This is a genomic window from Pseudorhizobium halotolerans, assembly GCF_902153235.2.
Taxonomy (GTDB): domain Bacteria; phylum Pseudomonadota; class Alphaproteobacteria; order Rhizobiales; family Rhizobiaceae; genus Neorhizobium; species Neorhizobium flavum.
Window position 1 is genome coordinate 1 of the sequence record NZ_CABFWE030000007.1, and the last position, 198555, is coordinate 198555.

General features: G+C 62.2%; 195 protein-coding genes, 4 tRNA genes, 2 pseudogenes and 1 riboswitch. Of the genes and pseudogenes, 104 read left to right on the forward strand and 97 right to left on the reverse strand.

What is annotated here, in order from left to right; translation table 11 throughout:
- Positions 1-90: 90 nt before the first annotated feature.
- Together FN060_RS12880 and FN060_RS12885 are read right to left on the reverse strand one after the other, a co-directional pair.
- Positions 91-164 (reverse strand) — tRNA-Gly (locus tag FN060_RS12880).
- A 60-nt stretch (positions 165-224) separates the two neighbouring features.
- On the reverse strand, positions 225-1319 hold the full coding sequence (locus tag FN060_RS12885) for a 2'-deoxycytidine 5'-triphosphate deaminase (protein ID WP_142588495.1): 1095 nt from the start codon (positions 1317-1319) through the stop codon (positions 225-227).
- A gap of 74 nt (positions 1320-1393) precedes the next feature.
- Positions 1394-1472, forward strand: a riboswitch (SAM riboswitch).
- A gap of 44 nt (positions 1473-1516) precedes the next feature.
- Here FN060_RS12885 and FN060_RS12890 point away from each other — a divergent pair.
- Both FN060_RS12890 and apaG read left to right on the forward strand, forming a co-directional pair.
- Positions 1517-2701, forward strand: a complete 1185-nt coding sequence (locus tag FN060_RS12890; protein ID WP_142588496.1) for an O-succinylhomoserine sulfhydrylase — start codon at positions 1517-1519, stop codon at positions 2699-2701.
- Positions 2702-2872: 171 nt separating this feature from the next.
- Positions 2873-3265 (forward strand): Co2+/Mg2+ efflux protein ApaG, encoded by a 393-nt coding sequence (gene apaG, locus FN060_RS12895; protein WP_077547498.1) that lies wholly within the window; start codon positions 2873-2875, stop codon positions 3263-3265.
- A 15-nt stretch (positions 3266-3280) separates the two neighbouring features.
- On the opposite strand, the gene FN060_RS12900 is transcribed toward apaG, so the two are convergent.
- From FN060_RS12900 to FN060_RS12910, 3 genes are all read right to left on the reverse strand, one after another.
- Positions 3281-4270, reverse strand: coding sequence for an Hsp33 family molecular chaperone (locus FN060_RS12900; protein WP_142588497.1), 990 nt, complete (start codon positions 4268-4270; stop codon positions 3281-3283).
- 164 nt (positions 4271-4434) lie between these two features.
- Positions 4435-5352, reverse strand: a complete 918-nt coding sequence (gene argF, locus FN060_RS12905; RefSeq protein ID WP_142588498.1) for an ornithine carbamoyltransferase — start codon at positions 5350-5352, stop codon at positions 4435-4437.
- A 33-nt stretch (positions 5353-5385) separates the two neighbouring features.
- Positions 5386-6582 (reverse strand): aspartate aminotransferase family protein, encoded by a 1197-nt coding sequence (locus FN060_RS12910; protein WP_142588499.1) that lies wholly within the window; start codon positions 6580-6582, stop codon positions 5386-5388.
- 377 nt (positions 6583-6959) lie between these two features.
- Between FN060_RS12910 and FN060_RS12915 the strand changes: the two genes are divergently transcribed.
- Positions 6960-7484, forward strand: coding sequence for a GcrA family cell cycle regulator (locus FN060_RS12915; RefSeq protein ID WP_142588500.1), 525 nt, complete (start codon positions 6960-6962; stop codon positions 7482-7484).
- A gap of 95 nt (positions 7485-7579) precedes the next feature.
- On the opposite strand, the gene phoR is transcribed toward FN060_RS12915, so the two are convergent.
- Positions 7580-8824 (reverse strand): phosphate regulon sensor histidine kinase PhoR, encoded by a 1245-nt coding sequence (phoR, locus tag FN060_RS12920; RefSeq protein WP_142588501.1) that lies wholly within the window; start codon positions 8822-8824, stop codon positions 7580-7582.
- 143 nt (positions 8825-8967) lie between these two features.
- Between phoR and ppk2 the strand changes: the two genes are divergently transcribed.
- Entirely contained in the window at positions 8968-9849 is an 882-nt protein-coding gene (ppk2, locus tag FN060_RS12925) for a polyphosphate kinase 2 (protein WP_142588502.1), read from the forward strand.
- Positions 9850-9852: 3 nt separating this feature from the next.
- On the opposite strand, the gene FN060_RS12930 is transcribed toward ppk2, so the two are convergent.
- A complete protein-coding gene (locus tag FN060_RS12930; RefSeq protein ID WP_142588503.1) occupies positions 9853-11118 on the reverse strand; it encodes a regulator in 1266 nt (421 codons plus the stop codon).
- A gap of 199 nt (positions 11119-11317) precedes the next feature.
- On the opposite strand from FN060_RS12930, the gene FN060_RS12935 reads away from it, so the two are divergent.
- The 6 genes from FN060_RS12935 (at position 11318) to FN060_RS12960 (ending at position 14744) form a co-directional block, all read left to right on the forward strand.
- Complete coding sequence (locus FN060_RS12935) at positions 11318-12277, forward strand: NAD(P)H-dependent flavin oxidoreductase (protein ID WP_142588504.1); 960 nt, start codon at positions 11318-11320, stop codon at positions 12275-12277.
- Between the two features lie 112 nt (positions 12278-12389).
- Positions 12390-12465: transfer RNA gene (locus tag FN060_RS12940), tRNA-Thr, on the forward strand.
- 49 nt (positions 12466-12514) lie between these two features.
- On the forward strand, positions 12515-12709 hold the full coding sequence (locus FN060_RS12945; RefSeq protein WP_142588505.1) for a hypothetical protein: 195 nt from the start codon (positions 12515-12517) through the stop codon (positions 12707-12709).
- A gap of 124 nt (positions 12710-12833) precedes the next feature.
- Entirely contained in the window at positions 12834-13013 is a 180-nt protein-coding gene (locus FN060_RS12950) for a hypothetical protein (RefSeq protein ID WP_052636720.1), read from the forward strand.
- 106 nt (positions 13014-13119) lie between these two features.
- Entirely contained in the window at positions 13120-13821 is a 702-nt protein-coding gene (locus tag FN060_RS12955) for a ribonuclease activity regulator RraA (RefSeq protein ID WP_142588506.1), read from the forward strand.
- Positions 13818-14744: a dihydrodipicolinate synthase family protein gene (locus FN060_RS12960; RefSeq protein WP_425312168.1), complete on the forward strand. Its 927-nt coding sequence runs from the start codon at positions 13818-13820 to the stop codon at positions 14742-14744. Before FN060_RS12955 ends, FN060_RS12960 begins: the two co-directional genes overlap by 4 nt.
- Before the next feature lie 39 nt (positions 14745-14783).
- Here the strand turns inward: FN060_RS12960 and xth are convergent, their stop codons facing one another.
- Positions 14784-15560: an exodeoxyribonuclease III gene (gene xth / locus FN060_RS12965; RefSeq protein WP_142588646.1), complete on the reverse strand. Its 777-nt coding sequence runs from the start codon at positions 15558-15560 to the stop codon at positions 14784-14786.
- A 255-nt stretch (positions 15561-15815) separates the two neighbouring features.
- Between xth and FN060_RS12970 the strand changes: the two genes are divergently transcribed.
- The 3 genes from FN060_RS12970 to nadE are packed head-to-tail and all read left to right on the forward strand — an operon-like array spanning position 15816 to position 18602.
- Positions 15816-16049, forward strand: a complete 234-nt coding sequence (locus FN060_RS12970) for an acyl carrier protein (RefSeq protein ID WP_235864224.1) — start codon at positions 15816-15818, stop codon at positions 16047-16049.
- A 7-nt stretch (positions 16050-16056) separates the two neighbouring features.
- Positions 16057-17610 carry a class I adenylate-forming enzyme family protein gene (locus FN060_RS12975; RefSeq protein WP_142588508.1) on the forward strand — a complete coding sequence of 518 codons (1554 nt, stop codon included), beginning with the start codon at positions 16057-16059 and terminating at the stop codon, positions 17608-17610.
- Positions 17607-18602 (forward strand): NAD(+) synthase, encoded by a 996-nt coding sequence (nadE, locus tag FN060_RS12980; RefSeq protein ID WP_244665807.1) that lies wholly within the window; start codon positions 17607-17609, stop codon positions 18600-18602. The genes FN060_RS12975 and nadE overlap by 4 nt, the downstream gene beginning before the upstream one ends.
- Positions 18603-18617: 15 nt before the next feature.
- On the opposite strand, the gene FN060_RS12985 is transcribed toward nadE, so the two are convergent.
- On the reverse strand, positions 18618-19733 hold the full coding sequence (locus FN060_RS12985; protein ID WP_142588509.1) for a hypothetical protein: 1116 nt from the start codon (positions 19731-19733) through the stop codon (positions 18618-18620).
- 115 nt (positions 19734-19848) lie between these two features.
- Positions 19849-20241 (reverse strand): PRC-barrel domain-containing protein, encoded by a 393-nt coding sequence (locus FN060_RS12990; RefSeq protein WP_142588510.1) that lies wholly within the window; start codon positions 20239-20241, stop codon positions 19849-19851.
- 226 nt (positions 20242-20467) lie between these two features.
- Between FN060_RS12990 and FN060_RS12995 the strand changes: the two genes are divergently transcribed.
- A complete protein-coding gene (locus FN060_RS12995; protein WP_142588511.1) occupies positions 20468-22165 on the forward strand; it encodes a long-chain fatty acid--CoA ligase in 1698 nt (565 codons plus the stop codon).
- Between the two features lie 102 nt (positions 22166-22267).
- Positions 22268-23893 (forward strand): glucose-6-phosphate isomerase, encoded by a 1626-nt coding sequence (gene pgi / locus FN060_RS13000; protein WP_142588512.1) that lies wholly within the window; start codon positions 22268-22270, stop codon positions 23891-23893.
- 88 nt (positions 23894-23981) lie between these two features.
- Here the strand turns inward: pgi and FN060_RS13005 are convergent, their stop codons facing one another.
- The 3 genes from FN060_RS13005 to pyrC all read right to left on the reverse strand — a co-directional run bounded on the left by FN060_RS13005 (position 23982) and on the right by pyrC (position 26801).
- A complete protein-coding gene (locus tag FN060_RS13005) occupies positions 23982-24923 on the reverse strand; it encodes a carbohydrate kinase family protein (RefSeq protein WP_142588513.1) in 942 nt (313 codons plus the stop codon).
- Between the two features lie 54 nt (positions 24924-24977).
- Positions 24978-25673 carry an orotate phosphoribosyltransferase gene (locus FN060_RS13010; protein WP_142588514.1) on the reverse strand — a complete coding sequence of 232 codons (696 nt, stop codon included), beginning with the start codon at positions 25671-25673 and terminating at the stop codon, positions 24978-24980.
- Positions 25674-25760: 87 nt separating this feature from the next.
- Positions 25761-26801, reverse strand: coding sequence for a dihydroorotase (pyrC, locus tag FN060_RS13015; protein ID WP_142588515.1), 1041 nt, complete (start codon positions 26799-26801; stop codon positions 25761-25763).
- A 219-nt stretch (positions 26802-27020) separates the two neighbouring features.
- On the opposite strand from pyrC, the gene FN060_RS13020 reads away from it, so the two are divergent.
- Positions 27021-27947 (forward strand): tetratricopeptide repeat protein, encoded by a 927-nt coding sequence (locus FN060_RS13020; RefSeq protein WP_142588516.1) that lies wholly within the window; start codon positions 27021-27023, stop codon positions 27945-27947.
- Positions 27948-27998: 51 nt separating this feature from the next.
- On the opposite strand, the gene FN060_RS13025 is transcribed toward FN060_RS13020, so the two are convergent.
- From FN060_RS13025 to FN060_RS13040, 4 genes are all read right to left on the reverse strand, one after another.
- Positions 27999-28712, reverse strand: coding sequence for an SDR family oxidoreductase (locus FN060_RS13025; protein WP_142588517.1), 714 nt, complete (start codon positions 28710-28712; stop codon positions 27999-28001).
- A 178-nt stretch (positions 28713-28890) separates the two neighbouring features.
- A tRNA-Arg gene (locus FN060_RS13030) sits at positions 28891-28967 on the reverse strand.
- Positions 28968-29098: 131 nt separating this feature from the next.
- Entirely contained in the window at positions 29099-30595 is a 1497-nt protein-coding gene (locus tag FN060_RS13035) for a sensor histidine kinase (RefSeq protein WP_142588518.1), read from the reverse strand.
- Between the two features lie 152 nt (positions 30596-30747).
- Positions 30748-32826 (reverse strand): HAMP domain-containing methyl-accepting chemotaxis protein, encoded by a 2079-nt coding sequence (locus FN060_RS13040; protein ID WP_142588519.1) that lies wholly within the window; start codon positions 32824-32826, stop codon positions 30748-30750.
- A gap of 458 nt (positions 32827-33284) precedes the next feature.
- Here FN060_RS13040 and rpmH point away from each other — a divergent pair, with 458 nt between their 5' ends.
- From rpmH to argB, 5 genes are all read left to right on the forward strand, one after another.
- A complete protein-coding gene (rpmH, locus tag FN060_RS13045) occupies positions 33285-33422 on the forward strand; it encodes a 50S ribosomal protein L34 (protein WP_052636689.1) in 138 nt (45 codons plus the stop codon).
- Positions 33423-33449: 27 nt separating this feature from the next.
- Positions 33450-33842 (forward strand): ribonuclease P protein component, encoded by a 393-nt coding sequence (gene rnpA / locus FN060_RS13050; protein WP_077547473.1) that lies wholly within the window; start codon positions 33450-33452, stop codon positions 33840-33842.
- A complete protein-coding gene (yidC, locus tag FN060_RS13055) occupies positions 33839-35632 on the forward strand; it encodes a membrane protein insertase YidC (protein WP_183949984.1) in 1794 nt (597 codons plus the stop codon). Before rnpA ends, yidC begins: the two co-directional genes overlap by 4 nt.
- A 121-nt stretch (positions 35633-35753) precedes the next feature.
- Positions 35754-36416, forward strand: a complete 663-nt coding sequence (gene yihA / locus FN060_RS13060; RefSeq protein ID WP_142588521.1) for a ribosome biogenesis GTP-binding protein YihA/YsxC — start codon at positions 35754-35756, stop codon at positions 36414-36416.
- Between the two features lie 63 nt (positions 36417-36479).
- Positions 36480-37367: an acetylglutamate kinase gene (argB, locus tag FN060_RS13065; protein WP_077547470.1), complete on the forward strand. Its 888-nt coding sequence runs from the start codon at positions 36480-36482 to the stop codon at positions 37365-37367.
- On the opposite strand, the gene FN060_RS13070 is transcribed toward argB, so the two are convergent.
- Entirely contained in the window at positions 37368-38282 is a 915-nt protein-coding gene (locus tag FN060_RS13070) for a DMT family transporter (RefSeq protein ID WP_142588522.1), read from the reverse strand.
- A gap of 102 nt (positions 38283-38384) precedes the next feature.
- Between FN060_RS13070 and FN060_RS13075 the strand changes: the two genes are divergently transcribed.
- On the forward strand, positions 38385-39095 hold the full coding sequence (locus FN060_RS13075) for a pyrimidine 5'-nucleotidase (protein ID WP_142588523.1): 711 nt from the start codon (positions 38385-38387) through the stop codon (positions 39093-39095).
- Positions 39096-39198: 103 nt separating this feature from the next.
- The gene (locus FN060_RS13080) at positions 39199-39822 is read left to right on the forward strand and encodes an EF-hand domain-containing protein (RefSeq protein ID WP_142588524.1); all 624 of its coding nucleotides are present in this window, start codon (positions 39199-39201) and stop codon (positions 39820-39822) included.
- Positions 39823-39886: 64 nt separating this feature from the next.
- On the opposite strand, the gene FN060_RS13085 is transcribed toward FN060_RS13080, so the two are convergent.
- Entirely contained in the window at positions 39887-40747 is an 861-nt protein-coding gene (locus tag FN060_RS13085; protein ID WP_052636675.1) for an LOG family protein, read from the reverse strand.
- Between the two features lie 136 nt (positions 40748-40883).
- Between FN060_RS13085 and dapD the strand changes: the two genes are divergently transcribed.
- The 3 genes from dapD to FN060_RS13100 are packed head-to-tail and all read left to right on the forward strand — an operon-like array spanning position 40884 to position 43524.
- Positions 40884-41738 carry a 2,3,4,5-tetrahydropyridine-2,6-dicarboxylate N-succinyltransferase gene (gene dapD, locus FN060_RS13090; RefSeq protein WP_142588525.1) on the forward strand — a complete coding sequence of 285 codons (855 nt, stop codon included), beginning with the start codon at positions 40884-40886 and terminating at the stop codon, positions 41736-41738.
- A 9-nt stretch (positions 41739-41747) separates the two neighbouring features.
- Positions 41748-42944: a succinyl-diaminopimelate desuccinylase gene (gene dapE / locus FN060_RS13095; protein WP_142588526.1), complete on the forward strand. Its 1197-nt coding sequence runs from the start codon at positions 41748-41750 to the stop codon at positions 42942-42944.
- The gene (locus FN060_RS13100) at positions 42928-43524 is read left to right on the forward strand and encodes a hypothetical protein (RefSeq protein ID WP_142588527.1); all 597 of its coding nucleotides are present in this window, start codon (positions 42928-42930) and stop codon (positions 43522-43524) included. The genes dapE and FN060_RS13100 overlap by 17 nt, the downstream gene beginning before the upstream one ends.
- A gap of 3 nt (positions 43525-43527) precedes the next feature.
- Here FN060_RS13100 and truA read toward each other — a convergent pair whose 3' ends face one another.
- The 3 genes from truA to def form a co-directional block, all read right to left on the reverse strand.
- Entirely contained in the window at positions 43528-44286 is a 759-nt protein-coding gene (gene truA / locus FN060_RS13105; protein ID WP_077547463.1) for a tRNA pseudouridine(38-40) synthase TruA, read from the reverse strand.
- On the reverse strand, positions 44286-45221 hold the full coding sequence (fmt, locus tag FN060_RS13110; RefSeq protein WP_142588528.1) for a methionyl-tRNA formyltransferase: 936 nt from the start codon (positions 45219-45221) through the stop codon (positions 44286-44288). The genes truA and fmt overlap by 1 nt, the downstream gene beginning before the upstream one ends.
- 63 nt (positions 45222-45284) lie before the next feature.
- Entirely contained in the window at positions 45285-45797 is a 513-nt protein-coding gene (gene def / locus FN060_RS13115; RefSeq protein ID WP_142588529.1) for a peptide deformylase, read from the reverse strand.
- Between the two features lie 124 nt (positions 45798-45921).
- Between def and FN060_RS13120 the strand changes: the two genes are divergently transcribed.
- Positions 45922-47121 (forward strand): DNA recombination protein RmuC, encoded by a 1200-nt coding sequence (locus FN060_RS13120; protein ID WP_142588530.1) that lies wholly within the window; start codon positions 45922-45924, stop codon positions 47119-47121.
- A 51-nt stretch (positions 47122-47172) separates the two neighbouring features.
- Entirely contained in the window at positions 47173-48072 is a 900-nt protein-coding gene (locus tag FN060_RS13125; RefSeq protein ID WP_142588531.1) for a ribokinase, read from the forward strand.
- On the opposite strand, the gene FN060_RS13130 is transcribed toward FN060_RS13125, so the two are convergent.
- Positions 48069-49013 carry a nucleoside hydrolase gene (locus FN060_RS13130; protein ID WP_142588532.1) on the reverse strand — a complete coding sequence of 315 codons (945 nt, stop codon included), beginning with the start codon at positions 49011-49013 and terminating at the stop codon, positions 48069-48071. The two genes, FN060_RS13125 and FN060_RS13130, sit on opposite strands and share 4 nt — an antisense overlap.
- A 165-nt stretch (positions 49014-49178) precedes the next feature.
- Here FN060_RS13130 and FN060_RS13135 point away from each other — a divergent pair, with 165 nt between their 5' ends.
- Positions 49179-49607: an Hsp20 family protein gene (locus FN060_RS13135; RefSeq protein WP_142588533.1), complete on the forward strand. Its 429-nt coding sequence runs from the start codon at positions 49179-49181 to the stop codon at positions 49605-49607.
- A 45-nt stretch (positions 49608-49652) separates the two neighbouring features.
- Positions 49653-49910, forward strand: coding sequence for a BQ00720 family protein (locus tag FN060_RS13140; RefSeq protein WP_052636655.1), 258 nt, complete (start codon positions 49653-49655; stop codon positions 49908-49910).
- 10 nt (positions 49911-49920) lie between these two features.
- Here the strand turns inward: FN060_RS13140 and trmB are convergent, their stop codons facing one another.
- From trmB to trpS, 15 genes are all read right to left on the reverse strand, one after another.
- The gene (gene trmB / locus FN060_RS13145) at positions 49921-50622 is read right to left on the reverse strand and encodes a tRNA (guanosine(46)-N7)-methyltransferase TrmB (protein ID WP_142588534.1); all 702 of its coding nucleotides are present in this window, start codon (positions 50620-50622) and stop codon (positions 49921-49923) included.
- Positions 50623-50704: 82 nt separating this feature from the next.
- Positions 50705-51949 carry a methionine adenosyltransferase gene (gene metK / locus FN060_RS13150; RefSeq protein ID WP_142588535.1) on the reverse strand — a complete coding sequence of 415 codons (1245 nt, stop codon included), beginning with the start codon at positions 51947-51949 and terminating at the stop codon, positions 50705-50707.
- Between the two features lie 160 nt (positions 51950-52109).
- Complete coding sequence (locus tag FN060_RS13155; protein WP_052636651.1) at positions 52110-52526, reverse strand: helix-turn-helix domain-containing protein; 417 nt, start codon at positions 52524-52526, stop codon at positions 52110-52112.
- A gap of 133 nt (positions 52527-52659) precedes the next feature.
- Positions 52660-54255 (reverse strand): apolipoprotein N-acyltransferase, encoded by a 1596-nt coding sequence (lnt, locus tag FN060_RS13160; protein ID WP_142588536.1) that lies wholly within the window; start codon positions 54253-54255, stop codon positions 52660-52662.
- A 73-nt stretch (positions 54256-54328) separates the two neighbouring features.
- A complete protein-coding gene (locus tag FN060_RS13165; RefSeq protein WP_142588537.1) occupies positions 54329-55513 on the reverse strand; it encodes a transporter associated domain-containing protein in 1185 nt (394 codons plus the stop codon).
- Complete coding sequence (gene ybeY, locus FN060_RS13170) at positions 55510-56031, reverse strand: rRNA maturation RNase YbeY (protein WP_142588648.1); 522 nt, start codon at positions 56029-56031, stop codon at positions 55510-55512. Before ybeY ends, FN060_RS13165 begins: the two co-directional genes overlap by 4 nt.
- 22 nt (positions 56032-56053) lie before the next feature.
- Complete coding sequence (locus tag FN060_RS13175) at positions 56054-57109, reverse strand: PhoH family protein (protein ID WP_077547451.1); 1056 nt, start codon at positions 57107-57109, stop codon at positions 56054-56056.
- A gap of 25 nt (positions 57110-57134) precedes the next feature.
- The gene (miaB, locus tag FN060_RS13180) at positions 57135-58547 is read right to left on the reverse strand and encodes a tRNA (N6-isopentenyl adenosine(37)-C2)-methylthiotransferase MiaB (RefSeq protein WP_142588538.1); all 1413 of its coding nucleotides are present in this window, start codon (positions 58545-58547) and stop codon (positions 57135-57137) included.
- A 41-nt stretch (positions 58548-58588) separates the two neighbouring features.
- Complete coding sequence (olsA, locus tag FN060_RS13185) at positions 58589-59383, reverse strand: lyso-ornithine lipid O-acyltransferase (RefSeq protein ID WP_142588649.1); 795 nt, start codon at positions 59381-59383, stop codon at positions 58589-58591.
- Positions 59383-59811 (reverse strand): Fur family transcriptional regulator, encoded by a 429-nt coding sequence (locus FN060_RS13190; protein ID WP_142588539.1) that lies wholly within the window; start codon positions 59809-59811, stop codon positions 59383-59385. Before FN060_RS13190 ends, olsA begins: the two co-directional genes overlap by 1 nt.
- Positions 59812-59845: 34 nt before the next feature.
- The gene (locus FN060_RS13195) at positions 59846-60340 is read right to left on the reverse strand and encodes a GNAT family N-acetyltransferase (protein ID WP_052636636.1); all 495 of its coding nucleotides are present in this window, start codon (positions 60338-60340) and stop codon (positions 59846-59848) included.
- Positions 60341-60345: 5 nt separating this feature from the next.
- Positions 60346-61005, reverse strand: a complete 660-nt coding sequence (gene tsaB, locus FN060_RS13200) for a tRNA (adenosine(37)-N6)-threonylcarbamoyltransferase complex dimerization subunit type 1 TsaB (RefSeq protein WP_142588540.1) — start codon at positions 61003-61005, stop codon at positions 60346-60348.
- A 15-nt stretch (positions 61006-61020) separates the two neighbouring features.
- A complete protein-coding gene (locus tag FN060_RS13205) occupies positions 61021-61587 on the reverse strand; it encodes a NifU family protein (protein WP_052636631.1) in 567 nt (188 codons plus the stop codon).
- A gap of 109 nt (positions 61588-61696) precedes the next feature.
- On the reverse strand, positions 61697-62188 hold the full coding sequence (locus FN060_RS13210) for a universal stress protein (RefSeq protein ID WP_052636628.1): 492 nt from the start codon (positions 62186-62188) through the stop codon (positions 61697-61699).
- A gap of 103 nt (positions 62189-62291) precedes the next feature.
- Entirely contained in the window at positions 62292-63356 is a 1065-nt protein-coding gene (gene trpS / locus FN060_RS13215; protein ID WP_077547447.1) for a tryptophan--tRNA ligase, read from the reverse strand.
- Positions 63357-63815: 459 nt separating this feature from the next.
- Here trpS and FN060_RS13220 point away from each other — a divergent pair, with 459 nt between their 5' ends.
- On the forward strand, positions 63816-64250 hold the full coding sequence (locus FN060_RS13220; RefSeq protein ID WP_077547446.1) for a YcbK family protein: 435 nt from the start codon (positions 63816-63818) through the stop codon (positions 64248-64250).
- Positions 64251-64253: 3 nt separating this feature from the next.
- Here FN060_RS13220 and murJ read toward each other — a convergent pair whose 3' ends face one another.
- From murJ to mutS, 3 genes are all read right to left on the reverse strand, one after another.
- Positions 64254-65825: a murein biosynthesis integral membrane protein MurJ gene (gene murJ / locus FN060_RS13225; RefSeq protein ID WP_142588541.1), complete on the reverse strand. Its 1572-nt coding sequence runs from the start codon at positions 65823-65825 to the stop codon at positions 64254-64256.
- Positions 65822-68662 (reverse strand): [protein-PII] uridylyltransferase, encoded by a 2841-nt coding sequence (locus FN060_RS13230; protein ID WP_142588542.1) that lies wholly within the window; start codon positions 68660-68662, stop codon positions 65822-65824. Before FN060_RS13230 ends, murJ begins: the two co-directional genes overlap by 4 nt.
- 115 nt (positions 68663-68777) lie before the next feature.
- A complete protein-coding gene (gene mutS / locus FN060_RS13235) occupies positions 68778-71429 on the reverse strand; it encodes a DNA mismatch repair protein MutS (RefSeq protein WP_142588650.1) in 2652 nt (883 codons plus the stop codon).
- 198 nt (positions 71430-71627) lie between these two features.
- Between mutS and FN060_RS13240 the strand changes: the two genes are divergently transcribed.
- Positions 71628-73913 (forward strand): NADP-dependent malic enzyme, encoded by a 2286-nt coding sequence (locus tag FN060_RS13240; RefSeq protein WP_142588543.1) that lies wholly within the window; start codon positions 71628-71630, stop codon positions 73911-73913.
- Positions 73914-73916: 3 nt separating this feature from the next.
- Here FN060_RS13240 and olsB read toward each other — a convergent pair whose 3' ends face one another.
- The 5 genes from olsB to FN060_RS13265 all read right to left on the reverse strand — a co-directional run bounded on the left by olsB (position 73917) and on the right by FN060_RS13265 (position 79047).
- Entirely contained in the window at positions 73917-74786 is an 870-nt protein-coding gene (gene olsB, locus FN060_RS13245; protein WP_142588544.1) for a l-ornithine N(alpha)-acyltransferase, read from the reverse strand.
- A 100-nt stretch (positions 74787-74886) separates the two neighbouring features.
- Positions 74887-76539 carry an ATP-binding response regulator gene (locus FN060_RS13250; RefSeq protein WP_142588545.1) on the reverse strand — a complete coding sequence of 551 codons (1653 nt, stop codon included), beginning with the start codon at positions 76537-76539 and terminating at the stop codon, positions 74887-74889.
- 56 nt (positions 76540-76595) lie between these two features.
- On the reverse strand, positions 76596-77105 hold the full coding sequence (gene lspA, locus FN060_RS13255; protein ID WP_183949986.1) for a signal peptidase II: 510 nt from the start codon (positions 77103-77105) through the stop codon (positions 76596-76598).
- Positions 77102-77962 carry a TrmH family RNA methyltransferase gene (locus FN060_RS13260; RefSeq protein ID WP_142588546.1) on the reverse strand — a complete coding sequence of 287 codons (861 nt, stop codon included), beginning with the start codon at positions 77960-77962 and terminating at the stop codon, positions 77102-77104. Before FN060_RS13260 ends, lspA begins: the two co-directional genes overlap by 4 nt.
- A complete protein-coding gene (locus FN060_RS13265) occupies positions 77959-79047 on the reverse strand; it encodes a class I SAM-dependent methyltransferase (RefSeq protein ID WP_244665809.1) in 1089 nt (362 codons plus the stop codon). The genes FN060_RS13260 and FN060_RS13265 overlap by 4 nt, the downstream gene beginning before the upstream one ends.
- A gap of 299 nt (positions 79048-79346) precedes the next feature.
- Between FN060_RS13265 and hpf the strand changes: the two genes are divergently transcribed.
- Positions 79347-79919, forward strand: coding sequence for a ribosome hibernation-promoting factor, HPF/YfiA family (gene hpf, locus FN060_RS13270; protein WP_052636606.1), 573 nt, complete (start codon positions 79347-79349; stop codon positions 79917-79919).
- 65 nt (positions 79920-79984) lie between these two features.
- Entirely contained in the window at positions 79985-80446 is a 462-nt protein-coding gene (gene ptsN, locus FN060_RS13275; RefSeq protein ID WP_052636604.1) for a PTS IIA-like nitrogen regulatory protein PtsN, read from the forward strand.
- Between the two features lie 75 nt (positions 80447-80521).
- Here the strand turns inward: ptsN and grpE are convergent, their stop codons facing one another.
- Together grpE and hrcA are read right to left on the reverse strand one after the other, a co-directional pair.
- Complete coding sequence (grpE, locus tag FN060_RS13280; RefSeq protein ID WP_142588547.1) at positions 80522-81181, reverse strand: nucleotide exchange factor GrpE; 660 nt, start codon at positions 81179-81181, stop codon at positions 80522-80524.
- A gap of 87 nt (positions 81182-81268) precedes the next feature.
- On the reverse strand, positions 81269-82351 hold the full coding sequence (gene hrcA / locus FN060_RS13285) for a heat-inducible transcriptional repressor HrcA (RefSeq protein WP_142588653.1): 1083 nt from the start codon (positions 82349-82351) through the stop codon (positions 81269-81271).
- Between the two features lie 174 nt (positions 82352-82525).
- Between hrcA and rph the strand changes: the two genes are divergently transcribed.
- The 4 genes from rph to hemW are packed head-to-tail and all read left to right on the forward strand — an operon-like array spanning position 82526 to position 85509.
- Complete coding sequence (rph, locus tag FN060_RS13290) at positions 82526-83245, forward strand: ribonuclease PH (protein WP_052636600.1); 720 nt, start codon at positions 82526-82528, stop codon at positions 83243-83245.
- Positions 83246-83257: 12 nt separating this feature from the next.
- On the forward strand, positions 83258-83668 hold the full coding sequence (locus tag FN060_RS13295; RefSeq protein WP_142588548.1) for a VOC family protein: 411 nt from the start codon (positions 83258-83260) through the stop codon (positions 83666-83668).
- 13 nt (positions 83669-83681) lie between these two features.
- Positions 83682-84326 (forward strand): RdgB/HAM1 family non-canonical purine NTP pyrophosphatase, encoded by a 645-nt coding sequence (gene rdgB, locus FN060_RS13300; RefSeq protein ID WP_142588549.1) that lies wholly within the window; start codon positions 83682-83684, stop codon positions 84324-84326.
- Between the two features lie 4 nt (positions 84327-84330).
- A complete protein-coding gene (hemW, locus tag FN060_RS13305) occupies positions 84331-85509 on the forward strand; it encodes a radical SAM family heme chaperone HemW (RefSeq protein ID WP_244665810.1) in 1179 nt (392 codons plus the stop codon).
- Between the two features lie 68 nt (positions 85510-85577).
- Here hemW and dnaA read toward each other — a convergent pair whose 3' ends face one another.
- From dnaA to mutM, 4 genes are all read right to left on the reverse strand, one after another.
- Entirely contained in the window at positions 85578-87041 is a 1464-nt protein-coding gene (gene dnaA, locus FN060_RS13310; RefSeq protein WP_425312169.1) for a chromosomal replication initiator protein DnaA, read from the reverse strand.
- Positions 87042-87954: 913 nt separating this feature from the next.
- Positions 87955-88221, reverse strand: coding sequence for a 30S ribosomal protein S20 (gene rpsT, locus FN060_RS13315; RefSeq protein ID WP_052641590.1), 267 nt, complete (start codon positions 88219-88221; stop codon positions 87955-87957).
- Between the two features lie 164 nt (positions 88222-88385).
- The gene (locus FN060_RS13320; RefSeq protein ID WP_142588552.1) at positions 88386-89162 is read right to left on the reverse strand and encodes an enoyl-CoA hydratase; all 777 of its coding nucleotides are present in this window, start codon (positions 89160-89162) and stop codon (positions 88386-88388) included.
- Positions 89163-89174: 12 nt separating this feature from the next.
- On the reverse strand, positions 89175-90065 hold the full coding sequence (gene mutM / locus FN060_RS13325) for a bifunctional DNA-formamidopyrimidine glycosylase/DNA-(apurinic or apyrimidinic site) lyase (protein ID WP_142588553.1): 891 nt from the start codon (positions 90063-90065) through the stop codon (positions 89175-89177).
- A 143-nt stretch (positions 90066-90208) separates the two neighbouring features.
- On the opposite strand from mutM, the gene ubiE reads away from it, so the two are divergent.
- From ubiE to coaBC, 5 genes are all read left to right on the forward strand, one after another.
- A complete protein-coding gene (gene ubiE, locus FN060_RS13330) occupies positions 90209-90985 on the forward strand; it encodes a bifunctional demethylmenaquinone methyltransferase/2-methoxy-6-polyprenyl-1,4-benzoquinol methylase UbiE (RefSeq protein ID WP_077547427.1) in 777 nt (258 codons plus the stop codon).
- 43 nt (positions 90986-91028) lie between these two features.
- Complete coding sequence (gene ubiB / locus FN060_RS13335) at positions 91029-92591, forward strand: 2-polyprenylphenol 6-hydroxylase (protein WP_142588554.1); 1563 nt, start codon at positions 91029-91031, stop codon at positions 92589-92591.
- Between the two features lie 145 nt (positions 92592-92736).
- Positions 92737-94044: a hypothetical protein gene (locus tag FN060_RS13340; RefSeq protein ID WP_142588555.1), complete on the forward strand. Its 1308-nt coding sequence runs from the start codon at positions 92737-92739 to the stop codon at positions 94042-94044.
- On the forward strand, positions 94041-94838 hold the full coding sequence (locus tag FN060_RS13345; protein WP_142588556.1) for a COG3904 family protein: 798 nt from the start codon (positions 94041-94043) through the stop codon (positions 94836-94838). Before FN060_RS13340 ends, FN060_RS13345 begins: the two co-directional genes overlap by 4 nt.
- Positions 94839-94928: 90 nt before the next feature.
- On the forward strand, positions 94929-96140 hold the full coding sequence (coaBC, locus tag FN060_RS13350; RefSeq protein ID WP_142588654.1) for a bifunctional phosphopantothenoylcysteine decarboxylase/phosphopantothenate--cysteine ligase CoaBC: 1212 nt from the start codon (positions 94929-94931) through the stop codon (positions 96138-96140).
- On the opposite strand, the gene FN060_RS13355 is transcribed toward coaBC, so the two are convergent.
- Positions 96137-96931, reverse strand: a complete 795-nt coding sequence (locus FN060_RS13355; protein WP_052641566.1) for a class II glutamine amidotransferase — start codon at positions 96929-96931, stop codon at positions 96137-96139. The genes coaBC and FN060_RS13355 overlap by 4 nt on opposite strands.
- Positions 96932-97117: 186 nt before the next feature.
- Between FN060_RS13355 and otsB the strand changes: the two genes are divergently transcribed.
- Both otsB and otsA read left to right on the forward strand, forming a co-directional pair.
- A complete protein-coding gene (otsB, locus tag FN060_RS13360; RefSeq protein WP_142588557.1) occupies positions 97118-97981 on the forward strand; it encodes a trehalose-phosphatase in 864 nt (287 codons plus the stop codon).
- Entirely contained in the window at positions 97978-99351 is a 1374-nt protein-coding gene (otsA, locus tag FN060_RS13365) for an alpha,alpha-trehalose-phosphate synthase (UDP-forming) (protein ID WP_142588558.1), read from the forward strand. Before otsB ends, otsA begins: the two co-directional genes overlap by 4 nt.
- A gap of 63 nt (positions 99352-99414) precedes the next feature.
- Here the strand turns inward: otsA and FN060_RS13370 are convergent, their stop codons facing one another.
- On the reverse strand, positions 99415-100998 hold the full coding sequence (locus FN060_RS13370) for a peptide chain release factor 3 (protein WP_142588559.1): 1584 nt from the start codon (positions 100996-100998) through the stop codon (positions 99415-99417).
- An 84-nt stretch (positions 100999-101082) separates the two neighbouring features.
- On the opposite strand from FN060_RS13370, the gene dut reads away from it, so the two are divergent.
- The gene (dut, locus tag FN060_RS13375) at positions 101083-101547 is read left to right on the forward strand and encodes a dUTP diphosphatase (RefSeq protein WP_142588560.1); all 465 of its coding nucleotides are present in this window, start codon (positions 101083-101085) and stop codon (positions 101545-101547) included.
- Positions 101548-101677: 130 nt separating this feature from the next.
- Positions 101678-102646 carry a cysteine synthase A gene (cysK, locus tag FN060_RS13380; RefSeq protein ID WP_142588561.1) on the forward strand — a complete coding sequence of 323 codons (969 nt, stop codon included), beginning with the start codon at positions 101678-101680 and terminating at the stop codon, positions 102644-102646.
- A 76-nt stretch (positions 102647-102722) separates the two neighbouring features.
- On the opposite strand, the gene FN060_RS13385 is transcribed toward cysK, so the two are convergent.
- The 8 genes from FN060_RS13385 to rsmI all read right to left on the reverse strand — a co-directional run bounded on the left by FN060_RS13385 (position 102723) and on the right by rsmI (position 111086).
- Positions 102723-104255 (reverse strand): YifB family Mg chelatase-like AAA ATPase, encoded by a 1533-nt coding sequence (locus tag FN060_RS13385; RefSeq protein WP_142588562.1) that lies wholly within the window; start codon positions 104253-104255, stop codon positions 102723-102725.
- 181 nt (positions 104256-104436) lie between these two features.
- Positions 104437-105387 (reverse strand): glutathione synthase, encoded by a 951-nt coding sequence (gene gshB, locus FN060_RS13390; RefSeq protein ID WP_142588563.1) that lies wholly within the window; start codon positions 105385-105387, stop codon positions 104437-104439.
- Positions 105388-105465: 78 nt separating this feature from the next.
- Positions 105466-106566 carry a sn-glycerol-3-phosphate ABC transporter ATP-binding protein UgpC gene (ugpC, locus tag FN060_RS13395; protein WP_142588564.1) on the reverse strand — a complete coding sequence of 367 codons (1101 nt, stop codon included), beginning with the start codon at positions 106564-106566 and terminating at the stop codon, positions 105466-105468.
- Between the two features lie 2 nt (positions 106567-106568).
- The gene (gene ugpE / locus FN060_RS13400) at positions 106569-107417 is read right to left on the reverse strand and encodes a sn-glycerol-3-phosphate ABC transporter permease UgpE (RefSeq protein ID WP_142588565.1); all 849 of its coding nucleotides are present in this window, start codon (positions 107415-107417) and stop codon (positions 106569-106571) included.
- A 10-nt stretch (positions 107418-107427) separates the two neighbouring features.
- A complete protein-coding gene (ugpA, locus tag FN060_RS13405) occupies positions 107428-108312 on the reverse strand; it encodes a sn-glycerol-3-phosphate ABC transporter permease UgpA (protein WP_142588566.1) in 885 nt (294 codons plus the stop codon).
- Between the two features lie 86 nt (positions 108313-108398).
- Positions 108399-109718 (reverse strand): sn-glycerol-3-phosphate ABC transporter substrate-binding protein UgpB, encoded by a 1320-nt coding sequence (gene ugpB, locus FN060_RS13410; protein ID WP_142588567.1) that lies wholly within the window; start codon positions 109716-109718, stop codon positions 108399-108401.
- 125 nt (positions 109719-109843) lie between these two features.
- Complete coding sequence (locus FN060_RS13415; protein WP_142588568.1) at positions 109844-110206, reverse strand: YraN family protein; 363 nt, start codon at positions 110204-110206, stop codon at positions 109844-109846.
- Positions 110190-111086 carry a 16S rRNA (cytidine(1402)-2'-O)-methyltransferase gene (rsmI, locus tag FN060_RS13420; RefSeq protein ID WP_142588655.1) on the reverse strand — a complete coding sequence of 299 codons (897 nt, stop codon included), beginning with the start codon at positions 111084-111086 and terminating at the stop codon, positions 110190-110192. The genes FN060_RS13415 and rsmI overlap by 17 nt, the downstream gene beginning before the upstream one ends.
- 276 nt (positions 111087-111362) lie before the next feature.
- Between rsmI and dnaN the strand changes: the two genes are divergently transcribed.
- The 11 genes from dnaN to FN060_RS13475 all read left to right on the forward strand — a co-directional run bounded on the left by dnaN (position 111363) and on the right by FN060_RS13475 (position 119838).
- The gene (gene dnaN / locus FN060_RS13425) at positions 111363-112481 is read left to right on the forward strand and encodes a DNA polymerase III subunit beta (RefSeq protein WP_052641545.1); all 1119 of its coding nucleotides are present in this window, start codon (positions 111363-111365) and stop codon (positions 112479-112481) included.
- 123 nt (positions 112482-112604) lie between these two features.
- On the forward strand, positions 112605-113198 hold the full coding sequence (gene pmtA, locus FN060_RS13430; protein WP_142588569.1) for a phospholipid N-methyltransferase PmtA: 594 nt from the start codon (positions 112605-112607) through the stop codon (positions 113196-113198).
- A gap of 6 nt (positions 113199-113204) precedes the next feature.
- Entirely contained in the window at positions 113205-113804 is a 600-nt protein-coding gene (locus FN060_RS13435; RefSeq protein ID WP_142588570.1) for a histidine phosphatase family protein, read from the forward strand.
- On the forward strand, positions 113791-114483 hold the full coding sequence (pyrF, locus tag FN060_RS13440; protein WP_142588571.1) for an orotidine-5'-phosphate decarboxylase: 693 nt from the start codon (positions 113791-113793) through the stop codon (positions 114481-114483). Before FN060_RS13435 ends, pyrF begins: the two co-directional genes overlap by 14 nt.
- Positions 114484-114509: 26 nt before the next feature.
- Positions 114510-114797, forward strand: coding sequence for a DUF1330 domain-containing protein (locus tag FN060_RS13445; protein ID WP_077547409.1), 288 nt, complete (start codon positions 114510-114512; stop codon positions 114795-114797).
- A 97-nt stretch (positions 114798-114894) separates the two neighbouring features.
- Positions 114895-115875: a complex I NDUFA9 subunit family protein gene (locus FN060_RS13450; RefSeq protein WP_142588572.1), complete on the forward strand. Its 981-nt coding sequence runs from the start codon at positions 114895-114897 to the stop codon at positions 115873-115875.
- A 185-nt stretch (positions 115876-116060) separates the two neighbouring features.
- Entirely contained in the window at positions 116061-116225 is a 165-nt protein-coding gene (locus FN060_RS13455) for a hypothetical protein (protein ID WP_183949988.1), read from the forward strand.
- 145 nt (positions 116226-116370) lie between these two features.
- Positions 116371-117504 (forward strand): TRAP transporter substrate-binding protein, encoded by a 1134-nt coding sequence (locus tag FN060_RS13460; RefSeq protein ID WP_077547407.1) that lies wholly within the window; start codon positions 116371-116373, stop codon positions 117502-117504.
- An 83-nt stretch (positions 117505-117587) separates the two neighbouring features.
- The gene (locus FN060_RS13465) at positions 117588-118172 is read left to right on the forward strand and encodes a TRAP transporter small permease subunit (RefSeq protein WP_142588573.1); all 585 of its coding nucleotides are present in this window, start codon (positions 117588-117590) and stop codon (positions 118170-118172) included.
- Complete coding sequence (locus tag FN060_RS13470; protein WP_142588574.1) at positions 118169-119587, forward strand: TRAP transporter large permease; 1419 nt, start codon at positions 118169-118171, stop codon at positions 119585-119587. The genes FN060_RS13465 and FN060_RS13470 overlap by 4 nt, the downstream gene beginning before the upstream one ends.
- An 83-nt stretch (positions 119588-119670) precedes the next feature.
- Entirely contained in the window at positions 119671-119838 is a 168-nt protein-coding gene (locus FN060_RS13475) for a hypothetical protein (protein ID WP_172972382.1), read from the forward strand.
- Between the two features lie 4 nt (positions 119839-119842).
- Here the strand turns inward: FN060_RS13475 and FN060_RS13480 are convergent, their stop codons facing one another.
- Positions 119843-120649, reverse strand: coding sequence for an undecaprenyl-diphosphate phosphatase (locus FN060_RS13480; protein WP_142588575.1), 807 nt, complete (start codon positions 120647-120649; stop codon positions 119843-119845).
- 157 nt (positions 120650-120806) lie between these two features.
- On the opposite strand from FN060_RS13480, the gene FN060_RS13485 reads away from it, so the two are divergent.
- The 14 genes from FN060_RS13485 (at position 120807) to FN060_RS13550 (ending at position 134437) form a co-directional block, all read left to right on the forward strand.
- Positions 120807-121499, forward strand: a complete 693-nt coding sequence (locus FN060_RS13485) for a glutathione S-transferase family protein (RefSeq protein WP_052641525.1) — start codon at positions 120807-120809, stop codon at positions 121497-121499.
- Positions 121480-122655 (forward strand): tRNA epoxyqueuosine(34) reductase QueG, encoded by a 1176-nt coding sequence (gene queG / locus FN060_RS13490; protein WP_142588576.1) that lies wholly within the window; start codon positions 121480-121482, stop codon positions 122653-122655. Before FN060_RS13485 ends, queG begins: the two co-directional genes overlap by 20 nt.
- Positions 122655-123548 carry an SDR family oxidoreductase gene (locus FN060_RS13495; RefSeq protein WP_077547401.1) on the forward strand — a complete coding sequence of 298 codons (894 nt, stop codon included), beginning with the start codon at positions 122655-122657 and terminating at the stop codon, positions 123546-123548. The genes queG and FN060_RS13495 overlap by 1 nt, the downstream gene beginning before the upstream one ends.
- Before the next feature lie 355 nt (positions 123549-123903).
- Positions 123904-124308 (forward strand): septal ring lytic transglycosylase RlpA family protein, encoded by a 405-nt coding sequence (locus tag FN060_RS13500; RefSeq protein ID WP_142588577.1) that lies wholly within the window; start codon positions 123904-123906, stop codon positions 124306-124308.
- A 76-nt stretch (positions 124309-124384) separates the two neighbouring features.
- A complete protein-coding gene (locus tag FN060_RS13505) occupies positions 124385-125683 on the forward strand; it encodes an RsmB/NOP family class I SAM-dependent RNA methyltransferase (protein WP_142588578.1) in 1299 nt (432 codons plus the stop codon).
- 120 nt (positions 125684-125803) lie between these two features.
- Entirely contained in the window at positions 125804-127081 is a 1278-nt protein-coding gene (locus tag FN060_RS13510) for an imelysin family protein (RefSeq protein ID WP_142588579.1), read from the forward strand.
- Positions 127082-127123: 42 nt separating this feature from the next.
- Positions 127124-128662, forward strand: a complete 1539-nt coding sequence (locus FN060_RS13515; RefSeq protein WP_142588580.1) for a di-heme oxidoreductase family protein — start codon at positions 127124-127126, stop codon at positions 128660-128662.
- A complete protein-coding gene (locus tag FN060_RS13520) occupies positions 128662-129768 on the forward strand; it encodes an imelysin family protein (RefSeq protein ID WP_142588581.1) in 1107 nt (368 codons plus the stop codon). The genes FN060_RS13515 and FN060_RS13520 overlap by 1 nt, the downstream gene beginning before the upstream one ends.
- Positions 129769-129770: 2 nt before the next feature.
- Positions 129771-130856: a DUF1513 domain-containing protein gene (locus tag FN060_RS13525; RefSeq protein ID WP_142588582.1), complete on the forward strand. Its 1086-nt coding sequence runs from the start codon at positions 129771-129773 to the stop codon at positions 130854-130856.
- Between the two features lie 41 nt (positions 130857-130897).
- The gene (locus FN060_RS13530) at positions 130898-131350 is read left to right on the forward strand and encodes a TspO/MBR family protein (protein WP_142588583.1); all 453 of its coding nucleotides are present in this window, start codon (positions 130898-130900) and stop codon (positions 131348-131350) included.
- Positions 131351-131419: 69 nt separating this feature from the next.
- Complete coding sequence (locus FN060_RS13535; protein ID WP_142588584.1) at positions 131420-131863, forward strand: PaaI family thioesterase; 444 nt, start codon at positions 131420-131422, stop codon at positions 131861-131863.
- Positions 131860-132498 (forward strand): 5'-methylthioadenosine/S-adenosylhomocysteine nucleosidase, encoded by a 639-nt coding sequence (locus tag FN060_RS13540; RefSeq protein WP_142588585.1) that lies wholly within the window; start codon positions 131860-131862, stop codon positions 132496-132498. Before FN060_RS13535 ends, FN060_RS13540 begins: the two co-directional genes overlap by 4 nt.
- 40 nt (positions 132499-132538) lie before the next feature.
- On the forward strand, positions 132539-134116 hold the full coding sequence (guaA, locus tag FN060_RS13545) for a glutamine-hydrolyzing GMP synthase (protein WP_142588586.1): 1578 nt from the start codon (positions 132539-132541) through the stop codon (positions 134114-134116).
- Between the two features lie 15 nt (positions 134117-134131).
- Entirely contained in the window at positions 134132-134437 is a 306-nt protein-coding gene (locus FN060_RS13550) for a hypothetical protein (protein ID WP_142588587.1), read from the forward strand.
- 4 nt (positions 134438-134441) lie between these two features.
- Here the strand turns inward: FN060_RS13550 and FN060_RS13555 are convergent, their stop codons facing one another.
- The 3 genes from FN060_RS13555 to FN060_RS13565 form a co-directional block, all read right to left on the reverse strand.
- Positions 134442-135008: a methylated-DNA--[protein]-cysteine S-methyltransferase gene (locus FN060_RS13555; protein WP_142588588.1), complete on the reverse strand. Its 567-nt coding sequence runs from the start codon at positions 135006-135008 to the stop codon at positions 134442-134444.
- A 68-nt stretch (positions 135009-135076) separates the two neighbouring features.
- Positions 135077-136519, reverse strand: a complete 1443-nt coding sequence (locus FN060_RS13560) for a methyl-accepting chemotaxis protein (RefSeq protein ID WP_142588589.1) — start codon at positions 136517-136519, stop codon at positions 135077-135079.
- A gap of 92 nt (positions 136520-136611) precedes the next feature.
- The gene (locus tag FN060_RS13565) at positions 136612-136776 is read right to left on the reverse strand and encodes a hypothetical protein (protein WP_183949992.1); all 165 of its coding nucleotides are present in this window, start codon (positions 136774-136776) and stop codon (positions 136612-136614) included.
- A 165-nt stretch (positions 136777-136941) separates the two neighbouring features.
- On the opposite strand from FN060_RS13565, the gene FN060_RS13570 reads away from it, so the two are divergent.
- Positions 136942-137286 (forward strand): ArsC family reductase, encoded by a 345-nt coding sequence (locus FN060_RS13570; RefSeq protein ID WP_142588590.1) that lies wholly within the window; start codon positions 136942-136944, stop codon positions 137284-137286.
- 99 nt (positions 137287-137385) lie between these two features.
- Positions 137386-138639, forward strand: coding sequence for an aminopeptidase (locus FN060_RS13575; protein ID WP_077547388.1), 1254 nt, complete (start codon positions 137386-137388; stop codon positions 138637-138639).
- Between the two features lie 42 nt (positions 138640-138681).
- Here FN060_RS13575 and FN060_RS13580 read toward each other — a convergent pair whose 3' ends face one another.
- Positions 138682-139014 (reverse strand): hypothetical protein, encoded by a 333-nt coding sequence (locus FN060_RS13580; RefSeq protein ID WP_142588591.1) that lies wholly within the window; start codon positions 139012-139014, stop codon positions 138682-138684.
- A gap of 98 nt (positions 139015-139112) precedes the next feature.
- On the reverse strand, positions 139113-140720 hold the full coding sequence (gene xseA / locus FN060_RS13585; RefSeq protein WP_142588592.1) for an exodeoxyribonuclease VII large subunit: 1608 nt from the start codon (positions 140718-140720) through the stop codon (positions 139113-139115).
- Positions 140721-140963: 243 nt separating this feature from the next.
- Here xseA and FN060_RS13590 point away from each other — a divergent pair, with 243 nt between their 5' ends.
- Positions 140964-141227: a spike base protein, RCAP_Rcc01079 family gene (locus FN060_RS13590; protein ID WP_077547385.1), complete on the forward strand. Its 264-nt coding sequence runs from the start codon at positions 140964-140966 to the stop codon at positions 141225-141227.
- Positions 141227-142099 carry a hypothetical protein gene (locus FN060_RS13595; RefSeq protein WP_142588593.1) on the forward strand — a complete coding sequence of 291 codons (873 nt, stop codon included), beginning with the start codon at positions 141227-141229 and terminating at the stop codon, positions 142097-142099. The genes FN060_RS13590 and FN060_RS13595 overlap by 1 nt, the downstream gene beginning before the upstream one ends.
- A 35-nt stretch (positions 142100-142134) precedes the next feature.
- Here FN060_RS13595 and FN060_RS13600 read toward each other — a convergent pair whose 3' ends face one another.
- Both FN060_RS13600 and FN060_RS13605 read right to left on the reverse strand, forming a co-directional pair.
- Positions 142135-142479 (reverse strand): VanZ family protein, encoded by a 345-nt coding sequence (locus FN060_RS13600; RefSeq protein ID WP_142588594.1) that lies wholly within the window; start codon positions 142477-142479, stop codon positions 142135-142137.
- A 132-nt stretch (positions 142480-142611) separates the two neighbouring features.
- Positions 142612-144471 (reverse strand): hypothetical protein, encoded by a 1860-nt coding sequence (locus FN060_RS13605; RefSeq protein ID WP_142588595.1) that lies wholly within the window; start codon positions 144469-144471, stop codon positions 142612-142614.
- 115 nt (positions 144472-144586) lie between these two features.
- Between FN060_RS13605 and FN060_RS13610 the strand changes: the two genes are divergently transcribed.
- A complete protein-coding gene (locus FN060_RS13610) occupies positions 144587-145582 on the forward strand; it encodes a glycosyltransferase (RefSeq protein WP_142588596.1) in 996 nt (331 codons plus the stop codon).
- Entirely contained in the window at positions 145579-145950 is a 372-nt protein-coding gene (locus FN060_RS13615) for a GtrA family protein (RefSeq protein ID WP_142588597.1), read from the forward strand. The genes FN060_RS13610 and FN060_RS13615 overlap by 4 nt, the downstream gene beginning before the upstream one ends.
- A gap of 3 nt (positions 145951-145953) precedes the next feature.
- Here FN060_RS13615 and FN060_RS13620 read toward each other — a convergent pair whose 3' ends face one another.
- Positions 145954-146940 (reverse strand): Gfo/Idh/MocA family protein, encoded by a 987-nt coding sequence (locus FN060_RS13620; RefSeq protein WP_142588598.1) that lies wholly within the window; start codon positions 146938-146940, stop codon positions 145954-145956.
- 166 nt (positions 146941-147106) lie between these two features.
- Here FN060_RS13620 and FN060_RS13625 point away from each other — a divergent pair, with 166 nt between their 5' ends.
- Entirely contained in the window at positions 147107-147331 is a 225-nt protein-coding gene (locus tag FN060_RS13625; protein WP_142588599.1) for a hypothetical protein, read from the forward strand.
- A gap of 21 nt (positions 147332-147352) precedes the next feature.
- Here FN060_RS13625 and FN060_RS13630 read toward each other — a convergent pair whose 3' ends face one another.
- The 6 genes from FN060_RS13630 to infC form a co-directional block, all read right to left on the reverse strand.
- A complete protein-coding gene (locus FN060_RS13630) occupies positions 147353-147961 on the reverse strand; it encodes a hypothetical protein (protein ID WP_142588600.1) in 609 nt (202 codons plus the stop codon).
- Positions 147962-148032: 71 nt separating this feature from the next.
- Positions 148033-150456, reverse strand: coding sequence for a phenylalanine--tRNA ligase subunit beta (gene pheT, locus FN060_RS13635; RefSeq protein WP_142588601.1), 2424 nt, complete (start codon positions 150454-150456; stop codon positions 148033-148035).
- A 15-nt stretch (positions 150457-150471) separates the two neighbouring features.
- Positions 150472-151554: a phenylalanine--tRNA ligase subunit alpha gene (pheS, locus tag FN060_RS13640; RefSeq protein ID WP_052641462.1), complete on the reverse strand. Its 1083-nt coding sequence runs from the start codon at positions 151552-151554 to the stop codon at positions 150472-150474.
- 131 nt (positions 151555-151685) lie between these two features.
- Entirely contained in the window at positions 151686-152090 is a 405-nt protein-coding gene (gene rplT / locus FN060_RS13645) for a 50S ribosomal protein L20 (RefSeq protein WP_052641460.1), read from the reverse strand.
- A gap of 40 nt (positions 152091-152130) precedes the next feature.
- Positions 152131-152334, reverse strand: coding sequence for a 50S ribosomal protein L35 (gene rpmI, locus FN060_RS13650; RefSeq protein WP_052641458.1), 204 nt, complete (start codon positions 152332-152334; stop codon positions 152131-152133).
- 199 nt (positions 152335-152533) lie between these two features.
- Complete coding sequence (gene infC / locus FN060_RS13655) at positions 152534-153070, reverse strand: translation initiation factor IF-3 (RefSeq protein WP_077547933.1); 537 nt, start codon at positions 153068-153070, stop codon at positions 152534-152536.
- A 176-nt stretch (positions 153071-153246) separates the two neighbouring features.
- On the opposite strand from infC, the gene FN060_RS13660 reads away from it, so the two are divergent.
- Both FN060_RS13660 and FN060_RS13665 read left to right on the forward strand, forming a co-directional pair.
- Positions 153247-154056, forward strand: a complete 810-nt coding sequence (locus tag FN060_RS13660) for an alpha/beta hydrolase (protein WP_142588602.1) — start codon at positions 153247-153249, stop codon at positions 154054-154056.
- Between the two features lie 131 nt (positions 154057-154187).
- The gene (locus tag FN060_RS13665; RefSeq protein WP_142588603.1) at positions 154188-154802 is read left to right on the forward strand and encodes a transglutaminase-like cysteine peptidase; all 615 of its coding nucleotides are present in this window, start codon (positions 154188-154190) and stop codon (positions 154800-154802) included.
- A 59-nt stretch (positions 154803-154861) separates the two neighbouring features.
- On the opposite strand, the gene mbfA is transcribed toward FN060_RS13665, so the two are convergent.
- Positions 154862-155854: an iron exporter MbfA gene (gene mbfA, locus FN060_RS13670; protein WP_142588604.1), complete on the reverse strand. Its 993-nt coding sequence runs from the start codon at positions 155852-155854 to the stop codon at positions 154862-154864.
- A gap of 219 nt (positions 155855-156073) precedes the next feature.
- Between mbfA and FN060_RS13675 the strand changes: the two genes are divergently transcribed.
- The 3 genes from FN060_RS13675 (at position 156074) to FN060_RS13685 (ending at position 158750) form a co-directional block, all read left to right on the forward strand.
- Entirely contained in the window at positions 156074-157180 is a 1107-nt protein-coding gene (locus FN060_RS13675; RefSeq protein WP_142588605.1) for a TRAP transporter substrate-binding protein, read from the forward strand.
- A 149-nt stretch (positions 157181-157329) separates the two neighbouring features.
- A complete protein-coding gene (locus FN060_RS13680) occupies positions 157330-158433 on the forward strand; it encodes a TRAP transporter substrate-binding protein (RefSeq protein ID WP_052641447.1) in 1104 nt (367 codons plus the stop codon).
- Between the two features lie 146 nt (positions 158434-158579).
- Positions 158580-158750, forward strand: a complete 171-nt coding sequence (locus FN060_RS13685) for a hypothetical protein (RefSeq protein ID WP_156157150.1) — start codon at positions 158580-158582, stop codon at positions 158748-158750.
- An 85-nt stretch (positions 158751-158835) separates the two neighbouring features.
- Here the strand turns inward: FN060_RS13685 and FN060_RS13690 are convergent, their stop codons facing one another.
- The 6 genes from FN060_RS13690 to FN060_RS23395 form a co-directional block, all read right to left on the reverse strand.
- A complete protein-coding gene (locus tag FN060_RS13690) occupies positions 158836-159006 on the reverse strand; it encodes a hypothetical protein (protein ID WP_172972380.1) in 171 nt (56 codons plus the stop codon).
- Between the two features lie 75 nt (positions 159007-159081).
- A complete protein-coding gene (locus FN060_RS13695; RefSeq protein ID WP_142588606.1) occupies positions 159082-159627 on the reverse strand; it encodes a GNAT family N-acetyltransferase in 546 nt (181 codons plus the stop codon).
- 20 nt (positions 159628-159647) lie between these two features.
- Entirely contained in the window at positions 159648-160217 is a 570-nt protein-coding gene (locus tag FN060_RS13700; RefSeq protein ID WP_142588607.1) for a helix-turn-helix domain-containing protein, read from the reverse strand.
- A 42-nt stretch (positions 160218-160259) separates the two neighbouring features.
- Positions 160260-161810 (reverse strand): VOC family protein, encoded by a 1551-nt coding sequence (locus tag FN060_RS13705; protein WP_142588608.1) that lies wholly within the window; start codon positions 161808-161810, stop codon positions 160260-160262.
- Positions 161811-161928: 118 nt separating this feature from the next.
- Positions 161929-164526 carry an ATP-binding protein gene (locus FN060_RS13710; RefSeq protein WP_142588609.1) on the reverse strand — a complete coding sequence of 866 codons (2598 nt, stop codon included), beginning with the start codon at positions 164524-164526 and terminating at the stop codon, positions 161929-161931.
- A complete protein-coding gene (locus FN060_RS23395) occupies positions 164519-164647 on the reverse strand; it encodes a hypothetical protein (RefSeq protein WP_280514331.1) in 129 nt (42 codons plus the stop codon). The genes FN060_RS13710 and FN060_RS23395 overlap by 8 nt, the downstream gene beginning before the upstream one ends.
- A 222-nt stretch (positions 164648-164869) precedes the next feature.
- On the opposite strand from FN060_RS23395, the gene chrA reads away from it, so the two are divergent.
- Positions 164870-166123: a chromate efflux transporter gene (gene chrA / locus FN060_RS13715; protein ID WP_142588610.1), complete on the forward strand. Its 1254-nt coding sequence runs from the start codon at positions 164870-164872 to the stop codon at positions 166121-166123.
- Here chrA and FN060_RS13720 read toward each other — a convergent pair.
- Both FN060_RS13720 and FN060_RS13725 read right to left on the reverse strand, forming a co-directional pair.
- Positions 166086-167633, reverse strand: a complete 1548-nt coding sequence (locus FN060_RS13720; RefSeq protein ID WP_142588611.1) for a CHASE domain-containing protein — start codon at positions 167631-167633, stop codon at positions 166086-166088. The genes chrA and FN060_RS13720 overlap by 38 nt on opposite strands.
- Positions 167634-167813: 180 nt before the next feature.
- On the reverse strand, positions 167814-168215 hold the full coding sequence (locus FN060_RS13725) for a ketosteroid isomerase-related protein (RefSeq protein WP_142588612.1): 402 nt from the start codon (positions 168213-168215) through the stop codon (positions 167814-167816).
- 82 nt (positions 168216-168297) lie between these two features.
- Between FN060_RS13725 and FN060_RS13730 the strand changes: the two genes are divergently transcribed.
- From FN060_RS13730 to lepA, 3 genes are all read left to right on the forward strand, one after another.
- On the forward strand, positions 168298-168891 hold the full coding sequence (locus FN060_RS13730; protein WP_142588613.1) for a GNAT family N-acetyltransferase: 594 nt from the start codon (positions 168298-168300) through the stop codon (positions 168889-168891).
- Entirely contained in the window at positions 168888-169757 is an 870-nt protein-coding gene (locus FN060_RS13735; RefSeq protein WP_142588614.1) for a carbon-nitrogen hydrolase family protein, read from the forward strand. The genes FN060_RS13730 and FN060_RS13735 overlap by 4 nt, the downstream gene beginning before the upstream one ends.
- A 75-nt stretch (positions 169758-169832) precedes the next feature.
- The gene (gene lepA, locus FN060_RS13740; protein ID WP_077547359.1) at positions 169833-171653 is read left to right on the forward strand and encodes a translation elongation factor 4; all 1821 of its coding nucleotides are present in this window, start codon (positions 169833-169835) and stop codon (positions 171651-171653) included.
- Positions 171654-172673: 1020 nt separating this feature from the next.
- On the opposite strand, the gene FN060_RS13745 is transcribed toward lepA, so the two are convergent.
- Positions 172674-173009, reverse strand: a complete 336-nt coding sequence (locus FN060_RS13745; protein WP_142588615.1) for a hypothetical protein — start codon at positions 173007-173009, stop codon at positions 172674-172676.
- 106 nt (positions 173010-173115) lie between these two features.
- On the reverse strand, positions 173116-174132 hold the full coding sequence (locus tag FN060_RS13750; RefSeq protein WP_077547254.1) for a glycoside hydrolase family 25 protein: 1017 nt from the start codon (positions 174130-174132) through the stop codon (positions 173116-173118).
- Between the two features lie 270 nt (positions 174133-174402).
- Here FN060_RS13750 and FN060_RS13755 point away from each other — a divergent pair, with 270 nt between their 5' ends.
- The 9 genes from FN060_RS13755 to FN060_RS13795 all read left to right on the forward strand — a co-directional run bounded on the left by FN060_RS13755 (position 174403) and on the right by FN060_RS13795 (position 184883).
- A complete protein-coding gene (locus FN060_RS13755; RefSeq protein WP_142588616.1) occupies positions 174403-175092 on the forward strand; it encodes a nutrient deprivation-induced protein in 690 nt (229 codons plus the stop codon).
- The gene (locus tag FN060_RS13760; protein ID WP_142588617.1) at positions 175085-175501 is read left to right on the forward strand and encodes a phage holin family protein; all 417 of its coding nucleotides are present in this window, start codon (positions 175085-175087) and stop codon (positions 175499-175501) included. The genes FN060_RS13755 and FN060_RS13760 overlap by 8 nt, the downstream gene beginning before the upstream one ends.
- A complete protein-coding gene (locus FN060_RS13765; protein ID WP_142588618.1) occupies positions 175501-176511 on the forward strand; it encodes a DUF3618 domain-containing protein in 1011 nt (336 codons plus the stop codon). Before FN060_RS13760 ends, FN060_RS13765 begins: the two co-directional genes overlap by 1 nt.
- Before the next feature lie 202 nt (positions 176512-176713).
- Entirely contained in the window at positions 176714-177013 is a 300-nt protein-coding gene (locus FN060_RS13770; RefSeq protein ID WP_142588619.1) for an Rdx family protein, read from the forward strand.
- 101 nt (positions 177014-177114) lie between these two features.
- Positions 177115-177201 (forward strand) — tRNA-Leu (locus FN060_RS13775).
- A 97-nt stretch (positions 177202-177298) separates the two neighbouring features.
- Entirely contained in the window at positions 177299-178993 is a 1695-nt protein-coding gene (locus FN060_RS13780; protein ID WP_142588620.1) for a site-specific integrase, read from the forward strand.
- A gap of 2470 nt (positions 178994-181463) precedes the next feature.
- Entirely contained in the window at positions 181464-182006 is a 543-nt protein-coding gene (locus tag FN060_RS13785) for a hypothetical protein (RefSeq protein WP_142588621.1), read from the forward strand.
- A gap of 94 nt (positions 182007-182100) precedes the next feature.
- The gene (locus tag FN060_RS13790; RefSeq protein ID WP_183949996.1) at positions 182101-183810 is read left to right on the forward strand and encodes a site-specific integrase; all 1710 of its coding nucleotides are present in this window, start codon (positions 182101-182103) and stop codon (positions 183808-183810) included.
- 413 nt (positions 183811-184223) lie between these two features.
- Positions 184224-184883 carry a site-specific integrase gene (locus tag FN060_RS13795; protein ID WP_183949998.1) on the forward strand — a complete coding sequence of 220 codons (660 nt, stop codon included), beginning with the start codon at positions 184224-184226 and terminating at the stop codon, positions 184881-184883.
- A 706-nt stretch (positions 184884-185589) separates the two neighbouring features.
- On the opposite strand, the pseudogene FN060_RS13800 reads toward FN060_RS13795, so the two are convergent.
- Both FN060_RS13800 and FN060_RS13805 read right to left on the reverse strand, forming a co-directional pair.
- Positions 185590-186303: pseudogene (locus FN060_RS13800) on the reverse strand (IS6-like element ISRsp9 family transposase).
- 498 nt (positions 186304-186801) lie between these two features.
- Positions 186802-187887 (reverse strand): annotated as a pseudogene (locus FN060_RS13805) (IS3 family transposase).
- A 40-nt stretch (positions 187888-187927) separates the two neighbouring features.
- Here FN060_RS13805 and FN060_RS13810 point away from each other — a divergent pair.
- Together FN060_RS13810 and FN060_RS13815 are read left to right on the forward strand one after the other, a co-directional pair.
- Positions 187928-188413, forward strand: coding sequence for a hypothetical protein (locus FN060_RS13810; RefSeq protein WP_142588624.1), 486 nt, complete (start codon positions 187928-187930; stop codon positions 188411-188413).
- Positions 188414-188726: 313 nt separating this feature from the next.
- Positions 188727-189119: a hypothetical protein gene (locus FN060_RS13815; RefSeq protein ID WP_142588625.1), complete on the forward strand. Its 393-nt coding sequence runs from the start codon at positions 188727-188729 to the stop codon at positions 189117-189119.
- Between the two features lie 307 nt (positions 189120-189426).
- On the opposite strand, the gene FN060_RS13820 is transcribed toward FN060_RS13815, so the two are convergent.
- Both FN060_RS13820 and FN060_RS13825 read right to left on the reverse strand, forming a co-directional pair.
- Positions 189427-189792 carry a thermonuclease family protein gene (locus tag FN060_RS13820; protein WP_142588626.1) on the reverse strand — a complete coding sequence of 122 codons (366 nt, stop codon included), beginning with the start codon at positions 189790-189792 and terminating at the stop codon, positions 189427-189429.
- Positions 189793-190139: 347 nt separating this feature from the next.
- A complete protein-coding gene (locus FN060_RS13825) occupies positions 190140-190865 on the reverse strand; it encodes an SOS response-associated peptidase (RefSeq protein ID WP_142588628.1) in 726 nt (241 codons plus the stop codon).
- Between the two features lie 447 nt (positions 190866-191312).
- On the opposite strand from FN060_RS13825, the gene ligD reads away from it, so the two are divergent.
- Entirely contained in the window at positions 191313-192359 is a 1047-nt protein-coding gene (ligD, locus tag FN060_RS13830) for a non-homologous end-joining DNA ligase (protein WP_142588629.1), read from the forward strand.
- 303 nt (positions 192360-192662) lie between these two features.
- On the opposite strand, the gene FN060_RS13835 is transcribed toward ligD, so the two are convergent.
- Positions 192663-193040 (reverse strand): PH domain-containing protein, encoded by a 378-nt coding sequence (locus FN060_RS13835; protein WP_142588630.1) that lies wholly within the window; start codon positions 193038-193040, stop codon positions 192663-192665.
- A gap of 66 nt (positions 193041-193106) precedes the next feature.
- On the opposite strand from FN060_RS13835, the gene FN060_RS13840 reads away from it, so the two are divergent.
- Complete coding sequence (locus FN060_RS13840; protein WP_142588631.1) at positions 193107-193397, forward strand: hypothetical protein; 291 nt, start codon at positions 193107-193109, stop codon at positions 193395-193397.
- Between the two features lie 408 nt (positions 193398-193805).
- Here the strand turns inward: FN060_RS13840 and FN060_RS13845 are convergent, their stop codons facing one another.
- Positions 193806-194105: a hypothetical protein gene (locus FN060_RS13845; RefSeq protein ID WP_142588632.1), complete on the reverse strand. Its 300-nt coding sequence runs from the start codon at positions 194103-194105 to the stop codon at positions 193806-193808.
- Positions 194089-194355, reverse strand: a complete 267-nt coding sequence (locus FN060_RS13850) for a hypothetical protein (protein ID WP_052641314.1) — start codon at positions 194353-194355, stop codon at positions 194089-194091. The genes FN060_RS13845 and FN060_RS13850 overlap by 17 nt, the downstream gene beginning before the upstream one ends.
- Before the next feature lie 328 nt (positions 194356-194683).
- Between FN060_RS13850 and FN060_RS13855 the strand changes: the two genes are divergently transcribed.
- Together FN060_RS13855 and FN060_RS13860 are read left to right on the forward strand one after the other, a co-directional pair.
- The gene (locus FN060_RS13855; protein WP_142588633.1) at positions 194684-195121 is read left to right on the forward strand and encodes a Ros/MucR family transcriptional regulator; all 438 of its coding nucleotides are present in this window, start codon (positions 194684-194686) and stop codon (positions 195119-195121) included.
- A gap of 265 nt (positions 195122-195386) precedes the next feature.
- The gene (locus FN060_RS13860; protein WP_142588634.1) at positions 195387-196445 is read left to right on the forward strand and encodes a FecR domain-containing protein; all 1059 of its coding nucleotides are present in this window, start codon (positions 195387-195389) and stop codon (positions 196443-196445) included.
- A gap of 495 nt (positions 196446-196940) precedes the next feature.
- Here FN060_RS13860 and FN060_RS13865 read toward each other — a convergent pair whose 3' ends face one another.
- Positions 196941-197195 (reverse strand): hypothetical protein, encoded by a 255-nt coding sequence (locus tag FN060_RS13865; RefSeq protein ID WP_142588635.1) that lies wholly within the window; start codon positions 197193-197195, stop codon positions 196941-196943.
- Between the two features lie 223 nt (positions 197196-197418).
- Here FN060_RS13865 and FN060_RS13870 point away from each other — a divergent pair, with 223 nt between their 5' ends.
- Positions 197419-197811, forward strand: a complete 393-nt coding sequence (locus FN060_RS13870; protein WP_077546235.1) for a DUF1236 domain-containing protein — start codon at positions 197419-197421, stop codon at positions 197809-197811.
- A 103-nt stretch (positions 197812-197914) separates the two neighbouring features.
- Here FN060_RS13870 and FN060_RS13875 read toward each other — a convergent pair whose 3' ends face one another.
- The gene (locus FN060_RS13875) at positions 197915-198118 is read right to left on the reverse strand and encodes a CsbD family protein (protein ID WP_052641318.1); all 204 of its coding nucleotides are present in this window, start codon (positions 198116-198118) and stop codon (positions 197915-197917) included.
- Between the last annotated feature and the right edge of the window lie 437 nt (positions 198119-198555).

A 198555-nucleotide genomic window follows, 5' to 3' on the forward strand; every position in this document is an offset into this window, starting at 1 on the left:
AACCATCGACAACCCGTTCGGCACGAGGTTGTCACCCATGTCTTAGGAACAATCTGTTACCGATGTCTCCAGGCTGAACAGAAGCTCCGCTGGAGCGGGTGAAGGGAATCGAACCCTCGTCGTCAGCTTGGGAAGCTGCTGCTCTACCATTGAGCTACACCCGCGACGGGGGCAGAGTTCGCCCAGTTCGCGGCGTCTGTCAAGCATCGATCGCGGCGGATGCGTCAGCCGATCCGGAAGTGCTTCGACAGCTTTAGGCCCTGCGCCTGGTAATTCGAACCAAGGCCGAGGCCGTAGAGCGCTTCGGGCCGTTCCAGCATGTGCTCGTAGACGAGGCGGCCGACGATCTGGCCGTCTTCCAGAATGAACGGCACCTCGTGGCTGCGCACTTCCAGAACGGCGCGGCTGCCGCGGCCGCCCGCCTCGGCATGCCCGAAGCCGGGGTCGAAGAAGCCCGCATAATGGACGCGGAATTCGCCCACCAGCGGATCGAAAGGCGTCATCTCTGCGGCGTAAAGCGGCGGCACGTGGACCGCTTCCCGAGACACGAGGATGTAGAATTCGTCGGGATCGAGAATGAGTTCGTGGCGGCCGCGGCTGTAGAGAGGCTCCCAGAAGTCGAAGATGTCGTGCTGGGCCTTCTTGTCGACGTCGACCACGGCAGTGTGGTGCTTGCCGCGGTAGCCGATCAGGCCTTCCTTGTCGCCGGTGAGGTCGATCGACAGCGCGATGCCGCCTCCGCTGATATTGGGCTCGCGGGCTGCCACCAGCGTTTCGGCGCCATGCAATTGCAGAAGCTCCGGCTCGTTCAGCAGCGCATTGCCGATGCGGAAGCGGATCTGCGACAGGCGCGAGCCGCGACGGACGACGATCGGGAAAGTGCGCGGGCTGATTTCCAGATAGAGCGGGCCGGAATAGCCGGCAGGGATCTTGTCGAACTCCTGGGCGTAGTCGGTGATGACGCGGGTGAAGATGTCGAGGCGACCGGTGGAACTTTTCGGATTGGCCGAGGCCGACATTTCTGCCGGCAGATCCAGTCGTTCCATCAGCGGCACGATGTAGACGCAGCCGGTTTCCAGGACCGCCCCTTCCGAAAGGTCGACCACGTGCAGCTTCAGCCGGTCGAGCTTGTCGGCGACCCGGCTGTTCGGGCCCGGCATGAAACTCGCGCGAACGCGGAAGGCCTTGGCGCCGAGGCGCAGATCGAGGCTGGCGGGCTGGACCTGGTCGCTGTCCAGCGGCTTTTCGGATGTGAGGCGCCCGCTGTCAAACAGCGCTGCGATGGCCCGATCGGCCAGGATCCCGGTGGTTCTTTTCATCGTCGTTCTTTCCCGTCCTGCCGGACAAAACCAAATGCCTGCCATTGACGCAAGCGAGGACCGGCGCTATGGCAGCTTTATCCCGTGGTGATTTGGCCGGTCGGCTTGCAGCCACGTTAAACAAGTGGCTAAAAAGACCGGGGCGAAACCGGTCTGCTGACGCGACCGGTTTTTTTGTGTCTGAAAGGTGCAAGCGCATGACCACGAAATGGCGCCCCGCAACCCAACTCGTCCATGGCGGAACGATCCGCTCCCTGTATGGCGAGACCTCCGAGGCCATCTACCTAACGCAGGGCTTCGTCTACGAGACGGCGGAGGCGGCCGAGGCACGCTTCAAGGGCGAGAGCGAAGGCTATATCTATGCCCGCTACGGCAGCCCGACCAACGACATGTTCGAGAAGCGCATGTGCCTGCTGGAAGGTGCGGAGGATGCGCGCGCCATGGCCTCGGGCATGGCCGCAGTCGCAGCAGCGATCCTTTGTCAGGTCAAGGCGGGCGACCATATCGTTGCGGCGCGCGCCTTATTCGGCTCCTGCCGCTGGGTGGTGGAGACGCTGGCGCCGAAATACGGCGTGGAGTGTACGCTCGTGGACGGGCGGGATCTTACCAACTGGGAAAGGGCGGTCCGGAAGAACACCAAGGTCTTCTTCCTCGAAAGTCCCACCAATCCGACGCTCGAGGTGATCGACATCGCCGGCGTTGCGAAGCTCGCAAACCAGGTGGGCGCCAAGGTGGTGGTGGACAATGTGTTTGCCACACCACTCTTCCAGAAGCCGCTGGAGCTCGGCGCCCATGTCGTCGTCTATTCCGCGACGAAGCACATCGACGGGCAGGGCCGCTGCCTCGGCGGCGTCGTCCTTTCCGACAGCGAATGGATCAAGGAAAGCTTGCAGGATTACTTCCGTCATACGGGTCCTGCCATGTCCCCCTTTAATGCCTGGACCCTGCTGAAGGGGATCGAAACCCTTCCGCTTCGGGTGCGCCAGCAGACGGAAAATGCCGGGCGGATCGCCGACCTCCTGGCGAACCATCCGAAGGTGGCAAGGGTCATCTATCCGGGTCGCGCGGACCATCCGCAGGCCGACATCATCGCCAAGCAGATGACCGGCGGCTCGACGCTCGTCTGCCTCGAACTCAAGGGCGGCAAGGCCGCGGCCTTCGGACTGCAGAATGCCCTGGAGGTGGTGAAGATCTCCAACAATCTGGGCGACGCCAAAAGCCTCATCACCCATCCGGGGACGACGACGCACAAGAACCTGACGGACGAGGCGCGCGCCGAACTCGGCATCTCGCCGGGAACGCTCAGGCTATCGGCGGGTATCGAGGACACTGACGACCTGCTCGAAGATTTCGCACAGGCTCTGGAGAAGGTTCCGGGTTGACCAAGGCTGCCGCCGGGCGCGTTGCAGGTTCCGCCTGCCGGCGCGCCGGTTATCCTTAACCGGCGAAAGTTCGCGCAAGAGGCCACCGAGCTCCCCTCCAACCCGCCGGGTTTCTTGACGTTCCCGCGGAGCTGCAGCATATCGGATGGGATGTGGTAGAAGGTGTCGCGCATGTACCGCGCCAGGACATGTGATATAGAGGTCGTCGTCGAGCCCTATTATCTGGAGGAGCAATCCAGTCCGGAGGATAGCCGTTATGTCTGGGCTTACCACATCGTCATCGAGAACCATTCGGACCAGGCGGTGCGGCTGACGCATCGCTACTGGCACATCACTGACCAGAACGGCCTTGTCGACGAGGTCGAAGGTCCCGGAGTGGTGGGCGAGCAGCCACGGCTCCTGCCAGGTGATTCCTACGAGTATTCCTCCGGCTGCCCGCTCGACACGCCCTCCGGCATCATGTTCGGCCACTACCGGATGGAAGACGACGAGGGGAAGGCATTCAACGTCGAAATCCCGGCGTTCTCGCTGGATTCACCGGGACTTCTGAGAGTGCTGAACTGAGACGAAGGCTGGCTGTCAGGCCGCGGTGAACTCTTCCGGCGAGAAGCGGTATGTGGTCGAGCAGAACTCACAGGTGACGGCAATCTCGCCGTCCTGCTCGCTCGCCTCGATCTCCTCGGCGCTGAAGCTGTCCAGAATGCCCTTAAGCCTCTCGCGCGAACAGCTGCAGCGATCGAGGACCGACTGGGGCTTGTAGACCCTCACGCCCCGCTCGTGAAACAGACGGAACAGCAGACGTTCGATCGGCACCTGCGGATCGGTCAGTTCGTCCGTATCGATCGTCTCGACCATAACGCGAGCCTCGGACCACGCATCGTCCTCGCTGTAGTCATGCTCGCGCTCGTCGCCATCGCCGCCATGGAGATCAGGCTGGCGCATGCGCTCGGGCGCCTGTGGCAGGAACTGCGCCACCAGTCCACCCGCCCGCCAGTTGTGGCGCGGCTTGCCGGCCTCATCCCGATCCAGCAGCTCGGCCACACCCAGCCTCACCTTGGTGGGTATCTGCTCCGACTGGCGGAAATAGACGCCGGCGATCTCCTCGAGCGACGAGCCGTCGAGCGGGACGATGCCCTGGTAGGGCTGCATGCCATGGCCATGGTCTATGGTGAAGGCAAGGACGCCGGCGCCCAGCAGTTCCGGCGGCGAAGTCTTGCCCTCTGCAACTGCCGCGGCAAGTGCGTCCTCGTCATACCTCGCATAGGCGCGAAGGCTGTCGGGCGTCGTGAAATCGGCAACCAGGAGATCGACGGGTCCGTCTCCCTTCGTCTGGACGGTGAACTTGCCGTCGAACTTGAGGGATGTCCCGAGAAGCGCCGTCAGCACGATCGCCTCCGCCAGAAGGCGGGCCACAGGCGCGGGATAGTCGTGGCGCCCGAGGATCGCGTTCAGAAGCGGGCCAAGCTGGACCGCACGACCACGAACGTCCAAGCCTTCCACCTGGAAGGGGACAACCCGGTCATCGCCGGCGAAGTTGAAATCACTCAGTTCAACAGTGGCTTCCGCCATGGTCTGCTCCCTGGCGCCTAACGGGCCAATTTGTGCACGCGCGCCTGGCGACGGAACCGCCGGGGCGTGAAAGTTGTCGGCAATATAATGGAATGCCCTTCCGTCAACGGGAAAAGCTCGATAGCCGACAGGTGGTATCGGGGCCGCCCGAAGTCAAGAACGGCTCAAAGAGCGCCGAGACACCAGGCGAGAATGGACTTCTGGGCGTGCAACCGGTTCTCCGCCTCATCGAACACGACCGATTGCGGTCCGTCGATGACCTCGTCGGTCACTTCCTCGCCACGGTGAGCCGGAAGGCAATGCATGAAGAGCGCTTCCGGCTTGGCCTGCTTCATCAGCGCGCCGTTGACCTGGTAAGGCTGGAAGATGTTGTGACCGCGTGCCTTGTGCTCCTGGTTCATGGAAACCCAGGTATCCGTCACGACGCAGTCCGCGCCGGAGACGGCGCGCTCTGCGTCATGGCAGAGCATGATGTCGCCGCCGTTGTTGCGCGCCCAGTTCAGGAACTTGTCCGACGGCTCCGATCCCATCGGCACGGCCATGTTCATGCGGTAACCGAAGCGGGCGGCGCCCTCGACGAAGGAATGGAGTACATTGTTGCCATCACCCGTCCAGGCGATCGTCTTGCCTTTCACCGGTCCGCGATGCTCTTCGAAGGTCATGATGTCCGCCATGATCTGGCAGGGATGCGTGTCATCCGTCAGGGCATTGATGACCGGAACGGTCGCATGCTCGGCAAGCTCCAGGAGGCGCGAATGGTCGGTCGTACGGATCATGATCGCGTCGACATAGCGGGAGAGGACCTTTGCGGTGTCGCCAATCGTTTCCGCGCGGCCGAGCTGCATCTCGGTACCCGAGAGAAAGAGCGTCTCCCCGCCGAGCTGGCGCATGCCGACGTCAAAAGACACGCGGGTACGGGTAGACGGCTTCTCGAAGATCATCGCCAGCATCTTGCCGGCGAGCGGCTTGTCGGCCGTGCCGGCCTTGGTCGCCAGCTTCCGTGTGAGCGCGTCATCGAGGATCACCCGCAGGTCATCGGCGGCGACGGCTGAAAGATCGAGAAAATGCTTGGGTGATGCCATGTCTTCAATGAGGGCTCCGGCGCCCCGCACTCCTTACGCTGATTTCTTCAAGCCCGACTGGTGCAGGCGCTCCGCGGCACGCTCGATACGTGCAAGACCATCGCGAGCCTCCTCGGCGGTGACGATCAGAGGCGGCAGGAGCCGCAGCACGTTGTCGCCTGCAGGCACGGCGAGAATGTGCTCCTCACGCATGGCCATCAGCAGCTCGCTGTTCGGCACCTTTGCCTTGATGCCGAGCATCAGGCCCTCGCCGCGAATCTCGTCGATGACATCAGGGAACCGATCCTTCAAGCTCTCCAGGCCCTGCCGGAAGACAAGCGCGACATCACGCACGTGGTCGAGGAAGCCCTCGGCCAGCACAACGTCGAGAACGGCATTGCCGACTGCCATGGCCAGCGGGTTGCCGCCATAGGTGGTGCCGTGCGTGCCGGCCTTCATACCGCTTGCCGCCTCTTCCGTCGCAAGACAGGCGCCGAGCGGGAAACCACCGCCGATGCCCTTCGCCACTGCCATGATGTCGGGCGCGATGCCGGACCACTCATGAGCGAACAACTTGCCGGTCCGACCGACGCCGGACTGTACCTCGTCAAGGATGAGAAGCAGACCGTGCTCATCACAGAGGTCCCGCAGGGAACGCATGAACTCCCGGGAGACGAGGCGCAGGCCGCCCTCGCCCTGCACCGGCTCTATCAGGATGGCAGCGGTGGCGTCGGTGATCGCAGCCTTCAGCGCGTCCAGATCGCCGAAGGGGACCTGATCGAAGCCGCTGACCTTGGGACCAAAACCTTCGAGGTACTTCGCCTGTCCGCCGGCAGCGATCGTCGCCAGCGTTCGACCGTGGAAGGCACCTTCGAAGGTGATGATATGGAACCGCTCCGGATGCCCCTTGCTGAACTGGTAGCGCCGCGCCGTCTTGATCGCGCATTCAAGTGCCTCGGCGCCGGAGTTGGTAAAGAAGACCCTGTCTGCGAAGGTGGCTTCCGTCAGCCGGCGCGCCAGTTGCTCCTGACCAGGGATGTCATAGAGGTTCGACAGGTGCCACAGCTTGTCAGCCTGGGCCTTCAACGCCTCCACCAGATGCGGGTGGGCGTGGCCGAGCGAATTGACTGCTATACCTGCGGCAAAATCGAGATAGCGCTCACCACTCTCCGTCACCAGCCAGACACCCTCGCCGCGCGCAAAGCGCAGTGGAGCACGGTTATAGGTTTCGAACAGCGCGGCCTCGGCCATGGGGAGCGGCTCCTCTAGGAGATGCAAGGGGCGTGGCCCCGATCAATCAAAAATGCCGCCCTGTCGGGCGGCGCCGGCACTATCGGCATTTCGCCCCGCGATGTCAACAAAAGCCCCCTTTCCTGCAACCTTCGCGGCTGTGACAAAAATGACTCGCTTGAAAAGCAAGTTGGGGAAAACCCCGAAATCGATTCGTGCTGATTCCGCTGACTCTTGCCACGGAGTCACCGGCCCAGTAGTTTACCAATCAACAACTAGACTGCATGCGGCGGAACTAGTCACCTAACAAGCTATATCTAGTAGCTGGCGCGAATTGTCGTTCGCGCCAAGGGCGGGGGATTCTGCATGCCGGACACGTTCAAATGCGGAGAACGGGCATGAACTGGACAGACGAGCGCGTCGAAAAGCTGAAGAGACTGTGGGCGGAGGGCCTGAGCGCCAGCCAGATCGCGGCCCAATTGGGCGGGGTCAGCCGGAATGCCGTCATCGGCAAGGTTCACCGGCTGAACCTTCCCGGACGCGCCAAGGCAGGCGGATCGACCGGTGCTAACCGCTCAGCCAAACGCCCGGCGCCAGCCCGTCCGGCCAACTATCCCGCACGCGTTGCAACCCGGCCCGTAGCCCGTACGATCGGCGCGACGGCGCTGAAGGATGACGTTGAGGTTGCCCTGCCCGAGATGTCTTATGTTCCTTCCAACAACGTGGTGGTGCCGATCTCGCGCAAGCTTGCACTGACGGATCTGACCGAACGCACCTGCAAGTGGCCGATGGGAGACCCGCTGAAGGACGACTTCCACTTCTGCGGCGTCGACGCCTCGGAAGCCTCTCCCTATTGCGGCTATCATGCCCGCCTTGCCTATCAGCCAGTGGCGGACCGGCGGAAGGCTGCAGCACGGGCCTGATCCAAAATGCCGATGGTGGAAGCGGGCCTTGAGGGCCCGCTTTTTCGTTGCGCGTGCCAGATCAAGATCTCCCCGCCCAATGGACGAATTCGGGCTCAGAAGCGGACGGTGAACTGGCTGCCCTTGCCCATCTCGGACGTGACCACCAGCCTTGCCCGATGACGGGTAAGGATGTGTTTCACGATGGCAAGCCCAAGACCGGTTCCCTTCTTGGAGCGGCTATCGGCAACGCTGACGCGGTAGAAGCGCTCCGTCAGACGAGGGACGTGCTCCGAGGGAATACCGGGGCCGTGATCGACAACGGTGACCTCGACGGGCCCGGCTTCCGGAGACTTCAGAAAGACATCGACGGTCTTGCCGTCCTGGCCGTACTTGCAGGCATTCTCCACCAGGTTCTCGAACACCTGCACCAGTTCGTCGCGGTCACCCGTCACTTCGACCGCACGTTCCGGCAGATGAAGGTTGATCTCCACGCCGAGTTCTTCTGCCAGAGGCGAGAGTGCATCGCGGACATGGGAAAGCAGGGGCACGAGGTTCACCTTGCCCTCCGGCGCCACATTCGACCTCAACTCGAGCCGGGAAAGGGAAAGAAGGTCATCGATCAGCCGGCTCATACGCGTCGACTGGTCCAGCATGATCGACAGGAACCGCTCCTGGGCCTTCGGATCGGACTTAGCCGCCCCCTGCAGGGTTTCGATGAAACCACGCAGCGACGCAAGCGGTGTGCGCAGTTCGTGACTCGCATTGGCCACGAAATCGCTACGCATTCGGTCGAGCCGATGCAGTTCGGACACATCGCGAAACGAGAGCAGGTACAGCCGGTCCCGCTGGTCCCGCCCGGGCAGGTCAACCGGCGCGATCCGGACGACGTAGACCTGTTGCGAGGGCAGACGCTCGACATGCTCGATCTGGTTCGGCCTGCCGGTGGCCAGTGTCTCCCGGATGATGTCCAGCACCGCGGGGGAACGCAGCCGTCCAGCGACATGAGCGCCAAGCGGCAGCGAGCCCAAGAGGCGGTCGGCCGCGGCATTTCGGGATAACACGTTGGCCTCCCCGTCGAGCAGGAGGGTGGGTATGTCGAGCGCATTGAGCGAGGCAGAGATTACCTCTGCGACATCGTGCGGCGCCTGCTCCTCTGCGGTCGCCGGTCGCTCTGGCGCTGGCTCGGGTTTATGATCGGCGACGAGGACGAGGCCGGCGAGCACGAACCAGGCAAGGCCTGCCTGCCAGACCGGAACGCCGGCGAAGACGCTCAATGCTCCGGCGAGCGACAGGGCAAGCAGCAGCAGCCAGGAGCCGCCGAACCGCTTGTTCAACCATGTCCCCCACTGCGAACCCATGCGCGACTCACCTCCCCATCCAGATTTTCTGGCTCTTAGACCGATCTGATGACAGATATACATCGACGCCCGGCGGATGAACGATAAATTACGAGGAAGCGTCCCGTCGTTTTGCCGGCGTTGTCCAACGAGAGGAGAAGAGATTGAGCAGCTCAAAACAGGACCGTTCGGTGGACATCGAGATCGGCGGGCGTCGGCGCGTCTTCGATATTGACGATCCGAAGCTGCCGGACTGGATCGACAAGAACGCGCTCGGTTCAGAGGGCTATCCCTATGACGACAAGATGGACAAGCGCGACTACGCGGATACGCTGGAGCGACTGCAGATCGAACTGGTCAAGCTGCAGTTCTGGCTGAACGCCAGCGGCAAGCGGGTGATCTCCGTATTCGAGGGCCGTGACGCCGCCGGCAAGGGCGGCACGATCTTCTCCATACGCGCCTATCTCAATCCGCGCTCGGCGCGGATCGTGGCATTGCCGAAGCCGACCGAAACGGAGGCGGGCCAATGGTATTTCCAGCGCTATGTCACTCACTTCCCGACCGCTGGCGAGATCGTGCTCTTCGACCGCTCCTGGTATAACCGCGGCGTGGTGGAGCCGGTCATGGGCTTCTGCACCGCCGAACAATGCAAGAAGTTCCTCGACGAAGTGCCTCGCTTCGAGGAACTCATCGTCGATGAGGGAATCCACTTCTTCAAGTTCTGGCTGAACATCGGCCAGGAGATGCAGTTGAAGCGCTTTCACGACCGGCGCCACGATCCGCTGAAGATTTGGAAGCTCTCGCCAATGGACATTGCGGCACTGACGAAGTGGGACGATTTCACCGATGCGCGCGACCGCATGCTGAAGAAGACGCACACGAAGCATGCACCGTGGACGGTGGTGAAGGCGAACGACAAGCGGCGGGCTCGGATTAACGTGATCCGACAGATTCTGCTATCGATCGACTACGAGGGTCGCGACGAGAAGGCGGTCGGCGAGATCGATCACAACATCCTCGGCGAAGGTGCCGACTTCCTGCGCTAAAGGCTACTGTCCCGGAAGCACCCGAACCGAATGCAGAAGGATCGCCGCCTCGGCGCCGTCGAGACCGGTATTGACCACCAGCCTACCGGGGGCATTCGGAGCGATCGAGCGTTCGAAGGTCACGCGCAGCAGCACGTCCGCCCGCTCCTGCCGCGCCGTGAAGCGATGGCGGGGACAGGCGCCGAGGCTTCCGAAGTCGCAACGGACCGAGAACTGCACCGGCGCTTCCGCTGCCGACTGCACGGTCAGGGCGATCGTGGAAGACTTGCCCGCCAGCTCCTGCAGGATTTCCGCAGGGACGGGAATGGAAACATCGCCCTCGGCGGTGGACGCGCCGGACATCACGCGCGCCGCAGTCGTTCCCTGGATGGCTACCGGCTCCAGCCGAGCGGCAGCACCACCTTCAAGCGTGTTCGCATTGCCGCCGGAGAAAACCTCCGTCCACGCTTCGGAGAAACCGTTTTGTGGTCCTCGGCTTCCGAGGTCGGACGATGGGCCGCCCGCGGTCCGTTCGGCAGCGTCAAGCGCCTGCTGCAGCGACTGCTGGACGAGACCGGACGAATAGGCCCACCAGGCGGCAAGACCGACCAGGATAAAGAAGACGAGCCATGCAAGGAGCACGGACAGGAAACCGCGGCGCCGGCGCGGCTTTGCCGTGCGTTCGGGTCGAGTTTCGAGCAGGGTCTCATCGCGTGGCCGTTTCGCGTCGCGCGCTTCGCCTACCGGAAGCGGGGCCGCCTGCGGCTCCTGCCGGGCCTCGAAAGGAATATCCCGAGCGGCGCGCAGGGAATCGAGGCCGGAAGCACTGGCCACACCTGGCGCGCTGGAGATGTCCCGACTGGCATCGCGCGTCGCCCCTCCCAGAAGGGGCGCGTCATCCTGCGGGCGAGACGCGGGGGAACGCGGCGCCTCCCGCGAAACACCCGAAGAGACCGGTGGGGCAATCGGGGAGGCAGCTGGAGACACTGCAGGTGAGGTAGCGGCAGGCGCCTCCGCCGGTGCTACCCGAGGCGCAGCGGGTGGTGTCGCGGCAGCGGGGGTCGACGCGGCAGCTGCGACGGCCTTCCGCTCCTCGAACTCGATCTCCCGTATCTTCTGTTCGAGCCGCTGGTGCTGCGCCAGAACCACCTGCTCATCGGAAATGCCCTGCTTCTTCAGCCCGGCATCCAAGGCCTGTCGCGCGGACTGATAGATGCGGGCCCGGACATCGGGATTGCTGCGCTCGGACTTTTCCAACGCGTTCCTGATCGCTGTTTCCAAACCGCTCAATGCCAATCCTGCCCTGTCATCGCCTCGCGCCCGGCGCATGCCTTTACGTTTCGGTAATCTTTCCGCTCACGAACTGCAAGCACCGGCATTCTGTCGAATCTGCGGCCGGCTCTCTCACCTGCGCTCCCATGACCCTTTTCGAATGCGTCCGCCTCTGCTAGGAAAGCTTACGTTTGCGTAAACGTAAGTTGAGGAGGATATGATGCTGCCGCCCATCCTGAAGGACAAACTGCGCCTGCCGGTTGTCGCCTCTCCGCTCTTCATCATCTCCCATCCGGCGCTGACGCTGGCCCAATGCAAGGCCGGGGTGGTGGGTGCCTTCCCGGCGCTCAATGCGCGGCCGGAGAGCCAGCTCGACGAATGGCTGGCGATGATCACGGAAGAGCTTGCCGCGCATGACGCCGCCAATCCCGACAAACCGGCCGCCCCCTTCGCCGTCAACCAGATCGTGCACACCTCCAACAAGCGGCTGGAGCACGACCTGATGATGTGCGTGAAGTACAAGGTGCCGATCGTCATCTCTTCGCTGGGCGCCGTCCCCGAGGTCAATGCCGCCGTTCATTCCTATGGAGGCATCGTGCTGCACGACGTGATCAACAACCGGCACGCCAATTCGGCGATCCGCAAGGGTGCAGACGGGCTGATCGCGGTGGCTGCCGGCGCGGGCGGCCATGCCGGCACACTCTCACCCTTCGCACTGGTGCAGGAGATCCGTGAATGGTTCGATGGCCCGCTGCTGCTTGCCGGGGCCATCGGCACGGGCGGCGGGATCCTGGCCGCTCAGGCCATGGGTGCCGACATGGCCTATATCGGCACGCCCTTCATCGCGACCGAGGAGGCGCGCGCGTCAGATGCCTACAAGCAGATGATCGCCCAGTCCCAGGCTGCCGACATCGTCTACTCGAACTATTTCACCGGGATCCACGGCAACTACCTGAAGGGCTCGATCCTTGCTTCAGGCATGGATCCGGAGAATCTGCCCGTCGCCGATCCCTCCAAGATGGATTTTGACAAGGCGACCACCGGCGCGAAGGCCTGGAAGGACATCTGGGGCGCGGGCCAGGGGGTCGGGTCCGTCAAGGCTGTCGTTCCGGTGGCGGAATTGGTCGACAGGCTGGAACGGGAATATCGCGCCGCACGGGAGGGGTTGTGCGGTTGAGACCGACAGCGCCCATCCGGTAAAATTCCATTGCGGAAAATTCCCGGCTTGAAATCGGCGTTCTTTGCCTGTATCAGCCGCATCACATCGCAGCCGGCCCGCCGGCTGTCATGCCGCTTTAGCTCAGTCGGTAGAGCACATCATTCGTAATGATGGGGTCACGTGTTCGAGTCACGTAAGCGGCACCATTTACCACACACTCTTGCCTAAAGCCTTTTCGGGCCGTAGCGTGTCATCATGCGTGGCCGTATTCCCTCCGATGTTCTTCTTCGTCCCGAAGACCTTGCCTTGCTCGAACGGGTATTTGCACAGGTCGTGCCTGAGCACGACACCCATCCCGACGAGCTGGCGATGCTGCTGGTGCGGCTGTTCCAGGACGGTGTGAGGTCCGAGGAGGAGCTTCTCGCGGCGGCGGAGCGGTGGTTTCGGTAGCGACGGGGTTTCCACGGATTAGGTTTAATCGGTGCCAGACCACGGTCGCTGAACGATACGCTTTCGTCCTTATGCGAACAAACCCTGCTTTCGCCCGTTCTCATTGAGAACCAGGAGGCAGACGATGAACCATACTGACAAGCAAGAGACCAAGCAGGAAGCCCAGCAGAAGACCGACGAGCAGGCAAAGGTCTCGGGGAATTCGCCGATCTCGCCGGTGGAAGAGTTCGACGTCGGCGAGGCCGATGACGACCGACGGATCTTCCAGAACGGCGATACCGACCGGACGTCGGGCAAGGACTAAAGGGCGAACCGAAAGCAAGTTTGCCTTGCTTGACGCATCTTGTCGGACAACAGAATATCCGCGGCCGTGACGGACCGTTCCGCCACCCAAGTGCCGAGGAAATTACATGCTTGATCCGAAGATCGTCGAGACGCTGAAGGGTGTCTCCACCGCTACGCTGACCACCGTGCTGCTGAAGAAGGGCCTGCGCAATGTCTGGATGCGCGGCACCAAGCCCCTGAAGGCTGGGCAGGGACGCGTCGTCGGCCCCGCCTTCACGCTCCGTTTCGTGCCGGCGCGGGAAGACCTCGCAACGCCGGAAAGCTGGGCGTCACCGATCTCCACCCGCGCCGCAATCGAGGCGATGCCGGAAGGCTGCGTGGCCGTCGCCGACGCAATGGGTGTGCTCGATGCAGGCATCTTCGGCGACATCCTCTGCTCGCGCATGGTCAAGAAGGGCGTTGCCGGGTTGGTGACGGATGGCGTGGTAAGGGATGCGGAAGGCGTGCTGGGCACCGGCCTGGATGTCTGGTGCAACGGCGTCGCTGCGCCACCGTCCGTTGCAGGCCTTACTTTTGTCGGCTGGCAGGAGCCGATCGCCTGCGGCGGCGTTGCGGTCTACCCAGACGACATCGTCGTGGTGGATGAAGACGGGGCGGTGCTGATCCCGGCAAAACTGCTCGATGCGGTACTGGCCGAGGCGCCGGAGCAGGAGCGGATGGAAGCCTGGATCATGACGGAAGTCGACCGCGGCGTGCCGCTTCCCGGCCTCTATCCGATGAATGCCGAGACCAAGGCGCGCTACCAGGCATGGAAGGACGCCCAGTGAGCTTTTCCACCCAATCGAAGGGCGTCTACGCCATCGCCACCACGCCGTTCCTGCCGGACGGCTCGCTCGATACGCCGTCGGTCGACCGGCTGACGGATTTCTACCAGGACAGCGGTTGCACCGGGATCACCATCCTCGGCATCATGGGGGAAGCCCCGAAACTCGAGCCGTCGGAGAGCCGGGCGATCATCCGGCAGGTGGTCGGCCGCTCGCGAGTGCCCGTGATTGTCGGCGTCTCGGCTCCCGGATTTGCTGCAATGCGATCGCTTGCCCGCGATGCCATGGACATGGGGGCGGTCGGCGTGATGATCGCGCCGACGCCCGCACTCCGGACAGACGAGCAGATCATCAGCTACTTCGGGCAGGCCGTGGAGGCGGTCGGCGACGACGTGCCCTGGGTGTTGCAGGACTACCCGCTGACGCTGAACGTGGTTATGTCGGCGAGCGTGGTGGCGAAGGTCATTTCGAACCATTCCTCCTGCCTGATGCTGAAGCACGAGGACTGGCCGGGGCTGGAAAAGATCTCCAGGCTGCGCGCCATGCAGAAGGCGGGCGAACTAAGGCCGTTCTCGATCCTCTGCGGCAATGGCGGCATGTTCCTCGATTTCGAACCGGAACGTGGCGCCGATGGCGCAATGACAGGATACGGCTTTCCGGACATGCTGAACGAGCTGATCGGCTTGTTCGCCGCCGGAAAGCGGGACGAGGCGCACGATCTTTTTGATGCCCATCTGCCGCTGATCCGCTACGAGCAGCAGCTCGGCATCGGGCTTGCCGTGCGAAAGCACGTGCTGAAACGGCGTGGCGTCATCACGTCGGATGCGCAGCGCAAGCCGGGGCTTGCCCTTTCGGAGACGGCGCGGGCCGAGGTCGACTATCTGTTGCAGCGGCTCGGCCGCCGCGACAAGCGGGCTGCCCTCTGACCCGTTGCCGGCGCGGGCATGCTCGTCCGTGCCGGCTCCTCAATCGTCGAGAAGTGTAACCCATGTCGGCGCGTGGTCGCTGGCATGGTCCCAGCCGCGCACGTGGCGGTCGACGCCGGCCTCGTCCAGACGGGCCGCAACGGACGGGCTGAGCAGCAGGTGGTCGAGGCGGAGGCCGGCATTGCGACCCCAGGCGTTCCGGAAATAGTCCCAGAACGTGTAGATCCGTCCATCGGGATGAAGATGACGCAGGGCGTCCGTCCAGCCCTGCGACACGAGGTTGCGGAAGACCTCGCGCACCTCGGGCCGGAACAGCGCATCGTCCTGCCAGCGCTCCGGCGCATAGACGTCGATGTCCGTCGGCATGATATTGTAGTCGCCTGCGAGCACCACCGGAGCGCCCGTCTCCAAGAGGTCTTGCGTGTGAGCAAGGAAGCGCTCGTACCAGCTGAGCTTGTAGTCGAACTTGGGGCCTGGTGCCGGATTTCCGTTCGGCGCATACAGGCAGCCAATCAGCACGCCGTTGACGGCCGCCTCGATATAGCGACTGTGACTGTCCTCCGGATCACCGCCCAGGCCGCGGCGCGTCTCGATCGGCTCGACATCGCGTGCCAGGATGGCCACCCCGTTCCAGCGCTGCTGACCGTGCCAGACCGCGCCATAGCCTGCCTTGTCCAGTGCACGGCGGGGAAACTTCTCCTGCGGCGCTTTCAACTCCTGGAGGCAGACCACGTCGGGACGCGCCTCGTCGAGCCAGCGGAGAAGGATGTCGATCCGGCCGTTGACGCCGTTGACGTTGAAGGTCGCGATCTTCATGCCCGCACGGATTTCATGACCGCGAAGGATGAAGCGTTGTCCGTCGGCCCATTCAGCCGCGTCGCGCAACCATTGTCGAACATTACAACCTCTGCATGTTTTGTGAAGTCTTTACGATGCCATTTAGCGAAAGATTCAGGTGACGGTGTCATGGTGAATTCTCGTTGAGACATGCCGCAATTCCTTACGCGACGGCATGGCAGATAGAGATATACCTCGGAGCGACCAGTCATGAGCCAGAGATTCCGACCCGCGGTGCGCGAGTTCATTGCCGAAAACTTCCTTTTTCGCGCGGATGCGGAGATCGCCGACGACCAGTCTCTGCTGGAAAGCGGCGTGATGGATTCAACTGGTGTGCTCGAGTTGATCGCCTTCCTGGAGACCAGCTACGGCATCAGCATCGCGGATGAAGAAATTATCCCGCAAAACCTCGACAGCGTCGATGCCATGACCAACTACCTGGCGCGCAAGCTGCCGGTTGCCGCCTGAAACCCCGATGCGGCTCGAGGCAAGGCTCCGCGACAGCGCCCGCCGCTATCCCGACAAGGTCGCTCTTGTCGCGGGTGGGTGCCGCCTGAGCTATGCCGATCTCGATACTCGATCCGAGCACCTCGCCGCCGCGCTCCTCAAGGCCGGGGTCCAGCCGGGTGATCGGGTGGCGCTGCTGCTGGAGAACGGGGTTGAGGCTCCGCTGAGCTTCTTTGCAGCCTGGAAGGCTGGTGCTGTAGCCTGTCCGCTTTATCCGTCGATGAAATCGGAGAAGCTCGCGGCCATATTTTCTAGCATCCGGCCCGCAGCAGTCGTAACCCAGGCACGGCAGATCCTGTCCGTCCAGGCGGCGATCGGAGCAAGCGGCTGCCAGCCCATCGTCATCAACACGGAAGCCGCGAATGATGCCGTCGGGGATGCGCTCTCGTTCGCAACTATGACATTCGGCGGGCAAACGGATCGGCCCCCGCCGCGCGCGGACGAGTCGGAGCTCGCCCTCCTCATTCATACCTCCGGCTCCACCGGACGCCCGAAGGGCGTGATGCTGACGCATGCGAATGTCGATGCCGCCTGCCAGTCGATCGCAGGCTATCTCGGCAATACCGAGAACGACATCGTCCTGAGCGTTCTGCCGCTCTCCTTCGGCTATGGGATCACGCAGATGGTGACGATGGCCTCGGTTGGTGGAAGGCTGGTGCTGGAGAAGAGCTTTGCCTTTCCTCGCACGATCCTCGACCGGCTTGCCGCGGAGAAGGCGACAGGGTTGCCCTTGGTGCCGGCCATGGCCGCGCTGATTGCCGGCATGAAGGACCTTCCTGACAGCCAATTCGCCTCCCTTCGCTACGTCACGAGCGCCGCAGCGGCGCTGCCGCCCGCCTTGTCCGGGCGGCTCAGGGAAATGATGCCGGGCACACTGATCTTCATCATGTATGGCCAGACCGAGTGTCTGCGGGTGAGCTATCTGGAGCCGACTGAAATCGCACGCCGCCCGACATCCGTCGGCAAGGCCATTCCAGGCACGCGCGTCTATGTCGTGGGGGACGACGGCCAACCCTGCACCCCCGGGGAAGTGGGCGAGCTGGTGGTCGAGGGGCCGCATGTCATGGCCGGCTACTGGGGCGACGGGGCGGATCCCAGGCAACGCCCGAGGGAAATCGAGGGCGGACGATGCCTGCGAACGGGAGACCTTTTCAGGACCGATGCCGACGGCTTTCTGTATTTCGTCAGCCGCAAGGACGACATCATCAAGACCCGCGGCGAGAAGGTGAGCCCGCAGGAGGTCGAGCGGGTGCTCTACGCGCTGCCCGGTATCCGGGAGGCGGCGGTGACGGGAATGGAGGATCCGGTCTTCGGCCAGGTCGTCCGCGCCCATGTGGCTCTGGAACCCGGCTCTACCCTGTCCGAGCGTGACGTCATGCGTCACTGCGCCAGCCAGCTTGAGGATTACATGGTGCCGAAGATGGTTGAATTCCGGGAAATGCTGCCGCGAACGACGACCGGCAAGATCAGGATGAGCGCCGAGGGCGACCTCGTCGAGGGGAAACTGGAGACTGCAATATGAACCAGACGATGAAGATCGCCCGCCAGGATGCGGCCTTTTCCGCCGTCAGCCTCCGTCTCGATGCCGAGGCCGAGATCGCGCGCATCTGCGCCTGGATCCGGGAGACCGTCCTGAAGGACCTGCGCAAGCGCGGCGTCGTGCTCGGCCTGTCCGGCGGCATTGACTCCAGCGTCACGGCAGCCCTTTGCGCCCGGGCCCTCGGCCCTTCCAGGGTGACTGGCATCTTCATGCCCGAGCACGATTCCGACCCGGAAAGCCTGCGGCTGGGACGGGCACTCGCCGCCGCGACCGGTGTCGAGACGGTACTGGAAGACATCGGACCGGCCCTCGCCGCGGCGGGCTGCTACACCCGGCGCGACGGCTTCATCCGACAGATCGTACCGGAATTCGGCGAAGGCTGGGGCTGCAAGGTGGTGCTGGAGAATGCCCTCTCGAACCGCGGCTACAATATTTCCTGGCTTGTCGTCGCTTCGCCGACCGGGGAGCAGAGCCGGCACCGGATGCCGCTCGACGTCTATCTCGGCATGATCGCGGCGGCCAATATGAAGCAGCGCACTCGCAAGCAGATCGAGTACTACCATGGCGACCGCCTGAACTATGCGGTCGCGGGGACGCCGAACCGGCTGGAGTACGACCAGGGCTTCTTCGTGAAGAACGGCGACGGCGCGGCAGACTTCAAGCCGATCGCGCACCTCTACAAGACCCAGGTCTATCAGCTTGCAGAGGCTTTGGGCGTGCCGGAAGAGATCCGTCGCCGACCGCCGACAACCGATACCTGGTCGCTGCCCCAGGGCCAGGACGAGTATTACTTCTCGCTTCCCTACGACCGGATGGACATCTGCCTCTTCGGGCTCGACCATGGTGTTTCACCGGATGCCGTAGCCGATGCGGCTGGCCTGACGCCGGAGCAGGTGGATGCGGTGTGGCGCAATATCGCGTCCAAGCGGAAAGTGGCCGAGTATCTGCACGCCGCACCGGCGACCATGCTTTGATGGGGCGGCATCCGTTCAGTCGAATCGGTCGCCGATCAACCGGGTCCAGTTCTCTCCGGCAAGGCCGCTGATCAGCGCCTGCCCCGACTTGATCGGCTGCAGGAGGCTCTCATCCTTCGAATGGGCCACGAAGAAGGCCCGCCCATAGAAGACTGCCTTGCGGGTGATCAGTTCGTGGGTCAACCACGGGTGCCCACCACCCCGCAGCCCGGCGCAACCGCTTCCGTCCGCGTGGACGAAAAGGTCATCGACAAGATCACCGGCGATCGCCGGCGCACAGAGCGCCTGCAGCAGCCAGCCGATACGACCGGCTCCGCCGAAATAGGCATAGCAGGCGGCAATGTCGCCATTCCTCGATTCCGCTATGCGCCAGACGGGTGCCCCCAATGCCCGTTTCTGGCGCGCATGCCCGATAAACCAGTCGAGCATGGCACGATTCCAGAGCGGGCGAAGAGGAAAGCTCTTGCTCAATAAAAGCACCGCTTCGGCGAACTCGTTCTCGCTCGCGTCCCGGAAGCTGATGCGGCGCGCGGTTGCACCTTTCGACAAACGCAGCGAGGAGACACCGGTCTTCTCGACTACCGCATCCGCGGCTCTGCCCAGAGGCCGAAGTATACGCGCACTCGGGAGACGGCGTTCAGCAGCGTTGACTGCGGCGGAAACCGGCCGAAAGACCCGCAGCCAGTTGAGGCTATACGCGGTATCGAGCGGCAATGCGAGCTTCTGCCACATACCAAGCGCGGTGGCGTTTGCCGTCTCGGTCAAGGAAATATCCTGGGGGCCGGCGAGGAATGCGCGCAGGAGCCGCGCGCCGGCCAGCGGATTCCGCTCGGGCTCCTGCACCATCATGGAGCCCGCGAACGCGGCGCGAACCGGCCTGCCTTCGAGCTGCAGGCGCGATGGAAAGACGCCGATGAAGCCCTTCAGCTCGCCCTTTTCCCCCACAAAGACCTTCGAGCGCAGATCCTCTTCATGCCAAGGGTGATCGAGGAAGACCTCCCGAATGTACTCTACGAGCGCTCCGGGAACCGCCTGACCGTTGCGAAACGTGTTCTGGAACAGGCGGGCAACCGCGGAGATATCGTCGCGCTCAAGATCGCGCACGCTCCCCTGCCCTGCTGACTGTGACATGTTTCCGCTTGCTCCGGCTTTGCGACGGCTGATTGCATGATTGGCACGCAGCTATTAAGCAAACGGAAAAGGCCCCGCGTGCGGGGCCTTTCGTTGTCCTTCGACGCTGGGAACGTTACACCCAGTACGGCGGGACACCGTAATAGTCGTAGATCGTACGGCCCTTGTCCTGGTACCAGCTGTCGTCCTCCAGATCATTGTAGCGAGGCGCGCCCGTGACCTGGTCCTTTGTCAGGTCGATGCGGTAGCCGTCGAGTTCCTCATCGTAGTTCAGCTTTTCCCACGGCAACGGGTAGTAGTCATCGCCGATGCCGAGGAAGCCACCGAAGCTGAGGACTGCATAGGCCACGCGGCCGCCACGCTTCTCCAGAAGAATGCGCTCGATCGAGCCAATATGCTGCCCGTCGGCGCCATAGACGCGGGTACCTTCCACCTTGTCGCTCGCGATCAGCGACGGGGTGTCCTTCACATAGGGGTCCTGCCCCGCGCGCGGTTCCTGATGCAACATCACGTGCCTCCTTTATGGTTCGGTGAGTGCTTCCTTCGAAACTCATGGTCCACGCGTTCGTTCCCTCACGGGCCACCGTGCGAACCGTTGACGTTTACGTGCAGGTTATATAGCAATCAGCTTATAGCCCGGTGGGACAGAGCATGGCATAGTGGGACTCTTGCCGCAGAGTGGAGGACTTTGCGCCATGAGACGCCGCCAAGATAAAAGGGAAGAGGAGGCCCAAATGAACGAAGCGCCTGCGCAGGTAAGTGACAACTCCGAGAAATTCTGGCTTGCCTCCTATCCCTCTTCGGTTCCTCCAGAAATTCCGGCCCTTTCCTATCGTTCGCTCGGCGAACTCTTCGAGAGCTGCTGCGTAGAATATCTGCCGCGCGTGGCCTTCTCGAGCATGGGCCGGGAGATGACCTATCGCGAGCTGGAAGTGGAAACGCGCAAAGTGGGGGCCTGGCTTCAGGCACAGGGGCTGGAGAAGGGCGACCGCGTCGCCGTCATGATGCCGAACGTGCTCCAGAACCCGGTCGTCACCTACGCGATCCTCCGGGCCGGCTTCGTCGTGGTCAACGTCAATCCGCTTTATACGCCCCGCGAGCTCGAGCATCAGCTGAAGGATGCGGGCGCGAAGGCGATCTTCGTTCTGGAGAACTTCGCGCACACCGTCCAGCAGGTGGCAGCCGAAGTTGGCTTGCGGCACATTGTCGTGACCGCGATGGGCGACATGCTGGGCATGAAAGGCCATGTCGTCAACCTGGTGGTCCGGAAGGTCAAGAAGCTGGTTCCGGCTTGGTCGATCCCCTCGGCTATTCCGTTCAAGAAGGTCCTTACGGAAGGCTCGCATCTTCCATTGAAGCCGGTCGATATCGACAGCAACGATGTCGCCTTCCTGCAATATACCGGCGGCACGACGGGCGTTTCAAAGGGGGCGGCTCTCACGCATGCCAACCTGATCGCCAACAAGATGCAGATCAGCATGTGGCTGGAGGCGGCGTTCGAGAACAGGCCAAGGCCCGAGGTCCTGACCTTCGTCTGCGCACTGCCGCTCTACCATATCTTCGCACTGACGGTGAATTCGCTGATGGGCGTCGCCATGGGCGGGCACAATATCCTCATCGCCAATCCGCGCGACATTCCCGCCTTCGTCAAGGAACTGCAGAAGCACAAGGTGCATGTCTTCCCGGGCCTCAACACGCTCTTCAACGCGATGATGAATAATGCAGACTTCGGAAAGATCGACTTCTCCTCGCTGATCCTGGCCCTTGGCGGCGGTATGGCCGTGCAGCGGCCGGTGGCCGAACGCTGGCAGGCGCTGACCGGCACTGCGATCACCGAGGGCTATGGCCTGTCGGAAACCTCCCCGGTTGCCACCGCCAACCGCTTCGATACGCAGGAATTCACGGGCATGATCGGGCTGCCGCTGCCGTCGACCGAGATTTCCATTCGCGACGAAGACGGCAAGCCACTCCCGCTCGGCGAAGTCGGCGAAATCTGCATCCGCGGGCCGCAGGTGATGGCCGGCTATTGGCAGCGGCCCGACGAGACAGCCAAGGTCATGACAGAAGACGGTTTCTTCCGCTCCGGCGACATGGGCTACATGGATGAGCGCGGCTACACGAAGATCGTCGACCGCAAGAAGGACATGATCCTCGTTTCCGGCTTCAACGTCTATCCGAACGAGGTGGAGGAAGTCGCAGCCATGCATCCGGGCGTGCTGGAATGCGCGGCGGTCGGTGTGCCGGACCCGCATTCCGGCGAAGCTGTGAAGCTCTTCGTCGTCAAGAAGGATCCGGCGCTGACGGAGCATGACGTGCGGGAGCACTGCGCAGCCAACCTGACCGGCTACAAGCGACCACGGCTGATCGAATTCCGCAACGAGCTGCCGAAGTCCAATGTCGGCAAGATCCTTCGTCGCGAACTGCGCGGCTGAGGGCGATTATCCACAAGCGCAGCCGCTTCAGGCTGCGCTTGATTTGACATGGAAGTCTTATAGGTTCCCGTGCATCCCTCCCCCGGATCACGAGGACATTCCATGCGGGCCATCATCGACGAGCTGAAGACCACCGCCGCCGCCACGGCTGCAACCGACCTGCGGGCGGCATTTTCTGCCGATCGGCAACGCTTCCGGCGGTACAGTGTCTCGTTGGATGACCTGCTGATGGACTTCTCCAAGACGGCCGTCAACGATCGGGTCATCACTCTCCTGGAGAAGCTGGCGGAAGAGGCAGGGGTTGCGCAGAAGCGCGATGCGATGTTTTCCGGCGAGGCCATCAACTTCACGGAGGGCCGCGCCGTCCTGCACACGGCGCTTCGCAATCGATCCAACAAGCCTGTCCTGGTGAACGGCAAGGATGTGATGCCGGACGTCAATGGCGTGCTCGCCGCCATGGCTGGCTTCGCGGACGGAATTCGCTCCGGGAGCCTCAAGGGTGCAACTGGGTGCAGGATCACCGATGTGGTCAATATCGGCATCGGCGGCTCGGACCTCGGCCCGGCCATGGCTACGCTGGCGCTTTCGCCCTATCACGACGGCCCCCGCGCACATTTCGTCTCCAATGTCGACGGTGCCCACATCGCCGACACGCTGAAGGGCCTTGATGCCGAGACGACGCTCTTCATCATCGCCTCCAAGACGTTCACGACCATTGAAACAATGACGAATGCCGCCTCCGCGCGGGCGTTCATCGCCGAGAAGCTCGGCGATGATGCGGTGAAGCATCACTTTGCGGCCGTTTCCACCGCCCTCGACAAGGTGGCTGCCTTCGGGATCGCGAGCGAACGCGTCTTCGGCTTCTGGGACTGGGTCGGCGGGCGCTATTCGATCTGGTCGGCGATCGGCCTGCCGCTGATGATCGCAGTCGGCCCGGAAAACTTCGGCCGCTTCCTGGACGGTGCGCACGCGATGGACCGGCATTTCCGCGAGGCGCCGGTCCGTGAGAACCTGCCGATGCTGCTGGGGCTGATCGGATTCTACCACCGCAATGTGCTGGGCTATCCCTCGCGGGCGATCCTGCCCTATGACCAGCGTCTTGCGCGTTTCCCCGCATACCTGCAGCAGCTCGACATGGAATCGAACGGCAAGGGTGTGACGGTGGACGGGACGCCGGTGGAGGGGGATTCCGGACCCGTGGTCTGGGGCGAGCCCGGCACCAACGGCCAGCATGCCTTCTACCAGCTCATCCATCAGGGCACGAGCATCGTTCCGGCTGAGTTCATAATCGCGACAAACGGGTTCGAGCCGCATCTGCGCCACCAGCACGAGCTGCTGATTGCCAACTGCCTGGCGCAGTCGGAAGCGCTGATGAAGGGCCGGACGCTGGAGGAGGCGAAGGCACAGCTGACGTCGAAGGGGATGGACGAAGGCCAGGCGGACGCGATCGCGCCTCATCGCGTCTTCCCCGGCAATCGTCCCTCGATCACCTTCGTCTATGACCAGCTCACGCCCTTTGCACTCGGCCGCCTCATCGCCCTCTACGAGCATCGCGTCTTCGTCGAGGGCGTGCTGTTCCGGATCAACTCATTCGACCAGTGGGGCGTCGAACTGGGCAAGGAACTAGCGACCGGCCTGCTGCCGATCGTCGAAGGCAAGGAAACCGCCGACGACCACGACAGCTCGACGGCGGGGCTCGTGGCGCGGCTGCTGAAGGCCAGAAGCTGACGCGTCCGGCCTGGACGGGGTTCTCCCTACTGGGCCGCGTATGCGCCGTTTACGAGATGGCAGCTGCCGGTGACGCTCACCAGGACGGTTAGGCGTGAGGGGCCGGCAAACCAACCTCATGCGCATATGGCGGATTAGCACCTGCCCGCGAAACCGTTACCGCTGCCGCCTTCGAACCCAGCGAAAGGGCGTTGCGGATCTCTGCCTCGGTAAGCTTCGCCACATGAGCCTTCGTCAGGAGCCCTTGCAGCTTCAGCGAAGCGAGTACGCCTGCGTCGAAGGTATCTCCGGCACCGACGGTGTCCACCACCGTTACCTTCTCGCTCGGCACCGTAACCCGATGATCTGCTGTGTAGCCTGTCGCGCCTTCTGCTCCGCGCGTGACAACGACTAGCTTGGCGCCATGATGAAGCCAGTGGCGTGCAAGTGCGTCCGTATCGCCGTCCAGGCCGAACCAGGCGAGATCCTCGTCGGAGAACTTCAGGATGTCGGACATGGCGGCCATCCGCCGAATGCGCAGCATGTGCGAAGCCTTGTCCCTGATGAAGCCGGGGCGGATGTTGGGATCGAGCGAGATCACGCGCCGCTGATGCTCGCGTTTCAAGAGCGCCTCATAGGTCGAGCCGCATGGTTCCGGGATCAGGCTGATCGCGCCGAAGTGGAGCGCCTCGCACTCGTCGCCCAGGTCCGGCAGATGATCTTCCGTGATCATCCGTCCGGCCGTGTTCTCGTCATAGAAGGCATAGGACGCCTGTCCCTGCACGAGCTTCACGAAGGCAATGGTGGTGGGCTGCGAGAGGGTGGCGCAGTAGCTGAAATCGACATTGCTGGCGCGCAGCGTTTCGCGCAGGATGTCACCCATCATGTCGTCCGAGAGACCGGTGAAGAAACCAGTCGGCTGGCCGAGCCGACCAAGCGCGACCGCCGTATTGAAGACGGCCCCGCCGGCATAGGGCGCAAAGCCCTTTTCGCCAAGCGTCGTTTCACGCGGTAGCATGTCGATCAAAGCCTCGCCGCAACACAGGATCATGTCGGTCCTCCCAGAACTGCCGCGTCTTTCGATACGTGAGCTTTTGCCTATTGGCTAGAGCGAAAGCTCACTTACGCCGCCATTGCGTCCCGACCATGCAAGCGGCGCATCGAGAAAGGCTTCGACTTCCGAAAGTGTCTTGTCGTTGAAGAGCCGCTCGGTCCGCGCCACCGCGAGCACGTTGCGCCAGGTGGCGATGTGGTGGAGCTGGACCTGACCATTGGAGAAGCGCGCTTCGGCCTCCGGAAAGATGCCATAGAAGAAGAGGGCAATGCCGTGGTCGACGGTGCCGCCGGCGGCACGGATGGCGTCGATGAACTTGAACATGGAACCACCGGCCGTGGTCAGGTCCTCTATCACCAGCACCCGAGCGCCTTCGGGCATGTGACCCTCGATCTGGGCATTGCGGCCGTGGCCCTTGGGCGCCTTGCGGACATAGATCATCGGCAGGCCGAGGCGCTCTGCAAGAAAGGCTGCAAAGGGAATGCCCGCGGTCTCGCCACCCGCGACGCAATCGAATTTCTCGAAGCCGGCGTCGCGCATGACCGTGGCGGCTGCGAAATCCATGATGGTGGAACGGATGCGGGGATAGGAGATGAGTTTACGGCAATCGATGTAGACGGGGCTCATCATGCCGGAGGAGAGCTTATAGGGCTTGTCGGCGCTGAAGTGGACGGCACCGATCTCCCACAGCATCTTCGCCATCAGTTCCGCCATGATGCTGCGGTCCGTAAAGTTGGTCTGGATCATGCTGCCGCTCCTTCCTGTCGCTCGGTTCCAAGCGCCATAGCAGCATGCCGCCCGACGCGCCAGATGGCCCGCCGGCGGATCAAAGGCTCAGGGAACCACCTGCCAGTGCAGCGGGAACATCGGATCGAACACGGTGATCGCTCCCGCCTCCGTCTCGCGTCTGGCCGGGTAGATCACCGGCTGCTCCTGACGGACCATCGTGATCGTCTCGGCGTTCGGCGCGAGCCCGTACCAGGCCGGACCATTGAGGCAGGCAAAGGCCTCGAGCCGGTCAAGGGCATCCTCCTGCTCGAAGACATGCGCAAGGCAGCTCATCGTGTTCGGCGCCGTATAGATGCCGGCGCAGCCGCAGGCGCATTCCTTCAAGGGGTCGACATGCGGCGCGGAGTCAGTGCCTAGGAAAAAGCGTGCGTCGCCGGACGTCGCCGCAGCCCGCAGTGCCAGCCGATGATGCTCGCGCTTTGCAACCGGCAGGCAGTAGTAATGCGGGCGGATGCCGCCGACGAGGATGGCGTTGCGGTTGATGATCAGATGATGGGTGGTGATCGTGCCGGCAAGATTGCCGGAGGAGCCGCGGATGTAGTCGATGCCGTCCTTGGTGGTGACATGCTCCATCGTCACCTTCAGCTCCGGCAGGCGCTTGCGCAGCGGGTCGAGGACGGTCTCGATGAAGACGGCCTCGCGGTCGAAGATGTCGATCTCGGGCGTCGTCACCTCACCATGGACGCAGAGCGGCAAGCCAATCTCAGCCATCCGCTCCAGAACTGGCATCGCCTTCTCGATATCGCGTACGCCGCTGCTGGAGTTGGTGGTGGCGCCGGCAGGATAGAGCTTCACGGCGGTGATGAGGCCGCTCTCCTTGCCGACTGCAACATCGTCGGGATCGGTCCCCTCCGTCAGATAAAGCGTCATCAGCGGCTCGAAGCGATCACCTTCCGGCAGGGCCGCGACTATCCGCTCGCGGTAGGCTGCCGCGTCTGCCGTTGTTACAACCGGCGGCACGAGGTTCGGCATGACGATGGCGCGGGCGAAATGGCGGGTGGTGTCGCCAATGACCCCTTCCAGAACGGCGCCATCGCGCAGGTGGAGATGCCAGTCATCAGGGCGTCGGATGGTGAGCGTCTTCATAGGGGAGCCTCGCAGTCATCAGTGAGGCGGCATAGCACCAACGGGTGCTCGGAAACAACGCCCAAGGGCAACGGCAGACCCCCAACTGTGCCCAGGGGCTCGCGAAATGGTGATCGGAAATACCTGAGGCAGCGCCGCCGGATCCTAGCATTAAAGGAACCGCTCACGGACTTGGGCGTTCGTTAAGCAAAATGAAGAAGAAATGAATCGGAGCGCACAATGAAATCCCCGGTCTCGAAAGTCAACAAGGGATTTGCACTTGCAACAGGAACCGCAGTCGCGCTGCTGGCGCTGTCAGTGTCTCCCGGTGCGCAGGAGAATGTCGTTGCTGCCGCCTCGCTCAACCTTCAGAACGAGTGCGACCGGCTTGCCGGCAGCCCCAGTGATAATCAACGCAATAAGGCCTTCGGCGCCGTCGAGACCTCCGAAATCGCGGCCAGCGCAATCGATTCGTGCCGGCTCGCATTCGAGGCCACGGGCAATCCGCGTTTTGCCTATCAACTCGGACGGGCGCTGAACAAGGCCAACGAAATCGATCAGGCGATGTCGGCCTATCAAACTGCCGCGCAGGCAGACTACCCGGCAGCCAAGGTGAACTTCGGTATCCTTCTCGGCCGTCTTGGTGACCACCCCGCGGAATTTGAGATGTATCGCGAAGCGGCCCAGGGTGGGAGCGTGTTGGCGGCTTACAACTTGGGCGTATCCTATCGCGACGGGATCGGCACCGAGGTCGACGTCTCCAAGGCGCTCGCCTGGTTCGAAACTGCGGCAGCCGGCGGCGACGACACGGCAGCTTTCAACATCGCCGTCATCCACGATGAAGGAAACCTGGTTCCCGAGGACGACCAGACGGCTATTGCCTGGTACGATCTCGCCGTTGCACGCGGTAACGTGGATGCCATGGTGAACCTCGGCATTATGCTCGAGACCGGCGAGGGTATCGAACCGGATGCCGCCCAGGCCGCCGAACTGTATGCCCAGGCGGCGGAGCGCGGTGACATGTTCGCCGCCAACAAGGTTGTCGAACTGCATGCTTCGGGCCTTCTGGCGCCACCGGAGGTCAGCGAGTTCGATGAAGGGGTAACCACCCTCATCCTCAAGGAGGGCGACATGGAGACTCCCTCCATCCTCACGAAGAGCATCTGATAGACGCCGAACTGGATGCGAGCCGCGTCCTGAGTCAGCTCAGGCAAGATCTCAGACGTGACGCGTGAGGCCGCCATCCACCCTAATGTTCTGCCCGGTGATATAGCCTGCGCCATCGGATAGCAGGAAGGCAGCCGTATTGGCTATCTCCTCCACAAGCCCGATGCGCTTCATTGGCACCTTGTCGGCAGTCTCCGGCTTGTGGTCGAGGCTGTCGATGTAGCCTGGGAGAATGCAGTTCATCCTGATGCCGCTCGCAGCGTAACGGTCGGAATAGAGCTTGGTGAAGGCGCCCGCTGCCGCCCGATAGGTGCAGGAGACTGGAAAAACCAGCGAGGGTTCATAGGCGGCGAAGGTCGTGATGTTGACGAAGGCGCCCTGACCCTGTCTGAGCATGACAGGAGTGACCAGTCGCGCCATCCGCACAAGGCTGAGCACCATCATGTCGGAACCCAGTGTCCACTGCTGGTCCGTGATGTCCAGGAGATCGCCCTTCGGTGGATGACCGGTATGATTGACCACCGCGTCGATGCGACCATATTTCGTCATCGCGAGGTCGAAGACTGCCTGGATGTCCGCAGCCTCTTCTGCAACGCCGCGGACCGCGACGCCCCCGAGTTCGGCGGCCAGGGTCTCGCAGCTTTCCGAAGGCGACATGAGTGCCAGACGGTAGCCCCGCTCATGCAGCTCCCGCGCGATCGCCGCCCCCATCCCACGTCCACCGCCGGTGATCAACGCAACCGGCTTTTCCGAATCGTCCTGCATCGTAACTCCCTGGCGCTGCACATCCGCCGGATGTGCTCTCGCTGAAGCTATAGCACCACCAACTCGCGCTTGCCTATGGCGGCTTCAGGACCGGAATTTACAGGACGGAATGACACGGCCTGCGGCTCGACAGGCTGGCCGCAAGACACTCACAAGGCCGAGACATCAAAAGGAAGAATGGCGCACCCGAAGAGATTCGAACTCCTGACCCCCAGATTCGTAGTCTGGTGCTCTATCCAGCTGAGCTACGGGTGCGTGCTGCGAAACGACCGTGTCGCTTGCGTGGGCGATCCTCTAAAACGTCCTCCGATGGATTGCAAGCGCTTTTCCGACGTGAACCCGTTTTTTGCTAATCAACGAGCCGAGGCCTCGATTGTCACGGAGTTTCAAGCTCCGGCGCGGACGCGGTAGTCTTCGAGTGCCACCGGGCGATCGGGAATCTCGATCCTGAACTGCGTGCCCGGTCCGGGCTTCTCCACCAGGGCGATGGTGCCGCCATGGGCAAGCACCAGTTCGCGCGCAATGGCGAGCCCCAGCCCGGTACCGCCAGAGCGAGCCGAGCCCCGGAAAGCGGCGAAGAGGTTTTCCTTCGCCTTGCGCGGCATTCCCGGCCCCGTATCGTCTATGGTAATGCTGACGACGCTGCCGACGCGCTGCGCCGTGAGGGTTATGCGCCGGATGGTTGCCGGATCGTCAGGATGGAAGATCACCAGGGCCTGTACCGCGTTCCGGCAGATGTTGTGGATCACGCGGAAGAGCTGATCGCTGTCGGCATCGATCTCGAGGTCGACCGGGATCTGATCCTGAAATTCTATGCCTGTCTCGGCATCAAGCGCGAGCATGTCCCGAACGTCCTGGCACAGTTCCGCCAGACGCAGCACGCGCCGCTTCGGCGCGGATTCACTCGCCTGGCCGTAGGACAGCACTTCGCTGGTGTAGCCGACGGCGCGGTCTATGGTGCGCAGCAGCTTTGGCGCGAAGCTGCGCACCATCGGGTCGTCGACGTCCACGAGGCGGTCTGACATGAGCTGCGCAGAGGCAAGAATATTGCGCATGTCGTGGTTGATCTTGGAGACCGCCAGCCCGAGGTCGGCGAGATTCTTCTGCTGCTTGAGGGTTCGCTGCAGCTCGACCTGCATTTCCAGGAGATGACGCCCGGCCACGGCAAGCTCGCCCCTGGCGGCATCGGGGCGGAACAACCGGCCCGGATCCTCGGGACGCTCCGAGAAGATCTGCATGCTGCGCGCGAGGTGACGGATCGGCCGGATCATCATGCGGTTGATGGCGAGGAAGATCAGCACGGCGGTTATCAGCGAGATCACAAGCGACAGAACGAACATCATCTGCGCATAGTCGAGCATGTCCTTGCGCAGGGCGTCGTCGGTCATCACCACTTCGATGATCATGTCCGTCTCGCCGATCGGTCCCAGAACGCGCATCACCCGCCCACCGCCGAAGAACAGGGTTTGCATCGCGTCGCGGATCGATACGAGAAGCGACACATCCGACAGGTCGTACTGGTCGTCGATCTGGGGTGGGGCATCGACTGCGGCCAGCAAGCTCGAGGTGCCATCCTTACGCAGCGCGACGACCTTTGCGCCCGTCGCCAGCAGCGTGTCGTCCTGAACGCTTCTGGGCAATTCGGAGGGCCGCAGACCGTCGATGACCACACCGGCCGCCGCCGCCGTATCGAGCCGGTCCCGCAGCCAGTTCATGCGCATTCCCGCCACTGAGGGCGCAAAGATGAGGATTTCGGCGAGCATGACGAAGGCGACGGTCAGCCAGAGCAGCCGCCCGGAAAGGCCCTGGAAAAGGGGCGGCATCCGCGCTGGGGCTTCACGCTCCGGCGATGCGTCAGTCTCTGTCTCGGCGTCTCCGCTCATGCGGATCTCCAGTCGTTGCCACCAAACCCCTCTGGCGGCCGCATCCAACCACCGCGCGCCCCAAGTCCTTTTAGCAGGTTTTGCACCCCGTACAAACAGAAGCAGGCCGAGGGAATCCTCGACCTGCGCAGGTTTTAGCGATGCGTTGACGTTCAGAATTCTTCCCAGTCGGCATCGGGTGCGGCGGCTGCCGCCGTCGCGGCTCCGCCAATGCCAAGAGCCTTGGCGATCGCCCCCGTCATTGCCCGTGCAGGCGAAGCACGCGGCCGATCGATCTCGGATGCGGCACGTGCCGGCTTTGCCGTGGTCCTGGAGGCCGACGGTTTCGAGGCCGTAGCCGACACCGTTGCCGAATGGCTCTGGGCGGCGCCTGCCTCTCCGAGGTGGAACTGCGAGACCATCGAGAACAATCCGCCGGCTTCAGAGGACAGCTTCTGCGTTGCTGCCGAAGTCTCCTCGACCATGGCGGCGTTCTGCTGCGTCACCTGATCCATCTGGTTGATGGCCGTATTTACCTCCTGCAGACCCGTCGCCTGCTCCTTCGCGGCAACGGCGATCGAATGGATATGGTCGTTGATCCGCAGGACGCGCGCCTCGATCTCGGACAATGCCTCGCCCGTCTTCTGGACCAGACGAACGCCACCGGCAACCTCCTCGCCCGACTTCGTGATGAGGCCCTTGATGTCCTTGGCGGCCGCGGCAGAACGTTGTGCGAGCTCGCGTACCTCCTGGGCGACGACGGCAAAGCCCTTGCCGGCCTCTCCGGCGCGCGCAGCTTCCACACCGGCGTTGAGCGCCAGCAGGTTCGTCTGGAAGGCGATCTCATCGATCACGTTGGTGATCTGGGCGATTTCGTGGGACGCCTGCTCGATGCGGCCCATGGCCTCCACCGCGCTGCGGACGACGGCACCGGACTGGACGGCGCTTTCCTTCGCCTCGCCCACCATGACCGTAGCCTCCTGGGCGCGCTCGGTCGAGGTGCGGACTACGGCCGTGATCTCGTCGAGTGCTGCCGAGGTTTCCTCGAGGGCGGCAGCCTGCTGTTCGGTGCGCTTCGAGAGGTCGTTCGTTGCGCTGCTCAACTCGTTGGAACTGCTGTTGATCGTGCCGGAGCTGACCCGCACGTTCTGCATGGCTTCACGCAGGCTGGCGACAGCCGCGTTGACGTTCACCTGGAGTTCCGCGAAGGCACCGCGGAAACTGCCCGACATGGTCTGGGTAAGATCGCCCTGGGCGAGAGACTTGACCACACGTCCGGTCTCGGAGACGCCGGCCTCGACCGTGTCCATCAGGCTGTCGACGTTGCGAGCAAAGTTGTCGAGGCTCTCCTCGCCGAAGCGCTTGTCGATCCGCTTGCTGAAGTCGCCCTCGGCTGCGGCACCGACGACCGCTTCCATCCGCGAGCGAAGTTCGTCGCTGCGCGCCCGACTTCCGCTTTCCTGTTCGTTCATGTGGGCGACCTGGATGCCGTTCTGCTTGAATATCTCCACGGCATCGGCCATCTCGCCGATCTCGTCGACGCGGCCGCGGCCGGGGATATCTGTCTCGAACTGGCCATCGGCGACGCTCTTCATCGCGGCAGTGAGGTCCAGGATCGGACCGCTCAGCTGGCGGCGACCGATGTAGAGGCCGAATCCCGCACCGGCGACGACACCAAAGAGAGTGATTCCGGACAGAGTGAGAACGATCATTCGCCCGAATTGCGTGACCTGCGCATCCACGGCCTCAAGCTCGGCGAGATCGGCTTGTACGACGGCATCGATCTCTGCCTGGAAAGCCTTGCGGTTAGCACGATTCGCCTCGTTGTTGCCCTGCTCATTGCCCGCTTCCGGACCGATTTCGGTGCCGAGCCGGACCGTCTCCGAACGGAACGCCTTGAACTCAGCAGCTCTCGTAAGAAGGTTCTCGAAAGAAGCCCGCTGATGATCCGGAACCTCGGTCTTCCAGTCGGCCAGCAGTTCGTCCATCTTCTGCAGGCTCGTCAGAAGGCCATCACCGAACTTGGCGGCTTGTTCCTTCGTATCGGATGCATAGATACCGCGGGCATCCATGACGACCGCCGTCACCAGCCTGTTCAGGCTCTCACCCATATGGGCCCGATGTGCCGCCGCCTCGTAGCTCTGCATGAGAGAACGGGATTCCGTCTGCGCAAAAATAGATATGCCGCCAATTATCAGCGTTACAGCGCTCATGAGGCCCACGAGCAGGTTGATCTTACCTCGGATTCTCATCGCATTCCCTTTTCCAGCCACAGCTACCAATCAGGCCCGTACCGAGTACCCTGACGATTGAGGGCCAGAAATGACAGGCAGCTATTAAGAAATGCTTGAGGCTATGGACTGGTCAGGCCGATTTTCCCGGCCCTCAATTCCTCCAAGTGACTGTTCAGACGGAGATTTTTCCCTAGAAGCCCTACATTTCGCGGCGGACTGCGAATTTTCATCCCTCACTTTAGGGAAAGCGAGATTGCGAGCAGTGCCCGGTGGAACAATTGGTCGACCACCTTTCCATCTCACCGCCTGGTCTCTTTGATCGCCCGACGATTGACTCCTGTCGCCCAGTTCTCTTATAAGCGGCGCACGTTCAGCCTCCCCGGCTCGCGCGAGCGTGAGCTATTGGCGGACGTTTTTACGAAACGCTGTTGCCGCAAGGCAATCAAGAAGGGCCGCACACCGCGGTATTTAAATAAATGTCGAAGCGTACCTATCAACCGTCCAAGCTTGTCCGCAAGCGCCGCCATGGCTTTCGTGCCCGCATGGCGACCAATGGTGGCCGCAAGGTTCTTGCAGCTCGTCGCGCACGCGGTCGCAAGCGCCTCTCGGCCTAAGGGCCGGACGTGCCCGACAAACGGGCAATGACGACCGAGAAGAAAATGAAATCGACTGTCGGGCGGCTGAAAAGCCGGCCGCAGTTTCTTGCCGTGCGCAAGGGCGAGAGCCGCCGGGGCCGCACCTTCCTTCTCGAGGTCCTTGACCGGCAGGAGCCCGATACGCCACCCCGGGCCGGCTTCACAGTGACCAAGAAGCACGGTAACGCCGTCGAGCGTAACCGCATGCGCCGGCGCCTCAAGGAGGCCGTGCGGCAGAGCGCCGGGTTTGCAATGAAAGCCGGACACGACTATGTCATTGTCGCGCGACGGGAGGTCCTGACGGTACCGTTCGCAGAACTGGCTGCACAACTCGCCGAACGCATAGAAGACCGGTCGAGACCGAGGCGGTCCGAGGAGACCCGTTCCAGGAAAGCATGATGGAAAAAAACCGCAATTACTTCATCGCGATCGCCCTTTCGGTAGTGATCGTCCTTGCCTGGCAATTCCTCTACATGAACCCGAGGATGGAAGCGCAACAGCGCGCCCTGGAGGCGCAGCGGGCCCTGCAGGGTGAAAGCGCGCAGCCGGTGACGCCGGAAAGCCCCGGGGCGACTGCCACCGGCCCCCTTCCCGGCGCAAACCAGGCGGAGGCGACGCAGAACCGCGAGCAGGCGGTGGCGGCAACTCCTCGCGTCGCCATCGACACGCCCGCGCTTTCCGGCTCGATCAACCTCGTCGGCGCCCGCTTCGACGACCTGAGGCTGCGCGAGTACCACGAGACCGTCGACGACGAGAGCCCGATCATCACTCTCTTCTCACCGGCCAACACCAGTGGCGGCTACTTCACCGAACTCGGCTACGTCCAGAGCGAGACGTCAGGTCCGGTCCCCGGCCCCGGCACGCAATGGACGCTTGCCAGCGGCGAGACGCTCTCGGTCGACAGCCCGGTTGTGCTGAGCTTCACCAACGACAGGGGTGTGGCCTTCAACCGGACCATCTCGATCGATGAGCACTACCTGATCACCGTCACCGACCAGATCCAGAATCCGACCGGCGAGGCGGTGGCAGTTGCCCCGTACGGACGCGTCACCCGCTACAACAAGCCGGCGACCCCTTCCGTCTACGTCATCCATGAAGGCTTCATCGGCGTGCTCGGCGAGAACGGCCTCATCGAGGAAAGCTACGGCGACGTCGAAGAGGAGGCGATCACCAACGCGAAGGCGACCGGCGGCTGGCTCGGCATCACCGACAAGTACTGGGCGGCCACGCTCGTTCCGCCACAGTCGCTGCCCTTCGAGTCGCGCTTCACCCATTTCACCGACGGACAGCCACGCTTCCAGGCGGATTTCCGCAGCGATACGGTGACGGTGGAGCCTGGCCAGTCAGCAGAAGTGAAGAACCTGGTCTTCGCCGGCGCCAAGGAAGTGCCTCTGGTCGACCAATATGAGGAGCAGTATTCGATCCCGCGCTTCGAGCTCTTGATCGACTGGGGCTGGTTCTACTTCATCACCAAGCCGATGTTCCACCTGATGGACTTCTTCTTCCGCTATTTCGGAAACTTCGGCGTGGCGATCCTGATGACGACGATCGTCGTCAAGGCGATCTTCTTCCCGCTGGCCAGCAAGCAGTATGCCTCCATGGCCAACATGAAGCGCGTGCAGCCGAAGATGGAAGAGCTGAAAGCCAAGCATGGCGACGACCGCATGGCCATGCAGCAGGCGATGATGCAGCTCTACAAGGAGGAGAAGATCAACCCGATCGCGGGTTGCTGGCCAATCCTCCTGCAGATCCCGGTCTTCTTCGCGCTCTACAAGGTGATCTACGTCACGATCGAGATGCGGCATGCGCCGTTCTTCGGCTGGATCCAGGACCTCTCGGCTCCCGATCCGACGTCGCTGTTCAACCTGTTCGGCCTGTTGCCCTACGATGTCCCATCCTTCCTGATGATCGGCGTATGGCCGCTTATCATGGGTATCACCATGTGGCTGCAGATGCGCATGAACCCGACCCCGCCGGATCCGACCCAGGCGATGATCTTCAACTGGATGCCGCTGATCTTCACCTTCATGCTGGCGACGTTCCCGGCAGGCCTCGTGATCTACTGGGCGTGGAATAACACGCTGTCCATCATGCAGCAGGCGCTGATCATGAAGCGGCACGGAGCGAAGATCGAGCTCTTCGATAACATCAAGGGCCTTTTCCGACGAAAGCCGGCGACCAATAAGTAACCTTGAAAAGCCCCGGCCACACCGGGGCTTTTCTCTTTGCAGGCGTCCGTGGTGCGGTCGCAACTTGACAAGCAGGGCCAAAAAACCGAAGCCCGCCTTTCACATCGACAGGACGAGACTGATGCCCGCGACCACGACACCGGACGAGAAGCCGCTCTTCGGCCGCCCCTGGATCTTCATCCGCGGCGTACCTTCGCTGAAATTCCTGCCGCCGGAAGGCCCGCTGGAAGTAGCATTCGCTGGACGCTCCAATGTCGGGAAGTCGTCGCTTATCAACGCCCTCGTCGGCCACAGGGGCCTTGCGCGAACGTCGAACACGCCCGGCCGCACGCAGGAGCTCAATTATTTCGTACCTGAAGGCTACTCCGGCGAAGGCGGCGACCTGCCGCCAATGGCGCTCGTCGACATGCCGGGTTATGGCTATGCCCAGGCGCCTAAGGACCAGGTGGATGCCTGGACGAAGCTCGTCTTCGACTACCTGCGCGGACGCGCGACACTGAAGCGGGTCTATGTGCTGATCGACAGCCGCCACGGCATCAAGAAGAACGATGAGGAGGTCCTGGATCTGCTCGACAAGGCTGCCGTGTCCTATCAGATCGTCCTCACCAAGACCGACAAGATCAAGGAGGCCGGCGTCCCGCGGCTGATCTCCGAGACTGCGGAGAAGATCCGCAAGCGGCCGGCCGCCTATCCCGAGATCATCGCCACCTCCTCGGAGAAGGGAAAAGGGCTGGACGAGCTGCGCCATACCATTGCAAGGACAGTTGGCTACTCAACCGTCTGACGACGTGTTCCATCTGCTCCAAACCTGCGCTAGAACGCGCCGAACCAAATCACAGGGATTCCCATGAGCGCGACCGACAGCGAACTCCAGGCGAAACTTCTGGCCCAGGCGCTGCCCTACATGCAGCGCTACGAGAACAAGACAATCGTGGTGAAGTATGGCGGCCATGCCATGGGCGACACCGAACTCGGCAAAGCGTTCGCGGCCGACATCGCACTTCTAAAGCAATCCGGCGTCAACCCGATCGTTGTCCATGGCGGTGGGCCGCAGATCGGTGCGATGCTCAACAAGATGGGCATTGAATCCAAGTTCGAAGGTGGACTGCGGGTCACCGATGCGAAGACCGTCGAGATCGTCGAGATGGTCCTGGCCGGCTCGATCAACAAGGAGATCGTCGCGCTCATCAACCAGACGGGCGAATGGGCCATCGGACTTTGCGGCAAGGACGGCAACATGGTCTTCGCCGAGAAGGCTAAGAAGACTATCGTCGATCCGGACTCCAACATCGAACGGGTGCTGGATCTCGGCTTCGTCGGCGAAGTGGTGGAGGTGGACCGGACCTTGCTCGACCTGTTGGCAAAGTCGGAGATGATTCCCGTCATCGCGCCCGTTGCTCCAGGCCGAGACGGCGCGACCTACAACATCAACGCCGACACCTTTGCTGGTGCCATCGCCGGCGCGCTGCGCGCGACGCGCCTGCTGTTCCTCACGGACGTCCCAGGCGTCCTCGACAAGGACAAGCAGCTCATCAAGGAACTCTCGGTCGCCCAGGCACAGGCGCTGATCAAGGACGGCACAATCTCCGGCGGGATGATCCCAAAGGTCGAGACCTGCATCGATGCGATCAAGGCGGGCGTGCAGGGTGTTGTCATCCTCAACGGCAAGACGGCGCATTCCGTCCTGCTCGAGATCTTCACCGAGCATGGCGCCGGAACGCTGATCGTTCCCTGATCAGATAAGGACCAGCGCCAGGATCCCCAGCACGATCAGCACGCAGCCGGTGAACTCCAGCCGGTTGATGTGCTCCTTGAAGATGAACACGGACGACGCGAAGGTGAAGAGCATTTCCACCTGCGCCAGCGCCTTGATGACGGCTGCCGGCTGGAGCGTCATGGCTGTGAACCAGCCGAAGGAGGCGGTTGCGCCCACGAAACCGACCAGCAAGGCCGGTCGCCAGGCCCCGACGACCCTGCTGAGTTCCTGTCGCTCCCGCAGGACGATCCAGACGAGCATGGCGATCGCCTGCATGATGATCACCACCATCAGGGTATAGCCGGCCTGAACGACAGGATCGGGTACGGGCAGACTCGGCGCCAGCGACAGGGATGCATAGCGGTAGGAGACACCGGAGATGCCGAAGAGGAAGCCCGACATCAGGCCGATGATGGCCGTGCGGCTGCCGATGGAGGTGATGAGCGACTTCGCGGTCAGCTCGGTCCTTGCCACCGAAATCAGCATGACGCCGACAACCGAGATCGCAATCGCGATCACCGTACCCACGGTCACCGTCTCGCCGACCAATACGAGAGCGACAAGAGCAGCCTGCGCCGGTTCCGTGCGCGAATAGGCCGTGCCGACAGCGAAGTTCCGGAAGGCGAAGATATAGACGAGAAGGAAGGTAGCACCGATCTGCGCCAGGCCGCCGGTGATCGACCAGAGCCAGAAGGGCAGGTTCGGGGAAGGCATCGGCCGGCCGAGGCCATAGTGCAGGATTGCCATGTAGGCGAGCGCAAACGGGACGCCGTAGCCGAAGCGCACGAAGGTCGCACCCGTTGTGTTCAGGCGGCCGCGCAGATGCTTCTGAAGGGTCGAGCGCATGTTCTGCAGAAAGGCTGCGCCAATGGTGATCGGTATCCAGAGTTCCATGCCATTGGCCGCTACCACTCCCGCAGCGCTTCGCCAAGATCACTTTCCGGCGGCACTGGAGTTTGCCGTTTTCTTTCCCTGCCGGACGGTGCATAAGGCGGCATGACCAAGCCGAAGACTACGCCTGTCGCCGCCGATTTCGCCCATGTCCGGGACTGGGTATTCGACCTCGACAACACGCTCTACCCCCACCACGTCAACCTGTTTGCCCAGATCGACCAGAACATGAGCGCCTTCGTGGCTGAGCTCTTGCAGCTTGAGCCGGATGAAGCCCGTGCGTTGCAGAAGCGTTACTACCACGAGCATGGAACAACCCTGCAGGGTCTGATGCTGAACCACAACATCGATCCCAACGACTTCCTGGAGAGGGCGCATGCGATCGACTATTCGGCGCTGCTGCCGCATCCGGAACTCGGAAAGGCAATCAAGGCACTGCCCGGCCGCAAGTTCATCTTCACGAACGGAAGTGTTCCTCATGCCGAGGCGGCTGCGCGGGCGCTCGGAATTCTCGACCACTTCGACGACATCTTCGACATCGTCGCCGCGGACTACGTGCCGAAGCCGGCCGGCGAGACCTATGACAAGTTCGCCAATCTCCATCGCGTGGATACACGCCATGCCGCCATGTTCGAGGACCTGCCGCGCAACCTCAAGGCTCCGAAGGCGCTCGGCATGCGCACCGTGCTTTTGACGCCACGCAACCTGGACGACGTCCTGATCGAGCGCTGGGAGGTGTTTTCGGAGGAGGACGACCACATCGACTACCTCACGGATGACCTCCAGGCCTTCCTAGCCGCTCTCACCGCGGGCTGACGACCTTACCGAAAGTTCATCCAGATTACCGATGTTTAAGTGGTTCTTCCAGCGGGCTGGCCATAGCTTGAGGCTATAGAGCAACCGAGGAAGGAGCCTCTCCATGAAGACCCGCAAGATCGTACTGGCATCGCTCGCCGCAGTCCTGGTCGCCGGCACCGCCCTGCCGAGCTTCGCAGGCCCTGGGCGGGATGGCCCCGGCCGGCAAGCCGGCAGAGGCGGCATGATGCAGGAGATGATGTTCGTCCGCCTGCTGAAGACGGCAGATGCCAACAAGGATGCGAAGATCACCAAGGAGGAGGTTGCGGCAAGGCAGGATGCCCTGTTCAGCGAGATTGACGCCGACAACGACGGCAACCTGATCCCTGGTGAACTACGCACTTATCGCGACGCCAAGATGGAAGACGTCCGCAAGGAAAGGGCCGAACGGCGTGAAGAGCGCCGCAAGGAGATGGCCGAGAGCCGTCAGGATAACGATGACATGCACCAAGGCCTGCGCGGAGAGCGCGGCGAGCGTCGCCATGACGGCGGACGGTGGGGGATGCACCACGGCCGAATGGGAGGCCAGATGGGTGGCTTCCACCTGGTTCGCCAGGCCGACACCGACGAAAACGGCCAGTTCAGCAAGGCCGAGGTCACTGCCGCCGTGGACAAGCTGTTTACCCGCATGGACCGCAATGGCGACGGCGTGATCACCATCGACGACATGCCGGACCGCCCCTTCTAATCGCCCCGATTAGAACGGCACGTCGTTGAACCCGCCCCACCGCCAGGGGCGGGTTTCTTTTCCTCTAGTGTTCGTAGAAGTCGCCGATGATCTTCCAGGCCTCGTCCGCTGTCTCGACGAAGCTGATGAGGTCGATATCCTCCGGGGCAATGGTCCCGAAATCGGCCAGCGCCTGCCAGTTGACGATCCGGTGCCAGAACTCCTTGCCGAAAAGGATGAAGGGGATGCGCTCCATGCGGCCGGTCTGGATGAGCGTCAGCCCCTCGAACATCTCGTCCAGCGTGCCGAAACCGCCGGGAAAGATGGCGATTGCCTTGGCGCGCATCATCAGGTGCATCTTGCGGATCGCAAAGTAATGGAAGTTGAGGCTGAGATCGGGCGTGACGTAACGGTTCGGCGCCTGCTCGTGTGGTAGCACTACGTTGAAGCCGACCGTAGGCGCTCCGGCCTCGGATGCTCCGCGATTTCCGGCCTCCATCACGCCCGGGCCGCCGCCGGTCACCACGACGTATTCCTGATGGTCATATTTCTCACCGTGCAAGGCGCAGAGATGGGCGAATTTGCGCGCCTCCTCGTAATAGGCGGAGGCCGCCTCAAGGTTCTGGCGCTGGGTCTCGTTGCGGGCTGCCCAGGCGGCCTGCCCCGGCGCCGGAATACGTGCTCCGCCGAACAGCACGACCGTGGATCTTATACGCCGCTCGGCGAGGATCATTTCAGCCTTCAGGAGCTCCAGCTGAAGGCGAACGGGACGCAGTTCCTCGCGCAACATGAAGTCGTCGTCGGCATAGGCGAGGCGATAGGAGGGCGACATGGACTGCGGCGTCTGGGGCACGCCGGCGGCGCTCCGCCGGTCGGTCGAACTGTCCTTCAACGGATCCCAGACGCCATCCTTGCGCCGCGGGCCATCCTTCTTCATCTTCGCCATGTCCTGCCTTTCAAGTCCGACGCGAGGCGCCAATTCACGTTGACGGTGCGGTGGCGGTCGCTTAGATCAATTACCATCATTTGGCCAGCCGCCGACCATCCCGACCATCCTACGCAAGCGACGTTAAGGACTTCCCATGAGCAGCACGGATCTCGCCTCCCTGGAAACCTCGATCGAGACCGCCTTCGAACAACGAGACGGCGTATCTGTTTCCACAAAGGGAGAAATCCGCGACGCCGTCGATACGGCACTCGACCTGCTCGATTCAGGCAAGGCCCGCGTCGCCGAGCGCCAGGCCGACGGCACGTGGAAGGTCAACCAGTGGCTGAAGAAAGCGGTGCTCCTGTCGTTCCGCCTCAACGACATGGAAGTGGTCAAGGGTGGACCGGGCCAGTCTACGTGGTGGGACAAGGTACCTTCGAAGTTCGAGGGCTGGGGCGAGAGCGAGTTCCGAGCGGCCGCGTTTCGGGCCGTGCCGAATGCCGTGGTCCGCCGCTCCGCCTTCATCGCACCAAACGTCGTGCTGATGCCCTCCTTCGTGAACCTTGGCGCCTATGTCGGCGAAGGGACGATGGTCGACACCTGGGCAACGGTCGGCTCCTGCGCCCAGATCGGCAAGAACGTACACCTTTCCGGTGGCGTCGGCATTGGCGGCGTACTGGAGCCGATGCAGGCCGGACCTACCATCATCGAGGACAACTGCTTCATCGGTGCCCGCTCGGAAGTCGTCGAAGGCTGCATCATCCGCGAAGGATCGGTCCTTGGCATGGGCGTCTTCATCGGCAAGTCCACCAAGATCGTCGACCGCGCCACTGGTGAGATCACCTATGGCGAAGTGCCTCCCTATTCGGTGGTGGTCGCCGGCACGATACCGGGCAAGCCCTTCCCTAACGGCGAACCGGGTCCGAGCCTTTATTGCGCCGTCATCGTCAAGCGCGTCGATGAGAAGACCCGCTCCAAGACCGGTATCAACGAACTTCTGCGGGACTGATCAGAGCCCATGTCCGCCACCAATCCCGTCAACAATCTCCAGGCGCTCATTCGCTGCCCTTCGGTCACTCCGGCGGAAGGCGGTGCGCTTTCGGTGCTCGAGGCGATGCTTGCGCCCCTCGGTTTCAAGGTGGAGCGGGTTGTGGCGCGGGCGGAGGGGACGCCGGACGTCGAGAACCTGTATGCCCGGATCGGTTCCGGCGGACCGCACCTCATGTTTGCTGGTCACACGGATGTGGTTCCCCCCGGCAACGAGGCAGACTGGTCCCATCCGCCGTTCGCGGCAGAGATCTCCGACGGAATGCTGTTCGGCCGCGGCGCGGTGGACATGAAGGGTGGTATCGCCTGCTTTGTGGCGGCGGTGGCGCGTCACATCGAGAAGCATGGTGCGCCGGAAGGGTCCATCTCCTTCCTGATCACCGGCGACGAGGAAGGACCGGCGATCAACGGCACCGACAAGCTGCTGCAATGGGCGGCAGAGAAGGGCGAGAAATGGGACGCCTGCCTCGTCGGCGAGCCGACCAATCCCGATGTGCTGGGGGACATGATCAAGATCGGCCGGCGAGGGTCTCTGTCGGGTCGCATCACGGTGCAGGGCGTCCAGGGTCATTCCGCCTATCCGCATCTTGCGGACAATCCGATCCGCGGCCTGCTGCAACTCACGCACGCGCTGATGGACGAGCCGTTCGACCACGGGACCACGAACTTTCCGCCGTCCAACCTCGAGGTCACGACGATCGACACCGGCAACCCGGCCGTGAACGTCATCCCGGCCAAGGCCACGGCTGCGTTCAACATCCGCTTCAACGATACCTGGACCGCGGACAGCCTTCAGTCCGAGATCATCCGCAGGCTGGAAGCGGCAGCGGCCGAAGGCAGCCTTCGGCCGGGGCGTGACCCGGTGCGCTACGAGATCGTCTGGAACGAGCGGCCGAGCCATGTCTTCCTGACGCGAAACGACGCGCTGATCGAATCCCTGTCGCTGGCGGTGGAAAAGATCACCGGTCGGCGCCCTGCCCTCTCCACCACGGGAGGAACCTCCGACGCCCGCTTCATCAAGGACTATTGCCCGGTCGTCGAGTTCGGCCTCGTCGGGCAGACCATGCACATGGTCGATGAGCGCGTGTCGGTCGAGGACCTCGAGACGCTCACGAATATCTACGGCAGTTTCATCGCCAACTGGTTTGCGCATGCCCGGAGCGCTTGAGGTCAGGTTCTACCTCGGCGGCCTCTGGCAGGTCATCCGCGGGGATGCCGCCGGCCTGCGCCGCCTCGACATTTCCGACCGCGGCCTCATGCGTTCCTTCTGGGCGATCATCTGGTGCCTGCCGGCGATGGCCATCTCATGGTTCTGGTGGCGCGCGCTCTTCCTGCGCGGTATGCCCAGCGACACGGAAGTAGGCGGCATGTTCTTCCTGCGCCTGGCCATGCTCGAACTCGCCAACTGGATCGTGCCGCTGGTGCTGGTCGGCCTGATGGCCTGGGGACTTGGGCTCGGTCGGAAGTATTACGCAATGGCCGTGGCGGTAAACTGGCTGTCCGTGCCCTTTGCCTACGCCTATGCGGTGCTCAGCCTTCTCCTGTTGTTCGCGCCGGGACTGACAGGCTTGCTGTCGCTGATCTGGCTCGCACTGATGATCGGCCTGGTCTTTTCCATATCGCGCATCTTCAGGACCATCTGCGGGCCCAGCCCGCTGATGGTGGCAACGCTGACCATGGTGCTGATCGTGCCGACCATGCTGCTGTCGGATACGCTGGAGCGCTTTCTCGGCATTTATCCGGGCTGAAGCTCACGCTTCGTCGCCGGGATAGTCGACCTTCATGAAGTAGAGACCTTCGGGGGGCGCCACCGGCCCGCATTCCTTCCGATCCCTTGCCTCCAGCGCTGCTCGTACATCGGCAGGCGACATCTTCCCCTCGCCCGCGAGCTTCAGCGTGCCGGCAAAGGAGCGGATCTGGTTGTGCAGGAAGCTCTGCGCGGACGCGCGGATCTCGATCAAGTCCCCCTGCCTCGTCACGTCCAGCCGATCGAGGGTGCGAACCGGACTGGTCGCCTGGCAGTGGGCAGAGCGGAAGGTGGTGAAGTCATGGTGGCCGACCAGCATCTGGGCGGCGGCATGCATGGCATCGTGATCGAGAGGCTTGGGCACCCACCAGGCACGGTTGGCTTCAAGTGCCAATGGAGCCGGGCGGTTGATGATGCGGTAGAGATAGTGCCGCCTGACCGCCGAGAAGCGGGCGTCGAAGCTCTCGTCCACCGCCGCGACCTCGATGACGGCAACCTTCTCACCTGCCATGCCGAGATGCGCATTCAAGGCGTTGCGAAGCGTGTAGGGCTTCCAGTCGCGCGTCAGGTCAGCGTGGATCACCTGGCCTATGGCGTGCACGCCCGAATCCGTCCGTCCGGCACCGCGGATGGAGACGGTCTCCCCGGTCAGCGACAGGATGCCGTTCTGGAGTGCAGCCTGGACCGAGTGGCCGTTCTCCTGCATCTGCCAGCCGACATAGGTCGTACCGTCATATTCCACGGTCATGCGGAAACGCGGCATCAGCCAAGCCTCGTGCCGGCGGGAAGCGGTGTTCCGCGCAGGAAGTCTGCGGCCGCCAGCGGCCTTCCGCCGGCCTTCTGCAGCCGCGTCAGTCGGAGTGCGCCGCTGCCGCAGGCAATGGCGAGCCTCTCGTCAAGAACCGCGCCAGCAGCACCCTGCCCCTCGGCAAGTTCCGAGGAGAGCACCTTGATGCGCTCGGGACGGTCAGTGAACTCGACCTCGAACCATGCCCCCGGAAAGGGGGAAAGGCCCCGAATGTGATTGTGCACCTCGCGAGCCGGTCGAGAGAAGTCGATGCGCGTCTCGTTCTTGTCGATCTTGGAGGCATAGAGGACGCCCTCTTCCGGCTGCGACGTCAGCGGCAGGTCGCCCTCTTCCAGTCGCTGCATCGCCTCCACCATGGCGCGGGCGCCAACCAGCATCAACTGATCGTGGAGTTCGCCAGCCGTGGTGTTCTCGCCGATCTCCACCTCGCGGGTGAGCGCAACGGGGCCGGTGTCCAGCCCCTTCTCCATCTTCATGACCATCATGCCGGTCTTCCTGTCGCCGGCCATGATCGCGCGCTGGATCGGTGCGGCGCCGCGCCAGCGCGGCAGCAGAGAGGCGTGGCCGTTGTAGCATCCAAGCCTCGTGCCGTTGAGGATTGCCTCCGGCAGCAGCAGGCCGTAGGCGACGACCACCGCCACATCAGCCGTGAAGCTGCGGAACTGCTCGCGGTCAGCCTCATCCTTGAAGTTCAAAGGTGTAAAGACCGGGATACCCAGAAGCTCTGCCGCCTGGTGGACGGGGGACTTCTGCAGGTCCAGTCCACGGCGTCCACCTGGACGCGGCGGCTGGCTGTAGACCGCCACGATGTCGTGGCCGGCGTCCTTCAGCGCGCGGAGCGTCGGAACCGAAAACTCTGGCGTTCCCATGAAGATGATGCGTAGCGCCATGCTGCGTGCGCTCCTTGCCGGCGGCTGCTGCCGCCATGTTCGTTGACCCCGCGTGGCCCGCTTTTACGCGCGGGCGCGGGCAGCCTTGGTGAACTTCTTGATCACCATCTCCCTCTTGAGGCGCGAGATGTGATCGATGAAGAGGACGCCGTTCAGGTGATCGATCTCGTGCTGAAGGCAGGTCGCCAGGAGGCCATCAGCCTGGAGCGTCTGCTGCTTTCCCTCGCGATCGATATAGTCCACCGTCACCGCAGCCGGTCGCTCCACTTCCGCATAATAGTCAGGAATGGAAAGACACCCCTCCTCGTAGACCGAACGCTCGTCGGACGACGCGACGATCTGCGGGTTGATGAATACGAGCGGCGAGTTGTCCTCATCCTCCTTGGAGACGTCGATCACCAGCAGGCGGCGGGGCACACCGATCTGGATCGCCGCAAGCCCTATGCCCGGCGCGTCATACATCGTCTCCAGCATGTCGTCGGCGAGACGCGTGATTTCGGAATCGACCTGCTCCACCGGCTGGGAAACCTGGCGCAGGATCGGGTCGGGAAGGATGATGAGGGGCTTGATGGTCATGGCCTCCCATAGCGCATCTTTTTGCCGGATGGAACAGGATTGCCGCTGACCAGCGGCAACAGCAGAAGGAAGAATGTTCACGATTTGATCTTTCCGCGCAAATCATTTCTGCTAGTGTGTCGGCATGAACAGCCTCACCCCAATCCTCCAGGATCTTGCAGCCGATTCCTCCAACGCCGTCTGGCTCCTCGCAGTTTTCTTCGCAGCACTCTGCCTAACAGCCGTCGGACTTGCTCTCAGTTCGCGCCGCAGGAGTGCAGAGCAGGCACGACAGGCCGCCCAGTCGGAGGCCCGCCTCGCAGAGCTGATGCGGTCACAGGCGGAGATGCAGGGACGGCTTGTGACCATGGCAGAGACGCTCTCCCAGAAGCAGGCGGAACTCAATCATGCGGTGAACCAGCGACTGGACGGCATGACCCACCGGCTCGGGAGCACGATCACCGAACAGACGAAATCGACGCATGAAAACCTTCGCCTGCTGCAGGAACGGCTCGCGGTCATCGACGCGGCACAGAGCAATATCCAGACCCTGGCGAAGGATGTGGTCGGATTGCAGGCGATCCTGTCGAACAAGCAGACGCGCGGTGCCTTCGGGCAAGGGCGGATGGAAGCAATCATCGCGGACGGATTGCCGATGGGCGCCTACGAATTCCAGGCCACGCTTTCCAACGGCAAGCGGCCTGACTGTCTCGTGCGAATGCCAAATGGCGCATCGCCGCTGGTGATCGACGCGAAGTTCCCGCTGGAGGCGTGGAATGCGTTTCGCGATACAGCGGCGCCCGAGGCGCGCAAGGCAGCTGCAGTACAGTTCCGTCGTGATCTCGAGGTTCATGTCCGGGATATTGCCGAGAAATACCTCATCACCGGCGAGACACAGGACATGGCCTTCCTGTTTGTACCGTCGGAGTCCATCTTCGCGGAGATCCACGAGCATTTCGACGGCGTGGTGCAGAAGGCCCAGCGGCTGAAGGTGGTGATCGTCTCACCCTCGCTGCTGATGCTTTCTATCCAGGTCATCCAGGCGGTGCTCAAGGATCAGAGGATGCGCGAGCAGGCGCACCTGATACAGGCCGAAGTGGCACTCCTGATGGAGGACCTGTCACGGCTCGACGACAGGACCCGCAAGCTGCAGGGGCATTTCCTGGCGGCGCAGCGGGATGTCGACCAGATCCTCACCTCGTCGGACAAACTCGTCCGGCGCGGAGCGAAGATTGGTGCGCTCGAACTCGAGCAGGCGGTCGAGGCGACAGGCGAACCCGACGAGCCTCGCGCGGTGGAAAGCCGGACCGGGCTCCTGAAGCTGCGGGTGGTTGACGAGGAGTAAGCGGCTCGGGCAGTGTCGCCAGCAAATTCTGACGATGCAGAAAGAGCAGCCATGATCACCGTCTTCGGATCCATCAACATGGACCTGATCGCCAACACCGAACGCCTGCCGGAACCGGGTGAGACGGTGGCCGGAACCAGCTTCGCCACAGCCGCCGGTGGCAAGGGCGCAAATCAGGCGCTGGCTGCACGGCGGGCCGGGAGCTTCGTGCGCATGGTAGGGGCCGTCGGCAAGGACGGGTTTTCCAAGCCGGCGCTTTCACTTCTCGATCAGGCGGGTGTCGACCTGGCCGCCGTCGATCATGTTGACGGTCCAACAGGTACGGCTCTCATTCTGGTGGGTGGCACTGGTGAGAACATGATTGCCGTCGTTGCGGCGGCGAACGGAACTGTTAACGAGCGACAGGCCCGCGCGGCGGTCAAGGCGATGTCGGCGGAAGACGTGTTGATGCTCCAGCTGGAAGTTCCGGCGGCTGCCGTCGAGGCGGCACTGCAGGCGGCGAAGGCGAAAGGCATCCGGTCGATCCTCAACACCGCGCCGCTCACGGCGGATGCTGCAAGACTGGCGAAACTCGCCGACGTGGTCATCACCAACGAGACCGAGTTCGAGCTCCTCGCGGGCCAGGCGGATCTGCGGCCCAACGAGCGGGAAGACCTGCTGCGGAAGATGCATGCCGAGACGGGGCAGACAGTGATCGTGACGCTCGGGGCCGAAGGCGTGGTCGCTGCGCAGGACGGCCAGCTGTTTCATGCACACGGCCTCGACATCCAGCCGGTAGACACGGTAGGCGCCGGCGATACATTTTGCGGCTATCTCGCCGCCGGCATTGATAGCGGTCTCACCTTCGCAGAAGCCTTGCGGCGCGCCGCCATTGCCGGCTCGCTCGCCTGCCTAAAGCCGGGAGCGCAGCCGTCCATACCGACTGCGGCGGACGTGGCCAGCCGCCTCTAGAGCCGACCGACACGCTCCGTCAGCAGATCGAAGAAGCCGTCGGCATCGACGTGTCGCATGACCATGGCGTTCGGTTTGCGCCCGGAAACCCGCCACCAGTCGACGACGGTCATGCCGACCGTCAACTCGGACTGCGTCTCGATCTCGACATTGCAGTGGCGACCGGAGAAGAGCTCCGGCTTCAGCAGGTAGGCGATGACGGTCGGGTCGTGCAGCGGACCGCCATCGGAACCGTACTTCTCCTCGTCGAAACGCTCGAAGAAGGCGAGCCAGTCTACCAGCACCTGTGCCGGACGCGTGCCGAGCGCGGCGATCTTCGCCACGCGGTCCTTGCGGGTCAGGAGTTGATGCGTGACGTCGAGCGGCATCATCACGATCGGAATGCCCGATCCGAAGACTGCCGCGGCCGCTTCCGGATCGACATAGATGTTGAATTCGGCAGCGGGCGTGATGTTGCCGCCTTCGAAGAAGCCGCCGCCCATCATCACCAGTTCCCTCACGCGGCCGGCAATGGCCGGCTCCATCTGCAGTGCGAGCGCAACATTGGTCAGCGGACCGAGCGTGCACAGAGTGACGCTACCGGCTGGCTCGCGCATCACCGTTTCGACGATGAAGTCGACCGCATGCTGCGAGCGCACCGCCATGTTGGGTTCCGGCAGTTCCGCACCATCCAGGCCGGTGCGGCCATGAACGTGCTCGGCTGTGACCTGCTTGCGCAGGATCGGGTGCATTGCGCCTTCGAAGACCGGCATGTCGGATTGCCCGCAGAGTTCGCAGACGATCCTCACATTCCGGCTGGTCAGTGAGAGCGGCACGTTTCCCGCTACCGCGCAGAGGCCTAGTACATCCAGTTCATCGGGGCTGGCGAACGCTAGCATGAGCGCGGCGGCATCATCCTGTCCCGGATCGGTGTCGATGATGATCTTCCTACGCTGTGCCATGCTGGAGCCCCGTTTCTGTCCGGCGTGTAGCTACACCGCCAGAACGCCTGAGGCAATGGATCCGCCTTCTGTCCATGCTTGCGTTTAAGGCGCGGCGTTCCCATATTTCGGCCGTGGCCGGCGCCATTGAGGGCCGGAGTTGCGGTCGCTTCAAAAGGACTGAGAATGAGCCGAATCACACCGTTCGCCAGCCCACTTCTCCTGGGCTTCGATGCGATGGAGAAGACGCTGGAGCGCCTGGTCAAGGCGAATGATGGATATCCGCCCTACAATATCGAGCGGATATTTCCGGACTCATCTGGCGCTCCCGATCGACTCCGCATCACGATTGCGGTCGCGGGTTTCTCCCGGGACGAACTCGACATCACGGTCGAGGAAAACCAGCTGGTCATACGCGGACGTCAGGCAGAGCCGCCCGAGCGGGATTACCTTTACCGAGGCATTGCCGCACGCCAGTTCCAGCGGATGTTCGTTCTTGCGGACGGGATGCAAGTCGATGGAGCTGCTTTGAAAAACGGCCTGCTTTCCGTGGACCTGGTCCGACCCGAACCTGCCCGGATGGTGCGAAAAATTAACATTTCCGTCCCAGAGTAGAGCAACGACATCATCGTCGTGACGCCCTCAATGCTGGAGGCTGGAATGCTCCTGAAAGAAGCGAATACGCAGCTGACCGAATCGGAACTTGCCCATCTGGGTGCCGGAGAAGTCGGCTACATTCGCAAGATCAGATACGAAGACGTGTCGCGTTGTTTCCCCGAAGCGCCGTCCATGGACCCCAATCTTGATCTCTGGGCACTTTTCGGTGCCGACGGCACGCCCATCCTGCTGACCGACAACCGCTCGAGCACATTCTTCAAGGCGGCTGAGGACGACCTTAAGACGGTCAGCCTCCACTAGAACCTCTGGATTAGACGCTTCGAAACGTAAGATAGGCGGACGAACGCCCCTCTCTGCGCGCCTTGGCCTCGTATCGCGTGCCGGGCCAGCCGGCGAAGGGCGTCAGCCAGTCCGAGGCGTCCTGGGCAAGCCATTCGAACCCCCCGTGGTTTCGGCAGTGGATCAACGTCCAGTTGACATAGGTATCGATGTCGGAGGCAAAGAGAAACAGTCCGCCCGGCTTCAGGACGCGGTGGAACCGCTCAAGGTTCACCTGCGACACGAAGCGGCGCTTCCAGTGCTTCCGCTTCGGCCAGGGGTCCGGATAAAGAAGGTCGATACGATCGACTGACGCCGGCGGAAGCCAATCCAGAACCTGCGTCGCATCATCGTCGTAGAGGCGGATATTGCGCAGGTCGAGATCCGTGACCCGCCCCACAAGTTTCGCCATGGAGTTGACGAAGGGTTCCACGCCGATGAAGCCGGTGACGGGGCTCTCCTGGGCCCGATGCACCAGATGCTCTCCTCCCCCGAAGCCGATTTCCAGCCGGACCTCGTCGACAGGAACCGAAAACAGATCCGCGAGCCTCGCCGGCGTAGGCGCCCCCAGATCCAGCTTCAGCGCCGGCAGTACCGTTGCCAGACTTTCCGCTTGGCGATCGCGTAGCGGCTTTCCCTTGCGCCGGCCAAAGAAGGCTTCGGTGGCACGGCCAGGGTGGTGTCGATCGGTCATCGTGGGTCTTTCAACAATAGAAAAGCGGACGGCTTGAGAGCCATCCGCTTTACAGTCTTCACAACGGATCCGTAAAGGCCGGTCAGGCAGCCTTCAGCGCTTCCTTCAGCGGCTTCACGAGATCAACCTTCTCCCACGCAAAGGAACCATCACGTCCGGGCTTACGGCCGAAATGGCCGTAGGCCGCGGTCTTCGCGTAGATCGGCTTGTTCAGGTCGAGATGGCGGCGGATGCCGGATGGCGACAGATCGATGACCTTGCGGATAGCCGCCTCCACCTGTTCCTCGGTAACACCCTTTCCGGTTCCCCCGAGGTCCACGTAGATCGACAGGGGCTGGGCGATACCGATCGCATAGGCAATCTGGATTGTGCAACGATCAGCCAGGCCGGCTGCAACGACATTCTTTGCAAGGTAACGAGCGGCGTAGGCAGCCGACCGGTCCACCTTGGTGGTGTCCTTGCCGGAGAACGCGCCGCCGCCATGGGGGGCAGCACCGCCATAGGTGTCCACGATGATCTTGCGGCCGGTCAGGCCGGCGTCTCCATCCGGACCGCCGATGACGAATTTGCCGGTCGGGTTGATGTACCACTTGCAGTCATCCGAGATCTTGAGGTCACCCAGAGCCTCGCGAATGTAAGGCTCGACCACGGCGCGCACCTTCTTGGAATCCCAACTTTCGTCCAGATGCTGTGTGGAGAGCACGATGGAGTCGACGCAAGCCGGCTTGCCGTTCTCGTAGCGTACGGTCACCTGGCTCTTGGCGTCAGGGCCGAGCTTGGCGGCATCGCCTTCGCCCTTCTTGCGTGCCGCAGCGAGTAGCTGGAGAATGCGGTGCGAGTAGTAGATCGGCGCCGGCATGAGATCGGGGGTCTCGCGGCAGGCATAGCCGAACATGATACCCTGGTCGCCCGCGCCTTCATGACCCTGCTTGTCGGCAGCGCTGTCAACGCCCTGTGCAATGTCTGCCGATTGCGAATGCAGGAGGACGTCGACCTTCACCGTGCGCCAGTTGAAGCCATCCTGCTCGTAACCGATGTCGCGAATTGCCTTTCGCGCCGCGGAGCGGAACTTCGACGGATTGATGACGTCGCGGCCTTCCTTGTCCTTCTTCATCAGGCTCGGCGGGAGCCGCACTTCACCGGCAATGACCACCCGATTGGTGGTCGCGAGAGTTTCGCATGCCACCCGCACCGTCCATGGGTCTATCCCCGTCTTTGCCGCTTCCCGGTAGATGAGATCGACGATCTCGTCCGAGATCCGGTCGCATACCTTGTCAGGGTGACCTTCCGAAACCGATTCACTGGTAAAGAGATAGCTCTCACGCATGCGGGATTCCCCTCAAGAAAAGAAACAGCCAACCTCTTAGTGGCTCACCCCGCCAAAAACAAGGACATAAATATATCTTTATATCTGAAATCGCGCCTTGCCGTGCCTGTCGGCATAAAAAAAAGCGGCCCAGCGGCCGCTCTTCAAGACATTCAGAATATTACTCGTCAGCGTCGGCGGCGAGCGCCTTTACCAGATCGACAATCCGCCGCCTGACCTTCGGATCTGAAATCTTCACGAAAGCCCGGTTGAGCTGAAGACCTTCAGATGAGGAGAGGAAATCGACCACGAAGTTCGAGCTCGACGCCTCCTCCATCCCCGCAGGGGAAGCACGGTTTTCCCCGGGGGCGTCCTCAAAGAAGAAGGACACAGGCACATTCAGAATGCTGGAGATGTTCTGCAGGCGGCTTGCACCGACCCGGTTCGTGCCCTTTTCATACTTCTGGATCTGCTGGAAGGTAATGCCGAGGCTCTCCCCCAGTTTCTCCTGGCTCATACCGAGCATAGTGCGGCGAAGACGAATCCGACTTCCAACATGGATGTCGATAGGATTCGGCTTCTTCTTGTTTTCAATCATCACTCTGTCCTGACGTAGGTCTGCAAAACCGCTCCGAGACTGCCGCCGAACTTGCGGTGGCAGGAACGCATATCACTTCTAAACCTTCGCGAACAGAAGTGCACCACCACTATGCGATTTTGGGGGTTTTTGGTCAATTCCGTCGGAAATTAAAACCATTGCGCGAAGTGACTGCAATCAAAAACATGATCATTTCAAGCAACCAGAAATGGGTCTGACGCTCGGCGTCGCTCCACGACGGCATCGAGACTTCCTTGAGCCCGACATCCAGGAAGGCTTTCTGGTTGAAGCTCAGACTCTCGACGACCGTTCCCGCAGGTGTGATCACTGCGGAAATCCCGCTATTGGCGCTGCGAATAAGAGGAAGGCCGGTCTCCACGGCGCGCAGGCGGGCCTGCTGAAAGTGCTGATAGGGGCCGGGGGTGTCGCCGAACCAGGCATCGTTGGTGATGTTGAGTATCGCAGTGGACGATCCCGCATCGGCGCCGATCTCGTGCGGGAAGATCGCTTCGTAGCAGATCAGCGGATAGAGGGTACGGCCATCCGGCAGAGACAGGAGCGAGCGTGTGGCGGCGGCCGAAAAGCCCCCCGGCAGGGCGACCAGGTTCTCGACCCCCCAATCGCGCAGCCAGTTCTCGAAAGGAACGTATTCCCCGAACGGGGTGAGGTGCACCTTGTCGGCGGCACCGCGGATCTCACCCCGGTCGTCGATAACATAGACGGAGTTGTAGTAGCGCGGAGGTGATCCGGCGCTGGAGTATTCTACGCGTACGGCCCCCGCCACCAGAACCTGACCCTCCTCAAGCACCTCCGCGATCCGGGCGAGCGCATCCTGGTTCTCGGTGAGGATGAAGGGTACCGAAGTCTCCGGCCAGACGATGATGTCGGGCCGTCTTTCGCCCTTTGCCGGTGCAGCAGATGAAAGCGCCAGATGCTCCTCGAAGATCGCCGCCCGGTCGGAGTTCTGAAGCTTCCGGGACTGGTCCAGCACCGGCTGGACAAGCCGCACGATCGTCTGCGTGCCCTCGCCGGCATCATCTGTCGTGGTGGAAAGACGATAGCCTCCATAACCGAAATGTGCGCACAGGAGGACGATGCCACAGGCCATTCCCGCAGCCAGTCCGCGGCGCGTGCCGAAGAGTGCCGGAAGCGAGAAGACGAAAACTGCCAACGTCGACACGCCGAAGAGCCCGATGGCTGCAGAGGATTGCATCATGATGGGCGTCTGCATGGCGCCGTAGCCTATGGCATTCCAGGGGAACCCGGTCGCCACGAAGCTTCTCAGCCATTCCGCAAGGCCGAACCCGAAGGCCAGTGCAGCCACCCGAGCCAGCCCGTCCGACCAGAGCAGTCCGGCAAGCGCGGTCGCCAGGCCGAAGAAGAGGGCCAGGAAGGCAGGCAGGCCGAGCACCGCAAGCGGCAGGGCCCAAGCAAACTGGTCCGCTTCGACCAGAAGGGCGTTGCCAAGCCACCAAAGACCAGCGAGGAAGTAGCCGAATCCGAAGGACCATCCGAGAAGGAACACGGATCGCAGGCGCACTACCCAGCCGCTTCCCGGATGCGACGCCTGCCCGTCCATCAGCCAGACGAGCAGCGTGAAGGAGATAAAGAGAGCTCCGAATATCCCGAAAGGCGGCAATGCAAGGGCGCCAACCGCACCGGCGGCGAAGGCGAGCGCATGACGGCGCGCGCCCCATAGAAGCATTATCCTGCCCGCCAGCCGCTCCATCCGCAATCCTTCCCCTGCCCCGAATCAGGATCGCAGTGTTTCAAAATTCCCGCCGCCTGTCCCGCCAAGGGCATTAGGAAGCATTCCGAACATCGGATGCTGTATGGTCGGCGACAGTCACCGCATCGGCAACAGGGGCGGTCGTGGCAGCATCGGATGGAGTGTCCCCCTCACCCTTGCTGTGCCGCCGGCGGGAGAGCATACGCTTGCGGACGATACGCACCCGCTTGATCCGCCGAGGATCGGCGTCGAGTATGTGAAACTCGAAGCCCGGGAGAGCCTGGACCACCTCGCCGCGAACCGGAATCCTGCCGAGCGCCGAGAAGATCAATCCACCCAGCGTGTCCACATCCTCGACACGGTCGCGGATGTCGAAGTCGGGGCCGATCGCCTCGGCGATCTCTTCCAGTTCCACGCGAGCATCGGCGACGAAAATGTCATCGGCCGAACGCGAGAACATGACCTCGTCGTCGTCGTGTTCATCTTCGACGTCACCGATCACCATTTCCACGATGTCCTCGTGGGAGACGAGACCGTCGGTGCCGCCATACTCGTCGATGACCAGCGCCATCTGCGTTCGCGCAGCCTGCATGCTCTGGAGCAGGTCGGAAGCAAGCATGGACGGAGGCACGAATAGAATATTGCGGATCAGCCCCGCCTCCGCGACGGTCTTGCTGAGATCCACCCGACCGAGGTCGAAGGATGGCTTCGGTGTTCGGGCCTGCTTTTCGGTCTTCTCGCTGGCGAGCGGCATGGGCTGGGCCGGAGCCGCGCGCGGGACCGAGCGTCGCTTGTTGCGAGCCTGCTTCGCCAGGTAGGAGAGAAGATCGCGGATGTGGACGAAGCCGCGCGGATCATCCAGTGCATCGCAGTAGACAGGCATTCGCGACCGGCCAGTCGCCTCGAAGTGGATCATGAGATCGCCGAGCGTGATCGTCATATCGACCGCCTCGATATCGGCCCGCGGCACCATGATGTCTTCGACACGAACCTCACGGAACCGCAGGATATTGTGCAGCATGGCCCGTTCTTCGGGCGAGAAGGCACTGCTGATGCCGGCGTCGGTCATCAGCGCATCCGCAAGATCCTCCCGCAGGCGCTCGCCCTGTGCGGGTCGCACGAGGCGCATCATCCGCGCCCAAAAGGAACTCTGGCTTCGGGTAAGGTTGTCGCGTCGGAGCGGACTACTGTCTTCTTCCGAGGAAGTGTCCGAACCGGATTTGCCCTCATGGGCAGCAATGGTCGATATGTCGTTCATCGTTCCAGGTCATTGATCGGGTCTTGTCCCGCATAGGGATCAGATAGGCCAAGCTTGGCCAAAATGCGAGTCTCCGTCGCTTCCATCCGTTCGGCTTCGTCGTTTTCAATGTGGTCATAGCCGAACAGGTGCAGAAAACCATGCACCAGCAGATGCGTCAAATGCGCGTCGAAGCTCTTGTCGAGCTCCGCAGCTTCCCTCTCGACTGTCTCACGGGCCACTACGATGTCGCCCAGCATCGGGCCCGGCATCTTGCCCGGCGCGATTGGGTAAGCAGGGAAGGAGAGGACGTTGGTTGGCTTGTCCTTTCCTCGCCACTCGGCATTGATAGCGCGGATCTCTTCATCGCCCGTGAAGACGAACGAGACTTCAACAGGGTGAGCGGGAAAGGGCTGCCCTTCCGCATCGGCCAGATAATCTGCCGCAACCGATAAGACGGCCACGGCCTGCTTCGCCAGTTCCTCTTCCGAGGACCACCCGGTCTCCTCGACGCTAACCTGTATATCCAATTGCGGCATCAGACTACGTACGATCGGCACCTTACCGGTCGACTTCCTCGCTTTCCTCGTGAACAGCGTATTGGGCGTCATAGGCCTGGACGATCCGCCCGACGAGCGGGTGGCGCACCACGTCGACATCCTTGAAGCGGGTCACGGATATCCCCTCAACCCCCTTCAGCACATGCAAGGCTTCCACAAGACCGGACTTGACCCCGCGCGGAAGGTCCACCTGGCTTGGATCACCGGTAATGATCATCCGCGCATTCTCGCCGAGACGGGTCAGGAACATCTTCATCTGCATCGATGTCGTGTTCTGCGCTTCGTCGAGGATAACAGCCGCATTGGAGAGCGTGCGTCCGCGCATGAAGGCGAGCGGGGCGATTTCGATGACGCCGGCGGTGATTGCACGCTCCACCTTGTCGCCCGGTATCATGTCGTAAAGCGCGTCGTAGAGCGGCCGCAGGTAGGGATCGACCTTCTCCTTCATGTCGCCGGGCAGGAAGCCCAGCCGTTCGCCCGCTTCAACAGCCGGGCGGGAAAGGATGATTCGATCCACGGCGCCGCGCTCGAGCAACTGGGCCGCGTGCGCTACGGCGAGATAGGTTTTGCCCGTGCCGGCAGGACCGACGCCGAAGACGAGTTCCGCCCGCTCGAGCGCCCGAATGTAGGTATCCTGAGTGGGGGTACGTGCAACGATCGTCTTCTTGCGCGTAGAAATCTGCGCCATGGACAGCTTTGCCTTGCGCTCCATGGTCGGCAACTGCAGCTGGTCGTCCGCCGCAACCGCCATGCGGATCGCGCCTTCGACATCCGAAGCCTCGACGCTGCCGCCCTTCTGGAGCCGCTCGTAGAGATAGTCGAGGGCACGACGTGCCTGGTTGGTCGCCGTGACATCGCCGGAGATCGATACGGAATTGCCCCTGGCGCGGGCATCGACATGCAGCCGCTCCTCGAGCAATTTCAGATTCTGGTCAAATTGTCCGAAAAGTTCGCTCGCTAACCTGTTGTTCTCGAATGTCAGCACGAAGTGGTTGGCATCGGGCGCAGCGGATCGGGTTTGACGCGCGGGTGAAGAAACCAGTTCGTGTCCGTTCAAGTAGGCAAGCTCCTCGCCAGTGGGTTCAGGCTATGATTACATCCCGTACGGGCTCCGCAAACAAGCTGTTCGGCCCCGTTCCGATGATTCGTACCGGAATAATGTCACCTATCTGCGATGTTTTTGCATCAACATTCACAGACTGCAGCCAAGGCGATCTTCCGATCACCTGACCCTCGTTCCGGCCAGGCTTTTCCAGCAACAGGTCGATGACCTTTCCAACGCAGGATTTGGCGAACTCCGCCTGCTGTTTCAAGAGGAGGGCCTGCAATCTTTCAAGCCGTTCCGACTTCACGTGCTCGGGAACCTGATCGGGAAGGTCGGCACCGGGCGTCCCGGGACGGGTGGAATACTTGAACGAAAAGGCCTGGGCATAGCCGACCGCCTGAACGATCCGCAGCGTATCCTCGAAGTCGACATCGGTCTCTCCGGGGAAGCCGACGATGAAATCGCCGGACATGGCAATATCCGGCCGCGTCGTACGGATTCGGTCGATCAGGCGCAAATATTCCGACGCCGTGTGACGCCGGTTCATCGCCTTGAGGATGCGATCGGAGCCGGACTGAACGGGAAGATGCAGATAGGGCATCAGCGCGCGCAGATCCCTGTGAGCATCGATCAGGCGATCATCCATGTCGCGCGGATGGCTGGTGGTGTAGCGCAGGCGGGCGAGGCCCGGCACCTCGGCCAGGCGATAGAGCAGGTCACCCAATCCCCATTCTCGGCCATCCGGACCCTCGCCGTGCCATGCATTGACGTTCTGGCCGAGGAGCGTGATCTCGCGCACCCCGGCATCTGCCAGACGGCGTGCCTCGTCGACGATCTGGTGCAAGGGTCGCGAGACCTCCGCACCACGCGTATAGGGCACCACGCAGAAGGTGCAGAACTTGTCACAGCCTTCCTGAACCGTGAGAAATGCCGTAACGCCGCGGGCGCGGATGCGCGCCTTCTCGGTCGCCGGCAGATGCTCGAACTTGTCCTCGACCGCGTAGTCGGTATCGACGACCCGCGTGCCCTCTCTTGCACGCCGCAGCGCCTCAGGAAGCCGATGGTAGGTTTGCGGCCCGACAACCACGTCGACTGCGGGAGCACGCCTGAGGATTTCTTCCCCTTCCGCCTGCGCGACACAGCCGGTGACGCCGATCATCAATTCCTGCCCGTCCGCCTTGCGGGCCTGTTTCATGTCCCGCAGCCGTCCCAGCGCGGAGTAGACCTTCTCCGCAGCCTTCTCCCGGATATGGCAGGTGTTCAGCAGGATCAGGTCCGCTTCTTCCATGGCATCGGTCGGAACATAGCCGTCACCGGCAAGCGCGTCGCCCATGCGCACGGAATCGTAGACGTTCATCTGGCAGCCATAGGTCTTGATGAATACCTTGCGGGTATTGGCGGCGCCTGCCTTGTCTGCGGCCGGAGGAGTTGTTGCGGTGTCGTTGCTCATGGGCGGGCTCTTTACCGCAAGACGGCCCGCAATAGAAGGGTTTATCCGGCTTCGCGACCGCGAAGTCGAGTAAGCAGCATGCGCCGGATCTGCGCGGCGACCGCTGCACTCAACAGCTTGCGGTTGTCGCCGGCTCGAAACTCGATTGTCTGCCCGAAGGAGATGTCGACATCAATCGCCTGCGCCTTGAGCACGCCGATCAGGTGTGGCACCAGCTCAATGTCGCCCGGCCAGGCTGCAATCGGCCTGTGATACCGTCCCATTGCCATGCCGTGCACCCGCGTATAGGCGATGGCGACCGGTTGGACATGGACGACATTGCCCGGCACCTGCGGCACGGCCGCCGCGGCAGCGCCGAAAAGCGACGACTTTATCTCCAGCACCCGATTGCCGTCTGACGTCGTGCCTTCCGGGAAGAGCACGACGACTTCACCCGCCTTCATACGCTCGGCGATCTCGTTCACCTGGCGGCCGGCCTGGCGCTTCTGCTCCCGCGCCACGAAGATCGTCTTCTGCAGCTTGGCGAGAAGCCCGAAAACCGGCCAGTCGGCGACTTCAGACTTGGCGATGAAGGCGACGTCCGCGATCGCGCCGAGAACCAGGATGTCCTTCCATGAGACATGGTTGGCGGCGAGCATCAGGGGCCGGCGCGGCTCCGGCTTGCCGTGAACGTGGATGCGGATGCCGAGCAGGCGGCAGGCGGCACGGTGCCAGTATCGCGGGACGTAGCGGCGGAGCCTCAGGTCGAATGCCAGCCCGACGACCTGGAGAGGCAGCAGCACCAGCGTGACTGCCGCAAGCGAGACGACGACGAAGCCGATCCGCAACCAGGTGATCAAGCGTCGCCCTTGTCGAGCGGCACACCGTAGAGCTCCAGCCGATGCCCGACGAGGCGGAAGCCATGCTCGCGGGCAATGCGCTCCTGCAGCGCCTCGATTTCAGGCGAATGAAATTCGATGACGGAGCCGGTTTCGAGGTCGATCATGTGATCGTGATGCTCCTCGGGCACGGTCTCGTACCGCGCGCGACCATCCCGGAAATCATGCTTCTCGATGATGCCCTCGTCCTCGAACAGCTTCACAGTCCGATAGACCGTTGAGAGCGATATACGAGGATCTACGGTCAAGGAGCGGCGATAGAGTTCCTCAACATCGGGATGGTCATCGGATTCCTGGAGGATGCGCGCAATGACCCGGCGCTGCTCCGTCATGCGCATGCCCTTGTCGGCGCACAGTTCTTCCAGTGTCTTGGAAAGATCTGTCATGACGTTGCCGCCTCTCGTTATCTAACTGATGGAACTAGCGAAGATCGCGCTTCATGACAAGCGCCGACGACCGCTCCCCACCGGCGCTTTCGTAGTAAGCGGGACGTTCGGCGACGGTCACGAAGTCGAGCTTCCGATACAGCCGGACCGCCGGCTCGTTGGCAGCCTCGACCTCCAGGAAGATTTCTTCCGCGCCTCGCTGCTCGGCCTCGCGCAGGGCCGCCTGCATGAGGCGCCAACCCAGGCCCGCCCCTGCAAATCGCTCGGCGACCGCTATCGTCAATATCTCCGCTTCGCCGGCAGTCTCTCGCGCCAAAACGAAGCCCGCCGCCGGACGGGAGAAGAACGCATTGGTCTGGCGGGCGATGAAGCCGAAGACGTTCGGCTGCAGCAACAGGCCGAGAAATTCGCCGTCGTTCCACTGACGTGGAAACCGCTGACCGTGGAGCTCAGATATCTCACGGCAGTCCTGGTTCTCGAGCGGAACAATCTCGAAAAAGGGCTTCCACTGGAGATATTCTTCCAGCATCGCAATCAGGCCCTGGCAAGCGCGTAGCCGGTCTGCGGCTTGGCATCCGGCCCACGCAGGTAAAGCGGCTTCGGACGCGCCGCGTCCAGGGGCTTTGCCGCCCCCAGTCGCGCGATGATCGAGATATCGAAGCGATCGGCACCAGCGGATGCTTCCCCACCCATGGCAAGATCACGTCCCGATCCCGTCAGATCGGCAGAAAGCGAAGCTGCCAGATCTCTCGCGGCCTGCGGCGGAAGCGCCTGCGGCTCCCCCAGCGAGTTCCCATCGGCAGCGAAAGCCTGGACATAAAGTTCGCCGCGCTTGGCATCCATCGCAGCGACCACCGGGCCGGAATGTCCTCCATCGAGGAAGGCGTGGGCAAGCACCTCAAGGGTCGTTACCCCGACTGCCTGCACACCTAGGGAAAGCGCGAGCCCGCGCGCCGCAGCGACGCCGACCCGAATTCCCGTGAAGGAGCCGGGTCCAACGACAACCGCGATTCGTCCAACATCTGAAAGGGGCCGACCGGCCTGGGCTAGCGCCTCGTCGATCGCGGCCATCAGCCGTTCCGCATGCCCCTTGCCGATGTTGTCGACGACGGAACCCAGGATCTTAGAGGAGGATGTGTCATAGACCGCCGCGGAACAATCGGCCCCGGCGGTATCAATGGCCAAGAGGAGCATCGACAGCCGACAGCCTTAAAGGGCTTCGACCGACTGCACTTCCGGGACGAAGTGGCGAAGCAGGTTGTGCACACCGTGCTTCAGGGTTGCGGTGGACGACGGGCAGCCGGAGCAGGCTCCCTTCATGTTCAGGTAAACAGTACCGTCCTTGAAGCCCTTGAAGGTGATGTCGCCACCATCCTGGGCAACAGCAGGCCGGACGCGAGTTTCGAGCAGCTCCTTGATCGTAGCGACGATCGTCTCGTCGCCTTCGTCATAGAACTCGCCCTCTTCGTCGAAGGCTTCGGCTGTGCTTGTGCCACCGCCCATGACCGGCTGACCGGACATGAAGTGCTCCATGATCGAGCCGAGGATGGCGGGCTTCAAGTGCTGCCACTCACCACTCTCCTTCGTCACGGTGATGAAGTCGTAGCCGAAATAGACGCCGGTCACTCCAGGAACTGCGAAAAGGCGCGAGGCGAGGGGCGATGCTTCCGCCTCGCCAGCATTGCGGAAGTCCGCAGTGCCCTTTTCCATGACCACCTTGCCGGGCAGGAACTTCAGGGTTGCCGGGTTCGGCGTTGCCTCGGTCTGAATGAACATCTTGCTTCTCCGAAGTGCGCACGGCACTTAGTTTAGAATTCTTCCAAAGAAGATAATCCCGATCACCTTTCGGTTCAAGTGCGCTTTTCGATCCCTGCCGTCAAGCGCCTCAGCACAGTGCGTCGATCTCCTCGTCGGACAGACTGTCGGGCAGAACGGTGACGGGAATGGGAAACACGGCGCCTCTGCCCGCAATGGCGGACACGAGGGGGCCGGGACCTTCCTTGGCCGAGGCTGCCGCAAGAACAAGGATGGCGATATCCCGGTCCTCTTCGACCAGATCATTGATCTCATCCGTGGCATTGCCTTCCCGGATCACCACTTCCGGGTCGATGCCGATCGATTCGCGCACCTTCTGGGCAGCCTTGGCCATGATGGCCTCCGCCTCCTCGCGGGCTTCGGCGCGCATGATCGCCTCGACGCCCAGCCACTGCTGAAAGTCCCCTTCCGGAATGACGAACAGCAGGACGAGCCCGCCATTGGAATTCTTGGCGCGGCGGCCGGCGTAGTGCACAGCCCTTTCGCATTCCGGCGTTCCATCGATGATCGCCATGAACTTGCGGCGGTGTCCCTCAAGTCGAGACAGGCGTTTTGAAACCATGGCAGCCCTCTTCCTCCCGAAGCTCGACGCGGACGGTCGAGCCGCGGAATTTATACCAACGCGACGAAAATAAAACTGTGGCGATTGCGACGAAGCCGCACGCTCAGCGCAGGAAGCCTATGATGTCGAAAACGTCGCCCATCACCTTCGACGCCCGCGCCCGGGCCCGTTCACCACCGTCGCGAAGGATAGCATCAATGTGCGTGGTGTCGTCCATCAGCCGCCGCATCTCGCCGGTAATCGGCGAGAGGACGTGGACCGCGAGATCGGCAAGGGCCGGCTTGAACGCCGAGAACTGCTGTCCGCCAAACTCCTTCAGCACGTCTTCCTTCTTGCGGTCCGCCAGTGCCGCATAGATCCCGACAAGATTGTCCGCTTCAGGGCGACCTTTAAGGCCGTCAACCTCCGAGGGCAGCGAATCGGGATCGGTCTTCGCCTTGCGGATCTTTTTCAGGATCGCGTCGGCGTCGTCCATGAGGTTGATGCGCGAAAGGTCCGACGGATCGGACTTGGACATCTTCTTCGTACCGTCCTTCAGCGACATGACGCGGGGCGCCGGACCTTCGATCAGGGGCTCCACCAGCGGGAAATATCCATGGATAGGCTCCTCGCCGACGACCATGTCGACGCCGGTGCCGGCTGCGCGGATCTTGTCCTGAAAATCGATGTTGAACTTCTGAGCGATATCCCGCGCCAGTTCGAGATGCTGCTTCTGGTCATCGCCCACCGGCACGTGCGTGGCACGGTAGACAAGGATGTCGGCCGCCATCAGGCTCGGATAGGCAAGGAGGCCAAGGGAGGCATTCTCACGGTCCTTGCCGGCCTTGTCCTTGAACTGTGTCATGCGGTTCATCCAGCCGATACGGGCGACACAGTTGAATATCCATGCCAGTTCCGCATGCTGCGGCACTGCCGACTGGTTGAAGACAATATGCTTCACGGGATCGACACCGGATGCGATGAACGCGGCCGCGATAGAGCGAATCTGATTGCGCAGATCATCATGAACCAACTGCGCGGTGATCGCGTGCAAATCGACGACGCAATAAATGCAGTCGTTGTTCTCCTGCAGAGCCACGAATTTCCGGATGGCCCCGAGGTAATTGCCGAGATGCAGGTTGCCTGTCGGCTGCACGCCGGAAAACACGAGCGGCTGGAAGGTATTCATCTTGTCCTCAATAGGCTGGTGGAGGGCCCCAGGCCCGGTGGGCCATGTTGCTAACGGTCGGGCTTATGCACTTCCCTGCCCCACCGATCAAGTAGATCGCGAAGAGCCAGCGGGACAAGTTCCTGCCTCATTTTTGCCACATACTCGCCTCTCCGCCTCGTCATGAGTTGCTCAAAAACCGGCGGCCTCGCCGAATTCCGCCGAATTTTTTAGCGGATTCTGTCTTGCTTGTGTCAATTTTGCATAGCTTCCGATGCGTCGCCTTGAGCACTGATTCCTTTTGCCTTTCGAAAATTTTCTCCCGCCGCCAAAGCGGCGTCGCGCGCAAGCACTCGATTTAGCAATTGATACCATCAACGTCAGCGGAATATTCCTTCATATTTGCGACACTTTCTGGAACCATTTTCCGCTCACCTAAGAAGGCTCAAGATGATTTTGAGCCAGCCATAGGGGGATACCATGCGCATTGTTCTTCGTGTCGCGCTTGCCTCTCTACTCTCGGTCGGCCTGAGCGGTGTTGCTGAAGCCGACAACTCACAGAAGCGCCGCGGCAATATCTTCAAGCACGATTACACGGCTGCCTATACGGTCCAGCGGGTCAGCGTCAGGACCAGTTGCTTCCCATCCAAGCTGAAGGCCATCCTGGCCCATATCGCGGTCCACACGGGCAAGAGGCCGGTCGTCACGTCCGGCCACCGCCCACGCTCCGGCCGCTCGCAGCATAGCAACTGCTACGCCGCAGACATTCGCGTCCCCGGGGTGTCGGAGAAGAAGATCCTGGCCGTCGCTGCCAGTGCCCCAGGCATCGGCGGCATCGGCCGATATTGCAATGGGCTCGTGCACGTGGACATCGGGCCCAAGCGCCGCTGGGCTCACTGCGGACGTCGGAAGTGACCGCTATCCCTTCTGGCGCGTTCGCCTGAGGTTCCTGCGGATCATGCCGATTTCGGCACCGCCGATGAGGAAGGCGACCGGGAAATAGACCGCGACCGCTAGCCCGATCAGTGCGGCAAGTGCTGCGATCTGCTGCAGAAGCGGCACCTGCGGCAAGAGCCAAGGCGACGCATATGGCAGCGCATAGATCAGTGTTGCAGCCATCACGCCCGCGGACACGATGAGCAACAGCGTTCGACGCAGGAGCGCCCATTCCCAAACGAGATCCCCTCTCCAGAGCAGGGTGGAGAACAGCAGGATCGTGTTGATCCAGCCTGCCGCAGCCTCTGCGGTGGCAATGCCACGCTCCGCCAGGATCGGGAAAAGCGTGATTGCGAGCCCTGAATTGACAATCACCGAGATGATCGTGAACCGCATGGGCGTGCGGGTATCCTCGCGCGCATAAAATCCCGGCTGGAGCGCCTTGATCATCACGAAACCCGGAAGCCCTATGCCGTAGATGGCCAGGATGGAGGCCACCACCGTTGTGTTCTCTGCAGAAAAGGCACCCCGCTCGTAGAGCACGCGGATGATCGGTTCGGACAGAACCCAGAGCCCCGCAGCGGCCGGCAGGGTCATGAACAGAACGAACTCGAGCGACCGATTTTGAATGCCGGCTGCCTCCTTCATGTGGCCGGCCTTCAGCGCCCGCGACAGTTCCGGCAGCAGGACCACACCCACCGCCACGCCGACCACGCCCAGCGGCAACTGATAGATGCGGTCGGCGTATTGAAGCGCGGCGATCGCCCCTTCCTTGCCGGATGCGATTGCCTGGCCGATGATCTGGTTGATCTGCGTGATCCCGCCGGTAATCGCCGCAGGCACGGCAAGAACCAGAAGTCGCTTGACGTTGGGCGTCATGCGCGGGCGACGAAATCCGATGCTGATGCCCGCGTGACGAACACCGAAGTAGACCACGGAAAGCTGGAGCACACCCGCGACGAGGACACTCCAGGAGAGATACCAGGCAGTCGCCAGAGGATCGGCACCGCTCCACCATGCATAGGCGAGCGCTGCGATCATCACCACGTTGAGGAAGACCGGCGCGATCGCGGCGGCAAAGAAATGATGCAGCGAATTCAGCATGCCGCTCATCATCGCCGTCAGCGACATGCACATGAGATAGGGGAACATCACGGCTGCCAGCCGGACCGTGAGCGCCGATTTCTCCGCGTCACCGGCAAAGCCCGGAGCGATGATCCAATCCACCAGCCAGGGCATGGCCAGTTCCATGGCAATGGTGATCAGCAGCAGGGCCGAGAACAGGACGCCGAACACCTCCTCCGAGAACCGCTTGGCGCCTTCCACCCCGTGCGTCTCGATCTCCTTGGAAAAGAGCGGCACGAAAGCGGCGTTGAACGCTCCCTCGGCAAACAACCGCCGGAAGAGGTTGGGAAAACGAAATGCCGCGTAGAAGACGTCCGCCATCGGGCCGGTGCCGAGCGCGGCCGCCATCATCGTTTCCCGGGCAAAGCCGAAGATACGGCTGCCGAGGGTTGCACCACCGACCGTTGCGAACTTGCGGACGAGGCTCATGCGTCGGCCTTTGGTCGACGCGGAGCGGCCTGGACCCGCCGGGCGGGCATGGGAGCCGGCGCGATGATTCCGGAGGGCATGCCGCTCCGCAGTTCGTCCTCCTGCTCGGCCATCACTGCCTTCAGACGCGCTGAAATATTGCCCTGCCGGTTCTCGTTGGTGATCTTCGTACCAAGCAGGTCGGTCACGTAGAATGTATCGATCACCTTCTCGCCAAAGGTGGTGATACGCGCCGAGTGGATGTCGAGCGACAGGTCAGCGAGAACAGCGGTGATTTCCGCCAGAAGCCCCGGACGGTCGAGGCACTCGACCTCCACGACGGTGAACTTGTTCGACAGGCCGTTGGATATGATCACCGAGGGCGGGATGTCGAACATCTTGTTGCGTCGCTTCGCCTTCGCGCGCGTAGCGATCACTTCCGGCAACCGCTTCTTCCCCGAAAGCACGTCCTCGATCATCCGCCCGATCGTGGCCGCCCGGCGAAGCTCGTCTTCATCGACTGGGAACTCTCGATTGATGAGGATCGTGTCGAGCGCGCGCCCATCGGACGTCGTGAAGATCTGTGCGTCGGCAATATTGGCTCCGGCTGCGGAGCAGGCCCCTGCGATGACGGAAAGCAGCCGGGGGTGGTCCGGTGCAAGAATGGTGATCTCGGTGATGGCGTGGAAGGAATGGGTCCGGACCGTGGTCGCCAGTGCCTGCCGCTTCTGATCGGCCTCCCCTATGAAGCGGGTATGGCGAACCTGGTCTTCCAGCGGCACCGACAGAAGGTAGGGCGGATAATGCAGCCGCGAATAGACCCGCCGGTCCTTCTGGTTCCAGTCAGCAAGTGCGTCGTAGAGCTCCTGCTCGGCCTGCTGGGCGCGCTCCTTGCGCGAAAGTTCCGAGAAGCCGCCGGAAAGGAGAAGCTCGGTTTCGTAGTAGAGCGTGCGCAGCAATTGCCCCTTCCAGCCGTTCCAGACACCCGGGCCGACCGCACGGATGTCGCAGATCGTCAGGATCAGCAGAAGCTTCAACCGGTCCATGGACTGGACCTTCTCGGCGAAGTCCGTGATCGTCTTGCGGTCGTGGAGGTCGCGGGTCTGGGCTGTCATCGACATCAGCAGATGCTCCTCGATCAGCCACGCGACCAGCTCCGTCTGCTTGGTGTTGAGGCCAAAGCGGGGGCAGAGCTTGCGGGCGATGCGGGCGCCTGCAACGGAATGATCCTCCTGGCGCCCCTTGGCGATGTCGTGAAGCAGGACAGCGACGTAGAGAGCCTCCCGCTCCTCGACTGAGGGCATCAGCTTGTTGGCAAGCGGATGGATATCCGCCGCCCTGCCATTGTCGACCTCCGACAGAGCATCGACAGAACGGATCAGATGCTCATCCACCGTATAGTGGTGATACATGTTGAACTGCATCATCGAGACGATGCGACCGAAATCGGGGATGAACCGCCCCAGCACGCCGGCCTCGTTCATGCGGCGCAGCATTAGCGCAGGTTGCCGGCGAGACGTCAGCATCGAAATGAAGAGGCGATTGGCCTCCTCATCCTCCCTCACCTCGTTGCCGATGAGGGAGAGCGAACGGGTAACGCGTTTCAATGCATCCGGGTGAAACTCAAGCCCATGGATGTCGGCAACGTGAAAAAAGCGGATGATGTTGACGGGATCGCGCTTGAAGACATCGGGATCAACCAGGGTGATCCTGCCGCGATCCTGGACGAACTCCACGGTTCCGGGAATCTTGTGCACACGCTTGGTGAAGCGCGAGATCACCCGCTTCAGGCCAGGCGCTTCCTTTGCCTGCTCGTCCTCAAGCGCCGCGCAAAAAATCCGGGTCAGGTCGCCGACGTCCTTTGCCACCAGGAAGTAGTGCTTCATGAAGCGCTCGACGGCAGAAAGGCCTGGCCGCGAATGATAGCCGAGACTTTCGGCGATCTCGCGCTGGATGTCGAAGGACAGCCGCTCCTCCGCCTTGCCTGTCAAAAAGTGCATGTGGCAGCGAACAGCCCAAAGGAAGTCTTCTGACTTCTGGAAGACCTTCCATTCATGGCGAGAGAGGACGCCCAGCTTGATCAGTTCCTGCGCGTTGCGGATGCGGTAGTAGTATTTGGCGATCCAGAAGAGCGTATGGAGGTCTCTCAGACCGCCCTTGCCTTCCTTGACGTTCGGCTCCACGAGATAGCGGGTATCGCCGGCCTTCTGGTGGCGCAGGTCGCGTTCCGCGAGCTTGGCGGCGACGAACTCCTCACCCGTTCCGGCGACGATCTCCGCGTCGAACCGCTTCTCCAGCTCCGCCACCAGCGCCTCGGCGCCGCAGACATAGCGGCTTTCGAGGATCGCCGTGCGGATCGTCATGTCCGTCTTGGAAAGCTGGATGCACTCCTCCACCGTGCGGGTTGCATGGCCGACCTTGAAGCCCATGTCCCAGAGGACATAGAGCAAGAATTCAATCGCCTTCCGCATGGCGTCGGAGTTCTTTGCAGGCAGCAGGAAGAGCAGGTCGATATCCGAACCGGGCGCCAGGGTGTCACGGCCATATCCGCCGACAGCCGCGACCGCGATGCTGCTTGCCTCCGGTTGGAGGGTCTCTGCCACCGCCACATGCAGGACCTGGATCACCTGGTCCTGCAGCCATGAAAGGCGCTGGGCGCAGGCGAGACCACCGCCATCCTCGTCCAGCAGCCGGCGGATCTTCTTTCGGCCCTCGGTGCTGGCACTCCTCAACACCGCAAGCACCGCAGCGCGCCGATCCAGTGCCGACTTGCCTTCGTCCTGCAGAGCCGCAAGACAATCTGCCCGCAGCGCTTCCACGTCGAGGATATCGGAGAGATCGATCGCGTCCTGAACCATTTTATCCCGCTGATGCCGGCCTGAATGGAGCCTATATCCGCTCCGCTGCGGACTGGCCAATACTAATCATCATTCGCCGTTCACACTTCGTGTGCCGGAGAATGACTGGCATTCCTCAGTCGCGCGGCAGTTGCTTGCGCAGCGCATAAAGCGCCTCAAGCGCCTCGCGTGGTGTCATGTCGTCCGGATTGATCGCCTTCAAGGCTTCTTCCACCTTCGATGGCCCGGCCCTCCGCTGTTCCTCGCGCCGGACGGCCACCTGAAACAGCGGCAGGTCATCGATTAGCTGGCTCGCCGGGTTCTTTCGGTCGGAATCCTCCAGCTTCGTCAGCACGTCCCTTGCCCGCGCGACCACGGAGGCGGGCAGGCCGGCAAGACGGGCGACCTGGATCCCATAGGAGCGGTCTGCGGCACCCGGTCCGACTTCATGGAGAAAGACCACTTCTCCATCCCATTCCTTGACCCGCATGGTGGCGTTTGAAAGCCGGTTCAGCTTCTCCGACAGAACCGTCAGCTCATGGAAATGGGTAGCGAAGAGCCCGCGGCATCGGTTGATCTCATGCAGATGCTCGACCGCCGCCCAGGCAATGGAGAGACCGTCGAAGGTAGCCGTGCCCCGGCCGATTTCATCGAGAATGACCAGCGAGCGATCGGTCGCCTGGTTGAGGATGGCAGCCGTCTCGACCATCTCCACCATGAAGGTGGACCGGCCCCGGGCGAGATCGTCGGAGGCTCCGACGCGGGAAAACAGCCTGTCGACCACCCCGATATGCGCGGACGACGCCGGAACAAAGGATCCCATCTGGGCGAGGATAGCGATCAGCGCATTTTGCCGAAGAAATGTCGACTTGCCCCCCATGTTGGGGCCCGTCAGCAGCCAGAGAGCCCCGAACTCCCCGTCCTGCGAAGGCGAGAGATCGCAGTCATTGGCAATGAAGGGGCCTTCCGACTGCCGCCGCAGCGCCTGCTCCACGACCGGATGGCGGCCGCCTTCGATCGCGAACATGCGAGAGTCGTCCACCGTCGGCCGGCGATAGCTCCATTCTTCCGCGAGCAGGGCGAGAGCCGCTGCCACGTCGATGACGGCGATCGCACGCGCGCCCTTCTTGACGGCCTCGGCCTCACCGATGATCGCCTCGACCATACGGTCGAAAGCGGCCAGTTCGATCGCCAGCGCACGATCGGCGGCGTTGGCGATCCGGCTTTCGAGATCTGCGAGTTCCGTCGTGGTGAACCGCATCGCATTCGCCATCGTCTGGCGATGGATGAAGCGGGCCTTCGCCTCCGGACCGTCAGTCATCGGACCGACACTGCCCGCAGTGACCTCGATGAAATAACCCAGCACGTTGTTGTGCTTGATCTTCAGGGACCGGATGCCGGTTTCCTCGGCGTACTGCAATTGCAGTCCCGCAATCACGCGCCGGGACTGGTCGCGCAGGGCGCGGACCTCGTCGAGTTCGGTATCGGCGCCTTCGCGCAGGAAGCCGCCGTCGCGCTTCAGGAGCGGCAGGTCATCGGCCAGCATCTCCGCGAGCCGCGGCTCCAGGCTTGGCGGGAGGGAGCGAAGATCCTCCAGCGCTGTAGCTAGTTCCTCCGGCAGCATCGATTTCTCGAGGAAGGATGCGACGGCACGAGACACCTCGAGGCCGCGACGTATAGCGCCCAAGTCACGTGGGCCCCCTCGATCGAGCGCAAGGCGCGAAAGGGCCCGCGGCATGTCCGGCACATGCTTCAACGCCGCCCGGAGCTCGGAGCAGAGCGACGGCTCGTCGATCAGGAAGGAGATCGAATCCAGCCGGCGGTTGATCTGCAGCGGGTCGGTCAACGGCGACATCAGTCGCTCGGCGAGCAGGCGGGCACCGCCGCCGGTCACTGTCCGGTCGATAGCCTTTAGCAAGGTGCCGTCCCGGTCACCGGACAGGGTCCGCGTCAGTTCAAGATTGCCGCGGGTGGCCGGGTCTATGAAGAGCGTCGAGGCGGCGCTCTCGCGCTCGGGGATGCCAAGTGGTGGCCGCTCGGATATCTGCGTCTTCTCCACATAGGCGACCGCGGCCGCAGCCGCCGCCATTTCTGCCCGTGAAAAGCTGCCGAAACCGTCAAGGGTGGCCACACTGAAATAGCGGGCAATGCGCCCTTCGGCGCTGGCGCTGTCGAAGAGAACGCTCGGCTGCGGGACCGCAACCTTGCCCAGAACATCGAACACAGGCTTCAGTTCGGCATCGTGGAACATGGTGTCCGGCACGATCAGTTCGCGTGGATCGATCCGCAGGATGTCGGCGAGAAGTCGCGACTGATCGGTCTCGGCGAGCCGGAAGACGCCGGTCGAGATGTCGATCCAGGCTAGCGCCAGCTGAGGATCGGCTCCGCCACGAATACGTGCGAGCGCCATCAGGTAGTTTGGTTCCGAGGGAGAAAGCAGCTTTTCCTCGGTCAGCGTTCCCGGCGTCACGAGCCGGACGACGTCGCGCTTCACCACCGATTTCGAACCGCGCTTCTTCGCCTCTGCCGGATCCTCGACCTGCTCGCACACCGCCACCCGGAAGCCGAGCGAAATGAGCTTCTGCAGGTAGTCGTCGGCGGCGTGGATGGGAACGCCGCACATCGGGATGTCCTGGCCCATGTGCTGTCCGCGTCGGGTCAGGGTGATCCCCAGCGCCCGGGACGCCTCCACCGCATCTTCGAAAAAGAGTTCGTAGAAGTCTCCCATCCGGTAGAAGAGGAGCGAATCCGGGTTGTTCGCCTTGATCTCGATATACTGCTCCATCATCGGCGTTGCCGATGCGCGGCTTTCTGCCGTGGCCAGCTCAGCCGTGGTCAGCGCGTCGATGGAGAATCTTTCAAATTGCGTCACGGAACCGGTTTTTTGTTGCGCAGGGGAATTGCCGACACTATCGATGTTGGCCCCGGAAAGACAACAGCCGCAGCAGCCAGAAGAACGGCTGCCCACAGGAAGCTGGGAGGAGGAATGCCAGTGAACGAGAAGGCCGCCCGAACGCGCACATCCGTCACGGAAAGCGAAGCGCTCGCCTTTCATGCCGAGGGCCGGCCCGGCAAGCTGGAAATCAACCCGACCAAGCCGATGGCGACGCAGCGGGATCTATCTCTGGCCTACTCCCCCGGTGTCGCGGTGCCGGTCAAGGCAATCGCCGCCGATCCCGCCACCGCCTACGACTATACCACCCGTGGCAACATGGTGGCGGTGATCTCCAACGGCACGGCGATCCTGGGCCTTGGCAATCTCGGCGCGCTGGCGTCGAAGCCTGTCATGGAAGGGAAGGCCGTCCTCTTCAAGCGCTTCGCCGATGTCGATTCCATCGACCTCGAAGTCGATACGGAGAATGTCGACGAGTTCGTCAACTGCGTCCGCTTCCTCGGCCCCTCCTTCGGAGGCATCAATCTCGAGGACATCAAGGCGCCCGAATGCTTCATCATCGAGAGCCGCCTGCGCGAGATGATGGACATTCCCGTCTTCCATGACGACCAGCACGGGACCGCGATCATTGCTGCCGCCGGCCTGGTCAATGCCCTGGAACTGACTGGGCGGGACCTCAAAAATACCCGACTCGTCTGCAACGGCGCCGGTGCTGCCGCGATCGCCTGCGTCGAGCTCATCAAGGCCATGGGCTTCAACGCGGACAACATCATCCTCTGCGACACCAAGGGGGTCATCTACCAGGGCCGCGCCGAGGGAATGAACCAGTGGAAATCCGCTCATGCCGCCAAGACGGACAAGCGGACGCTGGCGGAGGCGATGGACGGTGCGGATGTCGTGTTCGGGCTTTCGCAGAAGGGCGCCTTCTCCGAGGAGATGATCCGTTCGATGGCCGACAGGCCGATCATCTTCGCCATGGCCAATCCCGACCCGGAGATCACGCCGGAGGAAGTGGCCCGCATCCGCGACGACGCAATCATGGCGACCGGCCGGTCCGACTATCCGAACCAGGTCAACAACGTCCTCGGGTTCCCCTATATCTTCCGTGGTGCGCTGGACGTGCGGGCGACACAAATCAACGATGCAATGAAGATCGCCGCCGTGCGGGCGCTGGCGAACCTGGCGCGCGAGGACGTGCCGGATGATGTCGCGGCTGCCTACCAGGGCAACCGGCCGATATTCGGATCACAGTACATCATCCCCGTGCCATTCGATCCGCGGCTGATTTCCGCCATTCCGGTCGCGGTTGCGGAAGCAGCAATGGAGAGCGGCGTCGCACAGGGGAATATTCCCGATCTTGCCGCCTATGCGCGGGAACTATCGGCACGGCGCGACCCGATAGCGGCGACGACCCAGGGCATCTACGAGCGCGTGCGGCGCTTCCCCAAGCGCGTCGTCTTCGCCGAGGCCGAGGAGGAGCAGGTGATGCGGGCCGCAGTCTCTTTCGCCCATCACCAGCTCGGCACCGCCATCCTGCTCGGTCGCGACGACGTCATCCGCACGACCGCGGAAAAGGCAGGGATCGACCTCGAACGGCCGAACATCGAGATCGTCAACGCACGCATCTCGACGCGCGTAGATGCCTATATCGATCATCTTTATGAGCGCCTGCAGCGGAAGGGCTTCCTGTTGCGGGACGTGCAGCGCCTGATCCACAACGACCGAAACCACTTTGCCGCGACCATGGTGGCAGTCGGCGACGCGGATGCGATGGTCACAGGCACGACCCGGAACTACGCGACGGCGCTGCAGGACATTCGCCGCTGCATCGACACCAAGCCGGGCCACCGCGTCATCGGCGTGTCACTTGCCCTGTCCCGTGGCCGGACCGTCTTCGTCGCAGATACGGCGGTTCACGATATGCCGACGGCAGAAGAGCTCGCCGACATCGCCGTGGAAGCTGCCCGGGTCGCGCGCCGCATGGGCTACGAGCCGCGCGTGGCCCTGCTCGCCTATTCTACCTTCGGCCAGCCGACGGGGGAACGTTCCGAGCGTGTGCGGGAGGCGGTCAAGATCCTCGACCGTCGCCGTGTCGACTTCGAGTATGATGGCGAGATGGCCGCCGACATCGCACTCAACCCGCAGCGGATGGAGCAGTATCCCTTCTGCCGCCTCTCCGGCACGGCCAATGTCCTGGTGATGCCGGCCATCCATTCGGCATCCATCTCGACACGCATGCTGGCGGAACTGGGCGCGGCGACCGTGATCGGACCGCTTCTGGTCGGGCTCGACAAATCGGTGCAGATCACGTCGATGGGCGCCAAGGATTCCGACATCGTGAACATGGCGGCGATCGCCGCCTACAACGCGGGAAGTTAGCGGTCAGCTGGCAAAACGTCCGGCATCGGCGCCATAATAGTTGATGTAGCGGTTCGAGATCGCGGAAATCGGCAACACGACCAGCACATCGGTCGTGTTGAAAGCCGCGTCCACCACCGCGCCGTCGCCAATCATGGCGCCGAGGCGAAGATAGCCCTTGATCAGCGGCGGCATGGCCGCCAGCGCCTTGCGCGTGTCTATCCCTTCAGGCGGCACGAGGTCCATCTCCCGGCGCAGGTCCGGGCGCGCCGCTACGGCCCATTCGCCCTTCGCACCCACATTGTGCTGGAGGAAAGACAGCGCCAGGGCATGCTCCTCCGGATGGATCCCTGGAAAGGAGGCGCAGCCGAACATGGCAGCCATGCCGTGCTTCAGCGCATAGGCCCAGTTGCCCTGCCAGAGGAGTTCTACTGTCCGCTTCGTCCGATAGGCCGGCAGGACGCAGGAGCGACCCAGTTCCATGAACAGCTTGTCGGGATGACGCGCAAGCAACGGCTCGATCTCGAACTCCGAGGCGCTGTAGAAGCCGCCATGGGACATGGCCACCTGATGGCGCAACAGGCGGTAAGTGCCGACGATCTGATCCTCGATCTCACCTTTGATGGCGCGATCGATGACGAGGAGGTGGTCGCAGATGGCATCGAAGGAATCGACGTCACGGCGAAGGCGCATCGCCTCCGGGGGCAGTTGTGCCTTCATCTCTTCCACGAAGACGCGGTAGCGGACGGCCTGTGCCGCATCCACTTCACGCGCCGTCCGCGCAAGCCGCGTTTCCAGGCTGCCGATCCGTCCAAGGATCTCATCGGCCGGCTGCTGAACCAAAGTCTGGCTGGGGTTCGCGTTCACGTCATGCTTCAGAAGGTCTAGCGCCATGGCGATTTGCCCCACAGGTTCAACTCACCGCCGTATAATCATCTTCCCGCAACAGAAAAATGACAATGGGTGTCACAATAGGTTGGGGCAGAGCCGCCCGTCAATGCAGTTCCGTTGGCGCCACCTTACGCGAGGCCAGCTGTTCGACCAGTTGCAGCAGATGCTGAGGATCCGTGGGCTTCCCGAGCCGCGCGCTTATGTCGAGTGCTTCCGAACCGACCAGCGACTGTCCTGAAGCATCTCCGGAAAGCACGATGACCGGCGTGGCTGAAAGCCGGTTCAAACCTTCATGCCGCCGCAGTTCCGACAATGCCTCCATGGTGGGCATGCCCGGCATGTGAAGGTCGGTGATAATGACATCGGGGCGACCGTCCGGTATCACGGCATGATCGAGAATCGATCTTGCATTGTCGACGATATCCACCCGATGGCCTCTTTTCCTCAGAGCAGCACTGACCAGTTTCGCTCCTACGGGATCATCCTCTGCGACAAGAACATGTAGTCTCGACACTGCAGGTGGGCTCACCGCTTCCGTTGTCGATCCGGCCGGGAGACTCGCTTCTTCACGGCTCCGGGAACCATTGAGGCGGCCGGACAGGACATCGATCAGTGATTTCTCACGCAGCGGTCGTATCAGCCATGCGTCATAGAGTTCCTGCGGCTGCGAGGCCCGCTCTTCCGGGTTGACGAGGAGGATGCGGTGCAGCGGACCGGTGCCTTGACCGCCTACCGACTGGGCCGCCAGCCGATGATCGACAATGAGATCGGTAAAGGGCGTCAGCGCGGAATCGCCCGTGAGCAGCTCGGCTGCATCCGCCGTACTCTCGACATGGCGGCAGGTCCCCCCCAGCGTTTCAATCGTCGCGACGGTTGCCGTGGCCGCCGGCCCGGCTGGTGCCAGCAACAGCACCCTATTGCGCTCCAGCAAGCTCCCTCGCCGGGTAGCGCCCGCCGGCGCATCCTCCGCAAGCCTCAGCGGGAAACGGATCGTGAAGGTGGTGCCCAGGCCAGGCTCGCTCGCCGCCGAGAGACTGCCGCCGAGTTCGCGCAATATATGAAGCGCTATGGCAAGCCCGAGACCTGTTCCGCCACTGCGCTGGGCGGCATCACCCATCTGCTCGAACTCACGGAACAGCCGCATCCGCGCATCGGCGTTCATTCCGGGGCCCGTGTCGGCGACGGCGATGACGATGTCGGAACCTTCCGTGCAGACGCTGATCAGGACGCCGCCGCGTTCCGTGAACTTCACGGCATTGCCGATCACGTTGAAAAGCACCTGCCTAAGACGGGCGGGATCGAACTCAAGCAGTTCCGGTACGTCTGCAGCAACCGTCGCGGCGAGCTCTATGCCCTTCTCATGCGCGCGCGGTGCGAGCATTTCCACGACTGTCTCGATCTGTTGACGAATGCTGGCGGTCCGGTTGTTGAGGCGAAAGCGTCCCGCTTCGAGCGTCGAGAAGTCTAGGAGGTCTTCTACGAGTTGGGCCAGCGCATGCCCCGACTGGCGGATGCCGCTCAGATAGTTCTGCTGTTCGGCGGTAAGCCGCGTCTGTCCGAGAAGATGGGTCATGCCGAGGATGCCGTTCAGCGGCGTTCGCAGTTCGTGCACGACCGTGGCAATCTGGCGGGATTTTGCGGCGCTTTCCGCTTCTGCGTCACGCAGCCGCCTGCCGGAAATGCGATCTATCAAGACCGAGCAGCTGTCACGCAGCCGCGGCAGGCGATCCTTCAAGGTGGCAAAGGGGAAACGCATCGGAAATGGCCCGGCACAGTTTCCCCGAACATTGCACCTGCAAAGCTAACAAATCTCTACTCGCTCTCGCTGGCGCGGGCAGCCTTCCGCGACCCCAGCAGCTCATCCAGGATGACCAGGGCAGCCCCGATCGAGATCAAACTGTCGGCAAGGTTGAAGACGGCGAAAGACCAGGTCTGCGTATAGAAGAGAATGTAATCGATCACGTGGCCATAGACGAACCCATCGATCAGGTTGCCGATCGCGCCTGCGACGATGAGGGTGAATCCGAGATGGGCGAAACCACGTTCCCCCGGCGTGCGGCGCCAGAGCCAGAGCACGAACGCGACAATGACGACCCGCATGCCGATGATGAACTCCCTCTCCATTCCCGACAGGAGAGAGAAGGCGACGCCGAGATTGTAGGTCCGGTAGAGCGCCAGCATCGGCAGGACGGGAACCGCCTCTTCCAGCGGCAGATAGGCTTCGACCGCAAGTTTGATCGCCTGATCCAGCACGACGGCAATGACGATAAGCACTCCGGCGACGAGCGGACGTGAGAACCTGGAAGCAGTCGCTACCATCATCCGGCGTCCTCCAGCTTCAGGAGATGACGGCGGGCCTCAAAGAGCATGACCGCCGTCGCGACCGCAAGATTGAGGCTGTCTGCCCTGCCCTGCTGTGGGATGCGCACCAGTCGATCTGCGGACTTCGCCAGTGCCTCGGGAAGACCTGATTGTTCATTACCCATCAGCAGGACCGTCGGTTTCTTTTCATAATTGACTGTCCGATAGTCAACCGCACCGGCGAGATGGGTTGCGACGACCTGGGCACCCGAACGCTTCTGCCACGCAAAGAATTCCTCGGTCGTCGCTCTGGCGAGGGGGACCGCGAAAACGGATCCCATCGTGGCGCGGACGGTTTCCAGCGAGAAGGGATCGGTACATTCCCCGATCAGGATCACGCCAGAGGCACCGGCCGCGTCCGCGGTGCGGATGATCGTGCCCAGATTGCCCGGATCGCGGACGCGATCGAGGGCCACGTAGGTCACGCCTTGGCTCGGCCGGAGGTCGTCAAGCGGCGTCCAGCGCTGCTCGAAAATGCCGACCACCATTTGCGGATTGTCCCGCCGCGTGATCGAGGAGAGAACCTTCTCGCTTACTTCCAGCACGAGCCCCCCCTTGGCGACTGTGCGGGCAGCTACCTGTTCCACCAGAGGCTTTCCCTTGGCGGCCTTCGCATAGACGAGGATCCGGATAGTCCAGCCCAGTTCCAGCGCATCGATGACCAGCTTCAGCCCTTCTGCCATGAAGGTCCCGCTCTGCTCGCGATCCTTCTTGTTGCTGAGCGCCTTGATATCCTTGACGATCGGGTTTGAGAGGCTGGTCACCTCTTTTACCTGGCCGACGCGCCGAGAACCCTCGTTGTGGTGGTCATTGATCATTCGCGCACCCAGCGACTGAATAGGGATGTTGACAGTGCACGGCCGACAGCACCGCCGTCGATTCCCGTTTCGCGGATAACCAGTTCTCCCGATTCCACGACACCGCCCGCGCCGCGCATGGTCTCGCGCATCAGTTCGTGGATCGAATAAAAGCTCGCCCGGATCGAATAGGCGGTCAGCACAAGGCCGACAGCGTTAGGAGACAGCAGTTCTCGGCACACGTCCAGCATCAGGGGAAGATGCTCGAACAGGTGCCAGACTTCGCCATTGGGACCTCGGCCGAACTTCGGCGGATCGGTCAGGATAATGTCGTAGTGGTTGCCTCGCCGTTCCTCCCTCTGGATGAACTTCATGGCGTCTTCGCAAATCCAACGGATCGGCGCCCGCTCCAGGCGCGACAAGGCTTGGTTCTCGCGAGCCCATCCAATCGCCTTCTTCGACGCGTCAACATGGGTGACCTCGGCGCCGGCAGCGGCCGCGACAAGCGAGGCGACCCCCGTATAACCGAAGAGGTTCAGCACCTTGAGCGGGCGACCAGCGCTCTCGACCTGCTGCTTCATCCACTCCCAGTGGACGATCTGCTCCGGGAACACGCCGACATGCCGAAAAGAGGTGAACCGACCGAGGAAATCGACGCCAAGCAGCGACAGGGGCCAGGTTTCTCCCAGCGCCTCCTTCGGAAAGCGCCAGCGTCCAATGCCGTCCTCGTCCGTATCTCCTGTGAAGACGGCATCGACCTTCTCCCAGACTGAAGGGGGGAGCGACGGCTGCCAGAGCGCCTGCGCCTCGGGCCGGACGATCCGATAAGGCCCATATTGCTCGAGCTTCAACCCATTGCCGCTGTCGATCAGGTGAAAGTCCCCGGCACCACGCGACTCCAGGATCACCGGCACGCGCTCCGACGGGCGTTCTCCGACCCGCTGGATGAGGGGCCGCTGTGGCGCCGGCTCGGCCGCCGCTCGGCCGCCAGCGACAGATCCTCCCTCGCGCTCTCCCTTTACCGGCCCGCCGGGACGGGGGCGCGCGGAACGCGGGCTGCCGCTCGTGCCGGGTCTCCGCTCCGTGCGTTTTTCCCTGTTTTTCACTGCACATCCGATCGGTTGACGTTTCGCTGCAAATAGCAATTGCCCCGGCAGTTGGCAAAGGGCTTTAGAGCCGGCGAGGGTCACCGGAGACCTTCTACTCTGGGGCGTCCATTAGGGATGCGTTGACTTTAGAGGTTCACAGGCGTAGAAGCCCGCCGCAATTGCAACGGACAAAGCAAGCACCCTTACCCACTCCCCATGCCTCCTAAAAACATCCCGGTGCCGCGTGAAGCGCTTGGATGAGGTGGATGGTTGGCGTAGACTGAAACACGCAAGTCACGATAAGAAGGAACCAATCCATGAGTGTGCGTGTATCTGGTAAACAGATGGAGATCGGTGAATCGTTCCGCCAGCGGATCGAGGACCAGATCGGCGAGGCTGTCGCCAAGTACTTCGACGGGGGGTACGCAGGTCAGGTGATCGTGGAGAAATCCGGATCGCGTTTTTCGGCCGATTGCAAGATACATCTCGATACCGGCATTGTCCTGCATGCAGCAGGCCAGGCGAACGATCCGCAGCTGAGCTTCGATGCCGCCGCAGAGCGCATCGAGAAGCGCCTTCGGCGCTATAAGCGCAAGCTGAAGGACCATCATGGCGGTTCCCACGGCAACGGCCAGGAAATCGCTTACACCGTCATGGATGCCATTCCGGAAGAAGACGAGGAACTGCCAGAGGATTTCGCGCCCACCATCGTGGCGGAAAGTTCCAAGCAGTTGCGCACGATGTCGGTCGCTACCGCCGTCATGGCCCTGGACATGACCGACGAGCCGGTTCTGCTTTTCCGGAGCCCCGGCAAGGAAGACCTGAACATCGTCTATCGCCGCAACGACGGCAATATCGGCTGGATCGACTCCACCAATATCAAAGGCTAACGATTCTGGGAGAGCGTCGGCGACGACGCTCCCTCCACCTTGCGGTGGTAAAAAGGAAGAAGAGAATGGCTTTGGCAGATCTGCTACAGCAAGATGCGATTATTCCCGCCCTAAAAGTGAATTCCAAGAAGCAGCTGTTGCAGGAGTTGGCCTCTAGGGCCTCCAAGCTCACCGGGGTTGCCGAGCGGGAGATCTTCGACGTCATCCTGCAGCGGGAACGGTTGGGTTCAACCGGCGTCGGTCACGGCGTGGCCATTCCGCATGGCAAGCTCAACAGTATTTCGTCCATTAGCGGTGTCTTCGCGCGGCTTGAAACGCCCGTCGATTTCGAAGCGTTGGACGATGAACCCGTCGATCTCGTATTCCTTCTGCTTGCTCCCGAAGGGGCAGGAGCGGACCACCTCAAGGCGCTTTCGCGGATCGCCCGAGTGTTGCGCGACCAGGAACTGGTCGCGAAGCTTCGCCAGACGGATTCGGCATCGGCGATCTACGCCTTCCTGAACCAGGAACAGGCAACCGCCGCCTGACAACAGAGCTGAGAACGAAATAGCCGCCCGGCGCGTATGGCAGCGGGCGGCTATTTTGCTTTTACGGAAAGGTTGTCAGCCGTTAGTTGTCTCGCTCTCGCCGGGGGCGGTGGTTGCGTCGATCTTCGGCCCTCCCTTCGAAACGCCCACCATGGCCGGCCTCAGGACACGCTCACCGATCGTGTAACCCGCCTGAACCACCTGGAGAATGGTGTTGTTCGGCACTTCGGGATTGGGGATCTCGAACATGGCCTGGTGGAAGTTGGGATCGAACTTTTGGCCCTCGGCGTCCATCTTCTTCACGCCGTGGCGTTCGAGCGCAGACAGCATCGAACGTTCGGTCATTTCCACGCCTTCGAGCAGCGAGGTCAGGCTCTGGTCGGCCGCGGCACGAATTTCGGCCGGGACGGCATCGATCGCCCGACGGAGATTGTCGGAGACGGCCAGCATGTCGCGCGCGAAAGCGGCGACCGAATAGGACTTTGCGTCCTTCACATCGCGTTCCGTACGACGACGCAGGTTTTCCATCTCGGCGGCCATACGCAGGAAACGATCACGAAGATCGGCATTTTCGGCCCTAATTGCCTCGATGGGATCAGGCTCGGCGGTCTGAGATTCACCACCCTCAACCGTCTCCTGATCCTGCTGCCCCGATGCTATAGCCTCGGCAGCATTTTCCGCGGCGGTTTCGTGCGTTCCCGCGTCAGGTCCGGTTTTCTTTGTCTCGTCGGTCATGACCTTCTCCGGTATCTTCGTTCACAAAGTCGTGCCCGATATCGAGGTTTGAACCTCAAAAATCAAGGCTGGTCCGAGAATGGGATGTTATCTGGGCTGCCGCGTCAGGCGCGCCAGAAGCTGTGCGGTATAGTCGACCATCGGGACGACCCGCGAATAATTAAGCCGTGTCGGACCTATCACGCCGACGGCCCCCACGATGCGTTCTTCCTGATCCCTGTAGGGGGCGACAATCAGGGACGAGCCGGAGAGCGAGAAGAGCTTGTTCTCCGACCCGATGAAAATCCTGACGCCCGGCCCACTTTCGGCAAGGTTCAGTATCTCGATGAGGCTGTCCTTCTTCTCCAGATCGTCGAAGAGCAGGCGCAGCCTGTCCAGGTCGTCGAGACCCGTCATTCCTTCGAGAAGGTTTGCGCGCCCACGCACGATCAACTGGTTCGGCTTGCCGTCTTCGCGCGTCCCGGACCAGACGGCCAGGCCGCGCTGCACGAGATCCTGCGACAGCGCTGTCAGTTCGGTCTGAACCTGCGTCTTCAGCCTCTCGAGTTCAGCGCGAAGCTCAAGGAGAGTCTGGCCCGTCAGATGAGCATTGAGGAAGTTTGCGGCTTCTGTCAGCTGCGAGGAAGTTACTCCCGCAGGCAGGTCGATGATGCGGTTTTCCACCTGGTTATGTTCGCCCACCAGGACGGCGAGGGCCTTGGTCGGCTCCAGCCGGATGAACTCGACATGTTTGAGAATAGGATCACTCTTGGTGGTGACGACGATGCCGGCGCCGCGCGAGACACCGGAGAGCATCCGGCTGGCATCGTGCATCAGGCTCTCGAGCGGTCGGTCACGGTCCTCCGGGCGGATTTGCCGTTCAATGCTCGTCCGCTCCTCCTCCGAGAGGTCACCCACCTGCATGAAGGCATCGACGAAAAAGCGCAGGCCGGACTGGGTCGGCAATCGCCCTGCGCTGACGTGTGGGGAGTAGATGAGACCGAGCTCTTCCAGATCGCTCATGACATTGCGGACAGATGCCGGCGATAGCGACATGGGCAGGAGGCGGGAGAGATTTCGAGAGCCCAATGGTTCTCCCGTTTCAAGGTAGCTTTCGACGATGCGTCTGAAGATCTCACGCGAACGGTCGTCAAGCACCGCGCCGCTTTCCCTTCGTTCCATCAATCCCATCGTTCCCTTGGAGCCCTCGGTTCGTCTGGGTGGAATATAGTCATCCGGCGCGGTCTTCGCCACACGGAAGTTCTGCGCGCCTTCGGGACCGCTCCGATACGCGCCCCGCCCCTTTTCCTTTGCAAATGCCGGGCGACGTCCGTAGAACGCCTAGGAAATTCTCAGGAGCATGACATGCGGCCTTCAGGCAGAAAAACCGACCAGATGCGCAAGGTTTCCTTCGAGCGCAACTTCTCGAAACATGCGGAAGGGTCCTGCCTCGTCCGCTTCGGCGACACCCACGTTCTCTGCACCGCGAGCCTTGAGGAGAAGCCTCCGGCATGGCTTCGCAACAGCGGCAAGGGCTGGGTGACGGCGGAATACGGCATGCTGCCGCGCGCGACCGGTGATCGGATGAAGCGCGAGGCTGCGTCCGGCAAGCAAGGCGGGCGCACCCAGGAAATCCAGCGCCTGATCGGCCGCTCGCTTCGCGCCGTGGTGGACCTGAGCGCGCTTGGGGAAAAGCAGATCACCATCGACTGCGACGTCATCCAGGCGGACGGCGGCACGCGAACCGCTGCCATCACGGGCGGCTGGATTGCTCTGCACGACTGCCTGAAATGGATGGAAGCCCGCTCGATGACGAAGCTCGACAAGGTCCTGAAGGACCACGTCGCGGCGATCTCCTGCGGTATCTTCGCTGGGCAGTCGGTCATCGACCTCGACTATCTCGAAGATTCCGCCGCCGAAACGGATGCCAATTTCGTCATGACCGGCACGGGCGGAATCGTGGAAGTACAGGGAACCGCCGAGGGGGCGCCGTTCAGCCAGGAGGAGTTCCTTTCCCTGCTGGCTCTGGCGAAGGCGGGTACCGAGGAACTGGTGGCACTTCAGAAGCAGGCCATCACTGCCTGACCGGAGAGAGCGATGCTGATCGAAGGGATGCTCGAGACTGCTCTCTATGCCGAAGATCTCGATGCGGCAGAGGGTTTCTACGGCGGCATCCTGGGACTGGAGCGGATCGTCCGGGCCAGCAACCGCCATGTCTTCTTCCGGTGCGGGCAAGGCGTGCTGCTTGTCTTCAATCCGGACGAGACGGTGAAGCCGCCTGCCGTGAACGGACCGCAAGTCCCGCCACATGGCGCGACAGGCGCAGGCCATGCCTGCTTCCGGGTTGCCCGCAGCAATCTCGACGCTGTCGCCGACACGCTGAAGAAGGCAGGCGTCGCGATCGAGAGCGACGTGATATGGCCGAACGGCGCCCGGTCGATCTACTTCCGCGATCCGGCGGGCAACAGTCTCGAATGCGCCGAACCGGGCCTCTGGTCCATCGGCTGAGGAAATCAGGAACATGCGCAAACTCGACACCAGGACGATCGTCGTCGCCAGCCACAATGCCGGCAAGATCCGCGAGATCGCCGAACTGATCGCTCCGTTCGGCTTCAGCGCGAAATCTGCGGCTGAACTGGCGCTGGAGGAGCCGGCCGAGACCGGTACAACCTTCGAGGAGAACGCAGCCATCAAGGCACTGGCCTCCGCCACGGCATCCGGCCTTCCGGCGCTCTCCGACGATTCCGGCCTCGTCGTCGATGCACTCGATGGGCAACCGGGCGTCTACACTGCCAACTGGGCAGAGCGCGAGGACGGCAGCCGCGATTTCACCATGGCTATGGAGAAGGTCGAGAAGGCGCTTTCAGAGCGCGGGGCAACCACCGCCGAGCAGCGCACCGCCCGCTTCGTGAGCGTGCTTTGCCTTGCCTGGCCGGATGGCCATACGGAGTTCTTCCGTGGCGAGGTCGAGGGCCGCGTCGTCTGGCCGCCCCGGGGAGACAAGGGCTTCGGTTATGACCCGGTCTTCCAGCCGAAGGGCTATGACACGACCTTCGGCGAGATGAGCGCGGAAGAAAAGCATGGCTGGAAGCCCGGGGATTCCGACGCGCTTTCGCACCGCGCCCGCGCATTCAAGCGCTTCGTGGAAACCTGCCTGGAGAGCTGAGCCGTTGAACCCGGACGCGCCCCTTCTGCCCGATACCGGGGAACCCGGCTTCGGCATCTATGTGCATTGGCCGTTCTGCGCGGCCAAGTGTCCCTACTGCGATTTCAACAGCCACGTCCGGCACCAGCCCGTGGACCAGCCTCGCTTTACGGCCGCCTTCCTGCGGGAGATGGCCGCCATGCGCCAGATGAGCGGGCCGAAGACCGTTACCAGTATCTTCCTCGGCGGCGGAACGCCATCGCTGATGGAGCCGGGCACGGTCGCCGCAGTCCTCAACGGCATTGCCCGGTACTGGCATGTGCCGGATGGTATCGAGATCACGATGGAAGCCAATCCGTCCAGCGTCGAGGCGGAGCGGTTCCGCGGCTATCGGGCGGCAGGCGTGAACCGCGTGTCTTTGGGCGTGCAGGCCCTCAACGATGCCGACCTGAAATTTCTGGGCCGGCTCCATGACGTGGCCGACGCGCTGAAGGCGATCCGCCTGGCGCGGGAGATCTTTCCCCGCATGAACTTCGACCTCATCTATGCCCGTCCACGACAGACGGTCGAGGCATGGGAGGCGGAGCTCGAGCAGGCGATCTCCTATGCGGTCGACCACCTCTCGCTCTACCAGCTCACCATCGAGGAAGGCACGCCGTTCTACGGCCTTCACAAGGCCGGTAAGCTTGTCGTGCCCGACGGCGATCAGTCTGCGGACCTCTACGAGGCGACGCAGGAGATCACCGCCCGTCACGGACTGCCGGCTTATGAGGTTTCAAACCATGCCCGACCGGGCGCCGAGAGCCGCCACAACCTCACCTACTGGCGCTATGGCGACTATGCGGGGATCGGGCCGGGAGCACACGGCCGCCTCACACGCGGCGCGGCCAAGATCGCGACAGCGACGGAACGGCGTCCCGAGACATGGCTGGAGCTCGTAGAGCAACAGGGGCACGGCCTTGTGGACCAAGAGGACCTCGGCCGCGACGAGCAGGCCGACGAACTGCTGTTGATGGGGCTGAGATTGACCGAGGGCGTCGACCTTGCCCGCTGGCAGCAACTGTCCGGCCGCGATCCCGACCCGGTACGGGAACAGACCTTACTGGAACACGGCTTTATCGAACGCCTTGGCAATTCGAGGCTGCGCTGCACCCCGAAGGGCATGCTTATCCTGGACGCCGTGGTCGCGGATCTGGCCTGCTAGGGATTTGGGCAGCAACCGGCCCCTGCCCCGATAGACGAGAAGGCCGGCATCTCTGCCGGCCTTCTTTATCAGGCATTGTTCTCATTGATCAGCCGCTTCAGAAGCTCCACCTCGTGGCAAAGCTTGCTGTCGCCCGAGATCAGGTCTTCAATCTTTCGTACAGCATGAAGTACCGTCGTATGGTCGCGTCCGCCGAAGCGGCGACCGATCTCCGGGAACGACCGCGGCGTCAGAGTCTTCGCCAGATACATGGCGATCTGGCGAGGCTTCACCACCACACGCGTGCGGCGGTTGGAGACGAGCTCCTGCCGCGAGACATTATAGTGGCGGGCGACGATGCGCTGAATGTCCTCGATGCGGACGCGCTTTGCCTCTCCAGTGCCGACCAGATGAGCGAGCAGTTCGTCGACGCGCTCGAGCGACAGCGAAGGCTCGAACGAGCGGCGAAAGAGCAACTGGTTGAAGGCACCTTCCAGGTCGCGACCGCTATTGGCGACATTGCGGGCCACATGCGAGAGGATTTCGACCGGGATGTCCAGCGAGGCGTCTTCCTGCTGAGCCGCCTCCAGGCGACGCTTCAGCATTTCGAAGCGCATCTCATAGTCGGGGCTTTCCATCTCGATCGCCACGCCGCCCTGCAGGCGCGAACGGACGCGCGGGTCCAGAGACTCCAGTTCCCAAGGCGCACGGTCGGCGGCCACGACCACCTGCTTGGCGCTGTCGAGCAAGGTATTGAGGAGGTGGCAGAACTCGTTCTGGATCATCTTGCCCTGCAGGAACTGCATGTCGTCGATGATCAGGAGGTCGATATTGCGCAGCGAATCCTTGAGCGTCAGAGCGTTGTTGTCACGGATGGCCGTTGCGAAGCGCCACATGAAATATTCGGCGGTCAGATAGACGACGCGCGGCGCGCGGGCGCTGGAGACGGCGGCATTGGCAATCGCCTGGAGCAGGTGCGTCTTTCCGAGCCCGACACCGGAGTGGATGAACAGCGGGTTGAACCGGACGGCGCCGGCGCCAGCCTCGGCAATCGTTCGGGCCGCAGCCAGTGCTACCCGATTGGACGGACCCTCCACATAGGTATCGAAGGTGAAGCGGGAATCGAGCGGTGAGCCGAACAGCGGCGCGGCAGCACTCGGTCGCGGGCTCGCCGCGGCTGTCGGGAAAGTGGCGATCTTGCCGATTTCGCGGGATACCGGCTGCCGCGAGGCAGAGGGCGTAGCGACGGGGGCGGCCTCCGTGGCCTGAGGGCTAGTTTCTGCGGAAACCGGACGCGGATTTCGGCTGGCGCTGCGAACCAGGATCTCCACCTTCAGGATGCCCGGCTCCTCCGCCTGAAAGATGCTGGTGATCAGCTCAAGATAGCGGTTGGTGATCCACGATTTCAAAAAGGTGGTTGGAACGCTCAGCCGAACGACGCTCTTGGAGAATGAATGAAGCTTCAGGCGACCAAACCAGCTCGTGTATACATCGGCACCAACCTGGGCCTTCAACCGCTGCTTTACGCGACCGAAGAGAGCTTCATCCGTCATGTCCGAGCTTACCTCTTTTGTCTGCGTCGATGCTGTCTCGAATGCCTGTCGTACATGGCCCGCCTCGCCCAATGCACGTGCCGCCGTATTCGTCTGCATTTATTCTGCCGCCTTCTAGTTCCTGTACCAGCGGCACCGCTGCCGCCAGACCATCCTCGATCTCGCAAGCTCGACCTGCTGCTGCATCATCGTCGAGCCGTCCCTGCTTCCTTTGTCGTCGTTGCGGTACAGTCAAAGATACCGCTCCTCGAACCTACCGCCGCGTCTCCGCGATCATTTACCCGGGCTCCCATCCTCGTCCTGACGAGACCCGTCCCCACTTCCTCCTTGTCTCCGGCCGAAGCCAGTCGTCGCATACCGGTCCCGTTCGCATTCCCGACAGGAATCCGGCGCACAACCTTTGGTTACATGGAAAGCGGACATCGCAGTCCGCAACAAGAGCCAAAAAGCTGCTGCTCCGCGCCAGTAAAACGCGAATGGCGGCGGCTTTCTTGAAGTCGTCCCCGTGCCCTTGCTGAATTCATTTAGGCAGGATCGGAGGTGGAGATCAATGCTGATTTTTACCCAAAATTAATTGGCAAGCGTTGACTCTTCCGGCCCGGTTTGCATCACCTGAAAGGCGCCCCCGAGAATCCTTTTCGAATCAATAGGATTCCAAAACGGCGCGTGAATGGAGCAGGTATACAGAGAAAAAATAAAAAAGTGCTTGACTCGTTTCCCGCCCAACCCCGGAAGACGACAGAGGCTCCACTTTTCGGAGAGCTCCCCCAAGTAATTGGAATCGATAGATTTTCTGTGTCATGTCGCCGACACATCCGCGCGGTGGACCGTCACAGAAAAGAGACAGACGAGCCGGAATCAGAAAAGCCCAGCACGCGTGCCAGGCTCATCACAGAATTTTGAATTGCTAATATTAGGCAGACAGAGCCTTCACGCGAGCCGCCAGACGCGACACCTTGCGCGATGCAGTGTTGCGGTGAAGGACACCCTTGGTCGCTGCGCGATGGATCTCCGGCTGCGCCGCCTTCAAAGCTTCGGCGGCAACTGCGACATCACCCGTAGCAATCGCTTCTTCCACCTTGCGGATGAAGCCGCGAACGCGCGAACGGCGAGCCTTGTTGACTGCGGTACGGCGAGCGATCTTGCGGGTCGCCTTTTTCGCCGAAGTTGTATTGGCCATTTATGCCTCTCTACGAATTCGAACCAAACTCCACCGTTGCCGCGGCCGTCAGCGACCAGATCTTCAGCAATTGGGGAGCATTAGAGGAAGCCTTGATCAGGCTTTCCCAACTGTGGCGCGGCATATAACTTGAATGGCGCCCGCAGTCAACGCGCATTTTGCCTTCACCGGTTGGTGAAGTCGGGCTTCCGCTTCTCCATGAAAGCAGCCATGCCTTCCTTCTGGTCGGCAGTAGCGAACAGGGACTGGAACAAGCGCCGTTCCAGGCGCAATCCTTCGGCGAGCGTCAGTTCGTCGGCGCGATTGACCGCGTCCTTCGCCATGAGCACGGCGACACGCGAGAAGGACGCAATCTTCGCGGCCGCCTCCAGCGCCTCGTCGAGCAGGCGCTCCGTCGAGACGATGCGGGCGACGAGTCCAGCCCGCTCCGCCTCGGCCGCGTCCATCATCCTGCCCGTCAGCACGAGGTCCATGGCCTTTGCCTTGCCCACGGCCCGCGTCAGCCGTTGCGACCCGCCCATGCCTGGGATAACGCCAAGCGTGATTTCCGGCTGCCCGAACTTCGCATTCTCCGCTGCGATGATGAAGTCACACATCATCGCCAGTTCGCAGCCTCCTCCCAGTGCATAACCCGAGACTGCGGCAATGATGGGCTTGCGTGTCGCAGCAATCGCCTCCCAGCCGCCCAGCAGGTCGTCCAGGTATGCATCCACGAAATTTACGGGCTGCATTTCCTTTATGTCCGCGCCGGCGGCAAAAGCCTTCTCCGAACCGGTCAGCACGATCGCACCCACCTGCGGATCGACATCGAAGGAGCGGAGCGCCTGCGTGAGCTCGCGCATCACGGTCGAGTTCAATGCGTTCAGCGCCTTCGGCCGGTTCAGCGTGATCAGCCCGACATCGCCGCGTGTCTCAATCAGCAGCGTTTCGAAATCCTGCATGGTGGTTCCTCCCTATTTCTGGCAACTCGCACAATAGAAAGACGAGCGGCCAGCCTGGATGATGCGCGAGACCGTACCGTTGCAGCCCGGCGTTCTGCAAGCCTCCCCTTCGCGGTCATAGACGGAGAAGGAATGCTGGAAATAGCCAAGCGAGCCGTCCGTCTGGATGTGGTCACGCAGGGAGGAACCACCAGCCGCGATCGCATCGGCGATGACGGCACGGATCGCTTCCGTCAGAAGCAGAAGCTGCTTCTTTGGCCCTCCCGTCGGCGTCACCAACGAGCCTGACTTTCGAAGCGGCGAGAGGTGTGCGCGCCAGAGCGCCTCGCAGACATAGATGTTGCCGAGCCCGGCCACCACGCTCTGGTCGAGCAGGGCACCCTTGAGCGGCTGGGTCCTGCCGCCAAGCCTGCGTGCCAGATAGTCCGCATCGAGCAGGTTGCCGGTCGGTTCTGGCCCCAGCCCGGCGAAAGGCGGATAGGCATCGAGCTGGCTGCGTTTCCACAGATGCATGAAACCGAAGCGCCGCGGATCGTTGTAAACCACGCGCGACCAGCCCTGCGGCGTGCGCAGATGGAACAGGACATGGTCATGCTTCCCGTCCTTCGAGCGCGGAAGAGCGAAGCCGCCTGGGGTCTGGGAGGCCGCCTCTCCCTCGACCCTGAAGGATCCCGACATTCCGAGGTGAGAGATGATGGTCATGTCGTCGTCTAGGTCGATCAGCAGATACTTCGCGCGCCGCCCCAGCGAAACGATCCGCCTGCCTTGTGAGGCATCGGCAAAGTTCTCGGGAAGCGGGAAGCGCAGATCCTGCCGGCGCAGTTCCAGCCTCTCGATGGTGGAACCTTCCATGGCCGGCGCAAGTCCTCGCCGTACCGTCTCCACCTCTGGCAATTCCGGCATGACTATCTAACTTCCTGTTCCAAGCCCCGCCCGCCTCGTCTATAGACCAAGGCCAGCGGTCGCATTGTCATCGACATGCGGCACAGATAGCGAGGCTGGAGCGATTTCGCCATGGCCAGCGACCGGACGAGCAAGGAGTTCCGATGAGTGAAGCACGCACCTCCGCAGAAGGCGGCATGGAGACGTCCTACGGCTTCCGCCAAGTTGCCGAGGGCGAGAAGCAGCACCTCGTCAACGACGTGTTCCACAAGGTCGCCAAACGCTACGACATCATGAACGATGTCATGTCGGGGGGCTTGCACCGGCTCTGGAAGGACGCCCTGGTCACCGCGCTCAATCCTCGCAAGGATCCTTCTTACAAGGTACTGGACGTTGCCGGCGGCACGGGCGATATCGCCTTCCGGATCGTCGAGGCGTCCGGGCGGAAGGGCCATGCGACGGTGCTCGACATCAACGGTTCGATGCTCGCGGTTGGCGCTGAACGTGCGCGAAAGAAGGGCCTGTCCGACAACCTCACCTTCGTCGAGGCGAACGCCGAAGAACTGCCGTTCCAGCCGAACAGCTTCGACGCCTACACGATCGCCTTCGGCATCCGCAATGTGCCACACATCGATGTCGCGCTATCGGAGGCCTACCGCGTCCTGAAGCGCGGAGGGCGGTTGCTGGTGCTGGAGTTTTCCGAGGTCGGGCTGCCGCTCCTCGACCGGTTCTACGATGAGTGGTCGTTCAAGGCGATCCCTCAGTTCGGCAAGATGATTACCGGCGACAGCGAACCCTATCAGTATCTGGTCGAATCCATCCGGAAGTTTCCCAATCAGGAGAATTTCGCGGCGATGATCCGCCAAGCCGGCTTCTCCCGCGTCACCTATACCAATTACACCGGCGGCATTGCTGCGCTGCATTCCGGCTGGAAGCTTTGACGCCGATGACAGGAATGGAAATGCGACGCGGCGGGGGCTGCCCATGAGCACGATCGGCGCCTATTTCAGGCTTGTGCGCGTGGGCTGGGTGCTTGTCCGCGAAGGCGTCGTATCGGCGCTGCCGACGCAGGACATGCCGCCGTCCATTGGCCTGCTCAAATCACTGGCAGAACCTTTCGCCCGTATCCGTGCCAAGCGGCAGGCCCGCAGCACCCGCCTGTCACGTGCCGTCGACCGGCTTGGCCCCTCCTATGTCAAGATCGGCCAGTTTCTTGCCACGCGCCCCGACGTCGTGGGGGTGGACTGGGCGCTCGACCTCTCGATGCTGCAGGACCGGATGTCCTTCTTCCCGACCGACATGGCGAAGACGGCGGTGGAGCTTTCGCTGGGGCGAACGATCGCGGATCTCTATTCGGAATTCGGCGAGCCGATCGCCGCGGCCTCCATCGCACAGGTCCATCCTGCGTATGTCGATGGGCGAAAGGTGGCGGTCAAGGTTGTGCGACCCGGTGTGAGGCAACGTTTTGCCCATGACATCGAGAGCATGTACCTGCTTGCGCGGATGCAGGAGCGGTTCATGCCGTCGAGCCGCCGGCTACGCCCCGTCGAGGTGACGCGGACGCTCGAACAGACGACGAAGGTGGAGATGGACCTTCGCCTCGAGGCGGCCGCCCTGTCCGAAATCGCCGAGAACACGAAGAACGACCCCGGCTTCCGGGTACCGATCGTAGACTGGGAGAGAACCGGCCGCGACGTCATCACGATGGAATGGATCGACGGCATCAAGCTGTCGGACATGGAAGCGTTGCGCGCTGCCGGTCACGACCTCGATCGCCTCGCAGAGACCCTGATCCAGTCCTTCCTGCGGCACACGTTGCGCGACGGCTTCTTCCATGCCGACATGCACCCCGGCAACCTGTTCGTGGATGCCGCCGGCACCATTGTCGCCGTCGACATGGGCATCGTCGGACGCCTGGGAAAGAAAGAACGGCGCTTCCTGGCCGAAATCCTTTATGGCTTCATCATCCGTGACTACAGGCGCGTAGCCGAGGTGCATTTCGAGGCGGGCTATGTCCCCGCCCACCATGACGTCGCAAGTTTTGCCCAGGCGATCCGAGCCATCGGCGAGCCTATCCACGGTCAACCGGCCGAAACGATATCCATGGCGCGGCTTCTGGCGCTGCTGTTCGAAGTCACCGATCTCTTCGAGATGCAGACGCGGCCCGAGCTGATCCTCCTCCAGAAGACCATGGTCGTCGTCGAAGGCGTCTCGCGGATGCTCAATCCACGCTTCAACATGTGGAAGGCGGCAGAGCCGGTGGTGGGGGACTGGATCCGCGACAACCTCGGACCGAAGCGTATCGCCACAGACCTGAAGGATGGCGTCAAGGCCGCGATGAAGCTGGCCGAGGCCCTTCCCGAAATCGCCGCCAAGACCGAAAAGCTCCATCACGAGGTGGTTCACATGAGCGAGCACGGCCTGCGGTTCGACCCGCAGAGCGCCGAGGCCATTGGCCGCTCCGAGGCCCGCCACACCCGCTCCGGACGCGTCGCGCTCTGGATCATTGCGCTCAGTCTGGTCTATCTGGCGGTCGCGATCTCCTAGGACATCCTGCCAACCGCACCGCAGGCACGTGTGGGACGTTTGCCGAAAATGTGTCCGCACTCCAGCATCGCTGCGCGGGCCGAGGCCTTCATTTCGCCGGTTTCTTCACCATCTCTTAAGGAATTCAATCCTCTGGAGTAGCTTCATGGCGCTTGGCGCATCGCACCGACTGCAGGACGGGGTCGTCGCCGTCGAAACGATGACCCGCTTCGCCCTCGCAGTTCTGGCCCTTGCCTCGGGTGTCTACACCTATCTCGGAGTGAGAAGTCTGCTCGACGGCTCCCCGACCGCGGTCTTCTTTGCCGCGATCATCTATTCCGCCTCGGTATCCGTGGCGATCTATGCCTTCTGGTCGTATATGGGCCGCTTCTATCCGCATGTGACAGGCGCCGCCGCCCGCGGCGCGATGCTGGGTGTCATGGCACTTGGCTGCGCCATGATTATTGCCATGTCCAGCTGGCTGAACGCGGCAGCACTCGCCGGGTCGGCAGCGCTCGAACAGCATCTGGCGGAAACCGTCGAGGACTATACGGCCGATCTCGACAAGGCGCACCAGAACGCACTTGCCGCCCAGAGCCTGCTTCCTGACATTCAGCGGACGTCGGAGAGATTTGCCCGGCTCGCCGAGGATGAGCGGGAGTCGGGTGCGCTGACCGGCACGACCGGCTCCGGCAGCGTGGTACAGCTTCTATCACAGATGTCGGCGCAGCTTGGAGAGCTGGAGTCCGGCATCATTGCCTCCCGCGAGCGAGTGACCAATCTCTTCGATCAGGGCCGCACCCATCTCGAGACGATGCGAACCCTTGTATCGGCGCCCGGCGCCATTGCGCCCCGCAGTGACCAGTTCTCCGCCGAGGTGGTGGCGCTGTCCGGCGTCATCACATCGCTACAGCAGACATCCATCGCGCCTTCGGTCAAGCGTGCGGCCGAGGATCTCTCGCTCGGCTTCATCGCCCCGGTCGCGGATGGCCGGGCTGCGGATCTCGCCAACCGGCAGGATCAGGTCATGGCGACCATCCGGGCGTCGGTTGCGGCCCAATCGACGGTCCTGTCGCAGGCGGCGGACGACATCCTTGCCCGCGAGCCGGTTGCCGAACGCCGGTTCGTACCGCTCTCATCCGCCGAGGCGGTCTTGCGCTATGCGGATGATTTCATTCCCGCGTGGGCCGGCGCGATCTCGATCGACCTTCTGCCTGCCGTGCTGGTCTTCATGCTGGCTGTCGTCCATGGCGTCATACGCAGGCAGGACGAGCGGCTGCCCTTTGCGCATCGGATCACGGCCGCGGAGCTTCTCGAGGCACTTGAGGTGCGGCGAGCGGTGGAGCGGAGCGGGCTTGATCCCGAAAATGCTATCCGGCAGGCGGAGACGCAGGATCCTGCCTCCGACCATCCGACCAACATAACCAACCTCGACATGCCGCCGAAACTGCCGCGAAAGGGGCCGCAGGCATGAGGCCATCACGCCTTGCCTCCCGGCTCAAGGACCTTTTCCTGCGGACCGACGATGGCTCGCTGATGCGTTATGCGTTCTTCGGCTTGTTGCTCGCTTCGGGTGCCTTCGTCTTCATCGACATGCGCGAGCTGAGCCTGGCGAATGCCTCGCTTCCCGGTCATGACCCATTGCGAACGGATGCGCCGGTCCTGCCGCCCGCGCTGACGGACGGGGTGCCGCAAGGGCCGCCGGTACAGCCGTCCAGCCCTCCGGAGGTCCTCCGCCAACCAATCCGGTTCGAACTCGCCGCGGGCGGAGAACTGAAGGCAGAAGGCTCCATCGATGTCGGCGCCGCTGCGCGCTTCGCCGAGGAAATCGAGGCTCGCGGCGAATACGTGAAATCCGTAACGCTGAACTCGCCGGGCGGTTCGGTCGACGACGCGCTGGAGATCTCGCGGCTCATTCGGGAGCGAGGGCTAAACACGAGGGTCGAGACCAAGGCGCTCTGCGCGTCCTCCTGTCCTCTGGTTTTTGCCGGCGGCGTAGTGCGCGAGGCGGAAGCCGATGCCGTCGTCGGCGTCCATCAGGTCTTCAACGGAGGACAAGCGCGGCCGACGGCAGAAGAGGCTATGTCCGGCGCCCAGAACACCACGGCGAGGATTGTCCGGCATCTGGAAGAGATGGGTATTGGCGCCGGTCTCTGGCTCAACGCGCTGGAGACCCCGCCGGACAGGCTCTACTACCTGACGCCCCAAGAGATGGCCGAGTTCAAGCTGACGACGCCGAGCGCCGCCACCGCACAAGCTGCCAATTAGCTGGACCGCCTGTTCCGGCCGGCTTGCCCCAAGTTGCAACTTCTGGGGTAAACGCTTAGCTTCCGCCGCATTCTCATGGCGGGTCTCTTCATGGAACTTGGCGGCAAGCGTATTCTTCTGATCATCTCGGGCGGCATCGCCGCCTACAAGAGCCTCGACCTGATCCGGCGGCTCAGGGAACGCGGCGCGGACGTACGGCCGGTGATGACGGCCGCCGCACAGGAGTTCGTGACGCCGCTCGCGGTCGGGGCCCTTTCAGCCTCGCATGTCTATAGCGACCTGTTTTCCCGCGAGGACGAGCAGGATGTCGGCCATATTCGCCTCGCCCGTGACTGCGATCTGGTGCTGATTGCGCCTGCGAGCGCCGATCTTCTGGCAAAGATGGCCCATGGCCTCGCCAACGACCTTGCCAGCACAGTTCTGCTCGCTACCGACAAGCCGGTGTTGGCGGCACCAGCCATGAACCCGAAGATGTGGTCGGCGCCCGCAACGCAGCGGAATGTCAACATGCTGCGCGCCGACGGAATACGCTTCCTCGGCCCGATGCGCGGCGAGATGGCCGAGTCCGGCGAGGCAGGTCTCGGGCGGATGGCCGAACCGGTCGAGATCGCCGACGCGGCAGCAGCCCTGCTTCGAGACCGTGATCGGCCGCTGGAAGGCCGGACAGCACTTGTCACGTCCGGACCAACCCATGAGCCCATCGATCCGGTCCGTTACATTGCCAACCGCTCCTCGGGTCGCCAGGGCCATGCCATAGCAGCGGCTCTCGCCCGTCTTGGCGCCGACGTCACCCTCGTCTCGGGGCCGGTCACCATTCCAGATCCTGCTGGCGTGACGACGGTTCATGTCGAGCGTGCGGAAGAGATGCGTGATGCCGTGCTGTCGCGGCTGCCCGTCGACATGGCGGTGATGGTAGCGGCCGTTGCGGACTGGCGCGTTGCCACCTCCTCCGATCAGAAGATCAAGAAGCAGGCAGGAGATGCCCCTGCCCCACTGATCCTGACGGAGAATCCGGACATCCTGAAGACCGTGGGCCATCACGTGAAGCGCCCGCGGGTGGTCGTGGGCTTTGCGGCCGAGACGCAGGACATCGAGGAAAACGCGCTCCGCAAGCTCGAGCGGAAAGGTGCCGACCTCATCGTCGCCAATGACGTTTCCCCAGAGACCGGGATCATGGGAGGAAGCCGCAACCGCGTGAAGGTTCTCTCCCCAACGGGCGTGGAAGCCTGGCCGGATCTCACCAAGGATGAAGTGGCTGACAGGCTCGCCCGCCTGATCGCCGAGCGGCTTGCAGAGCGCTAGGCCGCTCGCGCCGTCGCCTCCGGCAGGAAGGGCTCGGCATCGAGGCCGCGGTCGTTCACGACGATCATCGATCCATTGGGAATTTCCGCCCAGGAATCCGTGTCGTCGTTCAGCGGCTCGGACACGAGGCAGTAGCTCAACGTGTTGCCGAGCGGCGCGGCATAGAGCGTAGGGGGCTTGTCGTCTGTCGCATAGCGCACCGCATAAAGCGCCTCGCCATTGGAGAAGGCTGCGGTGAAGCGAACGAGCACGTCGCCGCAGACTTCCTCAGAAAGGCTCTCCACGGTCGCAATGGCGCGGGCGATGGCGGCATGAGGGTCGACCTCCAGCCCGAATTCCAGCGCCAGGAGGAAAAGCAGTTCCGAGTCGGTGGTGCCGGTGCGGGCATGGAAGAGTTCGTCGGAAAGGAGACTTTCCATGCGCCGGCGAATGCGGTCGAAGCCCGAGATCTGGCCATTGTGCATGAAGGACCAGCGTCCATGTACGAAGGGATGACAGTTGTCGCGGCGGGTTGCCCCATGGGTCGCGGCTCGCACATGGGCCAGGAAAAGCGGCGAACGGATCTGGCGCGCAATGCTGCGCAGGTTGCAGTCGGACCAGGCGGGAAGGATGTCGCGGTAGCGCCCAGGCTCCGGCCTGTCTCCGTACCAGGCGATCCCGAAACCGTCGCCATTCGTCGCAGTCTTCGCCCGGGTCGCACAATGCGACTGCTCGATCAGCGAATGGGCGGGGGAGGAGACGAGCTCCTCGAGATAGATCGGATCACCGCGATAGGCTGCCCAGCGGCACATGTTCCCTCTGACTTCGGTCACGGGCAGCGCATGCTGCCGGTTAAACAAGTTTCAACGCAGATCATTAACGGGGCGTTAAATCGGTCACCGAGCATGGCGGATTTATGACCGCCCGGCGCGTCTTCCATGGCAGCCGGACCCTGCCTCGACCTTGTCACGTCGGTTCAACGATATAGATAAAGGCGCATGCAACACTCAGATCCGTCGCAATCCGGGACACCGGAAGGGCCGCTTCAACAGATCGAATGGTTGGTCGATGCGCTGACGCGGGAACCGGAGGCTTGGGCCCTCTTCCTCGACATCGACGGTACCCTCGTCGATATCGCCCCCTCGCCGGACGCTATCGTGGTACCGCCTGACCTTCCTGGCAATCTTGTGGCGCTTTCCAGGCGCCTGAACGGAGCGCTCGCACTGGTGACGGGTCGGGCTCTTCCCTATGCCGACAAGCTATTCAAACCCTACGAGCTTCCTGTCGCCGGACTGCATGGTGCCGAACGGCGCATGGTCGACGGCTCGGTGGACGCGGTGGCGGCCACATCGGCCTTCGAGGAGGTGAAGACTGCGCTTGCGGCAGCGGCCGGGCAATGGCCTGGCGTTCTCGTCGAAGATAAGGGAGCGGCGGTTGCGGCGCACTATCGCCAGGCACCGGAGTGGCGCGACGAGGTCGAGAAGGCGATGGAATTCTACCTGCTCCAGGCCGGCTCCGATTTCACCCTGCAGCGAGGCAAGATGGTCTTCGAGATCCGGCCAGCGCGCGCTAATAAGGGAAGCGCGGTCCAATCCTATCTTGAGGAAGCTACCTTTCGGGGGCGGCGGCCGATCGCCATCGGCGACGACGTGACCGACGAGGATATGTTCCGGATCGTCAACCGAATGGGTGGCCACTCGATCCGCATCGCTGATGCCCCGGGGGGCACAGAGGCCCGTGGCATCATCGCATCGGCGGAGGACCTTCGCCAGGCCCTCGCACGTGCAGCGACAGCGGGCGATGGTTCCGAATTTCCGTCCTCAACATCATTGCCATCATCCTTGAAAGGAAGAACCGCTTGAGCCGTCTTGTGGTCGTTTCGAACCGTGTGACACTGCCGGCAAAGGGCGGGGCTGCGCCAGCCGGTGGACTGGCTGTCGCCTTGCAGGCGGCTCTACAGGAGCGGGGCGGAATCTGGATGGGCTGGTCCGGAAAGTCCAGCGGTTCCCGTGAGCCTGAGCCACTCGCCCAGCAGCAGCATGGCAATATCACCTATGCGCTGACTGACCTGACGAAGACGGACGTGGAGGAATACTACGAGGGCTTCGCCAATCGCGTTCTCTGGCCGATCTGCCATTACCGTCTCGACCTAGCCGAGTACGGCCGCAAGGAAATGGCCGGTTACTTCCGCGTGAACCGCTTCCTTGCGCATCGTCTTGCACCGCTGTTGCAGGAGGACGACGTCATCTGGGTGCATGACTATCACCTGATCCCGCTCGCGGCGGAACTGCGGCAGATGGGCTTCAAGAACAAGATCGGCTTCTTCCTGCACATCCCATGGCCTCCGGCCGACGTGCTGTTCACCATGCCGGTGCATGAGGAAATCATGCGCGGCCTGTCGCACTATGATCTCGTGGGCTTCCAGACCGACCACGATCTTTCGAACTTCGGGGGCGGTCTCGTGCGCGAGGGCATTGGCGACGCCCTCGGCGATGGTCGGTTCACCTCCTATGGCAGGACGTTCAGGGGCGGCTACTACGGGATCGGCATCGAGACGGCCGCGTTCGCCGACTTCGCGCGCAAGGCGGCAAGCAACATCATGGTGCGAAAGGCGCGACAGAGCATCGAAGGCCGCGACCTGATCATCGGCGTTGACCGGCTGGACTATTCCAAGGGGATCACCCAGCGGATCGACGCCTTTGAACAGTTCGTCAAGGCAAACCCCGGCTACCACAACAAGGTGACCTATCTGCAGATCACGCCGAAATCCCGCTCGGAAGTGCCGGAGTATGAAGCGATGCAGCGCACCGTGGCCGAACAGGCAGGCCGGGTGAACGGTGCCATGGGCACGGTGGACTGGGTGCCGATCCGCTACATCAATCGCTCGATCGGCCGCCCGGTGCTTGCCGGCTTGTACCGGCTTGCCAAGATAGGACTGGTCACTCCGTTGCGCGACGGCATGAACCTTGTTGCCAAGGAATATGTCGCGGCGCAGGACCCGGAAGATCCCGGTGTTCTTGTGCTTTCCCGTTTTGCCGGCGCCGCCCGGGAACTTCGAGGGGCGCTGCTGGTCAACCCCTATGATATCGAGGGTACGGCCAATGCCATCGCCCGCGGCCTCAGCATGTCGCTGGAGGAGCGGCAGGAGCGGTGGCGCGGGATGATGGACCACCTTCTCGAACGGGATGTCATGCGCTGGTGCGACGATTTCCTCAAGGATCTGCAGGCTTGAGAGGCGGTGAGACCCGCCTCGCGCTTTACTTTGCCGGCGTGAGCTGAGGCTCGGCCGCCGTGATCACGCCGCCTTGGCGACGTGATACTCCTTGATTGCGACCATCTTGATGGCGGGATAGCGCTCCGCCTCGTAACGTAGCGAGAATGCGTCCTGGGCCATGAAGACGGGATCGCCGTCGAGATCACGGCAGATGTCGCCGCGGCGCTGGTTGATGAACTTCTCCAATTCCGCCGGCTGGTCCGCAGAGATCCAGCGGCAGACGGAGAACCGCGCCATCTCGAAGGAGACCGGCAGACCGTATTCGGCCGACAGGCGCTCCTTCAGCACGTCCAGCTGCAGGGCACCGACGACGCCAACAATCGCCGGCGAGCCGTCCTCCGGCTGGAAGAGCTGGACGACCCCCTCTTCCGCCATCTGCTGCAAAGCCTCCTTCAGCTTCTTCGCCTTCATGGCATCTTCCAGCCGCACGCGGCGCAGGATTTCCGGCGAGAAGTTCGGTACGCCCTGGAAGACCAGCGCCTCGCCCTCTGTCAGCGTATCACCGATGCGGAGCGTGCCGTGGTTCGGGATGCCGACAACATCGCCGGCATAGGCCGTATCGGCAAGCTGGCGCTGCGACGCGAAGAAGAACTGCGGTGCAGTCAGCCCGAGCTGCTTGCCGGTGCGCGCCAGCCGCGCCTTCATGCCGCGTTCGAGCTTTCCTGAGCAGATGCGGGCAAAGGCAATGCGGTCGCGGTGGTTGGGGTCCATGTTCGCCTGGATCTTGAAGACGAAGGCCGTCATCCTGTCTTCATTGGCATGAACCGTGCGCAGATCCGCCACCTGGTCGCGCGGTGGCGGCGCAAAGGCTCCCAGCGCGTTGATGAGATCGCGAACGCCGAAATTGCGCAGCGCCGAGCCGAAGAAGACGGGCGTCATATGCCCTTCCAGGAAGGATTGGCGGTCGAAGGGACGGCAAGCCTCCCTGGCGAGTTCCGTCTCCTCGATGAAGGCCGCGCGTTCGTTTTCCGGAAGTCGGTCGGCCACGCTCTGCGGTCCATTCACGGGCAGAGGCTCCACCTGTGTGTCTGCACCGCGAAAGGTGTTGTTCGCCAGATTGTAGGACCCGCAGAACGTCTTCGAGCGGCCGACGGGCCAGGTGATAGGCGCCGTATCGAGCGCCAGCTTCTCCTCGACCTCGTCCAGGATTTCGAACGGATCGCGGCTCTCGCGGTCCATCTTGTTGACGAAGGTGATGATCGGGATATCGCGCATCCGGCAGACCTCGAAGAGCTTCAGCGTGCGCGGCTCGATGCCCTTTGCCGCATCGATGACCATGACGGCCGCATCCACCGCCGTCAGGGTACGGTAGGTGTCGTCCGCAAAGTCTTCGTGGCCCGGGGTATCGAGAATGTTGAAGACATTGCCTTCGTATTCGAAGGTCATCACCGAGGTGACGACGGAGATTCCGCGCTCGCGCTCGATCTTCATCCAGTCCGAGCGGGTCTGGATGCGGTCCTTCTTCGCCTTCACCTCGCCGGCAAGCTGGATTGCGCCGCCGAACAGCAGCAGCTTTTCGGTGAGTGTGGTCTTACCCGCGTCCGGGTGCGCGATGATCGCGAAGGTGCGGCGGCGGGATACCGCCTCTGCGAGACTTTCAGCCATGTCCGGTAAATCCTGTCAGTTGGCGCCTATCTAGCGATCCGGCCGTCTTTATGCAATTCACCTCGGAAACAAAGGAGCCTCGGCATGCGTGATATCATTGGTCCGGTCCTCAGGTTGGTCCGAATGCCTCATGGGGCAGGGCTGCCGCTGCCAACTTATGAGACCCGTGGGGCAGCGGGAATGGATCTGCCGGCCGCGATCGCGGAGGACGAGAGGCTGATACTGAAGCCGGGACAACGGAAGTTGGTGCCGACCGGCTTCATGCTCGAGATCCCCGAAGGCTTCGAGGCACAGATCCGCCCGCGCTCCGGTCTTGCCTTCAAGCACGGCATCACCTGCCTCAACACGCCCGGCACGATCGACAGCGACTATCGCGGCGAGGTGAAGGTGCTGCTCGTCAATCTCGGCGAGGAGGAATTCGAGATCTCGCGCGGGATGCGCATCGCGCAGATGGTCATTGCCCCCGTGACACAGGTGCAGGTCCACGAGGTGAGCGAGACGGGAGAGACCTTGCGGGGCGCCGGAGGCTTCGGATCAACCGGTGTGTGATTGAGCAAGCCCTGCCTCGGCCTGCCCTCCCCTTGGAACAAAATTCCGCAGCATCTCCCGGATCCGATGCGTCGTGGCTGGCGTTGAAGCAAAAGTCGCCCTACCCTATCGGTAATCTAGGGAGAGCATCATGGCAGACACAAAGAAGCCCGGCCGCGGCCGGATCTATTCCTCCATCACCGAGACGATCGGCGATACGCCCATCGTCCGCCTCGACAAGCTGGCGAAGGAGAAGGGCGTCAAGGCGAACCTGCTCGCCAAGCTCGAGTTCTTTAATCCGATCGCTTCGGTCAAGGACCGTATTGGCGTGGCGATGATCGAGAGCCTGGAAGCACAGGGCAAGATCACCCCCGGCAAGACGACGCTGGTCGAGCCGACATCCGGAAATACCGGCATTGCGCTCGCCTTCGCGGCTGCCGCCAAGGGATACAAGCTGATCCTGACCATGCCCGAGACGATGTCGATCGAGCGCCGCAAGATGCTCGCACTTCTTGGGGCAGAACTGGTGCTGACGGAAGGCCCGAAGGGGATGAAGGGTGCCATCGCCAAGGCCGAGGAGCTCGCCTCCACTCTGCCCGACGCCGTCATCCCCCAGCAGTTCGAGAACCCGGCTAACCCCGAGATCCACCGCAAGACGACGGCCGAGGAGATCTGGAACGACACGGACGGCCAGGTCGACATCCTCGTCTCCGGCATCGGCACCGGCGGCACGATCACCGGCGCGGGGCAGGTGCTGAAGGGCCGCAAGCCCGAGCTCAAGGTGGTTGCAGTCGAACCGAGCGACAGCCCGGTCCTCTCCGGCGGCAATCCGGGCCCCCACAAGATCCAGGGAATCGGTGCGGGGTTCGCGCCGCAGATCCTCGATACCGACGTCTATGACGAGGTCGTCACGATCTCCAACGACGAGGCGTTCGAGACGGCACGGCTCGTCGCCCGGCTGGAGGGCGTGCCAGTCGGCATATCCTCCGGCGCGGCACTCGCCGCGGCGATCAAGGTGGGTAGCCGCGAAGAGAACGCGGGCAAGAACATCGTCGTCATCATCCCCTCCTTCGCCGAGCGCTACCTGTCGACGGCCTTGTTCGAAGGTCTGGGCGGCTGAACATCCTGATGCCGAGTGGCGGACGGATGCGTCCGTTCGCTACTCGCTAATCGCCACCAAGTGTTCGCTGTCTCTTCTAGGCCGCCGCCGAGAGCCGCTCCCCTGCCATGCGGTAGGAGATCGCTTCGGCCAGATGGACGCGACTGACGGTATCGCATCCATCGAGGTCGGCAAGCGTGCGGGCGACCTTCAGGACCCGATGGTAGCCGCGCGCGGAGAACTTCAACTTCTCCGCCGCATCGCGCAGCAATTGAAGTCCCCCCGCATCCGGCTCGGCGATCTTCTCGATCAACGCAGTGGAGCACCGTGCGTTGGTCGAGACATGTGGCGCCCCTGCCGCCCGGAAGCGCTCCTGCTGCCGCTCACGGGCGGCGGCGACGCGTCTTGCGACGTCGGCGCTCGCCTCAGCCGGCCGAGGCCTGATGAGATCGGCTGCAGAGACTGCCGGAACATCGATCCGGATATCGATCCGGTCCATCAGCGGTCCTGAAATGCGTCCCTGATAATCCGACACGCATTTCGGCCCGCGTGCGCAGGTGTGGCCAGGCTCTCCGGCCATGCCGCAGCGGCACGGGTTCATTGCCGCAACAAGCTGAATGCTGGCCGGATAGGAGACCCTGTGGTTGGCGCGGGCAATAACGCATTCCCCCGTCTCGAGTGGCTGGCGTAGCGCGTCCAGCACTTGCGGCGCGAACTCCGGGAACTCGTCAAGGAAGAGGATGCCGTGGTGGGCGAGTGAAGCCTCGCCAGGCTTTGCCCGCAACCCGCCGCCAACGAGAGCGGCCATGGTGGCGGAGTGATGCGGCGTGCGGAACGGACGGCGGTCCGAAAGCTTGCCGCCGGAGAGCTGGCCGGCGATGGAATGGATCATCGACACTTCGAGAAGTTCTGCCGCAGACAAAGGCGGAAGGATCGACGGCAGGCGTGCCGCCAGCATCGACTTTCCCGAGCCAGGGGGACCCACCATTAACAGGTTGTGGCCTCCCGCCGCAGCGACCTCCAGCGCGCGCTTCGCGCTTTCCTGCCCCTTGATATCGATGAGGTCCGGCAGGTTGGCCGGCAGCGCGCGGATCGCCGGTTGCGGTCGTGACATTACCTGCGTGCCGCGGAAATGATTGGCGAGGGCAATCAGGCTGCGGGGCGCGAGAATGTCGATATCGGCGCCGGCCCAGGCCGCTTCCGGTCCGCTGTCGGCAGGGCAGATCAGCCCCTTGCCGAGCGCATTGGCACTAATCGCTGCCGGGAGGGCGCCGGCCACCGGCGCCAGCGTGCCATCGAGGTTCAGTTCGCCAATGACGACATAGCCCGACAAGGCATCGGCCGGAATGGCGCCAAGGGCTGCCATGAGACCGAGCGCGATGGCTAGATCGAAGTGCGAGCCCTCCTTGGGAAGATCGGCCGGCGCGAGGTTCACCGTCACCTTTTTGGGCGGAAGCGAAAGTCCGGAGGCATGGAGGGCTGCTTGGACCCTTTCGCGGCTTTCCGCCACCGCCTTGTCGGGAAGCCCGACAATCGGCATCAGCAGCTTGCCAGGGGAGACCATGACCTGAACTTCGACAGGAACGCCTTCTATGCCCTGAAATGCAACCGTAGAGACACGCGCCACCATAAACCGCCTCCAAGCTCATGCCAGAAGCGCCAAGCGATCCACGCTTTCCGCGCCAGCGATTGCAATCTGGCATGGAAATGAGAATAAAACAAGAACATCACAGGAACTAGTTCCCGTCTCTGTTGCTCTTAGGTTGCACGAGGTTGTAGCGCGAGAACAAAACGGCTCTGTAGCCGCAGTTTCAGCGGCGCTTGGCTTCGATCGCGTCCCAAAGCAGGACAGCAACATCGGCGCCGCCGAACTTCTTCACCTCGCGAATACCGGTCGGCGACGTTACGTTGATCTCCGTCATGTAATCGCCGATGACATCGATGCCGACGAAGATGAAGCCACGCTCTCGAAGCGCGGGCCCGATCCGTTGGCATATCTCCCGATCACGCCGCGTCAGTTCGACGGCCTCGGCACGGCCGCCGACATGCATGTTGGAACGGCTGTCGGTCTCCGCCGGCACGCGGTTGATGGCGCCGACAGGCTCTCCATCCACCAGCAGGATGCGCTTGTCGCCCTTGCGCACGGCCGGCAGATAAGCCTGCGCGATATAAGGTTCGCCGCGATAGACCTGTTCGAACATTTCCAGCAGCGACGTGAAATTGCGATCGTCACGCGCCGAGTGGAAAACGCCCGCACCGCCATTGCCGTAGAGCGGCTTCAGGATGATGTCGCCCATTTCCTGCCGGAAGGCGGCGATCTCCTGCACGTCGCGGCTGATCAGCGTTGCCGGCATCAGGTCGGCGAACTCGGTGACGAAGATCTTCTCCGGCGAATTGCGGACCCAGGCGGGGTCGTTGACCACTAGTGTCTTCGGATGGATGCGCTCGAGCAGATGCGTCGAGGTGATGTAGCCCATATGGAAGGGCGGGTCCTGGCGCAGGTGGATCACGTCCATGGTCGAGAGGTCGACGCGCTCGCGCTCGCCGAGGCTGTAGTGGTCGCCCTTGACGTCCCGGACCTGCATCGGCTCCACGGCCGCAAAGATCTTGCCGTCGCGCATGGTCAGCCGGTCCGGCGTATAGTGGAACAACTCGTAGCCGCGCGCCTGCGCCTCCAGCGCCATGGCGAAAGTGGAATCTCCAGCAATGTTGATGCTGGAGACATGGTCCATCTGGAATGCGACCTTGCGGATGTTCGCCATCGTCCCTGCCCCTTCAAAAATGCCCGCCTGATGTAGGACGGCGGCTCGTCAAAGGCAACGGCCTCAACTGGCGCAGGTTCAGGCCATATACAAAGCCGGTTGAGGAGTGACCGCCGGAGCGTCACGCAGCTCGATGCGCTTGCACGTGTCCCTCGAAAAGAAGTGCAGCCGTCGCGGATCAGCTGCCAGCCTCATTTCGTCGTGCAGCTGCACGTCGAGCGGCATCGCCGCCGTCAGCGCCTGATCCCCCACATGGCCGTGCACGAGACGTTGCGAACCAAGTTCCTCGACATAGTCCAGGCGGAACAGCAGGGCTTCCTCGCCAGGCGCGGCGACCCGCAGGTCTTCCGCACGCAGACCGACGGTGACCTCGCCGGATGTCGGCGCATGTCCGCCCCGCGTCAGCAGCGACGGTCCGACTGCGAGCTTACCCCCGTGCAGTTCACCCTGCAGGAGGTTCATCGCAGGCGAGCCGATGAAGCTCGCCACAAAGGTAGAAGCCGGCCGGTGATAGACGTCGAGTGGTGCACCGATCTGCTCGATCCGCCCGCCGTTCAGCACCACCAGTCGGTCGGCGAGTGTCATCGCCTCGAGCTGGTCGTGGGTGACGTAGATGGAGGTGATGCCAAGGCGGCGCTGCAGGCGCTTGATCTCGCCGCGCATGGAGACACGCAGCTTGGCATCAAGGTTGGAGAGCGGCTCGTCGAATAGGAAGGCTGCCGGCTTGCGCACGATGGCGCGGCCCATGGCGACACGCTGGCGCTGGCCACCGGAGAGCGCACGCGGCTTGCGGTCGAGGTACTGGTCGATCTCCAGCATGCGCGCAGCCTCGGCGACACGCGCATCGATATCGGCACGCGGCGTGTTGCGGTTCTTCAGACCATATTCCAGGTTCTGTCGCACCGTCATGTGCGGATAGAGCGCGTAGTTCTGGAAGACCATGGCGATGTCGCGCTCGGCCGGCTCGCGGTTGTTCACGACGCTGTCGGCGATTGCAACGGTGCCTTCGGTGATCGTTTCGAGACCCGCCACCATGCGCAGCAGCGTGGACTTCCCGCAGCCGGACGGCCCGACGAGGACGATGAACTCCCCGTCGGCGATATCGAGACTGATGCCGCTCACGGCACGCGCGCCGCCCGCATACACCTTGCCGACGTTTTCGACCTGGATGGACGCCATAGTTACTTCTCCGTTTCGACCAGGCCCTTGACGAACAGGCGCTGCATGCAAATGACGATGAGGACGGGTGGCAGCATGGCCATCATCACGGCGGCCATGGCGAAGTGCCACAGCGGTTCGGCATCGGCGCTCGCCGACAGCCGCTTGATGCCAATGACGATGGTGTAGAAATTGCTGTCGGTGGTGACCAGCAATGGCCACAGGTACTGCACCCATCCGTAGATGAAGAGGATGACGAAAAGCGCCGCGATATTGGTGCGGCTAAGCGGCAGAAGTATATCGCGGAAGAATTTCAGCGGGCCTGCGCCATCCACACGCGCCGCCTCCATCAGTTCCTCCGGGATGGTTAGGAAGAACTGGCGGAACAGGAAGGTCGCCGTCGCCGAGGCGATCAGCGGCAGCGTCAGCCCGGCATAGGAATTCAGCATGCCGAGATCCGCCACCACCTTGAACGTCGGCAGGATGCGCACCTCCACCGGCAGCATGAGGGTGATGAAGATGATCCAGAACGCCAGCGCCCGGAACGGAAATCGAAAGTAGACGATCGCATAGGCGGAAACGATCGAGATGACGATCTTGCCTATGGCGATGATCAGCGCCATCCAGAGCGAGTTGAACATCATCACCCAGAGCGGCGGCGCGCCGGAAGAAGTCAGGCCCTCGTTCCACATCAGCGTATAGTTCTCGATCATGTGCCCGCCCGGCAGGAGTGGCATTGCCCCGCTGACGAAGGCACCGGTCCCATGGGTCGATGCGATGAAGGCCACATAGACGGGGAAGGCGACAATCGCGACGCCGACGATCAGGACCAGGTGGGTCAGGAAATCGAGGAAGGGTCTGTTTTCAACCATGTCCGGCACCTCAGTACTGCACGCGGCGTTCGACGTAGCGGAACTGCACCACGGTCAGAACGATGACGATCAGCATCAGGATGACCGACTGGGCGGAGGACGAGCCGAGGTTCAGCCCGATGAAGCCATCGGTGTAGACCTTGTAGACGAGCGTGTTGGTTGCCTGGGCCGGTCCACCCGCCGTCGTCGCGTCGATGATGCCGAACGTGTCGAACATCGCGTAGTTGATGTTGATGATGAGCAGGAAAAACGTGGTCGGGGAGAGCAGCGGAAACACGATCGTCCAGAACCGCTTGAACGGTCCGGCACCGTCAATTGCGGCCGCCTCGATCAGCGAACGGGGCACCGACTGCAGCCCTGCGAGGAAGAAGAGGAAATTGTAGGAAATCTGCTTCCACGACGCCGCGACGATGATGAGTATCATTGCCTGCTCGCCGTTCACCCGATGGTTCCATGTCACGCCGATGCCATCGAGAATATAGGGGAGAAGGCCGATCGACGGGTTGAAGAGAAACCACCAGAGAATACCCACGACGACCGGAGCCACCGCGTACGGCCAGACGAGCAGCGTCGTATAGACCCTGCTCGACCGCATGACCCTGTTCACGCAGACGGCGAGCAGCAGCGACAGGCTCATCGACAGGGCCGTCACCGCGACGGCGAAGACAGCCGTATTGGCGAGGGAATTGAGATAGTTCGGATCCGCGAAAATGCGGCGGTAGTTTTCGAACCAGACGAATGTCGTGCGGAAGCCGAAAGGGTCCTCTCGTTCGAACGAGGACCTGCCAGCCTGGATTGCCGGCCAGATGAAGAAGACAAGCGTGATGACAAGCTGAGGCGCGAGCAACAGATATGGCAGCAGCTTGTTGGAAAAGATGACGCGTTTGGTTTGCATGTATTCTCAGCCCACGAGGCAAGCCGCGCCGTGCCGGCGGTTGCCCGGAAAGGTGGAGAGGCCGGCCGAGCCGGCCTCTCACGGTCTCACTTGTTGGCGGCTTCGAAGTCGCGGAGGATCTGGTTGCCGCCGGCGACGGCGTCGTCGAGTGCCTGCTGCGCATCCTTCTGGCCGGCCAGAAGCGCTTCGAACTGCTCATCCACGACATTGCGAACCTGCGTCAGGTTGCCGAAGCGGACGCCCTTGGAATTCGGGGTCGGCGTGCCCCGGGTGATCTGCTTGATCGCGACATCTGAACCCGGGTTCTGTTCGTAATATCCCTGTTCCTGGCCGAGATCGAAGGCAGCATTGGTGATCGGCAGGTAACCGGTCGCCTGATGCCAGTCGGCCTGTACTTCCGGCTGCGAGAGATAGGTGAAGAACTTGGCAATGCCCTGGTAGACGTCGTCGCTGTGGCCGGCGAGAGCCCAGAGGGTGGCGCCGCCGATGATCGAGTTCTTCGGCTCCGCGATGACATCCTCATAGTAGGGCAGCGGTGCGAAGCCGACTTCGAAATCCTTGGCATTGGCGATGACGCCGGCACGGGAGGCCGACGAATTCATGTAGATCGCGCATTCGCCCGAATAAAACTTCGCAGGAGCGTCAGCACCGCCAACGGGACCGCCGTACTGGAAGATGCCCGCATCGGCCCACTTCTTCAGATTGCTCCAATGCTTGACCTGCACGTCATCGTTGAAGGTGAACTCAGTGCCGAGCCCACCGAAACCGTTTTCCATCGTGCCATAAGGCTGATCATGGATGGCCGACAGATTTTCCAGTTGCACCCAGGAGATCCAGCCGCTGGTGAACCCGCATTTGGCAGCGCCGGAGTCCATGATCTTCTTCGAGAACTCCTCCACCTCTGCCCAAGTCTTCGGAGCGGTTTCGGGATCCAGACCGGCCTTCTCGAAGGCGTCCTTGTTGTAGTACATGATCGGAGTGGACGAGTTGAACGGAAGCGACAGGATGTTCCCTTCCGTATCGGAGTAGTAGCCTGTCACGGGAGCGAGAAACGCTGAAGCCTCCCAAGGTTCGCCGGCCTCCGTCATGAGTTCGTAGACCGGCTTCACAGCGCCCTTGGCAGCCATCATCGTGCCGGTGCCAACTTCGAAGACCTGTACTATCGCCGGCTGCTCCTTGGCGCGGAAGGCAGCGATGGCACTCGTCAGCGTCTCGGGGTAGCTGCCCTTGTAGGTCGGAACGACCTTGTACTCGCTCTGGCTCTTGTTGAAGGCCTCGGCGATGGCTTCCAGCTTCTGGCCAAGCTGGGCATCCATTGCATGCCACCAGCTGATCTCGGTCGCGGCCAGGGCCGAAGAAGCGGACATGGCTGCCGCGAACGTGGCGATTGATAGCGTCTTGAACATTGTTGTGATCCCTTACTCCGTTGTCGGAACGGGATCGCAATAGGGTCGCAGCATGACGCTGACGTAACAGTAATGTGTCGGGAATATTACAATCCACGGCGCCGCCCAACGGAAGGCCGCACAGGTCAAAATGCGTCTGGAAAGTGCCTTGGAAGACGGCCGGGAAGTACGGCAACCACATCGTAGCGTTGCGACAGGCGCGCGGCATCCGGACGGCGTGAAAGCCATATGTCGCTTGCTGCGCGAATGCGTCTTTGGGCCGTCGCGCTCACGGCATCCACCGCTTCCCGCTCTCCGACCCTCGCCTTGACCTCGACGAAGACGGCCAGATCGCCCTTGCGCGCCACCAAGTCGATCTCTCCGGCTTTTGTACGGAAGCGGATGGCGAGGATCCGATAGCCTTTCGCCAGCAGAAAGAGTGCGGCGGCATATTCGGCGAAATGGCCGCGCCGTTCCGCCCGGCGCCTCTCCCTAGCTTGCTTTGCCACCGTCTCCGTCCTTCAGCGCCAGCAGCCGCTGGTAGAGGTCCTTCTTCGACAGCCCTGTGAGGCGCGCGCCCTCGGCGGCCGCCTTGGATGTCGGCATGGTGGCCGCCAGTTCCTTCAGCAGGACATCGACCTCCATCGCCCCCGGCACATCATCGATTTCAGGAGGAGCTATCAGGAGGACGATTTCGCCCTTCACGGCCCGCTCCGCATAGAAGTCAGCCAGTTCCGCCAGCGTGCCCCGCCGGAATTCCTCAAAGGCCTTCGTCAATTCGCGACACACTGCCGCCTCGCGAGCCGTTCCGAGAACATCGGCTGCGGCGGCAAGGCTCGCCCCGATACGGTGGGGCGATTCGAAAAAGGCGAGCGTCGCCGGCACGCGCGACAGTTCTGCCAGCCGATCCCGCCTGCCCTTGTCCTTGACCGGCAGGAAGCCGGCGAACAGGAAGCTGTCCGAGGGCAGGCCTGAACCCACCAGCGCCGCCAAGGGCGCCGAGGCGCCGGGGATAGGGATGACGCGGTGTCCAGCGTCGATTGCCATGCGTCCCAGCCGGTAGCCCGGGTCCGAGACGAGGGGAGTGCCCGCATCCGAAACGAGCGCCACCGACCGTCCTTCCTCGAGCGCGGCAAGCAGCTTCGGCCCTGCTTCGGCGGCATTGTGTTCGTGATAGGCGAAGGGGCGGTTGACGATGCCGTAGCGGTCCAGAAGCACGCGCGTCACACGCGTGTCTTCGCAGGCAAGCACGTCGGCTCCCGCCAGCGTCTCGAGCGCACGCAGGGTGATATCGCCGAGATTACCGATCGGGGTGGCGACGAGATAGAGCCCCGGCTCCAGCGGGCGTGCGGGGACCGCCGTATTGCCGATCCTGTAGCTGCGGCCCATGGTCTTCTGTTCGTCGCTCACGAAGGTATCCGGCTGATCTGCTTGCTCTCGCCTTCTTATGGGCGAGGTGCGGCAGGCGGGCAAGCGGAGCGTCGCGAAGTTTTCCCTGTGAATCATGGCAACAAGTTCCCATTCGCGCCGGTGGCGGCCCTTCCGGCTCTTGCTTTCTAGGGGAATGTTCTGCCATTTTGCGCCTCCACATCTCCCGGCCCTGCGGCCGGCAAACATGCGGACGCCCCGTTCCTGCCGGCGTCCCGGTCAGAAGCGGTAGCGTCCATGCGTATTACTCTTGAGCGGTCCAATCTCCTGAAGTCGCTGAACCATGTCCATCGTGTCGTGGAACGTCGCAACACGATCCCGATCCTGTCGAACGTGCTCCTGCGCGCTTCCGGCGCCGACCTGGAGCTCAAGGCAACGGACCTCGACCTCGAGATCACCGAGGCGGTTGCAGCCATGGTCGAACAGCCGGGTGCCACGACCGTGCCGGCGCATCTCCTCTATGAAATCGTCCGCAAATTGCCGGAGGGATCGGAAGTCAGGCTGGCAACCAATCCGGACGGCGGCTCGATGACGGTGCAGTCGGGCCGCTCGAAGTTCTCGCTGCAGTGCCTTCCGGAGGCGGACTTCCCCGATCTTACCGCCGGCAGCTTCAGCCATACGTTCAAGCTGAAGGCGACCGATCTGAAGATGCTGATCGACCGCACCCAGTTCGCCATCTCGACGGAAGAGACACGATACTACCTGAACGGCATCTTCTTCCACACGATCGAGGCCGGCGGCGACCTGAAGCTGCGCGCCGTGGCAACCGACGGACATCGGTTGGCCCGCGCCGATGTCGAGGCACCTTCGGGGTCGGAAGGCATGCCGGGCATCATCATTCCACGCAAGACCGTCGGTGAACTTCAGAAGCTGGTCGACAACCCCGACCTGATGGTCACGGTCGAGGTCTCCGACGCGAAGATCCGCCTGACGATCGGCTCCATCATCATGACGTCGAAGCTGATCGACGGCACGTTCCCCGACTACCAGCGCGTCATTCCGACGAACAACGACAAGGAGATGCGCGTCGACTGCCAGAGCTTCACCCGCGCTGTCGACCGCGTATCGACAATCTCGTCGGAGCGAGGCCGTGCCGTGAAGCTGTCGCTGGCCGATGGGCAACTGACGCTTACCGTAAACAATCCCGATTCCGGCAGCGCGACGGAAGAGGTCGCAGTAGGCTATGAACACGATCCGCTGGAGATCGGCTTCAACGCCAAGTACCTGCTCGACATCACGGCGCAGCTTTCAGGCGAGGATGCGGTGTTCATGCTCGCGGACGCGGGCTCCCCTACCCTGGTGCGGGACACCGCGGGCGATGACGCGCTCTACGTCCTGATGCCGATGCGCGTCTGACACAGAAAAAGCGGCTGGGAAACCTGCCGCTTTTTTGCTGTCGTTTTCCAGATGCGACATTCTGCCTTGTTTTTGCGTCATTGACCCCACATAAGCCCTTATGGATCAAGGAGGAGAGACCTGATGGAATTGCGACTGAAGGAAAGGCTGGGCCGGAAGTTCGACGAGGAGATCAGGTTCTTCAAGGGCTGGATCGACGGCCCCAAGAGCGTCGGGGCCATATTGCCGACTTCAGCGGTCACCGCGCGTCGCATGGCGAGCGTCATCAATCCGGCGTCGGGCCTGCCGGTTCTTGAACTCGGACCCGGCACCGGCATCATCACCAAGGCGATCATCGACCGCGGCGTGGCGGCGGAGAATATCGTCTCGATCGAATATTCGACCGATTTCTACCAGCACCTCAAGCGGACGATCCCCGGCGTCAACTTCATCAACGGCGATGCCTTCGACCTGGACACGACGCTCGGTGACTGGAGGGGCCGCAAGTTCGATGCGGTGATCTCGGCGATCCCGATGCTGAGCTTTCCGATGGAGAAGCGCATCGCGCTGCTGGAGGACCTGCTCGACCGCATGCCGCCCGGCCGGCCCGTCGTCCAGATCACCTATAGCCCGGTATCTCCCATCGACGCCCGCCCGGACCGGTTCCATATCCGCCACCTCGACTTCGTCGTCCGGAACATTCCGCCGGCGCAGCTCTGGGTCTACAGCCGGGGCTAGCTCGCCATGTTCGGCGTCTATGTTACCCATCCGCAGGTGAACATCGACCCGCAGGTTCCTGTTCCGCAATGGGGGCTGTCGGAAACCGGCAGGGCACGAGCGAACGAGGCGGCGCAGAGCGCCTGGGCTGCCACTCTTCAACGTATCGTTTCGAGCGATGAGAGGAAGGCCGTGGAGACGGCCGAACTGCTGGCCCGTGTTTCGGGGGCTGCGGTGGAGGTCGCCGTCGACATGCACGAGAACGACCGCAGCAGTACCGGCTTCCTGCCTCCCGCCGAGTTCGAGAAGGCGGCTGACTGGTTCTTCGCCCACCCCGATGAGAGTTTCCAGGGGTGGGAACGCGCAATTGATGCGCAGGCACGGATCGTCAAAGCGGTCGATCGTATCCTCGCCGACCATGACCCGGCAATGCCGATTGCCTTCGTCGGGCATGGCGGAGTGGGGACGCTCCTGAAATGCCATTTCCAGGGTGTGTGGATTTCGCGGGACCGCGACCAGCCCGCTGGCGGGGGCAATCTCTTCGCCTTCTCCCTTGCAGACAGAATCGTGACATGCGACTGGACGGCTATGGAAGAATGGAAGGGATTCGGACATGCACGCGCGTAACCGCCTGATCGTGGGCCTCGATATCCCGACCGTCGGTGAAGCGGAAAAGATGGTCGCCACGCTGTGCGACACGGTTTCCTTCTACAAGATCGGATACCAGCTCGCGTTTGCAGGTGGCATCGAGTTCGCCCGCGACCTCGCGAAGGACGGCAAGAACGTCTTTCTCGACATGAAGCTTCTCGACATCGACAACACTGTTGCGAAGGGCGTCGAAAACATTGCCACCATGGGAATGACGATGCTGACAGTGCATGCCTATCCGAAGGCCATGCGCGCCGCAGTCAAGGCCGCCGAAGGTTCAGGCCTCTGCCTTCTCGCGGTGACCGTGCTGACGTCCATGGACGACGCCGACCTGCTTGAGGTGGGTTACCAGGCGGATGCTCGCACGCTGGTCATGCGTCGTGCCGAACAGGCGCTCGCAGCCGGGATGGGGGGGATCGTCTGCTCGGCGGAGGAATCGGCGGCGGTGCACAAGATCGTCGGATCGGACATGGCGATCGTCACGCCGGGGATTCGTCCGGCCGGCGGCGATGCCGGCGACCAGAAGCGGGTGATGACCCCGGGCGACGCACTGCGTGCCGGCTCAAGCCATCTTGTCGTCGGCCGTCCGATCGTCAAGGCAGAGGATCCGCGCGCGGCCGCCCGTGCGATACTCGCCGAGATGACATCCGCGCTCTAAATTTCAAACCGCAAGGAGGAACCCGCATGCCCAAGGCCTATTGGATTGCCAGAGTCGATGTTCGCGACCCGGAGCGCTACAAGGACTACGTCAGCACGGCAAAGCCGGCATTTGAGCGGTTCGGCGCCAACTTCCTGGCACGCGGTGGACAGTTCGTCGAGCTGGAAGGCAAGGCGCGGGGCCGCAATGTCGTGATTGAGTTTCCCTCGGTCCAGGCGGCGGTGGACTGCTACAACTCGCCGGAATACCAGGCGGCGGCCAAGATCAGGCAGGAATGTGCGGACGCCGAAATGGTCGTCGTGGAAAGCGTCTGACGCTTGCCAACCGCGGCACTTCTTCCGCTTCCCGTTGAAGAACATTTGGTCTAAGAGACCGCTGACAACCCGACCATCACAGTTCCCGGAGCCACCCATGTCCGTGTCCAACCTGCCGCCCCTCGTCACCGTGTTCGGAGGCTCGGGCTTCGTCGGACGACATGTGGTACGAAGCCTCGTCAAGCGGGGCTACCGTATCCGGGTGGCTGTCCGGCGTCCGGATCTCGCCGGTTTCCTTCTGCCCTATGGTTATGTGGGGCAGATCGCGCTGGTGCAGGCAAACCTGCGATACAGGTACTCGGTGGACCGTGCGGTCGAGGGAGCGTCCTTCGTGGTCAACTGCGTCGGCATCCTCTTCGAAAGCGGGCGCAACTCCTTCAATGCGGTGCAGGACTTCGGCGGAAGGGCCGTGGCCGAAGCGGCACGCGCCGCCGGTGCGAAACTGGTGCATGTCTCGGCCATCGGCGCCGACAGGGATTCCGACTCGAGCTACGCGCAGAGCAAGGGTCGCGCAGAAGCCGCAATCCTCGAAACGGTTCCGGACGCAGTGATCCTGCGCCCCTCCATCGTTTTCGGGCCTGAGGACAGCTTCTTCAACAAGTTTGCCGGGATGGCCAAGATGTTTCCGGCGCTGCCCCTGATCGGCGGCGGCAAGACGAAGTTCCAGCCGGTCTATGTGGAGGATGTCGCCAAGGCGGTGGCGCTCGGCGTCGACGGCGTCATCCCCGGCGGTCGCATCTACGAACTCGGTGGGCCGGAGGTACTGACGTTCCGTGAATGCATGGAAATCGTTCTGCGGACGACCGCGCGCAAGCGGCCGCTGATCTCTCTCCCCTTCCCCATCGCCTCCATGATCGGCAGCATCGCCTCGCTGATCCCACTCATCAAACCGCCGATCACCAGCGATCAGGTCGCGCTGCTGAAGAAGGACAACGTCGTCTCGGAAGAGGCGATTCGCGATGGCCGGACCCTGGAGGGCATGGGTATCCGTCCGACGCATCTCGCGTCTGTTGTGCCCTCCTACCTCGTCCAGTATCGTCCGCAAGGCCAGTTCACCAACAGCGGCAAAGCGGCCTGAGGCAATCTCCTGCCGGTTCGGCGAGCCTGCTTGACGCCGCCTGTGGCACGAACGCCCCACTCGGTCTTGCCTTGAGCATTAACGCGGGATTCAGCAAGTTCCTCTATTGAAAATCCTGCAGGCGGGTCATACACGGCTGCAGCGAAATTACGCTTCAATCACATTGGTCTGAAAGGCATTTCTCCATGGGCAAGCCCATCGCACTGTTTTTTGCGTGTGCGGCACTGACGATCCTCGTCGGCTCCTTCATCGCCCCGGAAACGGGCGCGGCAGGCGGCGGCAAGTGCGCTCCGGCCTATGGAGTAGATCCTTGCGCAACGGGCTCCATACCGAGCGCCTCGACGCGCTGAACGTCAAACAATTCTCTGGCATCCTGTCCAACCGGCGCGTCAATTTGAAGCTGACGTGTCCGTAGCGTATTGCTGTTCGAAAGTTTTTCCTCAATACTGATCGTGGGAGAAGGGCAAAAGCCCGCCCAATTGGGAGGAGAAATCAATGGATAAGCCTGAGAAGAAGGCGCATACGCGCCGTTCGTTTCTGAAGATCAGCGCAACCGCAGGCGGAGCAGCCGCAGGCACTCTCGCGGCACCGGCCGTACTCGCACAATCACCGATCGTGATGAAGATGCAGACGTCGTGGCCGGCGTCGGACATCTGGATGGATTTTGCCCGGCAGTTCACCGAACGTGTCGACGCAATGTCCGGAGGACGGCTGACGGTCGACCTGCTGCCAGCGGGCGCAGTCGTGGGCGCCTTTCAGGTTCTCGACGCTGTCCATGACGGCGTCATCGACGCGGCCCACTCGGTTCCGGTATACTGGTACGGCAAGCACAAGGGCGCGTCTCTGTTCGGCACCGGTCCGGTCTTCGGGGGTTCGGCGACAACCATGCTGTCCTGGTTCTATGCCGGCGGCGGCGCAGAGTTCTATCGGGAACTGCAGCAGGACATCCTCGGTCTTGAGGTCGTGGGCTACCTGGGCTTTCCGATGTTCGCTCAGCCGTTCGGGTGGTTCAAGAATGAAGTCAACGCCGTCAGCGACATCAACGGCTTGAAGTACCGTACCGTCGGCCTTGCCGCGGACCTGATGCAGGCGATGGGCATGTCCGTTGCACAGCTTCCGGGTGGCGAAATCGTCCCGGCGATGGAACGAGGCGTCATTGATGCCTTCGAGTTCAACAATCCGTCGTCCGACTTGCGATTCGGTGCCCAGGATGTCGCGAAGAACTACTACCTCTCCTCGTACCACCAGGCGTCGGAATCCTTCGAGTTCCTGTTCAACAGAGGCTTCTATGAAGATCTCGAGCCGGACCTCCAGGCCATCGTGAAGTATGCTGTCGAGGCGGCGTCCACTGCCAACACCGCGTCGGCGATGGACAACTATTCGGCCGACCTCAAGAAATTGCAGGAGGAATCAGGCGTCAACGTGCACCGGACGTCCACGGAGATCCTGGATGCGCAGATCAAGGCATGGGACGACCTGATTGTCGAGCTCGAGAAGGACGCCTTCATGAAGAAGGTGCTCGACAGCCAGCGCGCCTGGGTAGAACGGGTCACCTATTTCGAACTGATGGCATCCCCGGACTACCAGCTCGCCTACAACCACTACTTCCCGAACAAGCTCAAGCTCTGAGCCGTTCTTGACCGCAAGTGGTAATGCCGGCAGGCGCAGTCGCGCCTGCCGGCCCCTCTCCCATCAGGAAGACGTTCACGTCGATGATCGCATTCATCCGGTTCGCCGACGGGCTGTCGGCATGGTTCGGCAAGGCCTTCGCCTGGCTCATCCTACTGATGACCTTCGGCACGAGCTATGAGGTCTTTGTCCGCTATATTGTCGGCCGCCCCACGCCTTGGGCGCTCGACGTCTCGTTCATCATGTACGGTACGCTGTTCATGATGGGGGGCGCCTATACGCTCTCACGCGGCGGGCACGTGCGGGGCGACTTTATCTACCGCCTATGGCGGCCGAGGACGCAGGCGACGGTCGACCTAGTTCTCTATATCTTCTTCTTCTTTCCGGGTGTCACGGCACTGATCTTCGCGGGCTGGAAGTATGCCTCGCGATCCTGGGGCTATGGCGAAGTAAGCGTCAACAGCCCGGCCGGCATCCCAATCTACCAGTTCAAGACCGCCATTGTCGCGGCCGGGATTCTCCTGTTCATCCAGGGAATCGCCCAGGTCTTCCGCTGCATCCAGTGCATACGGGACGGCTTCTGGATCGAGGCGGAGGAGGATGTCGAAGAGACTGAGACCCTTCTAATCAAAGAAAAACAGGCCGAGCTTTCGGGAGATCAGGCATGACGGATCCCCAAGTCGCGCTCCTGATGCTCGGGCTCTTCATCTTCGTGGTGTTTCTCGGGTTTCCGATCGCCTTCACGCTCATGGCGATGGGCATCGGCTTCGGCTACTATGCCTATTTCGAACCGAACCGCATGTGGCGCTCCTTCAACCGGCTGGACGAAACGGCAGGGTGGTGGGACAGCACCAGCCTGTGGATCGAGGGCTTCTTCAACAACCGGGTCTTCGATCTCTTCATCAACCAGACCTACACGGTGATGGCGAACGACGTCCTGACAGCCGTGCCATTGTTCCTGTTCATGGGCTACATCGTCGAACGGGCGAACATCGTCGACCGCCTGTTCAGCACCTTGAATATCGCCTCGAAGAATATTCCAGGATCGATGGGCGTCGCCGCCCTCGTCACCTGCGCGCTCTTCGCGACGGCGACAGGGATCGTGGGTGCAGTGGTGACCCTGATGGGCCTGCTGGCGCTGCCGGCAATGCTGAAGGCGCGCTACGACCACTCGTTCGCGACCGGCATCATCTGCGCCGGGGGAACGCTCGGGATCCTGATCCCGCCGTCGATCATGCTAATCGTCTATGCGGCAGCGTCAGGGACATCGATCGTGCGCCTCTACTCGGCGGCCCTGCTGCCGGGCCTTACCCTCGTGGGACTCTACCTGATCTATATTGTCGGGCGCTCGATCCTGCAGCCGAGCGTGGCGCCCAAGCCGACGGCGGACGAAGTCCCGGATGTTCCGTTCTTCAAGCTTACATGGATGATCGTGACCTCATTCCTGCCGCTGGCCGTCCTCATCCTGGCAGTGCTGGGTTCGATTCTCTTCGGGCTGGCGACGCCCACCGAAGCGGCCGCGATCGGAGCACTCGGCGGCATGGTTCTCGCTGTGCTCTATAGAGCGATGAGTTGGGACCGTCTCAGGCAAAGTGTCTATCTCACAGTTCGAACCACGGCGATGGTCTGCTGGCTCTTCGTCGGCTCCTACACCTTCTCCTCCGTCTTCTCCTACCTCGGTGGAGAGCACGTGATTTCCGAGTTCGTGCGAGGCCTGGATCTGACGCCGTTCCAGTTCCTGCTGCTGGCGCAGCTGATCATCTTCCTCCTGGGCTGGCCGCTGGAGTGGTCGGAGATCATCATCATCTTCGTACCGATCTTCCTGCCGCTCCTCGACATGTTCGGCATCGATCCACTGTTCTTCGGTATATTGGTGGCGCTCAACCTGCAGACCTCGTTCCTGACACCGCCGATGGCGATGTCAGCCTACTACCTGAAGGGGATCGCGCCGCCGGAGGTGCGGCTGACACAGATCTTCAAGGGTGTGCTGCCCTTCGTGTTCATGGTCTTCATCAGCATGGCGCTGATGTACATGTTCCCGCAGATCGTGTTCTACCTGCCAGAACAATTCTATGGCCGATGACATCGCTCTCCACCGGCGCTTCTCCCGGTGGAGTCAGGTCCAATAAGGTCCGTAAGGGGACCGATCGATGAAAGGAGTGGCAGATGCTAGACCGCCTTCTCGCCTTGCTGGGGTTCTCCGTGTTCTGCGGGTTCCTTGCCATCCTCGTCTGGAAGGTGCCTCGCGCAGACCTTATCGTGCTGGTGGCCATCACCATTGCCATGGCCGGCTACGACCTCTTCTTCTACCACGGGCGCGACGACCACGGCTGAGTCATCAGCCAAAGATCAGCAGCCCTATCAGGCCTGCCGTTCCGACGGCAATCCGCCACCAGGCAAACGGCGCATAGCCGCGGCTTGAGACGAAATCCAGAAGCGAGCGGACCACCACCAGCGCCATGACGAAGGCGGCGATGAAGCCGATGGCGATGACGATGCCATCATCAAAGCGGATGAGCTCCCGGTTCTTGTAGAGATCGAGGGTGAACGCACCGAGCATTGTTGGCATGGCGAGGAAGAAGGAGAATTCCGCCGCCGACCGTTTATCGGTCCCCATCAGCAGCGAGCCGACGATGGTAGCACCGGACCGCGAGGTTCCCGGAACCATGGCAAGGCACTGGAACAGGCCGATCTTGAAGGCAAGCGACGGCGGATAATCCATAATGTCCGTGTATTTCGGCCGGATTGCCATCCGATCCACCGCAAGCAGCACGAAGCCGCCCAGTATGAGCACGATGCAGATCAGCATCGGCGTCTCGAACAGGATCGTCTTGATGAAGTCATGGGCGAGCGCCCCGATGACCGCAGCCGGCAGGAAGGCGAGCAGGACCGTCAGTACGAATCGCCGTGCCTTCCCGGACGTCGGCAAGGCCATGGCGATCTCCCAGAGCTTGCGGAAGTAGACGAGCAGGATCGCCAGGATGGCGCCCAACTGGATAAGCACCGCAAATGTGTTGCCGGGCGATTCGAAGCCGAGGAAGTGACCAGCCAGAAGAACATGTGCCGTCGACGACACGGGGATGAACTCCGTCAGGCCCTCGATTATGCCCAGTACGAGAGCGCTGATGATCGATTGTTCCGGCATTCTTCACCCTTTGTTTGATGGTCGGTCGGCAGGATCCGGAACCCATGGTGGCTGTCTGCTTGCCATGCCCCTTACCAAAACCGTATAGCTGGGCTATTGCGGCGCCTCGAGAAACGGCCAGCCCCTCCTATACAAAAATTGTAAAGCTCACGTATCGATGCCTACGCTCTTCCATCACCCGATGTCTTCCAGCTCGCGTTTCGTCCGGCTTATCCTGTCGGAATACGGTTTTCCAGTGGAGCTGATCGAAGAGCAGCCATGGGAGAAGCGTCGGGAATTCCTGGCACTCAATCCGGCCGCGACGCTCCCCGTCTATGTCGACGACAGCATGCGCGCCCTCTGTGGACCCGCCGTGCTGATGGAATTCCTGGACGAAACGCACGGCGTCCTGAAGCGTGACCGGAGGCTCTTTGCGGAAGACCCTTTCCAGCGGGCCGAGATCCGGCGGCTGACGGAGTGGTTCCTCGCCAAGATGGAGCAGGATGTGACCCGCCCTCTGGTACGCGAGCGTGTCTACAAGCTGCAGATGACCGCGGCGCAGGGCGGAGGAGCCCCGGACTCGAAAGCGCTTCGAACAGCGCGTTCCAATATCCGACAGCACATGAAGTACCTTTCCTGGCTTGCCGGCTCGCGCCCTTGGCTTGCAGGCGACCGGTTGACATATGCCGATCTCGCTGCGGCCGCATGCATTTCGGTCCTGGACTATCTCGGCGAGATCGACTGGGCTGAGACGCCAATTGCCAAGGAATGGTATCAACGCCTGAAATCCCGCCCCTCCTTCCGACCGCTGCTGGCCGAGAGAGTGCGCGGCCTGACACCGGTTTCCCACTATGCGGACCTCGACTTCTGAGATCACGGCAGGCCGTCCCGATGCCCAAGTTCGGCGTCGGGAGAAGCTGACCGCCTTCATCAAGGCGGAAGCCATGGCGCACGGTTTCGACCTCTGCCGCATCACCCATGCCGGCAGCATTCCGGAAGCTCCCAAACGTCTGGATGTCTATCTGTCCGACGGCCATCACGGCACGATGGAGTGGATGGAGGAAACGCGCGACCGACGCAGTGATCCGCGAACGCTCTGGCCTGACGTCCGCTCGGTCGTCATGTTCGGACTGAACTACGGCCCTGATGAAGACCCTCGCGCGCTGCAGGAACAGAAGGACCGCGGCGCGATATCGGTCTATGCCCGCAATCGCGATTACCACGATGTCATCAAAGGCCGCTTGAAAGAGATCGCCACGCGCTTCGCTGCTCGGGCCGGTGAGGACGTCAAGGTCTTCGTCGACACTGCGCCGGTCATGGAAAAGCCGCTTGCCGCCGCAGCCGGTCTTGGATGGCAGGGCAAGCACACCAATCTGGTCAGCCGCAGTCATGGTTCCTGGCTCTTCCTCGGCAGCCTGTTCACGACCGCCGATCTCGATATCGATGAGCCGCAGATTGACCATTGCGGCTCCTGCCGCGCCTGCGTCGACGCTTGTCCGACAGCCGCCTTCCCTGCTCCTTACCGGCTCGATGCACGCCGCTGCATCTCCTATCTGACGATTGAGCACAAGGGACCGATCGATCCTGAGCTTCGGCCACTGATCGGCAACCGCATCTATGGCTGTGATGACTGCCTGGCCGCCTGCCCCTGGAACAAGTTTGCTGTTAGTGCATCGGAAATGAAGCTGAAGGCCAGGGAGGACCTGAAGGCACCTACGCTTTCCTTCCTGCTCACGCTCGACGACCCGCAGTTCCGCAGCTTCTTCAGCGGCTCCCCGGTCAAGCGCATCGGACGGGACCGCTTCGTCCGCAATGCTCTGATAGCGGCGGGAAATTCCGGTGATGGGGCACTGATCCAACCGTGCCTGAATCTGGCGGAGGATTCGTCGCCGGTGGTTCGCGGTATGGCCGTGTGGGCGCTCAAGCGGCTGATGCCGCCGCAGGAGTTTAAGCAGCTCGCTCTTTTGCGAAAAGATGAGCAGGACCCCTATGTCCTGGATGAGTGGCAGTTGGCAGGAGCGGCATGATGCGAATGATGGTCTTCGGGTGCGGCTATTCGGGTAGGGCCATCGCGCGGGCAGCCATGGAGACCGGTGCGAAGGTCTTCGGCACGAGCCGGACTGGCGAGAAGGCGGAAGCACTGGCTGCGCAAGGTGTCGAAGCTTTCGTCTTCGATGGCACGGCCATTGATCAACCCTTGGAGCATGCGCTGTCGCAGGTCACGCATCTCGTCCAATCGATACCGCCGGGTGCGGGCGGGGACCCTGTGCTTAGCCTTGCAAGCGACCGTCTGGCCGCGCTCTGCCCCAGGCTCACATGGGTGGGTTATCTCTCAACCATCGGCGTCTATGGCGACCAGGCAGGCGGCTGGGTCGATGAGGAAACGCCCTGCAACCCCGCCCCCGGCCGTTCCCGGGAAAGGGTCGAGGCCGAGAAAGCCTGGCTCGCCGCGGGCGAGGCGATCGGCGTGCCTGTCGCGGTGCTGCGGCTATCCGGCATCTACGGGCCAGGCCGCAATGCCTTCGTCAATCTCAAGCGCGGTACCGCGCGCCGGATCGTCAAGAAGGATCAGGTGTTCAATCGCATCCGTGTCGAGGACATAGCGCGTGCCGCCCTTTTTCTGGCTCAGTCCGGCCACGGCGGCACTTTCAACGTCACGGATGACGAGCCGGCGGCACCCCAGGACGTCATTGCCGAAGCTGCGCGGCTGATGGGGGTCGAGCCGCCTACCGAACAACCGTTCGAGACCGCCGAGATGACCGCAATGGCACGCTCCTTCTACGGCTCGAACAAGCGCGTCTCCAATAAGCGGATCAGCGATCTGGGCTTTCAGTTCCTATACCCGGACTACCGCATGTCTCTCAATCACCTGTGGGTGAGCCGCACATGGGATGGCGAGCTTCCGCTTCGAAAGGGATGAAATATTCATCCGGTGGGCGTTCGAGGGGCGAAAAGGGAGGCCTCACACCCATTTCCGTGCAAAGATTTCGTCTGAACTGATGTACGGGGGCATCCTCAGCAAAAAAATTTCAAGCAATTTCGTGAAGTTCTTCCCCAGCGCCCGGGCCCGAAACTCGGTTTCAATTTAAGCTTGTTTTACAGGGTTTTTTACCACTCCTCCTCCTAAACCCGCCTGTTTCATAGCCACAAATGCAATCCGGATTGTTTCATGATGTAACATTCCGTGATCTTATTGCGCACTTTTTCGCCAATTTTCACCCCGCTTAACCGTTCCTGCACGGCATGTGCCGGCATCCATCGACGGGGACAAAGACTTGACGACAATTCGAAACTCGATTTTCGCCGCGGCTGCCTTTGCTGCGTTTGCAACCTTTGGCACTGCTTCCGCTCACGCTGCGCCCGGTTGCGGCCACGCCTCCTGGTATGCTTTGACGTCGAAGACGGCCTCCGGGGAGCGTATGAACCCGGCGAAGCTGACTGCCGCACACCGTTCGCTGCCTTTCGGCACCAAGGTGAAGGTGACCAACAAGCGAAACGGCAAGAGCGTGATCGTACGCATCAACGACCGCGGACCGTTCATCAAGGGCCGCGTTATCGACGTGTCCAAGGCCGCCGCCCAGAACATCGGCATGGTCCGCTCTGGAACGGCACAGGTTTGCTACCAGATCGTCGACGCCGGCAATGGCAAGGCCTCTGGCAAGGGTGTCAAGGGCGGCTGAGGCGACCCGCACTTGCTCTTGCCGTCGATGATGGTTAGGACCCGCGCAGACGGGTTCAACCGGAGCGGAGACTGACATGCGATTGGGCGGACGGCTCAGCGGAGCCATCGATGTGCTGAGGGACATCGAAGACAGAAGGCGCCCTGTCGCGGATGCGCTGAAGGACTGGGGCCTTGCTCATCGTTTCGCCGGTTCCGGCGATCGTGCCGCAATCGGCAACATTGTCTACGACGCGCTGCGCATGCGCCTGTCGCATGCGTTCCTGATGGACGACGATGGGCCGGCGGCCCTCGCCTATGCGGTCCTCATCCGGCAGTGGGGGTTGACGCCTGAAGCCCTTTCCGCCGAGTTCGCCGATGACCGCTTCGCTCCGCAGCCCCTCACCGAGGCGAACCTCTCGGCCCTTTCCTCCCGTAATCTCGACGATGCCCCCCTGCATGTGCAAGGCGACATCCCGGACTGGACCCAGCCGTCCTTCGAAGCCGCATTCGGCGAAGACTGGTTGGCGGAGGCCAGGGCACTGGCGGAACGTCCGACCCTCGATCTGCGCGCCAACACGCTGAAGGCATCACGCGACAAGGTCGTGAAGGCGCTCGACCGCTCCGGAGCCATCCCGGCGCCGATCGCGCGCAACGGGATCAGGATAGCCGCCGGAGAAGGGGCGTCGCGGCTGCCGAATGTCACCGCCGAACTTTCGTTCCAGAAGGGCTGGTTCGAGGTGCAGGATGAGGGGTCCCAGATCGTCTCCGAACTGGTTCAGCCGCCCGAGCACGCCCAGGTGCTCGATTTCTGCGCCGGCGGCGGTGGCAAGACTCTCGCCATGGCAGCGGCGATGAACAACAAGGGCCAGGTCCACGCCTATGATGCCGACCGCAAGCGGTTGGCGCCGATCATCGAGCGGCTCCGCCGCGCCGGAACCCGCAATGTCCAGGTTCATGACGACGCTCGCCAGCTCGATCAGTTCAGGGAGAAGCTGGATGTAGTCCTGGTGGATGCGCCCTGCACCGGCACGGGCACCTGGCGCCGGCGCCCGGATACGAAATGGCGGCTGACGCCGCGCAATCTCGAGGAACGCGTCGCGCAACAGCAGGAAGCGCTTGGTGAGGCGGCTGCCTTCGTCAAGCCTGGTGGCAGCCTCGTATACGTCACCTGCTCGGTCCTGCCCGAAGAGAATGATGGTCAGATCGAGCGCTTCTGCGAGACACACCCCGAATTTTCTCCCGAACCCGTCTTGCAGAACTGGAACGGCCTGTTCGGTGGCGACACACCGCGTCCCCGCAGCCGTGACGGAAAGATGTTGACGTTGACCCCAGCCAGCACCGGCACGGATGGTTTCTTCTTCTGCCGGATGCGCCGGCAGCCCTCCGCGGATTGACAGCCGTCAAGGGAATGACAGCATTTCAAATCGTTCTAAACTAGATGATTTGACACCAGTTTTCATTTGCGCCATGCACGTCCGGCGCAGCCGAGGGAAGAGGCTGCCAAAGGAGGGACCATGATCCGCAAGACATTCTTCAGCGCGACCTTCGCGCTTCTGGCCGCCTCAGCGGCCTTTCCGGTGGCGTCGGCTGCCGCTGCAACGGAGCCGGCTGCTGTCGTGCAGCATTATACAGAGCTGGCGCACGCCAAGTACCAAGACTCCTTGATGACGGCCAAGGCGCTTGATGTGGCCATCGACGCACTGATCGCGCAGCCAAGCGAGGAAACGTTGAAAGCCGCACGCGAGGCCTGGATTGCTGCACGGGTCCCCTACCAGCAAAGCGAAGTCTACCGCTTCGGCAATCCGATTGTGGACGAGTGGGAAGGCAAGGTGAATGCCTGGCCGCTCGACGAGGGTCTGATCGATTACGTCGATGCTTCCTACGGCACCGAAAGCGACAGCAATGCGCTCTATGTCGCGAACGTGGTTGCCAACCCGAAGCTCAGCGTGAACGGCGAGGAGATCGACGCCAGCAGCATCACGCCTGAGCTGCTCCGCAGCCTGCATGAGGCCGGCGAAATCGAAGCCAATGTCGCCACCGGCTATCATGCGGTTGAATTCCTGCTCTGGGGCCAGGACCTCAACGGCACCGATGCCGGAGCCGGCAACCGGTCCCACACCGATTTCGACACAGTAAATTGCACCAACGGCAATTGCGACCGGCGCGCCGCCTATCTTAAAGCCGCATCCGAACTGCTGATCTCCGACCTGGAGGAGATGGTTGCCGCCTGGGCGCCGGAAGGTGAGGCTGCCAAGGCCGTAACCGCCGATCCGCAGGCCGGCATCCGCGCCATGCTGACCGGCATGGGCTCGCTGTCCTATGGGGAACTTGCCGGCGAGCGCATGAAGCTCGGGCTGCTGCTCCACGACCCCGAAGAAGAGCATGACTGCTTCTCCGACAACACGCATGCCTCACATCTCAACGACGCCATCGGCATCGCTTCGGCATACACAGGCGAGTACACCCGTGCCGACGGCACGAAGATAACCGGCCCGTCACTGTCGGACCTGGTTGCTGCCAAGGATGCGGCGCTCGATGCGGAAGTGAAGGCAAAGCTCGACACAACGCTTGCCGCCATGGACGCCATGGCCGAGCGGGCAGAAGGTGGCGAAGCCTATGACCAGATGATCGGCGAGGGCAATGCGGAGGGCAACGCCATCGTCCAGGCGGCGATCGACGGACTGATCGACCAAACCCGCTCGATCGAACGCGTCATTGCGTCGCTGGACCTCGGCGCGGTCGCGCTTGAAGGTTCCGACAGCCTTGATAATCCTGACGCCGTTTTCCAATAAGACATGAGGAAGGCCGTCCCGACCGGACGGCCTGTACCACCAATGAGAGCGCTCGAAGCCAAACTTTTTCTGTTGCCGATCCTGTCGAGCGCTCTCCTTCTGACTCCGCTGGTGGCGATTTCTGAAGACACGCGCTTTCCGAATGAACGCACCGATCTCTCGCCAAAGGACAGGAAGCGCGTCGCCAGCGTGACCCGCCCCACCAAAGATTTCTCCAAGGCGGAGAATTTCGAGACCATGCAGGGCGGTGCGGCGACCACCAAGGCGATCGTCAACGGGGATGCCTTCTCCCATTTCTCGGCCAATCTCACCTTTGCGGAGGAGGAGGAATTCAAGCTCGGCAACGCGCTCTTTCGCAAGCTGTGGGTCTCCTCGCCCTCTTCGACCCAGGCCTCCGATGGGCTGGGTCCGCTGTTCAACGCCCGGGCTTGCCAGAGCTGCCATTTGAAGGACGGCCGTGGGCATCCTCCTGAAGGTGCGGCCGACGCAACCTCCATGTTCCTCCGGCTCGCCCGCCCGGCCCGAACGGAAGAGGAAAAGACGCTCATTGCCCGCCACGAGGCGCTTAACTTTCCCGACCTAACTTACGGCAAGCAGTTACAGGACCTTGCCGTCCCCGGGCTGAAATCCGAAGGGTCGATGGCGATCTCCTATGAGGAGGTCCAGGTGATGCTTGCGGACGGCGAGGTCGTGTCGCTGCGCAAGCCGACCTATTCGGTGAAGGACCTGAACTACGGTCCGCTGGACCCTGACGTGACCCTGTCGCCGCGAATTGCTCCACCGATGATCGGCATGGGCCTGATCCAGGCGATCCACGAGGCCGATATCCTCGCTAATGCAGATCCGGATGATGAGGACGGCGACGGCATCTCCGGCAAGCCTGCCCTGGTCCGCGAGCACCGTACACGGGAACTGAAGCTCGGGCGCTTCGGGTTCAAGGCGCAGAACGCTTCTGTCCGCGATCAGTCCGCTTCCGCCTTCGTCGGCGATCTCGGCATTTCCAATCCGGATGCTCCGTTTCATCACGGCGACTGCACGAGCGCCCAGACCGACTGCTTTGCGCGCGCGTCGGGCGTGCAGGAGCGGCTGGGTGATACGGAGGCACCCGATCCGGTTCTGGAACTCGTAACCTTTTACTCCGAGAACCTTGCTGTCCCCGCCCGTCGTGAACCGGGAGATATCAAGGTTCTCAAGGGCAAGGAACTGTTCTACCAATCGGGCTGCGTCTCCTGCCATACTCCGAAATTCGTCACGCGCCGCGACGCGGAGAACAAGGCGCATGCCTTCCAACTGATCTGGCCCTATTCCGACTTCCTGCTGCACGACATGGGCGAAGGCCTGGCGGACGGGCAAGAGGTCGGGGTCGCCGACGGGCGGGAATGGCGCACGCAGCCGCTCTGGGGCATCGGCTTGACCGAAACGGTCAACGAGCACACGTTCTTCCTTCATGACGGCCGGGCCCGCAACCTCACCGAGGCGATCCTCTGGCATGGTGGCGAGGCCGAGGCTGCCCGCGATGCCTTTGCCTCCCTCAACAAGGACGACCGCACGGCGCTGCTTGCCTTCCTGGAGTCGCTTTGATGCTGAAAGCCCTTTCCACCGCCGCCCTGGCAGCTCTCGCGTTCGCATCCGTGGCCGTGGCGCAGGAAGAGGCCATCAGTCCCACCTTTCCGGAACCGGAAGCCATCCGGCAGGTCGTTGAAAAGGCCGTCGACGGCTTCATCCGGGGGAGCTACCGTGGCTTCCAGCTTGCAGCGGGTGATCTCGCCGAAGATATGGCTTCCCTCTGCAGCGCGCCTTCGCCGGCTTCACTTGCTGCCGCGAAAAATGGTTTTGCGAAGGCTGCCCGAAGCTGGGCGAGGATCGAGATCGTCCGGACCGGCCCCGCCATCGAGGAAAACCGCCTGGAGCGCATCCTCTTCTATCCGGACCGCAAGAGCACCGGCCTGAAGCAGGTTCAGGCGCTGCTGGCTAAGCCGGACGAGGCCGCCACGGAGGTCGCGAGCCTGAAAGGCAAGAGCGTCGCCATGCAGGGCTTCGGGGCCCTGGAGTTCGTGCTTGCCGGCACCGGTTCCGAGAGCCTGACCGGCCCTGAGGGAGATTTCCGCTGCCGCTATGGCCGTGCGGTGGCGCAGAACATTAAGCAGATCGCTTCCGAGCTGGTGGCGAAGTGGGATGCAGCGGACGGTATCCAGCACCACTGGAAGAACCCAGGGCCAAACAATCCCCTGTTCCGCACGGAGCAGGAGGCGATGACGGCACTGCTCGGCATCCTGGTCCATGGTGCCGAAATGGTGCGAGACCAGCGGATCGAGACCTTCTACCGAGGCGAGGACAAGCCGACGCTCCCGAAGCAGGCGATCTTCTGGCGCTCACAGAACACCTGGACCATGGTGGCAGGCAACCTGGAGGGCCTGCGGGACCTCATCCGCGTATCTGAACTCGTCGATCTGCTTCCTTCCGACCAGCATTCCATCGTCGGCTCCGTCGATTTCGTCCTCAAGTCGATGCTGGGGGTGGTCGAGGAGATGAACCCCGACATCGAAGCCGCCGTCGCCGACACTGCGGGGCGGCAGAAGCTCGATTTCCTGCTGGTGAACGGCCGCGACCTGATCGACCGGCTGAACGACCAGTATGGCGGCGCGATCGGCCTGACGTCCGGCTTCTCTTTTTCGGATGGAGACTGAGGATGGCCTGGCGGAGCGGCCTCATCGACCGCCGCAATTTCATCAGGGCTGCCGGAATAGGTTTTGCGGCGGCGCTTGCGCCGCGCTCGCTGATGGCACTCGAGCGAAGCGATGCCGTCTATGCCTCAGGCTTTCGTGCGCCGGATGGCTCCTTCGGCCTCGCGACCGTCTCCGAACGCGGGGCTATCATCCACCGAACCACACTCCCTGCCCGTTCCCACGGAATGGCATTCAGCCCCACAAGTGGCCAACTCGTCGCCTTTGCACGACGGCCCGGCACATTCGCTATAGTCACGGATTCGTTCAACCGGACGAAGCCCCTGATCATTTCCGCTCCCGAGGGACGCCACTTCTACGGCCACGGCGCCTTTTCTGCGGACGGGCGCCTGCTCTATGCCAGCGAGAACGACTTCGACGGCAATCGCGGGATGATCGGCATCTATGAGGCGGCAGACGGTTTCCGGCGCGTTGGCGAGTTCGACGCGCACGGCATCGGCACCCATGACATGACCGTCTCGGACGATGGTAGAATGCTGGTGATCGCCAATGGCGGCATTCAGACCCATCCGGATTTCGGCCGAACGAAGCTCAATCTCGACCACATGGAGCCGTCGCTGGTGCTGCTTGGGGCGAGCGACGGCCGGCTCATCCAGAAGCACGTACTGCCGCCGGCGCTGCATCAATTGTCCACCCGCCACATCGCTCTGGGAGACGACGGGCGAATCTGGTTTGCCTGCCAATGGGAGGGTCCGCGCAATGCCCGGCCGCCGCTTGTCGGGCACCTTGGACGGGGGGAGGATCTGACATTCACACCCTTACCGGCGCACGTGACCGACGGCCTTGCCAATTACGTGGGAGCGATCGCCGTCAATCGGCGCGATGGCATCGTCGGGCTGACCTCACCCAAGGGTGGCCTGGCAATCAGCCTCGATGCGAGGACCGGCGAAGTCGTGCGGGAGCAGGCGATCGTCGACGCCGCAGGCATCGCACCGTCGAGCACAGGTTTTGCCGTCTCCTCCTATCGCGGCAGTTTCGACGACAGCCGCAGCCCCGTCGCCTGGGACCAGCACATCGTGCGGCTCGCGTGAAAGGACTGGCGCAAGGCGACCTGCGCCCTATGTTCCCACCCATGAAGAAAGCGCTCACTTACATCCTGTTCATCACCGTCATTGTCGGGCTCGGCGCCCTCAGCGGCGTCAGCAATATGCCCGGCGAGTGGTACCAGTCGCTGGAGAAGCCGTTCTTCCAGCCACCGCCATGGATCTTCGGCCCGGTCTGGACCACGCTCTACGTACTGATCGCGATTGCCGGAGCGCGCACCTGGCTTCAGGCACCGGCCTCGGGACGCATGCAGGTCTGGTTCATGCAGATGATCCTGAACTTTCTCTGGTCACCTGCCTTCTTCGGCTACCAGAGCCCGATCCTCGGCCTGGTCGTGATCATCCCGCTCCTCGTCGCCATCCTTGCCTTCATCCGCCTCAGCTGGAACGCCGACCGGGTCTCCGCCTGGCTTTTCGTGCCCTATGCGGCGTGGGTCACCTTTGCGACGCTGCTCAATCTCTCCATTGCTGTGCTGAACTGACCGGAAACCTGCTCCTGCTTGCCTGGCGGGCGGCGGCATGCCAATTTTGCAGCCGCGAGAGGGCATGACATGGATGAAACCGACGATTTCCGCGAGCGGATCAGGCAGAGCTTCGGTCGCCAGCCGGCGATGGAGACCATTGGCGCGGAGCTTACCCGTATCGAGCAGGCCATGGTCGAGATCGAGCTGCCGTTCGATCCGCAGCTGACGCAACAGCACGGCCTGATGCATGGAGGGATCATCTCCACTGCGCTGGACACGGCATGCACCTATGCAGCCTTCTCCGTGATCCCGCCGGACGCCTCGCTGCTGACGATCGAATTCAAGGTGAACCTGATGTCGCCCGGTCGGGGAGATCGCTTCCTCTTTCGCGGGGAGATCACTAAGCCCGGCTCGACCATCATCGTCGCGGACGGGCGTGCCTATGCGATCGCAGATGGCCCGGCAAAGCTGATCGCCTCGATGACGGCAACGATGATGGTGGTCCGCGGCCGAGAGGACATCGTCGGATGAAAGTTCACCTGACCCGGGCGGGCGGCAGGACCTTGCTGTTCGTGATGGCGGTGGACGCGGAATATGGCGTGCATCTGCGCCAGCGGATCGTTCCGCTGATGACGGGCGTCGGTCCGGTCGAGGCGGCCGTCGTCCTGACTCATGCCCTCACGCGGCTGGAGGCATCGGGTGACCGCCCCGATCTGGTTGTCTCCCTTGGATCTGCCGGTTCGCGTAGCCTGGAGCAGACAGGCATCTATCAGGTCGCCTCCGTTGCCTACCGCGACATGGATGCGTCGCCGCTCGGCTTCGAGAAAGGCAGGACACCGTTTCTCGATCACCCCCCAACGATCGAACTTCCTCTCCGTATCCCCGGCATTCCCACGGCCGCGCTCTCCACCGGAGGCAACATCATTTCGGGTCCTGCCTATGACGGGATTGAAGCGGACATGGTGGACATGGAAACCTTCGCCCTGCTGCGAAGCTGCCATCGGTTCGGTCTTCCGCTGATGGGCCTTCGCGGCATCTCCGACGGCAAGGAGGACCTCAAGCATGTCAGGGACTGGACGGAATACCTGCATGTGATCGACGAGAAGCTCGCCGTGGCCGTCGATCGCCTTCTGCATGCCCTGGAGAGCGGCGAATTGAACCCCTGATGCAGTTGCGCCGACGCCAAAGTTTCTCTAAAGGCTCGCCATGACCCAGATCGCCCATCCCGACAGCATCCTCATCATCGATTTCGGCAGCCAGGTGACGCAGTTGATTGCGCGCCGCATCCGCGAGGCCGGGGTCTATTGCGAGATCCACCCGTTCCAGAACGCCGCTGCGGCCTTCGAGAAGATGCAGCCGAAGGGCGTGATCTTCTCCGGCGGTCCGGCCTCGGTGACGGCGGAAGGCAGCCCGCGGGCGCCACAGGCGGTCTTCGACTCCGGAGTCCCGATCCTCGGCATCTGCTATGGCCAGCAGACGCTCTGCACCCAGCTCGGCGGCGTCGTCGAGGGCGGCCATGCGGCGGAGTTCGGCCGTGCCGATCTCGAGGTGAAGGCGGCGAGCCCGCTGTTCGAGGGCTTCTGGGACGTCGGCGGACGCTATCCCGTCTGGATGAGCCACGGTGACCGGGTCACCAAACTCCCCGAGGGTTTTGAAGTCATCGCGACGTCGGAGAATGCGCCCTTCGCCATCGCCGCCAACGAGAGCCGCCGCTACTACACCACCATGTTCCACCCGGAAGTGGTGCATACGCCGGACGGCGCTAAGCTGCTGTCCAACTTCGTGCACAAGATCGTCGGTCTGAAGTCGGACTGGACCATGGCTGCCTATCGCGCCGAGATGATCCGCAAGATCAAGGAGCAGGTCGGCTCCGAGCGGGTCATCTGCGGCCTCTCCGGCGGCGTCGATTCATCCGTGGCGGCGGTGCTGATCCACGAGGCGATCGGCGACCAGTTGACCTGCATCTATGTCGACCACGGCCTGATGCGCCAGGGCGAGAGCGAGCAGGTGGTCGGCATGTTCCGCGACCACTACAACATCCCGCTCGTCCATGTGGACGCATCCGACCTGTTCCTGACGGAGCTCGCCGGCGTCACCGACCCGGAAGTCAAGCGCAAGACGATCGGCCGCCTTTTCATCGAGGTCTTCGACGCCGAAGCGACGAAGATCGCCGAGGACGGCAAGGGGGCCCCCAAGTTCCTGGCCCAGGGCACGCTCTATCCGGACGTGATCGAAAGCGTCTCCTTCTCCGGCGGCCCTTCCGTCACCATCAAGAGCCACCACAATGTCGGCGGCCTGCCCGAGCGGATGAACATGCAGCTCGTCGAGCCGCTACGCGAGCTCTTCAAGGACGAGGTTCGCGCGCTTGGCCGAGAGCTTGGCCTGCCGGAAAGCTTTATCGGTCGTCATCCCTTCCCGGGCCCGGGCCTCGCGATCCGCTGCCCCGGCGCGGTGACGCGCGAAAAGCTCGACATCCTGCGAAAGGCAGATGCTATCTATCTCGACGAGATCCGCAAGGCCGGTCTCTACGACACGATCTGGCAGGCGTTTGCAGTGCTCCTCCCGGTACAGACGGTCGGGGTCATGGGCGACTACCGCACCTATGACTTCGTCTGCGCCCTGCGTGCAGTTACCTCCGTGGACGGTATGACGGCCGACTTCTACCCCTACGACATGAACTTCCTCGGCCGCACCGCCACGCGCATCATCAACGAAGTGCGCGGCATCAACCGAGTGGTCTACGACGTAACGTCGAAGCCGCCCGGCACGATCGAGTGGGAATAGGCCGGCTTAGACAACATGCATCTCGTCCAGATCCTGCTGCCGACGACCGACGCATCTACCTCGCCATTCCCGCCCGAACTCTTCGCTTCCGTTCGCGATGAACTGACCCGCAAGTTCGGTGGGATCACCTTTCATCGCAGCGCGCCGGCTGAAGGCCTCTGGCTCAGTGACGATGGCGTCGAAAAGGATGCCATCGTTACGGCCGAGGTCATGGTGGATGAGATCGACCGCGAGTGGTGGACGAGTTTCCGTGTGGATCTGGAGCGGCGCTTTGATCAGGAAGAAATCGTGATCCGCGCCCTTCCGATCACCCGCATCTAAGCCGCTAGAATGCGAAGGCCTGTTGGGATGGATCCCTGGCGCCGAGCCGTACCCCCTCCAGTTCCAGCATGCGCACCTTCGTGTCGGAGCCGCCGGGAGCAGAAAAGCCACCAAGCCTGCCACCGGCAGCCAGCACACGATGGCATGGAATGATCAGGGGAATCGGATTGTTCGCCATCGCCTGACCGACCCTTCGCGCCGCGTCCGGCCCCGCTCCGATTGCCTTCGCCAGAGCGCCGTAGCTCGTGGTCTCACCCCAGCCGACCTTCCGAAGCGCAGAATAGATCTCACGAAAGAAGGCATCCTGTTCGGCCAGATCGAGGCGCAGCGCGGAAAACTCGACGGAGGCACCAGCGAAATAACGGCGGACGGCTTCGATGGCAGCCTTGATCTCGGCCGACGGAATGCCCGGCGCCGCGTGGGGCAGGCGGCGCAGGATCATCCGCTCCGCTGCGTCGGCACTTGTCATCGGCAGCTGCAAGCGGCTGATCCCGGCCTCGCTCCAGGCGATCGCGCAGAAGCCCGCCGGTGTTTCGAAGACACGATAATGATGGCAGGGCACGACGTTCATCCTCCGTTCTTCCGGAAGATCGTCCCGTTTCCCTCGAAATTCAACCCGCTTCTTGCCTGGACCTCGTCCTAGACCCGGATGGCCAGCCTCAAGCCGCCCCAGTGGCGTCCATTGACGAAGATGGGCGCCGAAATATCCTTCATCAGCACGAACTGGCCGCCACCCATGTCGCGGCGATAGGTCTGCAGCAGGAAGGGCTCGGTGTTGCGGCCGGCGGCAAGGCCGACCCGGTCGTTGAACATACGGCGGTTGCGGCAGTTCGCCGTGTTCCACTCCACGTCCCCGGGACGCTGCGGATGGGAAAACTTGCGATTGTGAGTCGGCAGGTAACCGTTTTCATCGACACAAGCGCAGAATGCCACGCGATCGTCGCTCGCTGCGGCTTTCTCCTGTATCGGCGGCAGGATCGCGTCGGTCAGTTCGGTGAAGCGCGTCATATATTGCACCGGTTCCGATTCGCGGATCGGCTGGTACTGTCGGTCGAAGAGTGCCGCCATATCGATGCGACCAGAGCGGACGGCTGCCTCGAAGGCCGCCGAGACCTCGGCGGCAACGGACATGGCCGCCCGGATGTAGGGAGTATCCGGGGTTTCCGTACCCGCGCTCGCCGTCGCCTGGATGATGCGCTCGGAAATGGCGACCACCTCGCCCACCCGGCCCGACGTATCCTGCAGCTTGTCGTTCGACTTCAGGATAGCCGCTGCGGCCGTCGCGATCGAACCCGCGAATTCGTTGCATTGCCGGTCGACGGCCTCTGTCGTTCCCGCCAGCGAGGAAGCGCTGTCGAGGATCTGGGACATGACGTCTTCGACGCCCTTGAAGGAGCCCTGCACTTCCGTGGCCGTGGACTTCACGCCTTCGGCAGAGACACGCGCCTGATCCCCCGCCGCGACGAGCGCATCGATGCGGGCCCCCAGCTGCTCGAGGGTGGACTGGATGGACGCTGTGGTCTGGGACGTCTGCAGGGAAAGCGCCCGGACCTCGGCAGCAACGACGGCAAAGCCCTTGCCGGCGTCTCCGGCCCTGGCCGCTTCGATCGCCGCGTTCAGCGCAAGGAGGTTTGTCTGCCGCGCAATGGTGCCGATCGCATCGGCCAGTCGGCCGACATCGGCAAGAGCGGTGGAAAAGGATTTGATCTCCTGGCCGATTTCCTGGGAGGCCGTCACCATGTGGTCTATGGCAGCGACCGAGCCGGTCAGCTGCTGCGCTTGTTCGCCAAGCACCTTCCGGGCGCTGGCAGCCAGCTTGTCCGTTTCGCCAAGAGACCGGGCAATATCTGCATTCGCCTCGGCAATCGCCTCGGCGGCCTGCGTCAGGCGCGAAAGCAGACTTGCATGTTCCGACGATTGGGCCGCCGTGTCCTGGATCGTGCCGGCAATATCGACGAGATGGAGGCCGAGGTCAGACGCTTCGAGCGCCAGTCTTGCCACAACGGCCTGAAGCTGGTCGGCATCAATAACCGCCTCGGCTGGCGGTTCATTCTCATCAAGAATCTGCGCAATAGCACCCACCGTCACCTCCCGGATATCGGGAGATAATCGCGCGGCAGGATTAACAAAGCGTGTAGATGCCTAATTGATGAGCGGCTGGCGCCAATTGCTCATCAGAGCTGGTCAAAGGCCTTCGGGTCGATGCCGAGGATAGCCAGGTCACGCTTGGCCGGCTTGCGATGGTTCTCGACGGCGTTCGATGCATTGACAGCCGCACCGAAGACAGCGAAGGCACGACCGAGGAAGCCGCCCGGGACATTCTTGCGTTGGTTCAACATGATGTGCTCCTTGTGTTGCCCAGAATGTGGGGCCATCACCGTGATTGTGCAACGCACAAGAGAACATCTGAGCCATGCAGGCGGAGCATGGCTTTAGGCGAACCGGCAAGCTTGCACCTCCACCGGGTGGCTTGCTATCGCTTCTTCTTCACTGGAGATATCGTCTTGAGCATCACCATTTACGGTATCAAGAACTGCGACACGATGAAGAAGGCCCGCGGCTGGCTCGATGGCAAAAACGTGGCCTACCGGTTTCACGACTACAAGGCGGAGGGCATCGATCGCGGCAAGCTGGAGCATTGGATCGATGCGGTCGGCTGGGAGACGGTGCTGAACCGCGCCGGCACAACGTTCCGCAAGCTGGACGAGGCGGCGAAGGCCGGACTGGACGGGGACAAGGCGATCACGCTGATGCTGGATCAACCATCAATGATCAAGCGGCCGGTGCTCGAGATTGACGACAGGATCATCGTCGGCTTCAAGCCCGAGGTCTATGAGGCGCAGATCTGATCACCCGCCTTGAGGGGCTGCCGAGAGACGAAGCGGCTTCAAATTTCGCCTCGCAGGCCCTATCTGTGGGCGACCTCCCGAAGACAGGATAGTGAACCGATGAACATTCATTCCGAGATCAGCAGCAGCGTCGACCCGGTCAGGCTCGAAAAGCTGGCGGAGGTGGCCGTCAAGGTCGGCCTGCAATTGCAGCGCGACCAGGATCTCGTCATGACGGCCCCGCTCGCCGCTCTGCCGCTGGTGCGGCTCATCACCAAGCATGCTTATTTGGCCGGCGCCGGTCTCGTGACCACCTTCTATTCAGATGAGGAGACGACGCTCGCCCGCTACGCGCACGCCCCGGATGCAAGCTTCGACAAGGCCTCCGGCTGGCTCTACGAAGGCATGGCGAAGGCCTATGCCAATGGTGCCGCGCGGCTGGCCATCGCCGGCGACAACCCGCTGCTGCTAGCGAGCCAGGATCCCGCCAAGGTTGCACGGGCAAACAAGGCCAATTCGATGGCCTACAAGCCGGCACTCGAGAAGATCTCGAACTTCGACATCAACTGGAACATCGTCTCCTATCCCAACCCGTCCTGGGCTAAGATCGTCTTCCCAGGCGTTCCCGAGGAGGAGGCGGTGAGAAGGCTTGCCGACGCAATCTTCGCCGCATCGCGCGTCGATGTCGCCGATCCGATCGCCGCTTGGGCGGAGCACAACGCCAACCTGAAGAAGCGCTCGGGCTGGTTGAACGGCGAACGCTTCTCCGCCCTCCACTTCACCGGTCCCGGCACCGATCTGACCGTAGGTCTCGCAGACGGTCACGAATGGCATGGCGGCGCGTCGGTGGCCAGGAACGGCGTTACCTGCAACCCGAACATCCCGACCGAGGAGGTCTTTACCACCCCGCACGCCCTGAACGTCGAAGGACATGTGTCCTCGACGAAGCCGCTATCCCACCAGGGCACGCTGATCGACAATATTCAGGTCAGGTTCGAGGGGGGGCGTATAGTCGAAGCCAAGGCTTCGAAGGGCGAGGAAGTGTTGAACAAGGTGCTCGACACCGATGAAGGTGCCAGGCGCCTTGGCGAAGTGGCGCTGGTGCCGCACTCCTCGCCAATCTCGGCGAGCGGCATCCTCTTCTACAACACGTTGTTCGACGAGAATGCGTCCTGCCACATCGCGCTCGGCCAGTGCTATTCGAAGTGCTTCCTTGACGGCGCCACACTCAGTCAGGAGCAGATCGCGGCACAAGGCGGCAATTCGAGCCTCATCCACATCGACTGGATGATCGGCTCGGACAAGATCGACATCGACGGCATCAAGGCAGACGGCGCGCGCGTGCCGGTGATGCGCAAGGGCGAGTGGGCCTGAGCATCGGCTTGCGGCCGGAAATCATCGCCGGCCGGTCGTCGGTCACCGATAGTAGATGACCTTGCCGCCATTGGCTGCCGTCTGTACCCAGAGCACGTTGTGTACTGCAATCTGGCGGCGCTCCAGCGCGTCCAACAGCGAAGGGTCGCCCATGACGATCTGCTGGGCGATCCGCATCCGTACCGGGATAAGGTAGTAGGACGGATGGCGTTCGTCTTCCGAACGACCCTCGGAGACCGAGATCGCCGTGACTCCGTCATGGTAGATCCGGCCGAACAGGAAGACGGAAACATCGCTCTGCCCGGCATTGGTCGGGCCAGCAATCGAAGCACCCATCAGGATGCCAATGGCAGCGGCAAGCAGGTTCCTTTTCATCGCGCACTCCCAAGAGGTCAGCAGGCGGACAGGACCGCCCTCTCCTCTTTACCTAGGCCAGCGCAGACGAATTTTAAGTGGTCGGGGGCCTGCGGCCCTCAGAACAGGCTACCCTGCTTCGGCGGCTCGCCGGATGGCGCCGCCCTTGCGGTGGGCTTCTTGCGGGCGGTCTCTGGGCCCGGTGGCGAGGCGGGAGGGCTGTCCCCGCAGGCGATCGTGTTGATCCGCTCGTCCGCGAACTCGATCTCCAGGAACTGTCCGGCCGATACGTCCGAGGCACGCGTCAGCGGCCGGTTCTCGGGATCACGCACCACCGCATAGCCACGTTTCAACACGTTCTTGTAGGAGAGCGATTGCAGGACGCGATCCTGCCCCGTCACGAGGCCGCGGTTGCGTGTCAGGGCGTAGGACACCGCGGTATCCGCTTGGCGCATCAGGGCGGTCAGGTGCTGACGCTCGCGCTGCAGTTGGCCCGCCAGTCGGGCCGGCAATGCGCCAAGCGCAGTCGCGGCTTTCGCGACACGGCTATGCTCCTTCAGCATGTGCCGCTCGAGGCAGCGCTCCTTGCGCAGGACCTGCTCGCCGATGAAGCGGCGTCGCTCCGAGACACGGTTTGCCAGAATCTCGAGACGCAGCCCCGCGGTTGCCTGATCGAGGCTGCGACGCTTAACGACCGTAGTGCGCTCGAGGCCGCGGCCAAGACCGGCAGCCGCCTCGTCGAAGCGACGGCGCGGCAGCGCGAGCAACTGGTCGAGGGACGGCAGCGCACGAACGAGCGCGCGGACCGACTGGCGGCGATGGTCCATGTGCCGGCTGGCGCAGCCCCGCAGCCGCGCCGAAAGGCTTGCAACCTGCGCATCCAGTTCCGCCTTCACCGGGACCGCCATTTCGGCGGCACCCGTGGGTGTGGGCGCCCGCATATCGGCGGCGTGATCGATCAGCGTCCAGTCCGTCTCATGGCCAACCGCGGAGATGAGCGGGATCCGGCTTTCCGCTGCGGCGCGCACGACGGCTTCGTCATTGAAGCCCCAGAGGTCTTCGAGGCTGCCGCCGCCGCGCGCGACGATCAGCACGTCCGGCCGCTTCACAGGCCCCTCGGTCGGCATGTCATTGAAGCCCCGGATTGCCGCAGCCACCTCGTCACCGGAACCTTCGCCCTGCACCTTCACCGGCCAGACGACCACGTGGACGGGGAAGCGGTCGGTGATGCGGTGCAGGATGTCGCGAATGACGGCGCCGGTCGGCGAGGTCACGACACCGATGACCTGCGGCATGAAGGGCAAGGGGCGCTTGCGGGCCTGATCGAAAAGGCCTTCCTCCGCCAGGCGGCGGCGCCGTTCCTCCAGGAGCGCCATCAGCGCGCCCGCGCCGGCCGGCTCCATGTTCTCTATGACGATCTGATATTTCGACGAGCCAGGGAAGGTCGTCACCTTGCCGGTGGCGATGACCTCCATCCCCTCTTCCGGCTTGAACCGAAGGCGGGGGAAGGTTCCCTTCCAGATGACCGCATCGATTCGCGCCCGATCATCCTTCAGGCAGAAATAGGCATGGCCGGAGGAATGCTGTCCGCGATAGCCGGAAATCTCGCCCCGGACCCGAACATGGTCGAAGGCGGTCTCGACCGTCCGCTTGATCGAACCGGACAGTTCCGAAACCGTGACCTCGAGAAGATTTGTCTGCGAATCCCTGGCGGCAAAAGTGTTCATGCCTCCTTCTACAGGAAGGCGGCCGGCATTTCACCTGCCCGATGCGGGGATGTGGAAGCCGCTTCCCCGCACCGGGAACGGTTGATGGCCGGCCCGCCTCTGCGATCGCACAGCACCTAACCCGTTGAGGGCGCGGCACCTTTGCAATCAAGGCCTTGGACGGCAGGCGAAAAACGTCATGTCGAGTCATCCCCGCGGGAATGCATGGCCCGACAATGGCTGCAGAACCCACGGAGACCTCACATGCCCGATCGTTTTGCCAATGTCCAAACCTCCTTGTCCGGCCCCGCCTCCTCCGGCTTTGCCATCACGCCCCATGATGCAGCAGACCTGCCGGAAACCACCCGCGCGATCTATGTCGGCAGCGGGGGTGATCTCTGCCTCCGCATGCTCACCGGCGAAACCCTCACATTCGTGGGGATTTCACCGGCAAGCCTCTTGCCTGTCCGCGCCACGCGCATCCTTGCGACAGGCACGACGGCCGGTAACCTGGTGGGGCTGGTGTGATGGTATCGTTCTCGACCGGCCTGAACATGGCTGCCGTCAGGACCACCGGCACGGGGCTCGCCTTGGGTAAGGGCGGCAGTGCGGCGTCTCGCCTTCTCAACCTCATCCAGAGTGATGTCGGCACGGCACTGATCTGGGACTATGCCAGGACCGACCGCCGCTTCGCCACTCCAACCGGAGGTGCCAATCCTGCGGCGTCCGGTGATGTCGTCGGGCTGGACATGGACTGGTCTAGCCACGGCACGAGGACCTATGCGCAAGTCATTGCGGAAGGCGGGTACGCCGGACCTTCGGCCGTTCCCGGCAATCACGCGACCCAAGCCACTGGCGCAGCGAAGCCGAAATGGCAGGCGGGTCCGAAACCCTTCCTGCTCTACGACGGGATCGACGATCTGACGAACGTGCCGGGCCTGGTCCCTGGAGCTTCCGGAACGATCGTCTCGGCTTTCCGGGCAACTGCCGGCATTGCCGCGACGCAGGCGATGATTGCCGGCGGGACCTTCTCGGGCAACAAGCGGTGTCGGCTGGCCTTGACGGCGACCGGCCTTCCATCCTTCGTTTTCAATGACCAGATCATTAGTCTTCCCGGCTCGTCCGACATCCGCGGCACGGATGTGGTGATGATCCAGACATGGGGAAACGGGCGCCGCCGCTGCTACCTCAGCACTTACTCCGACCCGCTCGTCATCGACGAAGCACGGGTGGCAAACATGGACGGCGCGGGGAGCAGCTACAAGATCGGCTCTCTGGAAGGTGGCGATTCCGACTTCTTCAGCGGACGCATCTACGGCACGTTGATCCGCTCCGTCGAGACAGCCAACGCCGACATCCGCAACATCGTGCTGCCCGCCTTCAGGAGCCTATATGCATGATCCTGGGACGCTACTGCCGGCTTGCTCCCCCAACCTCACGCCCGCTTCATCCGCAGGCAGTTCACCAGCCAGCCGGCTGCGGCACCTGCCGCCACGCCGAGGGTTTTCCACGCCGCGTCGCTGGCATCAGGGTGTCGGCTGACTGAAAGGAACTGGAGCGACTCGATAAACCAGACGGCGGCCATCAACAGAAGAACGCAAAGCCAGATCTTTCGAGGGAAAGCTAACGTGAAGACCGCCGTAACGATCATGAAGGCAAATGCCCGATCAATATCGGCAGTCGCGACGTCCGTTGGCCGGAGTTCGAGAGGGACGATCGTCACGACGACGATGGCCGCCAGAAGCCCCCAGGCCGCAATCTTCAAAATCTTGTCAGTCATCATCGCCTGATATTGTACGGGCGGCGGAGCCGCAAGGCGACCCGGTGTCGCCATTCTCACTTCAGGATCATGACCAATTCGGGCGGACAAGCCGCCATTGGCCGGAGGATCGCGCCGAGGGGCGAGGCCAATTCACCTCGTCGCTCCGTCAACCGTCACCACGCGGTAAACGACGAAGCCGTCACCCTCCCCCGTACCTCCGATCGGCGCCAAGTAGGTCGGGACATCGCCCCGCGCGAGCGCAGCATAGAGGCCATCCGGCTTCATCCGGATCAGCGACCGTGTTTGCGGGTCGCCGGCGCAGAAGGCAAGCAAGGTCACGCCGGCGCCCCGTAGGAAGGCTTCGCTCTCGGCCGGCGGGGCGAGCCCGATGTGCAGTTCCGTCAGCATGCCGCCCTGGTTGCGATGGTAGGGCGCCGCAAGCACCCGGTGGGCGGTATGGCGCAGGATTTCGGCGCCGCTGTTGGACGGTGCGGCCACGACGCCCGGCTCCAGGCCCGCCAGAAGCGGCAGCCCGTCCTGTGCCGAGCATTCCCCCGGGATCGGTCGGGCGCCGCTGTCCTGGGTGAGCGTCTCCATGCCGAGCGATCCTTCGGCATTGTGGTCGATCAACGCACCCGCCAGCGCCCAGACGGCCGGTACCGCCATCAGGACCGTCATCACATAGGCGAAGGCCGCATTTGGGCTTTCCGGATCCGCCTGCGAGCCGCGCCGGAGGTCGGCGATCAGGAGCGCCAGCGGCAGGATTGCCAGCATGTTGGCAAAGAAGAAGCCGCGAACCTGCACGAGAGCGACCATCCAGCTTGCCGCGATCAGCAGCAGGAGGACGACATGCGCCTCCCGATCCTGGTCCTGCAGGATGCGGAAAAGGCAGACCATGGCGGCGAAGAAGCCTACCGCATAATAACCGCCCAGCGCATAGGGGTCCCGGGTTAGGATGCCGACGATGGATTGCGCCTCGGTGACGGCGTCCAACCACAGCGTCACCAGCATGGGGTCGAGGTCGGCCAGCGGGCTGCCCAGGCATTGCGGGGCGATCAGCAGGGCGGCTGAAGCGAGTGCTACGGCGATGCCCGCAGCGGCAACGAGACGGCCGCGGATGCCGTGACCGGCGGACAGATAGGTCGCGCCCGCCAAGAGCGTACCGCCCATGGCAGCAAGGGCATAGAAACCGAGCGAGAGGCTGTCGCATGTCACCACGCCGTAGCGGGCCGGCGGAATGGTCAGCAGGAAGGCCGCAGTGATCCCCAGTGCAAGGGAAACCCCGAAGGCGCGGGCCGGCCGGGACATCGCGTCGCCGTGCCAGATCCATTGAAGCGCGACGCAGAGGCAGGCGACCGCCACCACCGGCACCGTCTCCGCCCCGATTGCGATCGCAAGCGCGGCGACCGCCCCGGCCACGACATAGCTCCGCGCGCGGCGGTCAGGATCGACGAGCATGGCAGCGAGCCACACCACCAGTACCGACTGGATGTTGTGGTGGTCGATGGAGCCGGGGTGGAAGCGGATATTGGTGAAGGCGAAGAGGCTGCCGAGACCGAGCGCAATATTCATCGCCGCCGGCCCCGAAAGGCGTCCAGCGGCTAGCCCGATCGGGTAGAGGAGGCAGGGGATGAGCAGGAGTGGCCAGATGGTGAGCGCCAGTGCTTCTGCCTGATCCTGCGGCAGGACCAGCATTCCCATCCGGATCAATGCCGCGATCGGCAGGTCCACGAGCCGCGACCAGTGCATCAAGGTGCCACCGTCGAGGCCCAGCCGGTACTGCGTGAGGTCGAACCACCCCTGCCCCGCGAGAAGGTCCCTCACCTGTACCAGACGCATCACATCGTCATTGTCGGGGCCGACATAATCCGTTGCGGAGGGGATGAACATCGCCAGCATGACGGCGATCGTCACCAGCGCGTAGAGGAGACTGAGCAGCCCGGGACGTCCCGACAGTGGCCGGCGTTCAGGCTGTGCTTGCTGCAGATGTGCGGCCGCGGCGTCTGGCATCGGCTTCCGGTGTCTTGTTTTCTCGGCGGAAACCTAGCCTTAACCTTCCCAAGAAATAGTAAAGCCGCCGCGCCGGACGAACCTGCGCCGATTTTCCGGGTAGCGAGTGAAAATCATGACCGTCAGTTCCGTCGACATCGCGATCCTTCTCCCCTGCTACAATGAGGCAGCCACGATCGGCGACGTGGTGCTGGGCTTCCGCGCCGCTCTGCCGGGGGCGCGCATCTACGTCTACGACAACAATTCCACCGACGGGACGGCGTTGAAGGCGATGCTCGCCGGCGCCCACGTGGTGCGTGAACGGCGGCAGGGCAAAGGCCATGTCGTCCGGCGCATGTTCGCAGACATCGACGCCGACATCTACATCATGGCCGATGGCGACGGCACCTATGCTCCCGCCGATGCAGAGGAGCTTGTACGCACGCTCTTGACCGAGAGGGCCGACATGGTGGTCGGCACCCGCCGGGGTGTGCTTGCGGACGCGGGGCGTCAAGGCCACGCGGCAGGCAACCGCCTCTTCAACCTTCTCTACCGGACAATCTTCGGCCGCGACTTCACCGACATCTTCTCCGGCTACCGCGCCTTTTCCCGCCGTTTCGTGAAGAGCTTCCCGGCAGTCTCCGGCGGGTTCGAGATCGAAACCGAGATGTCGGTCCATGCATCGCGGCTCAAGCTGCCGGTCAGCGAGATCGAACTGCATTACGGTCGCCGGCCGGAGGGCTCGCATTCGAAACTGTCGACCTTCCGCGATGGCAGCCGCATCCTCTGGATGTTCGCCATGCTGATGAAGGAAACGCGTCCGTTCGTCTTCTTCGGGCTGATCAGCGGCGCGGTCCTGGCCGCAAGCATTGCCTTCATGCTGCCGGTCCTGGTGGAGTACTTCCAGACGGGCTTCGTCAGCCGCGTTCCAACCTGGATCCTGTCGATGGCGCTGATGATGGTGTCGCTCCTCGTCTTCACGGCGGGGCTCATCCTCGACTCGCTCTCGAGGGCCCGCAACGAGCAGCTTCGGCTTTCCTATATCAGCCAGCCCGGCCTCGTCAGCACGGCGTCCCAAGGCGCGGAAGCCGCATCGTCCGCAGGAACATCGCGCCGCGCCGACGCCGCATGAGAAGGCTCGCCTGGTTCGTGATCGCCGGCGGAACCGGCTTCGCGATCGATGCAGGGCTGACGCATCTCCTGATCGCGTTCACGCCAATGAGCCCGTTCCTCGCCCGTATTCCGGCGATCATGACGGCCATGGCGGCCACCTGGTTCCTCAACCGCAGTTTTACCTTCGGCCGTTCATCCTCGTCGCTCGCGGCAGAAGGCTTCCGCTACTGGGCGGTCGGCGTCACCGCAGCGCTCCTGAACTATGCCGTCTATTCAGCACTGATCTACCGCCTGCCCATACAGCCGGTAGCGGCGATCGTATTTGCCTCGATCGCCGCCATGGCCTACAGTTTCTTCGGCTATTCCCGCTTCGTATTCGGACGCTGACGGCTAGACCTTTTCCCATCCGTCATGGCTGCTGGCCCGGTAGATCGCATCGATGAAGCGCTGGTTCTTCACCGAATTCTCAAGCGTCACCACCTCGGCTTTCTGGCCTGCGACGGCGCGTGCAAACGCCTCGGCCTGGCGCCGGTACTGACGGCTGTCCTGGAAGCGGAAAATCTGTGACTCGGTGTGCTTCTGGTTGGTAAGCTCAATCTCCTCGGCACCCCAGCGCTCGGCATTGAAGGGCGACTTCACCTCGATATAGCCCTCGGTTCCGTGGAAGACCATGACCTGCCGGTTTGCCATCTGGGTGGCCACATAGAAGCTCATCTCGAAATCGCCGAAGTCCGCCTTGACGCTCGAATAGATGTCCGTTCCAAACTCGGCATCCCGCTCCGTAACGGCCTGCACCCGGAGAGGCTCGCGACCGGTGGCGAAGCGGGTCGTGATCGCGGGGTAGACGCCAATATCGGGTAACGCACCGCCGCCGAGCTCGGGGATATTGCGCATGTTGCCGGCGTCGCGATTGAAATAGGTGAAAGCCCCCTGGACGTGACGCAGACGGCCGATTGCTCCTTCGGCGATCAACTCGCGAACCTTCAGCCAGACCGGTGCATAGGTCACCATCAAGGCTTCCGCGATCAGCACGCCGTTGCGATCCCGCGCCGCGATCAGCGCGTCAATATCGTCCGCCTTGAGGGCAATGGGCTTTTCGCACAGCACGTGCTTGCCGGCATCGGCGGCCTTGATGGACCATTCCACATGCTGGCTCGTCGGTAGCGGGATATAGACCGCGTCGATCACGTCCGAGGCCAGCATCTCCTCGTAGGAACCGAAGGCGTGCGGCACCGAGAACCGGTCGGCCATGTCCCGGGCCTTGGCGAGATCGCGACTGGCAACGGCGGTGGCGACACAGTTCTCCGCATCCTGCAGCGACAACACGACGATGTCCCGACCGATCTTTGCCGTCGACAGAATTCCAAAACGCAACATCGTCAACTCCTCGCTTGATCTGCCGGCGCACCATAGGGTCGCAAACGGGCGGTTGCAACGATGCCGTAGGGGATGAGACGGCGCAGATGCTACCTGCACGATCATCACGACTGCGCTGGCACAAAAGCCCTCGCCGCTTGTTCTAGACCTCATCAGGAGGTGCATCATGACCAAGGACCAGAAGATCACGGGCGGCATGAACGACAGGCCGCGGCAGGATACGATCGCCCAAGCCGGAGCGGGCATCCCGGACGACAGCAGCCGGCCGATCGAGACAGACGATGCAACGATCGGACGCGTTCGCGAAGACCTCTCCGGCGGCAATGCGCGAGAGCGGTTGAAGGACGAGGTCAGGCAAGAGATAGAGATGCCGCAACGCGGCTCTGCCTGACGTCGGCTCGAGGTAGTATCCCTATCGGGGAAAACCCGCATACAGATTTGAGTGGTCGCCCTCGTGGTTGGCCATGCCCGGCTTCGTCAAAACACCGCGCGGCTTGGCATAGCTCATGATCCGCCGTTCGGGCCTTTCATGCCACTGGATGTTGGAGGCCCACAGCTTCGGGAAGAAGCAGAGCGAGGCGTAAGGCAGGTGGTCGTAGATCCACCAGGCCATCTTCTGCCAGTCGCCCTCCCGATCGTGGTTGTCGATCAGCCAGGGAATGGCGATGCAAGCGGTCGCGCCCATGCATCCGTCTGCGTCGCGCATGTCCCAGATATGATTGGCCGCCGAGGCTGCGTTCGTCGAGCAGTTGAGATTGTTCCGGTTGCCGAACTCGTTGACGGCCGCCGAACGATAGCCTGAGCGCAGGTGAAGGCGTCCGAACGTCGCCTGCAGCGGCTCCAGCAACTCCTCGCAGAGCCGCCGTCCTGCCTCGATCGCGAGTTCCGGATCATCCGGCACGTTCGCAATGCCGTGGACGGCCGCGATCTCTGAGAACAGGAAGTCACGGAAGAAGAAGTTCTTCGACAGCCTGACGCGCCCCAGGTCTTCCAGTCCCCTCATCGAACTTGGCTTACGCATCCCCGCCCCATGAAAAAGCCTGCCCCGAAAGGGGACAGGCTATCTCGCAGTCAGGCTTTGCGCCACCCGTTTCAGGCGCGCAGGGTGCCGCCCGTCGTCTTCTCGACATTGCCGACGATCTTGGCCGTCATTGCCTCGAAGTCCTCGTCCGTCAGCGTCCGCTCTACCGGCTGGATCAGTACTTCGATGGCGACGGACTTGCGGCGCTCGCCGAGAGAGGCACCTTCGAAGATATCGAAGACGTTGACGCCGGTGATCAGCTTGCGGTCGGCGCTGGCGGCCGCCTTGATGATGGCAGCAGCCTCGACAGTGCTGTCGACCACGAAGGCGAAGTCGCGCTTCACCACCTGGAAGGGCGACAGCTCCAGGGGCGGCTTGGTGCGGGTCGCCTTCTTCTTCGGTTCCGGAATTGCGTCGAGATAGACTTCGAAACCACACAAGGCGCCGGAGACATCAAGCGCTCCGAGTGTCTTGGGGTGGAACTCGCCGAAATAGCCGAGCACCACCTTCGGGCCCATCTTGATCGTTCCGGAACGGCCGGGGTGGTACCAGGCTGGCGCACCCTTCTCGACCTGGACATTGCCCATCGGCAGGCCACAGGCTTCCAGCACAGCCAGCGCGTCCGCCTTGGCATCAAAGACATCGACCGCCTTGCCGCCGCCCTTCGCCGCGTTCGACCAGGAGCGACCGGCTCCGTTGATCGACGCCGTTCCGCGACGCACGCCGCCGGCTACGCGGCGCTGACCTTCCGGCGCATCGCTCTCGTAGGTACCGGAGACCTCGAAGATCGCCACGTCGCCATAGCCCTTGTCGGCATTGCGCTGCGCGGCCGTCAGCAGGCCGGGCAACAGCGACGGCCGCATGTCCGACATGTCCGAGGCAATCGGGTTGGCGAGCTTGAGGCTCGCCGCACCACCGCCGAAAAGCCTCGCGTGGTCTTCCGATATGAAGGACCACGTAACCGCCTCCAGCATGCCGCGCGCAGCCAGGGCCCGGCGGGCCGTGCGGCTGCGGACCTGCAGCGTGGTCAGGATTCGACCGTTGACCGAACCGAGATTGTCGATCGTCTCGGGCAGGATCTGGTCGACGCCATGGATGCGCATGACCTCCTCCACGAGGTCGGCCTTGCCGTCGATGTCCGGGCGCCAGGAGGGCACGGTGACCGACAGGCGGCTGCCTTCGCCCTTCACCCCGAAACCCAGTCGCGCGAGGATTTCCCGGCTTTCCTCCGGAGAGACGTCGAGACCCGTCAGGCGCTTGACCTCCGAAGTCGGGAAGTCGATCACCTTCGGTTGGTACCCTTTGTAACCCACGACCTTGGCCTCGGCCCCCGTACCGCCGCAGAGCTGCAGGACCAGTTCGGTCGTGCGCTCCAGCCCCGGCACCATGTATTCCGGATCGACGCCGCGCTCGAAGCGGTAGCGCGCATCGGTAATGATGCCGAGCGAGCGGCCGGTCTTGGCGATGTTGATCGGGTCCCAGAGCGCCGATTCGATCAGCACCTCCGTGGTGTTTTCGTCGCAGCCCGAATGCTCGCCGCCCATCACGCCGCCGATCGACTCGACGCCGTTCTCGTCAGCGATCACCACATTGTTCGGCGTCAGAGTGTATTCCCGCTGGTCGAGCGCAAGGATCGTCTCGCCCTGGAGCGCGCGGCGGACGGTCAGCCCGCCCTTGACCTTGGCTGCGTCGAAGACGTGCATCGGGCGGCCTTGGTCGAAGGTCATGTAGTTGGTGATATCGACCAGCGCGTTGATCGGGCGAAGGCCGATCGCCTTCAGCCGCTGCTGCATCCAGACCGGGCTCGGGCCGTTCTTCACGCCGCGAACGAGCCGCAGGCCGAAGCCCGGGCAGAGGCGTTCATCGTCGAGGATGATCTTCAGGTCGACGGACGTCTCGCCGTCGATCTTGAAGTCCGGCTTGGCGTGCTGCTTCAGTGTACCGAGGCCGGAGGCTGCCAGATCGCGGGCAATGCCGTAGATCGACGTGCAATCCGGGCGGTTCGGCGTCAGGTTGATCTCGATGACCGGATCATCGAGGCCGGCATATCTCGCAAACGGCGTTCCCACGGGCGCATCCACCGGCAGGTCGATGATGCCCTCGTGGTTATCCGACATGTCGAGCTCTTTCTCGGAGCACATCATGCCGTGGCTTTCGACGCCGCGGATATTGCCGACCGACAGCGTCACGTCGATGCCGGGGACATAGGTGCCGGGCCGCGCCAAGGCACCGACCAGGCCTGCCCGTGCGTTTGGCGCGCCACAGACGACCTGCACTGGCTTGCCGTCGCCGGCATCTACCATCAGCACCTTCAGCCGGTCGGCCGAAGGATGTTTCTCGGCCGAGACGACCTTGGCGATGACGAAGGGCTTGTAGGCCGCCTTGTCGTCGACATCTTCGACCTCGAGCCCGATCGCCGTCAGCCGCTCGCAGATCTCGTCGAGGGTGGCGTCGGTCTCAAGATGATCCTTGAGCCAGGAGAGCGTGAATTTCATGTGTCTGTCCCTCCCTTACGCGCTCAAACCACCGAACAGCGTCGGCATGTCGAGCGGGCGGAAGCCGTAGTGATTCATCCAGCGAACGTCAGCGTTGAAGAAGTCGCGCAGGTCCGGCATGCCGTATTTCAGCATGGCGATGCGGTCGAGCCCCATGCCCCAGGCAAAGCCCTGGTACTCGTCGGGATCGAGCCCTCCGGCACGCAGGACGTTCGGGTGGACCATTCCGCAGCCGAGGATCTCCATCCAGTCGGAGCCCTCGCCGAACTTTACGATCGGGCCGGAGCGGTCGCACTGGATGTCGACCTCGAAGCTCGGTTCGGTGAACGGGAAGAAGGACGGGCGGAAGCGCATCGTCACGCTGTCGACCTCGAAGAAGGCCTTGCAGAACTCTTCGAGGATCCAGCGCATGTGACCGACATGGCTCTTCTTGTCGACGACCAGCCCCTCGACCTGGTGGAACATCGGCGAATGCGTGGCATCGGAGTCCTGGCGATAGGTCTTGCCCGGGATGACGATGCGGATCGGCGGCTTCTGAGCTTCCATGGTCCGCACCTGGACCGGCGAGGTGTGGGTGCGCAGCACCTTCCTCTCGCCCTTTTCGTCCGCGTGGAAGAAGAAGGTATCGTGCATCTCGCGGGCCGGATGGCCTTCCGGGAAGTTCAGCGCCGTGAAGTTGTAGTAGTCCGTCTCGATATCTGGCCCTTCGGCGATCGAGAAGCCCATGTCCGCGAAGACCGCCGTGATCTCGTCGACGATCTGGCTGATCGGATGGATGCGGCCACGCTCTGCCGGCGAGGACCGCACCGGCAGCGAGACATCCACGGTCTCCGCCTTCAGCCGCGCCTCGATCGCCGCATCCTTCAGCACCGTCTTGCGCGCATTGATCGCTTCGGTGATCTCGTTCTTCAGCGCGTTGATCGCGGCCCCGCGCGTCTGGCGCTCTTCTGCACTCATGGCGCCCAGCGTCTTCAGGAGTTCGGAGACCGACCCCTTCTTGCCCAGCGCATTGACACGAACGGCCTCGATCGCCGCCTCGTCGCCGGCTGCGGTAATCTCCGCCAGGAGCGATGTTTTCAGGTTTTCCAGATCGGACATGGTTTCTTCCGTGTGATGCTCGGCGTCGTTGTTAACGTCGCGTCGTGACGGGCAAAAGAAAAACCCGCGCCAGCCCAAACCAGCGCGGGTTTCCCAAAAACTATGAAGCTAAAGAGCCTGGGAAGCGCTGGTTAACGAACCGCGCTTTCAAACTCGTTGGCCGTGCCTGCATCCTTGAGGTACTCGAGAGCCTTCTTGGAAGCCTCGACGAGGGCACCGAAGGCAGCCGGCTCATGGATCGCCATGTCGGACAGGACCTTGCGGTCGACTTCGATGCCGGCCTTGTTCAGGCCGTCGATGAAGCGGCCGTAGGTGAGGCCGGATTCGCGTACGGCTGCGTTGATACGCTGGATCCACAGGGCGCGGAAGTTGCGCTTCTTAACCCGGCGGTCGCGGGTGGCATACTGGCGCGAACGGTCGACCGCGGCCTTTGCGGCGCGGATGGTGTTCTTGCGGCGGCCGTAGAAGCCCTTGGCGGCCTTGAGGGTCTTGGTGTGCTTGGCGCGGGACGTTACGCCACGTTTTACGCGTGCCATGTCATGATCTCCTTAAATGATCCAAAAAAGCGAAAGGGTCTCAGAGACCGTTCGGCAGGTAGTTCTTGACGACCTTCTTGCCATCTGGTTCGGCAAGGACCATCGTGCCGCGTGCATCGCGGATGAACTTGTTGGACCGCTTGATCATTCCGTGGCGCTTGCCAGCAGCGGCCGCGAGGACCTTGCCGGAAGCCGTGATCTTGAACCGCTTCTTGGCGGAGGATTTCGTCTTCATCTTGGGCATTTTGCTACTCCATTCTTCTTGTGAAGCCCGCTGACGAGGCCAGCTTCAAGCATATTAAGAACGGCCTCGGCATGCCCTGCCGGACCGTTCGGACGCGCGCTTATACCCGCAGTCGGGAAAAAGCGCAACGGCATTGGCGAAAGGTTTTGGCGCCGGATCCAAGCCCTCTGCTAAGGCCCCCCGGCGTGGGGACCGGCGCTCAACGCGGCGCCAGCACCATCATCATCTGGCGACCTTCGAGCTTCGGCTCGGCCTCGACCTTGGCGATTTCCGCCGTGTCTTCCTTGACCTGCTGCAGGAGCTTCAGACCAAGTTCCTGGTGAGCCATCTCGCGACCGCGGAAGCGCAATGTCACGCGCACCTTGTCGCCATCCTCGAAGAACCGGTTGATCGCCTTCATCTTCACCTCATAGTCATGGGTGTCGATGTTCGGGCGCATCTTGATTTCCTTGATCTCGACGATCTTCTGCTTCTTGCGCGCCTCGGCAGCCTTTTTCTGGTTGGCGTATTTCAGCTTGCCCAGATCGAGAATCTTGCATACCGGCGGATCATTGTTCGGAGAGATCTCGACAAGGTCTAGGCCGGCGTCTTCCGCCATCCTCAACGCTTCGTCTGTCGCAACGGGGCCGAGGTTGTTTCCATCGGCGTCGATAAGCTGAACCCTAGGAACCCGGATTTCCCGGTTTGAGCGCGGCCCTTCCTTGACGGGGGCATCGGCTTTGAACGGTCTGCGAATGGTCGTATTCTCCTTGGCTGTTTCCGTAAAACGCCGCAAATCCGCTGAAATCGCGGAAGCGTCGGCAATGTCGTGATCACGACGGCGAAGTCAATAGCATAGCTTTTCGAAAAAATCACCTGCTGCCCGCGGGACGGGAATCGGGTCTATAAAGCGCCAACACATAAGGAAGCCCCATGCCAGAAGCTTACGAGATCAAGCCGCCGCAGTCCAAGTCCGTCCTTGTCGGCCTTCCCGGTTCGACGCGTGAGATTGCGATCCTTCACCGCCCGGCGGAGACCAGGCCGGAGACACCCGCACTCGTGTGGCTCGGTGGCTACCGCTCGGACATGAGCGGCACAAAGGCGATCGAGATGGACGCCTTGGCGGCGGAATGCGGCTCCGAAGCGATCCGCTTCGATTACTCCGGCCATGGAGCGTCGGGCGGCGAGTTTCGTGACGGCACGATTTCCCGCTGGCTGGAGGAGGCTCTTGCCGTGCTCGACGCTTTGAAGCCCACGCGGGTTGTCCTCGTCGGCTCGTCCATGGGAGGATGGATCGCGCTACTCTTGGCACGCGAATTGCGCCGCCGCGGCAGCCCCGCGCTTGAAGGCCTCGCCCTCATCGCTCCGGCTCCCGACTTCACATCTGAACTCATCGAGCCCCACCTGACCGAGGATCAGCGCCAGGCATTGGAAGACGAGGGCTACTTCGAGGAGCCTTCGGAATACAGCCCGGAGCCGAACATCTACACTCGCGCCCTAATTGAGGACGGGCGAGCGAACCAGGTCCTGAAGGGAATCATCGAAACCGGTTGCCCGGTGCATATCCTGCAGGGAATGGCGGATCCGGACGTGCCCTACAAGCATGCCCTGACGCTGATGGAGCACCTTCCCGCGGACGACGTTGTCCTGACGCTGATGCGCGACGGCGACCACCGCCTGTCCCGCCCCCAGGACCTCGAAAAACTGCGCTCGGCGCTCGCGACCCTCATAAATTGTGATTAATAATTAAGCTGATACTCAAATGCATCACCCTTAACCATAATCACTATGAGAATGAATCCCTAAAAGTTGATCGATTGACAGTTCGACCCGCCCCGACTTAACGTTTTGTTAAGACTTGAAGGGACGGGTCCATGAGAATTGCCTCGAAGGCACAGCTGATTGCTGTGATCCTCGCATTTATACTTGCGCCGACGTCAGCCGCGGTGCCGGCGCCGCGCTCTCAGGCGCACATGGTGACAGGGGACGTGACGTCCCAGCCGATCGGACATTATGAGTTCTGCCGCCAGAACCCTGGCGAATGCAACACGCGGCTCGCTTCCAGCCCGGCGCCAAAGCTGACCCCCAATGGGTGGGCGGTCGTCAAGGACATCAACCAGTCGGTCAACTCGCGGATCAAGGCGATGACGGACAGGGATATCTACGGCCGCGAAGAAGTTTGGGTCTATCCAAACGACGTCGGTGACTGCGAGGATTACGCGCTGCTGAAGCGGCGTGAGCTCGCCGCCAAGGGCTTCTCGCTCTCGGACCTGCTCATCACCGTCGTCCGCAAGCCGGATGGCGAAGGACATGCCGTCCTGACGGTCCGCACCGCGCAGGGCGACTTCATCCTCGACAACCTTGATCCGGATGTGAAGCTCTGGAACGAGACTTCCTACACTTACCTGAAGCGGCAGGCATCCTTCAGCACCGGCCGCTGGGTCAGCATCGAAAACGGCAGCGACGTCGTGGTCGGCGCCCTGCGCTGAGGCCGGTCCTCATCCGACAAAAAAAGCGGGCGAGGCCCGCTTTTTTTTGTGCCCGCTTCCTATCCATGCCCGATGATGATGCCGGCCGCCAGCACTAGCGATCCTCCGAGCACCACCTGCATCACCGCCCGCATGAAGGGCGTTTCCATGTAACGGTTCTGGATGAACGCAATTGCCCAAAGCTCCACGAAGACGACGATGCCGGCGAGGATCGTCGCGGTCCAGAAATGCGGGATCAGGTAGGGCAGCGCATGTCCGAGACCCCCAATCGCGGTCATGATGCCCGAGGCGAGGCCCCGCTTCACGGGTGAGCCGCGTCCGGAAATCTTCCCGTCGTCATGGGCCGCCTCGGTGAAGCCCATGGAAATACCGGCACCGACCGAAGCTGAAAGACCGATGAGGAAGGTCGACCAGGTGTCCTGCGTAGCGAAGGCGGCGGCGAAGATCGGCGCCAGCGTGGAGACCGATCCATCCATCAGTCCTGCCAGTCCCGGCTGCACATAGGTCAGGATGAACTGGCGATGCGCGGTCGCGTCTTCCTCGTCCCGCTCCCCCTCGCCGACATGCTTTTCCGTAAGAGCCTGGGCAATTTCCTCATGGCCCTGTTCCGCGAGCGCAAGGTCCCCGAGAAGCCGTCGTGTCGAGGCATCGCTTACCCGCTTTGCCGCTTCGGTGTAGAAGCGAAAGGCCTGCTCCTCCATTGCGCGCGCCTGATCGCGGATTGTCTCGAGTGCCAGATTGCGGACGAGCCAGTCCGGGCGCCGGGCATAGAAGCCGCGAACGTGTTCGCGGCGGATGAGCGGGATGTCTTCGCCAAAACGGGAGCGGAACATCTCGATCAGCATGTTCTTGTGGGTCTGCTCCACGTCGGCCATGTCCTCGAACACCTTCGCGGATGCCGGATATCGCTCACGAAGGTTGTCGGCATAGGCCTTGTAGATGCGCGCATCCTCCTCCTCCGCACCGATTGCCAGGGCGAGGATTTCTTCTTCGCTGAGAGAATCAAAGGAGCGGCGTGACGAAAGTGCGGAGGGACGAAGGGTAGCAAACATTGAAAACCTCTTTTAGAATTATTCTAATCTAAGACATTTCGATAAGAGGTTCAACCTCAGGGCGCAGCAAGAACAGGAGGCGCCGACGCAACAATCGCGATTTGGTGACCCGGCTTTACGCAATTATCGACCTGTCGGGCTTGCCGTTCGGGAAATGATCGCCGTACAAGGTCGAAAGCTGCGGCCTCGGCCGCGCTCTATTCAGAAAGGCATGCTCCCATGAACCGCAGAAACTTCATCCGTCAGGCCGGCACAGCCGGCATCCTCGCCGGCTCGGCGGCTACACTTGCCACCCCCGCGATCGCCCAGGAAAATCCCAAGATCACGTGGCGGATGACATCGTCCTTCACCAAGGGCCTCGACATCCTTTTCGGTGCGGCGGAAATCGTCGCGGAGCACGTTCGCGAAGCATCGAATGGCAATTTCGTGATCCAGCACTTTGCGGGCGGCGAAATCGTCCCGGCGCTGCAGGCGGCAGATGCCGTCAGTTCCGGCACGGTCGAAATGGCCCATACCTGCGCCTACTATTATGTCGGCAAGGATCCGACCTTTGCGCTCGGTACCGCGGTCCCGTTCGGCCTCAACGCACGCCAGACCAATGCCTGGTTCAACCAGGCCGGCGGCAATGAACTGCTCAACGAGTTCCTGTCTGGCTACAACATCCACTCCATCTTGCTCGGCAACACCGGCGCCCAGATGGGCGGCTGGTTCCGGAAGGAAATCAACACGATCGAAGACCTCAAGGGCCTTAAGATGCGCATTGCCGGCCTCACCGGCCAGGTCATGAGCAAGGTAGGCGTCACGCCGCAGCAGATCGCCGGCGGCGATGTCTATGCCGCACTCGAGAAGGGCACGATCGACGCCACGGAGTTCGTTGGACCGTATGACGACCAGAAGCTCGGCTTCCAGAAGGTCGCCAAGTACTACTACTATCCGGCGTGGTGGGAAGGCGGCCCGGCCGTCCACGCGTTCGTCAATCTTGAAAAGTGGAACAGCCTGCCGGACAACTACAAGCGTATCCTGCAGGATGCCTGCGCTGCCGGCAGCGCCAGTATGCTGGAGCGCTACGATGCCCGCAACCCGGTTGCGCTGAAGGAATTGGTGGCTGCCGGCGCGATCCTGCGACCCTTCAGCCAGGAAATCCTGGACGCCAGCTACAAGGCGGCGCAGGAAACCTATGCCGAGATCTCGGCGAGCAACCCGGCCTTCAAGAAGATCTACGACAGCCAGCAGGCGTTCAAGAAGGACGCCTATCTCTGGGCGCAGATTGCCGAATACAGCTACGACACCTTCATGATGATCCAGCAGCGCAACGGCACGCTCTGACACCATGCGAGGGGAGAGCCCGCTCCAGGGCTCTCCCACCTTCCAGCAGCGACGGGATGGCCGCGACACCGGATCCCGCTTGCGGCCGCCGGATCCTGAGCCTTAACTAGCCGGCGAACCGGCCATCATTCGTCACCAGGAGAACACCCATGGACCGCAGAAGATTCTTGAGACAGGCCGCAACGGCCGGCGCGGGCGCCGCAACGGCCGCCACGCTTGCCGCCCCTGCCATCGCCCAGGAGCAGCCGCAGATCACCTGGCGGCTCACCTCGTCATTCCCGAAGAACCTCGACATCATCTTCGGCGCCGCCAACGAGATCGCCGACAGCGTCAAGAACGCGACCGATGGCCGGTTCACCATCCAGGTTTTCGCTGCCGGCGAGATCGTCCCGGGCCTCCAGGCCGCCGATGCCGTTGCCAATGGCACGGTGGAGATGGCCCATACCTGCTCCTACTACTACATCGGCCAGGATCCGGCCTTCGCGCTCGGCACTGCCATACCGTTCGGGCTGAATGCGCGCATGACCAATGCGTGGTTCGAGACGGGCGGTACGGACATGATCAACGAGTTCCTGGCTCCGCGAAACCTCTACGCGCTGCCCGCGGGCAACAGCGGCACCCAGATGGGCGGCTGGTTCCGCAAGGAAATCAATACGATCGACGACCTCAAGGGCCTAAAGATGCGGATCGCCGGCCTTGCCGGGCAGATCATGACTAAGGTGGGCGTCACGCCGCAGCAGATCGCGGCCGGCGACGTTTATCCGGCTCTGGAGAAGGGTACGATCGACGCAACGGAATTCGTCGGACCGTATGACGACCAGAAGCTCGGCTTCCACAAGGTCGCCAAGTACTACTACTATCCCGCCTGGTGGGAAGGCGGCCCGGCCATGCATGCCTTCTTCAACCTGGACAAGTGGAACGGCCTGCCGAAGAGCTATCAGCAGATCCTCGCCAATGCCTGTGCCTCCGCCAACAACAAGATGCTGGCCAATTACGACGCGCAGAATGCGACGGCCCTCAAGCAACTGGTCGCCGAAGGCGCCATCCTCAAGCCCTTCAGCCAGGAGGTGATGGAAGCCTGCTACAAGGCGGCCATGGAGACCTATGCGGAGCTTTCGGAAAAGAGCCCCGACTTCAAGAAGCTCTATGACAGCCAATTGGCCTTCAAGAAGGACGCCTACCTCTGGGCTCAGGTGGCGGAGTACAGCTTCGACACCTTCATGATGATCCAGCAACGCAATGGTGCGCTGTAGGCCTCAGGCAGCCCCCTCGGCGCAGAACCCGAAGCCCCGCCAAGTGCGGGGCTTTTTTATTATTAGGTAACGCTACTTTTCGGCCACATTCGTGGGAACGCCAAGCCCCCTCATCCGTTCTGTGCATACCACACCGGAGAGACTTCATGGCATACCACCACCCCCCGCGCCAGGCCAAGGGCGGCCTCGGCACCGCTGTCCTTTTCATGCTCCTCGTCATTGCCGGCGGCAGCTTCGTCGCGGCAACGATGGACGATGGCCCATCCGCGCCGCGCGTCTATCTCGCCAAGGACCTGAACGCTGCCGTGGTCCGCTAAAACCTCCCGCTCCGATACCCCGTGACATTCCCCAAATAGAGGAGCCCCGCACATGGCGGGGCCCGAAACTCTTGGATTGGGCTGCCTAGGCAGCGCCCGTATTCGGGCGGTTGCGCCCGACATTGGAATTGCTGGACGCTGTCTTGCCGTCCGGCTCCTGACCGTAATAGGTCCCACCCAGATGTCCGCCGGCACTGGTGTTCTCAACCTGCTTCTCGGCGCGCTTGATGGCTTCCTTCACGTCACTCTTCGTCATGCTTCGTCTCCGTCTTTTGAGTTGGTGACCCAGACTCAACCACGGTCAAAGCTCGATGTTCCTTTATTCAGGGCGTCAGGACGACGCACCCGGCAACGCATAGCTACCAATCCGCTTGTAGAACAAGGTGGTGTCGCAGAACCCGCCATCCGGCCACATCGCATATTCCGGTATCATGCCTACCCGCTCCCAACCGAAACGTGGGTAGATGCGTTCCGCCTCGCTGCCGGTGGCCGTATCCAATACCAGCAGTGTGCGGCCGCGTCGCGCCGCCTCGGCCTCCACCGCGTCCATCAGCGGGCGCGATAGGCCGTGGCCGCGGGCTGAACGGTGCACGAGCAGCTTCATCAGGTCGCCGCGATGCGGCTGGTTCGGTTTGGTCGCCAGTCCGACCTGCACCGTGCCGACCACCCTGCCCTCCAGCTCCGCGAGTGCCAGGATCGTCCGACCCACCTCGACCTCCTCGGCGACCTGCCCCCAGTACCCCGTCGCATCCTCGGGCGTGAAGGGAAGCATGAAGCCCAGAGAGGCACCGCCATTGATGCAGTCGGCGAGAACCTCGCAAAGTGCTGGTATGGCTGCGCGTGCTGCATCAGCGTCGGCGATGTGGATCGTCGCCATCGTGTCCTTCCTCTCTTTCCTCACCGTCCGCGGTCGAGGATGACCGCATATCTTGCCGGACTTTGACCGGGATTGTGGAAGTCGAAGGCGTCGCCGAGATCCATGAACAGACAGTCGCCCGGCTGCAGATGGTGCACCGTCTCGCCGATCGTCATCTGCAACTCCCCCTCCAGCAGCCAGACATGCTGGGTCATCGAGCGGCTCTCGGCGCGCGGCGGAAAACTCACCCGGGCGCCCGGCGGAAACTCCACCTCCACGATGTCCACCCGGTTCGGCATGCCCGGCGGGGAAACCGATCGTCGCAGGTAACCCGTATGCGGGTCGCGCCAGAGCCGTTGCTCCTGCCGCCGACTGAGCGGCGACGAGACATCCGTCACCTCGGCAAAGAAGCCGGACAGAGTCACTCCCAGCGCTTCGCACAGCCGCGCCAGCAGCGCTGCCGTCGGGCTTGCCTCTGCCCTTTCGACACGGGAGATCATTGCCCGGCTGACACCGGAGCGTTCCGCGAGTTCGTCCAGGGTCAGCCCCTGCTCTGCCCGCAGGGTCCGCACACGCTCGGCGATTGATCGATCGATTGGAACGCTTTCCATTATGAAAGAATGGACGTCTCTTATAATGGAGTCAACTGTGTTTCATATCTGGCGCTGGCTCTCCAGCCATTCCCTGACTAATGACGGATCCTGGTCGGTGAGCGGATGGCCAACGTCGATCACGTGGCTGGTCAGCCGCGCCCCACAGGCCCTCAGCCAGGCCTCCAGTTGGCGCGCCGACGGTGCAGCAATATCCAGCCTGCCACTTACCATCAGCACGTCCGCCCCGGTGAGATCGACAACCGGCGGCTCTTCGAGAACCAGCATGGGCCGCAGCAGGATGGCGCGGCGCACAAGTCCCGGATGGAGCCCCATGACCGCCGCCAGGAAGTTGGCGCCGTTGGACTGGCCGAGGAAGACCAGTTGCTCCGGATCAAGCCGGTAACCATCCATGCCGCCTTCAACGAAGGCGGCGAAGGCCTCGGCTTCGCTGCGGATGTCCTGCTGGTCGAAGCGACCCGCCGGCAGGCGCCGGAACCAGCGTGGAAAACCCTCCTCCGCCGCGCGGCCCCGTACGCCGAGAAGCGTTGCCTGCGGCGCGACCCGATGCGCAAGCGGCATCAGCGCTGCCTCGTTGCCACCGCTGCCATGCAGCAGCACCAGTGTCTCATCTCCCGGCGTCTCCGGCACGAAGAAGCGGTGGACGAAGGGGAGGTCACGGCGCGGCATGCGCGGCTCGCCCGGCAGGGAGAACTGTGGCAGCAGCACCTTCAGGTCTTCCGCCCGCTCAAGGTCGTGCGGCGGCACGAAGAGCGTCTCGCCGAGATGACCTGGCTCCTCGTCAATCGCAAAACCAGGACCGTCGGTCGCGAACTCGATCAGCGTTCCACCCGGTTCGCGGACGTAAAGCGAAGTAAAGTACTTCCGGTCGTGGAGCGTGGTCGGGGAGGCGTTGCGCCTGGAAAGCTCCGCCTCGGCCCGTTCGACGGCCGCAAGGTCGGCGGCGCGGAAGGCGACATGATCCGCCGTCCCGGTTCCGGGAACCCCCGGCACATAGCCACTGGCGTCCCGCACGTCGACCGCATCGGTGTCGGAAAGCATCCTCTGCAGCGTGCCGGAGGCGGGCCCCGGGCGATATCCGAAGCGGCCGAGGAATGCCGCCGTCTCCTCCGGCGTCTCGGTCAGCAAGGTGACGGCACGCAGGCGCTGCACCGCCAGGCCGTCCGCCGGCATGTCAGGCATCGGAGGCCCGTTCGCCACGAGCTTGACGATGATCCCGTCTGGATCCTTCAACCGCAACACCGTCTCGCCGAATTCGTGCAACGGGCCTTCCACCGGCACCCGGTGGGTGATCGCCCTCGTCAGCCATTCGCCGATCGTGTTCTGCGGCACGGAGAAGGCGATCTCGGAAACCTGCCCATTGCCGACCCGCCCCGGCGCGCCGTCTTCCCAGACGAGGAAGGTGACGAGCGTGCCCGGCTCTGCCTCTGCATTGCCGTAGAACAGATGCAGTTGCTCGGCATCCTCGAAGCCGCCGGTGCGCTTCACCAGGTGGAGCCCCAGGAAGCCGACATAGAAATCGACATTGTCCTGCACCCGCCGGGTAATCAGCGTGACATGATGGATTCCGGTGGCGAAGGACAAGGCAGACATGAGCGGGTTCCGGTTGCGATAACGGCACCGTAATTGCTCCCGCGGCGGCGGGATAGGATGAATCGGTTTGGCATGAAAGGCTGCTGATGTCCTGTTGCGGCCTTTGACGGTTACGGGTTCAACCGCCGTGTTCGCCCTTGATGATGTCGTTCACCCGCCTCGCGAGCGCCTCGCCGGAAAACGGCTTCGTCATGACCTGCATGCCGCGTTCCAGATGGCCGTGGTTCAGAACGGCGTTTTCAGCGTAGCCCGTTATGAAGAGAACCTTCAGGTCCGGCTGGCCCAGCCTGGCGGCATCAGCAAGCTGGCGACCGTTCATGCCGTTTGGCAGGCCCACATCGGTCAGCAACAGGCAGATATCCCGATGCGATTGGAGCAGTTTCATCGCCGATGGCCCGTCGTCCGCCTCCAGGACGTCGTATCCCAGCTCCGTCAGGATTTCGACCGCAACCATACGCACAAGAGGCTCGTCATCGACCACCAGGATAGTCTGGCTGCCCGATGCCCGCGGCGCCTCGGGCTCACGCTCGAATTCCTCCTCATCAGGCGCTTCGGCGGCGTAGCGCGGCAGGTAAAGGCACACCATGGTCCCCTGACCGACCTCGGAATAGATGCGAGCGGATCCGTCCGACTGCCCCGCGAACCCGTAGACCATCGAGAGCCCAAGTCCGGTGCCCTGGCCGGTCGGCTTCGTGGTGAAGAAGGGGTCAAAAGCGCGTGCGATCGTTTCGGACGACATGCCTGTCCCGGTATCGCTCACGCACAATGACACATATTGCCCCGGCGCCAGCCCACGTTCGCGAGCGGCGCGTTCATCCATCCAGCGGTTGGCGGTTTCTATGGTGACCTTTCCACCGTCCGGCATCGCGTCGCGCGCATTGATACAGAGGTTAAGGAGGGCATTCTCGAGCTGGCCGACGTCAGCAAAGGTTGTCCAGAGCCCTCCGGCCGCGACGGCTTCGACTGCGACAGACGGACCGACGCTCCGCGCGATCAAGTCGTGCATCCCCGCCACCAGCCGATTGAGGTCTAATGGCTTCGGATCAAGCGTCTGACGCCGGGAAAAGGCAAGGAGGCGCTGCGTCAATCCCGCGGCCCGCTTCACCGCAGACTGCGCCCCGTGCAGATAACGGTCCACATCCGCGATCCTGCCCTGGGATAGACGTGTGTTCATCAGCTCTAAGCTGCCACCGATCCCGGCGAGGATGTTGTTGAAGTCATGGGCTAGGCCGCCGGTGAGCTGCCCCACCGCTTCCATCTTCTGGGAGTGGCGAAGTGCTTCCTCAGCCTGGACCAGAGCAGCGGTCCGTTCTTCCACACGGGCTTCAAGCGACGCGTTGAGTGCAGCAAGCGCCTCGGCCGTGCTCCGCAGTTCCGCCTCCGCCCTCACACGCTGGATGTGGGCCCAGGACCGTTCGGTGACCTCCCGTATGAGCGCAAGCTCCTCGGCCGACCAGGTATGCGGCACCTTGTCGTGGATCGCCATCAATGCGGTGAGCTTTCCGCCACGCAGGAGGGGCATGCAGATCGTGGCAGCGATGCCGATATCCTGGAACGTCTTGGCCTCTTCCGGCGCGAGTTCCTTTTGATTATCGTTGACGATGAGGGGCAGGCCTCGGGTCAGGTTGGAAACCGCAAGCCTTCCAAAGGCGGCGAGGCTGTAATGACCGACGATGGAAGGTGAGCCCTCCGCGGCCCAGTCGCCGCGTATGGTAAATCCATCTTCATCGTCGTCCATGTCGGCATAAGCGCAGTTGGACAGCCTCAGGTACTCGCCCACCATTCTTGTCGTGACTGCCAGAATGGTGTCGGCGTCGGCGCCCTTGCCCGTCTCCTTTGCCAGATCGTCCAGGAATCGCAGCCGTGCCTCTGAGCGTCTCAGCGTCTCTTCGCCTAGTGTTCTCTCGGTGACATCGGAGCCCGACACGAAGATGTTGGTGATTTCGCCTCCCGGGCTCCGGATGGGCTGGTAGACGAAGTCCAGATATCGATCCTGTGCCTGGGCTGCAGCAGGAGGCATGAAGGAAAAGAGCTTTCCCGCGGCCGCATAGGCCTTTCCGGACTGCAGGATCTCCTGCAGAATATCGAGATACCCTTGCGAAATCGCCTCGGGAAGCGCGTCGATGACTTTCCTGCCGATGACGTCGCGGTCGCCGATAAGCCGCATATAGGCGGGATTGGCATACTCGATGCGAAAATCCGGTACGCTCAGCATCGCCATGAAGCCCGGAGCATTCTCGAACATCTGACGATAGCGCTCGCGTTCGGAAATGAGGCTCCTTCGACCGTGGACCGCATCCGTCGTCTCGATGGCCGTGTCCAGCATACCGAGCACGGTGCCGTTCTCGTCACGAACCGGGGCGTAGCAGAAGGTGAAGTAGGCCGTTTCCGTGTGGCCGTGGCGCGTGGTCTGCAGCTGGAAGTCTTCGTGGTAGCCCGCTATGCCCGCTAGCGCATCCTCTGCGATCGGCCTCAGCGCCTCCCAGGTCTCGCTCCATGTCACCCGAAGAGGCTGGCCCAAGGCTTCTTCCTTGGCACCGAGTATCGGCAGGAATTCGTCATTGTAGATCGCGATCAGATCCGGGCCCCAGAACAGGCACTGCGGAAACTTCGACGCAACGACTGCTTCGACTGAAATCTTGAGGGCAGGCGACCAGGACTCGATCGGTCCGAGCGGCGTCCTTTCCCACGCAAAAGACCTGATCTTGTCAGCCATCAAGCCTGTCGATGATGGGAATATGCTGCTTGCCATGGGCCCCCTGATCCGCTGAGGAGCAGAAGTAGGGCTCGATGTCGCGAAGTGAAGTGCCGCAGAAGACGCTAATTGGCGGCGCCATCTAGCCATTTTGTCTCCTCCGGGTCCCTGAAAGCGGGGCGCTTGGCGCGCACCCCGGGGCAGGAGGAGTGTACGAGCGCTCTCGAGTTTGACCCACGCGCTCCAGTGCAAGTCCTTGCCTGATCATGCCAGGATGATCGCGGCCACCATGATCGCCCGCTTGTCATCAGTTTGCCGTAGCATTACCGCTCGAACTGCCATTTCTTCTCGCGCCAGCCACGTCATGCGAAGGACCCGCCCATTGACGCAATCCACCGCATCGCCTCCTTCCGAGCCAGCCACTGCGACAGTTGAGCGTGGAACACCCTCGGAAGTGTTTGGGACTTTCCTGAAGCTCGGCCTTACCTCCTTCGGCGGTCCGATCGCGCATCTCGGCTATTTCCGGGACGAGCTCGTTGTGCGCCGCAGGTGGATAACGGAAGCCGGATACGCCGATCTGGTGGCCCTCTGCCAGTTCCTCCCGGGCCCGGCATCCAGCCAGGTAGGATTTGCACTCGGGCTTCTGCGTGGCGGGCCGCTTGGGGCATTGGCCGCCTGGACAGCCTTCACCCTTCCCTCGGCAGCACTGCTCGTGATCTTCGCATTCGCCGCCACCGCCCTCGACGGTCCGGTCGCCACGGGCTTGCTGCATGGGCTCAAGGTGGTTGCCGTCGCGGTGGTGGCGCAGGCGGTGTGGGGCATGGCAAGGAGCCTCACACCCGACAGGCCGCGCGCAGGTATCGCGCTGGCGGCCGTCATCATCGTCGTGGTGGCTGCAGGTTCGGCAGGGCAGGTCGCAGCAATCCTTGTCGGCGCGCTGGCTGGTCTCATCCTGTGCCGCCAGGGGCCGGCGGTGGAGTCCGGTCACCTTACCTTCAGGGTAACGCGCCGCGTCGGCATGATCTGTCTGCTGGTCTTCTCCCTCCTGCTGTTCGGGCTGCCGATCCTTGCCGTCGTGTTGGAGGCGCCGGGTCTGTCGCTTGCAGATGCCTTCTTCCGGGCCGGAGCACTGGTTTTCGGCGGCGGCCACGTGGTGTTGCCCCTGCTCCAGGCCGAAGTCGTGGCTCCGGGCTGGGTGACGAATGACGCCTTCCTTGCCGGCTATGGCGCAGCCCAGGCGGTGCCCGGTCCGCTTTTCACCTTTGCTGCCTATCTCGGGGCCGTCATGGGGCCAGGGCCGAATGGCATAGCGGGCGCCGTGATCGCGCTGCTTGCGATATTTACGCCGGGCCTCCTGCTGCTCGTGGGTGTTTTGCCCTTCTGGGACCGCTTCCGCAAACGGCCATTTGCACAGGCAGCGATGCGGGGCGCCAATGCCGCCGTTGTCGGCATCCTCGGCTCGGCCCTCTACAACCCGGTCTGGACCAGTGCCATCCTCAGCCCTTACGACTTTGCGCTCGCGCTTGCCGGCTTCCTGCTGCTGGTGGTCTGGCGGGCGCCGCCCTGGATCGTTGTCCTGGTCATGGCCTTGGGCGGTGCCGGGATTGCCCTGGCGTGACGGGGTCTACGCCAACCTGCTTCAGCGGCCATTCGATGACCAGCCTGTAGCGTCCCTCCTCGACCGTGCGGGAGAGGGTTCCGCCCAGCTGACGCTTCACCAGCGTCTCGATCAGCCGCGTGCCGAAGCCGCTTGCTTCGAGATCGACGATGCTGTCGCTGCGCTCCACCCACTCCAGCCTGGCGCCGGAGGCCGTCGTCCAGCGCACGTCGAGAGACCCGCCGGCATGGCCGAGCGCGCCATATTTCAGCGCATTGGTCAGAAGTTCATGCAGCACCAATCCCAAGGCCTGCGCCTGGTTCGAATCGAGCGTCAGCGGTGGTCCGTCGAAGGTAACCGCATCGGTGCTTCCGCCCACCGAGGCGAGCTCGGCTTTCAGAAGGGCCTCCATGTCGACCCCGCCCCCGAGCGTGGGATTGAGAAGATCCTGCGCCGCGGCCAGCGCCTGGAGCTGTCGCTCGAGCGCCGACAGGAACTCCTCCTTGCTCGTCGCCTCGCGCGCAGCCAGCCTCGCTATCCCCGCTATTCGGGCAATCGAGTTCTTGAGCCGATGCTTGCTCTCGTCGAGGAGTAGCCCGCGCTGCTCCGCAGCAAGGCGCGCCTCGCGAGCCACCTCGCGCTCTGCCGCAATGCGCTGCTCGCGCTGCTGCAGGAGGCGCTGAAGCAGGACGGCGACGAGCCCACCCACCAGCAGGGTGATGATGGAAGGACGAGAAAAAAGGCTGCCCGGATCTCGGAAGGCAAGGTGGATGACCCACTCCCGGTCGGCGACCATGATCGGGAACCTCCCTTGCCAGGCCACGGGCTGTTCCGGCTCCAGCATGACCGTTCCGTTCTTGGCATCGACGAGCCGGGCCTCGACCCCAAGGTCGGTCGGCACCGATAACGCCGTCTCCATGAGATCGCCGATCCGATAGGGAGCATAGACCATGCTGTGGATGGACTGCCCGTCCGGCGAGAGGACCGGCAGGTAGATGAGGAAGCCGGCCTGCTTCTGCTGGGTGATCTCCTGCACCAGTTCGACCGGCGCAGTCGCCGCTGCCTTGCCCGTGCGCCAGGCCCGCTCCATCGCCTCACGCCGGATCGGCTCCGAATACATGTCGTAGCCATAGGCCGCACGGTTGCGGTCGTCGGGCGGTTCCAGGAGCACGATCGGAAAACGGTAGGGCTGGTCCGTCTCCGGCCAGATGCGCTGGTCGCCCCCATAGGAAGACCGCAGGATGTCCAGCGCAGCCGCCGTGTTCTCCGTCGGCTGGAAGAGCGCGATGCCGATGCCCTGCATGCCGCCGGTCAGATCGTTCTCCTGACCAAGATTGAGGAAATGGCGGATATCGGCAACATCCACCCTGTAGTCATTGGCGACCAGGAATGAGCGCAGGAAGGACAGGAGAGAAGTCTGCGCCGCAATCCGCCCCTCGATCCGCTCGGCGAGCATTCCGAGGTCGTGGAGGTTCTGCTGGGCGCGCATGCGCTCCATCACGCCCGCGGTCCCGAGCGCCAGGAGCAGCACGGCGGCGCCCGCGATAAGCGGACCTATTCGTTGTCCCGTTTGCCTACTCAGCGTCCCCTGTCCTTTTACCCTGCGCCCCTGTCGGCGTCCGCTGAACGGATCGTCCTGCCCACGCCCTATCCCGCAGGATTACGGCTGCAGATTGACCCTGGTGGCGAAAGGATGGCGAATCAAGCGCGCTCACGCCCCGACCTGCGCAATCCAGTCGTTGAGGTTGTAGTAGTTGGTAACCCGCGCGACCTTGCCGTCGCGGATCTCGAAGAAGGCGCCGGCGGGAAGTCGGTAAGTCTGGCCGCTCGCCTCCGGCAGGCCCTCGTCGGTCGCCAGATACTCCCCGTTGACGATGAATTCCGCCGCGGCGCGCCGGCCGTCATCGCTCGCCATCACCACCATGTCCGTCAGCCGCTCGCGGTAGCAGCGGTTCATGTGATCCATGAACTTGGCGAAGGCGGCCTTACCCACCTGCCGTTCGCCCTGGTTGATGTCGTGAACCACGTCGTCGGTCAGCAGCGCCAGGAAGCGCTCCATATCCTGCGCGTTGAAGGCATCGTAATAGGCGCGGACGATCTCGGTAGCGGTCATGCGTGTCCCCGGGGTCTGGCAGAGGGTTGGAATGGTTGGAAGGCGACGGTATAACGACATCGCAACCGGCTGAACATAATCTATGACACTCGAAATCAAAACCTTTTCCGGCGCCGAGGCTGCCGCCCGGTTTCCCGATGTCGCGCGGTTGCGCATCGCCGTCTTCCGCGACTTCCCCTATCTCTATGATGGCGACCTCGCCTATGAGGAGCGCTACCTCGCCACCTACGCCCGCTCGCGAGGGTCGATCTTCGTCCTGGCGATCGACGACGGCACGGTCGTCGGCGCCTCCACCGGCACGCCGATGACCGCCGAGACGGACGAGGTGAAGGCGCCCTTCCTCGCGGCCGGACGGGACCCCGCGGACTATTTCTACTTCGGCGAAAGCGTTCTCCTGCCCGCCTATCGGGGCCGCGGCATCGGGGTCACCTTCTTCGCCGAGCGGGAAGCACAGGCGCGCCGCCTCGGCCTCCGCCACACGACCTTCTGTGCCGTCGAGCGTCCGTCAGACCACCCGCGCCGCCCGACGGACTACGTGCCGCTCGACGCCTTCTGGCAGAAGCGCGGCTACCGCCATCACCCCGAGCTCCGCACCTCCTTCACCTGGCGTGACCTCGACGACACGAGCGAAAGCCCGAAGCCGCTCTCCTTTTGGATCAAGGACCTTGCCGCATGATGAAGCTCGCCGCCTGCCAGTATGCCATCGAGCTGATCGAGGGCTGGAACGACTATCTCCGCCACCTCACCCATCTTGTGGAAGAGGCTACGGCCCAGGGTGCGGAACTGCTGCTGATGCCGGAATATGCAGGTCTGGTGCTGGCGGGCCAGCTGGACGAGGCGACCCGCTCCGATCTGCACGGGTCGATCGCCGGCATCCAGCCGCTGATCCCGCGCTGGCTGGAGCTGTGCGAGGCGCTTGCGCGCAAGCACCGGATCGTCTTCCAGCCGGGCTCGGCCCCTGTCCTCGATCCTGACGGGCAGTATCGCAACCGCGCCTGGCTGTTCGGCCCGGACGGGCTGATCGGCCATCAGGACAAGCAGATCATGACGCGCTTCGAGCGCGAGCAATGGGGGATTGCCGCCGGGATCGATGGTCTCAAGGCTTTGGAGACCGACCTCGGTACGCTCGGCATCCTGATCTGCTACGATAACGAGTTCCCGATGCTGGGCCGGAAGCTGGCCGATCTTGGCGTGGACCTGGTGCTCGCCCCATCCTGCACCGACACGCTGGCCGGCAGCTACCGGGTGCGGATCGGCGCCCAGGCGCGGGCGCTGGAAAACCAGTATGCCGTCCTCTCCTCCCCCACCGCCGGCACCGCGCCCTGGTCCCCTGCGATGGACGAGAACCGCGGCCGCGCTGCCCTATACGTTCCCTCCGACTACGGCATGCCGCCTTCCGGCATCGTCGCGGAAAGCCCGTCCGACACCGTGGAGCAAACGTCATGGCTCATCGTCGAGGTCGATCTTGCGGATGTCGCGCGGCTGCGCACCGAAGGCCAGGTCGCCACCCGCCGCGACTGGCCGGAGCAGTTCGCACGCTGAAAGCAGCGCATTTGTCGCAAATGCCGGTGACTACCGGCTATGCGTCGCCTTTGACCGCTGCTATATGCGCGAGCCATGAGCACCGATCGCACGCCCCTCGACCACATCCGCAACTTCTCCATCGTCGCGCATATCGACCACGGCAAGTCCACCCTTGCCGACCGGCTGATCCAGACCTGCGGCGGCCTTGCCGAACGCGAGATGTCGGAACAGGTCCTCGATTCCATGGATATCGAGCGCGAGCGCGGCATCACCATCAAGGCGCAGACGGTGCGCCTGCACTACAAGGCCAAGGACGGCGAGACCTATGTCCTGAACCTGATCGACACCCCCGGCCATGTCGACTTCGCCTACGAAGTATCCCGGTCGCTCTCGGCCTGCGAGGGCTCGCTGCTGGTGGTCGACGCCTCGCAAGGGGTCGAAGCCCAGACGCTTGCCAATGTCTACCAGGCGATCGACAACGACCACGAGCTCGTCACCGTCCTCAACAAGATCGACCTGCCGGCGGCGGAGCCCGACCGCATCAAGGAGCAGATCGAGGAGGTGATCGGCATCGACGCCTCCGACGCCGTGATGATCTCCGCCAAGACCGGCCTCGGCATTCCGGACGTGCTCGAAGCGATCGTGCACAAGCTGCCGCCGCCGAAGAGCGAGGGTGGCGAGAAGGCGCCGCTCAAGGCCCTCCTCGTCGATAGCTGGTACGACACCTATCTCGGCGTCATGGTCCTCGTGCGCGTCATCGACGGCGTGCTGACCAAGGGCCAGCAGATCCGCATGATGGGCACCGGCGCCCGCTATGGCGTCGAGCGCGTCGGCGTGCTCACCCCGAAGATGCTGCAGATGGACTCCCTCGGCCCCGGCGAGATCGGCGTCATCACCGCCTCGATCAAGGAAGTGGCCGATACCCGCGTCGGCGACACGATCACCGACGACAAGAAGCCGACGGCTTCCGCGCTGCCGGGCTTCAAGCCCGCCCAGCCGGTCGTCTTCTGCGGCCTCTTCCCGGTCGATGCCGCCGACTTCGAGGACCTTCGCTCGGCCATGGGCAAGCTTCGCCTCAACGATGCGAGCTTCTCCTTCGAGATGGAAAGCTCGGCCGCGCTTGGCTTCGGCTTCCGCTGCGGCTTCCTCGGCCTGCTGCACCTCGAAATCATCCAGGAGCGGCTGGAGCGCGAGTTCAACCTCGATCTCGTCGCGACCGCCCCGTCCGTCGTCTACCAGATGACGCTGACCGACGGCACCGAGAAGGAACTGCACAACCCGGCCGACATGCCGGACGTCGTCAAGATCGACGAGATCCGCGAGCCGTGGATCAAGGCGACGATCATGACGCCCGACGAATATCTCGGTGGCATCCTGAAGCTCTGCCAGGACCGGCGCGGCATCCAGACCGAGCTTACCTATGTCGGCAACCGGGCGATGATCACCTACGAGCTGCCGCTCAACGAAGTGGTCTTCGATTTCTACGACCGGCTGAAGTCGATCTCCAAGGGTTATGCCTCCTTCGACTACAACATCATCGACTACCGCGCCGGCGACCTCGTGAAGATGTCGATCCTCGTCAACGGCGATCCCGTCGACGCGCTTTCCATGCTCGTCCACCGTTCCGCCGCCGATCGCCGCGGCCGCGGCATGTGCGAAAAGCTGAAGGAACTCATCCCGCCGCACATGTTCCAGATCCCGATCCAGGCCGCGATCGGCGGCAAGGTGATCGCCCGCGAAACCGTGCGGGCGCTCCGCAAGGACGTGACCGCCAAGTGCTACGGCGGCGATGCCACGCGCAAGCGCAAGCTTCTCGACAAGCAGAAGGAAGGCAAAAAGCGCATGCGCCAGTTCGGCAAGGTCGAAATCCCGCAGGAAGCGTTCATTGCGGCGCTGAAGATGGGGGATGAGTGAGGAGGCGAGATCCGTTCCGCGGTTGCATCAATCCTCGGCAACGGGGGCTCTTGGACCTGTAGATTGCGCACACTGCAGCCCCCTCACCTGCAATTTCTAGCACTTAGCTGACGCTAAGATGCTGAAATTGACATCCTCTCCCACAGGGGGAGAGGAGACGGGGCCGCACCCTCGACACTCTCCCTCTCCCCTTGTGGGAGAGGTTACAAAATCACGATCTTAGCTTCAGCTAAGTCGTAGATTTTGTTGGTGAGGGGGGCGCACCGGAGGCGAAGAGGGGGACGTTTTCACGCAGCCCCATCAACAACATCAACATCTTGCACGAATTCTCGTCCTCCTTCATCCCCTCCCCCCAAACCCATACCTACACTATCCCCGTCCCGCTGCGGATACACCAGGAGGCGTCCTGGCGAGGCGGGGCCGGCGCTGGTGGTGAGGGGACGACGTGAACCTTCATCATCGGGGTCCGCGGAAAATGGTCTCCCTCCGGCGAGACGGGGGAAGCGGGATGGTTTCGGACCGGCCACCTGCTTCTGATGCCCGAAAGAGCGCGCCGGGCGTGCCTGTGCGGCACACAAGGGGGTCGATGGAGAGGATGTCGCCGGACCTCCAGGTCCGACGAGATGCCGGGGCAAGGAGCCTCGGAACCCGGGAAACCGGCGGTCAAACACCTCCCCATTCGACCCTTGCAGAGAGACCGGAGTCGCGGGCAGAAACCGCCGAACGGGGCGCTGAGAGGTGCCACATAAACTAACTTTACGAGGCAGCTTTCAGCGCCCCGTCCGACAGAAAATTTTGAAGAACGCCAAGGGGGAAGTGTGTCTTCTCGTCATCCTCGGGCGAACGTAGTGAGACCCGTGGATCGCCACGGGAGGAATCCGTCCGCTCGTCATCCTCGGGCGTGACCCGAGGACAAGGGAACCCCTCACCAAGAGTGCCGAGGTGGCATACCTTTGTCGCCCCAAAGAAAAACCGCCCGCCAAGGATGGCGAGCGGCTCGGGAAGATGATGTGGGACAGATTAGCCGCCGTTCGTGGCGCCACCTGCAGCGGGCGGTGTTGCCGGGTCGGCGGGTGCGGCCGGGGCAGCGTCGGTTGCGCCACCGCCCGGTGCCGGAGCGACCGGAGCCGGAGCGCTGTCCATGGCTTCCGAATTCGTCGTCGAGGAGGTCGTCGCCGGGTCGGTACCGGGCTCGCCACCCATATTGCCCCAGATGAAGGCGCCGATCAGCAGGACGGCCAGAACGGCCACCCACGGCACCCAGGACGAGCTGCGGCGGGCGTCGACGTTGTTATTCACGAGGTCCGGGCGACGGTCACGCAGGTCCGGACGAGTGTCATTCGGATCATAGGTCATGGGTTCTTCCTCCGTTTAACCTGGCAGAAGAACGGAGACTCACGGAAATTTGTTCCGTCAAAGATTCGATGCGTCTCCGGAACCCATGGAAGAGCAAGCGGATCCGTCAGTTTCGGGCGGTCATCGTCCTTGCCTCGACCCAGTTGTGCCAGCCCTCGACGGAGCCGTTGAAGACGTTGAGGTCGATCTTGCCGTTCACGCCCTGCGAGAGGCCTGAGCCGGAATATTGCCAGAAGACGAACTTGCGGCCCGGATAGACCTTGGACGGGTGCTGGGCGACGGCGCGCAGCCAGAAGGGATAGTTCTCGAAGGCGCCGACGAGGTTGTCCTTGTAGAAATCCGGAGCCGTGTAGATCACAGGCCGCTGGCCGTAGTGCCGCTCCAGCTTGTCCATGAAGACCTGCATCTTTTCCAGGACGTCGGCGCGCGAGGGGCGACGCTTGCAAGCCGAGTCGCCGTTCCACTCGACGTCGATCACCGGCGGCAGGGCGTCGGGATCACGCGGCACGTTACGGATGAACCAGTCGGCCTGCTCGCTTGCGCGCCGGCACCAGTAGAAGAAGTGGTAGGCGCCGCGGCGGATGCCGGCCTCCTTGGCCCGCTGCCAGTTGGTCTTGAACATGGGGTCGAGATGGTCGCCGCCGTCCGTGGCCTTGATGTAGGCGAAGTTCGCGCCCTGCGTCCTGAGCTTGGGCCAGTCGATCTCGCCCTGCCAGCGGGAGACGTCGACGCCGTGCACGGCGTAATGCTGCGGCTGGACCTTGCCGAAATTGATCGGCTTGGCGTCGCTGAAGCGCTGGCTGTAGACCCGCGAACGCGTGACGGGGCCTGCGCCGGCAGGATTATCCGGCAGAAGCATCCCCAGCGGGCGCGACGAGGGGGTCGGCATGCCGACGGTCGTAGTCATGGCCGCCAGCGGCGCACTGCCGGTCTCATCCTCCGCCCAGGCGAGCGGCTTCGCCTCTCCCACGACCGCTGCGGGAACCGGCGCCGCGGGTTTAACGGAACTCGTCACCTCCCTTGAAGGCAGACCGGCGACGAGAGCCTCGGGACCCGAGCTCGACGTGCAGCCCGACAGGGCGAAGGCAATCATGGCAATGGCGGAGATGGCGGAACGACGCATGGCACCCACGTACGCAAAACAGGGATCGAAGGCAGCCGCACACGACGCCGGGACGCGCGCACGGAAAAAGCTAACGGAAGATTACCGCCAAAGATTGAATCCATTCTTAACGAGCACGACCATGATGGCGCCAAACGGTAGCCTCCCCTCGGCGAGGCGGTAGCGAATTGCGGCAATTCTGGGAACTTTAGGCCGCGATCCCGGTTCCTCCACAGATCGCATCACTTGATGTCGTCATGCCTATCCCGTTCCAGATTTTGGGAGAGTTCAATGACCGAACGAGACACGAATCCAGGAGCCGGCTTTCAGCCTGGCTCTACCTATCCAACCGCAAGCAATCCTGCTCGCGACCCTTCCGCCAGCAAGCCGTCGGGGCAAGAGGGGACAGCGTCCCATGCCGCCTCGGCAGTTTCCTCCGCGGCCAAGGACGCAGGAGGCAGCCTGAAGGAAAAGGCCGCTGAAGACTGGCAGGCGGTGAAGGCCGGCGCCCAGGAACAGGTCAGCCGGGTGGGGCAACAGGCCCGCGAAGCTGCCGGCGAGCAGAAGGATTTTGCGGCGAGCCGAGTCAGCGGCATCGCCAGCGCCATCGAGCGCGTCGGGGGCGAGCTCGAGCAGGGCGACCAGCGCGAGGTCGGCCGCTACGCCAAGCAGATTGGTGCCAGCATGCAACGCTTTGCCGATGACATGAAGGGCAAGGATCTCGGCGAGGTCGCAGCCATGGCTGAAGATTTCGGCCGCAGACAGCCGGCCGCCTTTCTCGGCATTGCGGCCCTGGCAGGCTTCGCCGCCAGCCGTTTCCTGACCGCATCAGCCGATCGCGGCGGACAAATCGCCGGGCGGAGCGAAGGGATCAGCCGGGCCGGCAGCAGCACGGCCACCACGTCAACCTCACCCGTCAGCCCCGCCACCGGCACCGGCTATGCGACGGGCTACAATTCGGAGGGAAGCTACAATGGCTAACCAAATGGACAATCGTCCCCTTTCGGAACTGGTCAGCGGACTGGTGTCCGACATCACCGGTCTCTTCCGCAAGGAAATCACGCTCGCCAAGACCGAAGCCTCGGAGAAGATGTCCCACGCCCTTACGGGGGTTGAGGCATTTGCCGCAGGGCTCGTATTCGCCATCGCTGCCGTCGGCGTTCTTCTCGCGGCCCTCGTCAATGGCCTCGCCGCGTTCTTCGTCGCGCGGGGAATGACGGAACCAGGAGCAGATGGCCTCGCGTCAGTCATCGTCGGCGTCATCGTGGCCCTCCTCGCTTGGGGTATGATCCACCGCGGCCTCTCGACTCTGCGCGGTGAGAACCTGAAGCTCGACCGCACCTCGACGTCCATTCGCCGGGATGCCCAGATGATAAAGGAGCGTGTCTGATGTCCACGACCGATACAATGCGGGCTGAACAGCTCGAGCGCGAGATCGAACAGGACCGTCGCCGGATCGAGGAACGCATGGATGCGATCCAGGCGAAGATGTCGCCGGGCCAGCTTCTGGACGAAGCGTTGGCCTATGCCAAGTCGAGCGGCGGCGGCGAATACGTCGCCAATCTCGGCAGTGCCATGAAGACCAATCCCATCCCCGTTGCATTGATGGGTGTGAGCATGGCCTGGCTGATGGCCAATCCAGGCAACAGCCGGACCTCTGCCCATGAGGACGATGAAGTGGAATATCCGCTGGCGCCCGTCACCGGCCATGTCCGCCGCGTCGGTCCCGTGCAGACGCAGGGGGAGAGCCGTTACAGCCACTTCACCGACGAGGGAGGTAGCCGGTTCCGGGCTTTGACCGATGAAACCGGTCGACGTGCCGGCCACTTCATGGACGAGGCGGGCAAGACCTATCGCGGCTTTGCAGATGCGACCGGGCGTCAGGTCCATGACATCCGAGACGAAACTGGCCGCCTCTTCGACGAGGCTTCCGGCTGGGCTTCGAAGACCTGGAGACGGATGAGTTCTACCGCTGGAAAAGCCGGTCACTCCATGATGCGCGGTGCGCGGTCCATGGGTGACGGTGCGATGTCGGCGGGTGGCTCGGTCCGCGATTATGCCGGCGATCTGAACGACAGCATCGCGCGGCATTTCCGCGACCAGCCACTGATCGGCGGGGCATTGGCTTTTGCGCTCGGCGCGGCCATCGGTGCGGCCCTGCCGAACACGCGCCGCGAGGACGAGGCAATGGGCGAGATGGCCGAGGGCGTGCGTAAGCAGATGTCCACGAAGGCCGCCGATGCGGTGGACAAGGCCGAGGCCGTCGCATCGGACATCTACGGCAAGGCCACGGCCGTCGCATCGGATGTCCATGATGCAGCTAGAGACCGAATAGCCGAGGAAGCCCGCGGCATGCAGCAGGGCAATGGCGCGGCGCGCGGAGACACCCGCCCCCACTGACCTGATAGTCTTCGTTTCAAGGCTCCCGTATTCGTGCGGGAGCCTTTTTTTGTTGGACCAGAGGTTCACGCACGTTGCCTCGTGCCATGTTCCAGACGAGGAATGGCAAGTCCTCGCTACACTTGCCCTTCCCTCAGAATGGAATTCCGCTCGCGTTCAGTCCATAGTCGCTCGACTCCCAGAACCCGTCGAAGGAAGAGCCATGGACAAGCCGCGCGTCACCATCCTCTACTGCACCCAATGCAACTGGCTGTTGCGGGCTGGATGGATGGCGCAGGAACTGCTGCAGACCTTTTCCGACAGTCTCGGAGAAGTGGCGCTCATTCCCGGAACCGGCGGCAATTTCGAGATCCGGATCGACGGTGACCTCCTTTGGGAACGCAAGCGTGACGGTGGATTTCCGGGTCCGAAGGAGCTCAAGCAAAGGGTTCGCGACGTGATTGAGCCGGAGCGGGACCTGGGGCATCTGGACCGGCAAACGCCACCGGGCGATGCCTCCTAGGTTGCGGGCGAAGGTCCTGCGACTGTTTTTGCAATCCCGACATGGAAACTTCAAAAAGCCAGTTGACAGCAGACGGCCGCCCCCGTACATCGCTCTCCGTCGCCCAGATGGCGGAATTGGTAGACGCGCCAGCTTCAGGTGCTGGTACTCGCAAGGGTGTGGAGGTTCGAGTCCTCTTCTGGGCACCATTTCCCACTAAGTATTTGATTTTGTTCAGATACTTTGGATCGCTCGATTGAGGTCCCAGCTGTAACAGTCATTGTTATAGTCGAGGCCCACGAAGCGATGAAAATGCTGCCAGACCGGCTCATGGTGCGAAATGGCACCTTCTACTTCCGCTTATGGATCCCCAAGGATATCGTGCCGGTCTATGGCCGGCAGCTGGTGGTGACTTCCTTGCGCACGAAAGACCTCAAAACCGCGAAGACCCGCCTGGCCCGCAAGACTGTGGAAGCCGAAGAGCAGTTCGAGGAATTGCGCTCGAAGAGCCAAGGGGCGAACGGGGCCAACGAGGCGACCCCAGCAGCCGATCAGGACGCTCTACGCGCCACCTTCCCGAGAATCGTCTCGCAACATGCTCTCACCATTCGCGATCGTGAGTTCGAGCAGCGAGCGGCCTTCTATGCCGAGGCAACCCGGGAGCCTCGGCGCCTCTGGTCGGGGGAACTCATGGCACTCCCGACCCCTGCCCATTTCGGTCACGGCGAAGCCGACGCCTATACCTATTTCGATCATCTCGTCGCGGAAGGCGACCTCGACAAGATCATCGGCTTCTTGAATCAGTTTCGACTGAAAGAGCGCGTCCGAAATCTGAAGCGGATGCGGGCAACCGGCGACGTCGAAGAGTTTGTGATCGCTGCCCAAGAGCGTCTTGCCGGGTTGAATGACAGATCTGCGGTGAGTTTGGCTCGGCTGCTACTGGACACCGAGCTTTCAACCATCGAAGCCATTCTTGGCGGCGACCCGATAGCGGCAGATCAAGTTGCTCCATTGAGCCCGGCTCCGGTTTCTGATGTTGCCAAGACCTCGAACCCACCCCCGTCTCCGCTCCCCCTAGAAGGCAATCCCGTATCGATCGACGCAATCTTCGAGAAATGGGAAAGGGAGACGAACCCAAGCGCCAGCACCCTCTCCAGCTGGCGCGGAATCGTTCGCGACCTGAAATCCTTTCTCGGACCCAAGGCGAATGACATCCGCACCGTTGTCGCGGCTGACATCGTCGCATGGAAGGACAAGCTCGTACGGGACAAGAAGGCGGCGGCAACAATCTCCCGTGGCTATCTCGGCTGCGCACGCGCCCTGTTCCGGTTCGCTATCGCCAACCAGACGATGGCGACGGATCCCACCGAAGGGATCAAGGTCATTCGCAAGGCAAAGGCCGGCACTCGCATGCTAGGCTATACCAACGATGAAGTAGCAAAACTGCTCGCTCTCGCCACAGAGGCAAAGGAGCCGTGGAAGCGCTGGCTACCCTGGCTTGCGGCAGCCACCGGCTCTCGCATTGGCGAGGTCGCTCAGTTGCACGGCTCGCATGTCACCGAGGAAGAGGGCTACGCAGTTCTGAAAATACAGCCGGCAAGCGACGCCGGCAGCATCAAGAACGAGTCAAGCGAGCGTACCGTCCCCATACACCCTGCCCTGATCGAGGCGGGCTTCCTGGAGTTTGTTGCCTCGCGAGGGAGCGGCCCTCTCTTCTATTCCCGATCCTCAGGTGATCCCAAGCGCAAGCACGCCTCGAAAGGCGTCTCCAATCGCCTCGGGGTCTGGATCCGTAGCTGCGGCTTCCGCGACTCTCGCAAGGCCCCCAACCATGCTCTTCGGCATTGGTTCAAGACTGAAGCAGCCAGAGTGGGCGTTTCGGACAGTGTCGCCGATGCGATCCAGGGCCATAGCGACGGTAGCTCGTCAGCGGTCTACCGACACATCGGCATCCCAGTGATGGTGGCAGCGCTGGAGAAGATAAAGTTACCACCGAGGTGATCGGATCTCGCTAGGCTCCAACCGGCGACTTCTCAACCACCACTCTCTTTGCGTGGTATTGGCCTTGTTACTGCGACTGCACGCTGGATAGCGGCGGTGTGTAAGGTTGGGGGCAAGCGAAGGCGCAGACTGTCGTGGTCTTGAGAGCACCTCCCTTCACTATTCGGCACGTTAGGCCGCCTCGGGCAAAGGTAAGTCTTCACTTACACGATAGCGGAAGTCAGCTTGCTTATCTGCAGATTGGGGCTGGTGGGGACCCTGCAAATTCATCGCCGGATTTTTCCTGCTGCAGACGTTCTTGCCGTGCCGGACAATCTGGGAATTTACGGTTCTGGTGTCGCTGTTTGGTGGCCAGAAACCCCTGGCGCGTCTGTCAATGAAATAGACAGGCGTTACCACCTACCAACGTAGGTGGGCCTTCCAGTTCGCCGCGCTGACGAACCAAATACCAATCGCTCCGGGTTCGACCGCCATTCAAGAAAACAATCTTGCGGGCTGGCTCAAAGATCTCAGACGGCCTCGTGCTTGGTCGAGTTGCTTCACCCACGTTGCTCCTCTCAAAGGCGGGCCCATGACTGCCAATGCCGCGAAGCCATCTCTATGGTCCCGTAGTTCTTCCAACTGACGTTATAAATGCACGAGCCCATTTGGTACGCGGCGCCGCTGGCCATAGAGCACGTGCGACCGGCGAGTAAATCCTTTCGAGATCGCGGTCAGAAATCGGCCTCCGACTGCCTTGCGGATGTGAGCACCATCAGCTGCTGCTCATTGCTGCCTCAGCGGATTTTGCTCTTCGACCCCGGCAAACTCAATGGGAGAGGCCGTTGAGGTGACACAATCGGATCCACGTCCTAGATCATCCATGAGTCATTGCCGGGCGAGCGCTGGCGAGAAGAAGGAATATACCGGATCGGAATTCGGGTTGGGGCCGATTTGGGCTCAGTGGGTTCTAACGCGGTGTTTCGTCTGGGCGCTCATCAGCCGGTTACAACCGCCCAGAGCGTCGATCATCCTGATCCTTCAACGGCTAGGCACCGGGGCCGGACCAGACCGGACCGGACCGGACCGGACCGGATGAGCCGGACCGGACACCGTCTTCATCAGGTCCCGGCCGGAGTGTATTGACTTCAGCGCCAACAAGTCATCTTCTAGTGTAAAGATTTTCTTGACACTCATTAACCATACTATTTTCGGTTAATATTTCTGCAGTCTATATAATAACCGATTTTTCGGCAATTACCAGTGCATTGTTTTCTGGTCTTCATTGCGTTTCTTTCTGTAGTCCCACGGGGAAACATACATTTAATCTCTGGCCGTCGTCATTCAGCTGGTGCAGCAGGAATCACAGCTTGCTTAAACCAAGAGGAAGGCGACGCGGGTGAGGCGGTTATAGAAGCGGTTTCGTATGACGCTTGCCTCTGCCTCGAATGGAGAGCGAGATGATGATTGGTAAAAGCAGGGGTGGGACGGAACGCATGTTCGATCCTGGAACGAGATGCACTCAGTCGGCTTCACGACTTAGCAGCTTCTGGCACTGTTACGTCTGCAGAAGCCACCGGTGTTCCAACCATGGTTGGCAGTCCGATGGCTAGTTGCAGTAGAAGTAATTCGTCCAATGCTTGGGGGCTGCCAAGCTGGCGTGACGCCGACGCGTACGCAGAATTCAGCGCCTTTACCTCGGTGAGATGGCGCTGGGAATTCACCCGTCGTCGCCCAGATATTCGAAAAGCGTTCCACGAAATGAAGCAGATAAGCCTTGACATGCTTGCTTCAGATCCAGGCTATGAGCCTCCTCCACCAGGTGAAGGGAGGCATTGGGACGAACCGGGTTTCTGGGCCTGCCCACCTCACCCAAACCCTTTCCGAATGGCTGGCATACCCAATCCAGCGATAAGTGATCAGCCACTCCTTGAGTGCCTTTTCGATCGCAGCGTCGGAGGGCAGATAGAATTCGGTCGGGCCGATCATCATTGGGAGCTCGAGGCGCTGCACCGCGTGATACTACCAAAGGGCCACGCACTGGTAATGGTGGACCTTGGCAAACCAATCCGGCCGCAATTGCAATCGGCGGAAGCCAAACTCTCCTCTTTCAGCGACGCGGTGACACGACGGCCTCGACGGCCTCGACGGGACAAATGGGTTCAACATCTGAGGGTGCTCGATGCCAGAGAAGACGGGGCGACCTGGAAAGAGATCGGTTCGGCGGTGCTAGGGTCTCATGGTGACCATGGCGCTCCTATTGCTGCAGATGCCTATAGAAGGGCGGCCGAGTTAAGGGACAACTGGCGCTACTAAACCTTATTGCCGTACGCGGCCATTAACTGGCAATGTCGGCCCTGCAGCAACCCAAAGCTGCGACGGGAAAACCTTCTACTACAACTACGTCTGATTTATGCCAGAGGGTTATCCCGCAAGATGACACAACCCAAGCGTGTTTTCGACGTAGTGACACGCCGAAAGGAAGAACAAGATGACAATGAATCCTCAAGCATCTGCATCGCCGACACTTGGCTTCACAGACGACTGCTTCTACTGCATCGAATGGGCTCAGGCTACCAAGTGGTTCGACCAGCTCGAGGGGCAGCAGCCACTCATGACGTTCCATCCTCGCAAGCTGAGACGTCTTCTCTACCGCGCGCTTGCCCTCGCCGCCGCCGGCGGCGTGAACATCTCCCTGATCTGGAGCTTGGAAGACCTCGTGCGTCCGGACGTCGTTCGGACGGTCGTAACCGAAGCTGCGGCACTTATGCCGTACTTCGACAGGATCCAGTTGGCGTTTCTCTTGAACGCCGTCGCTCGCGATTGGGTGAAAGCGCCAGAAGGCCAGCTTGAACAACTTAAACTGCTGGTAGTTCAGGTCAGCCGTCAAGCTCCGGCAGGAATCTGCCGGCGCCGTCGCTACAGGCTCGCTGACGTGCGCAGTGGCCGAAACCGGCGAATGCGGCCGAGCCGCGCTCACATCGCAACGCGATCCATGCGTGATGCTGCCAAGGTTCCGCCTAAGGCAAGTTAGCACCCCCAGCTCAAGCGCTTGCCCCCCTTTGAAGCCGCGCTGACACGCTGGCGCGGCTTCCTCCCGTCCTATACCAATCCTCATGGAGACAAACATGCAGAACAAGGTTTCTTCGCGGTCACTGGCGGACCTTCTGAGGAAGATCGAGCGGACTCCGGACACCAACCGCCGCCAGCTGCGTGAGAGGCGAGCGGCCATCAGGAGACTTTCGAAATGGTCGGGATTGCCGCCATCACAGATACCGGCATCGCCCCAAGGGCTTCGAGCGGTCTTTGATAGAGTTCACCGATCAGGCGCTGGCGTCAGACCTCATACCATTGCCAACGTGAAATACTGTTGCCTCGACCTTCTCACAGAGAGTGGGATCAATCCGTCCATGCGCAGGCGAGGGCAGCGACCGAACCCCATCCACGAGGAATGGAGCACCTACTACCAGCGCCTTCCGACGAAGTACTTGAAGGTCTGCTTGACACGACTGGTTCACTATTTCGACACGACCAACATATTGCCACCGAGCGTGGATGACGCAGCATTCTTGAGATTTGCCAGTCATGTCGAAGAGACATCACTACAAGCAAACTTTCCGCGGATGATACGCGATGCTGCACGTGCGTGGAACGAGGCAACGCGCCTGCCCGAAAACGTATTGCTCCAACCAGTGACGGTGCCAGCCTCGCAACGGGCGCGTAAGTTGCTTGCTACCGAAGATCTTCTCCTGTCGCTTCAACGGGACATCACAGCTTTCGAGGAGTGGGCAGCAGGTTCGGATATCTTCAGCCAGAACGCCCGGAAGCGACAGCTGTCGAGACCAACATGCAGAAAGATCATCCAGGACATTCGACGAGCGGTAACGTTGGCGGTACAAGCCGGTGTGTCCCTTCAGACGATCTCTGACCTTCGGTCTCTCGTCTCCGCCGACAACTTCACCATCATTCTTCGCCAGGCGCATGCAGAAAAAAAGGGGAAACCCAGCGCCTACAACTTTCAAATGGCGCTATCGCTAATGGTGATCGGTCGAGACTTCTTGAAACTCGACGCAGAGCATGTCGCACGGCTGAAGGAACTCACATACACAGTTCCGAGGCCCCCACAGCGCATCACAAACAAGAACACGCAACTGATCATGCGCTTCGATGATCCTCAAGTCGTCAGGAAGCTGGTGGAGGCACCAAAAGATCTTTGGAAGCTTGTTCGGGTCACCGACAGACCCAACCGGTGGACGCTTGCCAAGGCGCAAGCAGCGATTGCTCTTGCAATGCTGCCGGTGATTCCGCTTCGATTGGGAAATCTCACGGCACTCGCATTCGATGAACATATCTTTGTGCGACCTAAGGGCTACTCAACTCTGACCATTCCTTCAGATGAGAACAAATCCGGCACTGCGCTCGCATTTGACATACCCCCAGACCTGGTTGCGATGCTCACTGAGTACCGAGAAATCCTCGCCCCCAAAATCATAGGACACCGCCCAAGATACTTGTTTTGCAGAGATGACGGCGAGTTGAAAAACTTCGCAACGGTACGATCTCTCATTCAGGGTTACATTCGGCGCTACCTTGGGTTCCACATGAACCCTCATGCGTTCAGACACCTGGCTGCTAAAATTACGCTGGACCAGGATCCTGGCGCTCACGGTCAGGTGCAGCAGTTCCTTGGCCACAAGAATATGCAGACCACGGAGAAATACTATGTGAACTGGGATACCAAGCGGGCGCAAAGGAAACACATCGAAAATTTGGAGAAGGCGTTGGCGGACGCTCAGGGGTGTCGCCGCAGTGCCGGCAAGAGGAAGGATGTGCAGTGATGGCAAAGCGGATTAATCGGGCTCTGTCCTTCGACAAATGGCCCTCTTTGGATCAGCAGCTTTTCCGAGCAGCTCACCCACAGGGAGACATATTCGATATTGGTACGAACTCGCATCTGTCGGCGAGAACCGTCTATGCGCGCAGATCATCCTATGGACAGTTCCTTATGATCCTGATGCGAGAACGGGCCGATCAGCTTGTGCTTCAGCCGCATGAGAGGGTAACGCCAGAAAATCTTGAGCTCTGCCTTCTTTGCCTGAGACGGAACTGCACCGAGCACACTGTCGCCAATTTCCTGCAGAGGCTCTACCTGGTGGTTCGATCGATGTATCCAAGACTTGATTGGCGTTGGATGCAGTCCGCTCAACGAAGCGTCCAACGTAGCGCAAGACCCCTCAGGCATCGAGAAGTCTTGAGTCACGAGCTTTACGCTGTCGGACTTCGCCTAACTGAGGTCGCTAAGAAGGATGTCGCGGAGGGCGGAGCTCCCACATTGAAAAGCGCGGAGATGCTCCGGGATGGGCTGATGATTGCCCTACTCGCCGAGCAGCCAATGCGGCGCGGCGAGCTCGCCAGCCTCAGCATCACAGAACATCTGTCAAATATTGGAGACCGGTTCGTTCTGAACCTCCCGCCGGAACTTGTAAAATGTGGTGCGGCTAGGCACTACAGGGTGTCACAGCGCCTCTCGAACATAATCCGCCTCTACCTCTTGCACTTCAGGCCTCTGTTTCCGAATGCCACAGAACATGCCGGGATGTGGCCTTACAAGGACCGGCCTATGACAGACAAGATGATCCGTCGATGTGTAAGAAGGCATACAGCGAAGGCGTTGGGGTACGCTGTGACGCCGCACCGCTTCCGAAATGCCGCAGCGACGTTCACTTCGGTAGTTGATCCAAAGAACATTCGCATGGCGAAGGATCTTCTTGGCCATTCTTCGCTGTTCGTCACCGAGCAGCACTACGTCGATGGATCCAGATCTCGCCTGGCAGGTCGTCAGCACGCTGAGGCTTGGGCAACACTTCTAAACCGCCTCGAGGCCCATAACGCAAACAAGCTTATGCGCTAAAAATATATCAACGAGCTTCTTCCGTCTTTTTTCCGAAGATCCCCAACTACCCGGCGACTGCCGGAGCCGATCCCGCCTCGAGATACTTGATGCCTCAGATTCTCGGCTGAGCTTCAGTCATAGGTGGATATGGCTGCACGTAAGCGGTCAGTGTCAGCCTCACCCAGGTCCAGCCGACATCAGATGATGCATCCAATGAATGCGACTGATAGACTTCGATGCCAATCGGCCTTCGAGCGCCGAGGGTCTTGTTGGGAGCATCTCGATCCCGACAATCCTATAAAGGTCAACTTGCCGAAGCAGTACGAGTGAGACATCCACATACTCCACCTATTCCAGAACTCTCGGAGGATGCCGCCTGAACGCCATTTATCGAGGTGCAGGTCTCACTCCACGTTCGGCTCCACTGGAGGGCTGGGCTCGATAGAGCGAATTTTCCGAAAGCTGGTTTGTCAGCCAGATACCAGAGGATTGCGCCCGATTCCATCAGGGTTAGACCGGTTTCGCGATCAATAATGACAGGAATGAGAGCGGCGGTGCAAAAGTCGGCCACGGTAGCGGCGGAATAGTCCAGCCGCGGGCGGAGTAAAATCCGGCCACCTATTTCCTTTCTGCAATGATCGCAGGAGGGACAGGGGATTTACACCGTGGAAGGTGGCGTCGCCTTAACCTGACGTAGGACGCAATCATTTCTTTGTCCTGAATTTCAGGCTTGGATCGGCAACGCGATCTCACGCCAGGTGGCGCTGGCGAGGGCGCGGAGTTGGCGATGATCAGCGGCATTCAGGTGTTTTCGATGAAGTTGGAAAAGATTAGCAATTTGGCCGTGGGTTGAGACGAAACGTTGGCATTGACCTGCCGACTTGAACCGCATCATGCGTCACTCTCGTCGTCGAACGGGAAGGTGAGAATTTTCTGCGAGGTTGTTGAGCCCTTTGTGCGAACGGTGTTCGATCCCCAGCATGATCTCTCGCTTTGCGGCGGAATAAGAACGCAGCTTGTCTGTCACCATCACGCGCGGCGCAACACCTTGGCTCTTCAACAATTTGCGCATCAGCCGAAGAGCGGCTCCCTTGTTTCTGCGGCTTTGCAGCAGAGCATCGAGAACGTAGCCGTTGGCATCGACGGCGCGCCACAGCCAGTATTTCTTGCCCTTGATCGATAGGACCATCTCATCGAGATGCCATTTGTCTGCGAAGTTGCCGATCGACCGTCGCTTGAGTTGGTGGGCGAATTTCAGGCCAAACTTAGTCGTCCATTCTGAGACGGTCTGAAACGAGACGGCAATGCCGCGCTCGGCAAGCAGGTCTTCGATATCGCGCAGGCTCAGCGGGAACCGGTAATAGAGCCATACCGCATGCGCGATGATCTCGGCTGGAAAGCGGTGGCGTTTGTATCGGGCGGACGCATCGTCAGTCATGCCGATAGACTATTGCCTCGATCCGCACCAGCCGGTTAAGGCGACGCCTCCCATGCCGCCGGTGCGTGTTCCTACTCTAGCATCAGATAGAGTAGATGAACCCTTGTCTTGATCGTTTGGCGTCAGTGCGCATCCGCCGTCGGAAATCAATGCCTTACTCCCGGATGACGGAAAGCTATTCTTTGCTCGGCGGCGCAAATCTTTCGGAGCCAATCATCTGCCAGATCGATCACAGTTGGCATTATGGGATCGTCAAGAAGGGCCTCGTCCCCCCATAAACCTCGACTGCGAAGGCCATAGGACAGAGATTCTTCCGACGGGGACCAGCCGGCAGCTATTCGACTGCTCAAAGTACGCAGTCCAGAGTATGAGGAGCAAGCGTCTGGGGGACTGAGTTCTCCACAAACGAAAGTCGCGCGTAGGCCTTCTATGTTATTGCTCTTAGGGTCGAAACCCACTGGCAATCCCCCCGTTTTGAACGGGGCTCCGCAATAGAATTCACGCGGCCATTTTCAGCTTCTGTGCGGGCGTTATGCCGCCGATGCCCATATTGGGTCGTTCGTTGTTGTAGGTCCATAGCCACTGCGTGGCGAATTCCTGCGCCTCCTCGATACTTTCAATGATGTATTGGTCGAGCCATTCATGTCGGACGGTGCGGTTGTAGCGTTCGACATAGGCGTTCTGTTGCGGCTTTCCGGGCTGGATGTGGCTCAAGGCAATTCCTTGCGTTGCTGCCCATTCCATCAGTTTGCCACTGACATAGTCAGGTCCGTTATCCACACGAATGGCGAATGGTCTGCCTCGCCATTCGATGATCTGGTTCAGGCTGCGGATGACACGTTCAGCAGGCAGCGAAAAGTCCACTTCGATGCCCAGTCCCTCGCGGTTGAAGTCGTCCAGAACATTCAGCAGCCGGAATTGCCTGCCGTCTTCCAGACGATCTGCCATGAAGTCCATGGACCAAACCAGGTTCGGCGCATCGGGCACAGTCAAGGCATCGGGCTTGTCCCGCTTCAAACGTTTGCGTGGTTTGATCCTGAGGTTCAACTCCAGCTCGCGGTAGATGCGGTATACGCGCTTGTGGTTCCAGCGGTGTCCTCGGACATTCCGCAGGTAAAGGAAGCACAGGCCAAAGCCCCAGGTCTTCTTTGCCCGCGTCAGTCCGATGAGGAGATCGGCGATCTGCTCGTTCTCGTCGTTCAGCTTGGCGCTGTAACGATAACAAGTCTCGCTGACCTCGAAGGTACGGCAGGCAAGCGCAATGCTCACCCCGTGCAACGCCACTGCTTTCCCGGCCATCCTCGGCGTTGAGACGGCCGTGTTATTTTTTTCCCAAGGCTTCCTTCAGCAGTTCTGCCTGCATGCTCATCTCGGCATACATCTTTTTCAGCCGACGGTTCTCATCCTCCAGAGCCTTCATCTGGCTGATCATCGAAGCGTCCATGCCGCCATACTTCGAACGCCACTGTAAAAGCTAGCAGTGCTCATCCCGTGTTTCCGGCATAACTCTGGCACAGGAACGCCGCCTTCTGCCTGGCGCAGGATGGCAAGGATTTGGGGTTCGCTGAATCTGCTCGTCTTCATAGAAATCTCCTCGATCATAAGGCCCGAGAAAATTCTACTTTTGAAGCCCGTTATTTGCTGGGGGGATTACCCCTCCGCTGGTCGCTCGGTTGCACTGGACAATGGGATCGGTGGGGCGATCGCTGCCGTCGCTTCGGCTGCTTCCTCGAAGCTGAAGGAACTCGCCAAGGACGTCACGGCCGTTGACGATAAGTCCAAGAAAAAGGGCCGCGGCGGTGGCAAGAGTGAGGCTGAGCAGTATTCCGATATCGTAGACAGCGCCAATCGTCGCATTACCTCGCTGAAGGCTGAGGAAGCCGCTCTCGGCATGACCGAGCAGGCCGCGCTTGCCCTCAAGTATGAAGCCGAGCTCCTTAACCAGGCGCAGCAGTCAGGCATCAATCTGACGGCTGCGCAGCGTGCGGAACTGTCTAGCGTCGCCAGACAGATGCGGGGCAAGGGATCGCCAGCCATAATCGCCACGGCACTAATCAGGGGTGCTGGAAATAGCGGCCCCAGGCTCCGTCCCACGGAGCGCCGAGCCTAGCCATCCGCAACTACGGGATTGCGACGGCCTGCAGGCGTAGTGCCAGCAGGAGGTTGACGGTTTCTTACCTTGCAGGATGTCTGGACGCGGGACCCAGTGTGCAGCGCATGGCCGCCCTGTCTGATACGAAAAGAACCCGGTTCGGCTGGCGGGCCAGACCGGGTTCTTTCTCAAATCGAGCCTGCAGACTCGATGCAGGCGGAAATTCTCAGTCCACGCTTGCGCCTGGCTTACGAACGCCAAGGCCTCGCCACCTCAATGATCATTTCATGAAAGCGGCAGCATAGCGGGATCGAATGATGATATCCTCAGGGTGCTCGGGCGCCTCGAGGAGAAGGTGGATGGCGTGGGCAAGCGTCTGGACAGGTTCCAGCGGGAGTTCACGGAGGAGCGGAGGAGCAGCTCCGAAAGCCGCCACAGGCTTCACGAACGGATCGATGAGCAGCCGCACCGGATTGGAGAGGCGGAGAAGACAGTCGTCGCGGCCGGCGCCATAGCCGCACAGCAGAGGGACGTCATCGCCGCCCTCACTACAACGATCGACCAAGAAATCAAACCGACGATGAATCAGGTGAAGGACATCACCCGCCTCGGCAAAACCGCCGCCCTAATCTTCGCCAGCCTGGGTTTCACCGCTGGCGGCATGTTCATCTATTTCTCGGAGACGGTGGTGCCGCTGATCAGGAGGTGGCTGCGGATCGAATAGCGGCGACCTTGTAACGGCATCGAAGCCGTGAACTTTCGCGTTAATTCAGCGTTTCCTTATGTAGGAGGAGACGACAATGAAACAGACACCAAATCGTCAGGTACGGATACCAGGTCCGCCGCTGCATTGCGTTCAGAAAACGTGTGACAAAGCCGGCGCAAGTCCGAAGGAAGTTCGGAAGATGCTTCAGCTTCTTGGCAAGCGCGCAGCGCTGCACGAGTTGTCGCAGAACCTCAAGGACCGCCCGCCGAAATTTCGTTGAGATTGCTAAGCCAAGTATCGCGACCAACTGGCGCGCCTTCAGGTGTTAACGGCACCAGTCAATCTTGTTGCCCTTCCGCCACTCCCTGGCGAACCCTTCCCGGATCAGCTCTTTCCCCACTTCTCGACCATTCGGCAGGTAGACGTTCACCAGCGGCCGCCCATAGCGGTCCTTGCCCTTGGCTTCGATCCGGAGCTTCTTCCCCTCGATCATCTCCTGCAGCCGGAACTTCGCCAGTTGCGCCATCTTCCGCTCGTTCTGGCACTTAGCACCGCGGCCGATCTCCGGTGTATCCACGCCACGTACGTTGACCACCCCTTCACCCAGGAGGCGCATGTTCTGTCCATCGCATTTGATTGTGTCGCCATCGACGACAGAAAGAGTGGCACAGACGATGAGTGCTGAGATCATTTGCGTCCCCACCCATTCTCGCGGCATCGAGCTTCCGCAGCCACTATCGCTGCAGAGCGACTAGGGTAGGGGCCTATGATGTCAATCTCACCGCGGAATGTGACGACAGCGCAGCGTGTGACTACATCGAAGATGATGTGCATGCCCTTCTCATAGGGCTCGTCCGGAGCGTTCTCCGTTGCCTGCTGCATGGCATCACCCCGCGAATCGTCGGGAGATACTACGCACATCTCCTACAACGGGAACCCCTCAACTCAGCCATCCGAACAGTCTTGCTGTATGCATTGCTGCGCTACCGACCGCGGCCAGCACCGCAACGGCAAAGACCAGATCAATCAGCCAGCTCTTCACGCGGCCTTCTTCGGTTCGTCCAGTAGCATCAGCTCGTCATCCGGTAGCGGCCGCTGCAGCACCTTCGCCTCGTTCCATGGCGCAGTCAGCCATGTCTCGATCTCCTCCTCGTTCCTGAGGATGACCGGCATTGCCTTCGGGTGGATCTCGCCCACCACGCGGTTCGGGTCCGTGGTCAGGAAGGCGAATAGATCACAATTGATCAGCCCTTCCTTCACCTTGCGCACGCAATTCCAATCTCTGATCCATAGGCCGGCAAAGAACATGAGGGGTTCGCTCTCGTCGCGCGCAAACCATGCGTTCGGCGTGCGGCCCCCTTCAACCTTGCTGCCAGGGTCCGGTTCGGCAAATCGCGTGAAGGGCACGACGCAGCGGTGCTCGATCCCGGTCCAGCGGGTCCAATGCTTGCTGGAAGTGTTACGGATATTGGTCGTTCCTCCGTCCGGCTCCATCTTCAGCAGTTCCTGGAAGTCCACCTCTTTCCCCTTGGCGCGCAGTCTGTCAGCCCGTCTCGACGCTGCTTGAAAGATGGCCTGCTGCGAGCTCGGCATTCCCCAGCGCACCCACGCCATCTCCCGGCCGCTATCGATGTTGCGCACGATCGGCGCCATCTGGTCCGGATAGATGTCGAGTGAGGGCTGCAGGTTACCCAGGCGGTCGAAGGCCTTGGTGATGGCCCGGATCGCCTCCTGGTTGGTCGTGACGTTGTAGAGATTGCACATCGGCAGGTCCTCCCCCTTCCATTCTCAAGCCTGCAGCGCACTGTCGAGCGATTAGCGAGAATGCGATCCAATATTGCAAGCCCCTGTTGAGGGATCTGAGGCACAACGCATTCAACAGGAGAGTGACCAGTGGACGCCAGAGCCGATCGCAGACGATACCCCAGAAGGGTCCGCGTATGGAGCGGCCAAGTGCGCGTCGGCGGTATAGCAGTGGACTGTGCCGTATCGAACGAGTCAGTGGAAGGTCTGAAGTTGATCACGGAAACGGGCATCTTGTTGCGTGGAGAGACTTTCGTCCACCTGCCGGACGGCACAACTCGCCGATGCCTCGTCAGATGGCAGAGGCTCAACGAGGTCGGCGTGAGGCTTCTCGACTAGCCCCACGCGGTCATCCGACCGGCATTCGGCGGATACCGGATCTTAAACAGACGGTGGTGCAATGGCCGCATGGTCAAACGTCCCCGCAAGCCGACTGCTCCACTTCTCATCGAAGACGACCTTCCGCCGAAAAGCGGCCGAGTGCGCAAGCGCGACCCGAAGCAGCCGGAACTGCCCTTTGATCCGATGCCGGAGAGGATCGAGCCGTGCCTTGCCAAGCTCGTTCAGAAGCCTCCGCATGGCGACGAGTGGTCCTACGAGCTGAAGTGGGACGGATACCGGCTGGCTGTGCACATTGAGACGAGTGGCGTGCGAATCCTCACCAGGAACGGGCACGACTGGACGCATCGCTTTCCGGGGATCGAGGAAGAGGCGCGGGACTTCGCGCCTTCGACCATGATCCTAGATGGCGAGGCCGTGGTGTTCAATGCGCAGGGCATTCCTGATTTCGGGCTGCTGCAGAACTCGCTCGGCGGGCGGGGCGGCAAGCTGCCTTCGCGGAACTCGGTCCTCATGGCCTTCGATCTCCTCTACCTCGACGGGCACGATCTGACTAAGATGGAATACGGCGCCCGCCGGCATCTTCTGGAGGACGTGCTCGCTGACAAGCAGGGAGCGATCCGGCTTTCGGAAGAGTTTCATGAGGATCCGGACGAGCTGCTGCGGCACGCCTGCGAGCACGACCTGGAGGGGATCATCGCCAAGCATCGCGACCGGCCTTACAGGTCCGGGCGGACTGGTGACTGGCTGAAGATCAAGTGCGTGCAGAGCGATACGTTCGCGATCGTCGGCTACGAGCCGTCTACGGCGGTTCCCGGCGCGATCGGCAGCCTTCTCCTCGCTGCGCGATATCGGGACGGCTGGAAATATGTCGGCAGCGTCGGTACCGGCTTCAAGCACGACGAGGCGCGGCGGCTGAAGAAGCAGCTCGACAAGCTCAAGACAAACATTCCGGCGGTGAGCGTGCCGAGCAAGAAGGTGGTGATGACCGGACCGTCGCTCGCCGCGGAGATCGAATACCGTGCCTGGACCCATACCGGAACGCTTCGGCATCCCTCGTTCAAAGGACTGCGCGAGGCAGAGGACTGGGCGGAGGTCTACCGGCTGCCGGATTAGGTTGGGCGGGGGAGCTCGCCCAGCAGCGCCATTGCGTCACCTATCCCAGCTTTCGGCGATGATCTTTGCGTTCTTCTCTCCGCATGAGGAGAAGAGGCGACTCCGTGGCGCCGCATCTCATCGGCAAAACGAAAAAGCCCGGTGCGGGAGGATGCACCGGGCTCGATATTGACTGGCGACTTGGGAGGAGGGGGATGCCGCCAATCGTCGTCACGAGCATCTGGGAGGAGGAGGGGTGTGCTCGCGACAGCCCGTAGGTAGGGAGTGCCGCCGGCGATTGACATTTGACAAGTTGACGCAGTGCTAGCGCAATACACCCGTTGCCAAGGCCCGCTGGATCCCACGGACATCGGTGCCCTTTTTCAAGGTCTTCTTGATCGGCTCGTTGGTTCCCGATACCCAAATCTTCAGTTCCGAATCCAAATCAAAGGTTCCGGCTGTCTCGACGGCGAAACGGGTGACTGCGCGATAAGGGATCGATGTGTAGTCAACCTTGCTGCCAGTCATGCCCTGGATGTCGACGAGGATGACGCGATGCTGTGTGAAGACGAAGAAGTCGCGGATGACCTTGAAGGCAAGTTGGGGTGTCTCTCCCTCGATGAGAACGCCGGTCAGGCGCTTGTTCAGGTCTGCAGGATCAACGGTAGAGCCGTGCCCCAATAGTCCATCAAAAATGCCCATTGCAAAGTCTCCGGTTCAGCAACAGCATATGGTTCGTCAGTAGGTGCCGCCAAGTCCCGTGTCAGCATGTCCACCACCACCGACTTCATCGCCGAGCTCGTCCGCGCCGCCAACGAAGTCCATCTCCTGGCGCCCGCCGAGCGCCGGAGATTGCTTGAACGCGCTGCGGCCGTGATCGCTGCTCAGCGTGAACTTTTAGACTTCCGCGACAAGGTTGTGCCCCCGGGTCGCGGGGTGGTAAGTGATCTTGACGCAATGAAGCAGCACGCGCGGGAAGGGGCGGATGTCGTTGTGCGGTCGGTGCTGCTGCTATGCGCCGAGGAGATCCGCCGGCTGCGGATATTGGCTAGGGAGTAACGGTATCCAGCCTACCGCACCACCGCCCGGACAGCGTCCTCAAGCTTCGCCACATAATCAACGTCATGGCAGAAGTGCGCATGCATTGCCACCTGGCTGTCACCGCTGCTAGCATTAGCCCCAGGCCGATGCCGAACATCAATGGGCCCTTTATGGTCCACAGCGACGCCTGAGCCCATAGCGGCCGCTATTGTTTTGCTGACTTCATGTCTGCCCCCTGATTCCCTTGGGTTCATTGGGGCGCATCTTGACGATTCTGGGAAGGCTAATCAGGCACCACGGTGGACGTGGGTGCCCCGGAAGATCTGCATGCGGGTGCAGACCTTCCCCGGGGCTGCCAAATTTAGGTTTCTGGCCCCGCGACTGTCGCACGCCTGCCGTTGATTTTCCGTCGATCCGAATGGTGAATCAGCGTTGGTCAGTTTCCAGCAAGATCCTCAGCCGCCTGATCTCGTCAGTACACTTCAGCATGACGACGGCCGACAGCACCTCCGGCATCTCCGGAGCCTGTGCCTTCATCTTCTCAAGGTTAGCGGTGACGTCGTAGGTCAGCGGCACCACGCGTTCTTTCGTGGCCAGGAGATCACGTTGCCCCTGGATGGTAGCGGCGGCACGCTCGATCAGCCGCACGCGCTCGAACGACGTCAGTGTTCCGATCTGATTGGCAGCCCGGAAAAGCTCGGCGATTAAGTCAGTCGTGCTGCTCATTGCTTCTTTGTCGCTCCACCCAACCTCCCGCCATGATCCTCGCGTTCTTTTCCCCGCACAAGGTGCAGCGAAAGCGAGGCGATAGCTCCTTGAGGCTGCTGTAGGCGCCCGCCTGCTCCAAATATTCCCTTGCTATGTCCTTCACCACGCCGCAGCTCTGGCACTCAATCGCAAAGTAGGCGTGGTGCGGGATCTGGTAGAGGGCCCAGGTCTGGAGCAGGGGAGTGGGAATGAAGCGGCGCTCGTGCATGGCGGTTATCTCGATTCGAGACCTCCGCATCGGTCAGAGGTTGCCCGCGCCGCCATCGGGTGAGGGATGAAATGGCTCGGCCGCACGTGAACGTCAAGAGAACATCCTGCACGGATTTTGCGCGCGGCTGCGTCATTTTGCGCTTGGTCCGCCCTGACCGGGCACGTGCACCCAGAAGAATTGAACCAAAACTATCCAGCTCGCGCGTGGAAGTGGATGACGCATTAAGAGCCAAGCAAGCATTACAAGTTTTCGCACGTTGCCTTCTGTCCAATTACCATCAATTACGGTCCTCTAAATTCCGGAATTCGGATTTAAGGAGCCTTACTTGTCCAGCTTAGACACCGACACCGACGACTTGCTCGTTCTCACGACCGATATCGTAGCCAGCTACGTCTCAAACAATGTTGTGCCTGCTGCTGATCTGCCGAGGCTCATTCAGACAGTTCACAGCTCACTCACCGGACTCGGTAAAAAAGCGGAAGAGGTTGAGACAGCAGCACCAGAACCCGCTGTTCCAATCAAGAAGTCAATCAAACCGGACATGATTACATGCTTGGAATGCGGGAAAGGCTTCAAGTCACTCCGGCGACACCTGAATACCAATCACGACCAGAGTCCTGATGAGTATCGTGCAAGGTGGTCGTTGCCTGCCGATTATCCGATGGTCGCGCCACAATATTCTGAAGCGAGATCGTCTCTGGCAAAGCGGATGGGTCTCGGACAGCGCCGAACGAAGGTCGGTAAAAAGCGGAAGAGCGCTTAGGCTTCCGGTCGGCAGACGTCGCGGCGGTCAACCAGGGCCCCCGGGACGTGGCGGTGACACTTCGGGCTAACCCAAACGTTAAGTAGCCAGAATCCGTGACAGAAGTTGGTCCCTCACGGGACTTTCAACTACATGGTCATGGGCGGTGCAGTAGTCTTGATCTTCGTGTGCCGTTGCAACGCGCTGATTACTAAAAGACGAGGGATCTAGAGAGAGTTTCCTTAACGAGCGGTCTCTACATTAGGGACCGCTCATGGGGGTCTCAATGTCACATTTCGCCTATCGTATTCTGCGCGTCATCGCGCTCTTCCTAGTTTTTGCCGGTCCTACGTTCGCTGGGGCACAAGACTGGACAGTGACCAGAGCCAACAAGCAAGTCAGCTATACGGTCGACAAGAAGACCTGGCACGCTGTTGAGACCGGCTCGGTAATTCCGAATCAGGCATGGATCTCTACTGGTCCAAGGGGGCGCGCCACTCTTGCCAGGGGCACAGAGAGCATTTCACTTCAGCCGAACACTCTCGGCGCGGTGATAACCACGCAGGGTCTGTTCTCGCGTAAGACTGATGTGGTCCAGCAGAAGGGCCAGATGGCGCTCAACATTGAGAAGCGGAGCAGGCCCCACACCTACATTCATACTCCTTTTATGGCGGCCGTGGTGAAGGGAACAACCTTCACGGTGACGGTAACCGAAGAGGACGCTTCACTCTCGGTTCAAGAGGGTCTGGTTCAGGTCTCCTCCTTCACCGGTGGCCAAAGCACCAATGTGGGTCCCGGGCAACAAGTCACTGTGGACCAAAATCAGAGCATGTCGGTGGCCGGGATAATTGAAACGCCTGCAGTGTTCTCGGTCGAGCCGACGCGAGCATCAATCGCTGCCGTTGGTCAGCCAGCACCTGTAGGCGCGGGACTCGGACTCGGCACGATTGGCGACCAAACCTCAACCGGTCCAAGTGGTGAGGGGGGCTCTCACGGAGTCAATGGCGAGAGCAGTGGAGGTGGCGACAGTGCCGGCAACCAGTCGGTGATCGGCAACAACGGCAACGGTGGCGGCAACGGCAACGGCAACGGTGGCGGGAACGGGAACGGCAACAACGGGAACGGCCACGGCAACGGTGGCGGGAACGGGAACGGCAACAACGGGAACGGCCACGGCAACGATGGCGGGAACGGGAGCGGCAACAACGGGAACGGCCACGGCAACGGTGGCGGGAACGGCAACGGCAATAACGGGAACGGCCACGGAAACGGTGGCGGGAACGGAAACGGCCATGAAGGCAAGGGGCCTGGCGGCAAGGGCAAGAGCGGCAAAGCCGACGACTGACGCTCTAGCTGCCCCCGATACTGAAGGCCCAGTGCCTTCAGCGGACGTCTCAAAACTGAAACTTACTACAAGTCGGAGAACGCGATGAGATACGCCTTGCTGATAGCTCTTGCCATCCTAGCCGGATGCACCACGAGCGGGCCGTCCTTGTATGAGCCTCCCGCTACAACTCCAGTCTACAAGTAACAGTTGGCCGGCAGAGAAGAGACTCCTCGCAAGGTCGCTTAATGCAGCAACGCAAGTGGCAGCTCTGCCACCGGCGTCCAGTCTTCCGCTAGCGGCAATCAGGCGCATAGATCCCGCGCCCGTAACGGATGATCCCCTGACCGTCTCGGCGGTTCTCATATCGAGAGTGCCGCCTCAGATCTCGCTTGCCATGACGGCCTTCGGCGCCAGTCCTGTCGCGCCATTCAATGTTGCCGCGCCGATCATCGTCAGCCAATGAATGCCTATGTCAGTAAGGCGTTGTTGCGGACGCCGTTTACGGACTTCGACCTAATGCATGACTGGCGGAGGGTAGCTCCGGCCGATTGAGTGGAGGTATCCGATTATCTGGTACTTGAGATGATCGTGGTCGCCATACTCTGTCCATATGCGATCCAGATCCTTTTCCACCGCATCGAACGCCTCCTCTGACAGATCACTATCTCCGACGAGATAGTGATGGTCTCCGACCGCGCGCATATCGCAGCCGGTGGCGATGATTTCCCGCACGAACTCCGGGATCTGGTTCTCACGCATGCTCTTCATGGCCGCGCCCTCCATTGCGGGACACTCTACGCCCATTCGAGGCGCCGTGCTTCCCGAAAATGCCGGTTACGGCAGATTGCTGACATCCGCCCGGCTTCTCCGCCTGTGCACACCGGTGTCGACGCGTAGGACCAAAGACCCTGTCCGACCGCCATTGGTCCTGCAGCCGGAACGTGCCCGGGTCATCTACGTTGATGACCCGTCCCAACCAAAGGAATTGGCCATGAAGAAGATCATCATTGCAGCTGCATCAATTGCCCTCGCAGGGACGGCAGCAGTAGCACAAGAAGGCACGGCAAGCGGCGCAGCGGGTGGCGCAGTCACAGGCGCTATAATCGGTGGGCCTGTGGGCGCGGCGGTTGGCGGCATTGCGGGAGCAGTGCTGGGGACAGCAATCGATCCGCCGCCGGAGCAGGTTGTCCGTTATGTCCGCGAGCAGCCCACGCCGGCTCAGCCAGTTACAGTCCAGGCAGAGGTCGTTGTCGGTCAGCCCCTCCCGCAGACGGTAGTCCTGACACCGGTTCCTGAGGCACCCGACTACGCCTACACCTATGTCAATAAGCGTCGCGTGATTGTCGATCCCAAGACCTACACCGTGGTTCAGGTCGTAGACTGATCGCCGGACCAAAAAGACTAAAAGGCGCCCGGCGCGATGCTCCGGGCGTCTTTGCTCGCCACTGCCGACTATGAAAAAGCCCCGCCAAAGCGGGGCTCATTGGCTACCAGGTCTGACGACCATACCAGTCGTCCACATCCCGACGGGCCTGATCCTTTTCGTAGCCGTACCGCTCCTGAATCTTGCCTTCGAGCTGGTCACGCTTGCCTTCGATCCGGTCGAGGTCATCATCAGTGAGCTTGCCCCACTGTTCCTTGACCTTGCCTTTCATCTGCTTCCAGTTTCCTTCGACGCGGTTCCAATCCATGGATCTTCCTCCGTTTGGACAATTGCGATTATCAACGCGCAGTCCGGAGATTGGTTCGTTGCACGTCGGTAACGGGCTGTTGGAAGATCAGAGATCCTCCGGCTTTGCTTCCTCCTGCATTTGGTAGAGCCTTCCAAGGGCGAGTCTTTACACGGCGCTCAGCGAGGTTGTGCAACTGGTCTTCGTGGCGGACGAGGGTCATGGCGACACCTCCAGGAACGAATTCCGATGCTGACGGTTCGATATGGGTCGCGTTCCGTGACAGGAGGCTCAATATGCCCAACACTGACAAGAACACGCAGCAGGACCAGAAGAAGGCCAGCCAGACGGCAAGTCAGTCCTCCGGGAAGGAGAAGGTGTTGATTTCCACTGAGAGCTGACCCGGCGTTTCCACCGAGAATTGACCCGCCTTTAGGTATCGTTCGTGTTGTTGGTCG

Bases quoted from the DNA above. Each gene is read 5' to 3' on its own strand.
- FN060_RS12885 (WP_142588495.1), bottom strand. From the start codon at position 1,319: ATGAAAAGAACCACCGGGATCCTGGCCGATCGGGCCATCGCAGCGCTG.
- FN060_RS12890 (WP_142588496.1), top strand. From the start codon at position 1,517: ATGACCACGAAATGGCGCCCCGCAACCCAACTCGTCCATGGCGGAACG.
- apaG (WP_077547498.1), top strand. From the start codon at position 2,873: ATGTACCGCGCCAGGACATGTGATATAGAGGTCGTCGTCGAGCCCTAT.
- FN060_RS12900 (WP_142588497.1), bottom strand. From the start codon at position 4,270: ATGGCGGAAGCCACTGTTGAACTGAGTGATTTCAACTTCGCCGGCGAT.
- argF (WP_142588498.1), bottom strand. From the start codon at position 5,352: ATGGCATCACCCAAGCATTTTCTCGATCTTTCAGCCGTCGCCGCCGAT.
- FN060_RS12910 (WP_142588499.1), bottom strand. From the start codon at position 6,582: ATGGCCGAGGCCGCGCTGTTCGAAACCTATAACCGTGCTCCACTGCGC.
- FN060_RS12915 (WP_142588500.1), top strand. From the start codon at position 6,960: ATGAACTGGACAGACGAGCGCGTCGAAAAGCTGAAGAGACTGTGGGCG.
- phoR (WP_142588501.1), bottom strand. From the start codon at position 8,824: ATGGGTTCGCAGTGGGGGACATGGTTGAACAAGCGGTTCGGCGGCTCC.
- FN060_RS12935 (WP_142588504.1), top strand. From the start codon at position 11,318: ATGATGCTGCCGCCCATCCTGAAGGACAAACTGCGCCTGCCGGTTGTC.
- FN060_RS12945 (WP_142588505.1), top strand. From the start codon at position 12,515: ATGCGTGGCCGTATTCCCTCCGATGTTCTTCTTCGTCCCGAAGACCTT.
- FN060_RS12950 (WP_052636720.1), top strand. From the start codon at position 12,834: ATGAACCATACTGACAAGCAAGAGACCAAGCAGGAAGCCCAGCAGAAG.
- FN060_RS12955 (WP_142588506.1), top strand. From the start codon at position 13,120: ATGCTTGATCCGAAGATCGTCGAGACGCTGAAGGGTGTCTCCACCGCT.
- xth (WP_142588646.1), bottom strand. From the start codon at position 15,560: ATGAAGATCGCGACCTTCAACGTCAACGGCGTCAACGGCCGGATCGAC.
- FN060_RS12975 (WP_142588508.1), top strand. From the start codon at position 16,057: ATGCGGCTCGAGGCAAGGCTCCGCGACAGCGCCCGCCGCTATCCCGAC.
- nadE (WP_244665807.1), top strand. From the start codon at position 17,607: ATGAACCAGACGATGAAGATCGCCCGCCAGGATGCGGCCTTTTCCGCC.
- FN060_RS12985 (WP_142588509.1), bottom strand. From the start codon at position 19,733: ATGTCACAGTCAGCAGGGCAGGGGAGCGTGCGCGATCTTGAGCGCGAC.
- FN060_RS12990 (WP_142588510.1), bottom strand. From the start codon at position 20,241: ATGTTGCATCAGGAACCGCGCGCGGGGCAGGACCCCTATGTGAAGGAC.
- FN060_RS12995 (WP_142588511.1), top strand. From the start codon at position 20,468: ATGAACGAAGCGCCTGCGCAGGTAAGTGACAACTCCGAGAAATTCTGG.
- pgi (WP_142588512.1), top strand. From the start codon at position 22,268: ATGCGGGCCATCATCGACGAGCTGAAGACCACCGCCGCCGCCACGGCT.
- FN060_RS13005 (WP_142588513.1), bottom strand. From the start codon at position 24,923: ATGATCCTGTGTTGCGGCGAGGCTTTGATCGACATGCTACCGCGTGAA.
- FN060_RS13010 (WP_142588514.1), bottom strand. From the start codon at position 25,673: ATGATCCAGACCAACTTTACGGACCGCAGCATCATGGCGGAACTGATG.
- pyrC (WP_142588515.1), bottom strand. From the start codon at position 26,801: ATGAAGACGCTCACCATCCGACGCCCTGATGACTGGCATCTCCACCTG.
- FN060_RS13020 (WP_142588516.1), top strand. From the start codon at position 27,021: ATGAAATCCCCGGTCTCGAAAGTCAACAAGGGATTTGCACTTGCAACA.
- FN060_RS13025 (WP_142588517.1), bottom strand. From the start codon at position 28,712: ATGCAGGACGATTCGGAAAAGCCGGTTGCGTTGATCACCGGCGGTGGA.
- FN060_RS13035 (WP_142588518.1), bottom strand. From the start codon at position 30,595: ATGAGCGGAGACGCCGAGACAGAGACTGACGCATCGCCGGAGCGTGAA.
- FN060_RS13040 (WP_142588519.1), bottom strand. From the start codon at position 32,826: ATGAGAATCCGAGGTAAGATCAACCTGCTCGTGGGCCTCATGAGCGCT.
- rpmH (WP_052636689.1), top strand. From the start codon at position 33,285: ATGTCGAAGCGTACCTATCAACCGTCCAAGCTTGTCCGCAAGCGCCGC.
- rnpA (WP_077547473.1), top strand. From the start codon at position 33,450: ATGACGACCGAGAAGAAAATGAAATCGACTGTCGGGCGGCTGAAAAGC.
- yidC (WP_183949984.1), top strand. From the start codon at position 33,839: ATGATGGAAAAAAACCGCAATTACTTCATCGCGATCGCCCTTTCGGTA.
- yihA (WP_142588521.1), top strand. From the start codon at position 35,754: ATGCCCGCGACCACGACACCGGACGAGAAGCCGCTCTTCGGCCGCCCC.
- argB (WP_077547470.1), top strand. From the start codon at position 36,480: ATGAGCGCGACCGACAGCGAACTCCAGGCGAAACTTCTGGCCCAGGCG.
- FN060_RS13070 (WP_142588522.1), bottom strand. From the start codon at position 38,282: ATGGAACTCTGGATACCGATCACCATTGGCGCAGCCTTTCTGCAGAAC.
- FN060_RS13075 (WP_142588523.1), top strand. From the start codon at position 38,385: ATGACCAAGCCGAAGACTACGCCTGTCGCCGCCGATTTCGCCCATGTC.
- FN060_RS13080 (WP_142588524.1), top strand. From the start codon at position 39,199: ATGAAGACCCGCAAGATCGTACTGGCATCGCTCGCCGCAGTCCTGGTC.
- FN060_RS13085 (WP_052636675.1), bottom strand. From the start codon at position 40,747: ATGGCGAAGATGAAGAAGGATGGCCCGCGGCGCAAGGATGGCGTCTGG.
- dapD (WP_142588525.1), top strand. From the start codon at position 40,884: ATGAGCAGCACGGATCTCGCCTCCCTGGAAACCTCGATCGAGACCGCC.
- dapE (WP_142588526.1), top strand. From the start codon at position 41,748: ATGTCCGCCACCAATCCCGTCAACAATCTCCAGGCGCTCATTCGCTGC.
- FN060_RS13100 (WP_142588527.1), top strand. From the start codon at position 42,928: ATGCCCGGAGCGCTTGAGGTCAGGTTCTACCTCGGCGGCCTCTGGCAG.
- truA (WP_077547463.1), bottom strand. From the start codon at position 44,286: ATGCCGCGTTTCCGCATGACCGTGGAATATGACGGTACGACCTATGTC.
- fmt (WP_142588528.1), bottom strand. From the start codon at position 45,221: ATGGCGCTACGCATCATCTTCATGGGAACGCCAGAGTTTTCGGTTCCG.
- def (WP_142588529.1), bottom strand. From the start codon at position 45,797: ATGACCATCAAGCCCCTCATCATCCTTCCCGACCCGATCCTGCGCCAG.
- FN060_RS13120 (WP_142588530.1), top strand. From the start codon at position 45,922: ATGAACAGCCTCACCCCAATCCTCCAGGATCTTGCAGCCGATTCCTCC.
- FN060_RS13125 (WP_142588531.1), top strand. From the start codon at position 47,173: ATGATCACCGTCTTCGGATCCATCAACATGGACCTGATCGCCAACACC.
- FN060_RS13130 (WP_142588532.1), bottom strand. From the start codon at position 49,013: ATGGCACAGCGTAGGAAGATCATCATCGACACCGATCCGGGACAGGAT.
- FN060_RS13135 (WP_142588533.1), top strand. From the start codon at position 49,179: ATGAGCCGAATCACACCGTTCGCCAGCCCACTTCTCCTGGGCTTCGAT.
- FN060_RS13140 (WP_052636655.1), top strand. From the start codon at position 49,653: ATGCTCCTGAAAGAAGCGAATACGCAGCTGACCGAATCGGAACTTGCC.
- trmB (WP_142588534.1), bottom strand. From the start codon at position 50,622: ATGACCGATCGACACCACCCTGGCCGTGCCACCGAAGCCTTCTTTGGC.
- metK (WP_142588535.1), bottom strand. From the start codon at position 51,949: ATGCGTGAGAGCTATCTCTTTACCAGTGAATCGGTTTCGGAAGGTCAC.
- FN060_RS13155 (WP_052636651.1), bottom strand. From the start codon at position 52,526: ATGATTGAAAACAAGAAGAAGCCGAATCCTATCGACATCCATGTTGGA.
- lnt (WP_142588536.1), bottom strand. From the start codon at position 54,255: ATGGAGCGGCTGGCGGGCAGGATAATGCTTCTATGGGGCGCGCGCCGT.
- FN060_RS13165 (WP_142588537.1), bottom strand. From the start codon at position 55,513: ATGAACGACATATCGACCATTGCTGCCCATGAGGGCAAATCCGGTTCG.
- ybeY (WP_142588648.1), bottom strand. From the start codon at position 56,031: ATGCCGCAATTGGATATACAGGTTAGCGTCGAGGAGACCGGGTGGTCC.
- miaB (WP_142588538.1), bottom strand. From the start codon at position 58,547: ATGAGCAACGACACCGCAACAACTCCTCCGGCCGCAGACAAGGCAGGC.
- FN060_RS13190 (WP_142588539.1), bottom strand. From the start codon at position 59,811: ATGACAGATCTTTCCAAGACACTGGAAGAACTGTGCGCCGACAAGGGC.
- FN060_RS13195 (WP_052636636.1), bottom strand. From the start codon at position 60,340: ATGCTGGAAGAATATCTCCAGTGGAAGCCCTTTTTCGAGATTGTTCCG.
- tsaB (WP_142588540.1), bottom strand. From the start codon at position 61,005: ATGCTCCTCTTGGCCATTGATACCGCCGGGGCCGATTGTTCCGCGGCG.
- FN060_RS13205 (WP_052636631.1), bottom strand. From the start codon at position 61,587: ATGTTCATTCAGACCGAGGCAACGCCGAACCCGGCAACCCTGAAGTTC.
- FN060_RS13210 (WP_052636628.1), bottom strand. From the start codon at position 62,188: ATGGTTTCAAAACGCCTGTCTCGACTTGAGGGACACCGCCGCAAGTTC.
- trpS (WP_077547447.1), bottom strand. From the start codon at position 63,356: ATGAATACCTTCCAGCCGCTCGTGTTTTCCGGCGTGCAGCCGACAGGC.
- FN060_RS13220 (WP_077547446.1), top strand. From the start codon at position 63,816: ATGCGCATTGTTCTTCGTGTCGCGCTTGCCTCTCTACTCTCGGTCGGC.
- murJ (WP_142588541.1), bottom strand. From the start codon at position 65,825: ATGAGCCTCGTCCGCAAGTTCGCAACGGTCGGTGGTGCAACCCTCGGC.
- FN060_RS13230 (WP_142588542.1), bottom strand. From the start codon at position 68,662: ATGGTTCAGGACGCGATCGATCTCTCCGATATCCTCGACGTGGAAGCG.
- mutS (WP_142588650.1), bottom strand. From the start codon at position 71,429: ATGATGGAGCAGTATATCGAGATCAAGGCGAACAACCCGGATTCGCTC.
- FN060_RS13240 (WP_142588543.1), top strand. From the start codon at position 71,628: ATGCCAGTGAACGAGAAGGCCGCCCGAACGCGCACATCCGTCACGGAA.
- olsB (WP_142588544.1), bottom strand. From the start codon at position 74,786: ATGGCGCTAGACCTTCTGAAGCATGACGTGAACGCGAACCCCAGCCAG.
- FN060_RS13250 (WP_142588545.1), bottom strand. From the start codon at position 76,539: ATGCGTTTCCCCTTTGCCACCTTGAAGGATCGCCTGCCGCGGCTGCGT.
- lspA (WP_183949986.1), bottom strand. From the start codon at position 77,105: ATGATGGTAGCGACTGCTTCCAGGTTCTCACGTCCGCTCGTCGCCGGA.
- FN060_RS13260 (WP_142588546.1), bottom strand. From the start codon at position 77,962: ATGATCAATGACCACCACAACGAGGGTTCTCGGCGCGTCGGCCAGGTA.
- hpf (WP_052636606.1), top strand. From the start codon at position 79,347: ATGAGTGTGCGTGTATCTGGTAAACAGATGGAGATCGGTGAATCGTTC.
- ptsN (WP_052636604.1), top strand. From the start codon at position 79,985: ATGGCTTTGGCAGATCTGCTACAGCAAGATGCGATTATTCCCGCCCTA.
- grpE (WP_142588547.1), bottom strand. From the start codon at position 81,181: ATGACCGACGAGACAAAGAAAACCGGACCTGACGCGGGAACGCACGAA.
- hrcA (WP_142588653.1), bottom strand. From the start codon at position 82,351: ATGGGATTGATGGAACGAAGGGAAAGCGGCGCGGTGCTTGACGACCGT.
- rph (WP_052636600.1), top strand. From the start codon at position 82,526: ATGCGGCCTTCAGGCAGAAAAACCGACCAGATGCGCAAGGTTTCCTTC.
- FN060_RS13295 (WP_142588548.1), top strand. From the start codon at position 83,258: ATGCTGATCGAAGGGATGCTCGAGACTGCTCTCTATGCCGAAGATCTC.
- rdgB (WP_142588549.1), top strand. From the start codon at position 83,682: ATGCGCAAACTCGACACCAGGACGATCGTCGTCGCCAGCCACAATGCC.
- dnaA (WP_425312169.1), bottom strand. From the start codon at position 87,041: ATGACGGATGAAGCTCTCTTCGGTCGCGTAAAGCAGCGGTTGAAGGCC.
- rpsT (WP_052641590.1), bottom strand. From the start codon at position 88,221: ATGGCCAATACAACTTCGGCGAAAAAGGCGACCCGCAAGATCGCTCGC.
- FN060_RS13320 (WP_142588552.1), bottom strand. From the start codon at position 89,162: ATGCAGGATTTCGAAACGCTGCTGATTGAGACACGCGGCGATGTCGGG.
- mutM (WP_142588553.1), bottom strand. From the start codon at position 90,065: ATGCCGGAATTGCCAGAGGTGGAGACGGTACGGCGAGGACTTGCGCCG.
- ubiE (WP_077547427.1), top strand. From the start codon at position 90,209: ATGAGTGAAGCACGCACCTCCGCAGAAGGCGGCATGGAGACGTCCTAC.
- ubiB (WP_142588554.1), top strand. From the start codon at position 91,029: ATGAGCACGATCGGCGCCTATTTCAGGCTTGTGCGCGTGGGCTGGGTG.
- FN060_RS13340 (WP_142588555.1), top strand. From the start codon at position 92,737: ATGGCGCTTGGCGCATCGCACCGACTGCAGGACGGGGTCGTCGCCGTC.
- FN060_RS13345 (WP_142588556.1), top strand. From the start codon at position 94,041: ATGAGGCCATCACGCCTTGCCTCCCGGCTCAAGGACCTTTTCCTGCGG.
- coaBC (WP_142588654.1), top strand. From the start codon at position 94,929: ATGGAACTTGGCGGCAAGCGTATTCTTCTGATCATCTCGGGCGGCATC.
- FN060_RS13355 (WP_052641566.1), bottom strand. From the start codon at position 96,931: ATGTGCCGCTGGGCAGCCTATCGCGGTGATCCGATCTATCTCGAGGAG.
- otsB (WP_142588557.1), top strand. From the start codon at position 97,118: ATGCAACACTCAGATCCGTCGCAATCCGGGACACCGGAAGGGCCGCTT.
- FN060_RS13370 (WP_142588559.1), bottom strand. From the start codon at position 100,998: ATGGCTGAAAGTCTCGCAGAGGCGGTATCCCGCCGCCGCACCTTCGCG.
- dut (WP_142588560.1), top strand. From the start codon at position 101,083: ATGCGTGATATCATTGGTCCGGTCCTCAGGTTGGTCCGAATGCCTCAT.
- cysK (WP_142588561.1), top strand. From the start codon at position 101,678: ATGGCAGACACAAAGAAGCCCGGCCGCGGCCGGATCTATTCCTCCATC.
- FN060_RS13385 (WP_142588562.1), bottom strand. From the start codon at position 104,255: ATGGTGGCGCGTGTCTCTACGGTTGCATTTCAGGGCATAGAAGGCGTT.
- gshB (WP_142588563.1), bottom strand. From the start codon at position 105,387: ATGGCGAACATCCGCAAGGTCGCATTCCAGATGGACCATGTCTCCAGC.
- ugpC (WP_142588564.1), bottom strand. From the start codon at position 106,566: ATGGCGTCCATCCAGGTCGAAAACGTCGGCAAGGTGTATGCGGGCGGC.
- ugpE (WP_142588565.1), bottom strand. From the start codon at position 107,417: ATGGTTGAAAACAGACCCTTCCTCGATTTCCTGACCCACCTGGTCCTG.
- ugpA (WP_142588566.1), bottom strand. From the start codon at position 108,312: ATGCAAACCAAACGCGTCATCTTTTCCAACAAGCTGCTGCCATATCTG.
- ugpB (WP_142588567.1), bottom strand. From the start codon at position 109,718: ATGTTCAAGACGCTATCAATCGCCACGTTCGCGGCAGCCATGTCCGCT.
- rsmI (WP_142588655.1), bottom strand. From the start codon at position 111,086: ATGGGCCGCAGCTACAGGATCGGCAATACGGCGGTCCCCGCACGCCCG.
- dnaN (WP_052641545.1), top strand. From the start codon at position 111,363: ATGCGTATTACTCTTGAGCGGTCCAATCTCCTGAAGTCGCTGAACCAT.
- pmtA (WP_142588569.1), top strand. From the start codon at position 112,605: ATGGAATTGCGACTGAAGGAAAGGCTGGGCCGGAAGTTCGACGAGGAG.
- FN060_RS13435 (WP_142588570.1), top strand. From the start codon at position 113,205: ATGTTCGGCGTCTATGTTACCCATCCGCAGGTGAACATCGACCCGCAG.
- pyrF (WP_142588571.1), top strand. From the start codon at position 113,791: ATGCACGCGCGTAACCGCCTGATCGTGGGCCTCGATATCCCGACCGTC.
- FN060_RS13445 (WP_077547409.1), top strand. From the start codon at position 114,510: ATGCCCAAGGCCTATTGGATTGCCAGAGTCGATGTTCGCGACCCGGAG.
- FN060_RS13450 (WP_142588572.1), top strand. From the start codon at position 114,895: ATGTCCGTGTCCAACCTGCCGCCCCTCGTCACCGTGTTCGGAGGCTCG.
- FN060_RS13455 (WP_183949988.1), top strand. From the start codon at position 116,061: ATGGGCAAGCCCATCGCACTGTTTTTTGCGTGTGCGGCACTGACGATC.
- FN060_RS13460 (WP_077547407.1), top strand. From the start codon at position 116,371: ATGGATAAGCCTGAGAAGAAGGCGCATACGCGCCGTTCGTTTCTGAAG.
- FN060_RS13465 (WP_142588573.1), top strand. From the start codon at position 117,588: ATGATCGCATTCATCCGGTTCGCCGACGGGCTGTCGGCATGGTTCGGC.
- FN060_RS13470 (WP_142588574.1), top strand. From the start codon at position 118,169: ATGACGGATCCCCAAGTCGCGCTCCTGATGCTCGGGCTCTTCATCTTC.
- FN060_RS13475 (WP_172972382.1), top strand. From the start codon at position 119,671: ATGCTAGACCGCCTTCTCGCCTTGCTGGGGTTCTCCGTGTTCTGCGGG.
- FN060_RS13480 (WP_142588575.1), bottom strand. From the start codon at position 120,649: ATGCCGGAACAATCGATCATCAGCGCTCTCGTACTGGGCATAATCGAG.
- FN060_RS13485 (WP_052641525.1), top strand. From the start codon at position 120,807: ATGCCTACGCTCTTCCATCACCCGATGTCTTCCAGCTCGCGTTTCGTC.
- queG (WP_142588576.1), top strand. From the start codon at position 121,480: ATGCGGACCTCGACTTCTGAGATCACGGCAGGCCGTCCCGATGCCCAA.
- FN060_RS13495 (WP_077547401.1), top strand. From the start codon at position 122,655: ATGCGAATGATGGTCTTCGGGTGCGGCTATTCGGGTAGGGCCATCGCG.
- FN060_RS13505 (WP_142588578.1), top strand. From the start codon at position 124,385: ATGCGATTGGGCGGACGGCTCAGCGGAGCCATCGATGTGCTGAGGGAC.
- FN060_RS13510 (WP_142588579.1), top strand. From the start codon at position 125,804: ATGATCCGCAAGACATTCTTCAGCGCGACCTTCGCGCTTCTGGCCGCC.
- FN060_RS13515 (WP_142588580.1), top strand. From the start codon at position 127,124: ATGAGAGCGCTCGAAGCCAAACTTTTTCTGTTGCCGATCCTGTCGAGC.
- FN060_RS13520 (WP_142588581.1), top strand. From the start codon at position 128,662: ATGCTGAAAGCCCTTTCCACCGCCGCCCTGGCAGCTCTCGCGTTCGCA.
- FN060_RS13525 (WP_142588582.1), top strand. From the start codon at position 129,771: ATGGCCTGGCGGAGCGGCCTCATCGACCGCCGCAATTTCATCAGGGCT.
- FN060_RS13530 (WP_142588583.1), top strand. From the start codon at position 130,898: ATGAAGAAAGCGCTCACTTACATCCTGTTCATCACCGTCATTGTCGGG.
- FN060_RS13535 (WP_142588584.1), top strand. From the start codon at position 131,420: ATGGATGAAACCGACGATTTCCGCGAGCGGATCAGGCAGAGCTTCGGT.
- FN060_RS13540 (WP_142588585.1), top strand. From the start codon at position 131,860: ATGAAAGTTCACCTGACCCGGGCGGGCGGCAGGACCTTGCTGTTCGTG.
- guaA (WP_142588586.1), top strand. From the start codon at position 132,539: ATGACCCAGATCGCCCATCCCGACAGCATCCTCATCATCGATTTCGGC.
- FN060_RS13550 (WP_142588587.1), top strand. From the start codon at position 134,132: ATGCATCTCGTCCAGATCCTGCTGCCGACGACCGACGCATCTACCTCG.
- FN060_RS13555 (WP_142588588.1), bottom strand. From the start codon at position 135,008: ATGAACGTCGTGCCCTGCCATCATTATCGTGTCTTCGAAACACCGGCG.
- FN060_RS13565 (WP_183949992.1), bottom strand. From the start codon at position 136,776: ATGTTGAACCAACGCAAGAATGTCCCGGGCGGCTTCCTCGGTCGTGCC.
- FN060_RS13575 (WP_077547388.1), top strand. From the start codon at position 137,386: ATGAACATTCATTCCGAGATCAGCAGCAGCGTCGACCCGGTCAGGCTC.
- FN060_RS13580 (WP_142588591.1), bottom strand. From the start codon at position 139,014: ATGAAAAGGAACCTGCTTGCCGCTGCCATTGGCATCCTGATGGGTGCT.
- xseA (WP_142588592.1), bottom strand. From the start codon at position 140,720: ATGAACACTTTTGCCGCCAGGGATTCGCAGACAAATCTTCTCGAGGTC.
- FN060_RS13590 (WP_077547385.1), top strand. From the start codon at position 140,964: ATGCCCGATCGTTTTGCCAATGTCCAAACCTCCTTGTCCGGCCCCGCC.
- FN060_RS13595 (WP_142588593.1), top strand. From the start codon at position 141,227: ATGGTATCGTTCTCGACCGGCCTGAACATGGCTGCCGTCAGGACCACC.
- FN060_RS13600 (WP_142588594.1), bottom strand. From the start codon at position 142,479: ATGACTGACAAGATTTTGAAGATTGCGGCCTGGGGGCTTCTGGCGGCC.
- FN060_RS13605 (WP_142588595.1), bottom strand. From the start codon at position 144,471: ATGCCAGACGCCGCGGCCGCACATCTGCAGCAAGCACAGCCTGAACGC.
- FN060_RS13610 (WP_142588596.1), top strand. From the start codon at position 144,587: ATGACCGTCAGTTCCGTCGACATCGCGATCCTTCTCCCCTGCTACAAT.
- FN060_RS13615 (WP_142588597.1), top strand. From the start codon at position 145,579: ATGAGAAGGCTCGCCTGGTTCGTGATCGCCGGCGGAACCGGCTTCGCG.
- FN060_RS13620 (WP_142588598.1), bottom strand. From the start codon at position 146,940: ATGTTGCGTTTTGGAATTCTGTCGACGGCAAAGATCGGTCGGGACATC.
- FN060_RS13625 (WP_142588599.1), top strand. From the start codon at position 147,107: ATGACCAAGGACCAGAAGATCACGGGCGGCATGAACGACAGGCCGCGG.
- FN060_RS13630 (WP_142588600.1), bottom strand. From the start codon at position 147,961: ATGCGTAAGCCAAGTTCGATGAGGGGACTGGAAGACCTGGGGCGCGTC.
- pheT (WP_142588601.1), bottom strand. From the start codon at position 150,456: ATGAAATTCACGCTCTCCTGGCTCAAGGATCATCTTGAGACCGACGCC.
- pheS (WP_052641462.1), bottom strand. From the start codon at position 151,554: ATGTCCGATCTGGAAAACCTGAAAACATCGCTCCTGGCGGAGATTACC.
- rplT (WP_052641460.1), bottom strand. From the start codon at position 152,090: ATGGCACGCGTAAAACGTGGCGTAACGTCCCGCGCCAAGCACACCAAG.
- rpmI (WP_052641458.1), bottom strand. From the start codon at position 152,334: ATGCCCAAGATGAAGACGAAATCCTCCGCCAAGAAGCGGTTCAAGATC.
- FN060_RS13660 (WP_142588602.1), top strand. From the start codon at position 153,247: ATGCCAGAAGCTTACGAGATCAAGCCGCCGCAGTCCAAGTCCGTCCTT.
- FN060_RS13665 (WP_142588603.1), top strand. From the start codon at position 154,188: ATGAGAATTGCCTCGAAGGCACAGCTGATTGCTGTGATCCTCGCATTT.
- mbfA (WP_142588604.1), bottom strand. From the start codon at position 155,854: ATGTTTGCTACCCTTCGTCCCTCCGCACTTTCGTCACGCCGCTCCTTT.
- FN060_RS13675 (WP_142588605.1), top strand. From the start codon at position 156,074: ATGAACCGCAGAAACTTCATCCGTCAGGCCGGCACAGCCGGCATCCTC.
- FN060_RS13680 (WP_052641447.1), top strand. From the start codon at position 157,330: ATGGACCGCAGAAGATTCTTGAGACAGGCCGCAACGGCCGGCGCGGGC.
- FN060_RS13685 (WP_156157150.1), top strand. From the start codon at position 158,580: ATGGCATACCACCACCCCCCGCGCCAGGCCAAGGGCGGCCTCGGCACC.
- FN060_RS13690 (WP_172972380.1), bottom strand. From the start codon at position 159,006: ATGACGAAGAGTGACGTGAAGGAAGCCATCAAGCGCGCCGAGAAGCAG.
- FN060_RS13695 (WP_142588606.1), bottom strand. From the start codon at position 159,627: ATGGCGACGATCCACATCGCCGACGCTGATGCAGCACGCGCAGCCATA.
- FN060_RS13700 (WP_142588607.1), bottom strand. From the start codon at position 160,217: ATGGAAAGCGTTCCAATCGATCGATCAATCGCCGAGCGTGTGCGGACC.
- FN060_RS13705 (WP_142588608.1), bottom strand. From the start codon at position 161,810: ATGTCTGCCTTGTCCTTCGCCACCGGAATCCATCATGTCACGCTGATT.
- FN060_RS13710 (WP_142588609.1), bottom strand. From the start codon at position 164,526: ATGGCTGACAAGATCAGGTCTTTTGCGTGGGAAAGGACGCCGCTCGGA.
- FN060_RS23395 (WP_280514331.1), bottom strand. From the start codon at position 164,647: ATGGCGCCGCCAATTAGCGTCTTCTGCGGCACTTCACTTCGCGACATC.
- chrA (WP_142588610.1), top strand. From the start codon at position 164,870: ATGCGAAGGACCCGCCCATTGACGCAATCCACCGCATCGCCTCCTTCC.
- FN060_RS13725 (WP_142588612.1), bottom strand. From the start codon at position 168,215: ATGACCGCTACCGAGATCGTCCGCGCCTATTACGATGCCTTCAACGCG.
- FN060_RS13730 (WP_142588613.1), top strand. From the start codon at position 168,298: ATGACACTCGAAATCAAAACCTTTTCCGGCGCCGAGGCTGCCGCCCGG.
- FN060_RS13735 (WP_142588614.1), top strand. From the start codon at position 168,888: ATGATGAAGCTCGCCGCCTGCCAGTATGCCATCGAGCTGATCGAGGGC.
- lepA (WP_077547359.1), top strand. From the start codon at position 169,833: ATGAGCACCGATCGCACGCCCCTCGACCACATCCGCAACTTCTCCATC.
- FN060_RS13745 (WP_142588615.1), bottom strand. From the start codon at position 173,009: ATGACCTATGATCCGAATGACACTCGTCCGGACCTGCGTGACCGTCGC.
- FN060_RS13750 (WP_077547254.1), bottom strand. From the start codon at position 174,132: ATGCGTCGTTCCGCCATCTCCGCCATTGCCATGATTGCCTTCGCCCTG.
- FN060_RS13755 (WP_142588616.1), top strand. From the start codon at position 174,403: ATGACCGAACGAGACACGAATCCAGGAGCCGGCTTTCAGCCTGGCTCT.
- FN060_RS13760 (WP_142588617.1), top strand. From the start codon at position 175,085: ATGGCTAACCAAATGGACAATCGTCCCCTTTCGGAACTGGTCAGCGGA.
- FN060_RS13765 (WP_142588618.1), top strand. From the start codon at position 175,501: ATGTCCACGACCGATACAATGCGGGCTGAACAGCTCGAGCGCGAGATC.
- FN060_RS13770 (WP_142588619.1), top strand. From the start codon at position 176,714: ATGGACAAGCCGCGCGTCACCATCCTCTACTGCACCCAATGCAACTGG.
- FN060_RS13780 (WP_142588620.1), top strand. From the start codon at position 177,299: ATGAAAATGCTGCCAGACCGGCTCATGGTGCGAAATGGCACCTTCTAC.
- FN060_RS13785 (WP_142588621.1), top strand. From the start codon at position 181,464: ATGACAATGAATCCTCAAGCATCTGCATCGCCGACACTTGGCTTCACA.
- FN060_RS13790 (WP_183949996.1), top strand. From the start codon at position 182,101: ATGCAGAACAAGGTTTCTTCGCGGTCACTGGCGGACCTTCTGAGGAAG.
- FN060_RS13820 (WP_142588626.1), bottom strand. From the start codon at position 189,792: ATGATCTCAGCACTCATCGTCTGTGCCACTCTTTCTGTCGTCGATGGC.
- FN060_RS13825 (WP_142588628.1), bottom strand. From the start codon at position 190,865: ATGTGCAATCTCTACAACGTCACGACCAACCAGGAGGCGATCCGGGCC.
- ligD (WP_142588629.1), top strand. From the start codon at position 191,313: ATGGTCAAACGTCCCCGCAAGCCGACTGCTCCACTTCTCATCGAAGAC.
- FN060_RS13835 (WP_142588630.1), bottom strand. From the start codon at position 193,040: ATGGGCATTTTTGATGGACTATTGGGGCACGGCTCTACCGTTGATCCT.
- FN060_RS13840 (WP_142588631.1), top strand. From the start codon at position 193,107: ATGTCCACCACCACCGACTTCATCGCCGAGCTCGTCCGCGCCGCCAAC.
- FN060_RS13845 (WP_142588632.1), bottom strand. From the start codon at position 194,105: ATGAGCAGCACGACTGACTTAATCGCCGAGCTTTTCCGGGCTGCCAAT.
- FN060_RS13850 (WP_052641314.1), bottom strand. From the start codon at position 194,355: ATGCACGAGCGCCGCTTCATTCCCACTCCCCTGCTCCAGACCTGGGCC.
- FN060_RS13860 (WP_142588634.1), top strand. From the start codon at position 195,387: ATGTCACATTTCGCCTATCGTATTCTGCGCGTCATCGCGCTCTTCCTA.
- FN060_RS13865 (WP_142588635.1), bottom strand. From the start codon at position 197,195: ATGAAGAGCATGCGTGAGAACCAGATCCCGGAGTTCGTGCGGGAAATC.
- FN060_RS13870 (WP_077546235.1), top strand. From the start codon at position 197,419: ATGAAGAAGATCATCATTGCAGCTGCATCAATTGCCCTCGCAGGGACG.
- FN060_RS13875 (WP_052641318.1), bottom strand. From the start codon at position 198,118: ATGGATTGGAACCGCGTCGAAGGAAACTGGAAGCAGATGAAAGGCAAG.